The following is a 228054-nucleotide window of genomic DNA, read 5'->3' on the forward strand; positions in this document are numbered from 1 at the left end:
GCCGTCGGCGGTGAAGCCGGCGTTGACCGTGACCGCGGGCTGGTCCGAGAAGTTGTACGGCGCGGTGAAGCCGATGTGGTGCAGCGACGTCGCCGGGGCGTTCGACGGCATCGGCCACTCGGCGGGGAACGCTGCGCCAGGGGAGACCGGGGAGACGACCACGTCGTACGGCAGGGTCGACGCGACCGTGGTGCGCCGCAGGTCCAGCACCGCCTGGTAGCCGTCGAGGACCTGGATGCCGTCCACGCCTCGCGCGCCCTCCGCCCACTCCATGACGAACGGCAGCACCTTCGCGCGCTTCGCGGGGTCCATGTGCTCCATGTCCGCGAGCGAGCGAGCGCGCAGGAACAGGTCGAGCCCGTCCATCATGGGCTCGGTCGCGAACGGCGAGATCTCCTCGACCTCCGCGCCCGCGTCGGAGAGCATCGCGACGACGGCGCGCACCGTGTCCGCGACCTCGGGGTCCACGGGCAGTCCCCAGCCTGCGTCGACGTGCCACGCGACGCGCAGTCCCCTGGGCTCGGTGGACGCGCCATGGACGATGCTCATCCAGTCGAGCTCGACGGGCACCTGGGTGTGGTCGCGGGGGTCGGCGCCGGTCGCGATCGCCATGAACAGGGCGGTGTCGGCGACGGTGCGGGTGAGGGGGCCGATCGTGCGTCCCATGTAGGCCGAGTCGACGGGCACGAGCCCGTACGTGGGCTTGAGGCCCACGAGGCCGAGCCATGAGGCGGGCAGACGGACCGAGCCGCCGATGTCGCTTCCGGAATGGAGCGGTCCGAGCTGTGCGGCCGCCGCCGCGCTCGCGCCCGCGGACGAGCCGCCGACGGTCCACGCCTGGTTCCAGGGGCTGCGCGTGATGCCGTGCAGGCTGGAGACGCCCGACGAGAGCATTCCGAGGTCGGGCATCGTGGTCTTGCCGAAGCGGACCGCTCCCGCGCGCTCCATGAGCGCGGCGACGGGGCCGTCCTCTGCGGCGGGCGGGTTGTCCTCGCCACTCGCGGAGCCGCCCGGAAGCGGGGTGCCCTGGGTCGCGACGTTCTCCTTGAGCGTGAGCGGCACGCCGTCGATGACGCTGAGCGGCTCGCCCGCGCGCCACCGCGCGGCGCTCGCCTCGGCCGAGGCGCGGGCGTGCTCGGGCTCGAGCCGGTAGAAGGCGTTGATCCGCGGCTCCCAGGACTCGGTGCGCGCAAGCGTCTCCTCGATCGCCTCGACGGGGTCGAGCGTCCCCGCGCGGAAGGCCTCGACGAGGCCGACGGCGGTGAGCTGGGTGGGATCCGTCATGGGTGACGCCTCCAATTCATGCACTGGTCTGACCAGCATACTGACGCATTGTTTCGTTCTCGATTCGCGTGGGTCGGGCCGCGATCAGCGTCGCCGCGAGGCCAGGGAGAGCGACCGCGCTGAGGAACACCAGGGGTGCTGTCCAGGTGCCCGTGTGCTCGTAGAGGACGCCCACGACGAGCGGCCCAGCGAGGCCGAGCACGTAGCCGACGCTCTGGGAGAAGCCTGACAGCGCCGCGGCGCCGTGCTCGGTGCGCGAGCGCAGGTGGAACATCGTCAGGCAGGCCGGGAAGAGCATCGGTCCGAGGCCCGCGATGGCCACCCACAGCGCGGGCGCGGCGCTCGGTGCGAGCGCGAGTCCCGCGTTGCCGACGATGGTCGCGAGCATCCCGAGCGACAGCAGCCAGGCGGCGCCGTCGGTGCGCTCGGTGAGCATCGGCATGAGCAGCGCGAGCGGGATCCCGAGCGCCGCGTAGAGCGACAGGAGCGCGCCCGCCTGGGTCGCATTGAGGTCTGCGGTCTCGGTGAGCAGGGTGGGGAGCCACGCGAACATCGCGTAGCCGTTCATGGCGGAGACCGAGAAGATCACGCCGAGCGACCATGCGAGCGGTGACCGCCACATCGCGTTCTGCAGGCGCTTGATAGCCGCTTTATCAGGCTCGATGTCCTCGTTGACATTGCGTCCCGAACGGACCAGGGCGAGCCATGGGGTCGCGGCGATCGCGCTCAGCAGCGCCCAGGAGCCGAGCGACACCCGCCAGCCGGCGGCGTCGGCGACCGGTGCGGCGACGAGGGGAGGCACCGCGGTGCTCACCGCGATGAGCGTCGCGTAGAGAGAGGTGATCGCGCCCGCGCGATCGGGGAAGTACCGCTTCACGATCGGTGGCAGCAGGACGTTTCCGATGGCCATCCCCGCGAGTCCCAGGAGCGTTCCGACGATGAGCACCGCGATCGTGGGCGCGAGCGCGCGCACGAGGTGGCCGACGATCGTGACCGCCATCGCGACGACGAGCGTCGCCTCGAGGCCGAGCCGGGCCGCGAGGCGTGAGCCGGCCATGCCGAACAGCGCGAAGCACGCGGGTGGCAGCACCCCGAGGGTCGCGAGCGTCGCGACGTCGAGCTCGAGGTCCGCCCTGATCGCGTCGACGATCGGCGACAGCGAGGCGATCGAGGTGCGGAGGGTGAGCGCGACCAGCACGACGCCCGCAAGAGCCAGCGACTTGCCTGCCAGCTGCGACGGCGAACCGGTTTTACTCAATTGATGACCTCGTGAAATCGGGGGGAAACAATGTGTGGGTAGTATGCCACATAGTTTACTGGTCTTACCACTAGGACCGGCGAGCTACCGCACCAGCTCCTTCCACCGAGAGGTCCCGAAGAGATGTCCCGCAGCCCACGTAAGATCGCGATGGCCCTCACGGCCGTCGCGGCCAGCCTGACCCTGGCGGCCTGCAGCGCAGGCGCCGCCTCCACCTCGACCTCCTCGTCGTCCTCGACCGACGCGGAGACCCCCACCGAGGTCACCATCGGCTTCGGCGCCGAACCCGCCTCGCTCGACTTCACCACGACCGACGGAGCCGCCATCCCCCAGGCGCTCCTCGACAACGTGTACGAGGGCCTCGTCACGATGGACGACAACGGCGACATCCAGCCGCTGCTCGCCGAGAGCTGGGAGGTGTCGGACGACAACCTCACCTACACCTTCACCCTGGCCTCCGACGTCGCCTTCTCCAACGGCGACGCCTTCACCGCCGAGACCGTGAAGTGGAACATCGAGAACGTCCAGAGCGACAACTGGACCATCTCCCTCAAGAGCTACATGGACGTCGTGGACTCCGTCGAGGTCATCGACGACACGACCGTCGCGGTGACGCTGTCGAGCCCGTCGAACGACTGGCTGTTCCGCATGACCACCCGCGTGGGCGCGATGTTCGACCCGGACGCCGTCGACGACCTCGCCACCACCGCGGTCGGCACCGGCCCGTACGTCGTCTCCTCCTTCAACCTCGGCGACTCGCTCGTGCTCGAGAAGAACGACGGCTACTGGGGCGACGAGCCCGAGATGGACACCGTCACCTTCAAGTACATCGAGGACGCCAACGCGATGAACAGCGCGCTGCTGTCGGGCTCGATCGACGCGATCCCCGGCTTCGCCTCGCTCGACACGCTCGACCAGTTCTCCGACGAGTCCGAGTACCAGATCCTCGAGGGCGGCACGTCGGCCGAGATGGTCCTGTCGCTCAACAACGCGTCGGGCATCTTCACCGACGTCACCGCCCGCCAGGCCGTGAACTACGCGATCGACCGTCAGACCATCATCGACTCGGTCGCGGGCGGCTACGGCCAGCTCATCGGCTCGATGGTCCCGACCACCGACCCGTGGTTCGACGAGTCGCTCGTCGACGCGTACCCCTACGACCCCGAGAAGGCCAAGGAGCTCATCGCCGAGGCCGGCATCGAGGGCGAGACCATCCGCTTCCAGGTGCCCTCCAACTCGGACACCCAGCAGGTCGCGCAGCTCGTCGCCTCGAACCTCGAGCAGGTCGGCCTGAACGTCGAGATCGAGATCCTCGAGTTCCCCGCGCAGTGGCTCGAGCAGGTCTTCACCGGCCACGACTTCGACATGTCGGTCATCAACCACGTCGAGGCGCGTGACCTCGCGACCTACGCCAACCCCGACTACTACTGGGGCTACGACAGCGAGGAGTTCCAGGAGCTCATCGCCGCCGCGGACGCCGGCACCGCCGAGGAGCAGGTCGAGTACCTGACCGAGGCCGCCGCCCTCCTGTCCGAGGAGGCCGTCAGCGACTGGCTCTACCTCCAGGCGAACATCACCATCGCGGTGACCGGACTCGAGGGGCTTCCGATGAACTCCACCTCCGAGTCGTTCAACGTGACCGACCTCAGCTGGTCCTGACCCGCTGATCAGCCGGGGCCGCCTCCTCCCTCCAGGAGGCGGCCCCGGCCCACCCCGGAACCTCGCGAAGGACAGCCATGCTCCTGAAGCTCCTCTCCCGCACCGGCATCCTGCTGGCCAGCACCCTGGTCGGCTCGATGATCGTGTTCGGACTCCTCGCCGTGCTCCCCGGCGACCCTGCCACCGTCGCGCTCGGCGTCAACGCCACCCCCGAGGCCGTCGCCCAGCTCCAGCAGGAGTTCGGCACCGACCGTCCCCTGGTCGTGCAGTATCTCGACTGGCTCGGGGGCATCCTCCAGGGCGACTTCGGCACCAGCTACGTCACGGGCGCCGACATCGCCCAACAGATCGGTCAGCGCATCGCGGTCACCGGATGGCTCGTGGGCACCTCGCTCGTGCTCACGATCCTGATCGCCGTGCCGCTCGGCGTCCTCGCCGCGGTCCGGCAGCGCAAGGCGAGCGGCACCGTGCTCGCCGCCATGAGCCAGTTCGGCGTCGCGGTGCCCAGCTTCATCGCCGCGCTGCTGCTCATCAACATCTTCGCCGTCCGGCTCGGCTGGGTGCCCTCCGGCGGCTGGACCGCCCCCGTCGAGGATCCCGCCGAGTTCCTGCGCAAGCTCATCCTGCCGGTCGTGTCGATCGGCCTGGTCCAGGGCGCCGTCCTGAGCCGCTACGTGCGATCGGCGGCCCTCGAGATCATGCGCGAGGACTTCATCCGCACCGCGCGTGCCAAGGGCCTCACCCCGCTGCGCGCGTTCATCAAGCACGGCAGCCGCAACGCGGCCGTCCCCGTCGTGACCGTGATCGGTCTCCAGGTCGCGGGCCTGCTCGTCGACACGATTGTCGTCGAGAGGGTCTTCGTGATCCCCGGCCTCGGCTCGCTGCTGTTCGATGGGCTGGCGAACCGCGACCTCCTGCTCGTGCAGGGCATCGCGCTGATCATCGTGTGCCTGATCCTGGTGCTCAACTACATCGTCGACCTCTTGTACATCGTGATCGATCCCCGGCTCAGGAGGCAGCTCGCATGACCACCGCATCTGTTCCCGCGCCCGCACCCGCGCGGCGTCGAGGCTCCGGCCGCCGGCTGTCGGGCAGCCTGATCACGGGCATGGTGCTCGTCGGGCTCGTCATCCTCATGGCGCTCATGTCCTTCATCTGGACGCCGTACGACCCCACGGTCACCACGCCGGACCGCTACCTCACCCCGTCGCTCAGCCACCTGCTCGGCACGGACGCGCTCGGCCGCGACGTGTTCAGCCAGCTCCTGTACGGCGCCCGCACCACGCTCTACGTCGGCATCATCGCCGTCGGCGTCGCCGCGCTGCTGGGCGTGCCGTTCGGCATCCTCGCGGCGGCGGGCCCCCGGTGGGCGAACGAGCTCATCATGCGCGGCATCGACCTGATGCTCGCGTTCCCCGCGCTTCTGCTCGCGATCATCCTCGGCGCCGCCCTCGGCGTCAGCACCTTCTCCGCGATGGTCGCGATCGGCATCGCGACCGCGCCCGCCTTCGCGAGGCTCGCCCGCTCGGGCACCCTCCAGGTGCTGTCCACCGAGTACGTCACCGCCGCGCGCATCAGCCGCCGCGGGCCGTTCGCCATCGCGTGGCGGCACGTGCTGCCGAACATCGCCCCCGTGCTGATCGTCCAGGCGTCGGTCAGCTACGGCGTCGCGGTGCTCGCCGAGTCCGGCCTGTCCTACCTGGGGTACGGCACGCCGCCGCCGACGCCCACCTGGGGTCGCATGCTCCAGGAGGCACAGACCGCCATGTTCAGCCAGCCTCTGCTCGTCGTGTGGCCGTCGGTCGCGATCATCGTCGCGGTGCTCGGCTTCAACCTGCTCGGCGACGGGCTGCGCGATCGCTTCGACCCGAAGATGGAGGACCGCTGATGTCCGCCCCCGTGCTTGCAGTCGAGCAGCTCAGCATCGACACCCCGCGCACCTCGCTCGTGCGCGACGTCTCCTTCTCGATCGGCCCCGGTGAGCGCGTCGGCCTCATCGGCGAGTCGGGATCCGGCAAGTCCGTGACGTCGATGGCCGTCTTCGGTCTCCTCGCCGAGGGGCTCAAGGCGTCCGGCTCGATCCGCCTCATGGGCGTCGACGACGACCTCGTCGAGGCCAACGAGGCGCGCGTCGCCTCCCTGCGGGGCAACCGCATGGCGATGGTGTTCCAGGAGCCCATGACGGCGCTCAACCCGACCATGAAGATCGGCAAGCAGGTCGCCGAGGCCTTCACGGTGCACGGCGAGCTGCGCCGCAAGGCCCGCGCCCGCGCGCTCGAGATGCTCGAGACCGTCGAGCTGCCGGACGCCGCCCGCGCGATGAACGCCTACCCGCACGAGCTGTCCGGCGGTCAGCGCCAGCGCGTCGCGCTCGCGATCGCCATGGCGAACTCGCCGTCGCTGCTGATCTGCGACGAGCCGACCACCGCGCTCGACGTGACCGTGCAGGCCCGCATGCTCGCGCTCATCGACGCCCAGGTCGCGGAGAGCCGGTCGGCGCTGCTGTTCATCACGCACGACCTCGCGGTCGTCGCGACGATCTGCCAGAAGGTGCTCGTGATGTTCGGGGGCGAGCTCCTCGAGTCCGGCCCCGTCGAAGAGGTGTTCCGCAACCCGCGGCACCCCTACACCAAGGCCCTTCTCGCATCGTCCGAGCTGGACGTCGACCCGGCCACGGGCCGGCTCGCGACCATCCCCGACGACCTGTTCGCGTACAAGGACCGGCGGGGCGAGTGCCCGCGCTGCAAGGACAGGGACGATGCGCCCGGCACCGCCTCCAGCGCCTGGATCGAGACCGAGGTCGGCGGCTACGCGTGCTGGCACGAGGCGGCGGCTTCCACGGAGGCCGCCGGGTCAAGCGAGGACACCGGGTCCACCGAGACCGCCGGGTCAAGCGAGAACACCGAGACCCAGGGAGGCGACCGATGACCGAGCGGGAGACCCTCATCGAGGTGGACGGCGTGAGCCGCACCTTCGGCACCGCGCCCTCGCGGATGCGCCCGAACGCGCGCCAGGTGCACGCTCTCAAGGACGTCAACCTCGAGATCAAGCGAGGCGAGCGCTTCGGGATCGTCGGCGAGTCCGGCTCCGGCAAGTCCACCCTCATCAAGCTCATCGCAGGCCTCGACGACCCGACCGAGGGCGTCGTCCGCTTCGAGGGGAAGCAGGTCTCGGGCACGCCGGAGCGCAGGCTCGGCTTCCTGCGCGAGAAGCTCCAGTTCGTCTTCCAGGACCCGATGGCGTCGCTCGACCCGCGCATGCGTGTGCGCGAGATCATCGCCGAGCCGCTCATCGCAACCAAGCACCCTGACCCGAGCGCCCGCGTGCTCGAGCTGCTCGATGCTGTCGGCATGCCCCCCGAGACCGCGGACAGGTTCCCGCACCAGTTCTCGGGCGGACAGCGTCAGCGCATCTCGATCGCGCGGGCGCTCGCCCCCGAGCCGACCGTGCTCATCGCCGACGAGCCGGTCAGCGCGCTCGACGTGTCCGTGCGCGCGCAGATCCTCAACCTGCTGCATGAGCTGGTCGAGCGGTTCGACCTCACGCTCGTGTTCGTCTCGCACGACCTGTCCGTGGTCCGCTACCTGTGCGATCGGGTGTCCGTGCTCTATCACGGGGACCTGGTCGAGGTCGGGGACACCGAGGAGATCTACGCGAGCACCGCGGAGCCCTACACCCGCAGCCTCATCGCCGCGGTGCCGACGCTCACCGACGCGCTCGCGGGCGTCGATGCGGCACAGCTCGCGACCCGGATGGACGCGCCGAGCGCTTAGGAGAAGCCATGGTTCTGTACAGCCCGTCGGCCTCACAGGTTGTCGCCGCGGCGGCTCGCCGCGGTCTGAGTCTCACCGAGGCGGAGGGCGCGATGCTCGCCGAGATGGGCGAGGGGCTCCTGCGGTCCTTCGAGCGCATCGACGGAGCCGAGCGCGCGACGCTTCCCACGTCGGTGCCCCGCTCGCCGGGGCGCGTGCCGACCACCGAGGAGAACCCGCACAACGGGTGGGTGTGGCGCTGCGAGATCGCGTCGGACACGACGACCGGTCCACTCGCCGGGCGCAGCGTCGTCGTCAAGGACATCGTCCCCGTCGCGGGACAGCCGATGACCGGCGGCTCCGCGATCCTCCAGGGGTACACCGCGACGTTCGACGCGACCGTCGTCACGCGCGTGCTCGACGCGGGCGGCACGATCGCCGGCATCGCCACGACCGAGGACCTGTGCATGTCGGCGGCCTCGGTGTCGGCGGCCTCGGGTCAGGTGCGCAACCCTCGGGATCCGTCGCGGTCCGCGGGAGGCTCGTCGAGCGGCGTGGCCGCGCTCGTGGCCAGCGGCGCGGTCGACGTCGGGATCGGTGCCGATCAGGGCGGCAGCATCCGCATCCCCTCGAGCCTCACCGGCATCTTCGGCATGAAGCCCACCTACGGCCTCGTGCCCTACACGGGCGCCGCGCCCATCGATGTCAGCGCCGATCACCTGGGGCCGATGGCGCGCACCTCCGCCGACCTCGCCGCGCTCCTGCAGGCCATCGCCGGCTTCGACGCCGGGCGGGATCCCCGCCAGCGTGCCGACTTCACCGTCGGCGACTATGTCGGCGCGGCCGAGCGCCGCGACCTCACCGGGCTGCGCGTCGGAGTCCTCAAGGAGGGCTTCGACCTCGAGGGCGAGCCCGCGCCCGTCGACGTCGCCGTGCGAGAGGGCATTGAGGCGATGCGCGCGCTCGGCGCCGAGATCGTCGAGGTCAGCGTCCCGCGCCAGGAGCTCGCGATCGACCTGCAGGCCGCCATCCTGATCCAGGGCGCGAGCGAGTTCATGATGCGCGGCGCGGGGACCGGGCTGCCGGGCAAGGGCTTCTTCGACGAGCAGATCGGGCAGCTCGCCGCGGGCGGGCTCTCGCTCCACGGCGATCAGCTCTTCGCCGCGATCAAGTACTGCATGGGGATGGGCGGCTACCTCTGGGACGCGTACGGCGGCTCGTACTACGCGAAGGCGCAGAACCTCGCGCTCGCGCTGCGCGCCGACTACGACGCGGTGCTCGAGAACGTCGACGTGCTCGTTCTGCCGACCACGCGATCCCAGGCCAAGCCGCTGCCCGACGAGGATGCGCCGGGGCTCGCCGCGGTCGAGCTCGCGCAGGACGCGAGCCTCATCCGGAACACGTGTGCCTTCAACCACACGGGCCATCCCGCGCTCAGCGTGCCGGTCGGGCCGGTCGACGGGCTTCCCGTCGGGATGATGCTCGTCGGCTCCTGGTACGCGGAGGAGACGCTGATCGGCGTGGCCGCGGCCCTCGAGGCCGCGGGCGCGACCCAGGCCCAGCTCGCGTGAGGGGGGCTTCGGCCTAGCGGCGGTGCCTAGCCGGCGACCGCATCGTCCTGACCGCCGTGTCCACCTGGCGACCGCGTCGTCCTGGCGACCGCGTCGTCCTCGCGACCGCATCGTCCCTGGACCCCTGCATCGTCCCGTGGCCGAGGCCCCGCGCGACTACAGCGTGCGCTCGAACTCCTCCATGAAGGCGATCATCTGCGCCGCCTCGACCAGGAAGCCGTCGTGGCCGACGGGGGAGTGGACCACCTTGATGCCGTCCGAGCCCGACAGCGCCGCGTCGAGCCGCTGCGAGTTCTGCATCGGGTAGAGGCGGTCCGAGTCGATCGCGATCACGAGCGCGGGGTCCTGGTAGCGGGCGAGCGCGGTCTCGACGCCGCCGCGGCCCCGGCCCACGTCGTGCGACTGGATCGCGCGCGCGAGGGCGACGTACGTGTTCGCGTCGAAGCGTCGCGCGAGCTTGCGCGCGTGGTGCTCGAGGTACGACTGCACCGAGAACAGGCCGCCCTTGCCCAGCGGGTCCGTGTCGCCCTGGTAGCTGCGGTCGAAGCGGTCGTTGAGCTCGCCCGCGCTGCGGTAGGTCGTGTGCGCGATCATGCGCGCGATGCCGATGCCCACGTGCGGCCCGTCGCCATCCGCCGCGCCGTAGTAGTCGCCGTCGCGGAACCTCGGGTCGGCGAGGATCGCGGCGATCTGCGAGGTCGACCACGCGATCTGGTCCGCGGTCGTCGCCCCCGTCGAGCCCACGGGCGAGATCGCGCCGACGCGCTCGGGCACCATCGCGGCCCACTCGAGCGCGCGCATGCCGCCCATCGACGGGCCGGCCATGAGGCGCCACTTGTCGATGCCGAGGTGGTCAGCCAGGAGGATCTCGGCGCTCACCATGTCGCGCATCGTCACGTACGGGAAGCGCGAGCCCCACGGCAGCCCGTCCTCGGGGTGCGGGGACGCGGGGCCGGTGCTGCCCTGGCAGCCGCCGATGACGTTCGCAGAGACGATGTAGTGGCGCGCCGGGTCGATCGGGCGCCCCGGGCCGACCATCGCGTTCCACCAGCCGCCCGTGTGGTGGCCGGGCTCGGCGGGGCCGAACACGTGGCTGTCGCCCGTGAGCGCGTGCGCGATGTAGACGGCGTTGTCCTTGGCGGCGTTCAGCTCGCCCCAGGTCTCGTACGCGAGGACCGCTCCCGGGAGGATGCCCATGGGGTCGGCCTCGAGCGGGAGGTCGCCGAGCGGCAGGAACTGCCTGCGCCCGGGGTGGTCGCCCTCGCGCCACGCGGCGGTCGCGGGGATGGGCGCGCCGGGCCCGGGGCCCTTGTCGGCGGCCCAGGCGTCAGTCTCGATGCCGTCGTCGTCCATAGCGGTCCAAGCCTAGGGCACAGGGGTTCGGGGACATGGACGATGCGGTGGGGTCGCGGGCTGGATCCCACCCTTGGCGGCAGGGGTGCGGGCCCGATCCCACCTTCGCCGAGACGTTTGTCACATCTGTCACATGAGCCTCTAGCGCCTCGTGAGTAATGCGGGTAGTTTGGGACCGTTCGCACCCGGTCCGGGGGTCGCGGACGGGGTCTTGCGGGTCCGGCCATCGGGTCCGCGCAGGTCCGCCGCACGAGGGTCAGCGCACGCGCGCGAGGAGAACGTGGAAGCTACGCACCACATGGCATGGGCCGTCGCCGCTGGTCGGCGCACCGCCGCCGCGCTCGCGCTCACGCTCGCGGCCTCCGTGCTCGCGGTCGTCAACTCGCCCCTCGCCGAGGCCTACCCAGGCGCCGACGACATCGCCGCCGCGCAGGCCGCCGCCGAGGACCAGGCCGCCACCGTCGCCCAGCTCGACGCCGCGATCGCGCAGCTCGAGGGCGCCGCGCAGGAGGCCAACATCGCCGCCCTGAGCGCGGCCGAGGACTACAACGTCGCGCAGGAGGCCAACATCTCGGCCCAGCGCGACCTCTTCTCCGCCAACGCCCGCGCCGACGAGGCAGACGAGGCTCTCGACGAGGCCACGTCCGCGCTCGCCGCTGTCGCGCTCGCGGACTACCGCAACGGCGGCGACCTCGCCTCGTTCGAGGCGATCATGACCGCCGACGGCTTCGACGAGGTCATCACCCGGACCGAGTCGCTCGACCGCGCGTCGAGCCAGGTCGAGGCCGCGCTCCAGCAGGTCAAGGCTGCCGAGCTCGTCTCGGAGACGATGCGCGGTTTCGCCGAGGACGCCGCAGACGTCGCCGTCGAGGCCGAGCAGGCCGCGCTCGACACCCTCGACGCCGCCCAGGAGGCGCAGGCGAACGCGAACGCCGCGGTCGACCAGGCCGCAGTCGTCCAGACCGAGGCCATCGCGAGGCTCGCGGAGCTCAACGACACGACCGTCGCGCTCGAGCAGCAGCGGCAGGACGGACTCGCCGCCGAGCGTGCCGCCGCCGAGGCAGCAGCCGCGCAGGCCGCAGCCCAGAAGCAGGCGGAGGCCCAGGCCGCCGCCGATGCTGCGGCCGCCAAGGAGGCCGAGGAGAAGGCCGCGGCGAAGAAGGCCGCCGAGGAGGCAGCCGCGAAGAACGAGTCGAGCAACTCGGGCTCGTCGAACTCCGGCTCCTCCAACTCGGGCTCGTCGAGCTCGTCCGACAAGGACTCGAGCTCCGGCTCCTCGAACTCGGGTTCGTCCAACTCCGGCTCCTCGAGCAGCGGGTCCAACTCCGGCTCGAGCTCCAGCTCCGACAAGGACGACGACTCGAGCTCGGGTTCGTCGGGCTCCAGCTCGGGCAGCTCGTCGGGGTCGAGCTCGGGCTCCAGCTCGGGATCGTCCGGCTCCTCCGGCTCAAGCTCGTCGAACTCGTGGAAGTCCTCCGCCTCGCAGGGCCAGTCGGCCGCGAGCTATGCGATCAGCCTCACCGGCGCGACCTACCAGTACGGCGGCAGCGGCCCTGCGTATGACTGCTCGGGCCTGACCCAGGCCGCGTGGGGCTCCGTGGGCTACTACATCCCCCACAGCTCGCGCCTGCAGTACTCGTACACGACGCACGTGTCGTTCTCGCAGCTGCGCGTCGGAGACCTCATCTTCTGGGGCACCGGCCAGAACGCCTCGGCGATCTATCACGTGGCGATCTACATCGGCAACGGCAAGGTCATGGAGGCCTCGAGCCCCGGCCACCTCGCGGGCACCCGCGTCTACAACAACTGGGCGGTGTCGGACATCATGCCGTACGCCGGCCGCGTCTAGCCGAGCGCCTAGCCGAGCGCGCACGCCCCACGTTCGCGAGTGAGCCGTGCAGTTCTGCACGCACCTGTGACCCGTGTGCTTGGGGAGGCGGGTGCGAAACCCCTCCAGGCTCTCGCGCCTCGTCTGTCACAGCCGCGTGCAGAATTGCACGCGATGCCCTCCCGCAACGCGGGCGGCTCGCGACGAGGGGGTGTTTCGGTGCCCGCTGTGGCTGCGCCGGACACGACGAAGGCCCCCGGCGAGCGCCGAGGGCCTTCGTGAAGCCTGAACCGAGGAGTCAGTGCTCCTGCGGCGGGAACAGCGGGTTCATGTGCGCGAACGGCGTGCCGGCGGCGCGGTCGAAGGACTCCTGGATCTCCTCCTCGGCCTCGGAGCGGCCCACCCAGGTCGCGCCCTCGACCGACTTGCCGGGCTCGAGGTCCTTGTAGACCTCGAAGAAGTGCTGGACCTCGAGGCGGTGGAAGTCCGACACGTCGGTCAGCTCCTGGCGCCAGGTCTGGCGCTGGTCGCCCACGGGCACGCACAGCACCTTGTCGTCACCGCCGGCCTCGTCGCGCATGCGGAACATGCCGAGCGCGCGGCAGCGGATCTGGCAGCCGGGGAACGTCGGCTCCTCGAGCAGCACGAGCGCGTCGAGCGGGTCGCCGTCCTCGCCGAGCGTGCCGTCGATGAACCCGTAGTCGTCGGGGTAGCGGGTCGAGGTGAACAGCATCCGGTCCAGCTTGATGCGGCCCGTGTGGTGGTCCACCTCATACTTGTTGCGCGACCCCTTGGGGATCTCGATCGTGACGTCGAACTCCATGACATTCCTCACGTGACGGGGACACGACCGGTGCAGGCCGCTGAGACAGATAACTGGATACTAGTGTGACGCATCGACACGGAGAGGCTGGGATGGGAAAGAGAGTGGTGGCCGCGATCGCGGTTCCGGCCGTCCTGGCGCTCGGCTACGTCGGCGCGGACATCGCCGACGTCGTGCCCGGATTCCTCACGACCGAGCCCGAGCCGCTCATCGCCGCGCCGTTCCTCACGGCCTCGCCGGCCCCGTCGTCGTCCTCGGACGATGCGGTCCTCACCGGGGTCGGGGACGATGCGCCGGTTCCCTCGGCCGGGATCCTCCAGTCCTACGCCCAGGAGCTGCGCGACGACTCGCGCACCGGCACCTCGACGAATGTCTCGGTGGTCGACCTGCTGACGGGCGAGCAGCTCGTCGACCTCGACGCCGACGACCCCCAGGTGCCCGCGTCGACCACCAAGGTGCTCACCGCGGTGGCCGCGACGACGACGCTCGGCGAGGACTACCGCCTCAGCACGGACGTCGCGTGGGACGCGGACACGCGGACGCTCACGCTCATTGCGGGCGGCGACATCCTGCTCGCCGAGGGCTATGGGCACGCCGGCGACCTGAGCGAGTACACCGCCGAGGAGATCGCCGAGACGGGCGGGCCGTCGGTCGCCAACGGCTACGCGGGCCTCGCGGACCTGGCCGACGCCGTGGTCGACGCGCTCGGCACCGACCTGGGCAAGGTCACGGTCGCGGTCGACACCTCCGACTTCCCCGGCCCCGCGTACCCGCAAGCGTGGCCCGACTACGCACTTCAGTACGGCTACGCGGGCCGGGTCACGGGCCTCGCGATCGACGAGGGCCGCCTCACCGACTACGAGTACGCGCAGCGGTCCGACGACCCGGTCGGCGACACCGTCGACACGCTCGCCTCGCTGCTGTCCGAGCGCGGCGTGAACGTGACCGACGTGCTCGAGGACCCTGACGCATCGTCCGCGTCCCTCACGAACGTCGTCGCGAGCGTCGAGTCCGCGCCGCTGTCCGACATCGTCACCTACCTCCTGCGCGACTCCGACAACACGGTCGCCGAGCAGGTGGGGCGCGTCCTCGCGCTCGAGACCGGGCGGCGCGCGACGCCGACCGGCGCGGCCGCGGCCGTCACCGAGGCGCTCGAGAACCTCGGCGTCGACACGACCGGGCTCGAGCTGTACGACGGCGCGGGCTTCTCCGACCGCAACCAGATCACGCCGAACCAGCTCGTCTCCGCGCTGCGGCTCGCCGCGCTCGCGGACGAGGGCGACACCGGGGTCTTCGACTGGCTGGCCGTCATGGGAGTCGAGGGGACCGTCGCCGCGCGCGCGGGCACCGACGAGGTCATCGGCCGCGGCTACGCGAAGACCGGATCGCTCACCGGGGTCACGGCGCTCACCGGGATCATCGAGACCGCTGACGGCCGCTGGCTCGTGTTCGCGACGCTGCTCGACGGCATGCCCCAGGGTCAGACCTATCCACGCGCGGCGATCGACGAGTTCGTCGCGGCGCTGGCAGGATGTGGCTGTGAGGGATGACGTACTGAGGGTCGGCGTGCGATGAGCGCGCCGCACCCCTCCGTCGCCGCCTGCCGCTCCGCGGTGAGGCAGGCCCTCGACGGCCTGTCGATCGGGACGCGCGTGTGGGTCGCCCTGTCGGGAGGCCCCGACTCGCTGGCCCTCGCCGCCGCCACGGCGTACGTGGGCCGCAAGGAGGGCTACCTCACGGGCGCGATCATCGTGGACCACGGCCTCCAGGAGGGCTCCGCCGAGGTCGCGAAGCACGCGGCCGAGCAGGCGAGGCTCGCGGGCATCTTCCACGTGTTCGTCGAGAAGGTGACCGTGGGGCGCGAGGGAGGGCTCGAGGCCGCCGCGCGCAAGGCCAGGTATGACGCGATCAACGCGCGCGTCGACGCCGAGGGCGGCCACGACCCGCAGATCCTCACCGGCCACACGATGGACGACCAGGCCGAGACGGTGCTGCTCGCGCTCGCTCGCGGCTCGGGCGCCCGCGCGCTGTCGGGCATCCCGCCCAGGCGTGGGCGCATCGCGCGACCGTTCCTGTCGGTGCGGCGCTCCGACACCGTGACCGCGTGCGCGGCCCAGGGCCTCGACCCGTGGCACGACCCGACCAACACCGATCCCGACGGCCCGCGCCGCTCCGCCCTCCGGGCCACCGTCATGCCCGCGCTGACCGAGGTGCTCGGCCCGGGCGTCGTCTCGGGCCTCGCGCGCTCCGCGGCGCTGCTCCAGGCCGACGCCGACGAGCTCGACCGCCAGGCCCGCTCCGCGATGAGCACCTCCGCGTCGACCGTGCGCTCCGACGAGTGGCGCTGCGACATGCTCGCCGCGCTGCCCGACGCGATCCGCTCGCGCATGCTCAAGATGCTCGCCGAGGCCAAGGGCGCCGGCCCGCTCGCGACCGTGCACGTCAACGCGCTCGACGCACTGGTGACCCAGTACAAAGGTCAGGGCGCGGTCTCGTTGCCAGGTGGCTACGAGGCGCGGCGCGAGTATGGCAGGCTGGTCATCAGCCACCCCCTCGAGCGTCCGGCCTAGTCGGCGCTCACCGCGGGCCGCCCCCTGGCCCGCATCGCCACCGGGCCGCCCCTGGCCCGCATCGCAGGAACATCTCCGAGGAGCATCCCGTGGACCAGACGTTCGACATGGACGACTTCACCAAGATCATCGTCAGCGAGAACGACATCGGCCGGAAGCTCGACGAGATGTCCGCCGCGATCCGCCGCGACTACGAGGGCAAGGACCTGCTGCTGCTCGGCGTGCTCAAGGGCGCCGTCATGGTGATGGCCGACCTCGCGCGCCGCATGCCGCCGACGGTGCAGATGGACTGGATGGCGATCTCGTCGTACGGCTCGGGCACCAAGTCCTCCGGCGTCGTGCGCATCCTCAAGGACCTCGACACGGACCTCACCGGCAAGCACGTGCTGATCGTCGAGGACATCATCGACTCCGGGCTCACCCTGTCGTGGCTGCTGGGCAACCTCCAGTCGCGTGGCGCCGAGTCCGTCGAGGTCGCGACGCTGCTGCGCAAGCCCGACGCCGTCAAGGTCGACGTGCCGGTCAAGTACCTCGGCTTCGACATCCCGAACGACTTCGTCGTCGGCTACGGGCTGGACTTCGCGGAGAAGTACCGCACCCTGCCGTTCGTGGCGATCCTCAACCCGAGCGTGTACGGGGAGCAGTAGGAGGCCGCGCCCGGCGCGGAAGCATCCTGGACCTGGCTTCCGGGGTGCGAGTCTGCGTTTGCGCACGATCGCGTGCACTTCTGCACGCACCTGTGACGCAAGCTGCTGGTGGTGCGGCAGTGCATGCACGTGGGCCACATAGTTCTCACGCTTCCCAGGTGCGTGCACAACTGTCCGGTGCCGTCGTCGCCGATGTCCACAAGAGGCCGACAGGCAGCGCGAGTCCACAGCGGCAGGTGCCGCGGTGGTGGCCACGGTCGGCAGCGACGACCGTGTCGTCCGTGGATGTTCAGCGATGGATGCGGGACCGAGGCGGCGCTGCTCGTCTTTCGGAGCTGATGCGGGCAGGCGCGCGCCGGCGGGACCTGCAGATGCTTGTCGAGTCTGGCCGCGTGCTGCGCGCGTATCGAGGCTGCTACTCGTTGCCGGGTGCGACGAAGGAGGCAACGCTCGCGTGCTACTTCGATGGTGCGCTGACCTGCGTGACCGCGGCGACGGCAAGGGGGCTTCGGACCTTGGAGCAACCGCGCCGCATCCATCTTGAAGTCGGGATCGACCGGGGCGGGCACCACGGGGCATCTCCACCACATCGCGAGGTGACGCTCCACCGTTCCCGTTCGGCACACGAGCCAGGGGCCGTCGTCGGTCCCGAGCGCGCGATCGACATCGCAGCGGGGTGCGTCACGCCTCTCGCGCAGCTGGTGATGCTCGACCACGCTCTCTCTGCGGGCATGATGCGCCTACGAGACGTGGCTTCCTTCACGCATACGCGAGCTGAGAGAAGGGCCTGGCTGCTGCGGCACGCCTCGCCGCTCTCAGGGTCCGTGTCAGAGACCTGTGCGCGTGTGGCGCTGACGGGTGCGGGACTCGAGGTGGTGTGCCAGCCGAGCATCGGCGGCCTTCAACGCGCAGACTTCCTCGTCGAGGGGCTCGTCTACGTGGAGATCGACGGCTATGCCCACCACTCCGACCGCTATCAGTTCGAGGTCGACCGTGCGCGCGACCGGACCCTCCTGGCACAGGGACGTCCGGTGCTCCGGTTCACCTATCGGGACGCGGTGATGGACCCCGACAGGCTGGTGGCCGACGTCCTCAAAGCGCTCGCGGCGGTTCGCAGCTAGCGGCCTCCGTGCAGTTCTGCACGCGGCTGTGACGCAAGCTGCTGGTGGTGCGGCAGTGCATGTACTCGGGCCCCTCGAGTCTCTTCAATCACAGGTGCGTGCAGAACTGCACGGCAACCGCCGGGGTGTCGCAACTGAGATTGGTTCACACTGTCGGGAGAGCGTGAGGCGACGCGCTGGCGTGTCGCCCGCGAATCCGTGCGGAGTGCATGAGGGGGCGCGAGCGCGTCTGCCTGGGGCGAAACCGTCTCCACCATGTCCGGGCCCTCGCGTAGAGTCATAGGCACGATGAAGAATCTCCCCCGCCTTCTGCTCCTCGTGCTGCTCGTCGTAGCGCTCGGCTGGATCGTCTCCGGCTTCTTCAGCCCGCGCACGGACCGCGTGGACACCTCGGAGGGGTTCGACCTGCTCAAGTCGGACGTCGTCGAGCAGGCGAAGATCGTCGACGGCGATCAGCGAGTCGAGCTCACCCTCATCGAGAACCTCGCCGACAACCTTCCCGACGGCGCGCCCGAGGACTGGGCGGAGCTGTCCGACGTCGTCTACTTCACGTACGCGGAGCCGCAGGGCGAGTCCGTCGTCGAGGCCGTCGAGGCCTCGAGCGCGACCAGCTACGACGCCGAGCTCGCGACCACGTCCATCTGGACCAGCCTGCTCATCACCTTCATCCCGCTGCTGCTCATCGTGGTGGTGTTCTGGTTCCTGCTGTCGAGCATGCAGGGCGGCGGGGGCCGCCTCATGCAGTTCGGCAAGTCGAAGGCCTCGATGGTCAGCCCGGACATGCCCAAGGTGAAGTTCGACGACGTCGCGGGCGTGGACGAGGCCGTGGACGAGCTGCGCGAGATCGAGGAGTTCCTCGAGCACCCGGCCAAGTTCCAGGCCGTCGGCGCGAAGATCCCCAAGGGCGTCCTGCTCTACGGTCCTCCCGGCACCGGCAAGACGCTGCTCGCGCGCGCCGTCGCGGGCGAGGCGGGCGTGCCGTTCTTCTCGATCTCCGGATCGGACTTCGTCGAGATGTTCGTCGGCGTCGGCGCGAGCCGCGTGCGCGACCTGTTCGAGCAGGCCAAGAAGAACGCGCCGGCCATCATCTTCGTCGACGAGATCGACGCCGTCGGTCGCCACCGCGGCGCCGGCATGGGCGGCGGTCACGACGAGCGCGAGCAGACGCTCAACCAGATGCTCGTCGAGATGGACGGCTTCGACATCAACACGAACATCATCATGATCGCGGCGACCAACCGCCCCGACATCCTGGACCCCGCGCTCCTGCGTCCCGGCCGCTTCGACCGCCAGGTGGGCGTCGATGCGCCGGACCTCAAGGGACGACGCAAGGTGCTCGAGGTGCACGCGAAGGGCAAGCCGATCGCGCCCGAGGTGGACCTCGAGTCCGTCGCGCGCCGCACGCCGGGCTTCACCGGCGCGGACCTCGCGAACGTGCTCAACGAGGCGGCGCTGCTCACGGCCCGCCGCGACGAGAAGCGCATCGGCCCCGGCGAGATGGACGAGGCGATCGACCGCGTCATCGCGGGCCCGCAGAAGCGCACGCGCGTGATGAACGACCACGACAAGCGCGTCACGGCGTACCACGAGGGCGGTCACGCGCTCGTGGCGGCGGCGATGAACCACACGGACCCCGTCACGAAGGTGACGATCCTGCCGCGCGGCCGCGCCCTCGGCTACACGATGGTGATGCCGTCCGAGGACCGCTACTCGAAGACCCGCAACCAGCTGCTCGACAACCTCGCGTACGCGATGGGCGGCCGCGTGGCAGAGGAGCTCGTCTTCGGCGACCCGAGCACGGGCGCGAGCAACGACATCTCGCAGGCGACGGAGATCGCCAAGCAGATGGTCACCGAGTACGGCATGAGCACCGAGGTCGGCTCGGTCCGGCTCACGGGCAGCTCGGGCGAGGTGTTCCTGGGCCGCGACATGGGCCACGGCCGCGAGTACTCCGAGCGGATGGCCGCGATCATCGACGACGAGATGCGCAAGCTGCTCGACAACGCGATGGCCGAGGCGACCTGGTCGCTCCAGAACAACCGCGCCGTGCTCGACCGTCTCGCCGCCGAGCTCCTCGAGAAGGAGACGCTCGGCGAGAACGAGCTCGCGGAGATCTTCGCGGACATCGTCCACATCGATCGCCGCTCCCACTGGGTGAGCGGGGAGTGGGCGCCCACGGAGGCCCCCGAGCCGCTGCCCGAGGAGGTCGCGCCCGCCACGGCCCCGGTCGACGAGGTCGCCGAGCACACCTCGGACGCCCCGGACGATGCGACGGGGACCGGCGGGACCGAGTCCTTCGGGCCGGCCTGATGCAGACGATGCGCCACGCCGTCATGGAGCAGCGCTAGCCATGGCGGTCGACCAGCCTCGCATCGAGGCCGCGGTGAGGGAGATCCTCGCGGCGATCGGCGACGACCCCGACCGCGACGGGCTCCGCGAGACGCCCGCGCGGGTCGCGCGGGCGTATGAGGAGTTCTTCTCCGGGCTCGACCAGGACCCGGCCGAGGTGCTGTCCACGGTCTTCGAGCTCGGCCACGAGGAGATGATCCTCGTCAAGGACATCGAGCTGTACTCGATGTGCGAGCACCACCTGGTGCCGTTCCACGGCGTCGCGCACGTCGCGTACATCCCGGGCGTCGACGGCCGCATCACGGGGCTGTCGAAGCTCGCGCGGCTCGTCGAGCTCTACGCGCGCCGCCCGCAGGTCCAGGAGCGGCTGACCACGCAGGTCGCCGACGCGCTTGTCGACGAGCTCGGTGCGCGCGGCGTGATCGTCGTGGTCGAGGCCGAGCATCTGTGCATGTCGATGCGCGGCGTCCGCAAGCCCGGCTCGCGCACCGTGACCTCGGCCGTGCGGGGCATCATGCGCCACGCGGCCACGCGCGCGGAGGCGATGAGCCTCATCGCGGGCAGGTGAGGTCGACGTGAGCACGCTCGTCATGGGCATCCTCAACGTCACCCCCGACTCGTTCTCCGACGGCGGCCGCTGGGACACCGTCGACGCCGCGATCGCGCGCGGCCTCGAGCTGCGCGACCAGGGCGCGAGCATCGTCGACGTGGGCGGCGAGTCCACGCGCCCCGGCGCCGCCCGCATCGAGCCGGCCGAGGAGCAGGAGCGCGTCGTCCCCGTGATCCGTGCGCTCGCGGCCGAAGGCGTGACGCTCAGCATCGACACGATGCACGCCTCCACCGCTCGCGCGGCGGTCGAGGCCGGCGCGGCGATCGTCAACGACGTCTCGGGAGGCCTCGCCGACCCGGACATGGCGAAGACCGCCGCGGACCTCGCGTGCGACTTCATCGCGATGCACTGGCGCGCGCACTCCGCGGAGATGGACAAGGCCGACCGCTACGAGGATGTCGTCGCCGAGGTCGGCCGCGAGCTCGAGGCGCGCGTCGACGCCCTGGTGGGGGCTGGCGTCGCGAGCGACCGCATCGTCCTGGACCCGGGCCTGGGCTTCGCGAAGGTGACCGACTCGAACTGGCCGCTCATCGCCCGCTGGCGCGAGTGGGCGGGCGACCACCGCGTGCTCATCGGCGCGTCCCGCAAGCGGTTCCTGGGCGCCGCGATCGCGAGCGGCGGGGGAGACGGGGCGGACCCGTCCAATCGCGAGGCGGCGACGACCGCGGTCACGACCGTCTGCGCGCTCGAGGGCGTGTGGGCCGTGCGCGTGCACGACGCCGCCGCGTCACGTGACGCGATCTCCGTGGTGTCTCGATTGACAACAGCCGGGTACAAGGCACGATGAGGTTATGACGATGGATGCGCTTCCCTATGTGAAGAACGGCCGGGAGTTGGACCAGATCGCGGTGCACGGCATCCGCGTGACGGGGTTCCACGGCGTCAACGCCAACGAGAAGGAGACGGGGCAGCTCTTCTTCGCCGACGTCGTCGCGCACACGTCGACGCGCGCTGCCGCGGCGTCCGACGACCTCAGGAAGACGCTCAACTACTCCGACATCGCCGACAAGGCCGCGGAGATCCTCGCGGGCGACCCGTCGAACCTCCTCGAGACCGTCGCCGAGCAGATTGCGCGCGCGGTGCTCGAGATGGACGGCGTGTTCTGCGTCGACGTCGTCGTGCACAAGCCGCAGGCACCGCTGCACGTCGAGTTCGGCGACGTCACGGTCCGGATCCGGCGCGACGTCCGCACGGGCGGGCTGTGGTCGGACAAGCGCATCGGCTCGTCGGCGGGCAAGGGCGACGACCCGCTCTCGGCCGACGGCATCGGCCCCGCGCACGACCTCTTCGACAAGCGCCCGTTCCAGCCGGTCGACGCGTACCTCGCGCTCGGCGCGAACCTCGGCGACATGGCGACGACGCTGTCCAACGCGGTCTCCGACCTGCACCGCATCAGCGGCATCACCGTCACGGGTGCCTCGCCGCTCGTGCAGACGACCCCCGTCGGCGGCCCGCCGCAGCCCGACTATCTCAACGCCGTGATCCGCGTCGAGACGTCGCTCGCGCCGCGCGAGCTGCTGGCTGCGTGCCAGGGCATCGAGATGGTCTACGGCGGCCGCGACCGCGCCGAGGAGAACGGGCCGCGCACGCTCGACATCGACGTCCTCCAGTACGACGACCTCGCCGAGGTGACCGAGGACCTCGTGATCCCGCACCCGCGCGCGCACGAGCGCGGCTTCGTGCTCGTGCCGTGGGCGGCATTCGCGCCCAACGCGGTGCTCGCAGGGGAGAACGGCGGTCGCGTCGGCGACCTCGTGAACAGCATCGACACCTCCGGGGTGACCACCGTCGCCGAGCCGCAGCAGGGCGAGAGCCCTCAGCCCTGACGTGTCCCCACTGACCTGGCGTCGGCTCGCCGGATGGGCGGGCCTGTCCCTCGTGCTCGCCTGGGCACTCGGCGCGCTCCTGCTCGGCCGCGGCAACCCGCCCGTGGCCGTGCCCTTGTCCGTGCCGATCGGCTGCCTGATCGCGGGCGGCATCGCGCTCGCGACCGGCTGGACCGTGCGCTCGTACCAGCGTGGGGACCGGCGGCACCTCGAACCGATGCGCGCCCTGCGGACCGCGGCCTTCGCGCAGGCGTGCGCATACACGGGGGCCGTGCTCGGAGGGGTGTTCGGCGGCTACGCGCTGTCGCTGCTCGCCTACTGGGGCCACGCGCCACGCAGGCAGGTCGCGATCGAGGCGTTCGTCGCCGCGGGCGCCGCCGTGCTCATGCTCATCGCGGGGGTGATCGCGGAGCGCTGGTGCCGGATCGACGAGGACTCGGACGACTCCTCGGGCACCGACGCCGGAGCGGCGCCGGCCTGAGGCAGCGCGGCCCGGCCCGCGCCCTCGCAGGCTCAGCCAGGCCCGGCCGACGTCTGGCCCGGCCTGCATCGCCCGCGCCCCTGAGCGCGCGCCCGCCCCGCATCGTCCCTGGGACGGATCCCCTTCGTCGGCCCCCTTTGGCACACTGGTCCCATGACGTGGTTCGAGCCCGAAGGTGCCTCCTGGACGTACGTGGATCGCAAGCTGATCCCCGCCCGACTGATCTCCTTCGCGATCCCCGCGGGGCTCGCACTCGCGGCGACGGTCGCGCTCGCGGTGGCCTTGGGCGGTGCGGTGTGGATCGTGCCCGCGGTCGTGCTCGTGGTCGTCGTGTGGGCGGCGTGGGTGATCGTGCGTCAGGTCGGCGCGCACGCGTGGGCCGAGCGCGACGACGACCTGCTGGTCAAGCGCGGCCGCATGTTCCGCCGCGTGACCGTGGTGCCGTACGGCCGCATGCAGTTCGTCGAGGTCGAGGCGGGCCCGATCGCGCGCTCGTTCGGGCTCGCGCGCGTGCAGCTCCACACCGCGGCGCCGGGCACCGACGCCTCGATCTCGGGCGTGCCGACCGACGAAGCCGCACGCCTGCGCGACAGGCTCACGGCGCGCGGCGAGGCGACGCTGGCGGGGCTGTGACCGGGATGCTCAACACGGCGCCACGCGAGTGGACCCGCGTCCATCCCGTCTCGCCCTTCCTGGGTGCCTGGTCAGTCTTCGGCGCGATCGGCGGGTACTGGTTCTTCAACAACGCGCCCGAGTGGGCCGGCGGCGGTGGCGACGGGTGGCGCCCAGCGATCGTCACCCTCGCGCTCATCGGTCTCGGGATCGCGGTGTTCGTGGTCGCGGGCGGCCTGCTGTCGTGGCGCATGACGACCTACCGCATCACCGACGACTCCGTCGAGCTGCGCAAGGGCATCCTGTTCAAGCAGAACAAGCAGGCGCGGCTCGACCGGCTCCAGGCCGTCGACGTGGTCCAGCCCCTGCTCGCGCGCATCTTCGGCTTCGCGGGCGTGAAGATCGAGGTCGCGGGCGGCGAGGGCTCGACCGTCGCGCTCGAGTACCTCCGCCTTGGCGACGCCGAGGCGCTGCGCAACGAGATCCTCGCGCTCGCCGCGGGCGTCAAGCAGGCACGCAGAGGGACGATGCCGGATGCACGGGCCGCGGGCTCGGGCGCCGAGGGCGCGGGGGTTCTGGGTGACGGGTCCGCAGGTCCCGAGGGTGACGGGCTGGCCGGCGCCGGGGCCACGGGCACCGACGGCCAGCCCGCGCACGCCGCGCTGCGCGACTTCATCCCCGGCGCCGACCAGGGCACCCCGGCGATCGCCGCCGCCGCCGAGCGCGACCTGCTCGCCGTCCCGCTCGGCCGGCTGATCGGCTCGATCGCGCTGTCCGGTCCGGTCGTCACGGTCGCGGTCTTCCCCGTCATCCTGCTGATCGTCACGCTCGTCGTGGGCAACGAGGTCGAGCACATGCTGCTCGCGATCGTCAGCGGCTCGTTCGCGAGCATCCTGCCGATCCTGCTCGCGGGAGCAGGCTTCGTGTGGAGCCGCCTCAACAGCGGCTTCGGCTTCGTCGCGGGGATCTCCGCCGACGGTGTGCGGCTGCGGCACGGCATGCTCGACACGCGCCGCCAGACCGTCCCGCCGGGCCGCGTCCAGGCGGTCAAGATGCGCCAGACGCTGCTGTGGAGGCGCCGCGGCTGGTGGCGGATCACGGTCAACGTCGCTGGTTATCAGCAGAGCGAGGCGAACGTCTCGACGCTGCTGCCCGTCGGCACGCAGGCCGACGCCCTCACCGCGCTGTGGCTCGTCCTGCCCGACCTGGGTGACCCCGACCCCGAGGGCACGATCGCGCGCGCGATGACCGGAACGGGCACCGACGGAGGGTTCACCGCGTCGCCTCGCAGCGCCCGCTGGTTCGACCCGCTCCAGTGGCGCCACCGCGGAGTGCGCGCGACCGACACCGCGCTGCTCATCCGGCAGGGCCGCTGGGTGCGCGAGCTCGTCGTCGTCCCGCACGAGCGGACGCAGTCGCTCGGCCTCACGCAGGGCCCGTTCGCGCGCGCGGCCGGCGTCGCGAACGTCGTGGTCCACTCGACGCCCGGTCCCGTCTCCGCGATCGCGCAGCACCTCGCGATCGAGGACGCCTTCGCGCTGCTCGAGGAGCAGGCCGTGCGGGCCGCGACGTCCCGGCGTCGGCAGACCCCCGAGCAGTGGCTCGCGACCGTCGCGCCCGCGGTGGACGACGTGCTCGCCGCCGCCGACGTGTCGGTCGCGGACGATGCGGGGGTCGCCTCCGAGGTCGGCCCGGACCATGCGGCCCAGGGAGGCGAGCGATGACCGAGCCGTCCCAGCGCCCGGGACGCCTCGCGATCGGCGTCGTCGGCGCGGGCAAGGTCGGTGCCGTGCTCGGCGCCCTCCTGCGCGAGGCCGGCCACGAGGTCGTCGCCGCCTCCGGCTCGTCCGAGGCATCGATCGACCGCATGGAGGCCCTCCTGCCCGGAGTGCCGCGAAAGGACCCCGACGAGGTCGTGCGCGCGAGCGACCTCGTGCTCCTCACCGTCCCCGACGACGCGATCGAGCAGCTCGTCGCGGGCCTCGCGACGCTCGGCGCGTGGCGCGCGGGACAGCTCGTGGTCCACTGCGCCGGCCGCCACGGCACCGGAATCCTCGCCGACGCCGCCGCCGCCGGGGCGATCCCGCTCGCGATCCACCCCGCGATGACCTTCACGGGCACGAGCCTCGACCGTGCGCGGCTGCGCGACGCGGCCTTCGCCGTCACCGCCTCGGCACCCGTCCTGCCCATCGCGCAGGCCCTCGCGGTCGAGATGGGTGGCGAGCCCGTCGTCGTCGCCGCGAGCGACCGCGCCGCCTATCATGCCGCGCTCGTGCACGGCGCGAACCACGTCGTCACCGCGGTCGCGCAGGCGAGCGCGGTGCTCGCGAGGATCGGCTTCGAGAACCCCGGGCGCGTGCTCGGGCCGCTCACCCATGCGTCGGTGGACGGTGCGCTCGGCGACGCCCCCGGCGCCGTCACCACCCTCACCGGTCCCGTGGTGCGCGGCGACTCCGGTACCGTGGCGGCGCACCTCGCGGCGCTCGCGGGCACGCCCGAGACCCTCGTCGCGTACCGCGCGATGGCGCAGGCCACCGCGGACCTCGCGTTCGCGGGAGGACGCCTCGGCCCCGACGGCTATGCCGCCGTCATCGCGGCGCTCGGCCTCGATCCCGAGGACCTGGGGGGTGCGCCCGACGAGGGCTCCGACCGCGGGCCCGCCCAGGAGGACCGATGAGGATCATCACGTCGCTCGCCGAGCTGCGCGCGCTTGAGCGGCCGCGCCACGGCGACGGTCCGGGCCGGCGCGCCGTCGTGATGACGATGGGCGCCCTCCACGCGGGGCACATGGCGCTCATGCGCACCGCGCGGACGTCCGCCGACCAGGTGGTCGCGACGATCTTCGTCAACCCCCTCCAGTTCAACGACGCGGGCGACCTCGACAACTACCCGCGCACGCTCGAGGCCGACGCCGCGATGCTCGAGGAGGCCGGCGTCGACGTGCTCTTCGCCCCCGACCTCGCCACGATGTACCCGCACGGCGACCCCACCGTGACCGTGAGCGCGGGAGCGATCGGCGACGTCCTCGAGGGCGCGCATCGTCCCGGGCACTTCGACGGCATGCTGACCGTCGTCCTCAAGCTCATGCACCTGGTCCAGCCGGACGTCGCGTTCTTCGGGCAGAAGGACGCGCAGCAGCTCATCGCGATCCGCGCGATGGTGAGGGACCTCGACCTGCCCGTCAGCATCGTCTCCGTGCCCACCGTGCGCGACGTCGATGGCCTTGCACTGTCCTCGCGCAACGTGCACCTCACGGACGACGAGCGGGAGCGCGCGCTGTCGCTATCGCGCGCCCTCAACGCCGCCCGCTCCGCCGCCGACGGGGGCGCCTCCAAGGACGAGTCGCTCGCGGCCGGGCGCGAGATCCTCGCCGCCGCGTCGGGCGTCGACGTCGACTACCTCGAGGCGCTCGACCCCGGCGACGCCCAGCCCGTCACCGACGACTACCGGGGCGACGTCGTGATCGCGGTCGCGGCGCACGTCGGACAGACGCGGCTGATCGACAACGTCCTCACGCACCTGAGGTAGGCGAGACCCGGCCCGGGGAACACGGGCGGCATCGAGGCGTCCCGCGCGGGCATAGTCTGTGGCGCATGACCCGTTTCGTGCAGCGCCTTCGCGCCCCCGAGCCCGGGTGGACCGCCCAGGCGGACGTCATCGTCGTCGGCTCGGGGATCGCGGGGCTGACCGCCGCGCTTGAGCTGCGGCAGAAGGTCGACCGCGTGCTCGTCGTCACCAAGGGCGAGCTCAGCTCCGGCTCCACCATCTGGGCGCAGGGCGGCATCGCCGCGGCGCTCGACCCCGAGGACACCCCCGACGAGCACCTCGAGGACACGCTCGTCGCGGGAGCCGGCACGTGCTCGCCCGCGGCCGTGCGGACGCTCGTGACCGAGGGCCCCGACCGCGTGCGCGAGCTCGTCGCGCGCGGCGCCAACTTCGACACCCAGGCCGACGGCTCGATCACCCTCACCCGCGAGGGCGGCCACCACCGCGACCGGATCGCCCACGCGGGAGGCGATGCGACCGGCGCCGAGATCTCGCGCGCGCTCATCGCGCAGCTCGAGGCGGTCCGCAACGACCCCGGCATCGAGGTCATCGAGCACGCGATGGTCGTCGACCTGCTCACCGCGGCCCCCGATGCCGACGGCTTCCCCGGTCCCGTGTGCGGCGTCACGCTCCACGTCATCGGCGAGGGCTCGCGCGACGGCGTGGGCGCGGCGCTCGCGAAGGCCGTCGTCCTCGCGACAGGCGGCATCGGCCAGGTGTTCCTGTCCTCGACCAACCCCGCCTCGGCCACGGCCGACGGGCTCGGCGCGGCCCTGCGCGCGGGCGCGGCGATCGCGGACGTCGAGTTCGTGCAGTTCCACCCGACCGTGCTGTGGGAGGGGTCGTCTGCGCTGGGACAGCTGCCGCTGATCTCCGAGGCCGTGCGCGGGGAGGGCGCCTACCTGCTCAACGCCGAGGGCGAGCGCTTCATGGTCGGCCAGCACGAGCTCGCGGAGCTCGCGCCGCGCGACGTCGTGTCGAAGGCGATCGTGCGGATGATGGCCGAGGAGGAGTCCGACAACGTGTTCCTCGACTGCCGTCATCTGGGCCCCTCGTTCCTGCGCGAGAGGTTCCCCACCATCCACGCGCGCCTGGCCGAGCGCGGCATCGACATGGGCACGGACCTCATCCCGGTCGCGCCCGCGCAGCACTTCCACTCGGGCGGCGTGCTCACCGACCTGCGCGGACGGTCGACCCGGCAGGGGCTCTACGCCGTCGGCGAGGCCGCGTGCTCGGGCGTGCACGGCGCGAACCGGCTTGCCTCGAACTCGCTGCTCGAGGGGCTCGTGTTCGCGACCCGCGCCGCGAAGGACGCTGCGGAGGTCGTCGCCGAGGGCGTCGTCCAGCAGCACGAGCCGGTGACGCGGCCCGGGCCGGACGCGCTCGTTCCCGCGACCCAGCGCCCGCGCATCCAGAAGCTCGCGCACCACGGCGCGGGCCCGGTGCGCGACGCCGCTGGCCTCCAGCGCTCCGACATCAAGCTCGAGAGGCTGCGAGAGCAGTTCCACTCGGAGGAGGCCGTGGGCGGCGCCCCGCAGGTCGCCGAGTGGGAGACGTCGAACGTGCTCCAGGCCGCGTCCGTGCTGGTACGGACCGCCCTCGCGCGCGAGGAGACCCGCGGTGGGCACCTGCGCACCGATTTCCCGCACCGGGACACCAGGTGGGAGGTCCGCCAGGCCGCGACGCTCGATCCGGACGGCGCGCTGTCGATGATGAAGGTCCCGCTCGACCTCAGCTGACCCGGGAGCCGTCGTCTCTGCCCGGCACCGCCGCATCGTCCAGGGGCGCGGGCCCCGCATCGGATCTGCCCGGCACCGCATCGGATCTGCCCGGCACCCCCGCACCGTCCCCGCCCGACAGTGTGAATCAATCTCGGCCGCGACACCCCGGTGACGCGGCCCGTTCAGCGCCGTCGGGCGGCGTGTCGGTTTGAGAGTGGTTCAAAGTGTCTGCGGGAATCCGCCCCTGCCAGGACGCAAGAACGCCGGTCGGGACGGCACCCCGGAAAAGGCCGCCCCGACCGGCGATCGGCCCGGTCGTCTCACGAGGACAGCGCTTGACGACCGGAGTCTGAGATCGGACCCGCGCGGGGCCCGGTCGGTGGAAGCGATCGGGTCGACCGATCGCGGATGAGGATCATGAGTGAACCGGCGCCCGGGCCCTCACGACGCCCGCGCCGCTTGTGGCGGGTCGGACGGAATGGGGGCCCGGGACGGTTCGGTGCGAGCGCGGCAAATACGGCGGACGATGCGGCCGGCTCGTAGGCGAGGCGGGTCAGGAAGGCCCGTGCTCACCGCATGCATTCCGCACGGATCTGGTTGCGACACCCCGGCGACGCGCCGACGTGGAGCGCGACACGCTGGCGTGTCGCCCGTGGATCCGTGCGGAGTGCATGGACGGAAGGTGTCAGGCGCTCGCGGGCTCCGCGACACCGGTGACGAGGTCGAGCTCGGGCAGGGCGGTGTTCATGGTGAGCATGCCGCCGTCGAAGTTTGCGGAGTCGAAGCCCTCCTGGTCGAGGATGCGGTGCGCGAGGTAGGACCGGAAGCCCGACGCGCAGTGCACGCGCACCGGCCGCCCGTCCGCAAGCGACCGGATGCGGTCGAGGTTCTCGCGGATCTCGTCGTGCGGGATGTTCACGGCCTCGGGCAGGTGCCCGCGGGTGAACTCGCCGGCCGACCGGACGTCGAGGATGAGCGCGTTCTCGCGCGCCCACTCCACGTCGGACGCGTGCCACAGCTTGAGCGTGCCGAGGACCGTGTTCTGCATCATGAAGCCGAGCATGTTCACGGGGTCCTTCGCGGAGCCGAACGGCGGCGCGTAGGCGAGCTCGAGCTCGGCCAGGTCGTCAGCGTCGAACTCGGCGCGCAGCGAGGTCGCGAGCACGTCGATGCGCTTGTCCACGCCGGCACGGCCGACGCCCTGGGCGCCGAGTAGCTTGCCCTCGGGGGAGAAGACGGCCATGAGGTGCACCTGGTCCGCGCCGGGGTAGTAGCCCGCGTGGTTGAGGTGGTGCGTGTGGTGCACGACGTACTCGATGCCCGCCTGATCCAGCATGCGGGGGCTGGCGCCGGTCATCGCGGCGGTGAGGCCGAAGACCTTGACGATCGCGGTGCCGAGCACGGGCTTGGCCGGCTTGGCGACGCCCATGATCGACTCGGCCGCGCGGCGGCCCTGGCGGTTGGCCGGGCCCGCGAGCGGGACGGGGCCGGTCGCGCCGGTCACAGCGTTGCGAACGGCGATCGCGTCGCCGACGGCCCAGATGCTCGGGTCGGCGGTGCGCTGGTGCTCGTCCACGACGATCGCGCCGCGCTCGTCGACCTCAAGGCCCGCGTCGGCCGCGAGCGAGGAGTTCGGGCGCACGCCCACGGAGACGACGACGATGTCGACGTCGGCCGCGGCGCCGTTGGACAGCGTGACCGTCACGCCGGAGCCGGACGCGGTGGGCTCGACGGCGGAGGCCGCGAGGCCCGTGACAACGTCGACGCCGTTCGCGCGCAGCTCGAGCTCGACGAGGCGAGCCATCTCGGGGGCGAGCGGGGGCAGCACCTGCGGCGCCATCTCGATCAGGGCGACGTTGAGGCCGCGCTCGCGCAGGGCCTCGGCAGTCTCGAGGCCGATGAAGCCCGCGCCGAGCACCGCGGCGGTCTTGGCGCCGTCCACGCGGGCCGCGAGGGCGGTCGCGTCGTCGACGGTGCGCAGGTGCGTGACCTCGGGAAGGTCCATGCCGGGGATCGGCGGGGTGAAGGCGGTCGCGCCGGGGGAGAGCACGAGCGCGTCGTACGAGACGACCTCGCTGCCCTCGGCGCCGACGACCGTGACGGTCTTGGCCGTGCGGTCGATCGCGGTGACCTCGGTGTTCACGCGCACGTCCAGGCCGAGCGAGGCGCCCAGCGTCTTGGGGGTGTGCAGGAGGAGGGCGTCGCGGGACTCGATGTCCCCGCCCACGTGGTACGGCAGGCCGCAGTTCGCGAACGAGACGTCCGGGCCCTTCTCGAAGACGATGATCTCGGCGGACTCGTTGAGGCGACGGGCTCGCGCGGCGGCGCTCATGCCGCCTGCGACACCTCCGACGATGACGATGCGCATGGGTGCTCCTTCCAAAGAGTGATGACCCCACGGTAACAGATACCCCAGGGGGTATGCGAGACCTTGGTCCCTCGATGCCCTCGGCGACGCGCGAAGTCCTGTTTTCACAAACGTAATAGCAGGGACGATGCGACGTCGGGTGGGTGAGGCGTCAACCTCGGCGGAGCGCTGGGGAACAGGGACGATGCGGTGACTGGGGCATCGTCCCCGCGCCTTTCGGCCCGGTGGGGGCCGCGCCGTCCTTAGGACAGCGCCATGAACATCTTCTCGAGGCGCACCTTGGCGTCCGCGGCGTCCTCGCCCTCGAGGATGCACTGCTGCAGGCCCGAGGCGATCATCGTGAAGCCGGCGCGGTCGATCGCCTTCGACACGGCGGCGAGCTGGGTGACGATGTCGCCGCACTCGCGGCCTTCCTCGACCATGCGCAGGACGCCGGCGAGCTGGCCGTGCGCACGGCGCAGTCGCTTGACGACGGGCTCCAGCTCCGCCTCGGAGAGGTGAACCTCGGACATGGGGGCCTCCACAGCACTAGATGACAGTCAAGGATACCCCTCCCCGTACCCCCTGCCCAGGGACATGCGCCCTTTTCGTGCCACGATGTCCCCATGAGCGCTCCCACGGACACTCTCGCCGGTCAGATCGCCGGCCCCGCGCACCCCGAGCAGCAGGCTCAGGACCGACCCCTGCCCGCCGCCTGGCTCGCCGACGTCGTGCGCCGGACGCTGAGCGAGGACCTCGGCGGCTTCCCCGGTCGCGACGTGACCACCCAGGCCACCATCCCCGACACGATCCAGGTCAGCGCGCGCATCGTCATGCGCGAGGACGGGGTGATGGCGGGCGCCGACGTGATCCCGGTCGCGCTGAGCGAGGTCGCGGTCCGCCTGGGCCTGCCCCGCCCCACGGTCGAGCTCCACGTCGCCGACGGCGACGCGCTCGCCGCGGGCACGACGATCGCGACGATCGAGGGCGCCGGGCATGTGGTGCTCATCGCCGAGCGGACGATGCTGAACCTCGTGTCGCGCGCGTGCGGCGTCGCGACCCACACCGCGCGCTGGGCGACCGCCCTCAAGGGCACCGGCGCGAAGGTGCTGGACACCCGCAAGACCACGCCCATGCTGCGCGAGCTCGAGAAGTACGCGGTCCGCTGCGGCGGCGGGGTCAACAAGCGCGTCGGGCTCTACGACTGCGCGATGATCAAGGACAACCACATCGTCGCGGCCGGGTCCATCACCGCGGCGATCGAGGCGATCCGCGAGGTCTTCCCCGACGTGCCCGTGCAGGTCGAGGTCGAGGACGCGGCCGGCGCGCGAGAGGCGCTCAAGGCCGGCGCACGGTTCCTCATGCTCGACAACATGCCGCCCGAGGAGATGGCCGCGCTCGTCGCTGACATCCGTGCGCGCGAGAAGAAGACGGGGCGCGTGCTCATCGAGGCGACGGGCGGGCTGACGCTGGACAACGCGGCCGACGTCGCGGCGACCGGGGTCGACTACATGTCGGTCGGCGCGCTCACGCACAGCTCGCCGATCGTCGACCTGGGGCTCGACCTGGACTGAGCCGGCTCGCCGGGGCGGCCGGACCGCGAAGGCGACTGCCGCATCGTCCCTGTGCCTGCCGCCGCCCTGCGCCCTTCCCGCCCCGGTGCGAGACTCGACGGGTGACCGCGCTCAGCGACTCCGTCGCCTACCGATGGCTCAAGGCCGGGGACGAGGGCGACCTCGACGCGCTCGATGATCTCCTGCACCCCGACGTGGTGATCCACGCGCCCGGCGGCCTTTCCACGACGAGCGCCGAGGGCGAGAAGGCCGTGTGGCGCGATGCGCTCGCGGCCATGCCGGACCTGCGTCACGAGGTGCAGGAGGTGCTCGTCGATGGCGACACCGAGCTCGCATGGGTTGTGGTCACGGGCACGATGGCGGCGTCGTTCGGCGGGGTCGAGGGCACCGGCGGGTCCTTCCGGATGGACCAGGCGCTGCGCGTGCATCTGCGCGATGGGAAGGTCGCCGAGGCGTGGGAGGTCGCGGACGTCGACGCTCTGCGCGCGCAGGTGGGAGCACCGGAGTGAGCGTCGGCCCGTGCGCCGGCCCGAGCGCCGTGCTCCGGTCCGGGACCCTCGGTTCGTGAGGCAGTGGGTGCCGCCGGTACCCTAGTGGGCGTGACTGACCAGCCTGCTCTCCCCGCTGACGACGACCTCCCCGACCAGATGCGTGTGCGGCGCGCCAAGCGCGACCGCCTCATCGCGGACGGCGGCGAGGCGTACCCCGTGGTCGTCGACCGCACGCACGAGATCGCGGACGTCAAGGAGAAGTACGACGGTCTCGAGGCGGGAGAGGAGACCGAGGACGTCGTGGGCGTCGCCGGTCGCGTCGTCTTCATCCGCAACACCGGCAAGCTGTGCTTCGCGTCCATCCAGGACGGCGCGGGCGAGCGCCTGCAGATCATGCTGAGCCTCGCCGAGGTCGGCGAGGACTCGCTCTCGGCGTTCAAGGCTGACGTCGACCTGGGCGACCACCTGTTCGCCAAGGGCCGCGCGATCAAGTCCAAGCGCGGCGAGGTCTCCGTGTTCGCGTCCGAGTGGGCCATCGCCTCGAAGGCGCTGCGTCCGCTGCCCGTCCTGCACAAGGACCTGGCCGAGGACACCCGCGTGCGCCAGCGCTACGTGGACCTCATCGCGCGCCCGCTCGCGCGCGACACCGTCCGCCAGCGCGCGACGCTCAACCGCAGCCTCCGCGAGAGCCTTCACAGCCGCGGCTACATCGAGGTCGAGACCCCGATGCTCCAGACGCAGCCCGGTGGCGCCGCGGCGCGCCCGTTCGTCACGCACATGAACGCGTACGACATCGACCTCTACATGCGCATCGCGCCCGAGCTGTTCCTCAAGCGCGCGGCCGTCGGCGGCGTCGAGCGCGTCTTCGAGATCAACCGCAACTTCCGCAACGAGGGTGCCGACAGCTCGCACAGCCCCGAGTTCTCGATGCTCGAGGCCTACGAGGCGTACGGCAGCTACGACACGATGGCGACGCTCACGCGCGAGATCGTGCAGGCCGCGGCAGACGACATCTTCGGCACGCAGGTCGTGACGCTCGTCGACGGCGAGGAGTACGACCTCTCCGGCGACTGGACTACGCTCGACATGTACGGCTCGCTGTCCGAGGCGATCGGCGAGGAGATCACGCACGCGACCTCCGTGGCCGACCTCGAGATGCTGTGCGACCGCTTCGAGATCACGGTGGACCCCAAGCGCGTCAACCACGGCAAGCTCGTCGAGGAGCTGTGGGAGCACCACGTGGGCTCGACCCTCAGCGCGCCGACCTTCGTGCGCGACTTCCCCGTCGAGACCAGCCCGCTGACCCGCGACCACCGCACCAAGCCGGGCATCGTCGAGAAGTGGGACCTGTACGTGCGCGGCTTCGAGCTCGCGACCGCGTACTCCGAGCTCGTCGACCCCGTCATCCAGCGCGAGCGCTTCGAGCAGCAGGCCCGCATGGCCGCGCAGGGCGACGACGAGGCGATGCGCCTCGACGAGGACTTCCTCACCGCGATGGAGTACGCGATGCCCCCGAGCGGCGGCATGGGCATGGGCATCGACCGCCTGCTCATGGCGCTCACCGGCCTCGGCATCCGCGAGACCATCACGTTCCCGCTCGTGAAGCCGAGCGAGGGCTGACATGGACTCGACCCTCATCGCCATCGCGCTCGGGGTCATCCCGAGCATCGGAGTCGGGCTGCTGTTCTGGTTCGTGATGCGGACGATCATCCGTGCGGACCGCAACGAGCGCGCAGCGATCGCCGAGCAGGAGGCTGCTGCCGCGCGGGCCGCCGAGGCGGACGCGCCTGCCGACTCGTCGAGTGCGCCGGCCGATTCCGTCGAGCCGGAGCAGCCCGCCGCGTCCTAGTCGGCCGCTCAGTCCTCAGGGACGATGCGGTGGGCGCCTCCTCGGTGGGTGTCGCCTTCCCGCTTGGACGATGCTCTTGGCGCCTCCTTGGTGGACGTCGCCTTCCCCTGGACGATGCTGTTGCCGCGCTCGCTCATCCGCTCGCGTGGGCACGTTTCCATGCTCGCTGGTATGTGCCCGCGCGCCCTCGTGCGCCTGCCTCCTCCGAGCTCGTACGCGTTCGCCGACGGGGGTTCCCACGCTCGCCGCGGACGGCCCTCAGGAACCCCATTTCCGTGTCGATTCCCGCAATGCAGGTAATCGCCCGCTGGAGGAATTCCACTAACGCAAAAGCAATCCGAGTCGACAATGACGTTCTCGGATTTGATGGAGGAATTCCTCCCATTGGAGGTTCTCCACAGAATTTGCGGGGCGCGGTCTGAATTAGGCGAGTTTGTGTCTATGCTGGGGCGCGAGGGGACAAGATTGGCGGTTCTCCCGATATCGGGAATGCCGCCGCGATATCGCGAAAGGAGCCACGATGGCTCAGAAGGTCCAGGTAGTCCTCATCGATGACCTCGACGGCGGAGATGCTGTCGAGACTGTCTCCTTCGCTGTGGACGGCACCAAGTACGAAATCGACTTGAATGCCGAGAATGCCTCCCAGCTCCGTGAGGACATCGCCAAGTGGACGGACAAGGCGCGCAAGGTTTCCACTGTCTCGCGCGGCCGCCGCTCGCTTTCCAGCCGCAAGTCGGGCACGGATGCGCACGACATTCGCGAATGGGCCCGCAGCCAGGGCATGGAGGTTCCCGAGCGGGGCCGCGTCTCGCGTGAGCTGCGCGACGCCTACGACGCTGCGCACTGATGCCGCACCTGTGGTGGGGCACCTACCCCGCCGAGGGCCTCGGCACTCCCGTCGGCAAGGGCGAGGGGCTGTGGCGACAGGACGATGACGAGGCCGCCGCGCAGCTCCTCGAGCTGCCGGCGCCTTCGTTCCTCGTCGCCCACCCGACCCAGCCGCTGCTGTACGCGGTGTCCGAGTCGCCCGCGTCCGAGGTGCACGCGATCGACGTGTCCGACCCGGATGCGCCGAAGGTCGTCGGCTCGGTCAAGACCGGCGGCACCGACGCGTGCCATCTGCTGCTCTCGCCCGAGGGGGACGAACTCTACGTGAGCCACTACGGCTCGGGCGACCTGGCCGTGGTCCCGCTGTTCCCCACGGGCCTGCCCGCGTTCGACACCCCGATCCAGTCGCACGAGCACAAGGGTCACGGCCCGAACAAGGACCGCCAGGAGAGCTCGCACGCCCACTCGGCGGCGTTCGCGCCCGACGGCAAGCACGTGCTCGTCGCCGACCTCGGCACGGACGAGCTCAGGCGCTACCGGCTCGGCCCCGGCGGCGTGCTCGAGCCCGACGGCGTCGCCGCGACCCTGCCCGGCGGGGCGGGACCGCGCCACATGGCGGTCAAGGGCGAGATGATCTACGTCGCGTGCGAGCTCGACGGCATGCTGCGGACCCTGCGCTGGGACCCCACCGCGCGCGAGGCCGTGCTGGTCGAGGAGCAGCCCATCACCCACGTCGCGCCGCGTTCGGCCGACGAGGTCGCGGCCTCCCACGTGCTCGTCACGGACACGATGCTGCTGGTCGGCGTCCGCGGCCCGGACGTGATCGCGATCTTCGACCTCAGCCCCGAGGGCTGGCCGCGCTACCGGGCCTCGCTCGACGCGGGCCACTGGCCCCGCTACTTCGCGGTGATCGACGAGCGGCTGCACGTGGGCTGCGAGCGCGGGCACGAGGTGCGGTCGTACTCGCTCGCGCACGTGCGCAGGCTCCCGCCGGAGCAGGAGACCGGCGCGATCGCCGAGCTCCCGTATCGGGCCGCCGAGGTGACCAGCCCGGCCTGCATCGTGCAGCGCTAGGGCGCAGCCCAGCGCCAGGGCACAGCTCGCACTGACAGACAGCCCAGCGCCGAGGTGCGTGCCGCATCGTCCCTGGCCCCTCGCATCGTCCCTTCTCCGCCGGGTGACGATGCGGTGAAGGGGCCAACCGTCCCGGTCGCACTGTCACCGCATCCCGCTAGGCTGAGGACATGACCTACACACTGATCCTGCTCCGCCACGGCGAGAGCGAGTGGAACGAGAAGAACCTGTTCACCGGCTGGGTCGACGTCCCCCTCAACGAGAAGGGCTGGGGCGAGGCCAAGCGCGGAGGCGAGCTGCTCAAGGAGGAGGGCATCCTGCCCGACGTCCTGCACACCTCGCTGCTGCGTCGCGCGATCATGACCGCGAACCTCGCGCTCGACGCCGCCGACCGCCACTGGATCCCCGTGAAGCGCAGCTGGCGCCTCAACGAGCGTCACTACGGTGACCTCCAGGGCAAGAACAAGGCCGAGACCCTCGAGCAGTTCGGCGAGGAGAAGTTCATGATCTGGCGCCGTTCGTACGACGTGCCGCCGCCCGTCATCTCGGACGACAACCCGTACACGCAGGAGGGCGACCCCCGCTACGCGGGCGAGCCGACCCCGAAGACCGAGTGCCTCAAGGACGTGCTCGAGCGCGCCCTGCCGTACTGGGAGTCGGACGTCGTCCCGGACCTCAAGGCCGGCAAGACCGTCATGGTCGCCGCGCACGGCAACTCGCTCCGCGCGATCGTCAAGCACCTCGACGAGATCGCGGACGACGAGATCGTCGGTGTGAACATCCCGACCGGCATCCCGCTCGTCTACCACCTGGACGAGGAGACGCTGAAGCCGACCAACCCGCGCGGCACCTACCTGGACGCCGACGCCGCCGCGGCCGCGATCCAGGCGGTCGCGAACCAGGGCAAGAAGAAGTAGCCTGAATGTGAAGCGTTCGGTCGGCCTCTCATAGCCCGGCCAGACAACGAAGGGCCCTCACCGTGCGGTGGGGGCCCTTCGCTGTGTCCGGGGTGGTCAGGGTCGCCCCGGTATTCGCCATGCACTCCGCACGGATTTCCGCGCGACACGCCAGCGTGTCGCCGCCCAGTGCAGGCGTGTCGCCGGGGTGTCGTTCCCGAATCCGTGCGGAGTGCATGGCGTCGGGAGGATGCGGGCCCGGACGCACGAAGGCCCCCGCCCGACGGCGGGGGCCTTCGAGACAGGCTCGCGTCAGATGGCCGCGCGCTCGCCCTTGTGGTCGCCGGTGACCAAGTAGACGATGCGGCGCGAGATGCCCACGGCGTGGTCGCCGAAGCGCTCGTAGTAGCGGGCGGCCAGCGCGATGTCGAGGCTCTCCTGCTGGGAGCCGTCGAACGACTCGGCGAGGAGCGCGGCGTAGGCCTGGCCGTGCAGCTCGTCGATGACGTCGTCGTCGGAGACGATCGCGGCGGCGAGGTTGAGGTCGCGCTGCTCGAGGAGGCTCGTCACGGCGGCGGCGGTCTCACCGGCGGCCGCGGCGAACTTCTCGAAGATCTCGCGGTGCGTCTCCGGGATGGCCTTCTCCGGGTAGACGCGGCGTGCGATGCCCGCGACGTGCTCGGCGAGGTCGCCCATGCGCTCGAGAGCGGCCGAGATGCGCAGCCCGGAGATGATGGTGCGCAGATCGAGGCCGACCGGCTGCTGCTGTGCGATGAGCAGCACGCAGCGCTCATCGACGGTCTCCTCGAGATCGTCGAGCTTCTCGTCGTCGGCGATGACCGACTGCGCGAGCTCCACGTTCGCGGTGAGGAGGGCCTCGCTGGCCCGGTTGATCGAGTCTTCGACGAGGCGACTCATCGAGACGAGGTCGTCGGCGAGCTCCGAAAGCTCGGCGGTGAACAGCGTGCGCATGTTGCTCCTTGTGAATCCAGGTTCGGCACCCAGTCTTGCATCACTTGCAGGGGTCTCGCCCGGCGAGGTATGAACAATCGGTGACGGCGGTGAACATTCGGTGAACTCCTTCGGCGCTGGGTACGGTGTGGCCATGACCGGCCTCGACGTGGTGTGGATCCTGCTCGGCCTCCTGGTCGGCTTCGCCCTCGGCGTCCTCGCCTTCCGCGGCCGCCGCAAGCAGGAGGCGATCGCGCGCACCCTCGTCCCGCATCGGACCCGTGAGGTGCTCAGCGCGATGCAGTCCGGGGCGGTGATCGTGCGCCGCGACCGGCGCGCGGCCTTCGCCAACACGGGCGCGGCGGCGCTCGGCATCGCGCGGCTCGACGGCAAGCTCCAGACCGAAGTCGCCGACCTGGCCGAGGAGGCCTGGGCTCGGGAGGAGGCCGTCGAGCGCGAGGTCGTGGTGCGCCGCGGCGTGCTCGGCTCGGTGAGTCACGTCCACGTCCGCGTGACGCCGCTCGGAGACGAGCTCGCGTTCGCGGTCGCGAACGACAACACCGAGCTGCGCGCGGCCGAGCAGTCGCGCCGCGAGTTCGCGACCAACGTGTCGCACGAGCTCAAGACCCCGGTCGGGGCGCTGTCGCTGCTCGCCGAGGCCATCGAGGAGGGCGCCGACGATCCGGAGATGGTCCGCGACTTCGCGCGCAAGATCCGCAAGGAGTCCCGTCGGCTCACCAAGCTGATCCAGGAGATCATCGAGATCTCGCGGCTCCAGGGCGACGACACCGTCCGCGACCATCAGCCGGTCGAGCTCGAGTCGGTCACGCAGGAGGCACTCGAGGGAGCCCGGCTCAACGCCGAGCAGCGCGACATCACCCTCGCGCACGCCGTCAACGCCGCGCCCGTCGTGATGGGCGACCGAGACCTGCTCGTCATGGCGGTGCGCAACCTCGTCGACAACGCGGTCGCGTACTCCGAGGAGGGCGCCAAGGTCACGGTGACGGTCGGCGAGACCGAGGGCATCGCCTCCGTCTCGGTGATCGACCGCGGCATGGGCATCGACAAGGCGGATCAGGAGCGCATCTTCGAGCGCTTCTACCGGACCGACCCCGCCCGGTCGCGCTCGACCGGCGGCACCGGGCTCGGACTGAGCATCGTCAAGCACATCGCGCTCCAGCACGCGGGCAAGGTGGAGCTGTGGTCGCAGCCGGGGGTCGGCTCGACGTTCACGCTCCAGTTCCAGGCGGAGCACGGCACCAATGAGGAGGGCACGGACGCATGAGCGAGGCTCATATCCTGATCGTCGAGGACGAGGAGTCGTATCGCGACACCCTCAAGTACCTCCTGAGCCGCGAGGGGTTCACGGTCTCGACGGCCGACACCGGCACGCGCGGCGTCGAGGTCTTCGAGCGCGAGGGCGCCGACCTGGTGCTCCTGGACCTCATGCTGCCCGGCATGAGCGGCACCGAGGTGTTCCGCACCATCCGTGAGCGCTCCGACGTGCCGATCATCATGGTCACCGCGAAGGACGAGCAGGTCGACAAGATCATCGGCCTCGAGCTCGGCGCCGACGACTACGTCACGAAGCCGTACAGCGGTCGCGAGCTCGTCGCCCGGGTGCGGTCGGTGCTGCGCCGTTCGGCCGCGGCGTACGACGCGCTGTCGGACGAGCCAGAGCGGGTCACGGTGGCCGGCATCACGATCGACCCCGAGCGGCTCACGATCGTGCGCGACGGCGAGACGACGTCCCTGCCGCCCAAGGAGTTCGGCCTCCTGCTGCTCCTCGCCCAGAACGCGGGCCGCGTGCTCCCGCGCCAGATGATCATCGACCGGGTCTGGGGCGCCGACTACTACGGCGACACCAAGACGCTCGACGTCCACATCAAGCGCCTGCGGGCTCGCATCGAGGCGAACCCGCACAAGCCGCAACTCATCCAGACGGTCCGCGGCGTCGGCTACACGCTCGAGCCGCCCGCCTGACCTGCCGCGGCCCCGCGGCAACGGCGAGAACCGGGCCCAAGGCCCCGCATCTTCAGTGCGAGACCGCACCCGCACCGTCCGCGCGAACCGGGCCCCGCATCGTCCCCGAGGGAACGAGGCGGGGCCCTTTCGCATCGTCCGCATCGTCCCCTCGACCCCGTGGACACCTTCTCGTCACGTGCGCGTGACCGCATCGTGATAGACCGGAGACGAGTTCACCTGATGTTCACCCACTGTTCAGGTTTGCCCCTCCGGCCCGTCACCTTGCGTGCCTAGCGTTCTAGTCATCCGGCAAGGGGCCGGTTCATCAGCATGTGAGGAAGACGAACGTGAAGATTGCCACTCGCACCGGAGCCGTCGCTGCGGCCGCTGTGCTTGCGCTGTCGCTGGCCGCCTGCTCGGCCGCCAACGAGGACACGACCGAGTCCGAGACCGCTGACTCCACCGCGACCGCCGCCGCTGAGGGCGACGACGCGATGGAGCTGTCCGGCAACCTCCAGGGTGCCGGTGCCTCGTCGCAGGAGTCCGCCATGGACGCCTGGCGCGCGGGCTTCCAGGCCGAGTACGCCGACGTGACCGTCGGCTACGACCCCGTCGGTTCCGGCGGCGGCATCGAGCAGTTCCTCGCGGGCGCGGTTCCCTTCGCGGGCTCGGACGGCCTCCTCGAGGCCGAGGAGTACGACGCCGCTGTCGACCGTTGCGACGGCGACGCCGGTGCCATCCACCTCCCGATGTACATCTCGCCCGTCGCGGTGATCTTCAACCTCGAGGGTATCGACTCGATCAACCTCGACGCCGCCACGATCGCCGACATCTTCGACGGAAACATCACCACGTGGGACGACGACGCGATCGCCTCGCAGAACGAGGGCGTTGACCTCCCGGGCGACACCATCACCGTCGTGTACCGCTCGGACTCGTCCGGCACCTCGGAGAACTTCACCGACTACCTCGAGCAGGCGTCGGAGGGCGTGTGGCCCTACGAGGCCACCAAGGAGTTCTCGACCGCCGCTGACCAGTCGGTCGGCGCGGACGGCACCTCCGCGGTCGTCGACACCGTCTCCACCACGTCGGGTGCGATCGGCTACGCCGACGCCTCGCGTGCCGGTGACCTCGGCACCGTCGCCCTCCTCGTGGGCGAGGAGTACGTCCCCTACTCGGCCGAGGCCGCTGCGAACATCGTCGCCGCGTCGCCGCTGTCCGAGGACGCCAACGGTGAGAACGACCTCGCGTACGCGATCGACCGCACCACGACCGACTCCACCGCGTACCCGCTGACGCTGGTCTCGTACCACATCGTCTGCCAGCAGTACGACGACGAGACCGAGCGTGACCTGGTCATCGCCTTCGAGAAGTACGTCGCCTCGGCCGAGGGCCAGGCTGCTGCCGCCGAGGCCGCCGGCTCCGCGCCGCTGACCGACGCTCTCACCGAGCAGATCACCGCGATCCTCGACGAGATCGCGGCCGCGTAATCTAGTCACCGGTGGGTGGGTCCGCTCCTGGTGAGCGGGCCCACCTTCCGTGCGGTTAGCATGGGATTCGACTCGAGGGAGACCCACCTGTGACCACCACTCAAGGCTCGCAGAAGGAAGATTCTGCCAGCGACTACGGCACTCATCCCGGTGCCTTCGCCAACGGTCTGTTCAAGAATCTGTCCACCGCGGCCGGCATCCTCATCCTGGTCACCCTCGCCGCCGTCGCCGCCTTCCTCCTCGAGGAGGCGTGGCCCGCGATCTCGGCCGCAGGCGCCGATCTCGGCGACAAGGTCTCCTTCATCAAGCCGGAGGACGGCCAGAGCCTGATCGAGATCATCGGCTACCTGGTCTACGGCACGCTGCTGATCTCCGTGGTCGCGCTGCTCATCGCAACGCCGATCGCGATCGGCATCGCCCTCTTCATCTCCCACTTCGCGCCGCGCCGCCTGGCCGCCGGCCTGGGATACCTCATCGATCTTCTGGCCGCGGTGCCCTCGGTCATCTACGGCCTCTGGGGCATCGGCGTGCTCGTGCCGTTCCTCCAGCCCTTCTATCAGTTCCTTGCCGACTACTTCGGCTGGATCCCGATCTTCGCGCCGCCCGAGTCCGGTGAGATCTTCACCGGCAAGGTCGCGCTGTCCGCGAGCATCGTCCTCGCGATCATGGTCCTGCCGATCATCTCCGCAGTGTCGCGCGAGGTCTTCCTCCAGACCCCCAAGCTGCATGAGGAGGCCGCCCTCGCGATGGGGGCCACCCGCTGGGAGATGATCCGGATGGCCGTCTTCCCGTTCGGCCGCTCCGGCATGATCGGCGCGACGATGCTCGGCCTCGGTCGCGCGCTCGGAGAGACGATGGCCGTGCTGATGATCATCGGTCCCGGACTCACGTACTCGCCGTACATGCTGCAGGCGACGCAGCACAACACGATCGCCGGCTACATCGCGCTGCAGTTCCCCGAGTCCAACGCGCTCGGCGTGAACGCGCTCATCACGATGGGCCTCGCGCTGTTCCTCATCACCCTGGCCGTCAACATGCTCGCGCGCTGGATCGTGTCCCGCCGCAGCGAATTCTCGGGAGCGAACTGATGACCGCCACCACCACGTCCTCGACGGCCACGTCGAACCCGTTCGCGGGCAGCATCTCCCCGGCCCGCAAGTTCAAGAACGCCGGCATGACGGCTCTCATCTGGCTCGCGTTCCTGGCCGCCGTCGCCCCGCTCGTCTGGCTCGCGGTCACGGTCGTCATCAACGGCTCGCAGCGCTTCTTCATCTCGGATGAGCTGGGCCTTGACGCGGGCTTCAACATCGAGTTCCTGCAGAACAGCATGCGCGGGATCTTCGGCTCGGAGCCCGGGTTCGGCGGCATCCTGCACGCGATCTGGGGCACGCTCCTCATGACGATCGCGGCGACCGTCATCTCGGTGCCGATCGGCCTGCTCACCGCGATCTACCTGGTCGAGTACGGCAACGGTCGACTCAAGAAGGCCATCACCTTCTTCGTCGATGTCATGACGGGCATCCCGTCGATCGTCGCGGGTCTGTTCGCCTACTCGCTGTTCGCGATCATCGTCGGGCCGGGGACCAAGATGGGCATCGTCGGCGCGATCGCGCTGTCGGTGCTCATGATCCCGGTGGTCGTGCGCTCGTCCGAGGAGATGCTGCGCCTCGTGCCCAACGAGCTGCGCGAGGCCTCGTACGCGCTCGGCGTGCCGAAGTGGCTCACGATCCTCAAGGTCGTGCTGCGCACCTCGATCGCGGGCGTCACGACAGGCATCACGCTCGCGATCGCGCGCGTCATCGGTGAGACCGCCCCGCTGCTCGTCGCGGTCGGCGTGACCGACTCGATGAACTTCAACCTCTTCGACGGCCGCATGGCCTCGCTGCCCGTGTACATCATCTCGGAGTACGAGAAGGGCACCCTGCCCTGCAACACGGACACCTGCATCGGCGAGATCACGACCTACAACGCGTGGGGCGCCGCGCTGGTCCTCATCCTCATCGTCATGGCGCTGAACCTCATCGCGCGCCTCATCGCCCGCTACTTCTCGCCCAAGACCGGCCGCTGAGCCAGAACCGGAGACACCGTGTCCAAGCGCATCGACGTCAACAACCTCAACGTCTACTACGGCAACTTCCTGGCCGTCGAGGACGTGTCGCTTCAGATCGAGGCGAAGTCGGTCACCGCCTTCATCGGCCCGTCCGGCTGCGGCAAGTCGACCTTCCTCCGCACGCTCAACCGCATGCATGAGGTCATCCCCGGCGCCCGCGTCGAGGGCGAGGTCCTCATGGACGGCGTGAACCTCTACGACCCCAAGGTCGACCCGGTGACCGTCCGCCGCCACGTCGGCATGGTCTTCCAGCGTCCGAACCCGTTCCCCACGATGTCGATCGCCGAGAACGTGCTCGCGGGCTCGAAGCTCAACAACAAGCGCCTGTCGAAGAGCGACTCCGAGGACCTCGTCGAGTCGTCCCTCAAGGGCGCGAACCTGTGGGAGGAGGTCAAGGACCGCCTCGACAAGCCCGGCTCCTCGCTCTCCGGTGGTCAGCAGCAGCGCCTGTGCATCGCGCGTGCGATCGCGATCAAGCCCGAGGTCATCCTCATGGACGAGCCCTGCTCGGCCCTCGACCCGATCTCGACCCTCGCGATCGAGGACCTCATCCAGGAGCTCAAGTCCGAGTACACGGTCGTGATCGTGACCCACAACATGCAGCAGGCCGCGCGCGTGTCCGAGAAGACCGCGTTCTTCAACATCGCGGGCACCGGCAAGCCGGGCAAGCTCATCGAGATGGACGACACCACGACCATCTTCTCCGCGCCCGCCGAGAAGGCCACCGAGGACTACATCTCGGGCCGTTTCGGTTGATCCGCATCTCTGCGTGAAGGCCCCCGGGTGATCCCGGGGGCCTTTCGCGTGGGTGGGGTGGGGTGCGCGCTGGGTCTGCGGCTGGGTCTGCGGCGCGCCAGTGGACACTCCTTGTCGCTTTCGGGCCCGGGCTGCGCGCCAGTGGACGTACTCGTACCAGGACGGCTTTCGCCGGGGGCGAGGCGGGACGATGCGGGACGATGCGGGATCTCGAGTTGCGGTCGCCGGGACGATGCGGTCGTCGGGTGGGTTCCCGCGCCGGGCGCGCGCCACGGGCGCGGTACAGAAACGTCCACTAGGACGCAGCAGAGCGCCGGAAACGACACTGAGCGTCCAGTGGGGCGCTTGGGGGTGGGTTCCCGGGTGCGCGCGGCGCCGGGGTGGGTTCCCGGGTGCGGTCGCCGGGTGGGTTCCCGGGTGCGGTCGCCGGGTGGGTTCACAGGCCCCGGGTCAGGCCAGGAGAGAGCGGGTGGGGTGAGGCGCAGGCGCCTCCGCGTCAGCCGATCGCGTCGAGCGTGCTCGCGTACTCCTCGAGCGTGCCGTCCAGCACGGGCACGTCGACCTCGGTCGTGCCGGAGCCCGGCGTCGTCACCGTGATGGTGCCGATCAGGCCCGGGTCCGCGGGGCTCGTGCCCACGACCTCGGTCTCGCCGGTCCCGGTGCCCAGCGTGGTCACGCCGTCGGCGGGGACCTCGAAGCTCGCCTCGCCCGCGCCGAGCACCACGGTCACCTCGATGTCCTCCGAGGTGACGTTCTCGAACGAGCCGATCAGCGCGGCAGGCTCGTCGGCCGCGGTCGACACGATGAGCAGGTTGAGGCCGGTGGCGTCCTCGAGCTCGACGCGGACACCATCGGAGGCCGAGTACTGCTTGGCGGTGGTGATGTTCGCGGCGAACGAGCAGCCGGTCATGGACAGCGCGATCAGGGCGGCCGCAGCGATGCGGGCGGGAGCGTGCAGCTTCACGGAGGGGACCTTTCCAGGGACAGTTGCAGGTTCAGGATAGTGGGTGCGCGGACCCGGGGAACCCGGCGTGTCGGGTTCGCGTGGAATATGGGCCTCTGTTAGTGCACGGGGTGCGAATGATAGACTGGGGCTCCGCGACGAAGGGGCTATCTCCACAATGAACTTTGCAGTCGGCGAGACCGTCGTCTACCCGCACCATGGTGCGGCCACCATCCAGGACATCTTCAAGAGGACCATCAAGGGCGAAGAGAAGACGTATCTGGAGCTCCGCGTCGCACAGGGCGACCTGACCATCAAGGTCCCCGCGGAGAACGTTGACCTCGTGGGCGTCCGCGATGTCGTCGATGAGGCCGGACTCGAGAAGGTGTTCGCCGTGCTGCGCGAGCCCTACGTCGAGGAGCCGACCAACTGGTCGCGCCGCTTCAAGGCCAATGGCGAGAAGCTCGCGTCTGGCGATGTCATCCGTGTGGCCGAGGTCGTCCGCGACCTGAGCCGCCGCGACACCGACAAGGGCCTGTCCGCCGGTGAGAAGCGCATGCTCCACAAGGCGCGTCAGATCCTGGTCTCCGAGCTCGCGCTCGCCGAGAAGTGCGACGAGGACGCTGCCGAGGCTCGTCTCGACGAGGTCCTCGCCTCGTGACCGTCGCGGCCGTCGTGACGGCCGCTGGGTCCGGGACCCGACTGGGCCGGGACCTTCCCAAGGCGCTCGTGCCGATCGGTGGCACGCCGCTCGTGGCGTGGGCCGCATCGTCCCTCGCCGCCGTGTGCGAGCAGGTCGTCGTGACCGCGCCCGCCGAGCATCTCGACGCGTTCCGTGATGCCGTCGCGCGTGTCGCGGCCGATGTCACGGTCGTCGCAGGGGGAGACACACGACAGGAGTCCGTCGCGCTCGGCATCGCCGCGGTCAGGGACGATGCCGAGCACATCCTTGTCCACGACGCCGCCCGCGCCTTCATGCCGGTCGCTGTCGCCGGTCGCGCGCTCGCGGCCCTCGAGGGCGGACCGGGCGGCCAGGACGATGCGGCAGTCGTCGAGGGCGCGGACGGGTGCATCCCCGTCCTACCCGTCGTGGACACGATCGTCTCGACGGCCGGCGGGACGCTCGCGTACCTGCAGCGCCCCGACCTCGGCGCGGTGCAGACCCCGCAGGCCTTCACCGCATCGTCCCTGAGGGACGCGCACGCGCGCGCCGTGGCCGACGGCTTCGAGGGCACCGACGACGGCAGTCTCCTGGCCGCGTACGGCTATCGCGTCGTCACGTGCGAGGGCGATGTCGAGGGCCGCAAGATCACGTACCCCGAGGACGTCGACCACTTCGAGAGGAAGCTGGCGCGGGCATGAGCAGCACGGGTGAGAGCGGCACAGGCATCAGTCGCGCGGGCATGATCCGCACTGGAATCGGCACCGACGTGCACGCCTTCGGCGACGACGCCGGCCTGTCCGTCGCGGGCCTCACCTGGCCCGACGAGCGCGCCCTGTCCGGCCACTCCGACGGCGACGTCGCGGCGCACGCGATCTGCGACGCCCTGCTGTCCGCGTCCGGGCTGGGCGACCTCGGCAGCAACTACGGCACCGACCGCCCCGAGTGGAAGGGTGCCTCGGGCGCCACGTTGCTCTCCGAGACCGCGCGCCGCGTGCGCGAGGCGGGCTTCGAGATCGGCAACGCCGCGGTGCAGGTCATCGGCAACCGCCCCAAGATCGGCCCGCGCCGGGCCGAGGCGGAGAAGGCTCTGACGGTCGCGATGGGCGCGCCCGTCACGGTCTCCGCGACCACGACCGACGGGCTCGGGCTCACGGGCCGCGGCGAGGGCGTCGCCGCGATCGCGACGGCGCTCGTCGTCGCGCGCGACCACTGAGCCGGCCCGCCGCATCCGCCCGGCCCACGAATCGTCCCGGTCCCTCCCGACTGACGCGGGCCCGCATCCCGCCAGGTAGCCTTGAGGGCGTGACTCTGCACCTGTTCGACACCGCCGCCCGCGAGGCGCGTCCCCTGACGCCCGTGACCCCCGGCAAGGTCGGCATCTACCTGTGCGGCCCGACCGTGCAGTCGAGCCCCCACATCGGACACCTGCGCGCGGCCGTCGCCTTCGACGTCCTGCAGCGCTGGCTGATGCGCAAGGGACTCAACGTGACGATGGTGCGCAACGTCACCGACATCGACGACAAGACGCTCGCGAAGTCCGCCGAGGCGGGCGTCGAGTGGTGGGCGTGGGCGCTGCGCCACGAGCGTGAGTTCCAGGCGGCCTATGAGGCGGTCGGCGTGCTCCAGCCCGACTCCGAGCCCCGCGCGACGGGTCACATGCCCGAGATCATCGCGCTCATCGCGCTGCTGATCGAGCGCGGTCATGCGTACGAGCACGAGGGCTCGGTGTACTTCGACGTGCAGTCGTACCCCGAGTACGGCTCGCTCACGCGCCAGGCACTTGAGGACCTTGAGCCCGCGGCCGACGCCCCGACGGACGCCAAGCGCGACCCGCGCGACTTCGCGCTGTGGAAGGCGACCAAGGCCGGCGAGCCCGACACCGCCGCGTGGGCCTCCCCGTGGGGCCCCGGCCGACCCGGCTGGCACATCGAGTGCTCCGCGATGGCGAGGCGCTACCTGGGCGAGACGTTCGACATCCACGGCGGCGGCCTGGACCTGCGCTTCCCGCACCACGAGAACGAGCAGGCGCAGTCGCGTGCGGCCGGCTACGGCTTCGCGCAGATGTGGCTGCACTCCGCGTGGGTGACCCAGTCCGGCGAGAAGATGTCGAAGTCGCTCGGCAACGGCATGGGCGTCGACGAGGTGCTCGCCGACCACAGCGCCGCCGCGCTGCGCCTCGCGCTCGGCCAGGTCCACTACCGCTCGATGATCGAGTGGTCGGACAAGACCATGGACGATGCGGAGACCACCTGGTCGCGCCTGTCCGGCTTCGTGGCGCGCGCCTCGGAGCGGGTCGGCGCGCCCACGCCCTCCGAGGTCGCGGCCGCCGAGCTGCCCGCGCCCTTCGTCGAGGCGATGGACGACGACCTGTCCGTCCCGCGCGCGATGGCGCACATCCACGACACCGTGCGCGGCGGCAACGCGGCGCTCACCGCGGGGGACGACGCCGCGGTCAGGACGAGCCTGCTCGCCGTGCGCGCGATGCTCGACACGCTGGGACTGGACCCCGCATCGTCCCTGTGGGCGTCCGGGGCGAAGGATGCGGAGCCCGCGCTCAAGGCGCTCGAGGTGCTCGTCGGCGCGGACCTGGCCAAGCGCGCGCAGGCGCGGGCCGAGAAGGACTGGAGCGCCGCGGACGAGATCCGCGACCGGCTGCAGGCCGCAGGAATCATCATCGAGGACGGCGCCGACGGCGCCCGCTGGTCGCTGGCCGAGGAGGGCTGACATGGCAGGGAACTCACAGCGTCGAGGCGCGACCCGCAACGCGGGATCCAAGAAGGGCGCACAGGTCGGCACCGGCGGCCATGGCCGCAAGGCTCTCGAGGGCAAGGGCCCCACGCCCAAGGCCGAGGAGCGGCCGTATCACAAGAAGTACAAGGACAAGCAGCGGGCCGAGCGCGAGGCCGCCAAGAAGCCCGCGCCGCGCGGCAAGCAGGCGCCCCGTCACCGCACGTCCGGCTCCGACGAGCTCGCGATCGGCCGCAACAGCGTGCTCGAGGCGATGCGCATGGGGATCCCCGCGACCGCGCTGTACGTGTTCAACCGCATCGACGCCGACGACCGCATCACCGAGATCGTCGGGCTCGCGGTGGACGCCGGCATCGAGGTGCGCGAGGTCACCAAGGCGACGCTCGACGGGCTCGCCGGCGGCAGCCCGCACCAGGGCGTCGCGCTCGAGGTGCCGCCGTACTCCTACGCGGACCCGCAGGACCTGCTCGAGGGCGAGTCGCCCGTCCGCATCGTCGTGCTCGACCACATCCAGGACCCGAGGAATCTGGGCGCGATCCTGCGCTCGGCGGGGGCGTTCGGCGCGACCGGTGTCGTCATCCCCGAGCGCCGCTCCGCGTCGGTGACTGTCGCGGCGTGGAAGGTGTCCGCCGGTGCGGCGGCGCGTGTGCCCGTGGCCCGCGCGACCAACATCGCCCGCACGCTCGAGGACTACAAGAAGGCCGGGGTCTTCGCGATCGGCCTCGACGGCGGCGGCGACGTGGACCTCCACGAGTCGAACCTGCTCGACGGACCGCTCGCGATCGTCGTCGGCTCCGAGGGCGACGGGCTGTCGCGCCTCGTGTCCGAGAAGTGCGACCAGATCGTGTCGATCCCGATCGCCGCGACGACCGAGAGCCTCAACGCCTCGGTCGCGACGTCGATCGCTCTGTACGAGGCCGCGCGCGCGATCGCCTAGCGGGTCGCGGGGCGATCGCGCCGGCGGCTACTCGCGCGCGGCGGCCCCGGCGGTGCCGCGACGCCTCGTCGGCGCCTACTCCTCGTCGGCGGTCTCGACCGTGCCGAGGTCGTCCTCGAGCGCCTCGGCGGCTCGCTCCGCCTGCGTGCGAGGCCGCTCGGGCGCAGGCCTGAGCGTCGACACGCGGGTGACCGATGCGGGCTCCTCCTCGGCGGGCTCGGGCACGCCGCCCCACGCGTGGGTGTTGTCGTTCGCGTACGGGTCGCGCACCGCGTAGCTCGAGCCGACCTCAGCGGTGAGCGCGGGCAGCTCGGCCGTCATCTCCGCGATCGACAGGCCCAGCACGGCATGCTCATCGGCCTTCGTGGGGAGCACGTTCTTGAGGTACGAGGCGGTCGCCACCGGCATCGGCACGTCCTTGCCCGCGGCCTGCGCGAGGTACCACCGGTGGTCGAGCACCTCGTGGAAGACCTGCGCGGGCTCGAGCTTGCCCCGCAGCTTGCGCGGCACCGCGCGAACGGTCGGCTCGAAGATGTGGGTCAGCCACTCGTGCGCCGCGAAGGTCTCGTCGGCCTTGTGCCCGCGCTCGGTCTCATGGACCACGCGGTACTCCTCCATGTCGTTGAGGAGCCGGCGGGCCTGGTTCTCCTGGACGTCGAGGCCCGTGAGGCGCATGAGGCGGCGCGAGTGGAAGCCCGCGTCGACGACCTTGGGGCGCAGCGTGACCGCCGTGCCGTCCTCGGTCTGCTGCATGTCGATCTCGCCCAGGTCGAAGCCCAGGGCGTTGAGCGCGCGCACGCGCTCCGCGACCTGGAACGGGACGTTCGAGGTGATGGTCTCGGTCGAGGTCAGCGCGGTCCACAGCTCGCGGTAGCGGGACTCGAGGCGCGTGCCGATGTCGAACGGATCGACGGACTCGTCGAGGTCCTCGGACTCCTGGAGGTCGAGCAGCTCGCCCACGATGTTGGTGGTTGCCGTGTCGAGGTCGTAGGCGCGCTGGCCGTCCGTGAGCTTGGGGTGCATGTCGCCGGTCTCCGCGTCCACGAGGTACGCGGAGAACGCCGAGGCGTCGCGACGGAACAGCGCGTTCGACAGTGAGACGTCGCCCCAGTAGAAGCCCGCGAGGTGCAGCCGCACCACGAGGATCGACAGCGCGTCGATGAGGCGAGTGAGGGTGCCGGTGCGCAGCGCCGAGGAGAAGATCGCGCGGTACGGCAGCGAGTACGCGAGGTGCTCGGTCACGAGCGCGGCCGACAGCTCCTGGCCTGACGCGCTCTGGCGACCGGTGACGACCGCGACGGGCTTCACGCACGGGGCCTCCATGCGCTCGAGCTCGCGCAGCATGTGGAACTCGCGGTGCGCGATCTCGGGGTTGGTCTCCTTGACGGCGAGCACGCCGTCCCCGTGGCGGACGAATCGCACGACGTGCCGCGAGAGGCCGCGAGGCAGCGCGGCGATGCGCTCCTCGGGCCAGGCGCTCAGCGGGACGTCCCAGGGCAGTTCCATGAGGCCCGCGTCGGCGGCCCCCGTGATCAGCAGCGGCATGGCCACAGCCTACGCGGGGGAGGCGACAGCGACGCGCGACCTTGAGCCCGCATCGTCCCTGGACCACGGGAAGGGAGCCGGACGATGCGGAAGGTGCCGTCCCCATCGTCCCCGTCGCCGCATCGTCCCTGGACACAGCAGAAGGGGCGGCCCGGGGAGCTGGATCTCTCCAGTCCCGGACCGCCCCTTCAGGCGCTAGCGGTGTGCCTTACGCGGAAGGCATCGCGGCCGACGACGCGGCCGACGGGCTGATGCGCTTGCCGGTCGAGGCCGAGAACGCGTGCTGCTCGCCCTCGCGGATGGTGACCCACATCGTGGAGCCCTTCTCCGGGACGTCGCGCGGGTCGACGCGGACGATGACCTCGCCCGTGCCGCCGAACTTCGGCTCCGCGAGCGTGGTCGCAAGGGCCGGAAGCTGGCCGTAGACGAACGCGTCGGAGCCGAGCTCCTCGACGACGACGACCTCGATGGGCAGCGCGCCCTCCGTGTTCGGCGCGACGCGGTCCATGGACTCAGGACGCCAGCCGAGGACGATCTCGCCCTTGTCGTCGTCCGTGAGGTTCGCGACGGTCTCGCGCTTGAGCGGGACGCGGGCGGGGCCGACGATGGCCTTGCCGTCCTCGATCGCGAAGGTCGAGATGTTCATGGCCGGCGAGCCGATGAAGCCGGCGACGAAGACGTTCGCCGGGGCGTCGTACATGTCGCGCGGGGTGCCGACCTGCTGCAGCACGCCGTCCTTGAGGACCGCGATGCGGTCACCCATCGTGAGGGCCTCGACCTGGTCGTGGGTCACGTAGACGGTGGTGGTGCCGAGGCGACGCTGGAGCGCGGCGATCTGCGTACGGGTCTGGACGCGGAGCTTGGCGTCGAGGTTCGACAGCGGCTCGTCCATGAGGAACACCTGCGGCTGACGCACGATCGCGCGACCCATGGCGACACGCTGGCGCTGACCACCCGAGAGGGCCTTCGGCTTGCGGTCCAGGTACTCGGTGAGGTCGAGGATCTTCGCGGCCTCCTCGACGCGCTTGCGGATCTCCGACTTGTCGACCTTGGCGATCTTGAGCGCGAAGCCCATGTTGTCGGCCACGGTCATGTGCGGGTAGAGCGCGTAGGACTGGAACACCATCGCGATGTCGCGGTCCTTGGGCTGCACGTGCGTGACGTCGCGGTCGCCGACCCAGATCGAGCCCTTGTCCACGTCCTCGAGGCCTGCGAGCATGCGCAGCGAGGTGGACTTACCGCAACCAGACGGTCCAACGAGGACGAGGAACTCGCCATCGGCGATGTCCAGGTCGAGCGAGTCGACCGCGGGACGCTCGGTGCCCGGGTAGATACGCGAGGCCTTGTCGTAAGTGACAGTTGCCATTTCAAATGGTCCCTTCACCGGCAGGTACGTGCCGGACGATCCGTAGTGAAGAGTGCCCTGTGGTGTCCACATTGACACTTCGCGCACGACAGGGATGCCGTGAGCGAGGCCCATTGTGTCATAGGTTCGCGGCACCCGTACAGCAGGACCTTCGTCCCTTCTGGCCCGTCTGTCCGGGTCGGTCGACGGGACGATGCGGCGGTGGGCGCGCGGGACGATGCGGCGGTGGGCGCGCGGGACGATGCGGCCCGGGCTGGCGGGAGGCGCGGCCCCGGCTGGCGGGCGCTCCCGCGCGGAGCCAGGGACGATGCGGCCCGGACCACGGGGTGACGGGTGCCGGTACCGTGGGCGCATGGCGGGACTGCGACGCGAGGTCGGCGATGAGATCGGCGGGTACGTCGTGCGAGAGACCCTGGGGAGGGGCGGCTCGGGCGCCGTCTACCTGGTGGAGGACGGCGGTGGGCAGCGCGCGGCGCTCAAGCTCGTCGACGCGGCGGAGGACCCGATCGCGGGCGAGCGGCTCGCCCGCGAGGTCCGCGCCCTGCAGTCGCTGCGGCACCCCGCGGTCCCGCATGTGCTCGACGCCGAGCTCGACGGCGACGAGACCTTCGTCGTCTCGGAGTACATCCCCGGGCTGTCGCTGTTCGATCACGTGCAGAAGAACGGCCCGCTCGCAGGAGCCGCGCTCGCCGACATGGCCGAGAGCATCGCCTCCGCGCTCGAGGCCGCGCACGCCGCGGGGGTCGTGCACCGCGATGTGACGCCCGCCAACGTGATGATGGGGCCGCGCGGACCCGTGCTGATCGACTTCGGCCTCGCGCACCGCGAGGACGACGCGCGGCTCACCCGCGAGGGCCTCGTGAGCGGCACCGCGGGGTACGTCGCGCCCGAGGTGATCGACGGGGTCGAGCCCGGTCCGGTCGCCGACCTCTGGGCCTGGGCCGCCACCGTCGCGTACGCGATGACGGGGCGCGCGCCGTTCGGCACCGGTGCCGGAGCGATCTCCCGGACGCTCGACGGCCAGGTGGACCTGCCGCATCGTCCGGGTGCCGAGGCCCTCGAGGCCGCGCTCGGCAAGGACATCGACTCCCGTCCGTCGCCCGCCCAGGTCGTCGCCGCGCTGCGTGGCAGCACGCAGGTGCTGGACCGCGGCGCTGGTGCCGCGGCGCTCGCGAGCACGACCGTGATGCCCGCCCGGGAGGACGCCTGGGGCCCGTCGGACGGCGACACGACGGTCCTCGAGCCGTACCGCGAGGACGACACCGTGACGCTCGAGCCGTACGACGACCAGGACGACGAGGGCGCCGGGGACGACGACGGCGACTGGGCCGGGGGCGAGGGCGCCGACTGGGAGGACGAGGACGCCGACGCGGCGGACGGCGAGGCCCGCTGGGACGAGGTGATCTCCGGCGAGATCGACCAGCACGGCGAGGCCTCGGAGCTCGTCGAGGAGTCCGCTCCGGTGCCCGGCCGCCCGATCATGCTCGGCGCAATGACGATCGCGGTGTCGGCCTTGGCCGCGCTGGCTCCGGTGGTCGTGCTCCTTGGCGTGATCGTGGCGGCGATCGTCGCGCGCGGCGTGCATCGGCGCGCAGCCTCGCTCGCGGCCTCGCGCGCTCGCCGCGGCAAGCGCAGGGGAGACGCGGTCGTCCACACCATCGGGATGCCCTGGCACCTGCTGCGCGGGATGCTTGAGCTCGTGCCCTCGGTGCTGCTCGGCGCGCTCGTCGGGGTGGGTGCGGGTGCGCTCATGTGGTGGCTCGTCTCGTCGGAGCTGATCGCGTCCGCCACCGAGGCAGGGCAGACGTGGGGTCATGCCGGCGCGCTCGCCTTCGGCGCGCTGGCCGTCGCCGCGACGATGTGGGTCGGGCCGTGGTCGGGGGGCACGAGGGACGGCAGCCGTCGCCTCGCGTACGCCGTCGCGCCGACCACCGGGGTCGCCGCCGCGTGGGTCGTGGTCGCGATCGTGGCGGTCGGAGTCGTCGCCGTCGCCGTGTACACGCAGGCCGAGCCGTGGTGGTGGCCGATCTCCGACGTCTCGGGGTGGACCTGGGCGGCGCCCGAGGCGCTCGCCTGGGGGTGACGTGCGTGACACTCCTCGCGCGACCTGAGAGACTTGAATAGTTGTGGGAACAACCATGTGTGACGGGTCGTTGCGTGAGCGAAGGAGTCGGCGGGCGGTGCGCACGCGCGGTGTACCGTCGAGCATGGTTCCCGCCGAGAGTGCGCGCCTTCGGCCGCAGGGACATCACCTCCAGGAGGGGCAATGACTTTCCGAGACCGGTTCACGGTCGCGCAGCCATGGATCAGCCTGCTCGTCAGGCTCGGCATGGCCGGCATCCTGATCGCCGCGGCGATCCCCAAGCTCATGGACATCCCGCAGTCCATCCGCGCCGTCCGTGCGTACCAGCTGCTGCCCGAGGCGATCGTGCCGCTGTTCGGGACGATGCTGCCGATCTTCGAGCTGCTGCTCGCCGCCTTCCTCCTCGCCGGCCTCTTCACCCGGTGGGCCGCGATCGCCTGGCTGATCATGATCACGGGCTTCATGGTCGGGCTCATCTGGGCATGGGCCCACGGGCTCAGCATCGATTGCGGCTGCTTCGGCGGCGGCGGCGAAGTGGCCGAGGGGACCACCAACTATCCGCTCCACATGCTCGAACGCACAGGATTCCTGATCCTCGGCTTCTGGCTGGCATTCTTCCCCCGCACACCGTTCTCACTCGACAGGTGGATGGCCGGCGACCCCGAGCCAGCCGACGCCTAGACTGTCCCGGACAGACGGAAGGAACCACTCCCTCATGGCATCCAGCGACAAGGCCGCCAAGGCGCGCGCCCAGGCCAAGGCCAATATGAAGGCGCAAGAGCGCCGCACCACGCTGCTGATCGTGGCCGGCATCGTCGTCGCGCTCGCGGTCTTCGGTGGACTGGTCGCGTTCATCCTCAACCAGAACAGCGCGCTCGAGGAGATCGGCGACGGCGCGGACGGCTCGCCCGCCAACTCGCTCGCGAGCGGCGGCATCCCGGTCGGCTCCTCCGGCGTGGCGGGTGAGGTCGACAGCAACGACCCGATCGTGGTCGACGTCTACTTCGACTTCCTGTGCCCGTACTGCTACTACTTCGAGACCATGAACTCGGACGACCTCGACGCGCTGCGCGAGGAGGGCACGATCCAGGTGAACTACCACCCGATCTCGATCCTCGACTCGTACTCGAGCGGCACCGCGTACTCGACTCGTGCGGCCAACGCCGCCGCGACCGTCGCGAACTCGGCTCCCGAGTACTTCGTCGCCTTCACCGCTGCGCTCTTCGACAACCAGCCCGAGGAGGGCTCCGAGGGCCTCACCGACGAGGAGATCGCTGCGATCGCCGTCACGGTAGGGGTCCCGGCGGACGTCGCGGAGTCGTTCTCCGACTACACGTACCGCTCGTGGGTCTCCGCGGCGACGGACACGGCGTCGCAGGACGGCGTATCCGGCACCCCGACGATCTTCATCGATGGCACGGTGCTCGACGGCTCCGAGGTCAACTACCTCAGCGAGGGCGAGCTGGCCGCGTACCTCACGGAGCTCGCCGCTTCCTGACCGGCTCCGCTCTCGCACAGCGCCGCATCCCTTCGGGGGTGCGGCGCTGTCGCATGTCCGGGGGCGTTCCTGCCGGCTTGCGCGCGCCCGGTATCCTTGAGCGTCCCCTCGGGACGTGCTGGCATGGCGCAATTGGTAGCGCACCCGACTTGTAATCGGGCGGTTGCGGGTTCAAGTCCCGCTGCCAGCTCCACCGCTCGGCGCGGGGTACCGGGGCCGCCGGGACGATGCTCCCACCGGGTCAGGCCACCGGGGTCCCCCACACGATCGGGTCCGCGCCCTGCTTCGCGAGCAGCTCGTTGACGTGGGAGAACGGGCGAGAGCCGAAGAAGCCGCGCGACGCGCTCAGCGGGCTCGGGTGCGCGGACTGCACGCGCGGCGTCGCACCCAGCAGATCGCCGGCCGCCTGTGCGTCGCGGCCCCAAAGGATCGCCACAAGCGGTCCCCCACGCGCGGCAAGCGCGCGCAGCGCCGCCTCGGTCACCTGCTCCCATCCCTTCCTGCGATGCGAGCCGGGCAGGCCGGGGCGCACCGTGAGCACCCTGTTGAGAAGGAGCACGCCCTGAGCCTCCCAGTGGCTCAGGTCGCCGCCGACGAGCACCTCGCCGGTGTCGTCCTTCAGCTCCGCGGCGATGTTGCGCAGGCTGCGCGGCTGCGGATGCCCCGGCGGCACGGAGAACGACAGCCCGACGGCGTCACCCGGCGTCGGGTACGGGTCCTGGCCCACGACGACCACGTGCACGTCCGCGAGCGGAGACTCGAAGGCCCGAAGGATCGCGTCCGCGGGCGGAAGGTAGCCGTGCCCCGCGTCGATCTCCTCGCGGAGGAAGGCACCCAGCCCGGTCAGCGTCGGCTCGACCTCGGCCAGCACCGGCACCCAGTCGGGAGCCACCTGCTCTCTCCACATCGTCGGCATGGGCCCAGGCTAGCGACGCACCGGGTGACGGGACCATGGGCGGGGCAAATGACATCGACGTGATTCACGGATACCCTGGGTGTCAGGATGAAGGAGGGGAACATGAGCGGATCCGTGGTGCGCCTTGAGCGCCAGGAGGTTCCTCCGAGCGGCCTGTCCGAGCGGGACACGGCGATCCTGGACTTCGAGCGCCAGTGGTGGCGCTATGCCGGGGCCAAGGAGGACGCCGTGCGCGAGCTGTTCTCGCTGTCCGGCACGGAGTACTACCAGATCCTCAACGCGCTTATCGACGATGAGCGCGCGCTCGCGCACGACCCGATGCTCGTGAAGCGTCTGCGTCGCATGCGAGCCGCGCGCCAGCGCGGCAGGGGCCGCTCGGCTCACGCCTGAGCACGGGGTAGCATCGGCGCGTGGCACAGTACGAAGAGGACGAGTTCGACGCGCTCGCCCGTGAGGCGGGTCCGGTCGGCGTGCACCGCGCGCCTCGTCCGTGGGTGATGGGCCTGATCGCGCCCCTCGTCGTCTTTCTGCTTGCCGGCCTTCTCGCGTTCATCATCGTGTGGTGGAACTGGAACCAGGACATCACGAGCAGCGACGACGCCACTGCGACGGCGACAGCCACCACCTCCTCCACGTCGAGCGCCTCGCCCTCCGCGTCCGCGACGCCGTCGGCGTCCGCCGCCGCGTCGGCCTCGCCGAGCGCATCGCCCTCCGCGAGCGAGACCGCCGAGCCCGTGATCGAGTACGACACCGCGGTCGCCGTGCGCAACGGCTCGGGCATCGCGGGCCTCGCGGGCACGCAGCAGACGCTGCTCGAGGGCGAGGGCTTCACGAGCGTCGAGGCGAACAACATCAACCTGTCCCTCATCCCCGACGGCCAGAACACCGTCGTCTACGCGGATGAGGCGCTCGCGGACACCGCCGCGGAGATCGCCGATGTGCTCGGCATCGACTCCGTGCTGCAGCAGTCCACGCCGGGCGGCACCGCCATCGAGGTGCTGCTCGCCTCGGACCCCGCCGCGTAGCAGGCGTCGCGCGGGACCGCGCGGGGGCCGTCAGCCTTCACCCTCCCGTCATTTGCACTCGAAGGGTGAGAGTGCCAGAATCGGCGTTAGCACTCGACCCTTTCGAGTGCTAACTAGACCTCGGCTTCCGGTCGAGGCGCCTCTCGCGGGATGACAGGAATCTCTCGAGGAGCGCCGTCCGTCGCGGGCGACACGGGAGCCACCACCCATCGGAAGAGGAACACACTCATGGCAAAGCTCATTGCCTTCGATGAGGAGGCCCGCCGCGGCATGGAGCGGGGCATGAACGCCCTCGCCGACGCCGTCAAGGTCACCCTCGGCCCCAAGGGCCGCAACGTCGTGCTCGAGAAGAAGTGGGGCGCGCCGACCATCACCAACGACGGTGTCTCCATCGCCAAGGAGATCGAGCTCGAGGAGCCCTTCGAGAAGATCGGCGCGGAGCTCGTCAAGGAGGTCGCCAAGAAGACCGACGACGTCGCTGGTGACGGCACCACCACCGCGACCGTCCTCGCTCAGGCGCTCGTGACGCAGGGTCTGCGCAACGTCGCGGCCGGCGCGAACCCGATCGCCCTCAAGAAGGGCATCGAGAAGGCCGTCGAGGCCGTCACCGCGGAGCTGCTCAAGGCCGCTCGGGAGGTCGAGACCAAGGACCAGATCGCCGCGACCGCGGGCATCTCGGCCGGCGACTCCACGATCGGCGAGCTCATCGCCGAGGCGATGGACAAGGTCGGCAAGGAGGGCGTCATCACGGTCGAGGAGTCGAACGCTCTCGGCCTCGAGCTCGAGCTCACCGAGGGCATGCGCTTCGACAAGGGCTTCCTGTCGGCGTACTTCGTCACCGACCCCGAGCGCCAGGAGGCCATCCTGGAGGACGCGTACGTCCTGCTCGTCGAGTCGAAGATCAACAACGTCAAGGACCTCGTCCCGGTTCTCGAGAAGGTCATGCAGACCGGCAAGCCGCTGCTGATCGTCGCCGAGGACGTCGAGTCCGAGGCCCTCGCGACCCTCGTCGTGAACAAGATCCGCGGCACCTTCAAGGCCGTCGCCGTCAAGGCGCCGGGCTTCGGTGACCGTCGCAAGGCGATGCTGCAGGACATGGCGATCCTGACCGGCGGTACCGTCATCTCCGAGTCGGTCGGCCTGTCGCTCGACGGTGCCGACCTCAGCTCGCTGGGCCAGGCGCGCAAGGTCGTCGTCACCAAGGACGAGACCACGATCGTCGAGGGCGCTGGCGCCGAGGAGCAGATCGAGGGCCGCGTGCGTCAGATCCGCGCCGAGATCGACAACTCGGACTCGGACTACGACCGCGAGAAGCTCCAGGAGCGCCTCGCCAAGCTCGCCGGCGGCGTCGCCGTCATCAAGGCGGGCGCGGCCACCGAGGTCGAGCTCAAGGAGCGCAAGCACCGCATCGAGGACGCCGTCCGCAACGCGAAGGCTGCCGTCGAGGAGGGCATCGTCGCCGGTGGTGGCGTCGCGCTCATCCAGGCGGGCAACCTCGCCTTCGCCGACCTCGCGCTCGAGGGTGACGAGGCCACCGGTGCCTCGATCGTCGCCGCGGCCGTCTCGGCCCCGCTGCGTCAGATCGCCGTCAACGCCGGCCTCGAGGGTGGCGTCGTCGTGGAGAAGGTCAAGGACCTCCCGATCGGCCACGGCCTCAACGCCGCGACCGGTGTCTACGAGGACCTGCTCGCCGCGGGCGTCAACGACCCGGTCAAGGTGACCCGCTCGGCGCTGCAGAACGCCGCGTCGATCGCCGGCCTGTTCCTCACGACCGAGGCGGTCGTGGCGGACAAGCCCGAGCCCGAGCCGGCCATGCCGGCCGGTGCGCCCGACATGGGCGGCATGGGCTTCTAAGCCCACCCTCGCACCGCGAGACTCAGCACGAAGGCCCCCGGGGAAACCCGGGGGCCTTCGTCGTGCCGGGGCGACTGCCGCATCGTCCTTGCCTCATGCACTCCGCACGGATCTGAGCGCGACACCCGGGCGACACGCCGGCGTGGGAAGCGACACGCTCGCGTGTCGGCCGGGGATCCGTGCGGAGCGCATGGGCGGCAGGCGGGCGCCGCTGCTAGCGGTGCGCAGGGTGCGACGCGTCGTCGCCCTGCAGCCGCGCAGCCGCGGCGTCGGTCTCCGCCTCGGTGTCCATCAGCGCGACCACGCGACCGCGGGCCTTGCCCTGGTGGAGCTGCTCGATGCCTTCTGCGATCTCGTCGAAGTCGATCGCCGAGATCTGCGGCGTCACCTGGCCCGAGGCGAACAGCTCGTAGACCTCCGCGACGTCCTGCGCGGTGCCGCCGACCGAGCCCAGCAGGCTCACCTGGTGGGTGATGAGGATGCGGGTGTCGATGGTCGCCTCGAGGCGGCCCATGCCGACCTGGACCACGCGGCCGCCGAAGCGCACCGCCTTGATCGCGCCGGCCGTCGTGGTGCCGAAGCCCGCGTAGTCGACGATGAGGTCGAAGTCCTCGCCCTCGAGCTCCGACACGTCCTTGACGATGCGCGACGCGCCGATTTGGCGGGCCATGGGCCACGCCGCCTCGTTGGGCTCGGCGACGGTGACGTCAGCGCCCTTGACCTTGGCGACCTGCGCGCCGATCTGGCCGAGGCCGCCGATGCCGATCACGGCCACCTTCTCGCCGGCCTGGACCGCGCCGATCGCGGCCATCGCGTGGTACGAGGTCATGCCGGCGTCGGTGCCTGCGGCCGCGAGCGGGAAGGACAGGCCCTCGGGCATGCGGACCAGGTCGACCGCCGCGGCGCGGTGCTTCGGGGCGAAGCCGCCGTCGCGACCGTATCCCGGGGCGATGCCGGTGGGGCCGGTGGGGCACACCCCGACGCGGTCGCCGACGGCGTAGTCCTCGACGTCCTCGCCGACCGCGGAGACGACACCCGAGATCTCGTGGCCCATCGTCACCGGGAGGTTCGGGATCAGGGCCATCCAGCCCTCGTCCTCGAGGACGCCGACGTCGGAGTGGCACAGACCCGCTGCCTTGACGTCGATGATGACCTCGCCCGGGCCGGGGGTGGGCTCGGGCACCTCGTTCAGGACGAGCGGCTGATGGGTGCCGGTGAACTGCCATGCCTTCATGTGGGGACTCCTCGTGCTTCTTCGCACGCGTGGCGGAGGGCGCCGGTGGCGCCGCGTCGCGCGTTAGTTGGCATGCCAACTAAAACACGATCAGCGGAAGATCGCCAGGTGTCGGACAGATGCCCCAGGGTTTTCCCTCTCGGCGAAGCCCGCGTTTCCCGGGCGCCGGAGGCGTCAGGAGCGCCCGTGCCGCGCCGCCGCGGTCACACGCAGTCCCGAGGCGCGCAGCCGGCGGACGAGCTCCCGCGTCGACACGAGCATGGCGCCCTGAGCGAGCAGCTGCTCCTGGCGTTCGACCGGGTAGTCGTAGTGGTCGCGGTCGAACCCTCGCTCGGGTATGCCCGCCTCCCGCGCGAAGGCGTGGAGCTCGGCAAGCGACTCGTCGGAGACGAGGTGGCCCCACACCGTGCCGTGGTTGGGCCACAGCGGGGGATCGATCAGGACCGTCATTCCTCGAGGGTAGGGGTGCGCGGCCCGATCGAGCGCGCCGCGCGGGCCTGTGGTGCGCGCCTGGTGTGACCGTGCGGGTCGCACCGCGCGGACGCGCCCCGCCCGACTGCAACGGCGTCGGTGAGGACCGTTAGACTTGCCCTGGCCGTGAACGCGGCGCCAACGAGACCAGCGAGGTAGATGTGCCCACCGGGAAAGTGAAGTGGTTCGACTCCGACAAGGGGTTCGGCTTCATCGCGAGCGAGGACGGCAGCGAGGTGTTCCTGCACGCCTCCGCGCTGCCTGACGGCGCCGCCAACCCGAAGCCGGGCACCAAGGTCGAGTTCTCGATCGCCGACGGCCGCCGCGGCCCGTCCGCGCTGTCCGTCACGCTCCAGGAGCCGGTCGCCTCGGTGTCGCAGAACATGCGCAAGAAGCCCGAGGAGATGACGGTCATCGTCGAGGACCTCATCAAGATGCTCGACGGCGTCTCCAACACCCTGCGCCGGGGGCGCTACCCCGAGGGCGCCAAGGGCACGCAGGTCGCGGCTGTGCTGCGCGCCGTCGCGGAGCAGTTGGACGCCTGATGGCCGTCGACGCAGTCCTGGAGTCCGCAGTCGAGGCGGCGCGTGACGCCGCCATCGAGGTCGCCGAGGACGCGACCGCGGTCGGCGAGCACCTGTCCGCGCATGACGAGGGCGACAAGCTCGTCACCCATCTGTTCGCCTGCACCCTGCCCGGATACCGCGGCTGGGTGTGGTCGGTCACCCTGTCCCGCACGCCGCGGCTCAAGACCGCCAACGTCTGCGAGGCGCACCTGGTGCCCGCGGACGATGCGCTGCTGGCACCGGCCTGGATCCCGTGGGCCGACCGTGTGCAGCCGGGTGACATCAAGCCCGGCATGGCCGTCCCGCGCATCGACCAGGACCCGCGTCTCATGCCCGGCTACACGGCCACGGATGACGAGGAATCCGACGCCGTCGCCATCTGGGAGCTCGGCCTTGGGCGTGAGCGGGTGCTCGCCCCCGCAGGCCGCGACGAGGCCGCCGCGCGGTGGACCGAGCGGGCGCAGGAGGTGCCGACCGACCCGCCCAGCGCCTCGGCAGCGGCAGGAGCCATCGGCGAGTTCGTCATCCCGCTCTCGGGGTCGATGCGCCTTCACTTCGGCGTCTGCGCCAACAAGTGGTGCCCGTTCGACGGCACGGTGGTCCCTGTGAATCACGCGTGCGGAGGCGGTGCCCAGAGCGCCCCGGAGCGGTCGAGCACGCAGTGGCCCGCGAACGACCCCGTCTACGTGGACGAGTCGAACGACGTGTTCGACCTCACGCCCGAGCCGGAGCCGGAGCCCGAGGTTGTCGCAGATGTCGAGCCCGAGGGTGCTGTCGACGAGTCCTCTGCCACGGACACCGAGCCGACCGCGGAGACCGCCGAGGGCGAGTCCCCGGCCGAGGCCGCGGACGTCGCAGCGATGGACGATGCTGTCGCGACGGACGACCCGGCGGTTCAGTCGGTGGAGGGGTCCACCGAGGACGCAGCGCCGGAGGCTGAGGCTTCCGAGCCCGAGGCAGCTCCGGAGCCCGCCGCGGAGGCCGATGCCGTCACGGATGCCGTCGCTGCCGACGAGGCCGTGACCGACGCTCCCGTCGAGGATGCACCCGCCGCCGAGGTCACCGAGGAGGCGGAGCCCGTTGAGGAGACCGTCGCCGAGGTCGCGACTGACGAGGTCGAGCCCGAGGTCGTCGCCGACGAGGCACCCGCCGACGAGGTCGTGGTGGACGGGCCCGCGGACGAGGACAAGACCGCCGAGTAGGGCCTCTACCCGCCGAATCCGAGGTTCGCCCTGCGCCGTCGGGCGAGCGGCGCGCGGTCGGGTCCGGCGCTCAGTTGAAGTTCTGCGTCGCGTAGACCGCGGTGCCATCGCCGGTGAGCGCGACGCCCGCGCCCATCACCGTGTACCCGGGGTACATGATGTTCGTGCAGTGCCCGTACGACTGCATCCACGCCTTCTCGATGATCGTGAGACCGGACGCGACGCTGAGACCGCCGCTGTTGTAGGTGTAGCCGACGTTCTCCTGGCCCATGCTGCTGTGCTCGAGCACGTTGCGCGCGGCCATGCTCTCGGACCAGCTCTGCGCCGCGGTCGCGAGCGAGCTCGACCAGCCGAGCGAGTGCAGCCCCAGGCGCGCCCTCTCCTTGTTCACCGCGGTCAGGAGCGACTTCGCAGTCGAGCCGGCGCCGTAGGGCGAGGACGGGTTCGCGCAGTAGTCGGCGGGGGACACGGACGATGCGGCAGCCGAGGAGGACTCGCTCGTCGCCGAGGAGCCGGTGGAGGAACCCGAGCCTGACGAGGCCGCGGCGGACGCGCCCGACGCTGCGGCGTCGGCATCCTCCGTGGTCTGCTCGACGACGGGCTCCGGAGCGCGGCTCACCTCCACCGCGGGGATCGCGGCCTCGACGGTCGTGCTCTCGAGCGACCCCTCGGCAGTGACCGGGGCGACGGACGGGACCGCTGCGGTGGAGGTCGATGCGAGGCCGTCGTCTGCCAGCGCGAGCCCGGACTCCCACGTGGCGGCGGCGCCGGCGGACGTGCCGACGACGGCGAGGGGGAGGACGACCGCGAGGGCGGCCCAGTACCAGCGTCGTCGGGGCTCGGGCCGCGTCGTGACGGGGGTGTGCTCCATGGTTCCTTCGCGTCGGGGGCGTGCGGGAGCGACGCGGGCACCGGGGAGGAGGTGCGGACTCTTCTGGTCGGACGGGTCGTCCGTCGTCCGCATCGCTGTGACAGCGACGCTAGGCGCGCAGGACGCGCAAGGGAACGCGTTGTGAGATTGCCCTCAGCGGGGAACTGGTGCGGCGCTGAGCGGCCGTCAGTCGATGCGGCTCGGTCAGTCGACCAGGCGCTCGAGCACCCAGTCCACGGACGCGGTCAGGCGCGACACGTCCTCGGGGTCGACCGCGGGGAACATGCCGACGCGCATCTGGTTGCGGCCGAGCTTGCGGTAGGGGTCGATGTCGACCACGCCGTTGTTGCGCAGCACGGCGCGCACCGCGTTCGAGTCCACCGAGGGGTCGAAGTCGATCGTGCCGACCACGGGGGAGCGGTACGACTCGTGCTGGACGAACGGGTGCGCGACCGGCGACGCCTCGGCCCAGGAGTAGAGGCGCGAGGCCGAGTCGGCGGTGCGCGACGCGGCGAAGGCCATGCCGCCGTTCGACATGAGCCACTCGAGCTGCGCGCGCATCATCACGAGCGTCGCGATCGCGGGGGTGTTGAGCGTCTGGTTCTGGCGCGAGTTCTTCACGGCGTCCTGCAGCGACAGGATCGCGGGGATGTAGCGGTCCCCAGCAGCGATCCGGTCGATGCGCTCGAGCGCGGCGGGCGACATCAGCGCGAACCACAGGCCGCCGTCCGAGGCGAAGTTCTTCTGGGGCGCGAAGTAGTAGACGTCGGTCTGGGTCACGTCGAGCTCGGTGCCTCCGGCGGCCGACGTGCCGTCGACGACCATGAGCGCGTCGGCCGCGCCACGCACGCGCGTGACGGGCGAGATCGCGCCGGTCGACGTCTCGTTGTGGGCCCACGCGTACACGTCGACGCCGTCCTCGAGCTCGGGAACCGCGACGGAGCCCGCGTCGGCCTGGCGCACGCTCGAGGGGTCGAGGTGCGGTGCGCCGAGCGTCGCGGCGGCGAACTTGGAGCCGAACTCGCCCTGCACGCAGTGCTGTGCCTTGCGCTGGACAAGCGCGTATGCGGCGGCGTCCCAGACGAGCGTCGAGCCGCCGTTGCCGAGGACCACCTCGTAGCCGTCGGGAAGCGAGAAGAACGAGCCGAGCATCTCGCGGATGTCGCCCACAAGGCCGCGCACGGGCGCCTGCCGGTGCGAGGTGCCCAGCAGCGTGCGCTCGGCGGCCTGCAGCGCCTCGATCTGGAAGGGCGAGACCTTGGACGGGCCTGAGCCGAACCTTCCGTCGTGCGGCAGCAGGTCGGCGGGGATCGTCAGCGTGTCGGGCATGCGGCAAGCCTAGTGGCGCAGAGGTACCCCCACGGGACCGCCCGGCGTGTCAGGATAGGGCGGTGCGCGCGCTGACTCCCGCCCTCCAGAACTATGACTGGGGCGACACCGAGATGATCCCCCTGATGCTGGGGACCCCCGCGACGGGTGAGCCCGTGGCCGAGGCATGGTGGGGCGCGCACCCGAACTCGCCGGCGATGGCGAGCGACGACGAGGGCCCGAAGGGGCTCGACGCGGTCATCGCCGCCGACCCCGTGGCCGCGCTAGGACCCGAGGTCGCCGAGGCCTTCGACGGCCGGCTGCCATACCTGCTCAAGGTGCTCGCGATCGCCAAGCCGCTGTCGCTCCAGGTCCACCCGAACCCCGCACAGGCCGCCGCGGGCTTCGAGCGCGAGGAGCGCCTCGGGATCGCCCGCAACGTGCCCGAGCGCACCTTCAAGGACGCGAGCGCGAAGCCCGAGCTCGTCGTCGCGCTCACCCCGATGGTCGTCCTCACCGGCTTCCGCCCGGTCGACGAGCTGCGCGCCGACCTCGCGCTCCTCGACGACGGCGGCGCACGCGTGCTCGAGGGAGTGCTCGACGACGCAGACGACGACGAGGACGCGATCTCCGAGTACGTCGACACGTGCCTGCGCGGCCTGCACGCGATGCCGGTCCTCGTCTCCCTCAAGGCCGCGGTCGCCGCGGGGCGCGGCTCCGACGCGATGCACGCGGCCGCCGACGCGCTGGACGCGCACCCCGGCGACGCGGGTGCGCTCGTGGCCCTCGCGATGAACGTCGTCCGGCTCCAGCCCGGCGAGGCGTCCTTCACCGGCGCCGGCATCGTCCACTCGTATCAGAGCGGCCTCGGCCTCGAGATCATGGCCAACTCGGACAACGTCGTGCGCGCGGGCCTCACGAGCAAGCCGATCGACCTCGGCCAGCTCCTCTATCTCGCGCACACGGAGCCGTCGGCGCCGGACCTGCCCGAGGTGGACATCGAGGGGCCGGTGACGCACTTCGCGACCCTCACCGAGGACTTCTCCCTGTCCTTCCTGAGGAAGGGCGCGATCGTCGCCCAGCCCGGCCCCCGCATCGTCCTGGCGCTCGAGGGGACGACGACGGTGGTCGCCGCGGGACGCACCGCGATCCTGGGCGCGGGGGAGTCGGTGTTCATCGCGCACTCCGAGGGCTCCGCGGCGATCGAGACCGCGGGACTCGCGGCCGTCGCCTCCGTCCCTCGTAGATGACACCCTCCTGAACTTGGGACCGTGAGTAGCCGCAACCGGGAGCCACGACTACTACGCTGATCCACATGTCTCTTACCGTTTCTGTCTTTGGCACCGGGTACCTCGGCGCCACCCACGCGGCCGGTATGGCGGAGCTTGGTCACACGGTCATCGGCGTCGATGTCGACGAGGCCAAGATCGAGCGTCTCGCGCGCGGCGAGGTCCCGTTCTACGAGCCCGGGCTGCCCGAGCTGCTGCGCAAGCACGTCGAGTCCGGCCGGCTGCGCTTCACGACCGATGCGTCGCTCGCGGCCGCCGAGGCCGAAGTGCACTTCATCGGTGTCGGCACCCCTCAGAAGAAGGGCGAGAACGCCGCGGACATGCGGTTCGTCGACGCGGTGATCGACACGCTCGCGCCGCAGCTGACGCGTCCCGCGGTGATCTTCGGCAAGTCGACCGTGCCGGTGGGCACCGCGGCCCGCCTTGCCGCGAAGGTGCGCGAGCTGGCTCCCGTGGGCGACCAGGCCGAGCTGGCGTGGAACCCCGAGTTCCTGCGCGAGGGCTTCGCGGTCGAGGACACGCTGCGTCCCGACCGCCTGGTCCTGGGTGTCGAGAAGGGCCGTGAGGGCCGCGCGGAGGCTGTGGCCCGCGAGGTCTACGCCGAGATCCTCGAGCGCGACACCCCGTTCCTGGTGACGGACCTGGCGACCTCGGAGCTCGTGAAGGTGTCCGCCAACGCGTTCCTCGCCACCAAGATCTCCTTCATCAACGCGATCGCGGAGATCTGCGAGGTCACGGGCGCCGACGTCGCGCAGCTGGCCGACGCGATCGGCTACGACGCGCGCATCGGCCGCAAGTTCCTGGGCGCGGGCCTGGGCTTCGGCGGCGGCTGCCTGCCCAAGGACATCCGTGCCTTCCAGGCGCGTGCGGGCGAGCTCGGCGTCGGTCAGGCGCTGAGCTTCCTGCGTGAGGTCGACGAGATCAACCTGCGTCGTCGCGAGCATGTCGTGAACCTGGTCGAGACGTGCGCGGGGGGCTCGATGAAGGGCGCCAAGGTCGCAGTCCTGGGGGCGGCGTTCAAGCCCAACAGCGACGACGTGCGCGACTCGCCCGCGCTGGACGCCGCCGGCCGCCTGCACCTCGCGGGCGCGGATGTGAAGGTGTACGACCCGCAGGCGCGTCACAACGCGGAGGCGGTGTGGCCGACGATCGCGTTCGTCGACTCGCTCGCCGAGGCGTGCGAGGGCGCTCAGGTGGTGCTGGTCGCGACCGAGTGGACCGAGTTCCGCGAGGCCGATCCCGACGCGCTGGCCGCCATGGTGGGCGCGAAGAAGATCATCGACGGCCGCAACTGCCTCCCCGCGGAGAAGTGGATCGAGGCGGGTTGGGAGTACCACGGGCTCGGGCGCTTCGCGTGAACGACCTCGTCGACACCACGGAGATGTATCTCCGGACGATCTATGAGCTCGTCGAGGACGGGGTGGTGCCCATGCGGGCTCGGATCGTCGAGCAGCTCGGCCACTCCGGCCCCACGGTGTCGCAGACCGTCGCGCGGATGGAGCGCGACGGTCTGGTCGTCGTCACGGACGATCGCCACCTCGAGCTGACGGAGGAGGGCGAGCGGGCAGCGGTCCGCGTGATGCGCAAGCACAGGCTCTCCGAGCGGCTGCTCACGGACATCATCGGGCTCGACCTCGCCCACGCGCACGACGAGGCGTGCCGGTGGGAGCACGTGATGAGCGAGCGGGTCGAGAAGCGCGTCCTCGCGATGCTCGACGACGCGCACGTCTCCCCGTACGGCAATCCGGTGCCGGGGCTCGAGGAGCTCGGCGAGTCCACGCGCGACACGCCGGGGGGTATCTCGCTCCTCGATGCGAGTGCTCAGAAAGTGACGCGGGCCACACTGATCCGCATCGGCGAGCACCCCCAGGCCCACCCTGACGTGCTCGAGCCGATGCTCGAGTGCGGCCTTCTTCCAGGGACTTCCTTCGACCTCCGACCCGAAGACGATGGTGTCGCAGTGACCTGCGAGGGGGGTGAGGTCCACCTCCCCAGGGCGGTCGCGAGGCACGTCTTCGTAACCATTTCGTGACCTGAAACGTGCATATGCGCCACTTGGCAGTTACAGTGGTCGCAGTTCATAGACCGAATCACAGGCGTGGTAAGCCCCCACAAAGAGGAAACGTACGGCAAGGGTCGTTCGTTGGGGTCACGTCGACAACGCGCTCCCCCGCGCGGAAGGAAACGGGAATTTGAGGTACGGATACAAGCGCGCTCGAGCGCGTGCCATCGCGGTCTCCGCTGGTGGCGCCCTCGTGGTCGCACCGCTGACGGGCGTCGCCGCTGTGGCGCTCATGACGCCAACCCCCGAGGAGTCGCCCACGACTCCTGACGCCGAGATCGTCGCCGAGGTCAACTCGAACCTCGCACAGGACATCGCCGACGCGTCGACCGTCGTCATCGCCGAGGGCGACGCCGACTACGACTTCAACGAGCCGTCGATCGACGTCTCGCAGGACCCCGAGCCCGAGCCTGAGCCGGTGCCGGTCCAGACCACCTCCGGCACGACCGTGAGCAACAGCACGTCGACCACGGGCACCACGAGCAGCGGCACGACGAGCTCCAGCTCCGCCGCGGCCTCCAGCGCCGTGACCGCCGCGATCTCCGGATCCGCCGTCATCGCCGAGGCCTCCAAGTACGTGGGCACGCCCTACGTCTCCGGCGGCTCCTCGCCGTCGACCGGCTTCGACTGCTCCGGCTTCGTGTCCTACGTCTTCAAGCAGTTCGGCTTCAACCTCCCGCACCAGTCGGGTGCGTACTACAGCGTCGGCACGCGCGTGTCCTCCCCGCAGCCCGGCGACATCATCGTGAGCCCGGGTCACGTGGCGATCTACGCCGGCCCGAACCTGCAGATCGACGCGCCCCGTCCGGGCAAGTCGGTGCAGTTCCGCTCGATCTGGCAGTCCAGCCCGGTCTACGTCCGCGTGACCGGCTGACCTCAGCTGATCCTCACGAAGGCCGCTCCCGGCGACGGGGGCGGCCTTCGTCGTTCCCTGGCGGCGTGAGCCCGGCCCACGTGCGCCTTCTCAGACAGTTCGCACCAATCTGAGCCGCGACACTCTGGCGACACGCCGCATCGTCCCGCGACGCGCTCGCATGGCGAGCTTGGGATTGGTTCAAACTGTCGGGGAGGCGTGGCAGGCGGTGGGGTGGTGCGACTCGCTTTGCGCGGGAGCGGGACGATGCGGCCGCAGGGGGCCGGGACGATGCGGTCGCTGGGTGCGCGACACGTGCGTCGGGCATCGGCGAAACGTGCAGGTTCTGGGCGAGTCGCGCGACGAGTTGATATTGTCAACAATATTGTTGGCGGCAAGGTGGCACCGGGTGAGGCCAATCTCCCCGGGGTCGGCGCGAGGCAGGAGGCGGCGATGGCGGGCGACAGCGGTGTGTATGAGGAGCTGAAGGCGGCCATCCTGCGCGGTGACTTCGCCCCCCGTCAGCGGCTCGTCGAGGCAGAGCTCAGCGAGGACTTCGGCGCGAGCCGGTTCCAGGTGCGGCGCGCGCTGCACACCCTCGAGGCTGAGGGCATCGTCGAGCACGTCCCGAACAAGGGGGCGCGGATCCGTGAGATCGGGATCGACGAGGCGGTCGAGATCACCGAGGTGCGCATGGTCGTCGAAGGGCTCGTGGCCGCTCGCGCGGCGGAACGGGTCGACGACGGTCAGGCCGACGCGCTGCGCGACATCGGCACGCGGATGCGCGCCGCCGTCGAGGCGGGCGACGTGGCGACCTACTCCGAGCTCAACGGCACCCTGCACTCGACGCTGCGCGACATCGCTCACCACGACAAGGCCAACGGCATCATCGCGCGGCTTCACGGCCAGATGGTGCGCCACCAGTTCGCACTGTCGCGCGTCCCTGGCCGGCCCTCCGTCTCGGTGGTGCAGCACGAGAACATCATCGCCGCGGTCGTCGCGCGGGATCCGGAGGCGGCGGAGGCTGCGATGCGCACCCACATCTCCTCGGTGATCGAGGCGCTGCGCGCGATCGCCTGAGGCCGCGCGCGGGCACGGGCTGGGCCCGGGCGCGGGTGGGGGCGCGAGGGCCGGCCAGCGCGTGCGGCGAGGCCGGCTGCGGCGCACACGGGCGAGCGGGGCAGGGCGCCATCGTTCCGGGGGCACGAAGGCACGAGGGCGCGAGGCAGGAGGCCTCGGCAAGGCTCATCGTGGCTTGAGGGGGCGTCGGAGGGCGATTCGCGGGTCGTGGAGGTCACGGTTCGGTGAATCCGTCAGCAATCCTGCTGACAAGATTGTCAACAATCTGTTACGGTGAGCGTGCACGGCCTCTCAATGGGGAGGGGTCGAAGGTCTCGAGGAGGAGCCCGTGCGTCACATCACGACCACATCTGCACGAACCAAGGCCGCATTCGTCGCGGTCGCCGCGATCGGAGCCCTCACGCTTGCCGCGTGCAGCGACTCTGGATCCTCGGATACGTCCGAGTCCGCCAGCGGGGAAGCTGAGATGTCCGAGGAGCCGACCGAGGACACGATGGCCATGGAGATGACCGCCATCACCGTCGGCGTGATCCCGATCGTCGACGTCGCCCCGATCTACATCGGCGTCTCCGAGGGCTACTTCGAAGAGGAGGGCCTTGATGTCACGCTCGAGCTCGCCCAGGGTGGCGCGGCGATCGTGCCCGGCGTCGTGAGCGGCCAGTTCCAGTTCGGCTTCAGCAACACCACGTCCCTGATCCTCGGAGTCTCGAACGACCTCGGCATCGAGGCGGTGGCCTCGGGCGTCGCGGCCACCGACTCCCTCGACGCCGACTTCGCCGGCGTGATGGTCCAGGCCGACTCGGGAATCGAGTCGCCGAAGGACCTTGAGGGCAAGAGCATCGGCGTCAACACGCTCAACAACATCAACACCTCGACCATCAACCAGATGGTGCGTGACGACGGCGGAGACCCGTCGACGATCACGTACGTCGAGCTCGCCTATCCGGACATCGTGCCCGCGGTGGTCTCGGGAGACATCGACGCGGGGCAGACGGTCGAGCCGTTCACGACCGTGGCCCTCGGCCAGGACCTCGTGAACCTCGGCTCGAACTTCGTCGCCACCAGCCCCGGGCTGATGGTCGCGGAGTACTTCACGGGCACCGACTACGCGGCGGAGAACCCTGACATCGTCGCAGCCTTCGAGGCCGCGATCACGAAGTCGCTCGACTACGCCAACAGCAACCCCGACGCGGTTCGCGCCGCCCTGCTCGACTACACCTCGATGGACGAGGCGACGACGCAGGCCGTGACGCTGCCCGCCTGGCCGGCGGAGATCGATGGCGACACCGTCGACCTGCTCGCCGAACTGGCCGTCACCGACGGCTTCCTGACCGAGGTCCCCGACCTCTCGGCACTCAAGTAGCAGCCCGCGGGCCGCGGCGTGCCTCGCGCCGTCGCGGCCCCGGGTCGCTCAGCCCCTGATCGCATCGGAGAAGCAGCCGTGAGCTCAGCCTCAGCCACGCTGGAGTCGCCCGCCACGAGCGGCCCCAAGCCTCGTACCCGGTCCCGCAGACCCCGCCGCTCGCGCGGCGTGTGGCTCGGCATCGTGGGCGTGCTGATCGTCCTGGTCGGCGCGGAGACGCTGTCCCGCACCGGCATCGTCAACCCCGACTTCCTGCCGCCCGTCACAGAGATGTACGCCACGCTCTTCCAGATGCTCGGCGAGGGATGGTTCTGGGAGTCTCTATGGCTCACCCTGCGGGGATGGGCTGTCGGCCTCGGCGCCGCGATGGTGCTGGGCGTTCTCGCCGGCTTCGTGATCGGCTCGATCCCGTTCCTGCGCGCCTTCACCAACTCGACGATCGAGTTCCTGCGGCCGATCCCCTCGGTCGCGCTCATCCCGCTCGTCGTGCTGCTGTGGGGCACCCAGCCCCAGTCAGCCTTCGTGCTCGTCGTCTATGCGGCGTTCTGGCAGGTGCTCGTGCAGGTGCTCTACGGCGTCGCCGACGTCGACCCTGTGGCGCGCGACACCGCGCGCTCGTACCAGTTCGGGCCGCTGCGCATCGCGCGGTCCGTCATCTACCCCACGGCGCTGCCGTACATCATGACGGCCTTCAGGCTCGCGGCCGCGGTCGCGCTGATCCTCGAGATCACCGCCGAGCTCGTGATCGGAGTCCCAGGACTCGGCCGCGAGATCGGCATCGCGCAGAGCTCCGCAGCGGTGCCTGAGACCTACGCACTGGTGATCGTCGTCGGCCTGATCGGCGTCGCCGTCAACCTCATGGCGCGCTTCGCCGAGAAGAAGATGCTGTGGTGGCACCCCTCGATGAGGAGCGAGCACTCATGACCGTCACGACCTACGCCAAGAAGACCTTCTTCCTGCTCGGGCTCCCGCTCATCCTGCTGACTCTGTGGTGGGTGGCCTCGGCCGGCTCGACCAACCCGTTCTGGCCTTCGCTCCAGACGATCCTGCAGGCGTTCCCCGAGACCTGGACCATGGAGCGGCTCGCGTCCGACATGGTGCCGAGCCTCGCGCGGCTCGGGATCGGGTTCTCGCTCGCGGTCGTCGGCGGCATCGTCGGCGGCACCGCGATCGGTCTGTCGCCCACGCTCAGGGCGCTCAGCGAGCCCGTGCTCGAGTTCTTCCGCGCGGTCCCGCCGCCCGTGCTCGTGCCGATCATCGCGCTGTTCGCGGGCTACACCGGCTGGCTCGGCAAGATCGTCACGATCGCGCTCGGCTGCCTGTGGCCGATCCTGCTCAACACCGTCGAGGGAGTCCGCGGGCTCGAGCCCACCCTCACCGACACCGCGAAGAGCTACCGCCTCAGCTGGTGGCGGCGGCTGCTGTTCGTCGTCCTGCCGGGCTCGAGCCCGCGCATCTTCACCGGCGCCCGCCAGGCGCTGTCCATCGGCGTGATCCTCATGGTCATCTCGGAGCTGTTCGGGGCCAACCGCGGCCTCGGCGCCTCGATCGTCCAGTTCCAGAGGAGCTTCGCCATCCCGCAGATGTGGACGGGCATCATCCTGCTCGGCCTCATCGGAGTACTTCTCGCCGCCATCTTCAAGGTCGTCGAGACCCGCATGCTCGCCTGGTACATGGGCCAGCGACAGATCGAGCGAGGAGAATAAGAGATGTCGATCACGATGCCGTTCCTCAAGGCGGCCCAAGCAGATTCCCCGGCCCCCGCGGCCACGGACGTCGCGCTCGACCTGCGCGGCGTGGGCAAGACCTACGACACCCCCGGACGCCCCGAGGTCGAGGCGATTCGCAACCTCGACTTCCAGGTCGGTCGCGGCGAGCTCGTGTGCGTTGTCGGCCCGTCCGGCGCGGGCAAGACCACGCTGCTGCGGTCGATCGCTGGCCTGCTCGACGTCACCAAGGGCGAGGTGGTGCTCGACGGCACCGCCGTGACCGGCCCTCCCGAGGGCATGGCGGTCGTGTTCCAGGAGTACGGCCGCAGCCTCTTCCCCTGGATGACCGTGCGCCAGAACATCGAGCTGCCGCTCAAGGAGAAGGGCATCCCCAAGGCCGAGCGCCGAGAGAAGGTCGACAAGGCGCTCGAGGAGGTGAGCCTCATCGAGGCGGCGGAGCAGCACCCGTGGCAGCTCTCGGGCGGCATGCAGCAGCGCGTCGCGATCGCCCGCGCGGTGGCCTACGAGCCGACCGTCCTGCTCATGGACGAGCCGTTCGCCGCGGTCGACGCGCAGACCCGCGCCGAGCTCGAGGACCTGGTCCGCTCGCTGTGGAAGCGCCTCGGCGTCACCGTGCTGTTCGTGACCCACGACATCGACGAGGCCGTGTACCTCGGCGAGCGCGTCATCGTCCTGTCGAACCGCCCGACCGTGCTCATGGAGGACGTCAACGTGGACCTGCCGCCCGAGCGGGACCAGCTCACGACGCGCTCCGACCCGCGCTTCGGCGAGCTGCGCGGTCACGTCTACTCGCTCATCCAGAAGGCCAAGGCCGGGCACCGTCCCGAGGGGCAGGAGATCTGACGTGGAGACCGTGATCCTCACCGACCCGCCGCGCCCCGCGCGCGAGACCGTCGAGGCCTTCTCGAGCATCGGCGTCGCGACCGTAGGGGAGGCGATGGGCCGCACCGGTGACCTGGGCTCGGACCTGCGTCCGATCCAGCAGGGCACGCGCATCGCCGGCACCGCCGTGACCGTGCTCAGCTGGCCCGGCGACAACCTCATGATCCACGCCGCGATCGAGCAGTGCGGGCCCGGCGACATCCTGGTCGTCACGACCCGCTCGCCCTCCCAGCAGGGCATGTTCGGAGAGCTCTTCGCGACCGGGCTGCACCAGCGCGGAGTGGCCGGCGCGATCATCGATGCCGGAGTGCGCGACACCCAGGAGCTGCGGGACCTCGGCTTCCCCGTGTGGGCGCGGCACATCAACGTGATGGGCACGGTGAAGAACACCCCTGGCGCGGTCAACGTACCGATCATGATCAACGGCCAGGTGATCGACGCGGGCGACATCCTGGTGTGCGACGACGACGGCGTCGCCGTGGTCCCGCGCATCGACGCGGACGATGTGCTGGCGAAGTCGATCGCGCGCGAGGACAAGGAGGCGGCCACCAGGGCGGCCTTCCTCGAGGGTGAGCTCGGTCTGGACCGCTACGGGATGCGCCCGGTGCTCGAGAGCCTGGGCGTCACGTACCGACGCCACCCCGAGGCGGGCTGATCCATGGCCGGCATCCCGTGCGCGCTGATGCGAGGAGGCACGTCGAAGGGCGCGCTGCTCCTCGCCTCGGACCTGCCCGAGGACGAGGCCGCGCGGGATGACCTGCTGCTGCGCATCATGGGCAGCCCCGATCCGCGCGAGATCGACGGCCTCGGCGGCGCGCACCCGCTCACGTCGAAGGTGGGCGTGGTGAGCCCCTCGTCGCGCCCCGACGCCGACATCGACTACCTGTTCCTCCAGGTCGTGCCCGACAAGCCGGTCGTCTCCACCTCGCAGACCTGCGGCAACATCCTCGCGGCGACCGCGCCGTTCGCGCTCGAGCGCGGCCTCGTGCCGACGCGCGACGGGACCACCTCGGTGCGCGTGCACCTGGTCAACACCGGCGCGATCGCGACCCTGACCATCCAGACCCCCGGAGGCGAGGTGACGTACGACGGCGACGCCGAGATCTCCGGCGTCCCCGGCACCGCCGCGCCCGTCGAGGTCGAATCGGAGCCGCCGGCGGGCGCGCTCCTGCCCACCGGCAACGTGATCGACATGCTCGCGGGCGTCGAGGCGACGCTCGTCAACGCCGGCATGGCCTCGGTGATCGTGAGGGCCTCGGACCTGGGCGTCGTCGGGGACGAGGCGCCGAAGGACCTCGAGGCGGACGATGCGGTGGTCGCCAAGGTCGCCGAGATCCGCGCGGCCGCGTTCCCCGTCATGGGGATCAAGGGCACCCCGGAGACGACGACCACTCCCAAGATCGTGCTCGTGTCGGCGCCCGCCGAGGGCGGCGCGGTCCGCACCCGCAGCTTCATCCCGTACCGCGTGCACGAGGCGATCGGCGTCCTGGGCGCCGCCTCCGTCGCGGCCGCTGTCCGGCTGCCCGGCTCCGTCGCGCACTCCCTCGCGGCGCAGCCGGGCGTCGGCGACGTCGTGCGGGTCGAGCACCCGACCGGCTTCTTCGACCTCTACGTGGACCTCGCGGAAGGCGACGACTCGAGCATCGGCCCGGTCCGCGTCGTCCGCACCGCTCGCATGATCATGGATGGCTTCGTCCATCCGCGGCCGGGCCGTCCCCGACACCAGGAGCCCTCCTCATGACCGCGCAGGGACGCATCGCGCTTATCGGCCTGGGCGAGGTCGGCCGCGTGTTCGTCGAGGACCTGCGCGCGGTCGGCCGCGGCGACATCGCCGCGTGGGACACGGCCTTCGCCGACCCGGACAGCAAGGCCTCCGTGAACGCCCGCGAGCTCGGGGTGACCCCCGCATCGTCCATGGACGATGCCGTGGCCGGGGCCGCGCTCGTCGTGAGCGCCGTGACCGCGTCGAACTCCGTGGCCGCCGCCGAGGCGGCGGCGCCCGCGATGGAGCCGGGGGCCTTCCTCTTCGACCTCAACTCCTCGTCGCCCGGGCACAAGCAGGCGGCGCGCGACGCGGTCGAGTCGCACGGCGGCCGCTACGTCGAGGCCGCGCTCATGTCGCCGATCGGGCCCAAGCGGCTCGCGTCGCCGTTCCTGCTCGGGGGTGCGCACGCGAGCGCGTTCCTCGGCATCGCCGACGGCTACGGCATCACGGGTGTGACCGCGCTCGGCGGCGAGGTCGGCGTCGCCGCCGCGACCAAGCTGTGCCGGTCCGTGATCGTGAAGGGGCTCGAGGCGCTGCTCACCGAGTCGCTCCTGGCCGCGCGCACGTTCGGGGTCGAGCGCGACGTGCTCGACTCGCTGCCGAACATCCTGCCGCCCGCCGACTGGGAGAAGGTCGCGGGCTACTTCATGTCGCGCGCCGTCCAGCACGGCACGCGTCGGGCGGAGGAGATGGAGGAGGCCGCCGCGACCGTCGCGGAGGCCGGGGTCGAGCCGTACATGGCGCGCGCCACGGTCGAGCGCCAGCGCTGGTCGGCCCAGTTCTGCGACGTCCTTCCTCAGGAGACCACGATGGGCCTCGTCGACGCCCTGCTCGCCGCATCCGGCATCCATCTGACGACAGGCGAGGACGCCACCGCTATCGACGCCACCGCCGCACCCGACACCATCCAGGAGGCACCGCGATGATCATCGACATCCACGGTCACTACACGACCGCACCCGCCCCGCACACCGAGTGGCGCGAGTCGCAGCTCGAGGCGTGGGCCGCGGGAACCGCCGCGCCGGTGTATCCGCGCATCTCGGACGACGACATCCGCGAGACGCTCGAGAAGAACCAGCTGCGGCTGATCGCCGAGCGTGGCGCCGACATGACGATCTTCTCGCCGCGCGCGTCCGCGATGGCGCACCACCGCGGCGATATCTCCACGTCGGCCGCGTGGGCCGCGGTGTGCAACGACCTCATCGCGCGCGCCGTCGCACTGTACCCGCACACGTTCGTCGGAGTGGCACAGCTCCCGCAGCAGGCGGGGGTGGGCGTCGACGAGGCGATCCGTGAGCTCGACCGCGTGGTCGGGATGGGATTCGTGGGCGTCAACGTCAATCCCGACCCCTCCGGAGGCCACTGGACCTCCCCGCCGCTCACCGACAAGTACTGGTACCCGCTGTGGGAGCGCATGGTCGAGCATGACGTGCCGGGCATGGTCCACGTCTCGGCGAGCGCGAACCCGGCGTTCCACGCGACCGGCGCGCACTACATGAACGCCGACACGACGGCCTTCATGCAGCTGCTCCAGGGCGACCTGTTCGCCGACTTCCCCTCGCTCCGGCTCGTCATCCCGCACGGTGGGGGAGCGGTGCCGTACCACTGGGGCCGATACCGCGGGCTGTCGGACATGCTCGGCAAGCCGGGCCACGCCGAGCGGCTCATGGAGAACGTCTTCCTGGACACGTGCGTCTACCACCAGCCCGGCATCGACCTGCTCATGGACGTCATGCCGAAGGAGAGCATCCTGTTCGGCTCGGAGATGGTCGGGGCCGTGCGCGGCATCGACCCGACCACGGGGCACTACTTCGACGACACCCTGCGCTACGTCATGGCGGCGGACCTCACCGACGACGAGCGGGCGGGCATCCTGTCCGGCAACGCGCTGCGGGTGTACCCGCGGCTCGCGAACCGGCTCGCCGCGCGTGCCGCCTGAGTCCTTCTTGCCGACTACCAGCCCTCGGGCACCCGGTGACAGTTGCCGATCTTCGCTACGGTGGCCCCATGAGGATTGCGAAGGCGCAACGGATCGGCAGGAGCGTGTCGAGCATCGGCCTGGGCTGCTGGCAGCTCGGCGGGGACTGGGGCGACACGGACGAGCAGCGCTCGCAGGACATCCTGCACGCCGCGGCGGACGCGGGGACGACGTTCTTCGACACCGCGGACGTGTACGGCGACGGCCGCTCGGAGAAGTCGATCGGCCAGTTCCTCAAGGACCGGGACGACTCGGACGGCTTCTTCGTCGCGACCAAGATGGGGCGCCGCCTGCCCGAGCAGGTCGCCGAGGGGTACACGCTCGACAACTACCGACGCTGGACCGACCGTTCGCGCGAGAACCTCGACGTCGACACCCTCGACCTGGTGCAGCTGCACTGCCCCCCGTCCGAGGTGCTGCGCGACCCGCAGACCTACGACGACCTGCGCGTGCTCAAGGACGAGGGTCGGATCCGCGACTTCGGGATCTCGGTCGAGATCTGCGACGATGCGCTGCACGCGATCGGCGAGGACGACCTCGCGTCCGTGCAGATCATCTTCAACGTCTTCCGTCGCAAGCCCGCCGAGCGGTTCCTGCGCGCCGCCACCGACAGAGGCGTCGCGGTGATCTCGCGCGTGCCGCTGGCCTCGGGACTGCTGTCCGGCAAGTACGACGCGACCACGACCTTCGCGGCGAACGATCACCGCAACTACAACCGCGACGGCTCGGCCTTCGACGTGGGCGAGACCTTCGCGGGCGTGCCCTTCGAGATCGGCGTGAAGGCAGCCCAGGACGTGGCAGAGCTGACGCCCTCCGGCTGGACCACGGCGCAGATGGCGCTCAGGTGGGTCGAGCAGATGGGGTCCACGACCGTGATCCCGGGCGCGCGCACCCCGGAGCAGGCGCGCCTCAACGCCGCGGTCGGCGAGCTGCCGACCATCCCCGAGGAGACGATGGCGGCGCTCGCCAAGATCTACAACGACCAGATCCGGGAGCACGTCCACACCCGCTGGTAGGCCCCCGGCCGCCGCGCGGCCGTGCGCCGCGTCGCCTTCCGCGTCGCTGCTCGCCTCGCCGCTTGCGCAGTGAGGTGACGCGATGGCCCTGATCATCGCCGCGGTCCTCGCGGGCTCCCTGCTGCATCGCGTCTCCGGCATCGGCTTCGCGATCGTCGTGGCGCCCTTCGTCGTCCTCGCGCTCGGACCCGGCCCCGGCATCGTCCTGGTGCAGCTCTTCGGCGTGATCGTGTGCTTCCTGGTGCTGCTCGCGACGTGGCGGGACATCGACTGGCGCGCCTACGCGGTGCTCGTGCCGCCGAGCCTCGCGGGCATCGCGCTCGGCGTGTTCGCGGCGCAGCGGCTGCCGCTCGCCGAGGCGCAGATCGTCGCCGCGCTGATCCTCATCGCGTCGCTCATCGCGATCATGTCCGTGCGCGGCGGTCATCTGCCTCGGAACGTGCCGATGATGGCCGGCGGCGGCCTCGTGGCCGGGCTCATGACCACGCTCGCGGGCGCGGGCGGGGTCGCGCTGATCGTGCTCGCGCGCGCGACGCGGTGGGAGCACGCGTCCTTCGCCGCCACCCTGCAGCCCTACCTCATCACCATCTCGTCGACCACCGTCGTCGCGCGGCTCATGGCGGACCCTGCGGACTGGCCCTCGCTGTCTGTCGCGGGCTGGGCCGCGCTCGTCGTCGCGATGGCGGTCGGGCTGCTCGTCGGCAATGTGATCGCGCGGCGGCTCAGCCGGACGGTCGCGAGCCGCGTGACGCTCGCGGTCGGCTGGGTGGGCGCGCTCGCGACCCTCGTGGACGGGATCCTCAAGCTCGGGTGAGGGGCTAGTCGAAGCCTCTGGGCGTATTCGGTACCCTTGTCTATGCCCCGCGCCTGTAGCTCAGGGGATAGAGCACCGCTCTCCTAAAGCGGGTGTCGACAGTTCGAATCTGTCCAGGCGCACCAGCATCGGCCCGGCAGGTCAGTTCCACTGGCTCGCCGGGCTTTCGCATCTCCGCACGGATGCGCTCAGCGGTCGAGCACCCTCTCGAGCCCCAGGATCACCACGTCGAGGCTGAAGTCGAGCTGCTCGCGAGGCTCCCAGCGCTCGCTGAGCGCCTCGGCGAACGTCGGATACCTGTCGGCGGCGCTCGCCACCACTTGGTCGAGCGCCGAGGCGGTCGTGGACGCCGCGCCCGAGTCGAGCGAGTTGCGCGCCGCGGCGTAGACCAGCTCGGCGAGCATTCCCAACGTGCGTCCCGCATCGTGCGCCGAGAATCCCGCGCGCGTGAGCGCCGTGAGCAGGTCCTCGGACGGGCCGATCACCCCGGGCAGCGGCGCGCGGGTCACGGCCAGCGCGGCGGGACCCTCTTGAAGGAGCGCGTCGAGCATGCCGTGGGTCGCGATGCGCACGGCTGCTCGCCAGTCGTCGAGCGGGACGCTGAGATCCGCGAGTCGCGCCGCGAGGCGCCGCTCGATCGCGAGGGCGAGCAGATCCTCCCTGCTGCCGACGTGATACGCGACGGCGTTGCGCGCGGCGCCGAGCCGGTCGGCGACCGCGGTGAGGGTGAGGTTCGCGGGGTCCATCTCGGCCGCCACCTCGACGATGCGCTCGCGGCTGAGCCGGGGAGGGCGCCCGATGCGGCGGGGAGCGGGGTCGGCGCTCTGGGCCATGCGCGCTCCTCTCCGAAGCCGTCCGACGGGCGACTCGTCTCGAGTCATGCTAACGTTTTTGCCGCACGGCAAAAAGTAGGACGCGAGAAGGAGAATGTCGATGATCTTCGGGACCCCGGTGAGCTGGTTCCTGTTCGAGGTGCTGTCGGTGGCGGTGTTCCTCGCCGCGGTCATCCACGCGGCCGGCCGCACCAAGGCCAAGCAGCACATCCTCGTGATGATCGCGTTCGTGATCTACGCGGGTGCCTTCGAGAACATCGGCGTCTGGCAGAACATCTACGACTACTCGACCGACCGCATCATGATGATCGGCAAGGTGCCGCTCAGCATCCTGCTGATCGAGGCCGTGACCCTGTACTGCGCGCTGTGGCTCGCCGAGCAGCTCCGCCTGCCGTGGTGGGCGGGCGCTTTCGTCGCGGGCGCGATCGGCTCCCTGCAGGACATGACGGTCGACCCGTCGAACGTGTTCGACATCCACGTGATCGACGGCGTCGCCTCGGGCCAGTGGAACTGGACGATGCACTACGAGGGCGGATTCTTCGGCATCCCGGTCTTCAACTTCTCCGGCTGGTTCACGATGATGCTGTACTTCGCGCTCTTCGTCGGCCTGCTCGACAGGTTGGGTGAGCGCAAGGGCAGGTCGTGGCTGATCACGGGCGCGCCGCTGCTCGCGATCGTGCCGTCCCTGCTCGTCCTCGTGTCGCCCATCAACCTCGTGCTCCTCTTCGGCTGGGACGCGCTCCAGGGCTACGGGCTGCTCGCCGAGAGCGTCATGCTCGCCCTGAACTTCGGCGTCGCGATCTTCCTGCTGTTCCGCTACGCGAAGTGGGACAAGCCTTTGGACCTCAAGCTCGACGGCGTCCTGCTCGCGCTGCCGGTGATCATGCACCTGTGGGACATCGGGCTGGCCTTCGCCGCCGGCATCGAGGAGGGCTACGTGCCCAGCCTCCTGTTCACCGCGATCCACGTCGCGCTGCTCGCGGCGGTCCTTCGCGCAGGGTTGCGCGCCAACGCGGCGTCCCGTGAGGTCGACGCGGGGGTCCAGGCGGCCTGACCGCTCCGCATGCGCCTCACCCCTCGCTCGGCGGCACCACCAGCACGGGTGCACGCGCGAACTCGAGCACGTGCATCGTGTGGGAGCCGATCCCGCTGACCACGTGCCCGGGGCGCTCCATGCGGCCCAGCACGATCAGATCGGCCCCGCACGAATCCGCCTCCGCGAGCACCTCGGCCGCGACTCGCCCGCGCCTCGTCACGAGGCCGGCCACCAGCCCGGCCCGCGAGGCGAGGCGCTCCACGTGTCCGAGCGCCGCGGTGCAGGCCTGCTCTCGCGCGGACTCGAAGGCCACCGCCTCGGGCGATCCGGCGACGAGGCCATCGTGCTCGACGACCGCGACTGCGCGCAGCGTCACGCCGAGCGCGCGCGCGATCGCGATCGCCACCTCCGCGGCCTCGAAGGAGGCGGGCGAGTCGTTCACCGCGACCAGCACCGGGCCGCCGATCGGGCCGCGGCTCGGCCCCCGCGCGGCGGCGCCGGGCGCGCCCTGCCTCGCGTCGTCCATCACGCGCCCCCCGCCGTGGCGGCCTCGGTCCGCGCCGCATCGTCCCGGCCGCCCTCGCGGCCACCCTGTGCGCCCACCGCCCAGCGCACGCGCAGGTTCTCCTCGCGCTCGAGCTCGTCGAGCGCGCGCTCGATCCTCAGCAGCTCGGACGTGAGCTGAGGGATCCAGCGATGCTCGACCGCGCGGCGCCGAGTGCGGGTCGCGGTGAGCTCCGCGGCGACCGTCGCGGCCGCGCGCCTGCTCGCCGCGTAGGAGGCGGCGGCCGCGATCGCCGCGGCCATCGACTCCGCCGCGTAGGACAGCGCCGTGCTCGCGCCGACCGGCCGCGGACGGGGGACGGTGACCGTCGCATCGTCCGGGAACTCGAGCCCCATCACGTGCCCGGGCGCGACCGAGACCCGCGCCGAGGTGAGCGGCGAGGCGGCGGCGATCGTCTCCCAGCCGTCGAGCGCCGCGGCCCTCGAGGCCCAGCCGAGCGCGTCGCCCGCCGCGCGCTCCCACCTCAGGCCCAGGCCGTCGCCGCGCAGCAGCAGCCGCTCGTGCTCGGCCGCGACGATGCGCTGCTTGCGCTCGAGCAGCTCGACCCCGTGCTCCGCGATCGCCAGCTGCCGCTGCACGCGGAGTCGGGCGGCGCGGCCGACGTCAGGCATCGCGCACCTCCTCGGTCGAGGAGGTTGGCGGCGGGGGCGATGCGGTCTCGGGAGGGGACGATGCGGGGGAGGCCGGGGCGTCGCTTCCGTCCGGGCCTCCGGGGTCCGGCAGGTGCGCCGCGACCTGCGCGGGGGACACCATGGTCAGCTCCTGCCGTGGCAGCGTCGCGAGAGCGGCCCACGCCCGGTCGAGGGTCTCCTCGAGCGTCCTCGACTCCGCACGCCCCTGGTGAAGCAGATCCTTCTCCATCGCTTCCCGGTAGGAGAGGTACGCGTGATCGGTCTCGCCGAGCGCGGAGGCGCCCACGAGCTCGGCCAGCGCGGCGGACTGCCGTGCGCGCGCGAGCGCCGCGAGCACCTGCGCCGCCACGTCGAGGTGGTCGTCGCGAGTGCGTCCCGCGCCCGCACCGCTGCGCATGAGCCGGGACAGCGAGCTGAGGGTGTCGACGGGCGGGTAGATGCCTCGCGCCGCGAGCTCGGGGGACAGCACGATCTGGCCCTCGGTGATGTATCCGGTGAGGTCCGGGACGGGGTGGGTGATGTCGCCCGCGGGCATGGTCAGCACGGGCACGATCGTCACCGAGCCGTCCTTCCCGCGCACTCGACCGCAGCGCTCGTACAGCGTCGCGAGGTCGGAGTACAGGTAGCCGGGGTAGCCGCGCCGCGCGGGGATCTCGCGCCTCGCGGCGGAGACCTCGCGCACCGCCTCGGCGTAGCTGGTCATGTCGGACAGGACGACGAGGACGTCGGCGCCCTCCTCGAACGCGAGGTGCTCCGCGACGGTCAGGGCGAGCCGCGGCGTGAGGATGCGCTCGATCGGCGGGTCGTCGGCCGCATTGAGCAGCAGCACGAGCTCGCCCGACGCGGTGCGCTCCTCGAGTCGGTCGCGCACGAACGCGATGTCCGCGTGCGTGAGGCCCATCGCCGCGAACACCACCCGGAACCGCGTCCCCGGGCTCGACGACTGCGCCGCGATCTGCGTCGCGAGGCTCAGGTGCGGCAGCCCCGCGACCGAGAAGATCGGCAGCTTCTGGCCGCGCACGAGCGTGGTGAGCGCGTCGATCACGGACACCCCGGTGAGGATCGGCTCGCGCGGAGGCTCCCGCTCGACGGGGTTGAGCGGCCAGCCCGCCACCGGAGCGAAGCGGTCTTCCGCGATCGGTGGGCCGCCGTCGAGCGGCGCGCCCCGCCCGTTGCACACCCGGCCCAGCCAGTCGGTGCCGACGGGGATGTGCAGCGGCCGGCCGCCGAAGCGCACCTCGACCGCACCGGGGGTGAGCCCCTCGGTGCCCTCGAAGACCTGCACGGTCGCCTGGTCGGAGTCGAGGTCCAGCACGAGCCCGTGGCGCATCCCGCCGGGCGTCGACACCTCGGCGGACTCGTCCCAGCCGACCCCGTCGACGCCTCCAACGACCACGAGCGGCCCGCGGATCGCGCGGATGTCGCCGTGCCCGACACGTGCCCCGGCGAGGGCCGAGGGCCGGTCCCGGCGTTCGGGCGCAGATTCGGTGGCGTCGGTCGGGCGAGGGCTCATGGCAGCGCCCCGATCTCGGCGAGCATGCGCTCCCGGATCGCCGCGACCCCGGCCGCGTCGGAGGGCCCGACGTCCTGCGAGGCCCGGATGACCGGCCCGAAGTCGAGCCGCTCCACCGCGGTGGCGGTCGCCCCACGGTCGATCGCGTCGTGGCACGCGGAGATGACCTCGAGCACGAGCGTGAGCAGCGCCGCGCCCTTGCCGCCCGAGCAGAAGGCGTCGTTCGGGCTCAGCGCGTTCTGGGAGAGAACCGCCTCGCGCAGCAGCCTCCCGCCGAGCACGACCATGCGCTCGCGGCCGGGCAGCGACCCGACCCCGATGACCTCCGCGAGCGAGGACAGCCGGTCGGCCTCGGCGAGGATCTCGAGCGCGCTGGCCCTGCGCGCCGCCCACTCGGGGTCACCGTGAACGGTCTGCCAGCGCGCAAGATAGTCGGTGTCGCGCGCGAACGACCCCGACCACTGCACTGCGGGATAGTGCCGCGCGTAGGCGAGGTCGCGGTCGAGCATCCACATCGCGCGCACGAACCGCTGTGTGATGGTCGTGACCGGCTCCGACATGTCGCCTCCGGGAGGGGAGACTGCGCCGATCACCGTGACCGAGGCCTCCTGGCCGCCGAGCGTCGTCACCCGCCCTGCGCGCTCGTAGAACGCCGCGAGCTGGGAGGACAGGTCCGCGGGGAAGCCCTCCTCTGCCGGCAGGTCCCCGCGCCGGTTCGCGAACTCGCGCAGCGCCTCCGCCCATCGCGACGTCGAGTCCGCGATCACGACCGCGTCGTGGCCCATATCGCGGTAGTACTCGGCGATCGAGATGCCCGTGTAGATCGACAGCTCGCGCGCCATCATCGGCATGTTCGACGTGTTGGCTACCACGACGGTGCGGTCCACGAGCCGCCCACCGGTGCGCTCGTCGACGAGCCGCCCGAAGTCGTCGAGGACGTCGGCCATCTCGTTGCCGCGCTCGCCGCAGCCGACGTAGACGATCACGTCGGCGTCGCACCACTTCGCGACCTGCTGGAGCAGCATCGTCTTGCCCGTGCCGAAGCCGCCGGTCACCGCGGCCGCCGCGCCCCGCGCGACGGGGAAGAACAGGTCGAGCACGCGCTGGCCGGTGTGCAGGGGGACGGGCTCGGTGAGGCGCTCGCTGAAGGGGCGCGGACGGCGCATCGGCCACCTCTCGGACAGCCGCACCTCGGTCTCGGGTGGCCCGGGAGAATCGGCGCCGAGGGCGCCGCTCTGGGGGACTCCGATCCGGGCGACCACGTCGAGCGAGCCGACCTCCGCATCGTCCTGGATCCACGAGACGACGCCTGAGGCCCCCGCCGGGACGACGACGCGATGCTCGACCGCGCCCGAGTCGGGCACCGTGCCGAGCACGTCGCCGGCGGTCACCGCGTCGCCGAGCGCGACCGACGGGACGAAGTGCCAGCGGCGATCGTCGCTCGCGACGGACTCGGGGCGGTCGGAGCGTAGCCAGATCGGCGCGGACGTGAGGGGGCGCATCAGGCCGTCGAAGGCCGCGCCGAGCAGGCCCGGACCGAACAGCCCGGTAAGCGGCTGCCCGCTGCCTGTCGCCGCCTCGCCCACACGGACGCCGCCCGTGTACTCGTAGGCCTGCATCGTCGCGCGGCCGCCCTCGACGGCGACCACCTCGGCGCTGATCCGGTCCTCGCCGACGTGGAGGATCTCGCCCATCGCGACGTCCGCGACGCCCTCGGCCTCGAGCAGGGGACCCGTGACGCGCACGGTGCGGCCGACGCGCGCGTCCGGGGAGGCTTCTCTTCCGTCCACACTCATGCGTGCCACAGCGCCGACACCTCCCCGGCCATCGACTCGAGCGTCGCCCGCGCGAGCGTGGGGATCGTGAGGTCGAGGCGGCGTGCGCCCTGGGTCGCGACGATGCCTCCGTCGGGGTGCTCGGTGAGCGTCGCCTCGGGCCCGAGCAGCGCGGCCGCGCGGGCCCTCAGCGCCTCGAGCATGTGCGGGTAGTCGGGCGAGTCCCGCAGGGCGGCCGCGCGCGCGAGCACCGCAGACTCGAGGTCGCCGCGCAGCGACTCCCGCCCCGCGAGGCGAAGCTCGTGGGCGCGGCGACGCTCGCGCGCGGACCTGAGCGCGGCATCGGATCGCGCGGTCGAGGCGCCGGACTCCGCGGCGCGCGTGACGATCCCTTCCGCCTCGCGCTCGGCGTCGGCGAGCATCGTCGCGGCGCTCTCGTCGGCCTCCGCGCGCACCTGCTCCGCCGCGGCCCTCGCGCGCGCGAGGATGTCCGCGCGCAGAGGCACGAGCTGCTCGGCGGAGCGGGGCGGGAGGGGCTTCATGACGGGATCACCGCCGTGAGCGGCGCGTCGATCGTGTCGATCGCTTCCCCGAGCGCGGCGGCGGCCTCCGTGGTGACGAGCACGAGCCCGACGTCGGGGCCGAGCGCGTCCCACGCGGCTCGCACCTGATCGGGGTCCTCGGCCGACGTCACCCGGGCGCCGGCGAGCGCGAACGCGCCGACGACCCGGCGTTCGCCGAGCGCGACGACGACGCCTTCCGTGAGGCCGGCCGGGTGCGTCATGCCTGGCCGATCAGGATGATCGCGATGATGAGGCCGTAGATCGCGATGCCCTCGGCGAGGCCGACGACGACCATCGCGCGGCCGAACATCTCGGGCCGCTCGCTCATCGCGGCGAGCGCGGCGGAGCCCGTGTACGCCACGGCGATCGCGGCGCCGATCGACGAGCCCGCGACCGCGATGGAAGCGGCGATCAGCGCCGACCCGTTCGCGGCCGTGGTCTCGGCCGTCGCCTCGGCGACGTCGGTGGCGGCGCTCGCAGCCGTGCCGGTCATGAGCACGAGCGCGGCCCCGGCGAGCACCGCGACGTTGGTCGCCACGAGGGCGATCACGCCGGATCTGCGGTGCCGGCGCAGCAGCCACGTCGCGCCGACCGCGACGAGCGCGAGCAGGGGGAGGGCGAGCAGCCAGGGAGTCATGGCTCGGTCCTTTCGGTGGAGGTCGGGGACGATGCGGGGGAGTGGAGCGAGGCGGGGGAGTGGAGCGAGGCGGGGGTGGACGACGGCGCCGAGCTGGCGGGGGAGGCGACGGCGACGGGGGAGGCGACTGCCGCATCGTCCGGAAGGGCGGGATGCCAGGGGTCGAAGGCGCGGCCCTCGCCGACGAAGACGCGGGAGAACAGCTCGTAGTACTCGAGCCGCAGCGCCTGGATCCCGGCGATCAGCGCCTCGAGCCCGAACGTGATGATGTTGCCGACCACGAAGACGAGGACCGCGGCGGGGTAGCCCCAGGCCGACGAGCCCCACAGCGACGTGGTGCCCGACCAGATCACGCTCAGCAGCGCGGCGTGCGTGAGGCCGAATGCGGCCAGGCGCGCGAAGGAGACGATGTTCGAGCCGAGCCGGCTGATGCTGTCGACGGACTCGATCCCTGCCTGGAGGATCGCGGTCGCGCCACCGCCGGCCTCGGACAGGACCCCGATGAAGATGAGGACGAGCGCGGTGAGCGCGAGCACCAGCCCGGCGGCGATGAGCGGGGTGACGTGCGCCGCGAGTCCCCACGCGAGCAGCCCGAGCGCGACGAACAGTCCCGATCCCGCGATCCCTGAGCGCGAGTACAGGGCGTAGGCCCAGCCGCCCTCGCGCACCCGGTTGACCGTGCCGGTCGCGTACGAGCCCGCGAGCAGGACCGCGCCGAGCGCGACCGCGGCGAGGAGCAGGGGGACGGGCTCCTCCATCGGGTCGAGCCACAGCACTGGCACCAGCCCGGTGGGCCCGAACGCCGCGCCGTACAGGGCGCCGAAGACCATCGCGGTGAGGCCCGCGAGCGTGACGAACAACCACGTGCGCTGGATGCCGCGGAAGCGCGCGATCCACCGTCCGCGCAGCGCGAGCCCCACGAGCACGAGGATCGCGCCGTGGCCGACGTCGCCGAACATCATGCCGAACATCAGGATGTACGCGGCCGCCGCGAGCCGTGCGGGGTCCAGGTCGGCGTAGGGCACGACGCCGTAGGTGTCGACGAGCGTGCGCGACGTGTCGCCCGTGCCGCGCGCCATGAGCGTGGGCGGCTGTGCGCCCGGCGGGACGCGCAGCGGGACCACCGCTCCTCCGAGCGCCGCGAGCGCCGCCGCGAGCCCGGAGCGCTCGCGGCGCGGCATCCACCCCACCCAGCCGGTCAGCCGCTCGTGGACCACACCGGCCGCAGCGGCACGCTGCAGCTCCTGGTCTCCGGGCAGCGCGTCGTCCTCGGCCGCGCCCGCGCCCTTGAGCTCGAGCTCCACGACGCCCGCGCGCGCGAGGATCCGCAGCGCGCGGTCCCGGTCCTGGGTGTGGACGACGATGCCGACGCGGTCCATCGCGAGGGGGCCGCGCGGGCCGCGCTCGCTCCGCGTCTCGCGGTCCCGCGCTGCGCTCCTTCGACGCGGGGTCACACCCCGCCGAGGAGGGACGGTCTGCGAGTCATGAGGCGACATCGAGCACCTCCCTCGCGGCCGGGCCCTGGTCGATCGTCGCGATCGCTGCCTGGACGCGCCACGCGTCGGCGGAGAGCAGCGCGATCCCCGCGACGACGACGTCGGGACCGGGGCTGCCCTGGCGGAGCATCGCGGCGGCCTCGGCCTCCATCGCGGCGTAGGTCCGCACCTCCGCGCGCCAGAGCCCCGAGGGAGAGGCGATGTCGGCGAACGCCGAACGGGTGCCGGTGGGGAGGCCGATGGCGAACGAGGGCAGGTCGGTCGCGCTCTCCCACGCGTGGCCCAGGAGGGGGCCGACGCGCTGACGCAGCGCCGGTCCGGGGTGGACGCCGTCGACGAACCGGAGCCGCGCGATCGCCAGCGCGAGATCGCGCGCGCACCATGTCCGCGCGGCGGGTGCCGCCTGCGCGTACCGGGTGAGCCACGCGGCGGTGAGGAGGTCGGCGAGCTGGTCTGCCTCGCCCTCAGGGACCTCGCCCCACGAGGTCCGCGCGAGGAGCTCCCGCAACCTGTCGGAGGATTCGGCACGGCGCAGCACGCTCCACGAGGTCTCCATCACGCCAAGGTCGTAGGGCGCACCCGACGAGCCGCCGTCGAGCTCGCGCAGTCGGCCGAGGGTGTTGTCCCGCTCGAACCTCGCGGCGGCCGCGCGCAGGATGCCCGTGCCCGCGGCGGGCGCCCACCCGGCGAGGACGCGCAGCTGCCACAGCAGGGTCTCGCGCACGGCCCGTTGGAGATCCTCGGGGCCGGTGGCCTCCGCGGCGCGGACACCATAGCTCCACCTCGCCAGCAGGTCCTCGGCCTCGCGCCACGAGCGGACCGCGGCAAGGCGCGCGGCGCCCTCCTCCCCGGCGCGGCCCGCGGCGAGCGCGCGCACCCGCACCGAGGCGGCGACCCAGCCCGCGCTCATGACCCGGCCCCCGCATCGTCCCTGCCCGCACCGCTCCTGCGCCCTGGAATCGCACCAGGCCCGGAATCCGCCCCGAGATCGGCCCTCATGCGATTCCAGGAGGCATCGCCGCCCAGGTCCTCGACGAGGCGCGAGATCACCGCGGCGGCCGCCTCGTCTACGCGCGGGGCGCGAGAGGCGAGGAGCTGCTCGGCGTCTCGTCGCGCCTGTGCCGTCGTGCGCGCGTCGTCCTCCGCGGCGGAGGACAGGATCGCGGCGGCGGCCTCGGCCTCGCGCGCGGGGGCCTCCCGGCGAGCGCGGGCCACGACGGCCGCGGCATCTGAGCGGGCATTGTCGAGCCGGTCGGCCGCCGCGGACTCCGCGACGGACGCAAGGTCGGTCGCCGCGGTCAGATCCGCGTCGAGGATCGCGAAGACGGGCGCGAGCTCGAGGGCGGCACCCGTGCGTGCGGCCACGTGCGCGGCGGACTCGGCCGCTCCTCCAGGTGCTGTCACCGGGCGGAAGCGGTCAAGGATCTCCTGCCAGCGCATCTCTCTTCCTCGAGCCGGACGCGGCGGGGCGGAGCGGCCGCCCCCTCGCCTTCGAATCTACTCCCGGGTCGGCGGGCGCGCGCGGCGCCGGGAAGCAGCGACATCCCTGGTGGGAAGCGAAACCGGGAGCGAGGCCCGGCGCCGAGACGCCGAGCCTCACCGGGGTGCGGGTGGGGCCGTGCGCGGAGAGGATGGCGCGCGGCCCCGCCGTTCCTGACCCGCCCTACGCGTCGCCGTTGTCGCGAGGAGCGAGCCTGGACTCGAGGGCGATCGCGAGACCGCCGACGACCAGGGTGAGCGGGCCGAGGACTCCGAGGAGGTGGAGGAGATTCACGGTCGCGCTCGGGTGGGAGGCGATCGGTGCGCCGTCCGCGGCGGCAGCCGTCGTCGCGCTCGCCATCGTGGGGTCCGGCAGATGCGTGGCGATCACGACGAGCAGCGCGGCGTAGATCGTGGTCTGGACGAGGGCTGGGACGGCGCGCGAGAGCATGGCGGATCCAATCGGGATGAGTGGGCGCGGCCTGCGTGGGCGGTGCGCCTTGACCCTTCAAGGGTGCCGGGATGCGCGGGAGATTCCATCCGCCGGATGGAGACACTTGCGGGTACTACGTGGGTGGTATCGGCGGTCGGTGCGTCCGGCCGCGAGGGGCGCGGACGCAGCGAGGGAGGGGAGTGATGTGAGCGCTGACCTACGGCACCAGATCGGCGGCGATCTCCTGCGCGGCGGCGGCGCGCTCCTCGACGGTGCCGCCGAGGTCGCTGCCGGGCTTGTTCGCGATGAGGACCGTCATGATCGCCATGCGGACGCGGAGGCGCTCGGCGACCGTCGCGTCCTCGGGCTGGGCGGCCTCCCACAGGCGCACCTTGAGGTCGTGCACCAGGTTGGTGGTGCCGTCGAGGTTGCGCAGGGCGACCTCGTTCTGCTGCACGCAGCGCAGCACCTCGCCAGGAACGCCGAACGTGATGTCGCCCAGTCGTCGGATGAGCTCGAGTCGCCGCTCGCGCGTGGAAGGGCCCGCCTTCATCCACGAGACGAGCTCCTCGATCTGCGTGGAGGCCTGCGCCAGGAGGGAGTCGAGGATCTCCTCCTTGGTCTTGAAGTGGTAGTACAGCGCGGCCTTCGTGACCCCGAGATCCTCGGCGATCTCGCGCAGGGAGGTCTGGTCGTAGCCGTTGTCGGTGAACCGCTCGAGCGCGACGGCCTGGATGCGCGCGCGGGTGTCTCCCCGGCGGCGGGCGGCGGTCTCTGTCATGGCGGTCCTTCCTCAGCTCCCTGAATTCTACTCATGATTCTGACTTGACGACCGGCTAGTTCCGGCTTAGTCTCACAGTATCAACTTACCGGGCGGCTAGGAAGTTCCCCTGGGTCGAATGTCCCTGAGCTCATTCGTCCCGCCAAGCCAGCCGCCGCATCGTCCTCGCCCCCCCCCCGGGGCCAGGACATCCGCCCCCACGGGCACCCGCCACCGTCGGCATCGTCCGAGCTCCTCGGCGACCCCGCGCCTACGAAAGGTCCCTCATGGACACCACCCCCGATCCCCGCCGCTGGTGGGGACTCGCCGCGATCGGGCTCGCGCAGCTCATGGTCGTGCTCGACATGACCATCGTGAACATCGCACTCCCCACCGCGCAGGCCGACCTCGGCATCTCCGACGCCGACCGCCAGTGGGTCATCACCGCGTACACGCTCGCGTTCGGCGGACTGCTGCTGCTCGGAGGCCGGCTCGGCGACGTGATGGGGCGCAAGCGCACCCTGATCGTCGGCCTCGCGGGCTTCGCCGTGGCCTCCGCGTTCGGAGGGCTGTCGCAGACCTTCGCGATGCTGATCATCGCCCGCGCGCTGCAGGGAGTGTTCGCCGCGCTGCTCGCACCGGCCGCGCTGTCGATGCTCAACGTCACCTTCACCGACGCCCGCGAGCGGGCCCGCGCGCTCGGCGTCTACGGCGCGATCGCTGGAGGAGGCGCCGCGATCGGCCTCATCCTCGGCGGCGCGCTCACGCAGTATGTCGACTGGCGCTGGACGCTCACCGTCAACGTGCCCATCGCTGTGGTCGCGATCATCGGGGCGTCGCTGTTCCTACGCGACCACCGCGTCGAGGGCATCCGCACCAGGCTCGACGTCCCTGGCGCACTGCTCGTCACCGGCGGTGTCCTCGCGATCGTCTACGGCCTGAGCGAGGCGGAGCAGGACGGTTGGACCTCCGCGCTCGTGCTGTCGATGTTCGCGCTCGGCGCGGTGCTGCTCGCGGCCTTCGTCCTGGTCGAGCGCCGCACCCCGCACGCGCTGCTGCCGCTGCACCTGCTGCGCGACCGCAACCGCGTCGGCGCCCTCACGGTCGTCGGCCTCACCCAGATCGGTATGTTCGGCGTCTTCCTCTTCCTCACCTACTACCTGCAGGGCGTCCAGGGCTTCTCGCCCATGAGGACCGGTGTCGCGTTCCTCCCGATGGTGCTCGGCATGATGACCGGCGCCGTCGGTATCTCGGCGAGGCTCCTGCCGCGCGTCGGCCCGCGCCGCCTCATGGTGCCCGGCACGCTGCTCGCGACCGGTGCGCTGCTGTTCCTCACGCAGATCGAGGTCGGCTCGTCGTACTGGGTGCACGTGATGCCTGGCCTGCTGTTCCTGGGCCTCGGCATGGGCATGACGTTCATGCCGTCGATGGCGACCGCGACCGGCGGCGTGCGGGGCACGGACGCGGGCGTCGTGTCCGCGACGCTCAACACGACCCAGCAGGTCGGCGGATCCATCGGGATCGCGCTGCTCAACACGGTCGCGGCGAACGTCACCGCCGACTGGATCGCCGACCACGGGTCCACGACCGCGGGAGAGCTCGCCGAGGCCGCGGTGCAGGGCTTCACGACCGCGATGTGGATCTCGGTGGGCGCGGTGCTGCTCGCCTCGGTCGCCGCCGCGATCCTCGTCAACATGCGTCCCACCGCCCATGGCGAGAGCCACGGCGACGCTGAGGGCGAGATCGCCCCGGCGGACATCGATGCGGCGGTTGCCGTCACGGCCGCCGCTCTCGAGGAGGGCAGCGCCGACAAGCGCTAGCCCTTCCGGGGAGGCCGGGCACGCCGGGAGGCGTCCCCGCACCTCATCCTCGGTGACGCGGGCCTGCCGTGAGGCAGCCCCCAGCACCGACGAGCCGGGCCCGCCGTGAGGCGGCCCCCGCATCGTCCCTCGCGACGCCCTCCGAGCCCATTCTCGGAGGGCGTCGCTGTGTGTGCTGCACGGGGGGTCTGCTCTGCGGATGACCCCTGGCACTCGACGCGCGGCAGGCGCACAATGAAGGCATGAGCGCAAGGGAGCGCGTGAGCACGACCATCGGCGGACTCCAGTCGGCCGGCGGGGACATCCTGCCGTGGCGGTGGTACGCCGAGCGCGTGCTCGAGCACCTCGAGGCCTACAGCCTGGTCGTGTACTGGTACACCGGCCACGGGATGCGCGGCGTCGCCCCGTACGCGCCGGGCGACGACTTCGTCGAGGTCTTCTACTCCGACCCCGACGTGCGTCACGCGTTCCGCTCGGACGACCCGTCCTCGGTCCCCGTCCACGGCCGCCGCGAGTCCCGCCCCGCCGGGCTCCACGAGATCGCCGAGGCGCTCACCAAGGGGGAGACCATGCACGTCGTGCCCCTGTGGGCGGTCGCGCAGGTGGTCGGCTGAGCCGGACCGGCTCACACGCGCTTGCCGCCGCGGACCGGCTGACCGCGCCTCGTCCCTGCTAGCGGCGTACTTTGGAGGTATGGACGGCTGGCTGCGGCGCAACCTCGAGATGATCGTGCTGGTCGTCTCGGGCGTCCTGCTGGCCGGGGGCGGCGTCGCCTGGTTCGTCGACATGGACGATGCGGCACGCTGGCTGTGGATCGCCGGCACCGTTCTCGGGCTCGTCTTCGCGCTCGCGGCCACCGTGCAGGCTGCCGCTCAGAAGCGGCCGACGGTCGACGTCATCGCGGTGCTCGCCCTCGCGGGCGCCCTCGCCGTCGACGAGCCTCTCGCGGGCGCGATCATCACCCTCATGCTCGCCACGGGGCAGGTCCTCGAGGCGATGGCAGACGCTCGGGCGAGGCGCGAGCTGAGCCTCCTCACCGCCCGCGCACCGCGGACGGCCAGGCGTGTGACGGCTGACGGGCTCGAGGAGATCTCGGTCGACGAGGTCCGCGTCGGCGACCGCCTGCTGGTCCGCCCCGGCGAGGTGGTCCCGGTCGACGGTCGACTCGCGCAGGACTCCACGTTCGACGAGTCCGCGCTCACCGGCGAGCCGCTCCCCGTCGGGCGACCCGCGGGCGAGGACGTGCGCTCGGGCGTCGTGAACGTCGGCGGACCCGCCGAGCTGCTCACCACGACGACCGCCGAGACCTCGACATACGCCGCGCTCGTGCGCCTCGTCCAGGAGGCGCAGGGCATCTCGGCGCCGTTCGTGCGCACGGCCGACCGGTGGGCGGTCGCGTTCGTGCCGCTTACCCTCGTGCTCGCCGGAGCCGCCTGGGCGCTCGCGGGCGACCCGGTGCGCGCCGTCGCGGTGCTCGTGGTCGCGACCCCGTGCCCCCTCCTGCTCGCCGCCCCGATCGCGATCGTCTCGGGCCTGTCCCGCGCCGCCCGGCTCGGCGTCGTCATCAAGGGCGGAGGCGCGCTCGAGCAGCTCGCGCGCGGACGCGTGGTCGTCGTCGACAAGACCGGCACTTTGACACGGGGTCGCCCCGAGCTGGCCGACATCGTCACGGCGCCAGGGTGCGAGGACGATGCGGCGCTCGCCTTCGCGGCCTCGGTCGACCAGCTCTCGGCCCACGTCCTCGCCGGCCCGATCGTCGAGGCGGCGCGCGCCCGCGGGCTGAGCCTGACGATGCCCACGGACGTCGACGAGACCCACGGCCAGGGAGTGGCGGGGACCGTCGACGGGCATCGCGTCCGCGTGGGTCGGCTCACGTGGCTCGCAGGCCCCTCTCCCGCGCCGTGGGTGAGGCGCGTGCGCAAGCGCGCTGACCTCGACGGTTCCGCGCTCTCGCTCGTCGAGGTCGACGGCGAGGTCGCCGCCGCGCTGCTGCTGCGCGACCCCATCCGTCCCGACGCGCCCCGCATGGTCCGGGCCCTGCGCACGGCCGGCGTCACCCGCATCGTCCTGGCGACCGGGGACCGGGCGGACGTCGGCGCGACCGTCGGGCGCATCGTCGGCGTGGACCAGGTGCTCGCCGACTGCACTCCCCAGGACAAGCTGAACGCCCTCGCCCACGAGCGGCACCACGGCGCGACCGTCATGGTGGGCGACGGGATCAACGACGCTCCTGCGCTCGCCGCCGCCGACGTCGGCGTGGCACTCGCGGCGAGGGGAGCGACCGCATCGTCCGAGGCCGCGGACGTGGTCCTCACCGTGGACCGTATCGACGCGCTCGCGGACGCGATGGCGGTCGCGGCCCGCTCGCGCCGCATCGCGCTTCAAGCGGTCGGGGTCGGGATGGGTCTGTCGCTCATCGCGATGGTCGCGGCCGCGCTCGGCTACCTGCCCGTCGTCGCCGGCGCCGCGCTCCAGGAGGTGATCGACCTGCTTGCGATCGCGATCGCGCTCCGGGCGGTGCTGCCGGGTCGTGTCCACAGCGTCACGCTGAGCGACGAGGACCGCGCGACCCTCGCGGCGCTGCACGAGGAGCACGACAGCGTCGCCCCTCTCGTGGAACGGCTCGCGACCGTCGCCGACTCGCTCGACGCGCACGACCCCGACATCACCGAGGTCTCTCGCCTCGTGCATGCGCTCGAGACCGAGCTGCTGCCGCACGAGCGGGCCGACGAGGAGCGGCTCGTCCCCCTCGTCGCGCGGGCGAGGGGGACGGATGAGGCGGTCGCGGCGCTGAGCCGCACGCACGCCGAGATCGAGCACCAGGTGGGCCGGATGCGCAGGCTGCTCGACTTCATCGACGGCGACCCCGAGCCCGACGACATCGTCGAGCTGCGGCGCATGCTCTACGGTCTCTACGGCGTGCTGCGGCTGCACAACGCGCAGGAGGACGAGGACGCGTTCAGCCTCATGCCGACCCACGCGTGAGGTCGGGCTGGGGAAGACGGGGTGCGCGCGGCGCCGCGTGCTAGCGTCCTGAGCGTCCGACAACGAGTGTCGGCAGGGGACGGCTGGGGGTCCTGTGGCAGTTCGTGGGGAGAGTCGTGCGCACGCGCGCTGGCGTGGGCTCGGCGTCGTCGTGGGCGCCGCGATCGTCATCGGGGTGGTCGCGGTGCTGGCCGTGCAGGAGCTCTTCGGGGGCGACGATGCGGCCGCGGGCGCCGCGCTCGCGGAGTCCGGCGAGGTGTCGGTCGTCCAGGGGCGGCTCGTTCTCGGCGGCGCCGAGAGTGGCGATGTAGCCCTCGCTTCGCTCGTGGCGTGGCCGCCGAGCGAGGACCTCGCCGAGATGGAGGAGGGCGACGAGGTTCAGCTGGGGGACGTCGCGACCGCAGAGGTGGACGCGGACGGCAGGTTCGTGCTCGAGATCGACGACCCGATGGTGCTCGAGGAGTTCGTCGGCCGGTCAGGGGGCGTCGACCTCGAGGTGCAGGCCGTCTACGGTTCCCAGACGTACAGCAGGAGCTTCACCCTCACGCCCGCGCAGGTGGTCGAGGCGCACCAGGGCTCGCTCGTCGTGAAGCTCGGCAAGCTGAAGGCGCGCGAGTAGCGGCGGCTGCACGCGCCTCTTCCGGGCCTTGGAAGGTGGACGCGTCAGATTGACGCGTGCCTATTTGCGGGACCTCGGTCCCGCGCGCTTTGACGGGTGTCCAAGAGATGCTGAGGGCACACCACCCACAGCGACCAACGACGGCCGCTCGCACCCGTTCCCCGGCGGATGCGCCACGACCAGCGTCGGCGCCCCGGAAGAAAAGGGAACTCTCGATGAAGCTGCTTGAGGCAGGACGCATCGGCACCATGGAGCTCAAGAACCGCGTGTTCATGGCTCCCATGGGCACCACCACCGAGCCTGACGGCTCGTTCCACGAGCGGTCGATCCGCTACTACGAGGAGCGGGCCCTCGGCGGCTTCGGCCTCATCATCACCGGCGCCAACCAGGTGACCACCGAGTACGAGCAGAAGGCCTGCAACATCATCGGTAGCGAGCACTCTCAGGAGCGCATCGCCGAGCTCGCGAACCGCATCCACGCGGCTGGCGCCAAGCTGTGCATCCAGCTCACCCCCGGCCTGGGCCGCATGCAGCTCCCGTTCGCGGCCGAGGTCGCGCCGCTCGCCGCCAGCGCCGTCGAGTCCTACTGGTTCCCGGGCCTCATGTGCGAGCCGCTCAGCGTCGAGCAGATCCAGCACCTCGTCGCGAAGATGGGGGAGGGCGCCGCGGTCGCGAAGGCCGCGGGTGCCGACTCCGTGGAGATCCACGGCTACGGCGGCTACCTGATCGACCAGTTCTCCTCGGAGCTGTGGAACAAGCGCGAGGACGAGTACGGCGGCGACCTCGAGGGCCGCATGAAGTTCGGCCTCGACATTGTGAAGTCCGTGCGCGAGGCGGTCGGCCCCGACTTCCCGATCCTGTACAAGTACACGCCGTATCACGGCGTCCCCGGCGGCCGCGAGCTCGAGGAGGGCCTCGCGCAGACGCGCCTCATCCAGGAGTCCGGCATCGACGCCCTGCACGTCGACATGGGCTGCTACGAGGCCTGGTACAAGGCGATCCCGACCGTGTACCAGCCCCAGGCGCTGCAGTCGTGGCTCGCGGCCGAGGTCAAGAAGATCGCGACCGTGCCCGTGCTCACGACCGGCAAGCTCAACGACCCCGGCGTCGCCGAGAAGGTCCTCGCGGACGGCAAGGGCGACTTCATCGGCCTCGGCCACGGCGCGCTCGCCGAGCCCGACTGGGTCAACAAGGTCGCCGAGAACAAGGCGTACGACATCACGCCGTGCATCGGCTGCAACGAGTGCCTGTTCTCGGGCTTCAAGGGCGGTCACTACGTGTGCGCCGTGAACCCGCGCTGCTACGCCGAGGACATGAACCCGATGGAGCCCGTGGCGGCTCCCACCCGCGCGCTCGTGCTCGGAGGCGGCCCCGGCGGCATGGAGTTCGCGCTCACCGCTGCGGAGCGCGGCATCGAGGTCGAGCTGTGGGAGAAGGGTCCGCGACTGGGCGGCACGCTCTTCGCGGCCGGTGGCCCGTCGTTCAAGTCCGACGTCAAGGACTACGCCGAGGTGATGGTGAACCGCACCCTCGCCTCGAACGTCAAGGTCAAGACCATGAAGGACGGCACCGCCGAGGAGATCCTCCTGGGCGGCTGGGACAAGGTCGTGCTCGCGACCGGCGCCCGCCACACGATGCCCCCGATCCCGGGCATCGAGAGCGCCTCCGTCGTCAAGGCCAACGACGTCCTCACCGGGCGTGCGGGCTACGGCAAGCGGGTCGTCGTGATCGGTGCCGGACTCGTGGGCTGCGAGGCTGCCGCGATGATGGCCCAGACCGCCGACAAGGTCACCGTGGTCGAGATGGAGGAGAAGATCCTCGCGACCGTCGAGCACTGCCGCAACAACGAGCTCGCGCTCGCGCAGCTGCTCGAGGACTCGGACCTGGAGTTCGTGACCGGTGCGCGCGTCGCGCAGATCGCGGACGACGGCCTCACCTACAGCAAGGACGGGGCCGAGACCACGATCGACGCCGACACGGTCGTGATCGCCGCCGGCTACACGCCGAACGACGAGCTGCTCGCGAGGCTCGAGGGCAAGATCGACGTCTCCGTCATCGGTGACGCGGTCGAGGCCGACAGCATCCTGTCCGCGGTGCACGGCGGCTTCCAGCTCGCCCGCACGCTCGGCACCGACCTGCCGCTGCTCACCGCGGCGAACCTCGCAGGCACGGAGCCCGTCGCGACGGACTGACCGCAGATCGGCTGACCGCGGGGCCCGGGCGCGCATGCGTCCGGGCCCCGTGTCGTCCCGATGCCGCGTGGCGGTTTCCGTTCTTCGCCTGCGAGAGTCACCCTGAGGGCCTGAGACTGGGGGAGGAAGGGGGACCCTCATGGACTCTCGCCTGCTGCGCGCCGACGCGGCGATCGTGGGTGTCGGCGCGGCCGGGCTGTCCCTGCTCGCGCACCTGGGACGCGCCGGATGGCGCGGCACGGTCGTGGTCGTCGACGACGGCGCGACGCCTCTGGCCGAGCGCAACTGGGCATGGTGGTCCACCGGTGAGGGTCTGCTCGACGCGCACGCGACCGTGGTGCATGGACGCGCGCGCGTCGCGGGGCAGGACTGGACGCGCGACCTGGACCTCGCCCCGTACGCGTACCGCACGATCACCGGCGAGGACCTCCGCGCCTTCGCGACCGCCCCGGGAGAGTCCGTGCACGCGGTGGAGTGGGTCGCCGGCACCGCCACAGGCATGCGAAGGCACAGGGAGGGCGTCGAGGTCGAGGCGCGTGCTCCCGACGGCAGCCGCGTGCTGATCAGGTCGCCGCAGGTCTTCGACAGTGTCGGGCTCGCGGTCCCGGGGCATGCGGTGGCGGGGCCGCACCTGGACTTCCTCGGCTGGGGCGTGTGGTCCGATCGCGACATCTTCACAAGGGATCTCGTGACCTTCATGGACTTCCGCACGGCCCAGGACCGCGGAGTCGCCTTCATGCATGTCCTGCCGACATCCGCTCGGGTCGCACTCGTCGAGAGGACCGTGTTCGCGAGCGGCGGCGCGGAGGGCGAGATCGATCACGAGCCCCATCTGCTGCGCTACCTCGACGAGGTCCTCGGGGCGCCGGACGCCGAGTGGTCCGTGGTCCAGGGGGGCACCATCCCGCTGGACGTCCCCGCTCGATCGGTGCCGGGAGTCGCGGGGCTCACGCTCCTCGGCAGCCCCGCGGGCGCCGTCAAGGCGAGCACCGGCTACGCCTTCGCGCGCATCCAGGCGCACAGCGCGAGGATCGCGGCCGCGATGGTCCAGGACGCGGCGAGGGCGAGGGACGATGCGAGGGGTGCGGACGATGCGACGCCCGCCGGGGGAGGGGAGGCGCCAGCGCGAGGCGACGGCGTCGACGTCCGGGGACCCGCATCGTCCCGGTGGTACGCCCGGCTCGACCGTGCACTCCTCACCGCCGTGCGCGAGGACCCTGACGGCGCGCGCCGCGTCCTCGAGGAGCTGCTGCTGCGCGCCACGCCCGAGCAGCTGCTGAGGTTCCTCGACGAGGACCTGCCGCTGCGACAGCAGCTGAGCCTCGGCGCGCGGCTCCCGTACTCCGTCTTCCCGCGCGCGTACGGGAGGACCTTCGCGGGCCGCACGCGGCTCTGACCGGGGCGCCAGGGCGGGACCATCGCAGTAATCCGCGCGGACTTCGCGGGCTACCCTGAGGAGGCCCCGGACCCCGCCGCCGTCCGCACGGAGGACCGTCATGACCGAGACCCCAGAGCGCGTTCCCCGCGCCGCCTGGTTCGTCATGGCCGCGGCGATCTCCGCGTACTTCCTGGCAGTCGTGCACCGGACGGCCCTCGGTGTGGCCGGAGTCGAGGCTCTCGAGCGGTTCGACATCCAGGCGACGGGACTCGCGATGCTCTCCGTCGCGCAGATCGCGACGTACGCCGCGCTGCAGCTGCCCGCGGGCGCGATGCTGGACCGCTTCGGCGCGAAGCGCATGATCGTCTCAGGCTCGCTCGTCATGGCGCTCGGTCAGCTGATGCTCGCCTTCTCCGACGACTACCTCATGGCCTTCGGGGCCCGCATCCTGCTCGGCGCCGGCGACGCTCCCGTGTTCATCGCGGCGTGCCGACTCGTCGCCCACTGGTTCCCGCCCAGGAGGGCGCCGATCATGGTCCAGGTCACGGGCTTCGTCGGCCAGACGGGTCAGCTCGCGACCGCGATCCCGGTCGCTTGGATGCTGGCCGCCTTCGGCTGGACGGCTGCCTTCGCCGCGCTCGCAGGCATCGGGCTGGTGGTCGCGCTGATCGCCGCGATCGGTGTGCGCGAGCCTCCCGGAGCTGGTCCTGGCCGTCGCGATCCGATGGTCGCGGAGGGGCCGGGATCGGAGGGCGCCGTCGCGGGACCCGAGCGGGAGAGGTTCGTGTCCCAGGTGAGGCTCGCGATGAGCCCCGCGGGCACACGGCTCGGCTTCTGGACGCACTTCACGAGCCTGTTCTCCGCGAACACGCTCGCGCTGCTGTGGGGAGTGCCGTTCTTCGTCACAGCCCAGGGGCTGTCTCGCGCGGAGGCCTCGGCGCTGCTCACGGTGCTGACGATCGCCAAGATGGTCGCCGGTCCCCTCGCGGGCGCCTACACCGCGCGCCATCCCCTGCGGCGCAGCTGGATGGTGCTCGGCTCCGCGACTGCGACGCTGCTCGCGTGGATCGTGCTGCTGATCCCCTCCACGCCTCGCCCGATGTGGGAGCTCATGATCTTCATGGCGATCGTGGGTGCGGGGGGTCCCGTCTCGCTCATCGGCATGGACTATGCGCGCACGTTCGCGCCGAAGGCACAGCTCGGCACCGCGACGGGCTTCGTCAACATGGGCGGCTTCGTGTCGACCATCGTGTCGGTGCTGCTCGTCGGGCTCGTGCTCCAGGTCGCGTCGCCGGACGGGGCCTCGGTCTACACGCTCGACCAGTACCGGCTCGCGTTCGCGGCGCTGCTGATCCCGTGGGTCCTGGGCGTGGCCAGCATCCTGCGCAACCGTCGGCTCACGCGCGCCGAGATGGCTGCCGCGGGTGTCGTCGTGCCCCCGCTGCGGGATGCCCTGCGCAAGGGGCGTCGGCTCTGATCGGCGCCCCTGCCATGGTCAGAAGCGGAAGTTCCCTACGACGGCCCGCAGCTCGCTGACCTGCGTGTCGAGCGCCTCGACGCCCTGAAGCGTCGTGGCGGCAGCCGCCATGAACTCCTCCGCATCGTGAGCCACCGAGTCCACCGTGCCGGCGATCTCGCCGGAGCCCGTGGCCACGTCGCCGAGGCCGCGGTTCATCTCCGTCGTCACCGACGCCTGCTCCTCGACGGCCGACGCGATCGTGCCCTGGTAGTTCTGAATGCGCTCGACGACCTCGGAGATCTCCGCGATCGCCGCGACGGCCGCCTCGGTGTCGACCTGGATCGCCTGGACCTGGCTCACGATGTCCTTGGTGGCACGCGCGGTCTCGCCGGCGAGGTCCTTCACCTCGCCCGCGACCACCGCGAACCCCTTGCCCGCCTCGCCTGCGCGCGCCGACTCGATGGTCGCGTTGAGAGCGAGAAGGTTGGTCTGTTCCGCGATCTGGTTGATGATCTGGACCACCGAGCCGATCTGCGTCGAGGATGCGCCGAGCCGCGCGATCTGCTCCGTGGTGCGTGCGGTGACCTCGCGAGCGTGGGCGGCGACCTCGGCGGCGTCTCCCGCGTTGCGGGCGATCTCGGCGATCGCGGAGCCGAGCTCCTCGGCTCCGGTCGCGACCGCCTGCACGTCCTGGCTCACTCGCTGAGACGTGCCGGCTGCGGTCGAGGTCAGCTGTGCCGACTTGGTCGCGTCCTCCGAGATCGACGACGCGGTGGAGCGGAGCTGCTCCGAGGTCATGAGGACGGTGTTCGCGGACTGGGCGACGGCGCCGAGCGCCGCGGACAGGCGCTCGCCAGAGGTGTTGAGCGCGGCCGCCATCTGGCCGAACTCGTCCGACGAGGTGACAGGGACACGGTGCGCCAGATCCCCGTCAGCCAGGGCGGTGAGGCCCTCGACCTGAGTGGTCACCGCGCGCTTGATGCGGCGCGACAGGAACCATCCTGCGGTCGCTCCCGCAACGAAGGCGAGCACTCCGAGAGCGGCCATCACGATCCGGAGCTGCTGGACCTGCGCGGCGAAGCCCTGACCCTCGGCGATGCGTGCCTCACCGTCGGCGATCATCTCCGCCAGCGTCTCCTCGTAGACCTTGCGCAGGGCACGGTTGTCGTTCAGCGCCGTCTCGACCGCGGTGTCGGGGTCGGTGAGGTACAGGGCGAACTCCGCCTCGAGCGCGTCCTCCCAGGTCGTGAGCTCGGCTGCGAGCTCGTCGAGAGCGGCGAGCTGGTCGTCATCCGCGGCGAGCGCGCGCGAGTCCTCGATGATCCCGTCGATCGTCTCGAAGCGCTCGAGCACCTCGGTCGCGAACTCCTGGTCCGCGGTCAGCAGGTAGCCGCGCTCGTCGTTCGCAGCCGCCTTCGCGGACAGCGCGATCGACTGCAGGCCCATGACGTAGGGCACCGACTGCTCGAGCTCGGAGTCGCGCACCTGCTGGAGGGAGCCGATGCCGATGACGGAGACGACGGCGACGACGCCGGTGACGACGGCGCCGCCGAGCGTGGCTGCCTGGATCTGGGCGACGACGCCTGGGGTGCGAAGGAAGGACATGGGTGCTCCAGGGGGGGGACGTGCGGGATGCGAGGTGCATCCCGAGTGATGGAGGTGCGCGCAGGGGCGCCCGGACTCGCCCTCCCATCGGCCCGGATCCCTCACGGTTGAGCTGTAGTCGACAGCCGTCATTCTGTTCGTCGACGGGTGAGCGGGCGGCGGCTGGGCATCGTCCCTGGAAGCCCCCCCCCTCGCTGTACGGCGCCCGGCATGGGCGAGGTGCCCTGAGGTCCATGCGTGGGCCGCGTCACATCGGGACGGTGGTCCCGAGGCGGCGCGATGTATTGGCCATATGTTGATCAGTAATTGCCACGTGTCCAGCAGGCAAGACCCGGAAACCGCTGCCCCAGGAGTCACCGATGACCACCACGACCTTCTCTCACGTCACCGAGCCCGTGAAGCTCGGCAACCTCCAGCTCCGCAACCGCGTGATCATGGTGCCGATGGGCACCGAGATGGGTGACCACGACGGCCACCTCACCGATCGCGAGGTTGCCTACTACGCCGAGCGCGCCAAGGGTGCGGGTCTCGTGTGCACCGGCATCAACGCCGTGACCGACGACTACGAGGTCATCAACGAGGGCCTGGGTCGTGTCGACACCGACGCGGCGATCCCCGGTCTCGTCAAGCTCGCCGAGGCGTTCCACGCCCGCGGCGGCGCGGTCTCGGTCCAGCTCACCGCGGGCCTGGGGCGCAACATCAACAACATCGACCCCGAGCGTCTGCCCATCTCCGCCTCGGACAACAGCCACTGGCTCGACCCGAACGTGAAGTGCCGTCCGCTCGAGACGGACGAGATCAAGGTCATCGTCCAGCGCTTCAAGGAGGCGGCCGAGCGCTGCGCCAAGGCCGGCATCGACGCGATCGACATCCACGGCCACACCGGCTACGTGATCGACCAGTTCCTGTCCCCCGTGTGGAACCGCCGCGAGGACGAGTACGGCGGCTCGGTCGAGAACCGCTGCCGGTTCGCCGCGGAGATCATCGCCGCCGTCAAGGAGGGCGCGCCCGGTCTGCCCGTGAGCTTCCGTCTGTCGGTCGACCACCACTTCGAGGGTGGCCGCGGCGTCGAGGAGTCGCTCGAGATCGCCAAGGAGCTCGAGAAGGCTGGACTGGACCTGCTCATGATCGACGAGGGCTCGTACGAGGCGATGGACTACGTGTTCCCGCCCTACTACCTCGGCGACAACTGCATGATGGGCTCCGTCAGGCTGTTCAAGGACGCGCTGAGCATCCCCGTCCTCGGCTGCGGAAACCTCACCCCGGAGCGGGCCGAGGAGGCCATCGCGTCGGGTGAGATGGACTTCGCGGGCATCGGCCGCGCCCTCATCGCGGACCCGGAGTGGGGCGCCAAGCTCGCCGAGGGGCGCCGCGAGGACATCCGCCCGTGCATCCGCTGCAACCAGCTGTGCGTCGGCAACGCGTTCGTCGGCCAGCCCCTCGGCTGCGCCGTCAACCCGACCGTCGGCTTCGAGGTCGAGCGCGTCCTCACGCCCGCGCAGACCAAGAAGAACGTCGTCATCGTCGGCGCCGGTCCTGCGGGTCTCGAGGCGGCGCGCGTCGCGGCCCTGCGCGGTCACACCGTGGATGTCTACGACAAGGCCGACCAGCTCGGCGGCGTCCTGTGGCCCGCCGCCACCCCGGAGTTCAAGAAGGAGCTCCGCTCCATGATCTTCTGGTGGGAGCGTCAGCTCAAGGGCCTGCCCGTCACGGTCCACCTCGGCACCGAGATCACCGCGGAGTCGCCCGAGCTCGACGGCGCCGACGCGATCATCATCGCGGTCGGCACCACGCCCCTCGCGCCCCCGATCCCGGGCCTCGACGGCCCGAACGTCGTCGAGGTCATCGACGCCCACCTGGGCGCCGAGCTCGGCAAGCGCATGGTCGTGTGCGGCGGCGGCCTGTCGGGCGCCGACTTCGCGCTCGAGATGCAGGAGAAGGGCCACGAGGTCACGGTCGTCGAGATGGCCGACGGCATCGCCCCCGACCTGCTGATGATCAACCGCATCACGCTGCTGCGCGACCTCGCCGCGCAGGGCGTCACGCTCCTCACCGGCCACAAGGTCGTCGAGGTCAACGACAAGGGCGTGAAGGTCGACGGTCCCGACGGCCCCGTCCAGATCGCCGCCGACACCGTGGTCTCCGCCTTCGGAGTACGCCCCGCGACCGCGCTCGTCGAGGCGCTTCAGGCACGCGGCGGCATCGCCGTCGGCGACTGCGTCAAGCCCGCCAAGGTCGGCGACGCGATCAACGCCGGGTTCGAGGCGGCCTTCGCGCTGTAGCGCCTCCTCTCGCTCCACCTCTCGACGGGGGCTCGGTCCATGGCCGGGCCCCCGTCGTCGTCCCCGGAAACGGAATTGACGCGCGACTCGGCCGAGCGTCACAATCGACCTCGACGGTGCGCGTCGGCTGTGCAAGTGGGCGCGCATCGTCCATATCGCCACCAATCCCCCCGGTTCCAGCGCCTTCGCCGCCCCACCGGACGCGCGGGCGGCGTGGCAACCGGCACACGACTCCGACGCTTCCTAGGCTGAGCCCGTGACGGACTACATCGGCAGAGCACTTGTCGCGGACGCGCTCCGCGAATGGCGCGATCAGCTGCGCCAGCACTCCTCCGAGTCCTCCCTGCGCGACCTCGCCGGCTCGAGCCACGACATCGTCGATCTGCGCTCGGCGCACCCGGGCGGCCTCGCGCCGCTGTTCGCCGGCCGTCCGACCCCGATCACCCAGCTGATCCGCGAGGGCGAGGCGCGCGAGGAGGCCCTCGGCCGCACCCGACGGATGCTCGCCGAGGGCTCGCGGATCCACGCCGCGACCGGCGCCTGGACCGTCGCGCTCGCGATCGGCACGGTGTCGTGGGACGAGGACGGCCACCGCCGCGAGCTGCCGCTGCTGCTGCGCCCGGTGAGCCTCGAGCAGGGGCGCGACCGCGAGGTCCTCCTCACGCTTCACGACGAGGCCCGCGTCAACCCCGTCTTCGCGGCCGAGCTGCGCGCGCGGGGCGACGAGGAGACGATCGCTCGCACGATGCCCGCGGTCGGCTCGGGCCACGAGTTCGACCCCCGCCCGCTGTGGGAGGCGGTCAGCGAGCGCACCGACCTGTTCGGCGAGTCCCTCGAGGCGCCCGAGCGGCTCGTCCTCGGCGTGTTCGACGACCCCGAGCAGCGGCTCCTCGACGACCTTGACGACCTCGACACCGTCATCGCCGCGAGCGACGTGCTCGTCGCCGCCTCGGGCGACCAGGACGCGACGGGCAGCCTCGCGATGCCGCTGCCCGCGTTCCCCGTCGGCGACCGCGACCCGTTCGCCGAGCGCGGCCTCGGAGACCTGGACGATGCGCAGTTCGCCGCGCTCGACCTCATCGCCACAGGCAGGCACGTCTTCCTCCAGTCGCCGCCCGGCGCCGACAGCGCCGGCATGGCCGCGGCGATCGCGGCCGACGGCGCCGCCTCTGGCCGCACCGTCGGCGTCGTCGCGGGCCAGGAGGCGATGCTCCACGACATCCACGCGCGCATGGTCGCGCAGGGCACGTCGGATCTTGCGATCGACGCCGCCGTCGAGGCCTGGAACTCGGAGGCCCGCACTCGCCTCCTCGAGGCCATCACCCTGGGTTCTCCTGCGGTCGACGACGACATGCTGCGCAAGCAGGGCGAGGACCTGCTCACCGCCCGCTACCGTCTGCACGCGCGCTTCGACGCGCTGCACCGGGTCCACCGGCCCTGGGGCGTGAGCGCGTTCGAGGCCGTGCAGGCGCTCGTGCGCCTCACCACCGGCAAGCCGCAGCCCAGCACCACCGTGCGGCTCGGTCCCGACGCCGGCCTCCTGGTCGCCGAGCGCGGTTTCTCGGCCGTCGCCCAGGCGCTGCACCTCAAGGTCATGGGAGGCTCGGCCACCTCGGCCATCCCCGTGGTCGATGCTCCCACGCCCGATGCCCCGCGCGACGCGTGGTGGCGCGACGTCACCGACTCGCCCGAGGAGGGCGTCCGCTTCGATGAGGCGCTCGGCGCGCTGCTGTCGCGCCACCTTCCGAAGATGCGGCTCGAGGCCGCCTCCGCGTCCCACGAGACAGGGGTCGACGAGGCGCCCGACCTCACCACGTGGGCCGATCAGGTGCGGCTCTTCGAGGACATCCGCGACACGCTCGAGGTGTTCTCACCGGCCGTCTTCCACCGGTCGCTGCACGACCTCGTCGCGGCGACCGCCCCCGACGGCTCCACGCGCCACGAGCGGATGCCGCGGCGCGACCGCAAGGCGCTCGTGCGTCGTGCTGTGGAGCTGCTGCGGCCCGGTCGCAGCAAGGACCAGCTTCACGATCACCTCGTCGCCGCGCACGACGTCTCGGTGCGTTGGCGCGCCCACTGCTCCGCCGGTGGGTGGCCCGTCGTCCCCGACGACTTCGACCTCTACGGCTCGCGCCTCGACGAGGCCGGCGAGGCGTGGTCCACGATCGCCGAGGCCGTCGCGAAGGTCAGCGGAGAGCAGGACCTGCCGTCCACGTCCTGGGAGCGCATGAACTCGGCGCTCGAGCGCCTCGCGGGCGGGCTCACCGCCGCGATCGAGCAGGTATCCGAGACGCCCCTGGGCGTCGATCTCGAGGAGGCCGGCTTCGGGCTCCTCATCGAGGGACTCAACGGCACCGACCCCGACCTCACGCAGGTCCGCGTGGACCTCGAGTTCGCGTGGTGGGCGGCCGCGTTCGACGCGATCGTGCAGGCCGACCCGCGCCTCACCCAGTACGGCGCGCTCGCCGACGCCGTCCATGACTTCGAGCGCAGGGACCGCGAGTTCTCCGAGTCGCGCGTGCAGCCGCTCATGCGCGCCGCGGCAGAGCGTCGACGCGCGGCGATCGCGCGCCACCCGGAGATGGCGCGCGACCTGTTCGCCCTGCTCGTCGAGCGCTCTGAGGCGACCTACCGCGAGCTGTGGCAGGACTTCCAGCCGCTCGTGTCCGCGCTGCGGCCGGTCAGCCTCGTGCGCGCCGAGCAGGTGTCGCGGCTCATGCCTCCCACGCGCGTGCTCGATGTGCTCGTCGTGGTCGCCTCCGAGTCGCTCGCGCTCGCCGAGCTCGTGCCCGCGATCGCGCGCGCCAAGCAGGTGGTCGTCATCGGCGACGCGCACACGGCGACCAGGTCGGCAGTCGCCGCGCTCGCGCACCTGCTTCCCCAGGTCACGCTGCCCGCGCTGCCGCAGCCTCGCGACCCGCGGGTCACCGGGGTGCTGCAGGACGTCGTCTACGGGCGCTCCCTGTCTGGTCTGCCCGCCGCTGGCGAGCCCGAGTCCCTCGCGGTCCAGCTGCTCGACACGACCGGCACCCCCGCCGCCGGGATGGCGGAGGTGGAGACGACCCCGCTCGAGGTGAGGACGGTCGTCGACCACCTCGTGCGCTCGATCGAGGACGAGCCCTCGCGCTCGATCCTCGTCGTCGCGGGCAACCCGCTCCACGCGCTGAGGCTGCGCGAGGCGCTCGAGGCAAGGGACGAGCACCTCGGCGCGTTCATCCCGATCGTCGTGATCGGCGAGGCCGCCGGCTACTCGGTCGACGACGTGGTGATGAGCTGGGGCTGGGCGTGCGACGACAAAGGTGATGTGCCGCGTCGTCTGGGCGCCCTCAGCGCCGAAGGCGGCGAGCAGGCGTTCACCCAGGCGCTCGTCGCGGGCCAGGAGCGCACCTGGGTGTTCAACGCGCTCACGCCGACCCACCTCGACGACATCGCGGTGCGTGCCGACGCCGGTCACGGCGTGGCGCTCCTGCGCCAGCTGCTCGTCGCGGCCTCGAGCCCCGTCGTGCCCTCCGAGCGCCGCGAGCCGGCGCCCACCGACTGGCTGCTTGCCGACATCGCGGCGCGACTGCGCCGGTACGACTGCCAGGTGCGGCTGCGCTACGGGTCCGGCTCGGACTCGATCCCCATGGTCGTGGGCCGGCCCGACGACGAGGGCTACCGTCTCGCGGTCGTCACGGACGAGGCATCGACCGCGATGTCCGCGAGCCTGCGCGATCGCGTGCGCTGGCAGCGCACGCGGCTCGAGGCGCTCGGCTGGACCGTACTGCCGCTGTGGACGCTCGACGTGTTCATGGATCCTGAGGCCGCCGCGCGCTACGTGCTCGACGCGCTGTCCGTGACCGAGGCGCCCGCGGTGACCGCGTCGATCTCGCTCCCGCACATCGCTCCGTCCGATCTGCGCGAGGAGGAGCCCGAGGTCGTCGAGGACGCCTCCGAGGACGACGAGCAGATCGACGGGCAGCAGGTCTTCGACCTGGACGTCGAGCGCGTGCCGGTCGTGGAGTCCGCGGAGGAGCTCGTGCTCGACGACACGGCTGCGACCGGGATCGTCGCCGAGCTGCGACCCGAGCTCGAGCCGGAGGAGCCTGAGGCTGTGGAGGCGTCTGACGCCCCCGAGGAGGCGCCCGCCGAGACCGCGCCGCTCACGCTCGGACTCGGCCCGATGCTTCTCGGGGCTGCCGCTGCGCAGCGTGTCGACGTGGAGCCGGAGCCGGAGCCTGAGACCGCAACTGAGGCCGAGGCTGATGCTGAGGTCGAGGCTGAGGTTGAGGTCGACGCGGAGCCCGAGGCGGAGACCGAGGCTGAGCCTGAGATCGCAACTGAGGTCGAGGCTGAGGCTGAGGCTGACGCGGCGCCGGAGCCGGAGCCCGAGACCGAGCCTGAGCCGGAGCCGCGTCTCAAGCCCGCGGCCTCGATGGGGTTCGGAGCGCCCAAGCTCGCCGTCCCGCTGCGGCGCGAGACGCCCGAGCCCGTGACTCCGTCGGCTGCCTCGCCCGAGGATGAGTCGCCTGCAGAGGAGACCTCCGCCGTCGACCCGGAGCCGACGGCCGAAGACGCCGAGGTCGAGGCCGAGTTGGCGGAGAGTGCCGACGTGTCGGAGCCGGAGTCGAAGGACGAGCCGACCGCGCCGTCGGGCGTCCCCGCACCTCAGGTCGCCCGCGGCGCGGATCGCCCGCTCATCCCGACGCGCGCGTGGGAGGACGAGGACGCCGGTTGGGGTGGCTCGGGGTCGGGCCGCAGCCGCGACGACGAGATCCGTGGGGACAAGCCGCCGCACTGGTGATCCTCAGCTGCGCCGCACGGCGTCGGCAGCCCCGCCGCCCCGCCCGGAGCCGAGGAGATCGATGCGCTCGTACAGTTCTGCACGCGGCTGTGAAGGCTGCGACGGAAGTTCCGTGTGTGCTTCCTCCTGAGCCGCTGCTTCCACACGCGTCACAGGTGCGTGCAGAAGTTCACGGTGACGGCCGCGGGGCGGTAGCTACCCGCCTAGACGAAGGCGCGGTGCACGACTGCGGCTCAGTGCCGCAACGGGGGCGCTACTCAGAGGCGCCGGAGGTCGCGGCAGAACGCGAGTCGGTGCGGTAGAAGCCCGAACCCTTGAACGTCACGCCGACGTTGCCGAAGATCTTGCGGAGCTCGCCGTGGCATTCGGGGCACTCCGTGAGCGAGGCAGCGTGGATCGACTGCACCGTCTCGAAACGGTGGTCACACACGGTGCATGCATAGCTGTACTTCGGCATGAGCGGCATCTTAACCCGACGACGCGATCCCTGGGTACCCACGGGGGTATACGAGGGGTGAAGCGGGCCCTCAGCGGCGCGGGCAGGGAGCCCTCAGCCGGGCAGGTGCGTGACGCTCGACGGGGTCACGACCGCGTGCACGCCGATGTCGTGCGGCTCGCGCGGCAGCGGAGCCTCGTGCGCGTCGAAGACCTCGTCGTCGTAGGTGAGCGCGATGAACGGCACGCCCTCGGCGGCGAGCGGGAGAGCGCGGTCGTACCAGCCCCCACCCTGCCCCAGGCGGGTGCCGCTCGTGTCGACCGCGAGCGCGGGGACGATGACCACGTCGGCCTGTGCGAGCGTGTCGAACGGAAGGAACTCGCCGGAGGGCTCCGGAGGTCGACCGGGCGCGCGCTCGATGAGGTCCTCGACCCCCTGGTACCAGGCCCATCCGCGCTGGAGCCCGTCGCCGAGCAACGGGATCATCACCTTCACGCCGTGCTCGTGGAGCGCCTGGATCAGCGGTCCTGTGCCGGGCTCGTGGGGGCGCGAGGCGTACACGGAGACGCACGAGGCGCCGCCCACGGTCGGGATCGCCATCACGCGGTCGCGCAGCTGGTCGGCGTGCTCCGCGATGCGCCTCGGCGAGCGGTGCTGGCGGGCCTTGCGAAGGTTCGTGCGAAGGGAGGCCTTCGCATCCTCCGGTTCGAGCGGGCTCGAGGATTGGGAGGACATCTGCGTCATACCGACCATCGTTCCACACACTCATTACCGACTCATGACACGAACGTGACCGGCGGGTGAGCGGTGTGGCGGCGTGCGCAGGCTCGCCCGGGGCTAGGACAATGCACTCATGATCCGCAGGTCCTTGGGCGAGCACCGCCGCATCGTCGCCGAGTCGCTCTCCTCTGTCCCGGACCTCGATGTCCTCATCGCCGATGCGGCAGGCTCGACCTTGGCGGAGGACCTCGTCGCCGAGCGACCCGTGCCCGCGCACCCGGTCGCGGGCTGCGACGGCTACGCGGTGCGCGCGGAGGATGTCGCGACCGCCTCGGAGAGCGAGCCGGTGACGCTCATCGTCTCCCACGATGTGAGCGTCGAGGCCTTCGCGCCTCGCCGCCACCTGGCCAGGACCGCCGCGCGCGTCGGCTCTGGCGCGCTCCTCCCCGACGGCGCGGACTGCGTCGTCCCTGTCTCCGCGACCGACGGCGGTGTCGCGCGCGTCGTCGTCAAGGAGGCGATCCCCGCCGGCGCGCATGTGCGCCAGCCGGGATCGGAGCTCCAGACCGGCCGTGTGCTCGTCCCCGCAGGCACCCGCATCGGCGCCCGGCAGCTCGCGGTCGCCGCGGCGCTCGGCAGGTCCAGGCTCCTCGTTCACCCGACACCGCGCGTCGTCGTGATCGCCGTGGGCTCCGAGCTCGTGGACCCTGGCGCCGCGCGCGGCGGCGTCGCTGAGTCCAACGGCCACATGATCGCCGCGATGGCGCACGACACGGGTGCGCGGGCGTTCCGCGTGGGCCCTGTGTCGGATGACCGCATGGCGCTGTCCGCCGCGATCGAGGATCAGCTCGTGAGGGCCGACGTCCTCGTGACGACGGGAGGCCTCTCCGGGGGCCGCGGCGAGACGCTTCCCGAGGTGCTCGCCCAGCGCGGAGAGTTCGAGGTCGTCGATCTCGCGCTGCTGCCGGGCGCTCGCCACGGTTTCGGTTGGGTGGACGCCGGCGGCGACCGCCGCGTGCCGGTGATCGCGCTGCCGGGGCGACCGTCCGCCGCCGCTGTCGGATTCCAGGCCTACGTGCGGCAGACCCTGCTCGCGATGAGCGGCCGCGAGCGCGCGGCTCAGGCGGTCCGCGCACGTCTCGCCGCACATGTGGACTCGGTGCGCGGGGCGACCGAGGCAGTGCCGGTGCGGTTCGTCCCCCACGGCGAGACTCCCTGGGCAGTGCCCGTGGGGGAGCCCGGAGTGGTCACGCTCGCCGACGTCGCGGCCTCCGACGCGCTCATGTTCGTCAACGAGGACGCGACCGCGATCGAGAGGGACGCGATCGTCCATTGCCACCCGTGGGAGCGGTGAGGTGTCCACCGAGCTCCGGCTGTTCCGCGACGGCATCGTCCTGAGGCGACTGCGGTGGCGGGACGAGCGTCGATGGCTCGGGCTTCGCGAACGCAATCGCGACTGGCTCAAGCGCTGGGAGGCGATGGCCCCGCCGGGCCAGAAGTCGCGGTCGATGACGTTCGGGCAGATGGTCCGCGAGGAAGGCCGCCAGTGGCGCAGGGCCACCGCGTATCCGATGGTGATCGAGGTCGACGGAGAGCTCGTCGGAAGGGTGAGTGTCAGCGGCATCGCGTGGGGCCCCGAGTGCGGCGGCTCGATCGGATACTGGGTCTCCGAGCATCGTGCAGGGGAGGGGATCGCACCCCGCGCGGTGACGCTCGCCGCCGACTATGCGTTCGCGCAGGGCCTGCATCGCCTGGAGATCGCGATGCGCCCCGACAACGTGCCCAGCATCCGCGTCGCACGCAAGGTCGGCTTCCGCGATGAGGGCCTTCGCCGCAGCTATCTCTACATCGATGGCGCGTGGCGGGACCACCGCGTCTTCGCGCTCACGTCGCAGGAGCCGAGGCCGTGGCACACGTGGCCACGCGCGCAGTCCTAGCACACACTCCTGACACGCCGACGATTCTCCCGTCACCGGGGGTCCTCTGGCTCTACCGTCGTGTCATGATCCCAGCAGGACTCCTCGCGATCGTCGCGCTTGGCATGGTGATCGCGTATGTGATCCCGCAGCGCGCTCGCGAGCGCGGCGAGTACGCGCTGGTCCGCACCGAGGATCGATTCTCCGCCGACATGCGCGTGGTCAAGGCCACCGCGAAGCGCGTGCAGGCCGTCCGCGAGGCAGCCGCAGCCTCCGCATCGTCCTCGCAGGAGGTCCCCCTCCTCGTGACGGGCGAGGCTCGCGCCTCCGTCGCCGCTCTCGGCTCGACTCACGTGTCCCGTCCCGCGACCCCGCTCGACCGCGCGGCCACCCTCGCCCAGCGGGAGCGCCTCGCGCTGCGCCGCGACCGGTCCGCGATCCTCGCCGAGCGTCGCGCGCAGGCCCGCCGCCGCGCTCGAGTCACCCTCGGCGCTGCCACGGTGAGCGCGATCGCGTGGGGCCTCGTCATCCTGGGCTTCCCCGCGGTCATCGCGGCCTTCCTCACGGCGGGCTTCGCCGGCCTCGTCGTCGTCGGTGCGCGCACCGCGCACGCGCAGCGCCGGGCCGACGCCCATGTCCTCGCGGTCGCCCGCGAGGTCGAGGCTGCCGCGACCGCGACGCAGGCACTCAAGCGTGTGAGCCTCGATCGCTCGAAGGGCCGCGAGAGCGCGCCGTCGGAGCTCGAGACCCAGGCGATCAAGGTCGTCACGACCGAGGACCTCGCCCCGCTGTCCGCTCCCGCGCCGAAGGTGCGGGAGAAGGCCGCGCCTGCGGCCGAGAGCACGCGCGCCGACACCGGACCGGTCCGCACCGGCTCGATCGTCGACAGCGACGCCTTCGACGACGACTCCGGCTGGAGCCCGCAAGCGATGCCGGCGCCCGCCTACACCCTCAAGCCGACCGTGCGTCAGCGCCAGGCTCGTCCCCTCGACGACGACGACTACACGCGTGCGGCGGCCGTCGCCGAGCGCTGGGCCGATGAGCGTTACGGCGCGCAGCAGCCCGCCGCCGAGGCTCGCCCCGAGTCCGGCTCGCTCGAGAAGATCCTGGCCCGCCGCCGCGCGTCGGCCTGAGCCTCTCGCGTCGCCTGCCGTGCTTCCTGCGCCTTCCCCTCGCCGTTCCGCGGTCTCGCCGCGCCTCGCGGGCGCTCGGCGGTACAGAAGCGTCCACTGGGACGTAGCGGGGCGCCGAAAGCGACACTGAGCGTCCACTGGGACGCGCTCGCGAGGACGTGCGCGCCACTGGACGCTCAGTGTCGTTCTGGGACCGGGACCGCGCCCTACTGGACAGTTCTGTACCAGGAGTCGGCGAGGACGCCGGGACGATGCTGAGGCAGGGACGATGCGGACGCCGGGACGCGAAAGCGCCGGCGCCCCGTGGGGCACCGGCGCTGACGCTGGGTCGAGAGAGGGTCAGACCCGCACGCGACGCCCGTTGGCGATGAGCTGGAGGGGCACCTCGCCGGTCAGGTTGGTGAACAGGTTGTCGAAGACCCGGGCGCGATCGAACTGCATGCCGTACTCGCGCGCACGGCCCTCCCACCACTCGCGGTCGGCGTCGTCGAGGCCACCCGCGCACGCGTTGAGCGCGACCGTGATCGCATTCGCGTCGCCCGAGGGCACCACCACGGCGGTGTCTCCGACGGCTTCGAGGATGCCGCCCGTGTCGCACGTGATGACGGGCCCGCCGCCGGCGAGCATCTTCTCCACGAGCGCGATGCCGAAGGTCTCCGTGAACTCCGGCGCCGGCTTCGACGGCAGGACGTACGACGAGCAGGCCGACATGAGGTGCGGCTTCTCCTCGTCGCCCACGTCCTCGAGGAAGTGGATGCGCGACGCGGCCTCGGTGCGGTCCGCGACCTTGCGGAAGTAGTCGAGGTCGGGGCCACGGCCCGCGATCACGAGCTGCTGGGTGCGGCACGCCTCGGAGGCGGCGAAGCCCCGGATGAGGTCGTCGACGCCCTTGGCCTTCTGCAGACGCGAGAGGTAGAGGACGTACTTGCCGCGCTCGAGCCCGCGCCCGGCGAGGTAGCGGTCCGTCTCACTCGGGTCCAGCGTGAGGTAGGACGACGTGTCGATCGCCGGGTAGGAGATGCCGACGCGCTCCTCGCACTGGGCGGCGAAGGACGTGCCGTACATCGCGTCCAGCTCCGCGGCGGACTCGACGATCACGCGCTTGGTGTACTTCGACACCGCGACGCAGTGGTCCTGGCCGAGGTAGTCGGAGAGCACCGCGGCGGCCGCGCCGAACTCGCCGTGATCGACCGCCGACCGCACGACGTCGGTGATGTCCGAGCCGACCGCCTCCGCGATCGTCGTGACGTTCACCGGCAGGCCGGTGGAGCGGGCGATCCTCATCGCCTGCGACACCGCGGTGGTGTGCGGGTGGAGGTAGAGCGACAGGCACACGGTGGGCACGCCGTCCGTGAACAGCTCCACGAGGCGGCCGACCATGCCGGCGAGGAAGCGGCCGTCGGGGATCTTGTATCCGCCGACGGGGCCAGGACGCTCGACGGTGATGCCGGGCGAGTAGGGCAGGACGGTGTCCAGCGGCTTGAGGGGCAGGCCCGATTCCTCGAGGCGATCCAGCGGCCAGGTGACGATGCGGACATCGTCGAATCCACGGGTGAGCGCGACCTCGGCGAGGTTGCGCGCCTCACCGCTATGGCCGCAGATCACCGGATCTGCGCGAACGACGATCACCAAACGTCGGTTGATCTCGTGGGTCATGGCTGCCTCCTCGGGTGTCAGGTAGTGCTGGCAGTGCTTTCGGGGGCCGTCGCGACGGGCGTCGCGACGGGGTCGGGCATCGACGGCGGACGCTCGTCGGTGCCCCACGTGCTGGGCTCGGAGCCCAGCACGAAGCGCAGGGTGCCTCCCGCATGGAGGCGCGTGCCGTCGATCCACGACGGCACGCGCTCGCCGTCGAAGGTGACGGACTGGACGTGCTGCACCGGGCCGCCGGGCGCGGGCTCGACGAAGCCCTCGGTCTCGATGACGAGGCGTCCGCGCGACATCGCGAGCGTGGCGCGCTCGAACGCCGGCGGGTGCAGCAGAAAGAGGTTCTGTCCGGCGACGGGGAACAGGCCGAGGCTCGCCCACACGTACCAGGAGCTCAGGCCGCCGGAGTCGTCGTTGCCTGCCATGCCGCCGCGTCCGGTGCTGAACTGCTGGTGGACGATGTCGTGGACGACCTCGGCGGTCCGGTCGGGTCGGCCGGCGTAGTGGTAGGCCCAGGGGGCCTCCATGTCGGGCTCGTTGTTGAGGCCCTCGAATCGGCCGAGCGCGTAGCCGGCCGCCATCTCCTCGGGGCTCGGGTCGACGCCGGGCTGCGTGATGGGCTCGGCGCCGAAGCCGAAGAACTCGTCGAGAAGCCCGACGAACGCCTCGTCCCCGCCCACGTCGGCGATGTGCGCGGCCATGTCGTGCAGGAGGCGGAACGAGTAGTTGTACTTGGTGCCCTCGTAGAAGTTCGAGTCGAGCAGCAGCCCGTCGTCACCGAACGCGTTGCGCCAGCGACCGGCGAGCGAGGTGAGCTCGCTGACCAGCGGCTTGTCCTCGACCCTGTCGGCGACCTTCGCGGTGCACCAGTAGGCGAAGGCGAGGTCCAGCGTGTGGGAGATGGGGTGCGCGCGCCCGGTGAGCAGGAAGTCCTCGCCATAGGTGCGGCGCAGGTCCGCCTGCATGTTGACCAGCGCCCAGTCCCAGTCGATGCCGGGGATGTCGAGCTGGCACAGATCGGCGAGGAAGGTGTGGGCGAGCGCGGAGGCCTGCCTCGAGAAGCGGTCCGAGCCGCGCGCCATGCGGTAGCCGATGGGCAGGTTGCCCTCCTGCTCGCAGATGGTGAGCAGGGCGTTGGCGAGGTCGATCGCCTTCCCAGGCTGGAGCGCGGTGAGCAGCGGGAGCTGCGTACGGTAGATGTCCCACATCGTCGAGATGTCGAAGACGAAGGGACCCTCGGTGGGCCAGAAGGGGGACTCGTCGCGCGCGAAGCAGGGCTTCACGAGCGAGTGGTAGAGCGCGGTGTAGAAGACCTCGCGGCGCGAGTCGGACTCGGTCTCGACCTGGATGCTGTCGAGCAGGTCGGTCCACGTGGAGCGTGTGGTGGACAGCCGCTTCGAGAATCGGTCCTGGCCCGTGCCGCAGTCGCGGCGCAGGTTCTCGCGCGCCTGCTCGACGCCGCGCAGCGAGAAGCCCATGCGCAACTCGATCGTCTGGCCGGCGAGCGACGGGCCGGCCCACATGAGGCCGAACGGACGCAGCGTCGTCGGGCGGATGTGGTCGAGGTCGAGGCGCGCGCCCGCGGGCATCAGGCGGCGGTCGTACCAGAGCATCTGGCGCCACGACAGAGCGTCGCACTCGAGGTAGACGGACAGGGGAGCGCCCTCGACGACGATCTGGCCCTGGGCCTTGCCGGGCTCGAGGGACTCGAGGTACGCGCGCAGCGGCACGGTCGCCGAGTAGGGGATCGTGAGCCCGCCGGTCGACATGTCGACGACGACGCGCGCGTCCTTGTGCTCGGGGAACGTGTAGCGGTGCACCGCGGACTTCGGGCCCACGGTGATCTCCGCGCGCACGCCGTTGTCGAGCGTCGCCGCGTAGTAGCCGGGCGACGCCTCCTCGTCGGTCAGCACGAACTCCTTGCCGAGGCCGTCGAGCGGCTCGAGCATCGGGGTGACGCGGAAGTAGTTGTAGTACTTGCGGATCGCGCCCGTGCCCGACTGCTGGAAGTGGGTGAAGCCCGAGGCCACGTACTCGTCGTGGATCTTCCGGGGGACGCCCTCTGTCGACAGGTCGTAGAGCCCATAGCCGGTGGGGTACGCGCCGGAGAAGGCGCAGGCGCTCACCATGCCGAGCGGGTGGCACGCGCCCGGGTGGGTGTTTCCTACCTGCGGCTTCGGCCACCACCAGGTGGCGGCGAGGCGCGAGGGCGCGGGCAGATCCGTCACCTCGGTGCCGTTGAACGGGTCGACATTCTCGAGCATCTGCTCACCCCCCTCCCGGGGATCCGTCGGCGGGTCTACTGCCCGCATCGTTAAATGAACGGTAAAGGCCGTCTGTGTTCGGGGTGTTTCGGAGTCGTGTCCGGCATGAAACGGTTCGGCGAGTGTGGGAATCGTCTCGATCCCTTACGGCTCTGCGCGTTTTCGGAGTTTCGCGTGGCAGGGTCTGTTCCGCGGCCGTTGGTGCGGCGCGTACGCTGGAACCCGGTCTGGACTGCGCGCGTTGCTGCTACAGGCCAGATGCATCCCGATCACACACGGAGAACCACGTGAACTTCCGACGTCCCGCCGCCGCTGCGGCGGTCCTCGCTCTGGCCGCTGTCGGCCTCAGCGCCTGCACCAGCGACACCGAGACCGATGCCACGGCGTCCGCCTCCGCCTCCGCCGACACGTCGGCCGAGACGGTCGCCGCGCTCGAGGGCGTGACCTGGACGGACGGCGAGGACGGCATCCCCGTCCTGTCCTACGAGTCCGGCCTCGAGTTCTCCGACACGGGCGCGCTGCTGCACGCGGACGGCGATGGCGACGAGATCACGGACGGCCTCGGCGTGACCGTGTCGTACGTCATCTACTACGAGCCCACGGACACCGCGAGCGCCTCGGCGACCCCGAGCGCCTCGGCCTCGGCCGACGCGACCGAGGAAGAGTCCGGCCCGGAGCTGTACTACTCGACGTACGACACCGGCTACCAGGAGGTCCTCACGGTCTCCGAGGACGCCCTCGACCCGAACCTGTACGAGGTCCTGCTCGGCGCCCACGTCGGCGCCCAGGTGCTGTACGGCACCCTCGACTCGTCGTACGGCTACTCGCTCGTGATGGCCGTGACCGTCGAGGACACCACCCCGCTCCAGGCCTCGGGTGAGGTCCAGGAGCAGGACGAGAGCCTGCCCCAGGTGACGCTGTCCGACGCCGGCGCCCCGAGCATCGACCTCGAGGACGGCGACTACAAGAAGCCGAAGGAGCTCGTGTCCGAGATCCTCATCCAGGGCGACGGCGACGAGGTCGAGGAGGGTCAGACCCTCACCGTCCAGTACACCGGCTGGCTGTGGGACGGCACGCAGTTCGACTCCTCGTGGGACCGCGGCTACGCCTCGTCCTTCACGCTGTCGGCCTCGTCGCTGATCCAGGGCTGGGTCGACGGCCTCACCGGCGTCCAGGTCGGCTCCCAGATCATGCTGATCATCCCGCCGGACCTCGCGTACGGCGACGAGGAGAGCGACACGATCCCCGCGGACTCCACGCTCGTGTTCGTGATCGACATCCTCGACGCGCAGTAGTCGCGTCGCGCTCGCGAGGGGCCCGGAAGGATTCGTCCTTCCGGGCCCCTCGCGCGTGCGGACCCAGCACGGGATGGACGATGCGGGGGTTGCCTTCGGGTCTCGCGCATCGTCCGGGCCGAGCGGTGTGACTTGCACTCAGAACGGGTGCTATCCTGTTATCCGCTTCGCAAGAGGCGATGGGGCTGTGGCGCAGTTGGTAGCGCGTCTCGTTCGCAATGAGAAGGTCAGGGGTTCGATTCCCCTCAGCTCCACGAGACAGGCAAGGCCGGGTTGATCCCCGGCCTTGCTTTTTTGTTGGGCGACGCCCGGGATGAGGCCGCCCGCGGGTGGCCGATGAGCCCGACGGGGTCGACGCCGTCGTGAGTCCGTGGACCTCTTCTCAGCGCTGCCCGGCGGGAATGCGGAACCTGTCCGCGAGTTTGTCGAAGAGGCGGTCGAACACGGGGTCGATCGCGCGGCGGGACTCGTCGGCGTCGTGCCAGGCGACGATCTCGTGAGCACCCTCCTCGAAGGACGTGGTGGCGAGGAAGTCGGGCACCACGCTGCGCAGCTTCGAGGTGTCGAAGATGGCGTTCCATGTCTTGTCGCCCAGGAGCGCCTCGCCCCAGGCGGGATGCACGGCGGCGATCTGGTCCGACGGGACGTGGACGATCCGAGCCTCTGTTCCCGCAGCGGCTGCCAGGGCATGCGCGATGGCGTCCCAGCTCGGCGCGTCGTGCGACGTGACCGTGTAGGCCTCACCGATCGTCCTGGGGTTGGCGAGCAGGGGGACGACGCCACGGGCCACGTCGCGGCTATGGGTGAGGGTCCACATCGACGACCCGTCGCCGTGGACGATCACCTCCTTGCCGGCGCGCATGCGCTCGACGAAGGTCCATCCCGCATCGAAGGGCACGCACGTCTCGTCGTAGGTGTGCGAGGGGCGCACGACGGTGACCGGGAAGTCGTGGTCGCGGAACTCGCGCATGAGCAGGTCCTCGCATGCGATCTTGTCGCGTGAGTAGGGCCATGCCGGGTTCTTGAGAGGGGTGGACTCCACGATGGGCATCCGCGCCGGGGGCGTGAGGTAGGCCGAGGCCGAGCTGATGAAGACGTACTGCCCCGTGCGTCCGGAGAACCGGTCCACGTCCGCCTGCACGTGCTCAGGGGTGAATGCCACCCAGTCGACCACCGAGTCGAACTCGCGGGTGCCGAGCGCGGCGCGCACGGCAGCCGGGTCGTGCACGTCGGCGACGAGGGACTCGACCCCCGGCGGGAGCGGCCGCCGCCCGGAGCCACGGTTCAGCACCGTGAGCTCGATCCCCTGCGCCAGCGCCTCGCGCACGACCGCGGCGCTGATCACGCCGGTACCGCCGATGAAGAGGACTCGTCGTGTCATGGGCCACCTTGCCTCACGTGCTCGAAGTGATGTGCGACATCCCACTGTCGCACGCCCTCGGTAGGCTGGCCGCCTCGTCGCAAGCGTGGCGTGAAGACGGAGAGGGGATCATGGCCGCCGCCTCCGAGCTCACCTTCACGGAGGACTTCGAGCACGCCCTCGACCTGCTCCACTCGGGTGCGAACCTCTTCCTCACCGGACGTGCAGGCACGGGAAAGTCGACGCTCATCCGCCACTTCCTGGAGACCACGGGACGACGCGCGGTGACCGTCGCGCCCACCGGCATCGCGGCGCTCAACGTCGACGGCTACACGATCCACCGCCTCTTCTCCTTCCCCATGGGCGTCAACGAGGAGACGGTGCGGGGCCCCGGCTACTTCCCGGGCCGCTTCGCCTCCACGCTCGCCGAGCTCGACACCTTGATCATCGACGAGGCCTCGATGGTCCGCGCCGACCTGTTCGACGCCCTCGCGGCCGCGCTCGAGCGCTTCGGCCCGCGCCACGGCGAGCGGTTCGGGGGTGTGCAGCTGGTCCTCGTCGGCGACCTGCACCAGCTGCCTCCCGTGGTGCGCGACCACGAGGTCGACTACTTCGACGAGCGCTTCGGGACGCCCTACTTCTTCTCCGCCAAGGCGTTCGACCGCGACACGTTCCCCGTCGTCGAGCTCACCACGGTCTTCCGTCAGATCGGCGACTCGGGGCTGATCGACATCCTCAACGCGGTGCGTGAGGGGGCGCTGCTCGAGGACGCGCGTGCGGCCCTCAACGCCCGCACCGACCCCGACTTCGAGCCGCCGGAGGACGAGTTCTGGCTCACGCTCGCGACCACGAACCGGATCGTCGGCGCGCGCAACCGGCGCATGCTCGAGCGCCTGCCCGCGCCGATCCGCTCGTTCCAGGCACGCCTCGACGGCGACACGGACGGCTTCGAGCACCCCACGGAGGACAGCCTCGACCTCGCGGTCGGCGCCCAGGTGATGCTGCTGAACAACGATCCGCTCGACCGCTGGGTCAACGGCACTCTGGGCCGCGTGCTCGCGATCGAGTCCGACCGCGAGGGGCCCGTGGTGCAGGTGGGCCTTCGCGAGGGTGTCACCGTCGCGGTGCGCCCCCACACGTGGGAGATCGCCCGCCCGGAGATCGCCGGCGGCTCGCTCCAGCGCAAGGTCGTCGGCACGTTCACGCAGCTGCCCATGAAGCTCGCGTGGGCCATCACGATCCACAAGAGCCAGGGCCAGACCCTTGACCGTGTCGTCGTCGACCTCACTGGCGGCACCTTCGCGAACGGCCAGCTGTACGTCGCGCTCAGCCGCTGCACGTCACTGGCCGGCCTGGTCCTCAAGCGCGACGTCCTGCCGCGCGACCTCAAGACGGACGGCCGCATCCGGCGCTTCCTGACCTCGGGAGGAACGGCGCAGACGGACGATGCGGCGGCCGGGCGCATCTATGTCAGCGCGCTCACCGTGGGTCAGGTGGGGGACAGGTATCGCCCGCGCCCGGTCGAGATCGCCGTCGTCACCGAGGACGGCGACGAGGCGACGACGGTGGTCAACCCGACGAGCGACCTCTACGGCGCGCAGACGGAGTTCGGGCTCACGACCAGGGATGTGCAGCTCGCGCCCGTGCTCGCCGAGGCGTGGGCGTGCCTGTCGCCGCTGCTCGCCGGGCGGATCCCGGTCGGCGTCGACATCGATCGCACCCTCGGGTGGATCGACTTCGAGCTCAAGCGCGGCGGCGCCGTCGAGCCGATGGCGCTCGGCGCCGAGCTGCCCGCGGAGGCGCTCGGCTCGGCAGCCCGGCAGCGGCTGAGCGCTCCGACTGCTCTCGAGCGCGCCCGTGCCATGAGGGATGCGGGGGAGAGGTGGGTCGGCGAGGCCTACGGCGCGCTCGAGGCCGGCACTCCGTTCGCCGCCTGGCCCCGCGGGCGCGGCTACCTCGCGGCGCGCACGACCGGTCCCACCGGGATCCCCGGGCCCGAGGGCTTCGTCGTGGGAGGCAACCTCGAGGACGACGACCCCAGCATCGTCCTGGCGGCTCTGCTGCGCACTGCGTGGGGGCGCGTGATCGACCAGGACGAGCCGTCGCTCGCGCGCATCCGCGCGGCGGAGCGGCACTTCGGCATGGAGGTGCTGGCCGCCGACGTCGAGATCGCGGCGCAGGCCGACGCGGCCGGCGTGCTGCTCCCCGGCGCGCGCGTGTGCTTCACGGGCACCGTCGTGAGCGAGTCCCACGGGGTGGTGGACCGCGACCGCATGATGAGGATGGCGAGCGATGCGGGGCTCGTGCCGGTCCCCACGGTGACGAAGACTCGTACCGACGTGCTCGTCGTCGCCGAGCGCGGCACGCAGTCCGGCAAGGCCCGCAAGGCGGCGGCGTGGGGCAAGCCGGTGCTGGGTGCCGACGAGTTCCTCGCCTGGGTGGACGCCGCGCCAAGGTCACAGTGAGGCAACGACGAGGCGTTTCGCGGCCCCTGTGGAAGTCGCGGCGCCCCGCCTGAGGCACACTGACACACGAGGGGACACCTGGCGCGCCGTGCCAGGAAGGCGAAGGAATGGACGGTCAGTCGGTGGACTCACGCATGGACTGGCGGGACAGGGTCACCTCTCCCGCGGTGCAGGACGGCATCGCGGTGTGGTCCGTGGTCCTGCTCACGGTGGGTCAGGGAGTCCGCTACCTGACCGGCATGCCCGTGTTCGTCGCGCTCGCCTTCGCGACCGTCGCTGCGGTCGCGGTGAGCTTCCGCCCCACGCTCGCGACGCTCAGGCTGCCTCTGCCGCTCGGCGCCTACATCGGCCTCGCGTGCGCGAGCGTGCTGTGGTCCGCGACCCGGGGCGTCACGGCGCTCGCGATCGTCGCACTGCTCGCGACGACGTTCCTCGCGGTCGTGACGGTGCGCGGCACGAGCAACCGGCGCTTCATGGTGCTGCTCTATCGGGGCTTCCAGATCTCGCTGTTCCTCGGGCTCGCGCTCGAGCTGTACGCGGCGATCATCGTGCGCGGTCCCATCTACCCGCCGATGACGGACCTCACCGACCTGGTCGACGGCAAGAACGTCGTCGGGCATCAGTTGTCGTGGACCGAGGGGCTGCTGTTCCAGGGTGGACCGATCCAGGGCTTCGTCGGCAACCGCAACACGTTCGGCTTCGTCGCGCTGCTCACCGCGGTGACCGGCGTGGTCGTCCTGCTCGAGCGGCTCGTGCGCAAGGCGGATGCGCTCCTCACCCTCGCGGCCGCCGCGGCCGTGCACCTGCTGACGATGTCGGCCACGGTCACGGTGTCCGTGCTCTACTTGGCCGCGATCACGGTCGCCGCGTTCTGGATCCGTCGTCTCCCGCCGGGCGGGAAGAAGGCCCTGTCGCGCATCGTCCTGGGGGTGACGGCCGTCGCGGGGGTGCTCACGATCAAGTACAGCGACTTCATCTTCGGGCTCCTGGGTCGCGACTCGGACCTCACGAACCGCACCGCGCTGTGGCGCCAGATCATGGAGTACGCGACCATGCGGCCCGAGGGCTGGGGGCTCGTCAGCTACTGGCCCGCGTGGCTCGAGCCGTACCGGACGATCGACGAGAACGCGGACCTGCTCGCGACCCACGGCCACAATGCCTTCCTCGACACGTGGCTTCAGCTCGGGCTCATCGGCGTGACCCTGCTCATCGCGATCCTGGTCCTCACGTTCGGCTCCGCGTGGCGACTCGTCGAGCGCGCCGACAGGGGCGACACGTACATCCCTCTCGGGTGGACGCTGCTGACGGTGACGCTGCTGCTCCAGTCGCTCACCGAGTCGCGGATCCTCCAGGAGATCGGCTGGTACCTGGTGGTGGCGCTGTTCATGTCGGCGCCGCAGGTGTTCAGGCTCACGATCGTCGACCCGGAGCTGGTCCACCACGGCAGGTCCGGGGGGCAGGGCGAGGCGCGCCGGGCAGATCTCGACTCGTAGGTGTTATAGTTCTTCTATAACAGCAACCTTTCGAGGGGAGTAGGCGATGCGTCAGGACGACGTCGTGCGCCGCGCGATTCAGGTGGGGATGGGCGGACCCGTGCTGCTCGTCGGGCTGGGAATCGTGATCCAGCTCATGTCCCTCGACGGCCTGTCCGCCGAGGTGGTCACCCACTGGGGCCCCTCCGGCCCCGACGGCTACGGGCCCGCGTGGACGTGGCCCGTGCTCACCCTCCTGGTCGGACTCGGCCTGCCCGCGCTGCTCATGGCCTCGGCGCTGCCGTCGCTGAGGCGCGGAGAGCGCAGCCCGATGCTGAGGCTGCTGCCGGCGCTCGCGGTCGGGCTGTCGGCGCTCATCGCGATCGTGTCGACCGGCTCCGTCGTGATCCAGCGCGACGACGCGTCCGCGCAGAGCGTGGTCCCGGTGATGATCCTCGCCTTCGCGGGAGCGATCCTCGGCGGCGTGCTCGCGTGGTTCGCGCAGCCCGCCCAGGATGCGATCGTGCCCGCCTCGCGCCCGGTCGCGCCGCTCGAGGCGTCGTCCGGAACCCGCCTCGTGTGGCTCGGGCGCGCCGAGATGGGGCGCGGGCCCATGCTCGCGCTCGTCGCGGCGTGCGCGCTGCTCGTCGGGCTCGCCGTGTGGATGTGGGTGCTGGGCGACCTCGCCGCGGCGATCATCGTCACCGCGGTCGCCGTCCTCGTGACAGTGCTCACGAGCATCATGACGGTCTTCCACGTGCGAGCCGACGCGCGGGGGCTGTCGGTACGCTCGACGGTTGGCTTCCTACGCTTCACGGTGCCCGCCTCGGACATCGCCTCGGCGACCGTCTCCGATGTGTCGGGGCTGACGCAGTTCGGCGGGTGGGGCGTCCGGTCCATCCCCGGGGCGACGGGGATCATCCTGCGCAACGGGCCCGCGCTCGAGGTCACCCGGCGCTCGGGCCGCCGCCTCGTGGTGACCCTGGACGATGCGGAGACGGTCGCGGGCGTGCTCGCGGCGGCAGCGGGATCGGGTGCACATGCTGATCAGGATTGACGCGGGCTCCGAGGCGCCGCTCTACGACCAGATCGCCGCGTCGGTGCGCGAGGACGCGGCGGCAGGCCGCGTCGGCCCCGGCGAGCGGCTGCCGTCGGCGCGCGAGGTCGCCGAGGCGCTCGACGTGAACCTCCACACGGTGCTCAAGGCGTATCAGGAGCTCCGCGACGAGGGCCTGGTCGAGATGCGCCGCGGCCGAGGCGCCGTGCTCACCGACCTCGCCGGCGCGTACGCGGGGCTCAGCGAGGATGCTCGCGCGCTCCTTGCCCGGGCCCGCGAGCTCGGGCTCGGGGTCGACGCCGTGGTCGCGCTCGTGCGCGCCGCGGGCGCCGGCGAGCGCTGAGGAGCACTGTCCGGGCTGCCGACGTGCGCTGCCGCCCAGTTCGGTGAGCCCCAGTGCACACCCTCCGCCGCACTCGCGCCCGCGCGATAACCCGAACCGTGTGACGCGAGTGTTTCCACTGGCCCTGCCAGCGTGACATGGGCGTCACGCAGGTGACGTCCCTGTGAACGGTGGCCCCGCGAAGCCGCGGACCGCTGGTGCTTACCGCGGGGACCGTCCTTACGAAGAATCGACATCATCACCACACGTCGATCGAGAAGGACGTCATCATGACCGAAGCCGTCACCATCCTCACCGCGAAGCTGGTCCGCACGATGGACGACGCGGTGCCCACCGGCACCGCCGTCGCGGTCCGAGACGGCCGCATCCTCGCCGTCGGGACGCCCGAGGGCCTCACGCAGACCTATCCGGGAGCCGAGGTGGACGACCGGTACGGCGACCGGGTGCTGATGCCCGGATTCGTCGAGGCGCACGCCCACATGGGAGGCCTCGACACCCCGTACTTCGTGGGCTACTTCCCCCGCACCGCACCCGACGGCACGCCGCTGCCCGGCGCCCAGAGCTTCCAGGGCGTGCTCGACTCCCTCAAGGCGTGGGACGCCGAGCTGCCCGAGGGGACCCCGCTCATGGCCAACGGCTTCGACTCCCTCTTCTTCCCCGGCGAGACGCTCGACCGCCACGTGCTCGACTCCGTGAGCACGAGCCGCCGCATCCTCGTGGTCCACGCGAGCGGCCACGTCGCGACCGCCAACAGCGCGATGCTCGACGCCGCCGGCTACGGCGCGGAGACCGACACTCACGGCGTCGTCAAGGGCGACGACGGGCTTCCCACGGGCGAGCTCCAGGAGCTGGCCGCGATGATGCCCGTCGTCGGCCTCGCGGGCCTCGACCTGAGCAAGGGCTTCACGACCGAGAAGGGCATGTACAACTACGCCGCGGACGCCCGCAACCACGGCTGTACCACCGCGACCGACCTCGCGAGCTTCGACACCGTCCGTCCCGGCGGCATGGATCTGCTGGCAGACGTGACCGGCCGCGACGACTTCTCCCTGCGCCTGGTCCCGGCCACCTTCGGGGCCGTCGCGAAGTCCGCTGAGGAGGCCGAGCAGCTCGCGGCGCTCGTGGCCTCGCTCCAGGGCCTGGCGACCGACAAGCTGCACCTCGGGTCGGTCAAGCTCATGCTCGACGGCTCGATCCAGCAGTACACCGCGAAGCTGCAGGAGCCCGGCTACGTGTGCGGCCACGACCACAGCATCTGGAACACCGACCGCGAGACCTTCCGCGCCCAGGTGAGCGCGTTCCACAAGGCCGGCCTCAAGATCCACGTGCACTGCAACGGCGACGAGGCCACCGAGGTCTTCCTCGACGTCATGGAGTCGGTGCTCGCGGAGAGCCCGCGCTGGAACCACCGCCACAGCGTCGAGCACAGCCAGCTCACCACTCGCGCGCAGTACAAGCGCATGGCCGAGCTGGGGATGTGCGCCAACATCTTCTCCAACCACATCTGGTACTGGGGCGACCAGCACATCGACCTCACCGTCGGCACCGACCGGGTGCAGCGCATGAACGCCGCGCGCACCGCTATCGACTCCGGCGTGACCATCGGCCTGCACTCCGACTCGGGCGTCACGCCGCTCGACCCGCTGGCCTCGGCGTCGTACGCGGCCGAGCGGCGGACGCCCACCGGCCGCTCGTGGGGCGACGCGGAGCGCATCTCGATCAAGGAGGCCCTCGAGGCCATCACGATCGGCCCGGCCTACCTGCTCAAGCTCGACCACAAGGTCGGCTCGATCGTTCCGGGCAAGTTCGCGGACTTCGCCGTGCTCGACCGCGACCCGATGGAGGTCGCCGAGCCCAAGGAGCTGCGCGACATCACCGTCCTCGGCACCGTCCTCGGCGGCGCCCACTTCCCGACCCCGGTCGCCGAGAACGCGACCGCCTGACCCACATCGTCCCTGTGAACTGAAGGAGCAACCCATGCCCATCCCCGAAAGCGCGGCCGGTCAGGAGATCTACGCGCTCGACCGTGCCCACGTCTTCCACTCCTGGTCCGCGCAGAAGTCGCTCGACCCCATGGTCATCACCGGCGGTGAGGGCTCGTACCTGTGGGACGCCGACGGCAAGCGCTACCTCGACTTCTCGTCGCAGCTGGTCTACACGAACATCGGCCACCAGCACCCCAAGGTCGTCAAGGCGATCCAGGACCAGGCGGCCACCCTCGCCACGATCGCCCCGGCGCACGCGAACGACAAGCGCGCGATGGCGGCGAAGCTCATCTCGGACGTCGCCCCCGAGGGCATGAGCAAGGTGTTCTTCACCAACGGCGGCGCGGAGTCGATCGAGAACGCGATCCGCATGGCTCGGCTCCACACGGGTCGGACCAAGGTCATGTCGCAGTACCGCTCGTATCACGGCTCGACCCACACGGCGATCCAGGCCACGGGCGACCCCCGCCGCTGGCCCAACGAGTTCGTGCCCGCCGGCACCGTGCACTTCTTCGGGCCCTTCCTGTACCGCTCGGCCTTCCATGCGACCACCGAGCAGGAGGAGTGCGACCGCGCGCTCGAGCACCTCGAGCAGATGATCCACTTCGAGGGCCCGTCGACCATCGCCGCGATCATCCTCGAGACCGTCCCCGGCACGTCCGGCATCATGCCGCCGCCCGAGGGCTACCTCGCCGGCGTGCGCGAGCTGTGCGACCGCTTCGGCATCCTCCTCATCTGCGATGAGGTCATGGCCGGCTTCGGCCGCACCGGCGCCTGGTTCGCCGTGGACCACTACGGGATCACGCCCGACCTCATCACCTTCGCGAAGGGCGTCAACTCGGGCTACGTCCCGCTGGGCGGAGTGGTGATGCGCGACGAGATCGCCGCCACGTGGGACCATACGCCCTACCCGGGCGGGCTCACCTACTCGGGCCACCCCCTCGCGGCCGCGGCCGCGGTCGCGACGATCGAGGCGATGCACGAGGAAGGCGTCGTCGAGAACGCGGCCCGCATCGGCGCCGAGGTCTTCGGACCCGAGCTGCGCGCGATGCAGGAGCGCCACCCCTCGATCGGCGAGGTGCGCGGTCTCGGCGTCTTCTGGGCGCTCGACCTGGTCAAGAACCGCGAGACCAAGGAGGAGCTCGCGCCGTACGGCGGGGCGGCCCCCGTGGTCACCGGAGTCCTCGCCGCCGCCAAGAAGGCCGGACTGCTCCTGTTCAACCAGTACCACCGCATCCACATCGTCCCGCCGTGCAACGTCTCCGACTCCGAGGCGCGCGAGGGGCTCGCGATCCTCGACGAGGCGCTCGAGGTCGCCGACGCCGCAGTCCACCATCCCGAGTCGGCCCTGGTCGGCTGACGGCCCACCATCCGAGAGACAAGGAAGATCCTCATGGGAATGAAGAAATCCGCAGCCGGAGGCGCCGTCGGGCTCCTCGTCGCTACCGAGGTCGGAAGCGGCCTCCTGCAGGGCTGGTACGGGCCGCTGCTGACCGACATCGGCGAGAAGTACGACGCGAGCGCCGCGTCGCTCAACCTCGTCGCCGTCGCCTATCTGCTCTCGTCCGTCGTGTTCGTCCCGCTGCTCACGAAGCTCGGTGACAAGCACGGCCACAAGAAGCTGCTGCTCGTCGCGGTCGCGATCACGGCGCTCGGCTCCTTCATGGTGACGTTCGCTCCGAGCTTCGGGGTGCTGCTGCTCGGGCGAGTGCTCCAGGGCGCGCTCGTCGCCTTCCTGCCGCTCGAGTTCGCGATCGTGCGCCAGCGCTCACCGGAGAAGGTCGACCGCAGCATCGGGGCGCTCATCGCCTCGCTCGCGATCGGCGCGGTCGTCGGTGCGGTCGGCGCAGGCATCCTCGTCACCGCCGCTGGCCTCTCCGTCGCCCTCGCGGTCCCCGGCGTCTACTTCGTGGTGTGCTTCGTCCTCATCGCGATGTTCGTGCCCGAGACCGAGACCTCGGGATCCGGCAGCATCGACTGGGCCGGGATCGGCCTGCTCGGCCTGGGAGTCGCCTCCGTCCTCGGCGGCATCTCGCTCGGCGGCCAGGTCGGCTGGGCCAGCCCGCTCATCGGGGGCCTCATCGCGCTCGGCCTCGCCGCCCTCGCGGCCTTCGTCGTGGTCGAGCGCCGCGTCGCCGAGCCGTTCATCGACTTCGAGGTCCTGCTGCGCGGAGGCATCGGGCTGCCGATCGTCATCGGCCTGGTCTTCAGCTCGCAGTCGCTCGGCGCCGCCAGCCTCTCCGCGCTCTACGTCCGTGTCGACCCCGAGGTCTACGGCTTCGGGCTCGGGCTCGGCGCGAGCCAGGCTGGCCTCCTGCTGTCGGGAATGGCTCTCGCGGGCTTCCTCGGATCGCTGTTCGGCGCGCGCGTCGTCGAGCGCGTGGGCTACCGGCCCACGATGGTCGCGGGATCGCTGTTCTCCGGCGCCGGGTACCTCATGATGATCCTCGTGCCCGGCTCGGTCGGGCTGTTCGCCGTCTGGCTTATCTTCGGCGGCATCGGCATCGGCGTCATGACCGCGGTGCTTCCCGCGATCGTCGTGAAGCGCGCCAAGCCCGACGCTGTCGCCGTCGTCTCGGGCCTGTACAACACGCTGCGCACCGCGATGGGAGCCGCGGCCGGCGCGGCCTTCACTGCCGTCATGGCGGCCAACCTCGTCGAGGGCACCGGTACCGGCGAGGCCGCCGGCGTGACCTCGTTCACGGGCTACGCGGTGGTGTGGGGCTGCGCGGTCGTGCTGTCGCTCGTCGCCGTGGCGCTCGTGCTTCGCCTGCCGCGGGACACCCCCGCCGCGAAGGAGCAGAACGAGCCCGAGGAGCGCGAGCTCAGCGAGGTCGGTGCCGCAGAGAACGCCTGATCCGCGCGCAGGGTGCTGCGGCACCCTCGCGAGGAGCGTGAGTGGGGCCGGGTCCGTCAGGGCTCGGCTCCTTCCGCGTGCGGGCGGGGCGACGGTGCGGGAGATGGGCGCGAGCCGTTGTTGAGGGACGATGCCAAGGGACGGATGCCAAGGGACGGATGCCAAGGGACGGATGCCAAGGAACGATGCCGAGGGACGATGCTGCGGCGCCCCGGGGAAGGCTCCTGGGGAGGAGGGAAGGGCGACTGAGTGGCCGGTGCTACTCGGCCAGCTGTGCGCGCACCGCGTCGCCGAGCAGCGCGATGCCCTCGGGGATGTCGTCGAGCGCGATGGTGTTGAAGCCCACGCGGATCTGCCGGCGCTGGGTGTCCGCGAGGTAGAAGCGCTCCCCGGCGTCGACGAGGACTCCACGCTCACGGGCGAGCGAGGTCGCGCGCGTGCCGTCGAACTCGTCGGGCCCCTTGACCCACACGCTGAGCCCGCCCGCCGGCACGGGGCCCAGGTCGAACGGGAGGTGCCTGTCCAGCTCCTCGGTCACGGCCTCCCACTTGCGCCCCAGGTGGCGGCGGTGCTCGCGCAGCTGCCGGTGGTACTCGCCGGACTCGATGAACAGCCCGAGCGCGCGCTGGAGGTGGCCGGAGGGGTGCTTGGTGACGTAGCGCCGACGTTCGCGCATGGCTGCGATCAGCGCGCGGTCCGCGACCACGAAGCCGAGGCGGATGCCGGGGGCGACGAACTTGGAGAAGGTGCCTACGTAGATCACGCGGCCCGTGCGGTCCAGGGACATGAGGCTCGGCGTCGGGCGGCCCTTGAAGCGGACCTCGGAGTCGAAGTCGTCCTCGATGATGAGCGCGTTCTCCGCCTGCGCGGAGCGCAGCAGCGCGGCGCGTCTCTGGTAGCTCATCGTCACCGAGGTCGGGTGCTGATGGCTGGGAGTCACGTAAACCATGTCGAGGCCGGAGATCGCCTCGCGCCGAGCGATCATGCCTGCCGCGTCGAGCTCGAGCGGTACGAGGTCGGCCCCGCCGTTGCGCAGGATATGCCAGGCATCCACGTAGCCCGGGTTCTCGACGCCCACCTTGGTGCCGTCCGTGATGAGAAGGTCGGACAGCAGCGACAGCGCCTGCTGCGCGCCGGCCGTGATGATCACCTCGTCGGGGGAGACCGACATGCCTCGCGGCGGGAGGATCTCGCGACAGATCGCATTGACGAGCAGCTCGTCGTCGCCGTCGACGGAGTCTCGCAGACTCGCCGTGAGGTGCGGTCCGGCGAGCGCATCGTTGAGGCTCCTCAGCCACGCTCGCGCGGGGAAGCGGCTGAGGTCGGGCTGGCCCGGCAGGAACGGGTACCGGTACTCGGTCCAGTCGGGGTGCGCGGCGGCGTGGTGGAGCTCTCCGTCCAGCGGTCGCGTGAGGCGCGCGGCCCAGTCGACGCGGCCCGGCTGAGCGCGCCGCGGAGCCGCGGCGTCGCCACTGACGGGACGATGCGCGGGCGCCTTCGCGGGGCGCGGGGCCGCGTGCGTGGCGGAAGGGTAGAGGCCCGAGCGTGGGCGAGACTCGACGAGCCCGAGCGCGGTCAGCTCCTGATAGGCGGCGCTCACGGTGTTGCGCGAGACCCCGAGGACGCCCGCGAGGTGGCGTGACGACGGCATCGGCCGGTTGGGGCGGAAGCGTCCGTCATGAAGCGACTGTTCGAGAAAGCGCCGCACCTGGTGCACGAGCGGCTCCGCGCTGGCAGGGTCGATGTACTGCCGCGCGCGGGACTCGACGGAGTCGTCGCTGGTGGACTGCAGGGTCATGGAGCCTCTCGGGTGCGGTCCGGGGGAGTGCGTCACGTCAGAAGGGCCCTCGCCGCCAGCATCGCTCCGGCAGCGAGAGAGAGGAGGATCGCGCCCATGCGGACCGCTCTCAGCGGGATCCTTCTCGTTACTGGAATCGAGATCATAGCCCCGAGAGCGATCGCGGGCGAAAGTGCGAGGCCACGGCCCGCGTCGGCCGCGAGCGATCGGAGCGTGCCGTCGGCTGCCGCTGGCCCGGCCAGGAAGGCCAATGAGACGAGCGAGGCCACTGCGAAGAATGCCGACAGGGTGGACCGCATCTGGCCCGCATCGTCGGGGCGGTAGGCGATCGCCATCGGCGGACCGGGGAGCGCGGCGATGGGGGTGAGCACCCCCGCGAGGGCGCCGCCCACCGCGATGCCTCGTCGGGTCACAGGGACGACGGGTGCAAGCAGCGAGACGACGGAGGCGGCGACGATCACCCCGCCGATGGCCACCTGGGCGATCCTCTCCGGCATCGCCGCCGCCGCGACGACTCCGATCGCGATTCCCGGCACCGAGGCGAGCGTTGCGAGCCGCAGCGCGGATCTGCTCAGCGCGTGCCGCTCGAGCCACGCGACGGCGACCATCACCACGATCGTGGCGGTCAGCACCGCGCCGAGTCCGAGTGCCGGCGCGGCGAGGATCAGCCCTGGCACCGCGACGATCCCGAAGCCCATCCCGGTGGCGGCCTGCACCACGGTGGCGAGCACGACGACGGCGCCGGCGAGCGCCCAGGCTGCCGCGGTCACGGGAGGGGCTCCGCGAGCCCGTCGGACGGCTCTCGTGGCGGGAAGGGCATGTTCTCAGTGTTGCGATCGGCCGTCGAGGGGAACAGGTCCACCGACTGGCCCGACCAGCGGTCCAGTGGACACACGCGCGAAACAGGGTGGCCCCTAGCATCGACGTGGAACTGGCGCCGGCCCCTGGCCGGGCCAGTCGGCAACGTAGGAGCCCACCGCATCGGACCCGTCGCACGGGACCGCCGACCCAAGGAGAAACGCAGACATGACCCAGCGCACCGCAGTCGTCACCGGAGCCTCGAGCGGCATCGGCGAGGCCACCGCTCGCCAGCTCGCCGCCGACGGCTGGCACGTCGTCCTCGGCGCCCGCCGCGTCGACCGCCTCGAGGCCCTCGCGGCCGAGATCGGCGGCACCGCCCACGTGCTCGACGTCACCGATGTCGCCTCGGTCGAGGCGTTCTGCGACTCGATCCCCGAGGTCAGCCTGCTCGTCGCGAACGCGGGCGGCGCCTTCGGCACCACCTCGATGGCAGACGCGGACGACGACGAGTGGCTGCGCATGTACGACGTCAACGTCATGGGCACCGTGCGCACCGTCCGCGCGCTGCTGCCGAAGCTCATCGCCTCGGGCGACGGTCAGATCGTCACGCTCGGCTCGATCGCAGCCCTCGAGCCGTACCCCGGCGGCGGCGGCTACAACGCCGCGAAGCACGCGGTGAAGGCGCTCACGCGCGTCCTTCGCCTCGAGCTCAAGGGCCAGCCGGTCCGCATCTCCGAGATCGACCCCGGCCTCGTCGAGACCGAGTTCTCGATGGTGCGCTTCGAAGGCGACCGGGAGAAGGCGGACAAGGTCTACGCGGGCATGACTCCGCTCGTCGCCCAGGACATCGCCGAGGCGATCGCGTGGGTCGCGTCCCGCCCGAGCCACGTCAACATCGACTCGATGCTCATCATGCCGCGCGCGCAGGTCTCCGCGCAGGTCGTGCACCGCGAGGTGTAGGTCTCGCTTCCGACAGAACTAAGGCGGGCCGTCCCTGTGAGGCGCGGCCCGCCTTCGTCATGTCATGGTCGCGTGGGGGCGCTCAGCGGTTCCAGAACTGCAGGCGCTTCGCGAGGCCCTTGGACTCGCCGTCGTCCTGACCCGCGTCGGGCTCCGGGGCCGGCTCGATCTCCTCGGGCTCGTCGGGCTCCTCGTCGATCACCGCGTAGGTGCGGCCCGTGTTCTTGATGATCGCGGTGATGAGCGCCGCGATCGGGAGCGCCATGAAGGCGCCCATCGGGCCCGCGAGCGCGCCACCGGCGATCGCGCCTCCGAAGGCGACGGCGCCGTTGAGCTCCATGGTCTTGGACGACAGCTTGGGGCTCAGCAGGTAGTTCTCGATCTGCTGGTAGATGAGGACCCACACGAGCAGGCCGATCGCGTTGCCGATGCCCTCGACGGCGAGCACGATGAGGATCGGCAGCGCCGCACCGAGGTACGTGCCGATGAACGGGATGAACGTCGACACGAAGCCCATGAAGAACGCCATCGGGAGGGCGTACACGAGATCGAGGCCCACGACGAGCATCGCGACGAAGCCGAGCCCGCCGCACACCGAGGCGAGCAGCAGCCGCGAGTAGAAGTAGCCGCCGGTCTGCTCGATCGAGGTGACCGCGACCCACTTGAACACGCGCTGGCGGTGCGGGGGCATCCGCGACATGAGGGCGCGCATCACGCGCGGCCAGTCGGCCGCGAAGTAGAAGGCGAACATCGCGACCGTCATGAGGTCGAACACGATGCCGAGCCCCGACGACAGCGCGCCGAGGGCGCCCGAGGCCCAGTTCTGCATGACGTTGGCGATCGCGCTCGTCCCGTCGGCAGCGCCGGTCTGATCGATCAGCTCGGTGCCGAACATGTCCTCCCACCAGGTGTTCAGGTGAGCGAACCACCCCGCTGCCGCCGCGCCCACCTCGTTCGCGAAGCGGACGATGCCGGGGATAAGGACGGCGACCAGGAATCCCACGAGGATCACGGCGGCCAGATAGATGATGCCGACGGCGGCGCCGCGGCGGATCCCGAAGCGTGACGTGAGCGCCTCGACGCCCGGGATCATCGCGAGCGCGAAGAACAGCGCGATGAACAGCAGGCCGAGGAAGTGGGACAGCTGGCCGAGCGCCCACATGCCGGCGGCGACCACGAGGCCGACGGCCACGATCTTCCACAGCACCGACCAGATCAGGCCGTCGACCCAGGCGGGCAGAGAGGCGTCGGGCCGCGTCGCGGCGTCCTTGCGGGCTGCGGCGACGACCTCGGGTGGGAGATCGGGCTCGGTCGTCTCCGAGCTCATGCGCGTGCCGCCTTGAGCGACCTGCGCATCGCGAACGCGCGTAGCAGGCCGACGATGCCGAGGATGATCAGCGCGATCGCCGTGAACCACAGGAACACGACGGCGGTCCAGCCAGGTACGGCGAGCACGATGATGCCCGCAAGGATCGACACTGCGCCGCCGACGAGGCCCCAGGCGCGAGACTTCGCGTCGTCGGAGTCGACGAGCGCCATGACGCCTTCGATGATCCAGCTGAGGCCGACCATGATCACGGACACCAGCAGGAGCACCTTGGCGCTCGCCTCGAGGTTGCGCAGGATCACGACGCCGCCGATGACGAGCAGCATGCCGAAGATCAGCATGACCGCGCGCATCGCCGACGAATAGCCGGTGCGCATCGCGCCGATGACGAGGCGCACCACTCCCGACAGGAGGAAGTTGATCGCGAGCAGAGCGGCGCCGACCTTGATCGTGCTGCTCGGCCAGAACGCGAGCGACAGCCCGATGAGCAGCGACACCGCGCTCACGAACCCGATCACCCAGCTCATGGAGCTCACGAGCTGGGGCGGCGGGGCGCCGTCCTCGAGCGACGACACCACCGCCACGTAGCCGATCCCGTTCGTTGGCCCCTGCTCGGGGGTGTAGCCCTCACCTTGGTCGCCCGCGGTCATCTTCCACTCCTCGCGCACACGCGGGGCGCACCCCCGCCTGGGTCGAACCTACTCGCGTGATGCCGTCGGAGCCAGGGCAATCACCGAGAAGGGACGGTCCGAACCTCGGTGATCACCGAGAAGAGGTCCTTGGGGTCCGCCGGCTCGGCGACCAGGTCGATCTCCGCCGCGTACGCGGTGCCAGACACGCGGTCGCGCAGGAACCGCAGCGCCGAGAAGTCGTTGATCGCGAAGCCGACCGAGTCGAAGACCGTGATCTGCTCGGGCGAGACGCGCCCGGGCACCTGGCCGTCGACGACCCGCCACAGGTCGATCGTCGGGTGGTCCTCGGGAAGGTTCTGGATCTCGCCCTCGACGAAGGTCTGCGGGTGGAACTCCACGAAGGTGTCCGCGCGCCGCAGGATGTCCGCGTCGAGCTCGGTCTTGCCGGGGCTGTCGCCGCCGATCGCGTTGAGGTGCATGCCCGGCGCGATCATGTCATCGTGCAGGATCGTCGCGTTGACCTTGTCGGCGGTGCACGTGGTGATGACGTCGGCGCCGTCGACGGCATCGGCCGCGGAGGTCGCGCGATGGACGACGAAGCCCAGCGCCTCGGCGTTGCGCTCGAACTTGTCCATCGCGGCCGGGTCGACGTCCCAGATGCGCAGGTCGTTCAGCCCGAGCACTGCACGCATCGCGAGCGCCTGGAACTCCGACTGCGAGCCGGTGCCGATGAGCGCGTGGACGCGAGAGTCGTGGCGCGCGAGCAGGCGCGCGGCCATCGCCGACGTCGCGGCGGTGCGCAGCGCGGTCAGCAGAGACATCTCGGCGAGCATGAGCGGGTAGCCGGTCGCCATGTCGGACAGCACGCCGAACGCGGTGACGGTCTGGAGGCCGCGCGAGGGGTTGATCGGGTGGCCGTTGACGTACTTGAAGCCGTAGAGCTCCGCGTCGGCGGTCGGCATCAGCTCGATCACGCCGTGCTCCGAGTGCGCGGGGATGCGGGCGACCTTGTCGAACTCCTCCCAGCGGCGGTAGTCCGACTCGAGGTAGGCGACCAGGTCGGCGATCAGCGTCGCCACGCCCTCGTCGGCCATCCAGCGGCTCATGCCCGCGACATCGACGAACTGGACCATCAGCGGGCCTCCTTGGGGGTGGACGATGCGGGGGAGTGGGGAAGGGACGATGCGGTGGTGGCCTCGGCGTCTCCGGCCACGGGGGAGGCAGGACGGTCGCGCAGCACGAGCGTGCAGCACTTGGCGCCGCCGCCCGCGAGCAGGAGCTCGGTGAGGTCCACGCCGATGGGCTCGTACCCGGCCTCGCGCAGCTGGTGCTGGAAGGCGGTGGCGCGCGCGGCGGTGATGACGTGGAGCCCGTCGGAGACCGCGTTGAGGCCGAACGCTTGGGCGTCGTGCTCGTCCACGAGGATCGCGTCGGGGAAGCGGCGCTCGAGCTCGGCGCGGCTGGCCTCGTCGAAGGCCGAGGGCAGGTAGGCGATGTGCTCCTGGCCCGGCGTGGCGTCGAGCACGGCGAGCGCGGTGTCGAGGTGGTAGAAGTCGGCGCGCACCAGGCGCAGCGACACGACCTCGCGACCGAAGGTGCGAGCCATCTCCTCGTGCGAGGAGGTGTCGGTGCGGAAGCCGGTCCCGGCGAACAGGGTGTCGCCGATCAGCAGCACGTCGCCCTCGCCCTCGTTGACCTCCTCGGCGTCGATCACGTCGAGGCCCGCGCGGCGGAACCAGTCGGCGTACAGGCCGGACTCGGGGGCGCGCTCGGCGTGCGTGAACCTGGCGGTGTAGGCCTTGCCGTCCACGACGAGGCCGCCGTTGGCCGCGAAGACCATGTCGGGCAGCCCCTCGCCGGGCTCGACCTCCTGGATCGTGAAGCCGAGGCGCACGAAGACGCGGCGCAGCTCGTCCCACTGGGACAGCGCACGTGCGGTGTCCGTGGGGTTCTCGGGCTGCATCCAGGGGTTGATCGAGTAGGACACGGTGAAGTGCGTCGGACGGCACATCAGCACGGTCAGGGGCGTCGCGGTGCGCTCGCGGCGGAGCTGCGCGGTGGCGGTGATGGTCACAGGGAACCTCCTTCGCTCTCAAGCGTGACAGAGATTCCGTGACGATTTCGTGACCCTCAATCGTGAATCCAGCGACTTGTCTCTGGTTTACGATGGAAACCTGCGAATGAGTGCAGCAAGGGGGCGGGATGACTATCGACGGCCTGGATCGCCGGATCCTGGACGAGCTCAAGCTCGATGGACGCATCAGCTATCAGGACATGGGCGAGCGCATCGGCCTGTCGCCGACCGCGGTCAAGCGCCGCATGGACCGCATGACCGCCGCGGGTGTCATCCGCGGGTACACCGTACTGGTGGATCCGACGGTCGACGGACGCGATACCGAGGCCTTCGTTGAGGTGTTCTGCCGCGGCACCGTCGGACCCGACGAGCTGCGCCGCATCCTGTCGGGCATCCCCGACGTGATCGAGGCGCAGACCGTCACCGGCGAGGCCGATGCGCTCGTCCGCCTGCGTGCGAGCAGCATGCCGTCGCTCGAGGAGGCGCTCGAGAAGGTGCGGCTCGCGCCTCAGGTCGACTCGACCCGGTCCGCGATCGTGCTCTCGCAACTCATCGCCCGCAGGGACTGAGGCCAGCCGCGCTCGCCGGGCCCCGCGCCGGCGCCTCTGTCTGCGGTGTCGCGGTGATCGGCGCTCGTCAGACCCAGTTGTCGATGCGCATGTGCATGCGCCAGTAGTCGTACGGGATGGGGTCGCCCGACCACAGCGGCCAGAAGTAGCCGGCCACGATCAGGACGATGCCGACGTAGACGCCCACCGCGATCGTGCCCCAGCGCGACCAGGTGCCTGGACCGTCGGGTTGGGCGATCCTCTGCAGCATCCATGCGACGACCATCACGAGGAACGGGATGAAGACCACCGAGTAGAAGGTGAAGATCGTGCGGTACGAGTACGGGAGCCACGGGACCCAGCCGGCGAAGACGCCGATGCTCAGGATCAGGCCCGTCGTGTCGCGGTGGCGGATCAGCCGGTAGAAGACGAAGAGCAGCGCGGCGACGCCCACCCACCAGATCGCGACGTTGCCGATCGAGGAGATCGCCGACACGCACCGGTCCGCCCCGCAGTCCACGTCCTCGACGTCGGTGAAGTGGAACGCGGTCGGACGGAGCTGGAGCATCCATCCCCACGGGTTCGCCTGGTAGTCGTGCGGCGTCGTGAGCCCCGTGTGGAAGTCCCACATCTGCCGGTGGTACTCGAGGAGGGACCGCAGCGACTCGGGAAGCCACGTGACTCCCTCGCCCGGGTGGTTCTCCGCCCATTGGCGCGCGTACGAGCCGTCGGTCGCGAACCAGTTCCACCACGTCGCGATGTAGACCGCGGGCGTGAGCACGAGCGTCGCGAAGAAGGTGGGGATCGCGCGCCCCACGGATCCGAGGAGCCAATGCTCGATCCCGGCGTCGCGGCGCGCGGTGATGTCCCAGATGACGGACAGCACCATGAACGCGGCGAGGAAGTACCCCCCGGACCACTTCGTCGCGAGCCCGAGGCTGAGGACGACGATCGCCCCGAGGCGCATCCAGCGCACGCCCATGTCGGGGCCGAAGCCGAGAGTCGGGTCCTTGCCCTCGTCTCTCAGGCGCGCCATCGTCGCGCCCAACCTGCGCCGGAATCTCTCCCTGTCCCACACGATGAGGCCGAAGCCCGCGACCGCGAAGAAGGCGAGGAAGCCGTCGAGCAGCGCGGTGCGCGACATCGTGATCGCGAGCCCGTCGACCGCGAGCAGCACGCCCGCGATGCCTCCGAACAGCGTGGAGCGCAGCATCGTGCGCGCGATGAGCGCGGTGATCACGACGACGGCGACGCCGAAGAGGGCCTCGGTGAAGCGCCACCCGAAGGGCGTGGGGCCGAAGATCTTCATGCCCGCCGCGATGAGCAGCTTGCCGACCATCGGGTGCACCACATAGTCGCCCTCGGAGGACAGCCCCGAGTAGTCGCCGCGCGCGAAGGCCTGGTCGGCGCCCTCCCAGTTGCCCTCGTAGCCGTAGACGAGGAGCGAGAACGCGCCGCGCGGGTAGTACACCTCGTCGAACACGAGCTTCGTGGGGTACCCGAGGTTGGCGAAGCGCAGCAGCGCAGCAAGCGCGCCGACCCCGACAGCCATCAGCTGCACGCGCCAGCGGAAGACCCAGCCCCAGTTCACACGTGAAGCCTAACCGTGGCACTGAGGGAAGCAGGGCATTCCGTGTGCGACTCTGGGGACATGGAGTCGGGACTCGGTGGCATCGTCATGCTCGCGGCCACCCCCATCGGCAATACGGACGATGCGTCGGCCAGGCTTCGCCGCGCGCTCGAGACGGCGGATGTGGTCGCGGCAGAGGACACCCGGAGGCTCAGGGATCTCGCGGGCCGGCTCGGGATCGAGGTCAAGGGGCGCGTGATCGCCGTGCACGACCACAACGAGGGCGAGCGCGCCGCCGACATCGTCAGGGTCGCCGCCGAGGGCGGGACCGTGCTGGTGGTGTCCGATGCGGGGATGCCCACGGTGTCGGACCCCGGATATCGGGTCGTGTCGGAGGCGGTCGCGACCGACGTGCCGGTGACCGTGCTGCCCGGCCCGAGCGCGGTCCTGACCGCGCTCGCCCTGTCGGGACTTCCGACGGATCGGTTCTGCTTCGAGGGCTTCGCGCCGCGCAAGGCCGGGGAGCGCGTACGCACCTTCGGGGCGCTCGCGGCCGAGCCGCGGACCATGGTGTTCTTCGAGGCGCCGCATCGGCTGCTCGACACCCTGAGGGCGATGTCGGAGGCGTGGGGCGCGGACCGTCCCGGCTCGGTGTCGCGCGAGCTCACCAAGACCTACGAGGAGACGCGTCGGGGCACGCTCGGCGAGCTCGTCGCGTGGGCCGAGGAGTCCCAGCCGCGCGGCGAGATCGTCGTGTGCATCGCGGGCCGGCCCGCGGAGGCGCTTGGCACCGACGCCGCCGTGAGTGAGGCCCTCGCGCGCATCGACGCCGGCGAGCGCGCCAAGGACGCCGTCGCGGATCTTGCCTCGACGACCGGTCTGCCGCGCCGGGAGCTCTACGACGCGGTGCTTCGCGCGCGACAGGCGAGGGCCGCAGATGAGCCACCTCGCTGATCACGCGCGTCGGTGGCCGCGGCGCGGTGGCCCCACGGTGCTCGCCCTCGCGGCGGGCGTCGTGGTCGGCGCGCTCCTCGCCTCATCGACGTCGACCAGGGCCGCGCTCGCGGACCTGAGGCCCGATGCCGAGGCGACTGCCGCATCGTCCATGGCCGCCGACGACGTGGAGGCGACGACCGAGTCGATCCCCGCCGTCACCGCCCCGGCCGAGGCGGTCGAGCTCGACGACGCCGACCAGGTGTCCGATCTCGAGATCGTCGCTGACGGTCCCTCGCTGACCGACGAGGATCTCGGAGACCCGACGTCGTACCTCGTGCTCGTCAACAAGACACGGCCTCTCGACCCGATCGACTATGCCCCCGAGGACCTCGTGCACGTCGACGGCGTCCCGGGCGGCTCCTCGGAGCGGATGCGCTCCGAGGCGGCAGAGGCGCTCGCGGCGATGCGCGACGGGGCCGTCGAGGCCGGCCTCGACTTCTCGATCACGTCCGGGTACCGCAGCTACTCCGAGCAGGTCTCGCTGCACGCGACCTACTCGGGCAGGCGCGGCGTGACCGTCGCGGAGAACTTCTCGGCGCGCGGCGGCTACTCGGAGCATCAGACCGGGTGGGCCGCCGACATCTACGGCTCCGAGAGCTGCCGGGTCAAGCGCTGCTTCGCGCAGGAGCTCGTCGGCGCGTGGGTCGCCGAGAACGCGTGGGAGTACGGCTGGATCGTCCGGTACCCCGAGGGGGAGTTCGAGACCACCGGCTACTGGTTCGAGCCGTGGCACGTGCGCTACGTGGGGGTCGAGCTGTCCACGTGGATGCATGAGCAGGGGATCGCGACGTTCGAGGAGGCGGCCGGGCTGCCCGCCGCCCCGGACTACGTCGACTGATCCCGCCCGCGGGGCCGACGCATCGTCCCTTCCCCGCCCGCCGCATCGTCCCCCTGCCATGCACTCCGCACGGATCTCGACACGACACCCCGACGACACCCCGACGAGCTACGCGACACGCTCGCGTGTCGGCATGGAATCCGTGCGGAGTGCACGGGGAGCTGCGGCCGTGAGGAGCACGCCTCGTCCTCAGTAGGATTGGCGGCATGTCGCACATCCTCTCCGCCGTCGCCTGGCCGTACGCCAACGGACCGCGTCACATCGGCCACGTCGCCGGGTTCGGCGTCCCCTCCGACGTCTTCAGCCGCTACATGCGCATGGCCGGGGAGGACGTGCTCATGGTGTCCGGCACCGACGAGCACGGCACCCCGATCCTCGTGCAGGCCGAGGGCGAGGGTGTGGACCCGCAGGTGCTCGCCGACCGCTACAACCGCGTGATCGTCGAGGACCTCACCCAGCTGGGCCTCAGCTACGACCTGTTCACCCGCACCACCACGGGGAACCACTACAAGGTCGTGCAGGAGATGTTCAAGGCCGTGCACCGCAACGGCTACATGATCGAGCAGACGACGCGCGGCGCGATCTCGCCGTCGACAGGGCGCACGCTGCCCGACCGCTACATCGAGGGCACGTGCCCCATCTGCGGCACCGACGGCGCTCGCGGCGACCAGTGCGATGCGTGCGGCAACCAGCTCGACGCGATCGACCTCATCAACCCGGTCAGCCGCATCAACGGCGAGACCCCCAAGTTCATCGAGACCGAGCACTTCTTCCTGGACCTGCCGGCGCTCACGGACGCGCTCGCGACGTGGCTCGGCTCGCGCCAGGGCTGGCGTCCGAACGTCCTCAACTTCTCGCTCAACCTGCTCGACGACGTGCGCCCGCGCGCGATGTCGCGCGACATCGACTGGGGCATCCCGATCCCGCTCGAGGGGTGGGAGAACAACCCCACCAAGCGTCTGTATGTGTGGTTCGACGCCGTCATCGGCTACCTGTCGGCCTCGATCGAATGGGCGCGCCGCAGCGGCGACCCCGACGCGTGGCGCAAGTGGTGGAACGACCCCGACGCCCTGTCCTACTACTTCATGGGCAAGGACAACATCACGTTCCACTCGCAGATCTGGCCCGCCGAGCTCCTCGCGGCCAACGGGCGCGGCGCCAAGGGCGGCGAGCTCGGCCCGTTCGGCGAGCTGCAGCTGCCGACCGAGGTGGTCTCGAGCGAGTTCCTCACCATGGAGTCCGCGAAGTTCTCGTCCTCGCGCGGCCACGTCATCTACGTGCGCGACATGCTCGCCCGCTACCAGCCCGACGCGCTGCGCTACTTCATCGCGATGGCCGGCCCCGAGACGGCCGATGCCGACTTCACGTGGTCCGAGTTCAAGCGCCGCACGAACACCGAGCTCGTCGCGGGCTGGGGCAACCTGGTCAACCGCACCGCCTCGCTGCTGCACAAGAACGTGGGCGAGATCCCCGCGCTGACCGACCTGCAGGACGTGGACCGCGCGGCGCTCGACAAGTCCGCGAAGGCCTTCGACGAGGTCGGCGGCCTGGTGCGTCACCACCGCCAGCGCGCCGCGATCTCCGAGGCCATGCGCGTGGTCGGCGACGCGAACGCGTACCTCGCCGAGACCGCGCCGTGGAAGCTCAAGAATGAGGACCCCGAGCGCATGAAGACCGTGCTGGGCGTCGCCTCGCAGCTGGTCAACGACGCGAACACCATGCTCGCGCCGTTCCTCCCGCACTCCGCGCAGCAGGTCCACGAGGCCCTCGGCGGCACCGGCACGCTCGCGCCCATGCCGCAGATGAACGAGGTCGACGACCTGGACCTGCCGGACCGCTCGTACCCCGTCATCCAGGGCGACTACACCGGCATGCACGACACGTGGGGCCGTCGCGACGTCGTCGCGGGCACCGCCGTCCCCGCGCCTTCGCCGATCTTCACCAAGCTGGACGACGAGATCGTCGAGGCGGAGCTCGAGCGGATGAAGGGCGACGACTAGGTGGCTCGTCCCGGAGTCTGGCCGCCTGCGCCCGAGGCGCTGCCGGCCCCCGTCGTCGACAACCACTGCCACCTCGAGTCGCCCGCGGGCGATGAGCCCCGGACCGTCGAGGAGCGCCTGGGCGAGGCGGCCTCCGTCGGCGTCGACCGCGTGGTCCAGATCGGCTGCGAGCTCGAGTCCGCCCGATGGACCGTGGACGCGGTCGCGCGGCACCCGCAGATGCTGGGCGGGATCGCGCTGCACCCGAACGAGGCGCCGTTGCACGCCAAGGGCGAGCACGCCACGGGCGTGGGCTACGACGAGGCCTTCGCCGAGATCGCCTCGCTCGCGACCGCTGAGCGCATCCGCATCATCAGCGAGACCGGGCTGGACTATCACTGGACCGAGGAGCCCGACAGGCCCGCGCAGATCCGGTCGTTCCGCGACCACATCGCGCTCGCGAAGGAGCTGGGTCTCGCGCTCGGCATCCACGACCGCGACGCGCACGGGGACGTCCTCGACATCCTGGCCCGCGACGGCGCCCCCGAGCGCACCGTGATGCACTGCTTCTCGGGCGACGCCGCGATGGCCCGGCTGTGCGTCGACCGCGGCTATCACCTGAGCTTCGCGGGCAACGTGACGTTCAAGAACGCGCACGAGCTGCGCGCGGCACTCGCGGTCACGCCGATCGAGCGGGTCATGGTCGAGACCGACTCGCCCTACCTCACGCCGCATCCGCACCGCGGCGCGCCCAACTCCCCGGCGCAGGTCACGCACACCGTGCGCGAGGTGGCGCGAGTAAAGGGGCTGCCGCTCGACGAGGTGTGCCGCGCGCTCGATGTGACGACTGTCACCTTCTATGGTGCCTGGTAGATTCGCCGGCGTACGCTTCAGTTCGTCAAGACCGTTACCGATATGAGATAAATGCGGGAGTGTCTCGCCCCCCGAGACCCGACCACGTTGGCATGAATGACCGTCCCGAAAGGGCACCTCTTGAGCTATCTGCGCACCACCCCACGTCCTGGAGGACGCCGTGACACGCGTACCCGGACGGGCGCGCGGGCACGCATGATGCAGCAGCTCGGCGTCTCCGCCGCGCTCATCGCCTTCTCCGCTGGAGCGTTCGCCTCGACCACCGTCGGCGCCGTGCAGAACGTGCGCGCCGAGGACAGCGAGGTGTCGACCTCGCTCGACGTCGTGGGCGCCGTCGAGGCAGGCGGCGCGGACGTCGAGGTCGTGACCGAGACGAAGGAGGTGTCGCTCCCCTTCGAGACCGTCGAGGAGGACGACGACTCGATTGACAAGGGCACCGAAGAGGTCACCACCGAGGGCGAGGAGGGCACCAAGCTCGTCAGCTACGAGGTGACCTACGTGGACGGCGAGGAGGTCTCCCGCGAGAAGACCGTCTCCGTGATCGTCGCCGAGCCCGTCGACGAGGTCGTCTCGGTCGGCACCTACGAGGAGCCCACCATCTCCGTGCCGAACTCGGTCGCCGCGGCGAACCCGACCGGGAACCGCGCGATCGGCAAGGAGCTCGCGGAGTCGACCTACGGCTGGACCGGCGACCAGTGGCAGTGCCTCGAGGCCCTCTGGACCCGTGAGTCCGGCTGGAACCAGAACGCCCACAACAGCTCGTCAGGCGCGCACGGCATCCCGCAGGCGCTGCCCGGCTCCAAGATGGCCGCGTACGGCTCCGACTGGGCGACCAATCCCGCCACGCAGATCAAGTGGGGCCTGTCTTACGTGAAGGGCCGCTACGGCACCCCCTGCAACGCATGGAACTCGTTCCTGTCCAAGGGCTGGTACTGACCTCGGTGGCCGATCTACTCGGTCCCACCGATGTGCGGGTGCTCGCGGAGTCCCTCGGCACGTCGCCCACCAAGAAGTGGGGACAGAACTTCGTCGTCGACTCGGGGACCGTGCGTCGCATCGTCCGCGTGGCCGGCGTCCAGCCGGGCGACCACGTCGTCGAGGTCGGACCAGGACTGGGCTCCCTGACCCTCGCGCTGCTCGAGGCGGGTGCGTGGGTCACCGCCGTGGAGATCGATCCCACGCTCGCCGCAGCGCTGCCCGAGACCGTCGCGCGCCGGGCCCCTGGCGATGCCGACCGCTTCTCCGTGATCAATGACGATGCGCTCAAGGTCGACGACCTTCCCGGCGCAGGACCCGAGGCCGGGCCCCCCGCGGCGCTCGTCGCGAACCTGCCGTACAACGTGTCGGTCCCCGTGATCCTGCACTTCCTCGAGACGTTCCCCGCGCTGAAGCGCGTGCTGGTGATGGTCCAGGCCGAGGTTGCCGACCGCCTCGCCGCCGACCCCGGCTCGCGCACGTACGGGATCCCGAGCGCCAAGGCCAACTGGTACTGCGACGTGCGCAGGGCTGGCGACGTGGGCCGCGCGGTGTTCTGGCCCGTGCCGCGCGTCGACTCGGCGCTCGTGCTGATGGAGCGCCGTGAGCCGCCCGTCACGACCGTGAGCCGCGAGCGGGTCTTCGCGGTGGTCGACGCCGCGTTCGCGCAGCGCCGCAAGGCCCTGCGCGGGGCGCTCTCCGGCATCGCGGGCTCGTCCGCCCGCTCCGAGGAGGCGCTGCGCGCCGCCGGGATCGATCCCCTCACGCGCGGCGAGCAGCTGCGGATCGAGGACTTCTCCCGCATCGCGGAGCAGCTCGCGGCGCTCGACTGACCGGCTGCTGCGCTCCTGGCCCGGCCCGTCCGACTCGGCACTGCCAGGCATGGCACGATGGGGCGCATGCCGCGCACCGTGACCGTCCGAGCCCCGGGCAAGGTCAACCTCCAGCTCTCGGTCGGTCCCCGTCGCGAGGACGGCTACCACCCGCTCGTGACCGTCTTCCAGGCCGTGTCGCTGTTCGAGACGGTCGCCGCGACCGCGCGTGACGACGAGGAGTTCACGCTCTCCGTGTCGACGGGGCCCTCGCTCATGCTGGATCCCGTCGTCGTGCCGCTCGACGAGACGAACCTCGCCCTCAGGGCGGCGCGCGCCGTCGCGGAGCGCTATGGCATCACCGACGGCATCGACCTCGAGATCGTCAAGGGCGTGCCCGTGGCCGGCGGGATGGCCGGCGGCAGCGCCGACGCGGCGGCCGCGGTGGTCGCCTGTGCGGAGGCGTGGGACGTGGGCGCCTCGCGCAAGGAGCTCGAGCGCATCTGCGCGACGCTCGGCGCCGACGTGCCCTTCTGCCTTCACGGTCACACGGCCGTCGGCCTCGGCCGAGGCGATGAGCTCTCACCCGCGATGACCCACGGCGAGTTCCATTGGGTCCTCGCGACCCAGCGCATCGGCCTGTCCACGCCCGGCGTGTTCGCGGAGTTCGACCGCGCCGTCGCGGCGGGGGAGCGGACGGTCGCGAACCCCGCGATCGACGACCGCGTGATGGCGGCGCTCATGGCGGGCGACGCGAAGCGTCTCGGCGAGGCGCTCACGAACGATCTCCAGGAGTCGGCGCTCAGGCTCGCGCCGCACCTCGACAGGGTCCTCGCCGCGGCGATGGAGGCCGAGGCGCTCGGCGCTGTCGTCTCCGGCTCGGGGCCCACTGTGGCCGCGCTCGCGCGGTCGCGGCAGCATGCGCTCGCCATCGCGGCCCACCTCACCGCGTCGGACGTCGCCGACCACGTGCTCACCGCGAGCGGGCCCGTGGCCGGCGCGACCGTGCTGCTGGAGCAGTAGCCCCGTCAGTCCTTCTTGGCGAGCGCGTCCCGGATCTCGGTGAGCAGCTCGATCTCGGTCGGCGAGACCGGCTCGTCGGGCGCGGGCTCGTCCTTCTTGCGCATCTCGGCCAGCTTGTTGAGCGGCATCACGATGGCGAAGTACAGGGCGGCGGCGATGATGAGGAAGTTGATGATCGCCGTGATGAATGCACCGATCGCGAGGATCGCGTCGTCCGAGACATCGTCGGGAGTGCCGCCGTTGTTGAGCGTCCACAGCCACACCGCGGAGAGGTCCGGCTTGCCGAACACCGCGGCGATCAGCGGGTTGATGATGTTGTCGACGAGCGACGTGACGACGGCGCTGAACGCGGCGCCGATGACGACCGCGACCGCGAGGTCGATCACGTTGCCCCGCATGATGAAGTCCTTGAAGCCCTTGATCACGGCTGCTCCCCTTGGATGTTGCTCCGAGGCGCCCCGGCCCCGGGTGAGCCGACGTCGCCGGGCGTCGACGCCCGAGCCGAATCTATCGAAAGGCGGGCGCGCGCGCATCAGCACGCGACACCGCGTGCCGCATGGCGTGGCCCTCATGCACTCCGCACGGATTGCGACACGACACGCCAGCGTGTCGTGTCGCAATGCAGCGCGTCGCCCGGGGTGTCGACTTCAGATCCGTGCGCAGTGCATGGCGCAGTGCGGTGCACCGGGACGATGCGGTCGTCGCCAGGCGCGCCGAAACTCAGTGGTCGCTGGGCAGGCCCGGGCGCCGCTCGAGGTCGTGCAGGCCGTTCCACGCGAGGTTCACGAGGTGGCTCGCGACGACCTCCTTGGAAGGCTCGCGCACCTCGGCCCAGTGCTGGCCCGTGAGGGCGACCATGCCGACGAGCATCTGCGAGTAGATCGGCGCGACCGACGGGTTGAGCCCGCGCTTGCGGAACTGGTCTGCGAGCAGGCCCTCGACCTGCGCCGACACGTCGCCGAGCAGCGAGGAGAAGGTGCCCGACGTCTGCGCGACGGGCGAGTCGCGCGCGAGGATGCGGAAACCGTCGGGGGAGTCCTCGATGTAGCCCAGCAGCGCCATCGCGGCGCGCTCGACGAGCTGGCGCGGGTGGGCGACCTGGGCGAGCGCGCCGGTGAGCGCGCCGAGCAGGGCCTCGACCTCGCGGTCGACGATCACCGCGTAGATGCCCTCCTTGCCGCCGAAGTGCTCGTAGACGACGGGCTTGGACACGTCCGCGCGGGAGGCGATCTCCTCGACGGAGGTGCCCTCGAAACCCTTCTCCGCGAAGAGCGCGCGACTGACCGTCAGCAGCTGTTCGCGGCGCTCGCGGGCGGTCATGCGCGAGCGCGGAGGCTTCCTCGGTTCTTCGGTCACGGTCCCAGTCTGCCGTGTCGGGCTGGCAGACTAGAGCACCCGGGTCCTCTCGGGCCCCATTCCGCCCTGGTGTAACGGCAGCACGCAGGCCTTTGGAGCCTTGCGGTACAGGTTCGAATCCTGTGGGCGGAGCCGCCGGTGCGGAGGTCTTCCGGTGTCCTGGCAGGTAGAGTTGTCCCGACCGACCCGACGCCCGACGAGGGCAGCGAAGGGGGACTGGTGGCCCACACCCGACCCGCAGCCGTGATGATCCTCGCGGCAGGCGCAGGTACGCGAATGAAGTCGGCCACCCCCAAGGTGCTTCACAGCATCTCGGGTCGCACCCTGCTCTCGCACGCGATCGTCGCGGCGCACGAGCTCGAGCCGCAGCGCACCGTTGTGGTGGTCCGTCACGAGCGTGAGGCCGTCGCCTCCCACGTCGCCGAGGTCTCGCCCGACGCGCTCGTCGCCGATCAGGACGACGTCCCCGGCACGGGCCGCGCGGTGTGGTGCGGCATGTCCGCGCTCGACGCGACCGCGGTGGCCGCCGCCGTCGCGGGCGGCGACGCCGACCGCGCGCACCTGGACGCGCGGGTCGAGGGCGCGATCGTCGTCACCTCGGGGGACGTCCCGCTCGTCACCGGCGACCTCCTCGGCACCCTGGTGGACGCGCACGCGGACGCCGGCAACGCCGTCACCCTGCTCACCGCGAAGGTGCCCGACCCGACCGGCTACGGCCGCATCGTCCGGGATGCCGGAGGCGACGTGACCGCGATCGTCGAGCACCGCGACGCGACCGACGCCCAGCGCGCGATCGATGAGGTCAACGCCGGCATCTACGTCTTCGACTCGACGGTGCTGCGCGACGCCCTGTCGCGGCTCGGTCGCGACAACTCGCAGGGCGAGATGTACCTCACGGACGTCATCGCGCTCGCGCGCGAGGCCGGCGGCCGCGTGGGCGCCCTGATCGCGCCCGACGCCCAGGACGTCGAGGGCGTCAACGACCGCGTGCAGCTCGCCAAGGCGGGCGCGGCCCTCAACCGCCGCATCGTCGAGGGCTGGATGCGCGCAGGCGTCACGGTGACAGATCCCGCGACCACGTGGATCGACGCGGACGTGACGCTCGGCGTCGACGCGACGATCCTGCCCGGAGTGCAGCTCCACGGCGACACGATCATCGGCGCGGGAGCGACCGTGGGCCCGGACTCGACCCTCACCTCCGTCACGGTGGGCGAGGGCGCGACCGTGACCCGCGTGCACGGCGTGGACGCCGTCATCGGCGACCGCGCGACCATCGGACCGTTCACCTACCTGCGTCCCGGCACCGTCGTCGGGGTCAAGGGCAAGGTCGGCGGCTTCGTCGAGACCAAGAACGCGCGCATCGGCGACGGCGCGAAGGTGCCGCACCTCAGCTACGTCGGCGACGCGGAGATCGGAGAGGGCACCAACGTCGGTGCCGGCACGATCTTCGTCAACTACGACGGCGTGAACAAGCATCGGACCGTGGTCGGCGCCCAGGTGCGCATCGGTTCCGACAACACCTTGATCGCCCCCGTGACCCTCGGGGACGGCGCCTACACGGGAGCGGGCACCACCGTGCGCCACGACGTCCCGTCGGGGGCGCTCGCGATCAACTCGTCCCCTCAGCAGAATGTGGAAGGGTGGGTCGAGCGTCGTCGCCCCGGCACTCCTTCCGCCGAGGTGGCGGAGCGGGTTCGGCGAGCGGCCGGTTCCCATGAAGGACTATCGTCGGGCTCACAAGGCCAGACGCACGAAGGAGAGTCATGAGCTCGATCATCTCGAACCCGTCTGAGCGCCGCATGGTCCTCGCGGGTGGGCGAGCCCACCCCGAGCTGGCCGAGGCCGTCGCCGAGGACATGGGTATCGAGCTGCTGCCGACCACCGCGTACACCTTCGCGAACGGCGAGCTCTACGTGCGCTTCGGCGAGTCCGTGCGCGGCGCCGACGCGTTCGTGCTGCAGTCGCACGCTGCGCCGATCAACGAGGCGATCATGGAGCAGCTGATCATGGTCGACGCGATGAAGCGCGCGTCCGCGAAGCGCGTCACGGTGATCATGCCCTGCTACGGCTACGCGCGTCAGGACAAGAAGCACAAGGGCCGCGAGCCGATCTCGGCGCGCCTCATGGCGGACCTGTTCAAGACCGCCGGCGCCGACCGCATCATGTCGGTCGACCTGCACACCTCGCAGATCCAGGGCTTCTTCGACGGCCCGGTCGACCACCTGTGGGCGATGCCGCTGCTCGCGCAGTACGTCCGCTCGCGTGTCGCGCCCGACAACATCACCATCGTCTCGCCCGACGCGGGCCGCGTGCGCCTCGCCGACCAGTGGTCCGACCACCTCGGCGCGCCCCTCGCGATCATCCACAAGCGTCGCGACCCCTCGGTCCCGAACCAGGTCAAGGTCCACGAGCTCGTCGGTGAGGTCGAGGGCCGCACCTGTGTCCTGGTCGACGACATGATCGACACCGGCGGCACGATCGTCCAGGCCGCGAACGCGCTGTTCGAGAACGGCGCCGCGAGCGTCATCGTCGCCTCGACCCACGGACTGCTGTCCGGCCCCGCGGTCGAGCGCCTGCGCGACTCGGGCATCTCCGAGGTCGTCGTCACCGACACCCTGCCCATCCCCGAGGACCGCCGCTGGGACGGGCTGACCGTCCTGTCGATCGCCCCGCTCATCGGCCGCGCGATCCACGAGGTGTTCGAGGACGGCTCGGTCACGAGCCTGTTCAACGGCAACGTCTGAGCCTGCTCAGCATCTAGACGCACACGAGGCGCGGGCCCCCGGAGAGGGGCCCGCGCCTCTGTATGTGCAGGGGCTCAGTGAGCGAGCGTCACGCGCACTCGTAGACGACCTGCGAGGCGCGGGCATCGATGCCGACCACCCACACGCCGTCTCCGCGGTCCCACGTGAGGACGCTGCGCGCCGCGAGGAACTCGTCATAGGAGGCGTAGGCGAAGGCGGCATACGCCTCGGCGCCCTCGAGGTACCCGCCTTCCTCGGTGTCCAACACCATGAACGAGGACTCTGCGAGTGCGTCGTACACGGCGCGAGCCACGTCGTTGCCTCCGTCGACTGGCACGTAGACGGTCTGGCCGTCGTCGTTGGTGCCCGAGGCGACCCAGGCCTCCGGATCGTGTCCAGGGTCGATCGTCTCGTTCGGGCGGAAGCAGCTGCGGGACGCGGGGAGGATCTGGGTGGTCTCCGAAGCCGAGGCAGTGAACGCTGCGATCGCCTCGGCGTAGTCCGAACCCGCGTCCACGGGGAGCTCGATGCTCGCACCGAAGGAGGACACGAGGCGGTACCGCACGTCCACGAGCCCGTCGACGAACCCGTCGGACTCGTCCTGCATGAGCGTCCACGGGCCCAGCTCTGCGACGATCGACCGCTCGCCGTAGCCGAGGAAGTCCGCCCGGTCCTGCGTGAGCGTCGTTCCGGCCGCCTCGTTCCCGGCCAGGTACATGCGGTCCGCACTGCTCAGGTCGATCGACCATCCCGCTGCCGGCGTGACGGTGCGCGGCAGCGTGAGGCTGTCGTAGTTGGTGAAGATGTCGTACGTGCGATCGTCGGTCTCCCAGTAGTCCGAGCTCGGCTCGCACTCGTCGTTCGGCACGACGGAGGGGCACCGGATCCACCGGACGCCCGATCCGTCGACCTCGTACAGCGCGGCGTCGTACCCGACGTGCTCGTAAAGGTAGTAGTCCGAGACCCACAGGACGATGTCGGCGTCGCCGTGGGTGCCGACGCTGAGGTACGTGCCCTCGGTGTCGGCGAGGGCGGCGGGTGCCTCGATCTCGACGGGCTCGTGCCAGGTCTCTCCGGTGGTGGGGTTCTCGAGTCGTTCGAGGATCGCGATGTCGTCGCCGGTGACCAGGGGGGCGGTGGTCTGGGCGGGTTCGGCGCTGGGGGAGGCGCTGGGGGTGGACGACGCGGTGGCCGACGGGGTAGCGCTGGGGGTGGACGATACGGTGTTTGAGGGGGTGGGGCTGGTGGTGGCGACGGGGGCGTCGCCCTGGCCGGGCAGGAGCAGGAGGACGCCGATCGCGGCGGCGGCGACGCCGGCGGCGGAGGAAGCCACCGTGGTGAGGGCGCGGGTGCGGCGGCGGCGCTTGACGGCGCCGATGGCGGTGGGCTCGTCGAACTCGGCGGCGTCGCGCATCGACGCGGCGAGGCGGTCGTGACGGCCCTGGAGGATGTCGCGCAGCTCGCTCATCGGTTGCCCCCTTCCATGGTGACGACGCGGGTGGTCTCGATGCTGTCGGGGTCCTCGTGGGTGCCCAGCGCGGCGTTGAGGCGCTTGAGGCCGTCGGAGACGTAGCGCTTGACCGCGCCCTCGGACAGGCCCAGGGCGTGGGCGGTGTCGCGCACGGACAGGTCCTCGAGGAATCTCAGGGCGACGCATGCGCGCTCCCGTGGTGCCAGGGCGGCCATGGCGGCGTCGATGGCGGCGTCGCCGCCGACCTTCTCGGTGGGGTCGGGGACGGCCTCGGGTGGGGCGGTGCGTTCCATGCGGGCGCGTTCGGCGCTGCTCTTGCGCACGGAGTCGACGTAGCGGGACGCGATCGCGCGGCGCACGTAGCTCTCGGCCTGGGCGGCGGTGTCGAATCCGCGGCGCTTGGAGAAGGTCGCGATGACGGCGTCCTGGACCAGGTCCTCGGCCGCATGCGCGCCTGCGAGCATCTCGGCGAACGCCAGCAGGCGTCCGCGGCGCGCGCCCGCGACCTCGTGGAGCATCGGCTCCCAGCGTGATGGCATCCCTTGTGGCTCCCCTCAGTCACCCTCAGGACGAGGCAGGCCTCGAGAAGGGTTGGGGTGCCACGCTAGCGAGCACGAATCAGGCCCGACAGGGGGACACGCGGAGGCTGTGGGGAGACGCGCACGGCGAGGGGAGAGCCGTCGCCGGCGGGCTCAGGCCGGGCGATCCTCCCGCAGCCAGGTCCAGCCGATCCACGCGCACGTGCCACCGACGACGAGCCCCGCGAGCACGTCCGTCGGGTGGTGCATGCCGCGGTAGACGCGCGACAGCGCGACGGCGACCGGCACGAGCGCGCAGAGGATGACGACCGTCAGCCGTGCCCCGCGGTGGGAGATCCGCGTCGCCATGAGCGCGAACGAGAGGTACACGGCCGAGGAGGCACCGGTATGGCCGCTCGGGAAGCTCGAGGTGGGCGGCGCATCGTCCAGCTGCTCGACCTCGGGCCGGGTGCGGTTCACCACCGCCGTGCTCGCGAGGTGCACCGCGACCTCCGCGGCGAGCGCCACGAGCGGGACCGTGGCGAACCACCATCGTCCCGATCTCCACCACACCAAGGCGCACACGACGAGGGCGGTGACGAGGATGGTCTTCGTGTCGGCGAGCCCGGACGCGAACGCGCTGATCGTGTTCATGGTCGGGGTGCGGGCGTCGACGACGGCCTGGCTGATCGCCGACTCGTCGAGCGCGAGCACGTTCCCGATCAGGTAGCCCACACCGATCACCGCGGCCCCGAGGGCGACCACGGGGAGCAGCACCCGTCGCAGCGCCGCGGTTCCGACGTCGGAGGGTGAGGGGGCCGTGCCGCGTGGTCCGGCGAGCACGGTCACATCCTCGCGTGGCGCGAGCGCGCGAAGGAGTACAGGCCGTATGCCGCGAAGCCGAGTCCGATCAGGACGACGAGCACGGGGCCGGCGGGCATCCCGAGCAGCGACTCGACGCCGCCGTCGAAGCCCTTGGCCTGATCGGGGTCGGTCCGGACCGCCGCGATCACGAACAGCACACCGACCGCGCCCAGCGCGATGCCCTTGGCGATGTAGCCCGCGGTGCCGAGCACCTTCACGCCCGTGCCCGCGCCGCCTGAAGGCAGACCCTTGAGGTCGTCGAGGTACTTCTTGGTGGCGCCCTTCACCACGTGGTAGACGCCTCCCGCGAGGATGCCCAGGCCGACCGCACCGACGAGGAAAGGACCCGCGGGCCAGCTCATGAGCGTCTGGCTCGCGCTCTCGGCCTGCTTGTCTCCGTTCGAGCCGCTGGAGCCCATCGCGATCGAGGCCGCGGAGAACGCCAGGGACGCGTACATCACGAACTTCCCGCCCGCCTTCGCGCGGTCCTTCGCCCCCTGTCCGGAACGGAACGCGTCGAAGAGCTGCCACAGCGCGAGCGCGAGGAACGCCACCGCGGAGGCCCAGAGGATCACCGCGCCGAGCGGCGCCTCGCGCAGCTGCGTCATGGCGTTCGACGAGTCCGCTTCCCCGCCGCTGCCGAGGCCGATCTTCACGATCACGAAGCCCAGGATCAGGTGGATCACCCCCGAGACGGCGTAGCCGGCGCGTGCGAGGGTCTCCCAGATGTCGCCCGAGGTGCCTGTGCGGGCGCTGTGTGCCGCTGAAGTGGTCATGGCAGTGCCAACCGCGTCCGTGCGGCCCGCTATTCCCCGCGTGCGGTGGCCGTGCGGCCCGGGTTAGCGGTTCGCGGCCCCAGCAGGTAGACTGTTCCAGTTCCTCGGCGAGGCTGCGCCCCTGCAGGGCCCGGCGTGATCGACGCGGCAGATGCATGACGGCTCTGCCTTGCCGTGCAACCGCTATCTGTCCGTTCATTCTCGAGGAGAACCCCGATGTCTGATGAGCTGAAGCTCGCCGCCGAGACCCGCACCGAGTTCGGCAAGGGCTTTGCCCGCCGAGCCCGTATGGCCGGCAAGATCCCCGCCGTCCTCTACGGTCACGGCACCGACCCCGTCCACGTGCTCCTCCCGGGCCACGACACGATGATGGCCCTCAAGCACGCGAACGCGCTGCTCACCATCGAGTTCGATGGCAAGTCCGAGACGGCCATCGCGAAGGACATCCAGCGCAACGCCGTCAAGCGCTCGATCGAGCACGTCGACCTGCTGCTCGTGAAGAAGGGCGAGAAGATCGCCGTCGAGGTCCCGGTCCACGTCGAGGGCGAGACCTTCGGCTCGACCATCCACGTCCAGGAGCTCAACACCCTGCACATCCAGGCCGAGGCCACGCACCTCCCCGAGACCATCGTCGTCTCGGTCGAGGGCCTCGAGGAGGGCGCGAAGATCGTCGCGTCCCAGGTCGAGCTGCCCAAGGGCGCCGAGCTCCTCAACGAGCCCGACGCGCTCGTCGTCCACGTGACGCAGCCCCGCACCGCGCCCGAGCCCGACGAGGCCGAGGCCGCCGCCGAGGCTCCCGCCGAGGCGACCGCGGAGTAACCTCCCAAGGTATGACAGCGCCCGGACCGCACCTGTGCGGTCCGGGCGCTTTCCCTTTGCGACACCTCCGTCGCACCGCGCGCCGCCCAGGCGTCCGTCGCATCGTCCCGGCGCCCGTGCGCGAAGCCACCGCACACACGCCACCGAGCAGCTGAGGAAACTGATGCCCGCACTCGTCGTCGGCCTGGGAAACCCGGGTGAGGAGTACGCCGCCACGCGCCACAACATCGGCGCGATGGCCATCGATGAGCTCGCGTCCCGCGCGGCCGTGTCGCTGTCGGTGCACAAGAAGACCCACACCCGCTCGACGGCCGCGCGCCTCGCGGGTGAGGCGGCCCACCTCGCGGTGCCGATGTCCTATATGAACGTCTCGGGCGGCCCCGTGAGCTCCCTGGCGAAGTACCTGTCGGTCCCGCCGACCGAGGTCATCGTGATCCACGACGAGCTCGACATCCCCTTCGGCACGGTCAAGCTCAAGCGCGGCGGAGGCTCGGGCGGCCACAACGGCCTCAAGGACGTCACCAAGGCGCTCGGCACCCCCGACTACATCCGGGTGCGAGTCGGCATCGGGCGCCCGCCTGGCCGCATGGACGCCGCGACGTTCGTGCTCAAGCCCTTCGGCGCCGCGGAGCGCAAGGAGCTGCCGTTCCTCGTGTCGGACGCGGCCGATGCGGTCGAGGCGATCCTCGAATCGGGCCTGGAGAAGGCACAGCAGCGCTTCCACAGCCCGTCCTAGCAGGGTCGAGGCGGGTTTCGGGTTGCCACTGCACCCGTCCGGCTGACTACTATCGAAGTAGTGACCTCGAGGCGGTCGCGGAGCCCCGTCCCGGCAGCCTCTCAGTTCGAGCGCTCGCAGGAGGCACCCCATGCCGTGGCATATCCCCCAAGCACCCGCAGGCGAGGGCTTCAAGGCCGCGCTGTTCGATCTGGATGGCGTGCTGACCCCCACCGCTGAGGTTCACATGGCTGCGTGGAAGCGCATCTTCGACGACTACTTCTCGTCGCACTCGATCACCCCTGCGTACTCCGACGCCGACTACTTCGCGCACGTGGATGGCGTGCCTCGCTACGACGGCGTCGCTCGGCTGCTCAAGTCGCGCGGCGTCGAGATCCCGTGGGGCGATCCCACGGACGCTCCCGGAACCGACACGGTGTGCGGGCTCGGGAACGCCAAGAACGAGGCCTACACCGCCGTCCTCAAGGAGAACGGCGTGACCCCGTACGAGGGCTCGGTGGCGCTTCTCGACCATCTGGGCGAGCTCGACGACTTCCCGATGGCCGTCGTGTGCAGCTCGCGCAACACCCCCGTGGTGCTCGAGGCCGCGGGCCTCGCGGACAGGTTCGCGACCGTCGTCGACGGGGACACCGCCGCCGCGGAGGGCCTGCCCGGCAAGCCCGCCCCCGACACCTTCCTCGCCGCCGCGAAGCGGCTCGGCGTCCCCGCGGCGGACTGCGTGGTGCTCGAGGATTCGCTGTCGGGCGTCGCGGCCGGGCACGCGGGAGGCTTCGGCCTCGTGCTCGGAGTGGATCGCGGCGCGGGCATGGACGCGCTTGAGATCGCCGGCGCCAACGTCGTGGTCAAGGACCTGAGCGAGCTGGTCGAGCTATGAAGGTGGCCCACCGGCCTCTGCACGACACGAGCGTGCCCGAGTATCTCGACAGGCTCCGCTTCCCGCCCGACCCGTGGAAGCTCATGGAGACCTCCTTCGATGCGGACGACCTCGGCACGACCGAGACGCTCTTCGCCGTCGGCAACGGGTACCTCGGCCTGCGAGGCAACATCGAGGAGGGCCACGACGGCCACCAGCACGGCACGTTCATCAACGGCTTCCACGAGACCTGGCCCATCCGGCACGCCGAGGAGGCCTACGGGTTCGCGCGCACGGGCCAGACGATCGTCAACGTGCCCGACCCGAAGGTCATCCGGCTCTACGTCGACGACGAGCCGCTGCTGCTCTCCGTCGCGGACCTGATCGACTACTCGCGCACGCTCGACATGAAGGAGGGCGTCCTCACGAGGGACCTCCTGTGGCGCACGCCGGCGGGAAACCGCGTGCGCGTGCGCTCGTCGCGCATGGTGTCGCTGAGCCAGCGTCACCTCGCGGTGATGCGCTTCGAGGTCACCCTGCTCGACTACGAGGCGCCGATCGCGATCTCCTCGCAGCTGCTCAACCGCGGCGCGGGCCTCGACGAGTACCGCGCGAACAAGCAGCCGACGTCGGGCTTCGACCCGCGCAAGGCGGAGAAGCTCGACGAGCGCGTGCTCGAGCCGCGCATCCACCACGGAGACGACAACCGCGTCCTGCTCGGCTACCGCACCCGCAACTCGGGCATGACGCTCGCGTGCGCGATGGAGCACCACATCGAGTCGGACGCGGACTACACGACCGTCACGGACGTCGCGCCCGACTACGCCAAGCAGGTCTACCGCTCGCGCCTCCAGCCGGGCCAGACCTTCTCGCTGACCAAGGTCGTCAGCTATCACACGTCCCGCATGGTGCCGCCGCGCGAGCTCGCCGACCGCTGCAACCGCACGCTCGACCGCGTGCGCGAGGAGGGCGTCGAGAAGCAGTTCCAGGATCAGCGCGACTGGCTCGCGGAGTTCTGGGAGCGCTCGGACGTCGAGATCGCCGAGCAGCCCGAGATCCAGCAGGCGGTGCGCTGGAACCTGTTCCAGCTGCTGCAGGCAGCCGCGCGCGGTGACGGATACGGTGTCCCCGCGAAGGGCGTGACCGGCTCCGGCTACGGCGGCCACTACTTCTGGGACACCGAGATCTACGCGGTGCCGTTCTTCATCTACACGTCGCCCGTGATCGCGCGCAATGCGCTGCGCTACCGCTACCGGCTGCTCCCCGCGGCCGAGCGGCGCGCGGGCGAGCTCGCGCAGAACGGCGCGCTGTTCCCGTGGCGCACGATCAACGGCGAGGAGGCGTCGGCCTACTATGCGGCCGGCACCGCGCAGTATCACATCGACGCCGACATCTCGTATGCGATCAACAAGTACGTGCTCGCGACGGGGGACGACGAGTTCCTCGCTCGCGAGGGCATCGACATCCTGGTGCAGACAGCGCGCATGTGGGCGGACCTGGGGTTCTGGCGTCATTCCCGCGGCGACGGTGAGTCCTTCCGCATCCACGGCGTGACGGGCCCCGACGAGTACACGACCGTCGTGAACGACAACCTGTACACGAACGTCATGGCGCGCTTCAACCTGCGCTGCGCCGCCGAGTCTGTGCGCAAGCTGCGCGGGCAGTGGCCGGATCAGTACGCCAAGATGGTCGCGCGCATGGACCTCGACGACGAGGAGGTCGAGGAGTGGGAGCGCGCCGCCGAGGGCATGGCGATCCTGTGGGACGACCAGCTCGGCATCCATCCGCAGGACGCGCTGTTCCACGAGCGCGAGGTGTGGGACCTGGAGAACACGCCGCCCGAGAAGCGGCCCCTGCTCCTGCACTTCCACCCGCTCGTGATCTACCGCTTCCAGGTCCTCAAGCAGGCCGATGTGGTCCTCGCGCTGTTCCTCCAGGGCGAGCACTTCACGATGGATGAGAAGCGCGCGGACTTCGAGTACTACGACCCGATCACGACGGGTGACTCGACTCTGTCAGGCGTGGTCCAGTCGATCATCGCCGCCGAGGTGGGCTACCACCAGCTCGCCCTCCAGTACTTCTGGGACGGGCTCTTCGTCGACCTCGCGGACCTGCACTCGAACACCGCGGATGGCGTGCACGTCGCGTCGACCGGAGGTGTCTGGTCCGCGCTCGTACACGGCTTCGGCGGTTTCCGCGACCACGGTGAGGGTCTCAACTTCGACCCGCGTCTGCCCGACTCGTGGCCGTCGCTGACCTACCGGGTCACGGTGCACAACAACCGCCTCAAGGTCACGGTGCGCCAGGAGTCGATCGAGTTCTCCATCGAGCGCGGTCGTGCGCTGTCGGTCAACGTGCGCGGCGAGCGCTTCCTGGTCACACCCGAGAACGAGGTGATCGTGCCGCTCGCGGACCAGGGTCCTCGCCTCGACGGCGCCCCGGACCCGTCCGCCTTCCACGGCACCCTCCGCGCGGACGGCTCGGTCATCACCGCGTCCCTGCCGGCGATGGTCACCGATGCGGAGGACCAGGTCGTCGATTAGGCTTGATCAGCCGCGACGGCGGCCGATGGATGAGGTAGCAGCGGTGAGGTCTCTCCCGCATACCCCGATGCGCTTAGGAGCACCCGCATGACCGAGGCACGCAAGATGAACGTCGAGTCGTTCAATCTGGACCACACGCAGGTCGACGCGCCCTACATCCGGCTCGCGGACCGCAAGGTCCTCCCGCACGGCGACGTGCTGAGCAAGTTCGATGTGCGCTTCTGCCAGCCGAACAAGGAGCACCTCGAGATGGTCGCGGTGCACTCGATCGAGCACTCGTTCGCCGAGTGCGTGCGCGACTTCAGCGTGGACGTCATCGACTTCAGCCCGATGGGCTGCCAGACCGGCTTCTACCTCATCATGAGCGGCGAGCACACGCCGGAGGACGTCAAGAGCCTCGTGCTCAAGACGATGCGGGCGATGCTCGAGCTCGATGAGGTGCCGGCTGCGAACGAGGTCCAGTGCGGCTGGGGCGCGAACCACTCGCTCGCCGACATGAAGGACGAGGTCCACGCGTTCCTCGAGAACGCGAACTCCCTCCTGGACGTGATGCAGTGACCGCCGGCGACATGCCCGCGGTCCTCGTGGCGATGCCCGAGGAGGCGCAGGGCTTCCTCGACCTCTCGGACGGTGCGAAGCAGGTCGCCTCGACCGACGAGGCCTACGTGGTCACGTCGGGCGACGTCACCTACCTGCTCGTCGTCACAGGAATCGGGATGGTGTCCGCGGCGCGCGCGGCGACGATGGTCGCGTACGGCGTCATCGGCGGCATCACGCCCACGGCCCTCATCTCCGCGGGCACGTGCGGCGGCATCCCCGGGCACGTGACCGTGGGGGACCTCGTCGCGCCGTGCTGCGCGCTCGACTGGTCGGCCGACTCGACCTCGATCGGCTACGAGTACGGGCAGGTCCCCGGGCACGCGGCCTTCCACGAGTCTGACGACGACCTCGTGGACCTCGCCGTCAAGCTCGGTGCGAAGAAGGGCTACCTCGCCTCGGCCAACGCCTTCGCGGTCGCCGCGACGGTGGACCTCATCCGCGAGCGCTTCCCCAAGGTCATCGCGACCGACATGGAGACCGCCGCAGTGAGCCAGGCCGCCGCGCAGGCGGGCGTGCCGTTCCTGTCCCTGCGATGCGTCTCGGACATGTGCCAGGGCGACGGGGGAGCCGAGTTCGACGAGCACCTGGACGATGCGGCGGCCAGGTCCGCTCGGGCCGTCCTGGATCTCCTGGCCCGGGAGTCCGTGGCCAACCCCGCGACGGTCTAGCGGGACCTAGCCTTCGAGTCCTTCGAACGGCGATCCCGGCCTCTCGGACGCCTCGGCCGAGGTCACCTCGCGGTCTTCGGTGTAGTAGTCCTTCAGCGGCACTCCCCAGGTGGTGTGCCATGCCTCGCCGTCGGGAAAGGCGATCACGACGGCGTGGAAGTCGAGGAAGTACTGGGTGAGCGCGACTGTCGAGCCGTCATCGAGCATGTACTCCAGCCCAGTCGCCCGGGCTCCGTCGATCTCCGCCGCAGGATCTGGCGCCTCGCTTCCAGGCATGTCAGTGAAGGCGTCGACCAGTTCCTCGATGAGACCCGCGTCGTCGATCGTCGTGCGCGTGACGACAGGCTCATCGGCTCCGGACACCTCGTAGAAGTACATGTCGATGCTCGTCACGTGGGCAGCGTCGAGCTCGATCGAATGCGTCTGGGTGGGTGCGCAGGCGGAGAGTGCGAGCGCCCCGAGCACGAGGGCCACCACGCCGGCCTTTCCACTCACCCTGCCCACGGTGATCCCCCGATCCCCTCGGCCTCCGACCCTACCGGTGCGTGACGCGCGCCAGGAACTCCTGCGTCGCCGGCTCCTTCGGGAAGCCGAAGATCTGCTCGGGCGGGCCCTGCTCCAGGATGCGGCCCTGGTGCATGAACACGACGCGGTCGGCGACCGAGCGCGCGAACGACATCTCGTGCGTCGCCATCAGGATGGTGGAGCCCTGCTCCTTCAGCGAGCGCACGAGGTCGAGCACCTCGCCTACGAGCATCGGGTCCAGCGCGGACGTGATCTCGTCGAGCAGGAGCAGCTCGGGGTCGGTGAGGATCGCGCGGACGATCGCGACGCGCTGCTGCTGACCGCCTGAGAGGCGGTCGGGGTACTCGTCCACCTTGTCGCCCAGGCCGAAGCGCGTGAGCAGGTCGACGCCCTTCGCCTTCGCGGTCTCGGCGTCGACGCCGTGGACCTTGCGTGCCGCGAGGGTGACGTTGTCGATCACCTTCATGTGCGGGAACAGGTTGAAGTGCTGGAACACGACGCCGATGCGCGCGCGGACCTTGTCCACGTCGATCGCGGGGTCGGTGATGTCGTCTCCGGACAGGACGATGCGGCCGTCGTCCACGCGCTCGATGAGGTTGATCGTGCGCATGAGGGTCGACTTGCCCGAGCCCGAGGCGCCGATGAGGACGACGACCTCGTGCTTGCCGATGCCCAGGTCCACGCCCTTGAGGACGTGGTTGTCGCCGAACAGCTTGTGGACGTCGTGAAGCTCGAGGACGGCGCTTGAGGTGGGGACGGCGCCTTGGTCGACGGTGCTCATACGGTCCCTCCGATCTGCTCGCGCGCGGCCATTCGGGCCGAGATGCGGTCGGTGAGGCGGATCATCGGGAAGCTCAGCGCGACGAACAGCAGGCCGGCCACGACGTAGGGCGTGAAGTTGTAGGTGCTCGCCTGGACGATCTGGGCGGCGCGGATCGCGTCGACGGCGCCGAGCACGGAGATCAGCCCGACGTCCTTCTGCATCGACACGAAGTCGTTCATGAGCGCGGGGATGACCTTGCGCAGGCCCTGAGGGATGACGACCATGCGCAGCGTCTGCGCGTGCGACAGGCCGAGCGAGCGGGCCGCGACGCGCTGCGACGGGTGGACGGCCTCCATGCCCGCGCGCAGCACCTCGGCCACGTAGGCGGAGTAGCACAGCACGATTCCGATGGTGCCGAGCAGCGCGGCGGGGAAGCGGGTGGTGGGGTTCAGCGCGGGGATGCCGAAGCCGACCAGGTACAGCACGATCAGCACGGGCAGGCCGCGGAACAGGTCGGTGTACCCGGTGGCGAGTGCGCGCAGCGGGAAGAACACCGGACCGCGCAGCGAGCGCATCACCGCGAGCAGCGTGCCGATGATCGCGACGCCGATCGTCGCGAAGAACAGGACCTGGATGTTGAGCCACAGGCCCTCGAGGATCTTGGGGAGGCTCTCCCACGCGATCTCGGGGTTGAAGAAGGCCTGCTGCACGCTCTCCCAGCCGGGGGAGGTGAGGACCAGGGTGCCCGCGACGACGGCGAAGAGCACCGTCGACACGAGCGCGACCAGGACGGAGCGGCCGGACGCCCGGCGCCGGAATTCGCGTCGCTCGAGCTCGAGCTCGCTGGGCTGCCAGGCGGCCGTGGCCGCTCCGTCGGTGGTCATCTCAGAGTGTTCCTCGTTTCAGGACGGTGCTTAGTTGAGGACCGGCACGTCGATCGCGTCGGACAGCCACTCGGACTCGAGGTCGGCGAGGGTGCCCTCCGCGGCGAGGGTGTCGACGGCCTCGGTGACGGGCTCGGTGAGCGCCGAGTCCTTGGGCAGGACCAGGCCGAACTCGTCGCCGCCGGTCGCGTCCGCGAACTGGCCGACGACCACGCCGCCATCGAGCTCGACCGCGGCCTGGTACAGGGCGGACGGAAGGTCGGTGACGTAGGCGTCGATCTGGCCGGCGGTGAGCGCGGCGTTCACGTCGGCCTGGTTGTTGAAGACCTGGACGTTGTCCTCGCCGAGCGCCTCGACGGCGATGTCGTAGGACGTGGTGCCGACGGCGACGCCGACGAGCGCGCCCTCGAGGTCGGCGGCGCTGGCGGCGTCGGCGTAGTCGTTGCCCTCGACCGAGACGACCGCCTGGGTGGCGGTGTAGTACGCCGAGGAGAAGTCCACGGCCTCCTTACGCTCCTCGGTGATGGAGAACTGCTGGAGATTGAAGTCCCAGTCCTTGGCGCCGGGCGCGATCGCCTCGTCGAAGCCGGTGCGGACCCAGACGACGTCCTCGGCGTCGTAGCCGAGCTCCTCGGCGACGGCGTAGGCCACGGCGGCCTCGAAGCCCTCACCGGACTCGGGCTCGTCGCCGACGACCCACGGCTCGTAGGCGGGCTCGCCAGTCGCGATGGTGAGCTTGCCCTCGGTGACGGTGTCGAGCTCGACGGCGGCCTCGGTGGTCGCGGTGGCGCTCGAGTCGGCGGAGGCCGACTCGGAGGTCTCGGCGTCGGTCGAGCTCGAGCAGCCCGCGAGCGCGAGCGTCGAGACGGCGAGCAGCGCGACGGAGGCGCGGCGCAGGGTCGGTGCAGTGAACATAGATCTCTCCTGGGACAGAAAGGGGTTCCGAGCGAGATCGCCATCGATCGCTCGCGGGTGTGGGAATCCTACTCGGAGGACTCGGCGAGCCTCCAATCGGCAAAATCGAAACCTGGTGAGACAACGCACGAGACCAGCGCCTCCGCATCGTCCAGGAGCCGTGCCGACTGCCAGACCCCCGCGGGGACGAGGCACTGCTGGACGTCGCCGCCCACCGCGTCGGGGCCAAGTCGGACGGTCGTGACCGAGCCGGGCTCCCCGCCCGAGCCGCCGAGCGACAGCTCGAGCGCGCCGGGCCCGTGCCATAGCCACACCTCGTCGGACGTGACCACGTGCCACGCGCTGTGCTCGCCTGGCGCGAGGAGGTAGTGGATCATCGTCACGGCCGGGCGGTCGCCGCCGTCCGTCGAGACGGGGATCGGCGACGTGTAGTAGCGCCGGAACCAGCCGCCCTCGGGGTGCGGCTCGAGGTTCAGGGACGATGCGGTCGCGGGGATCATCTGTGGTCCTCCTGGACTCCGGTGGTCGCGGTGAAGGCGGCGGTCGCGTAGCGCACGCGTCCCGCGGTGACGGTCGCGGCGGCCCTGCCCTCGCCCGACTCGGCGAGCGTGGTGAGCGTCTCGGTGACGTCGGTGACGGGCACGTCGAAGAAGGCGAGGTCGGCGTTGGTGCCGACCGCGAGATACCCGGTGCGGCCCACGCCCTCGTCGATGCCCATCGCGTGCGCGCCGCCCAGGGTCGCGGCGCGCAGCAGCCGCTCGGCGAGGTCGTCGTGCGAGTAGCCCTGGTTCCTTGCGATGCGGAAGAGCGAGGCGACATCGGCCATCGGGTCGAGCGACGGGGACGACGACAGCGAGTCCGTGCCGACAGCGATCGGGCTGCCCTCGCGCAGGTATGCGGCGACGGGCGGGGCGTCGAGGCCGATCACCTCGTTCGAGCGCGGGCACAGTGCGACGGTCGTGCCGCGGGCGCGCAGGATCGCGCGGTCGGACTCGCTCATGTAGACGCCGTGCGCGATGTGGCAGTCGGGGCCGAGCACGCCGAGGTGGTCCACGTACTCGGTGGCCGACGTGCCGAAGCCCGCTTGGCGCAGCTCGAGCAGGCTGCCGAGCTCGAGGTTCTGCCACGGCTCGTTGCGGTCGTGGTCGAACTCGCGCTCGATGCCCGACTCGCCCAGGTGGATGTGGATGCGGCTGCCGCGCTCGCGCACGATGTCGGGGATCTCGAGCAGCGGCATGATCTCGAGCGAGTACGGCGCGTGCGGCGACAGGCCGGTGCCGGGGCGCGTGGGGAGCGAGTCGAGCGCGGCCTCGACCTCGGCGCGGCCCTGGGTGCGCCACTCGTCGTTGGTCCAGTCGATGACCTCCCAATACGTGATGCCCGCGAGACCCGCGTCGTGCAGGGCCCTCGCCGCCTCGGGGTCGGTCACGATGTCGGCGGCCGCCGTGACGCCCGCGCCGATCATCTGCTCCGCGCCGAGCTTGGCGTCGGCTGCCCAGTCGTGCGGCTCGTCGTACACGGGGTTGAAGGCCTTGGCCCAGTCCTCGAAGCCCTTGTACTGGCCTCGACCGACCTCGGACATGCCCGTGTACTGGAGGTGCGTGTGCGCGTTGACGAGGCCCGGCGTGAGCACGCCGTCCCAGCGGACGTGCGTGAAGGGCAGGCCGCGCTCCTCGAGCGACTGCTCGACCCACGTGCGCGAGCCGACGTGCAGGATGCGCTCCCCGCGCACGGCGATCGCGCCGTCCAGGATGGGAGGTGCGGTCACGGGCAGCACGAGGGCCGCCGAGTACAGGGTGACCGGGAACGCGGTCATGCAGTCTCCTTGGGGGTCTTGCTCGCGGACGATGGGGTGGCGGGCCGGGCGGCGGCGTAGCGGGGCGAGCGCCAGTCGGTCTCGGCCCCATACGATGCGTCGGTCGCCGGGGTGAGTTCGAGGCCGCGGGCCTCGGCGGCCGCCTTGCCGACCGTGGCGACCGCGGCGTCGGACAGCGCGTGGACTCCCACGCCGGGGCGGGTGCGCACCAGCTCCGCGACCGCGGCGAGCTGGGTCGCGAACGACAGGTCCATGATCTCGATCGGGTTGCCCTCGGCGGCGGTGACGTTGATGCAGCCGCCGCGGTCCAGGACCAGGGTGTGGGCGGGCTCCGCGACGTCGAGGGCGCGCGCGACCGCGCCGGCCACGATGAGCGGCTCGAGGTGAGCGCCGTCGAGCATCACCTCGCCGGGCACGCCTCCTGCGACCGCGACCACGGTCGCGGCGGCGAGGATCTCGGGCGTGACGGTCGCGGGGGCGCCCGTGCACGAGACGACGAGCGCGCCCTGGGCGAGCTCCTCCGACGGGCCGACGTCGAAGCCGTCGTGGACGGCGAGCAGCGCGCGGACCGGGTCGATCTCCGAGACGCGCACCTCCGCGCCGAGAGCGTTGAGATGCGCGGCGACGCCGACGCCGACGGGGCCGTAGCCGATCACGAGCACGGGGAGGTCGCGGACGGTCATGTCGACCTGCTCGAGCAGGTCCGCGATCGCGAACACGCACGACTGGCCCGTGCCGTAGCGGTTGTCGAAGCCGGTCTTGGTGGCCGCGTCGTTCACCGCGACGACGGGGGTCTTGAGCGCGCCCTGCGCGGCCATGCGGCGCAGCGGGGTAAGGCCCGAGGTGGTCTCCTCGGTCACGCCGATCCAGCCCTCGACCAGCTCCGGGGCGGCCTCGTGCGCGAGGCGGACCACGTGAGAGCCGTCGTCGACCACGACGTCGAAGCCGCGGCGCAGCCACGCGAGGGCGGCCTCGCGCTCGGCGTCGCCCGAGAGGGTCGCGTCGGCATCGACCGGCACACCGCGGTCCCTGAGCGCCTGCGCGACCTCGAGGTCGGTCTCGTCGGGGTGCGCGTAGACGGCCACGTCGGCGCCCGCGTCGCGCAGCATGAGTGCGAGGTTCGCGGTCTTGGGCTCGAGGGTCATCGAGACGCCGATGCACAGGCCGCTCACGGTGCCGGCCGCCTTGAGCTCGGCTGCGAGCGTCGCAGACACGGGCATGTGCGCGCGGGCGAAGTCGAGTCGCCCGCCCGCGTCTCCCCGCGAGGTCAGGGGCTTCCCGCCCAAGGCGAGCGCGCCATCGTCCGCGCTCGCGTCGATGTCGAGCACGTCCGGGCCCGTCGCATCGTCCTCGACGAGGCGTGCGCCGAGGGCGCGGGCCATGCCGGCGACGGCGAGCGCCGCCTGGGTGTCCTCCTCGTCGGCGCTGACGCGGATGGGGCGTCCGGCGATGAGGAGGTTGGTCTCGCGGGCGAAGCGGCGCAGCAGGCGCTCGGCCTCAAGCACGGGATGTGGCATGGCCTCAATTCTAGGGACGGCGGCCTGGGACCGACGCCGTCGAGAGCGGCCACAGGTCCCGGGGCCCGCCTGTCGGACCGCGCGCCTACGATGGGGGAGTGCACCGGAAGGAATTCCGGCGCTTCGTCGTGCCTGGAGGAACCCCCGTTGTCTGCTGCCGCCGCATCGTCCGTGTCTGCATCGTCCGTCGCCCCCGCGTCGTCCGTCGCCACCGCGCCGCTCGCGGCCGCGCTCGCGTCGCTGCCGACCGTCGACCTGTCCGAGGGCGGCCACCTGCTCGGCGCGTCCTCCGCCGCCCCCGCGATCGTCGCGAAGGCCGTCGAGGCCGATGACACGCACCCCGTGCTCGTGCTGACGGCCACCGAGCAGGACGCCGAGGCGCTCGCGGCCGCGGTCGGCGCGTACATCGACGCGCGCCGCGTGACCGTCTTCCCGTCATGGGAGACGCTCCCGCACGAGCGGCTGAGTCCCCGCTCCGACACCGTCGCGCGCCGCCTTGCCGCGCTGCGCCGGCTCGTGCACCCCGAGGAGGCGGAGTCCGAGACGGGCCTGCCTCGACTTGCTGTCGTCGTGGCGCCGCTGCGCGCGGTGCTCCAGCCGCTCGTCCCCGGGCTCGCGGACCTTGTGCCCGTGCGGGTGCACTCGGCGGACAGGATCGACCTCACCGAGCTCGTCGAGGCGCTCGCGGGCGCCGCGTACACGCGCGTCGACATGGTCGAGCGGCGCGGCGAGTTCGCGGTGCGCGGCGGCATCGTCGACGTGTTCGCGCCCACCGACCCGCACCCCGTGCGCATCGAGTTCTTCGGCGACGAGGTCGACTCGCTGCGCTCCTTCTCGGTCGCCGACCAGCGTTCTTTGGAGGACGTGCCGCTGCTGTGGGCGCCGCCGTGCCGCGAGCTGCTGCTCACGGCCGACGTGAAGGCCCGCGCTGCCGCAGCGGTCGACGAGTATCCGGCCGCCGCCGACATGCTCACCCGCATCGCCGACGGCCACGCGGTCGAGGGCATGGAGTCGCTCATCCCCGTGCTGCTCGATCGGCTCGAGCCGCTTTCCGAGGTGCTGCCGCGCGAGACTCGCGTCCTCGCGGTCTCGCCCGAGCGCCTCGCCCGTCGCGCCGAGGACCTGCAGCGCACCGCGCAGGAGTTCCTGGCCGCCGCGTGGGTGTCGGCGAGCGCCGGCGCCGAGGCCCCTGTCGAGGCCGACGCGGTGTTCCTCTCGCTCGCGGAGCTCGAGGAGGTCGTCGAGTCGCGCGGCATCGCCTGGACCACGCTGGGCACGTTCGGCGCGCATGGCGCCCTTGAGACGGGGCTCACTCCGGCGGAGGAGTTCCGGGGGCGCCTGCGCGAGGGGCTCGCGTGGCTGCGCACCCGCACCGCCGACGGCTGGACAGTGGTGCTCGCCGCGGCCTCGACCGGCTCCGCGCACCGCATCGCCGAGCAGCTCGGCGAGGCGGATGTGCCCGCGCGCGTCATGCCCTCCCTGGACGATGCGCCGTCCGGCATCGTCGCCGTCGTCCCCAACATCACGGGCCGAGGATTCGAGTACGCCGAGGGGCGCATCGTCCTCCTTCACGAGAGCGACCTCACCGGCCGCGCCGTCTCCGCCGCCGGACCCAAGGTGAAGGTCGCGAGCCGGCGCCGCGCCCAGGTGGACCCGCTCCAGCTGCGCAAGGGCGACTTCGTGGTCCACGACGCGCACGGCGTCGGCCGCTTCGTCGAGCTGTCCAAGCGCAACGTCCGCGGCGTCGAGCGCGAGTACCTCGTGATCGAGTACGCGCCCTCCAAGAAGGGCGGGCCGGGGGACCGGCTCTCCGTGCCGACCGACCAGCTCGACCAGGTCACCAAGTACGTGGGCGGCGAGACGCCGTCCGTGAACAAGATGGGTGGCGCCGACTGGCAGAAGACCAAGGGCAAGGCGCGCAAGGCGGTCAAGGAGATCGCCGCCGAGCTCATCAGGCTCTACAGCGCGCGCATGGCGACGAGCGGCCGCGAGTTCGGGCAGGACACCCCGTGGCAGCGCGAGCTCGAGGAGTCGTTCCCGTTCGTCGAGACGCCCGACCAGCTCACCACGGTCGACGAGATCAAGGCCGACATGGAGCGGTCCGTGCCCATGGACCGCCTCGTGTGCGGCGACGTCGGCTTCGGCAAGACCGAGGTCGCGGTGCGCGCGGCGTTCAAGGCGATCCAGGAGGGCACGCAGGTCGCGCTGCTGTGCCCCACGACCCTGCTCGTGAAGCAGCACCTCGACACGTTCACCGAGCGGTTCGCGCAGTTCCCCGTGAAGGTCGCAGCGCTGTCGCGCTTCCAGACCGACAAGGAGGCCAAGGAGATCCTCGAGGGGCTGAGCGACGGAACCATCGACATGGTCATCGGCACGCACCGCATCATCACCGGTCGCGTGCGCTTCAAGGACCTGGGGCTGCTCATCATCGACGAGGAGCAGCGTTTCGGCGTCGAGCACAAGGAGACGCTCAAGGCGATGCGCACCAACGTGGACGTCCTCGCGATGTCCGCGACGCCGATCCCGCGCACGCTCGAGATGGCGGTCACCGGCATCCGCGAGATGTCGACGCTCGCGACCCCGCCTGAGGAGCGCCACCCGATCCTCACGTACGTCGGCCCGCACGAGGACGCGCAGGTCACCGCCGCGATCCGCCGCGAGCTGCTGCGCGACGGCCAGGTCTTCTACATCCACAACTCGGTGAAGACCATCAACTCGGCGGCCCGCCACCTGGGCGAGCTCGTGCCCGAGGCCCGTGTGGCCGTCGCGCACGGCCAGATGAGCGAGAAGCAGCTCGAGCAGGTGATCGTCGACTACTACGACAAGAAGTACGACGTGCTCGTGTGCACGACGATCGTCGAGACCGGCCTGGATATCTCGAACGCGAACACGCTGATCGTGGAGAGGGCGGACGCGTTCGGCCTGTCGCAGCTCCACCAGCTGCGTGGCCGCGTGGGCCGCGCCCGCGAGAGGGCGTACGCGTACTTCCTGTACCCGCCGAGCAAGGCGCTCACCGAGACCGCGCACGACCGGCTTCAGACCATCGCCGCGAACACGGACCTGGGCTCGGGCATGGCGGTCGCGCTCAAGGATCTTGAGATCCGCGGCGCGGGCAACCTGCTCGGCGGCGAGCAGTCTGGTCACATCGAGGGCGTCGGCTTCGACCTGTACATCCGCATGGTCGGCGAGGCGGTGGCCGGCTTCAGAGGAGAGGCCGAGGAGAAGGCGCCGATGACGGTCGAACTCCCGATCGACGCGCACATCCCGACCAAGTACATCGAGCACGAGCGGCTGCGACTGGAGGCGTATCGCAAGATCGCGGATGCCGCTTCGGGGGAGACCCTCGCCGAGATCCAGGAGGAGCTCGACGACCGCTACGGCACGGTGCCCGAGCCCGTGCAGAACCTCATCGCGGTCGCGAGGCTGCGCCTGATGCTGCGCGAGCATGGCATCACCGACGTGGTGAACCAGGGCAAGTTCGTGCGCCTGTCGCCGGTCGAGCTGCCCGACTCCGCGTCGATGAGGCTCACGCGCCTGTACCCCGGGACGATGATCAAGCCCGCGGTCCGGCAGATCCTCGTGCCGACGCCCATGACCGCGCGAGTCGGTGGCAAGCCCGTCGAGGGGCTTGCCGTGCTCGACTGGGTGCGCGAGCTCGTCGAGGTGATCATGCCCGCGAAGGCGTGAACCTGCCGCTTGCGTGACGCGGGCCGTCGCGACTGGTAGAACGGTTCCAGCCCACGAGCGAGTGCCGGCGACGGCGGCTACTGGGCAGCGGACGGCGCCGTGCCGGCTCCGCTGTGTCGAGGGCCGTGGGGTGCGGCCGCGGGGGTGAGGATGGGGAAGCGCGGCGAACCTGCGTCTCGGTGGGACAAGTTCTGGATCGGGATCGTCATCCCCGTCGTCACCTGTGCCGGTGCCTACGTGGTGTGGACCTGGGAGGCGAGCCTCTTCGATTCCTACTCGTTCGTGCGGTTCCTCTTCCTCGAACTCCCACTTACCTGGGTTCTCCTCGGGTTCATCGGATTCTCGATCGATCGAGCGCGCAAGGTTTGGCGCGGCGAGGCGCCCACCAAGCCCTCTCGCGCGGGTGTTCTCGCCCTTCCCCTCGACGGCGGGTACACCGACGGCTGGTGCGTGGCCTTCCTCGCGGCTCCCGGTCGCCGACTCGATGTGCTGTCGTGTTTGTCGGCCCGCGGAGTCGACCCCTCCGCCGCGGTCGAGGCGGCCTACGAGCCCACCCGGCCCGTCGTCGCCGGGATCTGCATGGCTGAAGCCGATGCCCGTGCGCTCGCAACCGAGCTCGGCGAGGCGGGCGCCATGGTCGCCGTCATCCGCGGCGAGCGGTACGCGGCGCGATCAGCGGTCGTCCCCAGGCTCGATTGACCCGCCCGTCGTCCACACCTACCCTCTATGTACATCATGTACATGTCGCGATGCGTGTGTGCTGAGAACAGCGGACGGAGGCGAGCATGACGGCGACGAGCGACTACCCATCGATGGCCGACGCGCGCGCCTCCCTCGCGGCCGTGCTCGACGCTGCTGCGGCGGGCGGTGCTGTGACCATCGGACGTCGGGGGCGACCGGCGTCAGCGGTGGTCGGCGCCGAACAGCTGCGCGCGTTCCTCGCGCGATCGGTTCCGTCGCGCGCACAGGTGCTCGTCGAGGACGACGGCTTCGTCCTGCTCCTCGAGGGCTCGCCGTTCGTGTCCGAGGGGGAGACCCTGGACGATGCGGTCACGGAAATGATCCTGGCGTTGCGCGAGTACGCCGAGGACTGGGTCGACCACCTCCACGCCGCGTCCAACCACGAGCAGAGCTGGGGTCTCGTGAACCTCGTCAGGCTCTCCGACGACGGCCAGCTCGCCGGCTGGCTCACAGCGTGAGCCGCGGCCGCACGCCTCCGGCCCCGACGCGCGAGCACCACGACGACTTCTGCGTCACCGAGGAGTGGACGCTCGCGCGAGTCGCCTCGGGACAGCCGGTGAGACATCAACGGACCTACGAGCTGCCGCTGTGGGATGGGCGCACGCTGCGCACGCGCATCTCGCGGCCCGTGGACTCGACGACCTATCGGAGCTCGATGTGGTCGCACATCCTGCGCGAGCAGCTCGAGGTCTCGTCCGACGAGTTCTGGCGGTGTGCGCTCGACGGAGTGACACCGGATCGGGGAGGTCCCGCGACGCGCGACGTGTCCAAGGCTCTTCCGCTGTATCTGGTGCGCGAGCTCACCGCACGAGGAGTCACGCGGACGGAGTTGAAGGCGATGGACGCCGCTGCCGCAGCATCGCGCCTCGCCGAGTTGATCGCGGGCGAGAATCACTGAGCGGCTCCTGGTTCGCAAAGAGCCCTGTCAGAGCACCTTCCGAGCGTGGCTAGGATGAGGCTCATGGTCTCGCTGAAGCGACGTTTCGTCCCCGGCCTCGTCGCGGCTGCCGCCGCGCTCACCCTCGCGGGCTGTGCCTTGCCCGGACAGGGCTCACCAGGAGTTGCCGCGGAGACTCCCGAGGTCACCGTCACACTCGACGAGGTCCAGGAGTACTGCGACGGTCTCCTCGACGTCGGCATCTCCTGCCAGTCGGACTGGGCGCTCACGCTCGCGCTCGTCCACGACTCCGCGATCGAGAAGTCGTCCGAGCTCGACGGCGCGTGGAGCGACGACGAGATCACCGCCGACATCGACGAGTGGCTCGAGACCATCGGATACACCGACGGCTCGGCCACCCCCGAGGCCATCGACGTGATCCGCACCGCGAAGGCCGTGAGCAACCTCGCGACCACCGAGGAGGGCGCGACCTTCCTCAGCGACACCGCGGTCTCGCTCGAGGAGGACGTCGTCTCCTCGTCCCGCTTCGGCGACTTCACCGCGGATACCTTCATCGCCTCGATCGCGGCAGCGGCAGACACCGCGACCAACAACGCGAGCTCGATCGGCGACACGGTCTACGTCGTCTTCGCCGCGATCACCGGTTTTGCGGACGCGGGCACCGATCCCGAGTGGCTCGGTGACTCCGAGGATGTCGTGGCGTCTGCTGAGGCCGAGGCGAGCGCCTCAGCTTCGCCGAGCGCGTCGGCCTCGGCGACCGCCGGAGAGTAGGCGTATGCCGGAGACCCAGGTGGACCGCCTCGTGGCGGTCATGGACCGCCTTCGCTCCGATGGCGGCTGCCCCTGGGACGCCGAGCAGACCCATGAGACGCTCGCGCCCTACGCGATCGAGGAGGCGCATGAGCTCGCCGAGGCGATCGAGTCCGGCGACCGCGGCGAGATGCTCGGCGAGCTCGGCGACGTGCTGCTCCAGGTGGTCTTCCATGCGCGGGTCGCGCAGGAGCACCCCGACGAGCCGTTCGGCATCGAGGAGATCGCGAAGGCCTGCGCCGATAAGCTCGTGGAGCGACACCCCCACGTGTTCGCCGACGTGATCGCTGAGGACGCCGAGGCGGTCAACGCCAACTGGCACGCGATCAAGGCGCGGACGATGGGCCGCGAGTCCGTGATGGACGGCGTGCCCGCCGCGCTGCCCGCGCTCCAGCGCGCGCAGAAGATGCTGTCCCGTGCCGACCGCGCGGGACTGGACGTCCCCGCATCGTCCGGTGCCGCATCGTCCGGCAACAGCATCGGCGAGAGACTGCTGGCGCTGGCCGCCGAGGCGAGCGCGCAGGGCGTGGACGCCGAGGCCGCGCTGCGCGAGGCGGTGAGGTCCTTCGAGACCGCCGCCCGCGAGACAGAACGCGCTGGTGCGCGCAGGATAGGTGAGTGACGACGGTGAAGTGTCACCGGACGTTCACCCCATAGGACCTAGGACCGCGAGAGTCAAGCGCTGTCCGTCGATAGACTCCCCCAAGGAAGCACCCCGATGCCGCGAACGCGGCGGAGAGAAGGACAAACATGGCCACCATTGAGGCCGTTGGCGCCCGCGAGATCCTGGACTCGCGCGGCAACCCCACCGTTGAGGTCGAGGTCGCCCTCGAGGACGGCACGTTCGCGCGTGCCGCTGTTCCCTCGGGCGCGTCGACCGGTGCCTTCGAGGCTGTTGAGCGCCGCGACGGCAACAAGGACCGTTACCTGGGCAAGGGCGTCGAGGACGCCGTCGACGCCGTCATCGACGTCATCGCCCCGGAGATCGTCGGCCTCGAGGCCACCGACCAGCGTCTGATCGACCAGACGATGCTCGACCTCGACGGCACCGACAACAAGGGCAAGCTCGGCGCGAACGCCATCCTCGGCGTCTCGCTCGCCGTCGCGAAGGCCGCCGCCGACTCGGCCGACCTCGCGCTCTTCAAGTACGTGGGCGGCCCGAACGCGCACGTCCTGCCCGTCCCGATGATGAACATCCTCAACGGTGGGTCGCACGCCGACTCCAACGTCGACATCCAGGAGTTCATGATCGCCCCCGTCGGCGCCCCCACCTTCCGTGAGGCGCTGCGCATGGGCGCGGAGGTCTACCACTCCCTCAAGTCCGTGCTCAAGGAGCGCGGCCTGGCCACGGGCCTCGGCGACGAGGGCGGCTTCGCCCCGAACCTCGGCTCGAACCGTGAGGCTCTCGACCTGATCCTGGTCGCCATCGAGAAGGCCGGCTACGTGCCCGGTGACGACGTCGCGCTCGCGCTCGACGTGGCCGCCACCGAGTTCTTCAAGGACGGCATGTACCAGTGGGAGGGCGGTCAGAAGACCCCCGCCGAGATGATCGAGTTCTACGAGGGCCTGGTCAACGACTACCCGCTGGTGTCCATCGAGGACCCGCTGTCCGAGGACGAGTGGGAGTCCTGGAGCGAGCTCGTCGCGAAGGTCGGCGACAAGACCCAGATCGTCGGCGACGACCTGTTCGTCACCAACCCCGTCCGCCTGAAGAAGGGCATCGAGGAGAAGGCCGCCAACGCCCTCCTCGTGAAGCTGAACCAGATCGGCACCCTGTCCGAGACCTCGGACGCCGTGCAGATGGCGCAGCGCGCCGGCTTCTACGCCATGGTGTCGCACCGCTCGGGTGAGACCGAGGACGTCACCATCGCCGACCTGGCCGTCGCGTACAACGCGGGCCAGATCAAGACCGGTGCCCCCGCCCGTGGCGAGCGCATCAACAAGTACAACCAGCTGCTCCGCATCGAGGAGGAGCTGGACGACGCCGCGGTCTACGCCGGCAAGTCGGCGTTCCCGCGCCGCTACGGCATCTAAGACGCGCTGAGTCGCCTCTGACGGCGGGTGTGCCCCTTCGGGGGCGCACCCGCCGTTCGCTTTCCCCCCGGGGACGGCCGCATCGTCCCTGTCCCGCCGTCCTGCCGACAGTTCGAACCAATCCGAGTGCCGACACCCCGGCGACGCGCCGCACGCGCCCGCGACACGCCCGCGTGTCGCAGTCGAGATTGGTTCAGACTGTCCCGGGCAGGGACGATGCGGGGGCGACGACGATTCGGTGGCCGGGACGATGCCGGGGCCGGGACGATGCGGCACAGATCGGTCTTCGACGGGCCTAGGCTTGTCGGTCATGGCTATCGGCGCGACCATGCACACGTTCGAGATCGAGCTCGCGGACGTCGACCGCGGCGTCTACGAGTCCCTCTCGCTGCGCGTCGCCCGCCACCCGTCTGAGACCGCGCCCTACATGGTGACGCGCGTCCTCGCGTACTGCCTCGAGCACGAGGAGGGCATCGACTTCGGCGAGGGGATCTCCGGGACCGAGGAGCCGGCGGTCATGGTCAAGGACCTCACGGGGCGGATCGTGACCTGGATCGAGATCGGCCAGCCCGAGGCCGAACGGCTGCACCGCGGCAGCCGCCTCGCCGACCGCACTGCGGTCTACACGCATCGCGAGCCCGAGAAGGTGCTCGCGCGGTGGGAGGGCAAGAAGATCCACCGACGCGAGGACATCGTGCTCACGTCCTTCGACCCCGGCTTTGTCGAGGCCGCCGCCGCGCTCGTCGAGCGCCGCAACACCCTCACGGTCTCCGTCACGGAGGGGCACCTGTACCTCGAGCTCAACGGGGAGTCGCTCGACTCCGACCTCCACCGTCATCCGCTCGGCTGACCGCCGCCATGCACTGGGCACGGAACCGAATCCGACACCCCGGCGACACTCCGACGTCGCAGGGCGACACGCTGGCGTGTCGCCGCGGAATCCGTGCGGAGTGCATGGAGCGTGAGTGTCCGATTCGTGCGACTCGCGGCCGCGAGGTGCAGGCGCGATGTCTCTCGGCGGCGACAATGAGCGCATGAGCGCGTCCAACCGTCCCGGCGCGCCCCGCACTGGGGCGCGCGCGACATCGGCGCGCTCGGCATCGTCCAGGTCGTCGGCCGCGCCCCGATCGTCGTCGGGCCGGACGGCCGCGCCCAGGTCTGGCGCGGCCCCGAGGTCCGGCACCGCGCGCACCGTCAAGGGTCGACCCGCCGCCTCGGCCAAGCCGCGGCCCTCCGGCTCCAAGGGCACGTCCGTCTTCTCACGGAAGCCCGCGACCGCATCGTCCACGCGACCCGGCGGGCCGACCGCCGCGGCCCCCACCGCATCGTCCCGAAGGATCGAGCCCACGGGCCGTCGCGGGTCCTTCGCGTGGATGTTCACGTGGCGCGCGGGCGTCCTCGCGTTGGTGATCGCCCTCGGCATCGCGGTCGTCGTGCCGAGCGTGCGCGTGTACATGGAGCAGCAGGCGACGCTCTCCGAGCTCGCGGCCGAGCGCGACGCCGCGCAGGACGAGGTCGACGAGCTGCAGGCGGACGTCGAGCGCTGGGACGACGACGCGTACGTGATCGCGCAGGCGCGCGAGCGTCTCCAGATGGTCTTCCCTGGTGAGACGGCCTACAAGGTCACCGACCCCGACACCGCGGAGGAGCATGCGGACGGTTCGCCCGCGGCGTCGCGGCAGCCCGAGAACACCACCGAGGTCGCCTGGTACGACCAGATCTGGGAATCGGTCGAGGAGGCCGGGACGGAGTAGTCCTCAGCGCACGTAGAATTGTGCGGGTGAGAACCGAGGTCGACGAGCGAGATGTTGCCGTGCTGCGTGCCCAGCTGGGTCGTGAGCCACGGGGTCTTGCCGCGATCGCCGCGCGCTGCGTGTGCGGCAACCCCACCGTCGTCAAGACGCGTCCGCGCCTCGACGACGGCACCCCGTTCCCCACGCTGTACTACCTGACTCATCCCGATGCGGTCGGCGCCGTCTCCACCCTCGAGGCGGTCGGCACCATGCGGACGATGCAGGAGCGGCTGGGGGAGGACCCCGAGCTCGCGGCTGCCTACAGGGCGGCCCACGAGCGGTATCTCGCGGAGCGCGCCGAGCTCGGTGACGTGCCCGAGATCGCGGGGATCTCCGCGGGAGGCATGCCTGATCGCGTGAAGTGCCTTCACGTGCTCGTCGGGCACGCGCTCGCGGCCGGGCCGGGGGTCAATCCCTTCGGGGACGAGGCCTTGGAGCTCATCGCGGACTCGTGGCGGCCGGACCGCTGCGCGTGCGCACCGGTGGAGGACTGACGCACACGCTTGGGACAAACGTCCAAGAGTGCGCTCGGGGGCTTCCGCGGGCCGTGCGTCCGCGCTAACGTAGCCAATCGAACGGCCCTTCCCCGGTGTCGGTCTGCATCGATTACGTGGATTTTTCGTCAGGTGCCTGAGAGCACCGAGTAGATGTGAGAAGGATGGTTCGATGGCCTCGTCACGTGCGACGGTCCTCCATCACGGCGGCAGCATGCGCCCCGTGGCAATGCTTGCGGGTGTAGTGCTGTTCCTGCTGGTATCCCTGCTGCCCGCCTACGGGCTGTTCCGGGTGTTCGCGTACGGCGACGCCCTGCAGACCTCCGAGATGGTGCTTGTCGGCGCGTGCCTCGCAGGGCTCGTCGCCGCTGTGTGGATCGGCGCGACGGTATCGCGGCGGTTCGACGGCCCCGCCCCCGGGCCCGTCGAGCTCGACCGCCTTCCCGAGGTGCTCGTCCTGTCGCTCACGCCGTCGTCGTCCTCGCGGGCCCGGCTCGTGAGCGCCACCTGGCGCCTCGAGGTGCCCGCGGGCGGGCTGCTCGAGCTCGACGCCGACTCGCGCGCCCAGGGCGACTATCCGGTGCGCCACCACCGCTGGCACTGCAACGGTGAGGTGATGGAGTTCTCGATGCCGCTCGACTCGACCACGATGTCGCTCGAGCCGCTCGTCGAGGCGTGCGCCAAGCTCGACATCCGCCTCACGATCGCCGGCGACTGGATCGCGGGTCTCGCGACCGATGCCGACGACCAGCTCGCGGCGGAGAGTGCCGCCGAGTCGTCGGCCGCCACGATCTCGCCTGCCCGCGGGGACAAGGACGATGCTCCCGTCGCCGAGATCCGTGAGGCCCAGCCGACGCCCGGCGCAGGATTCCCCGAGCCGCTCTGGCCGCAGGACCGCTGAACCGCACCGACTGATCCGGTTTGCCACGGAGGCTCGGTCTCCGTGTCCACCGACCAGGACCCGCGCGCCGCATCGTCCCGCTCCCCGGCTACCCTGGGGGCATGACTCGCGTCGCCGCCATCGACTGTGGAACCAACTCCATCCGCCTGCTGATCGCAGACGTCGACACCGCCTCCGGGACCCTCACCGATCTCTCCCGCACCATGACCGTGGTGCGGCTCGGGCAGGGGGTCGACCGCACGGGTGAGTTCGCCGAGGAGGCGCTGACTCGCACGTTCGCCGCGACCGACGAGATCGCCGTGGCCTGCCGCGAGGCCGGCGTCGAGGCGATCCGCTTCGTCGCGACCTCGGCGACGCGCGATGCACGCAACCGCGACGTATTCCTCGACGGCGTGCGCGAGCGCCTCGGCGTCACCCCCGAGGTCATCTCGGGAGACGAGGAGGCGCGGCTGAGCTTCCGCGGGGCCACCTCGGTGCTCGACGCGAGCCACGACGCCCCCTACCTGGTCGTCGACCTCGGCGGCGGATCGACCGAGGTGGTGCTCGGCACCGGCACGCCCGAGGCCGCCCACTCGATGGACGTCGGCTGCGTGCGGATGACGGAGCGCCACCTGGTGAGCGACCCGCCCGAGCCCGATGAGATCGCCGGAGCGACCGCCGACATCCACGACGCGATCGACAAGGCCTTCGAGGGCGTGCCGATCCACCAGACCCGCACGCTGGTCGGGCTCGCTGGCTCGATCACCACGATCACCGCGCACGCGCTGGGGCTGCACCAGTACGACCGCGAGAAGATCAACGGCGCGGTGCTGCCGATCGACGCGGCGATCAAGGCATGCGATGAGCTCCTCCACGCGTCGCGCGACTCGCGCGCCGCGCTCGGCTTCATGCACCCCGGACGCGTGGACGTCATCGGCGCGGGCGCGCTCGTGTGGCGGACCCTCATGGGCCGCGTGCGCACCGCCGTGCAGGAGGCCGGGGGAGAGCTGCCGCACGTCGTCACGAGCGAGCACGACATCCTCGACGGCATCGCGTTCTCGGCGGCCGAGCGCTTATAGCGTGAGGGTCCTCCCGGATCGACGATCCTGACGTATGGGGGCGTCGGGGTCCTCCCCGGTCGACGATCCTGACCCTCAGGCGAGGAGCCCGAGAGGCGCCGGTCGGCGAACCGAGGCCTGGCCTCTGGCCAGGCTCCAGCATCGTCCCCTCTCCAGCCCTCGTAGCCCAATTGGCAGAGGCAGCCGACTTAAAATCGGCTCAGTGCGGGTTCGAGTCCCGCCGGGGGCACTTCTTCGGGACGATGCGCGGGCCGGCTTCCCTCGGGCCCGTGCGCCCTGGGATCGCACCACGGTCGAGGATCGCGGGATTCTCGGCCCTCGTGCGATTCCAGGACACATGTGTGCCCAGTCCGTCCGCCAGGAGGCGGCAGCGGGACGATGCGCGGGCCGGCCGATACGACGATGCCCCCGTCCCGGACAGGTGGGACGAGGGCATCGGGGCCGGGGGGATCGGCCCTGGGAGGCGCGGCTACAGGATCTCGGTGAGCTCCTGCTTGGCGGCCGCGCGCACGGCCTCGTGGGCGTCCGCCGCGGTGCGGGCGGACCGGGCGATCGCGGCGAGCTCGCGGCACTCGTCGAGCGTGTGCAGCGACAGCGCGAGCCTCACGGCGGGCACCTTGGACGGCGCCATCGAGAGCGAGGCGACGCCGAGCCCCACGAGCACGAGTGCGAGCAGCGGATCGCCCGCCGACTCGCCGCACACGCCCACAGGGGTGTCGTGGACCGCGCCGCCGCGGCAGGCCGCCGCGACCACATCGATCACCGCGGGCTGCCACGGGTCGAGCAGCTCGGACAGCTCGCCGGCCATGCGGTCGGTCGCCATCGTGTACTGGGCCAGATCATTCGTGCCGATCGACGCGAAGTCGACGTTCTCGAGCACGTGCTCGGACCGCAGCGCGGCCGCGGGCACCTCGATCATCACGCCGGCCTTCTTGAGCCCCGCCTCGCGGACGCGCGAGGCGAACCAGTCCGCCTCGTCCACGGTCGCGACCATCGGCGCCATGACGCGGGCGTCCGCACCGGTAGCCGACGCCGCCGCCGCGAGAGCCGCAAGCTGCGTGTCGAGCAGGTCGGGCAGCGCCTGCGACAGTCGCAGTCCGCGCCGGCCGAGCGCGGGGTTCTCCTCCTCGCCGAGGTCGGCGAAGGCGAGCGGCTTGTCGGCGCCCGCGTCGAGCGTGCGGACCACGACGCGTCGTCCCTCGAAGGGGGCGAAGACCTTGGTGTAGATGTCGGTCTGCTCCTCGAGCGTCGGTGCGGTCGTGGCCGACAGGAACACGAATTCGGTGCGGAACAGCCCGACGCCCTCGAGGTCCTGCGGGCCGGCCTCCTCCGCGTCCTCGACGCCGCCGATGTTGGCGAGCAGCGGCACGGCGTGGTCGTCGGCGGTGCGGCCGGGGCCGGTCGAGGTGGCGAGCGCCGCCGCGCGCTTCTCGCGGCGCACGCGCTGGGCCTCGAGCAGCTCGGGGTCGGGATCGATCGCGACCTCTCCCGCGTCGCCGTCCACGGCCACGAGGGTGCCGGCCGGGATGGCGGTCGCGTCGGGCACCTGCACCACGGCCGGGATCCCGCGCTGGGCGGCGAGGATCGCGGTGTGGCTCGTGCGGCCACCCGCCTGCGTGACGATCGCGATCGCAAGGTCGCGGTCGAGCGTCGCGGTGTCCGCCGGGGCGAGGTCGAGCGCGACGATCACGCTCGGCTCGCTCAGGGGCGGCACCCCAGGCGCGGGCAGGCCGAGCGCCGCGGCGACGGAGCGGGCGCCGACGTCGCGCAGGTCCGCGACGCGCTCGGCGAAGTAGCCGCCGAGGGCCTCGAACTGCGCCGCGTACTCCTCGACCGCGTTCTTGATCGCGGTAGCCGGCCCGTCTCCCGCCTTGAGGCGGTTGGTGGCCGCGCCGTGCAGCCCGACGTCGCGGGCCATCATCGCGTTCGCGGTGAGGATCGGCGCGGCGTGCTCGTCCGCTCCCGCGGCGCGGGACTCGAGCTCGACCGCGACGGACTCGAACGACTCGAGGACGTGCTGGATCGCTGCGTCGACGTCCGCGGGAGCGGGCTCATCCTTCGGAGGAGCGGCCGGTGGTGCGACCTGCACCACCGGCCCGGAGGCGCTGCCCCCGCTGACTCCGATGCCCGACCGTGTCTCGTGCGCGGACATCGCGGTCACTCCGCGTCCAGGTCGCGCTTGAGGAGCTCGACGAGGCCGTCGAGCACCGCGTCGGCGTTGTCCCCCTCCGCGGCGAGCTCGACCTCGTCGGCGTTCTTGGCGCCGAGCGCCATCACGCCGAGGATGCTGCGAGCGTCCATCGGGGCTCCGCCGACCTTGGCGATCGTGACCGCGAGGCCGGACTCCTGGACCGCCGCCACGAAGATCTGGGCGGGGCGGGCGTGCAGACCGACGGAGGATCCGATCGCGACGGTACGGGTGGGCATGATGCAGTCCTTTCGAGTGGTGCGGGTTAGGCGGTGGCCACGGCGTCGACCGTGGCGAGTCGCTTGTCGCGCGACTTGAGGGCGACGACGATCGCGGCCATGACCACGACGCCGATCGCGAGGGCGAGGAGGAAGAGCAGGAAGTTGCCGATGAGCGGCAGCACCCAGATCCCTCCGTGCGGGGCGCGCAGCGTCGTGCCGAACGCCATCGCGAGGCCACCCGTGAGCGCCGAGCCGACGACGGACGAGGCGATCACGCGGAACGGGTCGGCGGCCGCGAACGGGATCGCGCCCTCCGAGATGAACGATGCTCCCAGCAGCCACGCGGCCTTGCCGTTCTCCCGCTCGGGCTCCGAGAAGAGCTTCGGGCGGAGCGTCGTGGCGAGCGCCATCGCGAGCGGGGCGACCATGCCGGCTGCCATGACGGCGGCCATGATCTTGAGCTGCGGCGCATCGGTCGCGGCTCCCGCGGCGGCCAGCCCGGTGGTCGCGAAGGTGTAGGCCACCTTGTTGACCGGGCCGCCGAGGTCGAAGCCCATCATCGCGCCGAGGATCGCGCCGAGCGCGAAGGCAGAGCCGCCCGAGAGGCCCGTGAGCCAGTCGTTGAGGCCGTCGAACGCGATCTGGATGGGGCGACCGAGGACCGTGATGAAGAGGCCGAGCGTGATGAACGTGGACAGCATCGGGATGACGACCACGGGCATGACGCCCCTGACCCCCGCGTGCACCTTCCAGGAGGCGACCCACTTGGCTGTGAGACCACCGAGGAGACCGGTGACGATACCGCCGAGGAAGCCCGCACCCATCGTCGCTGCGACCGAGCCGCCGACGATGCCGGGGACCAGGCCGGGACGGTCGGCGATCGCGAACGCGATGAAGCCGGACAGGATCGGCACGAGGAATCCGAACGATGCGCCTCCGATGACGAACAGCAGCGCCGCCCATGCGGTGAGCGAGGTGATGTCGAAGTTCTGCGCGATGTTGTAGGAGTCGTCCGACGTGAGGTTGTAGTTCGTGATCTCGATCGCGCCCTCCTCGCCGAGCGAGACCTGCGCGAGCATGAACGACAGGGCGATGAGGATTCCGCCCGCGGCGACGAACGGGATCATGTAGCTCACACCGGTCATCAGCCACTGGCGGACGCGGGTGCCGACGCCGGCAGTGTCGTCGACCTTGGACACGAGCCCGGACGATGCGCCGGTGGCGGACGCAGCGGCCGCGGCCTTGGACGGGTCGGACTTCCACTCGGCGGCCATGCTCACGGCCTGCTCGACGAGCAGCGGGCCGTCGGAGATCGCCTTCTTCACGCCGACGTCCACGGTGGGCTTGCCCGCGAAGCGGTCGCGGCCCTTGACCTCGACGTCGTGCGCGAAGATCACGGCGTCGGCCGCGGCGATCTGCTCGGGCGAGAGGCCCTTGGCGCCGACCGAGCCCTGGGTCTCGACCGTGATCGTGTGGCCCGCCTCGGCCGCCGCGCGCTCGAGCGCCTCGGCCGCCATGTACGTGTGGGCGATGCCGGTGGGGCACGAGGTCACGCCGACCAGGGTGAGGCCCGCGGCGGGCTCAGGGGTCGCCTCTGGCTCGGCTGCCTCGGGGGCGGCCGCGGACGATGCGGCGGCAGCGGGCGCCTTGGGTGCGGACTCGGCGGCCGGGACGACGTCGCCGATCTCCGCCTCGACGAGCGCGACGACCTCAGCCTCGGTCTTCGCGGCCGCGAGGCCTTCAGTGAACTCGCTCTTCATGAGCGCGCGGGCGAGGGCCGGAAGCACCTGCATGTGCGCATCCGAGCCGCCTTCGGGCGCCGCGATGAGGAACACGAGTTTGGCCGGCCCGTCGGGAGCTCCCCAGTCCAGTCCGTCGACGCGTCCGAACGCGAGCGAGGGCTCCGCGATGCCCGCCGACCGCGCGTGGGGGATGGCGATGCCGCCCGGAAGCCCGGTGGGCATCGTCTCCTCACGCTTGGTGACATCGGCGAGGAACACGTCGATGTCGGTGCAGCGGCCGGCGTCCACGAGGGTCTGGGCCAGCGCGCGAGTGGCCTCGGCGCGGTCCGGTGCCTTGAGGTCGAGCAGGACCTGAGCTTCGGTGATCAGAGACATGATGGCTCCCTTCAGGGGGTCGTCAAGCGCTCAGCACCATGCTGAGCGGTACTTCGGTGGAGAGGGCGGGGGTGATGCGCCGGACATCGTCCGGGGTGGGGACAGAGGTGCCGGGAAGGGCCACTGCGGCGGAGCCCCAGGCGACGGCGCCTGCGAGTGCCTCGGCCCCGGACAGTCCGGAGGCGAGGCCGTGGAGGAGGCCGGCGAGCATGCAGTCGCCGGCTCCGACGGTGGACAGGGGATGAGTGACGGTCGCGCTTGCGTGTGCGACCTCGTCTGCGGTGACCAACAGCGCGCCGTCACCGCCAAGGCTGACCGCGACGGTCCCGATGCCCTGCGACACGAGGTCCCGCGCCGCGTCGCGCACGTCGCGCAGCGTCGGCAGCGCGTGGCCGACGAGCTCCGCGAGCTCCTCGTGGTTGGGCTTGATCAGGTCGGGAAGTGTGGCGACGGCCGCCGTGAACGGCGCGCCCGAGGAGTCGACGACGAACCGCACGTCGCGCTCCCTCGCGCCCTCGCGCAGCGCCGCGTACATGTCGGTGTCGACGCCGGGAGGCAGGCTTCCGCACACCGCGAGCCACGAGGCGCCCTTCGCGGCCTCGAGGGTCTCAGTGACCATCGCCTGCGCCTCGGCGGGGGTCAGCACGGGCCCGGGCTCGTTGAGCTTGGTCGTGGTGCCGTCGGGCTCGAGCACGGAGACGTTCATGCGGATCGCACCCGAGATGGGGATGGGACGATGCGCCACTCCGGTCTCCCCGAGCAGGTCGACCAGGAGGTGGCCCTGGTGGCCGCCCACGGGGACCACGGCGACCGTGTCTGCACCGTTGGCGGCAAGGGCGCGGGAGACGTTCACTCCCTTGCCTCCCGCGTCGAGCCGCGCGTCGGAGGCACGAAGCACCTCGCCTCGCTCGAGCGCGCCGATCACGAGCGCGTGGTCCACGCTCGGATTGGGGGTCAGAGTCACGATCATGCGGTCATCACCTCGGGTCCGGCGGCGCGCAGCTCGGCCGCCACCTCGTCGGGAAGGGCGTCGTCGGTCACGATGAGGTCGACCTCGTCGAGCGACGCGAAGCGGTGAAGGTGGTCGTCGCCGGCCTTCGAGGAGTCGGTGGCGACGATCACGCGGCGGGCCGCCTGCACCATGCCGCGCTTCGCGCGCGCCTCGACCTGATCGGGCGTGGTGAGGCCGCGCGCGACGGACAGCCCGTTCGTGCCGAGCACCGCGACGTCCACGACGAGGCCCTCAAGGGCCTCGTTGGTCCACGGGCCGACGGTGGCGCCGGTGACGCCGCGCACCCGCCCGCCCGTGATGAGGAGGGTGATGCGGGGCATCGTCGCGAGGAACGCGGCCGCGGGGATGGAGTTCGTGATGATCGTGAAGTCCGCGTCGGAGGGGAGGAGCGAGACGAGGATCTGGGTCGTCGAGCCCGAGTCGAGCAGGATGGTGCCCCCCGGCGGCAGTTCCTCGAGGACGCGGGCCGCGATGCGCCGCTTGACGTCGGAGTTGCGTGCGGTGCGGGTCGCGAGCGAGGGCTCGAGCTCGAGCCGCTCGACGGGGATGGCTCCACCGTGCACTCGGCGGACGGCTCCACGGGTCTCGAGGGCGGTGAGGTCGCGGCGGACGGTCTCGGAGGTGACGCCGAGGAGCTCGGAGAGCGAGGAGACCTCGACCCGACCCTCTCGGCGGGCCTCGGCCAGGATGCGCTGCTGGCGTTCCGCTGCGTACATGGACGTCGTCGTCCTCTCCTGCGAGTGATCTGCGTTGACACCTGACTGAACTGCGCCGAACCGGTGACCTGCGTGAAGCCTGCGAACTGGTTCGACTCGCTCATCGAAACATGAAATCGGGCAGAAAGCAACACAAACAAAGTTTGAAGTGAGTTGGTTCGTGTGTGGTTAAGTGGTTCACGGCGCCATGCGGGCGACGAACGGGACGTCTCCGGCGCCTCGGGATAAATCGTTCTCGGGGACGAGTGCGTCAGGGGGCGGCCCTGCCTAGACTCGTGGTGCACACCGACTGAGCCAGGAGGTTCCCCGTGGCCAATCCCTTCTTCACCCAGTCCAAGGACTTCACGCCCGAGGCGCTGCAGCGCCAGGGCAACGCCGATGCAGAGCAGCTGCAGGCGACCTTCGACCTGCCCGCCGCGCAGCCCGCCGAGATCGGCCGGATGTCGTACGAGGGCACCATCACGAAGACCTTCGGGTCGCTGATCGTCCTGGGCCTCGCCGCCGCCGCGGCCTACCTCGCGCCGATCGAGACGATGTACCTGCCGATGTTCGGCGCCGCGATCGGCGGCTTCGTCGTCGCGATGATCGCGATCTTCAAGAAGACGGGCTCCGCGCCGCTGACGCTGATCTACGCCGCCCTCGAGGGCGTGTTCCTCGGGGCGTTCACCCACTGGGTCGAGGTCGCGCTGAACGTGCCCGGCGCGGGTCTCCAGGCGCTGCTCGCCACCGGCGTGACCTTCGCCGTCACGCTCGTGCTGTACCGCTCCGGCAAGGTGCGCTACACGCCCAAGTTCCAGAAGATCATGATGATCGGAATGGTCTCGTACCTGGTGTTCTCGCTCGTGAACCTCGGCTACATGATCTTCGGCAGCTCCGGCAGCGCGTGGGGCATGCGCAGCGATGTCGAGGTGCTCGGGATGCCGCTCGGTGTGATCGTCGGCTTCGTTGCGGTGATCCTCGCGTGCATGTCGCTCATCGCCGACTTCGACTTCATCGAGCGCGGAGTCAAGGCCGGCGCGCCGACCCACCTCGAGTGGAAGGGCGCCTTCGGCCTGCTCGTCACCCTCGTGTGGCTCTACACCGAGATCCTGCGCATCATCGCGATCTTCAACCAGCGCTGAGGAGTCTGCCGGCCCGGCCGGCACCCTCGCGCTGAAGACGACGGGCCCGCGGCATGCGCCGCGGGCCCGTCGTCATGTCTGGCGTGAACCGGGCCGTCGCATCGTCCGGGTGGGTGTGAACCTGGCCGTCGCATCGTCCAGGTGGGTGTGAACCTGGCCGTCGCATCGTCCGGGTGGGCGCGAACCGGGCCACCGCATCGTCCGGGTGGGGTGTCCTCCCGCGGCCGGCACCCAGCGGTACAGAAATGTCCACTGGCTGACGCCGCGCGCCGCGAAACGACCATGAATGTCCACTGCCGCGCATCCGAGTCAGGTGTGCTTCCCACTGGACGCTCATTGTCGTTTGCGGCGGCCCCGCGTCCCCCAGTGGACGGATCTGTACCGCCGTGACCGATGGCGGCGACGGATGGGCCGGTTTGATCGTGCGCGACGGATGCCGTGCTCGACCGTGGCCGTGGCCGACCGAGCCGACGACGAGGCCAGCCTGGCCGGCCGCCGTATCAGGCGAACGAGACCTGGCAGAAGCCGTGGTTGCAGTAGCCGCCAGGGTTCTTGTGCAGGTAGCCCTGGTGGTAGTCCTCGGCGTAGTAGAAGCGGCCGTCGCCGGCCGTCGCCGCCATGCCGATCTGCGTCGAGATCGGCCCATAGCCCTGCGCGGTGAGGCGCTCCTGGTAGCGGTCGCGCGAGCCGAGCGCGGCCTCGAGCTGCTCGGGCTCGGTCGCGAGGATCGCGGACCGGTACTGCGTGCCGATGTCGCCGCCCTGGCGGTTCGGCGTGGTCGGGTCGTGGTTCTCCCAGAACGCGGCGAGCAGCGTGTCCAACGACACGACAGCGGGGTCGTAGACCACCTGGACGGCCTCGAAGTGGCCGGTCTTGGCGGTGCAGGTCTCCTCGTAGGAGGGATTCTTGGTCCAGCCACCCATGTAGCCGACAGCGGTCGAGTAGACGCCGTCGAGCTGCCAGAAGATCCGCTCCGATCCCCAGAAGCAGCCCATGCCGACGTAGAGGACCTTCATCCCGTCGGGCCACGGGCCCTTGAGCGGCGTCCCGAGCACCACATGCGTGGGCGCGATGGCCAGCTCCGTGTCGCGGCCGGGCAGTGCCTGGTCCGCGGTGATCATCGTGGTCTTGTCGAGTCCGAACATCATGCTCCTTCCCACCGGCACAACAACGTCCGGGGGGTGTCTGTTCCGTGGGTGTGCGCGCCGCTTCTTCCGCGTCGGGATGCGCCGATAGTCTCAGCCTATGACCGACGACGACCGCAACGGTTCCCTCCTCCATCCGAGGGCCGCGAAGAGCTCCTCGGAGTCCGACATGGTGCCCGCGTGGCTGCGCGTGACGGCCGCATGGGGCTGGCGCCTCATCGTGCTCGGGATCGTCCTCCTCGCGCTCGCGTCCATGTTCACGTCGGTCTCCGCGATCGTCGTCCCGGTCATCATCGCGCTGTTCATCACCGCGCCGATGGGGCTCGTCGTCGACCGGCTCGCCAGCTGGCACATTCACCGCGGCATCGGCGCGGCGCTCGCGATCCTGCTGCTCATCGTCGTGGTGCTCGGCCTCATGACGGTCGCGGGCGCGGAGATCGTCGCGGGCTTCAGCGACCTGAGCGACGCCGCGATCGCGGGCTTCGACGAGCTCCTCACGTGGCTCGCCGACGGCCCGCTGCACGTGAGCGCCGACCAGTTGGCGCAGTTCCAGGACAGCCTGGTCGAGCTTCTTCAGGGCAACTGGGCCGGCATCGCCTCGGGCGCGCTGTCCTTCACCGGCACTGTCGGGGGTCTCGCGGCCGGCTCGATCATCGCCCTGATCACCCTGTTCTTCTTCCTCCGCGACGGCGGGTCGATGTGGAACTGGGCGATCGGGGTCATGCCGGACTCGACCTCTGCGCAGATCGACCGCGCCGGCCACAATGCGTGGCACACGCTCCGTCGCTACACGCAGACGACGGTGTTCGTCGCCTTCGTCGACGCGGTCGGCATCGGCCTCGGAGCGTGGATCCTCGGGGTGCCCCTGGCCTTCCCCATCGCGATCCTCGTCTTCCTGTTCTCCTTCATCCCGATGCTCGGCGCGACGCTGTCGGGCATCATCGCGGTGCTGGTCGCCCTCGTGGACGGGGGGCTGACCACCGCGCTGTGGATGACCGGTGTCGTGCTGCTCGTGCAGCAGCTCGAGGGCAACGTGCTGTACCCGCTGCTGTTCGGCAAGGTCTCGTCCCTCCACCCCCTCGTCATCCTGCTCACGGTGTCGTTCGGCACGCTGCTGCTGGGCCTCGTGGGCGCGATCATCGCGGTGCCGATCGTCGCCTTCATCGCCGCCTTCGCGCGCGGGCTCCACAAGGAGTTCCGCCCGGCGCCAGAGCCGCCGCCCTTGTCCGATCAGATTCCCGAGCTGGCCCACAAGTCGGTCGAGGCGATTCAGCGGGTGGTCCACACCGGTCAGATCCGGGTCCGCAACAGGGGCGGCGCCGACGCGTCGCAGGGAGAGGACTCGGAGGAGGCTCCTCCCACCGAGGATCAGATCCCGATCCACCACCCCGGCGCCGCGGACGACGAGGACGGGCGCGCCTAGACTCGCTGTCGTGCAGTGCGACTACTTCGACGCGGGCGTGTGCCGCTCGTGCGCGCTGCTCGAGACCCCGTACTCTCGCCAGCTCGCTGACAAGGACGATGCGGTCCGACGCACCCTGGGGGCGACCGCCGAGGGCGCACGCTGGCTGAGCCCCGTCGCGAGCCCTGAGGCGGGATTCCGCACCAAGGCGAAGATGGTCGTCGGTGGGACGGTGGAGGCCCCGACCCTCGGCATCCTCGACGCGGAGGGCGCGGGAGTGGACCTGCAGGGCTGCGGCCTCTATCCCGAGTCGCTCGCGTCCGCGTTCGCACCGCTCGCGGAGTTCGTGACGCGCGCCTCCCTCGAGCCGTACGACCTGCCCACGCGCCGCGGCGAGCTCAAGAACATCCTCGTGACCGTCTCGCCCGACGACGAGCTCATGGTCCGGTTCGTCATGCGCTCGACCGAGTCGCTCGCGAGGATCCGCAAGCACCTGCCGTGGCTTCGCGAGCAGCTCCCGCGGCTTGCGGTCGCCTCGCTCAACGTCCTGCCCGAGCACAAGGCCGTCGTCGAGGGGGAGCGGGAGATCCTGCTGACCGAGCGCGAGTCGCTGCCGATGCGACTCGACGCCCTCACGCTGCACCTGCGGCCGCAGAGCTTCTTCCAGACGAACACCGGCGTCGCGCGCGAGCTGTACCGGCAGGCGCGCGAGTGGATCGCCGCGGCCGACCCCGCCGACGCGTGGGACCTGTACTGCGGGGTGGGAGGGTTCGCGCTGCAGGCGCTCGCCCCCGGCCGCGAGGTGCTCGGCGTCGAGGTGTCCGAGCAGGCGATCGCGTCGGCGTCCCTCACCCGCGACGAGCTGGTCGAGGCCGGTGTTCCTGGAGCGGACAGGGCTCGCTTCCTGGCCGACGACGCGACCGCGTTCGCCCTCGCCCAGGCCCGTGCCCCCGAGCTCGTCGTCGTGAACCCGCCCCGCCGCGGCATCGGGCCTGAGCTCGCGGCATGGCTCGAGCGATCCGAGGCGCGCACGGTCGTGTACTCGAGCTGCCACCCCGGATCGCTCGCACGAGACCTCGCGGCGATGCCGTCGCTGCGCCCCGTCGAGATCCGGGTGATGGACATGTTCCCGCACACGACTCACGCGGAGACCGCGGTGCTCCTGCAGCGCGCGTAGCGCACGCGGAGGCGGTCCCTCGGGGCCCTCGGCACAGCGTCGTCGCTGGTCCGCGGGAGGCGTCGATTTCCTCCCTTCCGACCTCGTTGGCATGGAAGCGTCCGATGTGTTCTCATTGTCCGTCTGGTAGGTGCAGGATCGGAGAATGAAGTGACAGTCAGGGCACGCTCGAAGGCCGCCGTGGCGGCGCTCGCGGGGGTGCTTCTGGCGGGCTGCTCGGCCCTCGGCCAGAGCCAGCCGACGGGCACCGGAGCCGAGGTCGCCGAGGCCGTCGAGGCCGTCGAGGAGCCCGCGCCACCGGTCTACGAGGCGATCGACCTCGTGCCCGAGGAGCTGCGTGGCGCCGCCCGTGCGACGGTGGCGCAGACATCGGTGCTCCCCACGATCCAGGACTTCTCAGCCTCGCTGGTCGGCGTCGGCGGTCCGTCGGCGGCACCCGCCGAGGCGGCCGACCCGGATGGGGGAGACGGCGGCGAGGCGACCGACGAGGGCAGCCAGGGCACCCGTGCGACCCGGGTATCCGACAGGGACGATGCGGACGAGGGCACCGACTGCTCCGTCGAGAAGTGCCTCGCGCTCACCTTCGACGACGGACCGACGGCCGGCACGGAGGACCTGCTCGACGTGCTCGCGAAGCGTGGAGTCAAGGCCACCTTCTTCGTCGTGGGCAAGAACGCCTCTGCCCACCCGGAGATCCTCGAGCGGATGGTCGCGGAGGGCCACACCGTCGGCAACCATTCGTGGAGCCACGCGAACCTCACCGGTCTGACCGACAAGCAGCTCGCGCGGGAGATCAACCGCACGAGCGACCGGATCGAGCAGATCACCGGCGTCAGGCCGACCGTGCTGAGGCCCCCGTACGGCTCCACGGGCCCGCGGGTCGCGGCCGTCGCGGAGGATGCGGGCATGGCGCAGATCCTGTGGGACGTCGACCCGCGCGACTGGAAGGTGCGCGACGCGCACAAGGTGACGAAGCGCATCGTCCAGAAGGCGCACCCTGGCGCGATCGTCCTGTCGCACGACATCCACGAGACCACGCGCGACGCGTACGCGAAGGTGATCGACAAGCTCCTCGCGCAGGGCTACACGCTCGTCACGGTCCCCGACCTGCTCGACGACATGGAGCCCGGCGAGACCTACCTCTCGCAGTAGCTGCGGCGGCCCGTGCGAGGCCCGTGCCCGCGACGCGCGGCCAGTCCCCGCGCCGGCACCGCACAAGCACAGCGCGCGCACCATTCACACCAGGCCTGGCCGCTCACGACGAAGGCCCCCGCGCCTCAGCGCAGGGGCCCTCGAACGAAAGCGTCGGGTCAGCCGGCGAAGGGCTCCGTCGAGATCACCTTGACCGGGATCTCGTTGCCGTTGGGCGCCGTGTACGAGGTCTCCTCGCCCGCGTGCTTGCCCATGAGGGCCGCGCCGAGCGGGGACTGCGCCGAGAACACGTCGAGGTCCGTGCCGCCCGCGACCTCGCGCGAGCCCACGAGGAACTTCATCTCGCGGCCCATGACCTCGGCCACGACGACGGTGCCGGACTGGATGCCGGCGTCGGCCGTGGCCTCTCCCACCGTGGCGGTGCGCAGGAGGTGGCGGAGCTGCTCGATGCGAGCCTCCTGCTTCGCCTGCTCCTCGCGCGCGGCGTGGTAGCCGCCGTTCTCCTTCAGGTCGCCCTCCTGGCGGCGCTCGTCGATCTCCTTGGCGATCTCCACCCGGCCGACGTTCACGAGGTGGTCGTACTCGGCCTGCAGGCGGTCGTAGGCCTCCTGGGTCAGCCAGGTTCCGGTCGTCTCGGTCACGTTCATCCTCCTTGTGGTGACTGCCTAGGTTAGCAAGCGCGCGTCAGCACGCGAAAGCGGGGCTCAGGCCGCGTCTGCGGGCGTGAGCGTGCAGCCCTGGACCGTAGCCGTCACGGCCTCCTCGGTCGTCGCGATCTCCACGACGACCCGCTGCTCGTCCCCCTCGGCCGAGTCCACGTCGACCGTCGCGACGCCGACCTCCGCATACGACTCGCTGAGCGCCCGCACCGTGCAGGTCGCGACGCCCTCGTCGTAGAAGAACACGTCGAACTCGGAGGTCGCGAGCTGGGGGCTCTCGACGGTGAAGCCGACGTCCTGAAAGCGCACGGTCTCGGACTGCGCCGCGAGGATCGCGTACGCGCCCACCACGAGGATCGCGGCGAGGAGACCCGAGATGGTCCACGCCCATGCGCGCGCGCTGAGGTGGGGCAGCGCGCCGCCGTCACGGGCGGGGCGGTGCGCCTCGGCGGGCTGCGGGCTGTGTTCCATGGACGGCAACGATAGTTCACGCCGCGGGATGCGGCAGGATTGTCCTCAACGAAAGGACTGTCCCCGTGGCCGATTTCACCGGCGGGCCAGGATTCCTGGCCTTCGTCTTCACCTTCTCGCTCGCCGTCGCGGGCGTGCTGCTGTTCCGCTCCCTGTCCAAGCACCTGCGCAAGATGAAGGGCGCCTCGACGACCTCATCCGAGCTGCGGCAGCCCGGCGCCGCTCCCGCCCAGGGTGGTGGGGAAGGGACGATGCGGCAGTCGCCCGACGCAGAGCCCGGTTCCTCGGAGCAGGAGCCGGGGGACGGCGAGCGGCCCGCGCAGTAGCGGGGCCGCGCGGTCAGGCCGCGTAGTAGATCGAGAGCGCGACGGCGATGTAGTGGCAGATGAAGCCGGCGATCGTCAGCGCGTGGAAGATCTCGTGGAACCCGAAGTAGCGCGCCGACTTGCCGGGCCACTTGAAGCCGTAGATGACGGCGCCGATCGTGTAGCACAGGCCGCCCGAGACAATCAGCCACACCACGGCCGCGCCTCCGGCCTCGTAGAACGGGCCGATGAAGCCGATCGCGACCCAGCCGAGCGCGACGTAGATCGGCACGTAGACCCATCGCGGGGCGCCGAGCCACAGGATGCGCGACAGCAGGCCCAGGATCGCGCCCGTCCACACGATCGCGAGCACCCACTTGCGCGTCGCTCCGTCGAGCAGCATCACCGTCAGCGGCGTGTACGTGCCGGCGATGATGAGGAAGATGTTGGCGTGATCCATGCGTCGCAGGACCGCCTGCGCCTGCGGCGACCACTTGCCGCGGTGATACACGGCGGAGGTGCCGAACAGCATCACGGCGGTGGTCGTGAAGATGGCCGTGGAGGCGCGCGCGGCGAGCGTGGGAGCGAAGACGACGAGCGTCATGCCGGCGAAGTACGCGAGCGGCGCCGCACCCAGGTGGAGCCAGCCGCGCAGCATCGGCTTGCCGATGGTGGGGAGGTTCTCTTCCATGGACCCTACGGTAACGTAGGTTAGGCCCGGGGGTTACGCTGGACCCGCGCCCGCGGGCGCACTCCACTCCTGGAAAGGACGGGCATGGGCGTGCGGAGCCTGCTCTACGGTCTGTACGAGCGGCAGTTGGGCGCGGAGCTGCGCGGCGCGACCCTGCCCCGCCACATCGGCGTCATCCTCGACGGGAACCGCAGGTGGGCCAAGACCATCGGAGCACCCGCGGCCCACGGCCACCAGAAGGGCGCCGACAAGATCACCGAGGTTCTCGAGTGGTCGCAGGAGGCCGGGGTCGAGGTCGTGACGCTGTGGCTGCTGTCCACAGACAACCTGGACCGCGATCCGGCGGAGCTCGAGCCGCTGCTCGAGATCATCTGCTCGGCGGTCGAGAACCTCGCGCATGACGGCCGCTGGCGCCTGCGCCACGTCGGCGACGCGTCCCTTCTCCCCGCATCGTCCGCCGATCGGATCTCCGCCGCCGTCGCGCGCACCGAGGACGCGACCGGCGTGCACGTCAACATCGCGATCGGATACGGCGGCCGGCATGAGATCACCGATGCCGTGCGCTCCTACCTCCGCGAGTGCGACGAGGAGGGCCTCACGCTCTCGGAGGCCGCAGACCGCCTCAAGGTGGACCACATCGAGGACCACCTCTACACGAAGGGGCAGCCTGACCCCGACCTCGTGATCCGCACGTCCGGCGAGCAGCGCCTGTCTGGCTTCCTCATGTGGCAGAGCGCGCACACCGAGTTCTACTTCTGCGAGGTCTACTGGCCCGCCTTCAGGCGCGTCGACTTCCTCCGCGCGCTGCGCGACTACGCGCTGCGTGAGCGGCGCCTCGGCCGCTGACCTTCGCGTCCGCGTCGTCACCGGGCCGTCGAGGGGCCCAGGTTACGGGGATGTGAATTTAGCGTGTCGGCGTTCCGGAGGCTGATGACACCGGCGTAGTTTCGAAGCGTGGTACCAACTCGACGCACCGACCCGGTGCCCGACTGACAGAACGCCGTGGGGCGTTCGGCGCCCTGCGGCCTAACGCTGGGAGCCCCTGTGACCGCCACCACGCCCCGCACCACCCCCCTCACCGACGCCTCGCTCGAGGACGATGTCGCCCTCCGCACGTATGTGCTGGACACGTCGGTGCTCCTGTCGGACCCCCGCGCGATGCGTCGCTTCGCGGAGCACGCGGTCGTGCTCCCGGTGGTCGTGATCACGGAGCTCGAGGCGAAGCGGCACCACCCCGAGCTGGGGTACTTCGCGCGGTCGGCCCTCAGGATGCTCGATGAGCAACGGGTCAAGAACGGGACTCTCGACAAGCCGGTGCCGATCAACGAGGCAGGCGGCTCGCTGCGCGTCGAGCTCAACCACACCGATCCTGAGGTGCTGCCCAGCGGCTTCCGGCTGGGGGACAACGACACGCGCATCCTCGCGGTCGCCGCGAACCTGAGCGCCGAGGGCCACCACGTCGTCGTCGTGTCGAAGGACCTGCCGATGCGAGTCAAGGCGTCGGCGCTCGGCATCGAGGCCGAGGAGTACCGCGCCGAGCTCGCGGTCGAGTCCGGCTGGACCGGCATGCGCGAGATCCAGGTGACCGACGACCAGATGGGAGCCCTGTGGGAGTCCGAGCGGCTCGACGCTCCGCCCACCTCCGACTGCGGCGAGGACATCAAGTCGCTTCCCGTCCACACCGGCCTCGTGATCCACTCGCCTCGAGGAAGCGCGCTCGGGCGCGTGACCGATGAGGGCGCGATCCGGCTCGTGCGGGGCGACCAGGAGGTCTTCGGAGTCCACGGCCGCAGCGCCGAGCAGCGCGTCGCGATCGACCTGCTGCTCGACGACTCGGTGGGCATCGTCTCGATGGGCGGCCGCGCCGGAACCGGCAAGAGCGCGCTCGCGCTGTGCGCGGGCCTCGAGGCCGTCATGGAGCGCCGCCAGCACAAGAAGATCATGGTCTTCCGCCCGCTCTACGCGGTCGGTGGCCAGGAACTCGGCTACCTGCCCGGCGACGCTGCGGAGAAGATGAACCCCTGGGCGCAGGCGGTGTTCGACACGCTCGGCGCGATGGTCTCCTCGGAGGTCGTCGAGGAGGTCATGGCGCGCGGGATGCTCGAGGTGCTGCCGCTCACGCACATCCGCGGCCGCTCGCTCCACGACGCGTTCGTGATCGTCGACGAGGCGCAGTCGCTCGAGCGCAACGTGCTCCTCACGATGCTCAGCCGCATCGGACAGGACTCGCGCGTGGTCCTCACCCACGACGTCGCGCAGCGCGACAACCTCCGCGTCGGCCGCCACGACGGCATCGCCGCGGTGATCGAGGCGCTCAAGGGCCACCCGCTGTTCGCGCACGTCACGCTCGAGCGCTCGGAGCGGTCCGCGGTCGCGGCGCTCGTGACCGACATGCTCGAGCGGCTCGACCTCTAGGTCCCGCGCCCACAAGCCTCACCCTCAATCCCTCAGCCAGGGGTGGGATGGACGGGGCCCCGGTCAGCATCCGCCGACTGGGGCCCCGGTTTTCTGTCCGCGGGCGTTCTCTCCTCGCGAGCGCCGCGTGCGCCGCGGTCCGCACCGTGCGCCCGCGAAGCGCCGTCACCCCTACCGTGCGCCCCAGTGGACACTCATTGTCGTTTCCGCGCCACGGCTGCGTCCTAGTGGACGTTTCTGGACCACCACACCTCGCCGTCGCGCCTCTCCTCCGTCGCCACGAAGCCAAGCCGCCTCGCGACCCCGGCCGACGCCCGGTGCTCGGGATGGATCCAAGCGCCCACCCGGGTGACGCCCCGCTCGCGAAGCCAGTCCAGCATCGTCCCTGTCGCCTCCGTCGCGAGACCCCGCCCCTGGTACGTCGTGGAGACGACCCAGGCCACGTCGGCCTCCAGCCCGGACGATGCGACCGTCGCCTGGACGTAGCCGGCGAGCGAGGCATCGTCCCTCGCGCGGATGACCCAGTTGAGCCACGCCTCGGTGCCGTCGGGGGAGGCGTGGGACTCGAAGCGGCGGTACCGGGCCTCGAGATCTGCGGCGGCAGGCGGCTCGCCGCCGGTGAACTCGTAGAGCGCGGAGTCGGCGAGTGCGACCGCCATCTCGGAGGCGTGCGCGGCGGTGACCGGCTCGAGAGTCAGGCGCGCGGTCGCGAGAGGCACGGGGACGATGCGGGGCACGCCGCCAGCCTAGGTCTCGTCGGTGGGAGGACGGCGCGGTGAGGGTGCGGCGCGGCGAGCGGCGCGGTGGGCGGGCGGCGCGCCTATGCACTGTCCTGGCGGGCGGCGGTACAAATGCGTCCACCAGGGCGCAGCCGAGGCGCGGAAACGACAATGAGTGTCCACTGGGGCGCATGGGGTCAGGCGCGGGGCGCGTGGGGCGCGCAAGGGGGCGCGCCGGCGTAGCGGGAGACAGGGAATGCGAGAGCCCCCGCCGCCACGAGGGCGACGGGGGCTCAGGGGTCGACGCTTAGGACGCGTCGGAGACGAACGGCTCGATCTCGGTGTCCGGGTCGCCGTCGAGCGCCTGCTCGAGCATCGGCACGAACGCGTCGAGCGAGTACATGACCGACGACGGCGAGTTCGCGAAGAACGCACCCTCGAGGATCGAGTCGGTCTGCCACAGGTTGCCGCCCACCGCGGTGGTGTTGAGCGAGTCGAACAGCGGCAGCGCCTCGAGTGCCTCCTGCGAGCCCTCGGTCGTGGCGACCTGCCACACGATCGAGTCGAGGTCGCCCAGGACGGTGTCGAGCTGCTCGGCGCTGATCTGCATCCACGCCGCCTCGGTGCCCTCGATCGACGCGACGTCGAGGCCGAGATTCGCGAGGAACTGGTTGCGGGTGTCGGACGCGGCGTAGACGAACGCCTGGCCCTCGTAGTAGCCGCCGACCTGCGAGGTGAGGCCCTCCCACTCGGGGTGGGCGTCGCGGACCTCGGCGTAGGCCGCGTCGATGTCGGTGAGGATCGTCTCGGCTTCGGCGGTGGTGCCGGTGACCGTGGCGAGCAGGTTCAGCTCGTCGGCGAGGGTGACGCCCCACTCGACGGTCTCGTTGCCCTCGGAGTCGGTCGCGGGGCGCGTGATGACGGGCGCGATCTGCGACAGCAGGTCGTACTCCTCCTGCGTCATCGTGTGGTTCGGGTAGGTCGCGACGATCAGGTCGGGCTCGTAGGACGCGATGAGCTCGGCGTCGTACGTGGTCGAGCCGGGCTCGAAGGTCTCGGGCTTGGCGCCCGCGGCCTCCATGTCGGCGAGGGCCCACGGGCCGGTGCCGTAGTCGTAGCCCTGCCAGCTGACGGGCACGGCGACCGGCGCGACGCCGAGTGCGTAGAGGTACTCGTGCTCGTGCGAGCCGAGGGTGACGACGCGCTCGGGCTCGGACTCGACGGTGACCTCGCCCATGACGGTGTCGACGGTGACGGGGAAGGCGTCGGCGCTCGCCTCGGCCGAGGCAGAGGTGCTCGCGTCCGCGGACGTGGTGGACGACGCCTCGGTGCTCTCGGTCGACGAGCACGCCGCCATGAGCACAGCCGCGGAGGCCGCCATCGCTGCCGCGGCGAGGCGGCGGGTGGTGGTCTTCATGGTGTTCCTTTCCTAGGGGTTCCGGGGTGGTGACGTTCTGGGGATCAGGGACGATGCAGGGGCCGGGTCGTTCTCAGCGCGGCCCGTCGCTCGGGTCGTGGCCGCCGGGCGCGTGCGCGGGCACGATCACGGGGGTGCCGGTGACGGGGTCGGGGAGCACGCGCACCTCGAGGCCGAACACGTCGCCGACGGTCTCCGCGGTGAGGACCTCGGAGGCCGGACCGCTCGCGGCGACGCGTCCCTCGGACATCGCAATGACGTGGTGCGCGTAGCGCGCGGCCTGGTGCAGGTCGTGCACGACCATGACGATCGTGCGCTCCTGGCGGTGGTTGAGCCGGTGCAGGAGGTCCATGACCTCGTACTGGTGCGCGATGTCGAGGTAGGTGGTCGGCTCGTCGAGGATCATGAGCGGCGTGTCCTGCGCGAGCGCCATCGCGATCCACGCGCGCTGCCGCTGGCCGCCAGAGAGCTCGTCGACGACGGCGTCCTGGATGTCGGTGAGCCCGGTCGAGTGCAGCGCGGACATCACGGCGGTCTCGTCGGTCGCGCTCCACGGCCGCAGCACCTTCTGGTGCGGCGTGCGCCCGCGCGCGACGAGCTCCTTCACGGTGATCCCCGCGGGGGCGAGAGGGGACTGCGGGAGCAGTCCGACACGCCTCGCGACCTCGCGCGTGGGGACGCGGTGGATGTCCTCGCCGTCGAGCAGCACGGTGCCGTCGCTCGGCGTCAGCAGGCGCACGAGCGCGCGCAGCAGCGTCGACTTGCCGCAGCCGTTGGGGCCGATGATCGCGGTGATCTGGCCGTCGGGGATCTCGACGTCCACGCCGTGGACGATCGGCGGGCCGCCGTAGCCGATCACGGCGCCCTGGGTCTCGAGCCTTGTCATGACTGACCTCCTCGGGATGCGCGCGCCACGAGCCACAGCAGGTACGGGGCGCCGACGGCGGCGGTGAAGATGCCGACGGGAAGCTGCAGGGTGTCGGGCATCTGCTGCGCGACCTGATCGGCTGCGAGCAGGAGCACGGCGCCCATGAGCGCGGAAGGGATGAGCGTCACGCCGGCGTTGCGGGTGAGCCGCAGCGCGAGCGCGGGGGCGACGAGGGCGATGAAGCCGATCGGGCCGGTGACGGCCACTGCTCCGGCCGCGAGCAGCACCGAGCACACGGCGAGCACGGCGCGCGAGCGGCCCACATGGATGCCGAGCGCCTTCGCGGTGTCGTCGCCCATCTCGAGCGTGCGCAGCGCGCGGGCGTGCCACAGCACGATCGGCAGCAGCACCGCGAGGACAGCGCCGGCGACCGCGACGTGAGTCCACGTGCGGCCGGTCACGGAGCCGACGAGCCAGCCGAGCGCGTTGCCCGCGTCGTGCACGTCCATCCGCGTGAGCAGGTACTGCGTGGTGGCGTTCGCGACGAAGCCCATGGCGATTCCCGCGAGGATCAAGCGAAGCGGGACGATGCCTCGCCGCCACGACAGCGCGAGGATCAGGGCGGAGACGGTCAGCGCGCCGACCACCGCGCCCGCGGCCGTGACCCACAGCGAGCTCGCGCCGATGAGCCAGATCGTGAGCACCGCCCCCGTGCCGGCGCCCATGCTGATGCCGATGAAGTCAGGCGAGGCGAGCGGGTTGCGGGTGAGGGACTGCAGGATCGCGCCCGACAGGCCCAGCATCGCGCCCACGAGGATCGCGGTGAAGGCGCGCGGGGCGCGCACCTGGCCGACGATGAAGTCGCCGGGGGAGCCGACCGAGATTCCGATGGACGCCTTGAGGCCGTCGAGGATCGAGATGTCGGCCTTGCCCGCGGTGAGCGCGATGATGAGGAGGCCGAACAGGACCCCTGTGAGCGCGAGTCCGACGACGAACGTGCGTCGGTGCGTCGAGATGCCGAGCGGGCCCAGCCGGAGGATCCTCACAGCTCCACCACCTTCATGCGGCGTGCCATGAGCGCGAAGATGATGCCTCCGAGGAACGCGGTCGTGATGCCGACGCCGATCTCTCCTGGGTAGGCGACGACGCGTCCGAGGACGTCGCACACGAGCACGAGCGCGGCGCCCCCGAGCGCGCTCACGACGAGCAGCCATGGCAGCGAAGCCCCGACCAGGGCGCGCGCGAGGTGGGGCACGGCGAGGCCGACGAAGACGATCGGGCCGGCAGCCGCGGTCGCGGCGCCCGCGAGCAGGGTGACGATCACGATGATGAGCGTGCGGGTCGCGCCGATCCTCACACCGAGCGCGCGGGCGGCGTCCTCTCCAAGCGCGATGGCCTGGAGCTGACGCGAGGCGAGCAGTCCCGCCGCGAGCGAGACGAGCACGATCCACGCGAGCGCGGACAGATCGTGGTTCTGGCGACCCGTGAGCGAGCCCGCGACCCATAGCCGGTACTGCTCGAGGGTCTGGTCGTTGACGAGCAGGACCGCATACGTGACGGAGGACACGAGCGCGGTGAAGGCGACGCCTGCGAGTGCGAGTCGGACCGGTGCGCCCGCGGCGGCGCCGCGCGCGCCGATCGCGTACACGATGACCGCTGCGAGCCCCGCGCCCGCGAAGGCGACCCACACCTGCGCGCCGAACGTCGTGGCGACGCCGGTCGCCAGGGCGATGACCACGGCGAGCGACGCGCCGGCATTGATGCCGAGCAGTCCCGGATCGGCGAAGGGGTTGCGCGTGAGCGACTGCATGAGCGCGCCCGCGACGCCCAGCGCCGCGCCCGCGAGGATGCCGATGAGCGTGCGGGACACGCGCAGCTCGCGGACGATCGCCTGCTCGGGGGAGTCCGGGTCGTAGGCCGTGAGCGACTGCCACACCGTGCCGAGGTCGATCGCGCGCGATCCGACGGCGAGGGAGAGCGCCACGGAGGCGGCCAGCACGATCGCGGCGGCGATCGCGATCAGGGCACGCGTGCGCATGGGGCTCCTTGGGCTGGCGGCGGCGCGCGGGGGCGCCGGTGAGGCTTGCCTAACCTAGCCCAGCCAGGGGAATTAATACAACATGGGCGTTGTCAAATACGTGTCACGGATGGCGTGCCACCCGAGCCGACCGGACGCGCCGGACATGGGGAGCGATGCGTGAGTGGGACCGCGCGGGGTGAGGCGAGCTGCTCGTCGGAGCCGACGCGCTGGATAAGGGGCGCGAACCGGGTCGGTCGGTCGCGAGCGGTGAGCCGAGGTGCGAGTCAGATGGACTGCTCGTCGCCCTGCGGGACGATCTCCGGCACCGGGCATGCGTCGACGGGCACGTCGACGTCGATCCCGTAGAGCGTGCGGATCGCGTGCAGGTAGCGGTCGGCCTCGCCGGCGCGCGCGAGCTCCCTGGCTCGCACCGTCGGTGTGTGCAGCAGCGTTCGGGCGAAGCGGCGCAGCGACTGCTCCGCGAGCTCCGACCTGGCGATCGTCTCCGCGTCGGCGCCGGCGGCGGGGCGGATGCGCGCGAGCTCGGACTCGAGCAGGCCGAACACGTGCTCGCGCAGCGCGACGATCGCAGGGTCGATGGCCCGCTCGGTCTTGCCGGCCTCGAGCCTGGCGACGGCGTGAGCGACGATCGAGCGCGCGGCCTCGAGGGCCTCGACGGACTCGCCGGGCGCATGGCGGCCGACGGTGTCGAGGTTGATGACCTGCACGTCGCGCAGGTCCTCGACGCCGGGGGCGACGTCACGGTGCAGCGCGAGGTCGACGATGGTGAGCGGGTGCCGCGCGGTCGCCCGCGCACTCGACACGAGCGCTGGCGTGAGGACGATGCTCTCGCCGCCCGAGCACGCGTAGATGACGTCGGCGTCGCGCACGGCGGCGGCCAGGCCGTCCGCCTCGATGACCGGCAGGCCCTGGCGCTCGCCGAAGATCGGGCCTCGGCCCGAGGGGGAGAAGACGCCGGTGAGCACCGCGCCGCGGGCGCGCAGGGTGGCGACGCCCGACTCGGCGAGTGCTCCGGTGCCGATGATGAGGGTGCGGGCGCCGGGCCACTCGACGGACTCGTCGGCCAGGTCGAGCGCCACGGACACGACCGAGCGGCCCGAGGTGCCCACGCCAGTGGTCGACGCGACCGCGCGGGACGTGCGCAGCGCGGACTGGAACAGGCGGTCGAGCCGCGAGGAGATGTGGTGGCGCTGCTGGGCCTCGAGGTGCGCACGTCGCACCTGGCCCGAGATCTCGCGCTCGCCCACGACCATCGACTCGAGGCCCGCGGTGACGGACATGAGGTGCTGCGCCGCGTCATCGTCCTCGTAGGTGATGAGCGCGTCGGCGACCACGTCCTCGGCGAGCCCCGACGCGGCGGCCAGGGCCGCGACGACCTCGGCCCGCGCGGCAGCGCCGTCCTCGGTCTCGAGGTACACCTCGAAGCGGTTGCATGTGGGCAGCACGACGGCGCCTGAGACGGGGGACTGGCCGTCCGCCGCGAGTTCCGCGATGCTCTTCGCCCCGAGGCTGAGCTGCTCGAGGAGCGCGAGATCGCGATTGCGGTGACTGGCCACAAGGGACATCAACATGACGCTCCATTGTGACACGGAGTCCCGGGTGCGGGTCCAGACCGACCTCAGCGGGGAAGGGGACCGGTCCTCCGGGTGAAGAAGGCGGCGAAGACGAGGCAGAATCGAGGCATGACCTCGACGACCCTGCCCGCCGGTCACCCGTTCGCGAACGGGACGACCGCGGATGCCCCGCTGATCGCCGCCCTCGAGGGGCGCGAGCCCTCGCATCGTCCCGTGTGGTTCATGCGCCAGGCCGGTCGCTCGCTCCCCGAGTACCGCGCCGCTCGCGTCGGCTCGACGATGCTCGAGGCCTGCTTCACGCCCGAGCTCGCGGCAGAGATCACGCTTCAGCCCGTGCGCCGCTACGGCGTGGACGCCGCGATCTTCTACTCGGACATCGTCGTGCCGCTCAAGGCGGCGGGCGTCGACGTCGACATCGCGCCCGGTGTCGGGCCGGTGTTCGGCGCGCCCATCCGCACGCTCGCCGACGTCGAGGCGCTGCCCGAGCTCGGCGCCGAGGGGGACGGCGGCACGTTCGACGCGGCGCTCGACCCGGTGCGTCGCGCGGTCGAGATCACGGTCGGCGAGCTGCGCGGCACGCCGCTGATCGGATTCGCGGGCGCCCCCTTCACGCTCGCGGCCTACATGGTCGAGGGCCGACCCTCGCGCGATCACCTGGCCGCGCGCGAGCTCATGTACGCCGAGCCGGACGCGTGGACGGCGCTGGTTGACTGGACCTCGGCGCTCGCGGGCCGGTTCCTGCGCGCGCAGGTGCTCGCCGGCGCATCGGCGGTCCAGCTGTTCGACTCGTGGGCGGGAGCGCTGTCCGAGCGCGACTACCAGGAGCACTGCGCGGGTGGCTCCGCGCGGGCGCTCGAGTCGGTCGCCGAGTTCGGCGTGCCGCGCATCCACTTCGCCACGGCGGCGGGGCATCTGCTGCCCGCGCTCGCCCAGGCGGGCGCGACCGCGGTCGGCGTCGACTACCGCACGCCGCTCGACGAGGCGGCCGGGATCATCCCGGACCTCGCGCTCCAGGGCAACATCAATCCCGCGCTGCTCGCCGCCCCGGCCGACGTCCTCGAGGCGCACGTCCAGGACGTCCTGACCCGCGGCGCGGTCGCGCGCGGGCACGTGGCCAACCTCGGCCACGGCATGCCGCCGCACACGGACCCCGCCGCCGCGCAGCGCGTCGTCGACTACGTCCACGAGCACGGTTGAGCCTGGACACGGTCACGCATGGGGACATCTGAGCGGGCGGAGACCGCAGTGCCACGGGCCGCCGCGAGCGAGCGCGGCCGCACGGTCGTGGTTGTGGGCGGTGGGCCCGCGGGGCTTCTCGCCGCGCGCAGGCTGCTGCGCGCGGGCGCCTCTGTCACCGTCCTCGAGTCCTCTGCTCGGCCGGGCGGCAGGGTGTCGCGGCTCGAGCTCGACGGACTCGAGCTCGACGCCGGGGCGGAGTCCTTCGCGGTGCGCGATGGCGACGTCGAGCGACTCGTGACCGAGCTCGGACTGCATGACCTCGTGGTCCCGCCCACGCCCTCGCCCGCGTGGATCGTGGGGCCGACGCGCGCCTACCCGTTGCCGCGCGCGGGCTGGATGGGAATCCCGACCCAGCCGTTCGCGTCGGACGTGATCGACGCGATCGGCATGCTCGGCGCGCTCCGCGTGTGGTGCGAGCGGTTTCTTCCCGTCAGGGAGCCCGGGCCCGACGCGACGGCGGGCGAGGTCTTCCGGAGCCGCCTGGGCACGCGCGCGACCTCGCGACTCGTGGAGCCCGTGGTTCGCGGCATCTACTCGCGGCCGCTCGACGAGCTGCGCTTCGCGGCGCTCGGGCCTGGGGTCGGAGCGGGCCTGGCGCGTCATGGCGGGCTCGTCGCGCTTGCGGCCGCCCGCCGTGCGGCGTCGCCCGCGGGCTCGGCCGTGCGCGGGATCATCGGTGGCATGGCGACCGTGACCGAGGCGCTCGCGCGCGAGGTGCGCACGCTCGGCGGTTCGCTCCGCACGGGCGCGGTCGTGGAGTCGGTGCGACGCTGCGATGATGGTCGCTGGCAGGTGGCGATCGCGGGGCAGGAGCCGCTCACGGCCGGCGAGGTGGTGCTCGCCGTCCCTCAGGCCGACGTCGTGACGCTGCTCCCGGACATCGAGAGGCGGCGAGAGTCGCGCAAGCCGGGCCGGGCCGTGCTCGTCACGCTGGTGCTCGACGCCTCGGAGCTCGACTCGGCGCCCCGCGGGACCGGGGTGCTCGCGGTCGGCGGCGTGACGCGCGCGAAGGCCCTCACGCACTCGACCGCGAAGTGGGAGTGGCTCGCCGAGCGCGCCGGTGGCCGCCACGTCGTCCGGCTGTCGTACGACGCACGCGCGATCGAGGGACTCGACCGCGAGGGCGGAGCGACGCGTGAGGGCTCGCTCGTCCACGTCGCGCTCGGGGATGCCTCGCGGCTCCTGGGCGTTGACCTGACGGCCGAGCGGCTGCGCGCGTCCGCGGTGGTCGCGTGGCCGGACTCCGCGCCGTCGGACGGGCCCGTCGTGGAGCCGGGTGGCGGCCTGAGCCTCGTGGGCTCGGCGGCTGGTCTCAGCGGTCTCGCGGCGATCGCTTCCGAAGATTTTGTTTTGAGTCATTCATAAGAGAGGATGTCGGCATGACCGATCAGCCTGAAGGCTTCACCCTGTTCTCCGTCCTCGACGGGCTTCTCGACGTCCCCGACGAGGAGCTGGCCGAGGTAGTCGAGCACTTCGACATGGCGGTCGAGGAGCTCGGCGACTATGACGTGGTCCTGCGCGGCATCTACGACGTGTCCGGGCTCCGCGCCGACGGCACCGTGATGCTCTGGCTCCACGGCCCCAAGCTTGAGGACCTTCAGCTCGCCCTGCGCGAGCTCCACGCCACCGAGCTGCTCGCCGGCACCAAGCTCGTGTGGTCCGCGGCCGGCGTGCACCGCGCCGCCGAGTTCAACCGTGCCCACGTGCCGGGCTTCCTTCGCGGCGAGCACCCCCGCAACTGGCTCACCGTCTACCCCTTCGTCCGCTCGTACGAGTGGTACCTCCTGCCGGAGGAGGAGCGCTCTCAGATGCTGCGCGAGCACGGCATGAAGGGCGCGGCGTTCAAGGGCGTCGTCGCGAACACCGTCGCCGCCTTCGCGCTCGGCGACTACGAGTGGCTCCTGCCGATGGAGGCCGACGAGGTCACCGACCTGGTCGACATGATGCGCGACCTGCGCTACACCGAGGCTCGCCGGCACGTCCGCGAGGAGCTGCCGTTCTACACCGGTCGTCGCGTGACGACCGCCGAGGCCGTGGAGGTCCTCGCGTCATGACCGATACCGCGACCCCCGCATCGTCCCTTCCCCCGCTCGCCGCATCGTCCCGCACCCTGGACGCGACGACCTACGACTGCATCCTGCTCGCCGGCTTCGGCGGCCCCGAGGGGCAGCACGACGTGATCCCGTACCTGCGCAACGTCACGCGCGGCCGCGGCATCCCCGACGAGCGCCTCGAGGAGGTGTCGCACCACTATCGGCACTTCGGCGGCATCAGCCCCATCAACGAGCAGAACCGCGAGCTCAAGGCCGCGCTCGAGGGCGAGATCGCCGCGCGCGGGCTCGACCTGCCCGTGTACTGGGGCAACCGCTTCTGGGCGCCCTACTTCTCGGACGCGCTGAAGGAGCTCCATGCGGACGGCCACCGCAAGGTGCTGGTGCTCGTCACCACGGCGTTCTCGTCGTACTCGGGCTGCCGCGCCTACCGGGAGGACCTCGCGACCGCGCTCGAGGAGACCGGGCTGACCGGGCAGATCGAGCTCGACAAGGTGCGCCAGTACTTCGACCACCCCGGATTCGTCGAGCCGAACGTCGAGGCCGTGCGCGCGGGGCTGAGGTCGCTCGCCGAGCAGGGCAAGGGCGACAACGTCCACGTGATGTTCGCGACGCACTCCATCCCGACCTCCGCAGCCTCCGTCTCTGGCCCGCGCGAGGCGCTTCCCGACGGCACGCCCGTCGAGGTGGGCGGCGAGAACGAGTGGTACGCGGGCGGCGGCTGGTACGCCGAGCAGCAGCGCGCGGTGGCGGCGCTCGTCATGGGCCGCCTTGCCGACGAGTTCCCCGGCGTCGCGTCGTCGCTCGTCTACCAGTCGCGTTCGGGAGACCCGCGCGTGCCGTGGCTCGAGCCCGACATCAACGACGCGATCGAGGCGCTGCCCGCCGACACCACGGGGCTCGTGATCTCGCCCGTCGGCTTCGTCTCGGACCACATGGAGGTCATCTGGGACCTCGACAACGAGGCGCAGGAGACGTGCGATGAGCGCGGGCTGACGATGGTGCGCGTGCCGACGGTGGGCGTCGACCCGGCGTTCGTGTCCGGGCTGATCGACCTTGTCGAGGAGCGTCACGTCGCTCCCGGGGGCAAGCCCCGCGAGCGTGCGGCGCTCACGGGCCTCGGCCCGTGGCAGGACGTCTGCCCGACGGACTGCTGCCTGGGCCGCGCCGCGAAGCCGACCATCGCCTCGGCCGAGTAGGAACGGATGCTCCGCAGCGCCCTCGCGCTGTCGCCGACGTGGCTGCGCGCGTCGTCGTGGCGCCGCGACGACTCCCAGGTCGAGACGATGTTCGGTCCCGAGCACTACGCGACCGTCGCCCTCGCGGCGGAGCGGGCGGGCTTCGATGCCCTGTTCCGCCCCGACGCGATGACCCTCGATCCGGAGAGGCTCGCCGATTCGCCGGGCTTCGCGAACATCGATCCGCTCGTGCTGCTCGCGTACCTCGCGGCGGTGACCGAGCGGATCGGGCTGTTCACGACCGCGTCGACGACGTTCGCGCCGCCGTTCCTCGTGGCGCGTCAGCTGCAGTCGCTCGATCGGGTCAGCGGCGGCCGCGCGGGCCTCAATGCGGTGACCTCGCTCGGCGGCGCGGAGAACTTCGGCGATCAGCCGATGGCCTCGTCGGAGGACCGGCTCGCGCGCGCCTCCGAGTGGCTCGACGTCGTTGCGGCGCTGTGGGCGTCCTTCCCGGACGAGGCGCTCGTGATGGATCGCGCCGCGGGTCGCTTCGCTGACCCGCATCTCGTGCGCCCCGTGGACTTCGCGGGCGAGCAGATCGCCGTCAAGGGGCCGATCGACGTGCCCGCGGTGTCGCGCGGCCGCATCCCCGTGATGATGGCCGGCGGCGGCCCCGCGTGGACCGACCAGGCGGGTCGCCACGCGGACGCCGTGTTCGTGGCGTGTCCGACGGATGAGGTGGCCGCGGCGACGCGCCTCGCGCTGAGGGATGCCGCCTCGCGGCATGGGCGCGCGGACGATGCGGTGGCGACGATGCCAGGGCTGAGCCTTCACCTGGCGGACAGTCGGGCCGAGGCCGAGGCGCTCGCGGCTGCCTCGCGCACCGAGGGTGATCCCCGGCACCCGCTCGGCGGGCCCCTGCACTGGACGGTGATCGGGACGGTGGACGATGCGGCGGACGAGATCGAGCGCCGCGCCGGGGCCGGGATCGTCGACGGCTTCGTCGCGCTGCCGGGCGGGTGGCGAGGGTCGATCGACCTGGTCACGGAGGAGCTCATGCCCGAGCTTGCGCGTCGCGGTCTCGTGCGTGGCGGAGGCGACTCGTCGACGCTCGCGGAGCGGTGGGCGCTGGTTCCTCCCTCGTAAGTGGCCATGTCGCCCGGTGACGCCAATTAAGTGACGACAATGTTGCAAAAAAAGGTGAGGTGTCGGTAAGGTCACCCTTACTCGACCGCGCCGACGCGGTGATGCCCCGCGGCCGCCCCTGGCCGTGACCGGCGCGTCCTCCTGTCAGGGAGCGGGTCAGGAACCATCCGAGAGGACCCATTCATGAGTCTCCGTAGTGCCGCTGCGGGAGCGTTCGCCGCTGTCGCCGTGCTCGCGACCGCCGCCTGCTCAGGCGGTTCGACCGCCGCCGAGGCCGAGTCGTCCGCGACCGCCACCGCATCGTCGTCCGCGTCCGCCGAGGCCGCCGCCTTCCCCCGCACGATCACCCACGAGTCGGGCGAGACGACGCTCGAGGCCGAGCCCGAGCGCATCGTCTCCACGTCGATCACGCTCACCGGCACGCTCCTGGCGATCGACGCCCCCGTCGTCGGCACGGCCGCGACGACCGTCACCGAGGGCATGACCGACGACAACGGCTTCTTCGCGCAGTGGGCGGATGTCGCGGTCGCGCAGGGCGTCGAGCCGCTCTACACCCTCAACGACGACGGGCCGGACCTCGAGGCGATCATCGCGGCCGAGCCCGACCTCATCGTCGCCTCGACCACCGGCTACGAGGCCGCGGCCGAGTTCTACGACGAGCTGTCCGCGATCGCGCCGACGATCGTCGTGAACTACTCCGACAAGACCTGGCAGGACCTCGCCCTCGAGATGGGCACGTGGACCGGCAACGAGGCCGAGGCCGAGGCCGTCGTCGCCGAGTTCGACGCCGCCGTCGAGGAGGCCGCGGCCGCGATCACGATCCCCGAGGGCGCCGTGGCCCAGGGCATCGTCTTCAACAACCTCGAGTACGACTCCGCGGTCGCGAAGATCGGCGGCACGCACGTGACGCTGCTCGAGTCGCTCGGCTTCGAGGTCGTCGACGCCGACGAGGCGCTCGACACCTACGAGGGTGCCCGCGACGACTTCATGTTCGTCTCGCCGGAGAACCTGCCCGAGGCCTTCACCGGCGACATCATCTTCCTCATCAACGGCACCGACACGCAGAAGGAGGCGCTGCTGTCGACCGAGCTGCTCGCCAACGTGCCCGCGGTGGAGACCGGCGACGTCTACCCCCTCGGCGCGACGTCGTTCCGCATCGACTACTACAGCTCGCTGATGATCGTCGAGGACGTCGTCGAGGCCTTCGGCGCCTGACACCGGTGACGGCAGTCGCAGCACGACCCACGGGCAGAGCCCCGCGCCTCGGCGCGGGGCTCTGCCTCGCCGCGTCCGCGCTCGCGCTCATGGGCATCGCCTCGCTGTTCCTGGGCGCCAGCACGATCTCACCCTCGGACGTGTGGGACGCGCTCTCCGGAGTCGACGCCGCGAGCGACGACGCGCTCATCGTCCGCACCCTGCGCGTCCCCCGCACCGTGACCGCGCTGCTGGTCGGCGCCGCGCTCGGCATCGCCGGCGGCCTCATGCAGGCCGTGACGCGCAACCCGCTCGCCGACCCCGGCATCCTCGGCGTCAATGCCGGCGCGGCCCTCGCGGTCGCGCTCGGGATCGTCGCGACCGGCGCGACGAACGCCTTCGGCTACATGTGGTTCGCGTTCCTCGGGGCGGGACTCGCGGGGGCGGCCGTCTACCTCGTGGGCGGCGCGCTCACCGCCAAGGTCTCCGTCGTCCGTCTGACTCTGGCCGGGGTGGCGGTGTCCACCGTGCTGGCCTCGCTCACGCGCGTGCTGCTCGTCAACTATCCGGGCGCGTTCGACGCCTTCCGCTACTGGGACGTCGGCACCCTGTCCGGGCGGACGCTCGACATCGCGGCGGCCGTCGCAGGCCCGATCGCGGTCGGCGCGGGGCTCGCGCTCGTCCTCGCGGTGCGGCTCAACGTGCTCGCGCTGGGCAAGGACCTCGCGACGTCGCTCGGCTCGTCGCCGCGGTGGACGTTCGCCGTCGCCGCGCTCGCCGTCATGCTGCTCGCGGGAGGTGCGACCGCGGCCGTGGGCCCGGTCGGCTTCATCGGACTCGCCGCGGCGCACGCGGCCCGTGCGATCACCGGACCGGACTACCGCTGGCTGCTGCCCTACGCCGCGCTGCTCGGCGGCATCATCCTGCTCGCCGCCGACATCATCGGCCGCGTCGTCGCGGCGCCCGCCGAGATCCAGACGGGCATCATGACCGCCGTCATCGCGGGCCCCGTGTTCATCGCGGTGGCGCGCCGCAGGAGGGTGATGGAGCTGTGAGCCTTCTCGCCTTGTCCCGAACCCGCCACCTTCGCGCTGCGGGGATGTCCTTCGCCTACTCGCCGCGTGCCGTGCTCGTCTCGGCGATGCTGCTCGTCGCCACGCTCGCCGTCGCGATCCTCTCGCTCGGCACCGGGACCATCTCCCTGAGCCCCGACGTGGTCGCGCGGGCCGTCCTCGGCCTCGGCGAGCCCAGCGACGTCCTCATCGTGCGCGATCTGCGGCTGCCGCGCGTGGCCACGGCCCTGCTCGTCGGCGCATGCCTCGGGGTCTCAGGCGCGATCTTCCAGTCGGTGTCGCGCAACCCGCTTGGCTCGCCCGACTTCCTGGGTTTCACCACGGGCGCCGCGACTGGCGCGATCCTCCAGATCATCGTGTTCGGGGGAGGGGCCGCCGCGGTCGCGCTGTCGGCGTTCGCGGGAGGCATCGGTACCGCGGTGCTCGTATACGTGCTCTCGTATCGCGGCGGCGCGACGGGCGGCAGCCGGCTGGTGCTGGTCGGCGTCGGCATGGGCGCCGTGCTCGCCGCGGTCAACCAGCTCATCATCGTGCGCGCGGACCTCGACGCGGCGTTCGACGCCCAGATCTGGGCCTCGGGAAGCCTCAACATCCGCACGTGGGAGGACGTGGTCCCGATCCTCATCGGCGCCATCATCCTCATCCCGCTGGCGCTGACGCTCCAGAAGCGCGCGTCGATGGTCGAGATGGGCGACGCGGCCGCGGCCTCGCTCGGGGTGCGTCCCGAGGCGCTGCGCCTCGCCGCGATGGCCGTCGGTGTCGCGCTCGCGGCGGCAGCCACCGCGACCGTCGGCCCGATCGCCTTCGTCGCCCTCGCGGCCGCCCCGCTCGCGCGAGCCCTCACCCGCCGCTCCGGACCGGCCTTCGGCTCGGGTGCGCTCATGGGTGCGCTGCTGCTCGCGTCCGCGGACCTGCTGTCGGGGCTCGCGAGTGACCTCATCCAGATCCCCGTGGGCCTCATGACGGGGCTGCTCGGCGGGCTCTACCTCATCTGGCTGCTGACAAGGAGCAGGCTGTGACCCTACTGACCGAAGACGCGACCCTCGCCTATGACGGCCACCGGGTCTGCGAGGACCTCTCCGTCGAGATCCCCGCAGGCGAGCTGACCGTGATCATCGGGCCCAACGCGTGCGGCAAGTCGACGCTGCTCAAGGCCCTCGCGCGCCTCCTGGCCCCGGCCGACGGCCGCGTGCTGCTCGACGGCCGCGACCTGCGCGACGTGCGCACGAAGGACCTCGCGCGGCGGCTGGGGCTGCTGCCGCAGTCGTCGATCGCGCCGCCCGCGATCACGGTGGCCGACCTCGTCGCCCGTGGGCGCTTCCCGCATCAGGGGCTGCTGCGCCAATGGTCGGAGGCCGACGCGACGGCCACGCGCGAGGCGATGGAGGCGACCGGCGTCGCCGAGCTCGCCGACCGCGTCGTCGACGAGCTCTCGGGTGGGCAGCGTCAGCGCGCGTGGGTCGCCATGGTGCTCGCCCAGCAGACCGAGCTGCTCCTGCTCGACGAGCCCACGACGTTCCTCGACATCGCCCACCAGATCGAGGTGCTCGACCTGTGCGAGGAGCTGCACGCCGCGGGAGACCGCACGATCGTCGCGGTCCTCCACGATCTGAACCAGGCGGCCCGGTACGCGACGCACCTCATCGCGATGAAGGGCGGCGCCGTCGTCGCGGAGGGAGCGCCCGCGGACATCCTCACGCCCGACCTCATCGCCGAGGTCTTCCAGGTGCGCGCGCACGTCGGCGTCGCGCCCGAGACCGGGAGGCCGCTCATCGTCCCGCTGGGGCTGGTCCCGTGACGCGCCCGGTGCCCCCGGAAAGCGCGCCCACTCCCTCGGGCTCCCTCGGTCCCGCGAGCCCCAGGCGCACGCCGATCGGCGCCGACAGGGCGCCGCTGCGCACCTCGTGCGACGCGATCGAGCGGCTGAGCGCCGTGCCGCTTGCGGTGCGGGCTACGGCCGTCGACGCATGGTGGGCCTCGCTCGAGTCCCTGCCGCTGGTCGGCGAGCCGCGCACGGTCGACGGCGTGGACTGCGTGCCCGTGACGTTCGCGACGCGGGGCGAGCACGACGAGGCGATGGTCTACGTCAACTCGGTGACCGACCGGCATCGAGAGAACGTCGTCCCGGCCCTCATGGAGCGACTCGACGGCACCGACCTGTGGCACCTCACCTGGTGGCTGCCGTCCGATCTCATGGCGAGCTACAAGATCGTCCACGGCGCGATCCCGCGCAACGCGGGGCGCGCGCGACCCGGCTGGAGGCGCATCCACGAGCGCGGGCGGGCCGATCCGCTCAACGGCCATGCGCTCGTCGATCCTCTCGGCGAGGAGTCCTCGGTGCTGGTCGGACCCCACTCGTCGTCCCATCCCGCGTGGGTCCCCGGCGACTCGACCCGCACGGGCGACCCCGTCGTCGTCCGGGAGCTCGCTCCCCACGATCCGTACCTCGACACCGTGCGGCCCGTCTGGCTGCACTCTTCCGCCGAGGCGACCTGGCTCGTCGTCCTCTTCGACGGCGAGCACTGGCGCCTGCACCTCCCCGCGGCGCTCGCGGAGTGGGGGAGGGACGATGTGGCGGTCGCCATGGTCTCGTCCGTCTCGCCCCAGGCCCGGGGCGAGGTGCTGCCGGTGCCCGAGCGGGCGGCCGCGCTCGTCGAGCACACCGTCCTGCCCGCGGTCGAGGAGGCGACCGGCCGCTCGTGGGCGGCGGACCGCATCGTCGTGTCGGGGCAGAGCTTCGGCGGTCTCGCCGCCGCGTCCATCGCCGTGAGGCGGCCCGATCTGGCGCGCACCGCGGTCGCGCAGTCGTCGTCGTTCTGGTTCCGGCCCGGCATCGAGCCCGTGCGCGGCGCGTGCGAGCCGGGGGAGCTCGTCGAGTCTCTCGGCGCGGGGGCCGACGCGAGCACCTCGCGCGTGCACCTCACGTGGGGCTCCGAGGAGGAGGACATCGCGTTCGTCGGTGCGGCCTTCGCGGAGGCCGCCTACGCCGCGGGCGCCGCGGTGACCGTGCGCGAGTATGCGGGCGGCCACGACTACGCGTGGTGGCGCTCGGGGCTGCTCGACGGCCTGGACCACGTGCTGGGCGAGGGTCCGAGCCCCGCCGACCCGACAGTCGCATCGTCCTGATCCGCTCGCGCCCTCCCGGGGCGCCCGACCCCCGATTGGTAGCCTGACGCCGTGTCGGTCTCCGAGCTGTCTGCCAGCGCCCAGAACTACCTGAAGGCCGTGTGGGGCCTCCAGGAGTGGACCGACGAGCCCGTGACGCCGACCGCGCTCGCGGCCAAGGTGGGCGTGCGGATGTCGAGCGTCTCGGACGCGGTGAGGCGCCTGTCCGAGCAGGGGCTGCTCACGCACACCCCCTACGGCGCGGTCGAGCTCACCGAGGAGGGGCGGCGCTACGCCGTCGCGATGGTGCGTCGGCACCGGCTCATCGAGACGTTCCTCGTGGACGTGCTCGGCTACACGTGGGACCAGGTGCACGACGAGGCCGAGACGCTTGAGCATGCGGTGTCGGACTTCATGATCGACCGCATCGACGAGCGGCTCGGCCAACCGTCGCGCGACCCCCACGGCGATCCGATCCCGAGCGCGGAGGGCGTGCTCGACGCGCCCGACGCGTGCCTGCTGTCCTCGGTCTCGCCCGGCGCGCGCGTGCGCGTCGAGCGTATCTCCGATGCCGACCCCGAGCTGCTGCGCTTCTTCGCCGACAAGGACTTCCGCATCGGCATCGAGCTCGAGGTACGGGAGGGTGCGCCCTTCTCGGGTGCGGTCGAGGTCCTCTGCCCGGACGGCGCCGCGCTCGCGCTCGGACAGGCCGCGACCGACGCGGTCTGGGTGACGATCGAGCCCGCGCCGCTGCGTCGCGTGTCGACTTCCAAGGTCGACAGCGACTCCACCCGCCGCGGCTAGCCTCCGCGAGGCGCGCGGTCGGTCCCGTCCCGCCGCCATGACACTCTCCGTCAATTAAGTGACATGCTTGTTGCATTAATCGTCAGCGTTGCTTAGGGTTGCCTCACGAGCCCCGCCCCGGGGGCCGAGTACGGCAAGGAGCCGCGCATGATCACCCGTGACGAGCTGACCCGGATCGCCGCCCTCGCGGGCGCCGCGCCCGAGCACACCCTGCGCCTCACCACGCACACGGGCGCGAGCATCGTCATCGGCAGCCACCCCGAGGGCTCGATGTGCGCGGACGGGTTCCGTGCGCTCATGGCCGGCTGGGACCCGGACCACGTGCCGCACGTGAGCGAGGTCATGTTCGCGGGCGCGTCCCTCGACCACGGCGTCCTGTCGCGGCCGGGCGAGCGCCTGTTCGTCACGTCGCTCTCGGCGGAGGAGACTGCCGCCTGCCTGCGTGCGCGCGAGGACTGGCCCGAGCACGCCCACGCGGTCGTGCGCGAGGACGCGCTGCTGGATCTCTCGGTCGTGCGGGTCTTCTCCGATGAGATGGACGAGTGCTCGCTCGCTGAGCTGGCAGACGACGCGGCAGCCGCCTGCGCCGTCGAGGCGCTGTGCCTCGACGTCGCGCGCGCCGCGGGCTGAGGCGAGCCTCGCGCTGACCGGACGTTCGGCGCCAGGGACGACGAAGGGCGGGGAACCCGAAGGTTCCCCGCCCTTGGCGTCCATACGGCCGACGGCTCGTCGACCGCCGCCCCTGGCCTGCCGGGCAGCGTCAGCCTCGCGCGGCCTCCTCGAAGGCGCGACGCGGGACCTCGACGCGGCTGAGCGAGACCATGTCGCGGCGGAACAGCAGCGCGATGGTCCAGTCCAGCGTGACGCGCAGCTTGCGGTTCACGGTCGGGATCTGCGACAGGTGGTAAGTGCGGTGCATGACCCACGCGGGCCAGCCGCGCATCTTCACGCCCATGATGACCGCGACGCCCTTGTTGAGTCCGAGCGAGGCGACCATGCCGAGGTGCTTGTGCTTGTACTCCTTGAGCTCGCCGCCCGAGAGCTTGGCGGCGATGTTCGCGCCCATGTGGCGGGCCTGGCGCACGGCGTGCTGGGCGCTCGGGGCGCACCAGTCGCCCTCGTCCTCGACGAGGTTCGGCACCTGCGCGCAGTCGCCCGCGGCCCAGACTCCGTCGACGACGCGGCCGTCCTGGTCGATGACCTGAAGCGTCGGGGACGAGCTCATGTGGCCGCGCGGGCCGAGCGGGAGGTCGGACGACGACATCACGGGCGCGGGCTTGACGCCGGCGGTCCAGACGATGGTGTCGGCGTCGAACTTCTCACCGTTCGAGAGCTCGACGTGGCCGTCGACGCAGCTGTCGAGCGTCGTCGACAGCAGCACGCGCATGCCGCGGGACTCGAGCTCCTTCTTGGTGTACTCGCCCATGTCCGGACCCATCTCGGGCAGGATGTGGTTCGCGGCCTCGACCATCACGAAGTTGAGGTCCTCGGGTTTGAGCTCGGGGTAGTAGCGCAGCGCGGCCTTGGCCATGTCCTCGGTCTCCGAGAACGCCTCGATGCCGGCGAAGCCGCCGCCCACGAAGACGAACGAGAGCAGGCGCTTGCGCAGCTCGGGGTTCGAGGTGGTCGCGGCGCGGGCGATGCGGTTGAGGATGCGGTTGCGGACCGCGGCGGCCTCCTCGACGAACTTGAAGCCGATCGCGTTCTCCGCGAGGCCCGGGGTCGGGAAGGTGCGCGACACAGCGCCCAGCGCGACGACGAGCTCGTCGAACTCGAGGTTGAGGTTCTCGCCGAGGTCGGTCTCCGCGGTGACGCGGCGGTCCTGGTGGCTGATGTTCGTCACCTTGCCCTGCAGGACGCGGACGCCCTTGAGGGTGCGGCGCAGCGGGACGACGGCGTGGCGCGCCTCGATCGAGCCGGCTCCGGCCTCGGGCAGGAACGGCGCGTAGGTCATGTACGGGCGGCGGTCGATCAGGGTGATGTCGACCTTCCCGCGCGCCTTCTTCTGAAGGGTCAGCGCGGTGTAGAGGCCGACGTAGCCGCCTCCGAGAATAAGCACACGAGTCTTTGACATGTGTAAACCTCCTGCTGGGTACAACCGCGTCGTGGTGCGATTGCTTCCCGCAGGCCGACGACCAGCGGCTGCGCGTGGTGATGCGTCAACTTTACCTGGTGCCGGGACCTGAGTCCCTACCGCGACCGGCATTCATCGCCGGAGCAGGGGGTTCGGAGCCAGCCGCGAATGCCCGGTCCCGCCACGAATGCCCCGCCCCGTGTGCGGGCGCGAGCCAAGTTCTCCGCGGGCGGGCCCGCAGACTACGGGAGAGCCTCTGGCTCAGCCCCGCCCGGTCATCGAGTCCACGTCGAGCAGCTCGTCGAGCTGCTCCTCGGAGATCTCGCCGCGCTTCACGAAGCCCAGGTCGATCGTGGCCTCGCGCACGGTCATCCCGCGCTTCACCGAGTGCTTCGCGATCTTCGCCGCGTTCTCGTAGCCGATCACGCGGTTGAGCGGGGTGACGATGCTGGGGCTCGCCTCGGCGAGGAAGCGCGCGTGGTCCACGTTCGCCTCGATGCCGTCGACCGTCCGCTCGGCGAGCACGCGCACGGCGTTGCCCAGCAGGCGCATCGACTCGAGCGTGCCGAGGGCCATGACCGGGATCTGCACGTTGAGCTCGAAGGCTCCCGACGCGCCCGCCCATGCGACCGTCGCGTCGTTGCCGACCACGCGCGCGCACACCATGAGCACGGCCTCGGGGACGACGGGGTTGACCTTGCCGGGCATGATCGACGAGCCCGGCTGCAGGTCGGGCAGCGCGATCTCGCGCAGACCCGTGTTGGGGCCCGATCCCATCCAGCGCAGGTCGTTGCAGATCTTCGTGACGCTCACCGCGATCGTGCGCAGCACGCCCGACAGCTCCACGAGGGAATCGCGGGCCGACTGAGCCTCGAAGTGGTTGCGCGCCTCGGTGATCGGCAGCGCGGTGTCCTCGGCGAGCAGCGAGATCACGCGCTGCGGGAAGCCCGCGGGCGTGTTGATCCCCGTGCCGACCGCGGTGCCTCCGAGCGGCACCTCAGCGACCCGGGGCAGCGCGACCAGCAGGCGCTCGATCCCGAGGCGCACCGCGGCCGCGTAGCCCCCGAACTCCTGGCCGAGCGTCACGGGCGTCGCGTCCATGAGGTGCGTGCGGCCGGACTTCACGACGTCCTTGAACTCCTCGGCCTTGCCCTCGAGCGAGGTCGCGAGCGTCTCGAGCGCGGGGACGAGGTCCTGGACCAGCGCCGCGGAGGCCGCGACGTGCACCGAGGTGGGGAAGACGTCGTTCGAGGACTGCGACGCGTTGACGTGGTCGTTCGGGTGCACGTCCCGCCCGAGCCGGTACGTCGCGAGCGTCGCGATGACCTCGTTGGTGTTCATGTTGGACGAGGTGCCCGACCCGGTCTGGAAGATGTCGACGGGGAAGTGGTGGTCGTGCTCGCCCGAGGCGACCTCCTCCGCGGAGGCGACGATCGCGTCGGCGATGTCCTGCTCGAGCACTCCCAGCTCCGCATTGGCGCGTGCGGCGGCCTTCTTCACCCGGGCGAGCGCCTCGATGTGGCGACGCTCGAGCGTGACGCCGGAGATCGGGAAGTTCTCGACCGCCCTCTGCGTCTGCGCGCGGTAGAGGGCGTCGACGGGGACCCGCACCTCGCCCATGGTGTCGTGCTCGATCCTGAACTCCGTTGTCATGTCGCTCATTCTGTCAGGGGACCGCGAGGGTGTGGTCCGGTGGTCGATCGGTTCCGCCGGTGGTGCGGGCGTGGTGTCAGGCGTCGAGCTCGTCGCGGGTCGGCGGGTTGGCGCCCGCGCGAGACACGGTGATCGCGGCGATGCGCACGCAGCGCTCGAGGATCGCGCTCACGGTGCCCAGGTCCATCGACTGGAGCGCACCCCGCTGCTTCGCGCCGAGGACGCCCTCCGCCCACAGCCCATCGATGAGGCCGGACATGAACGAGTCGCCGGCGCCCACGGTGTCGGCGACGTCGACGCGCTCGGCGCGCACATCGACCTGGCCCTCGGCGCTCCACGCGGATGCGCCTTCGCCCCCGCGGGTCACGATCACGAGAGCGGCGCCGAGGCCGAGCCAGTGCTGCGCGACGTCCTCGAGCTCCTCGCCGGGGGCGAGCCACCCGACGTCCTCGTCCGAGGCCTTGACCACGTCCGCGAGGCGGATCATGCGCTCGACCGCGACGCGCGCCGTGGCGGGGTCGCCCATGAGCGACGGCCGCGCGTTCGGGTCGTACGTGACGGTCGCGGTGTCGCGCGCCGCCTCGACGACGGACAGCACCGCGGAGGCTCCCGGCTCGAGCACGGCAGCGATCGAGCCGGTGTGGACCACGGTCGGAGACAGGCGGTGCATCGGGGAGTCGGCCAGGTTCCACTCGAGCGCGAACTCGTAGGTCGCGGCGCCGGTGTGGTCGAGTGTCGCCGCCGCGACCGAGGTCGCCGCCGCGCCGAGCGAGCCGGGGCACAGCGTCACGCCCGACGACCGCAGGTGGTCGCTCACCAGGGCGCCATCCGCATCGTCCCCGAGCCACGTGAGCAGCTCCGCGTCGCGTCCCAGCCGTGCGAGGCCGAGCGCGACGTTCGCGGGCGATCCACCCGGGTGGCGGGTGACCGAGCCGTCCGCGGCGTGCACCACGTCGACCAGGGCCTCGCCGATCACGAGCGCGTGGTCGGTCATCCTGCGTCCTCATCGGCCGGGACGACGCCCACGACGCCTGCGTCCGCCATGTCGTCGCCGCGCACCTCCGAGATGCGCTCGCGGGCGCCGTCGAGGAGGTCCTGGCAGCGGGCGGCGAGCGCCTCGCCCCGCTCCCACAGGCCCAGGGACTCCTCCAGAGTGGTCTCGCCGGCTTCGAGCCGGGCCACGATCGCGATCAGCTCGTCGCGCGCGTCCTCGTAGGCCATCCCGGCCACGTCGTCGGTAGTATTCGGCACACGACAACGGTAGCGCGTCGATGAAGACGCGCCCAGGGGGCACACGACTCACGATGGGGTGAGACATGTTCAGCGATGGCCACATGCAGCAGACCGCGCTCGCACGCCTGCGACAGGTGATCGAGGAGGGCGGCGACGAGACGGACCTCGCGAGGCTTGCGAACAGCGAGGAGGCGCTTGTGCGCGCCGCGGTGGCCGAGCATCCGCTCACGTCGATCCTCGCGCTTCTGAGGCTCGCGGAGGACGAGGCGATCTCGGTGCGCGCGGCTGTCGCGCGCAACCGCCGCGAGGACATCCCCGAGGACCTTCACGAGCGGCTCGCAAGCGACGCTCACGTGGAGGTGCGGATGGCGCTCGCCTCCAATCCGACGATCCCGCAGCGGGTCCTGGATCGGCTGGCACGCAGCCGAGACAAGGACGTCGCGCAGATCGCGCGGCGGAGGGTCGCCGAGCAGGGCGGCGCGAAGGGGATGCTCGCGCGGATGGCGCTGCCGCTGCGATAGGAGCGTGCCGTGCCCGGACGCGCCGAGCCGCGCAGTATCCGTAGCCGCGGCGAGCCGCCCAGTGTCAGTAGAGCTCGGGCTCCTCGCCTTCGAGCCCCTCGACCTCGGCGATGAACGTGCCCTGGGCCACTCGCACCAGCACCTGGTCTCCCGGGTCAAGCACGCTCGCGTCCCGCACCACGTCTCCCTCGGAGTCGCGCACGACGGCGTAGCCGCGGTCGAGCGTCGACTGGGGGCTGAGCGCCCGGAGGCTCGCGGCGAGCTCGCGGGCGCGGGCGTCCGCGGCGCTGAGGATATCGACGAGCGCGCGCCCGCACGCATGATGGAGCGCGGTCAGGCGCTCGCGGTGCGGGTCGAGCATGCGCGAGGGGTGCGCCATCACGGGGCGCGTGCGGAAGGTGGCGAGTCCGCGCTCCTCGCGATCGAGCCGGGCAAGGAGCGCGCCGCGCATGGTCGCCGTCGCGCGCTCGACGCCCGCACGCTCCTGCGCGGCATCGGGGACGATGCGCTTTCCTGCGTCCGTCGGGGTCGAGGCTCGGAAGTCGGCGACGAGGTCCAGCAGGGGAGAGTCCTTCTCGTGGCCGATCGCGCTGACGAGCGGCGTCGCGATGCGAGAGGCCGCGCGCACCATCTCCTCGTCGCTGAAGGGCAGCAGGTCCTCGAAGGCTCCGCCGCCGCGCGCGACGACGATGACGTCGACGCCATCCGTCTCGTCGAGCTCGCGCATCGCGGCGACGACCTCGGGCACCGCGCGCGGTCCCTGCACGGTGACTCGGCGGATCTCGAAGCGCACCGCGGGCCAGCGTCGCTGCGCGTTCTCGACCACGTCGTGCTCGGCGTCGCCCTGGGTCGCGCACACCAGCCCGACCACACGCGGCACGAACGGGAGCGGGACCTTGCGCTCGGGGGAGAAGAGGCCCTCCTCGGCGAGGGCGCTCTTGAGCATCTCGAGGCGCGCGAGCAGGTCGCCGAGGCCGACGGTGCGGACCTCCTTACCTCGGAGCTGGAGGGAGCCGGACTTGGTCCACCACTGGGGCTTCGCGTGGACGACGATGCGCGCGCCGTCCTCGAGCGGCGTGCCCAGCTCCTCGACTGCCTTGGCCGGGAGGGTCGCGCCGAGCGACATGTTCTCGTCGGTATCGCGCAGCGTGAGGAAGACCAGGTCGCGCCACCGCTTCACTCCCAGGACCTGGCCCTCGACCCATACGGGGGACATGCGGGAGATGTACTCGCCGATCTTGGGGGAGAGGTGGCGCACGGGCCACGGCCGTTCGGGAGTGGTCTCCGCGGCGGTGCCAGGAAGCATGACGGGCCCCGGTTCGTTGTCCCCGTGGAAGCCGTCCGCGTCACTCACGGACCCCAGCCTGCCACTTAGGATGAGGTACATGCCTGCAACACCTGCGAAGAAGGTCCTGCTCGCCGCGCCGCGCGGTTACTGCGCCGGCGTCGACCGGGCGGTGATCGCCGTCGAGAAGGCGCTCGAGCTGCACGGCTCCCCGATCTACGTCCGCAAGGAGATCGTCCACAACAAGTACGTCGTCGAGACGCTCACGGAGCGCGGCGCGATCTTCGTCGAGGACACCGACGAGGTGCCGGAGGGCGCCCACGTGGTCTTCTCGGCGCACGGAGTCTCTCCCGCCGTCCGCGAGGCGGCGACGCAGCGGAACCTGCTCACGATCGACGCCACGTGCCCGCTCGTGTCCAAGGTCCACAAGGAGGCGGTGCGCTTCGCCCGCGACGAGCAGACGATCCTGCTGATCGGCCACATCGGGCACGAGGAGGTCGAGGGCACCGCGGGTGAGGCCCCCGAGCACACCATCGTCGTGAACTCTCCCGAGGACGCCGACACGATCGAGGTGCCGGACCCGGACAACGTCGTGTGGCTCTCGCAGACGACGCTGTCGGTCGACGAGACGATGGAGACGGTGCGTCGCCTGCGCGAGCGCTTCCCGAACCTCCAGGACCCGCCGAGCGACGACATCTGCTACGCGACCCAGAACCGCCAGGTCGCGGTCAAGAAGATCGCCCCGAACGCCGACCTCGTGATCGTCGTCGGGTCCGCGAACTCCTCGAACTCGGTGCGCCTGGTCGAGGTCGCGCTCCAGGGCGGCGCGAAGTCCTCGTACCGCATCGACCGCGCGGCCGAGCTCGAGGACGCCTGGTTCGACGGTGTCGAGAGCGTGGGCGTCACGTCGGGTGCCTCGGTGCCGGAGATCCTCGTGCGCGACGTGCTCGATGCGCTCGCGGCCCGCGGCTACGAGACCGTCGAGGAGGTCCGGACGGCGACCGAGGACCTCATGTTCTCGCTCCCGCGTGAGATCCGCGCCGACCTCAAGGCCAAGGAGGCCGCGACCAGGGCCTAGGGCGAGTCCTCGGCCGCGACGACCGGGTCGAGCAGCTCCGGCGCGTTGATCGAGCGGATCGACGTCTCCACCTCGCGAGTCTCGAGACCCTTCTCGATCTGCTGGAGGGAGGCGAAGCGTCGTGCCGAGGGCAGCACCTGCCTCTCCATCGAGCCGACCGTCTTGTTGTAGGCGTCCCCGGCCTGGTCGATCGCCTTGCCGACGCGGGCGAGGTGTTCGCCCATGGTTCCCAGCCGCTTGTAGAGCTCCTGGCCCGTGTCGAGCACCTCCTGCGCGTTCCTCGCGAGCGCCTCGGCCTTCCAGGTGTGCGCGACCGTGCGCAGCATCGCCACGAGCACCGTCGGGGTCGCGATGACCACGCCGCTCTCGTAGGCGTCGGTGAGCAGTTGCGGGTCCTGCTCGGTCGCGACCTGCAGGAAGGACTCGGCGGGAAGGAACAGGACGGAGAAGTCGATGTCCGAGCCGAACTGCTCGCGATAGGCCTTCGAGCTCAGCTCCTTGACGCGCTGGCGCACGTTCCGCACGTGCCGCACAGCGTGCTCCTCGGCGTGGTCCGGGTCCGCATCGATGTCGAGCAGCGCGTCTAGCGGGGTCTTCGCGTCGACGACGATGCGGCGCCCGCCCGCGAGGGTCACGATCATGTCGGGACGCAGGCGGGTGCCCTCGCCCGTCGTCCCCGACTCCTGCTCCGTGAAGTCGACCCCATTCACGAGGCCCGCGACCTCGACGACCCTGCGCAGGTGGAGCTCTCCCCACCGGCCGCGCACCTCGGGCCTGCGCAGGGCGGAGCGCAGGCTCTCCGTCTGCTTGCCGAGCTGCTCGGACGCGTCGAGCATGTGCCTCACCTGCTGCGCGAGCAGCGCCTGCGACTCGGCGCGGGCCTTGTCGGCCTCCGAGGTCTGCCGCTTCACGTCGTCGAGCGCCTTGGCCATGGGCTCGACGAGCCCTCGGAAGGTCTGCTCGCGCTTCGCGAGCTCTGCGTCCGCAGCTGTGCGATCCCGCGCGAAGCGCTCCTGGGCCACACGCAGCAGCGCCTCCTGCGACTCCCGCAGCGACTGTGCCGAGAGCGCCTGGAACTCGCGCTGGAGGGTCTCGTGGTCGGTTCGCACCTGGGCGACGTAGGACTCGTGGGCCGTCCGCTGGTCCTCGAGTCGACGGTTCGCCGCCTCGAGCCCGGCGCGCGCGTGGCCCAGGTCGGAGGCGCCACGAGCGCGGGCGGCAAGGAACCCGACGAGCGTGCCGAGCAGGGCGCCGACGAGGATCAGCAGGGCTTCTGTCATGGGTTCACCCTCGCACGGGGGTCTGACACGACGCTGAAAAACTGACCAGCGCGTCGGAATCCGTCACGCAGGGCCATCCTGAGGAGGTATCCACCGATTTGCATTACATTTTGGGCACAATCTCTGGTCATCTGTCTCTCAGCAACAAGTTCGCAACATCGACACGCCTACCCTTTTTTCACCGTCTGGGTAGGCATGCCCGGCGAAACAGTGTCCGCACAAGGAACCGTGCGGGCCCCATCCAGGGTCCGGGAGACCGGACGCATAGGAGGAACCAGTGAACAAGAAGGCTCTCGGCAGCATCGCCACCCTTGGTGTGGCAATGCTCGCCCTGACTGCATGCTCGAACGGTGGTGACACCGAGACCTCGACGTCCGCCGAGGCTTCGGAGACCACCAGCGCCGCGGTCATCTCGACCAACGGCTCGGAGCCGCAGAACCCGCTCATCCCGGTCGCGACGAACGAGACCGGCGGTGGCAAGATCATCGACGCGATCTTCGCCGGCCTGGTCTACTACGACGGCGACGGCGCCACGCACA

209 protein-coding genes, 5 tRNA genes and 2 pseudogenes (2 of these 216 running past the window's edge) are annotated in these 228054 nt (G+C 71.1%); 139 read left to right on the forward strand and 77 right to left on the reverse strand.

The annotated features are described in order from the left end of the window. On the reverse strand, positions 1–1284 hold the 5' portion of the coding sequence (locus B7K23_RS06260) for an amidase (RefSeq protein WP_084125499.1). 117 nt of this gene lie to the left of the window's left edge; the window shows 1284 of its 1401 coding nt (coding positions 1–1284); its start codon is at positions 1282–1284; the stop codon falls past the left edge of the window. 16 nt (positions 1285–1300) lie between these two features. Next, positions 1301–2542: an MFS transporter gene (locus B7K23_RS06265; protein WP_084125500.1), complete on the reverse strand. Its 1242-nt coding sequence runs from the start codon at positions 2540–2542 to the stop codon at positions 1301–1303. A gap of 123 nt (positions 2543–2665) precedes the next feature. Here B7K23_RS06265 and B7K23_RS06270 point away from each other — a divergent pair, with 123 nt between their 5' ends. The 6 genes from B7K23_RS06270 to B7K23_RS06295 all read left to right on the forward strand — a co-directional run bounded on the left by B7K23_RS06270 (position 2666) and on the right by B7K23_RS06295 (position 9524). After that, positions 2666–4201, forward strand: coding sequence for an ABC transporter substrate-binding protein (locus tag B7K23_RS06270; protein ID WP_084125501.1), 1536 nt, complete (start codon positions 2666–2668; stop codon positions 4199–4201). Positions 4202–4278: 77 nt separating this feature from the next. After that, entirely contained in the window at positions 4279–5229 is a 951-nt protein-coding gene (locus tag B7K23_RS06275; protein ID WP_084125502.1) for an ABC transporter permease, read from the forward strand. Next, positions 5226–6089, forward strand: a complete 864-nt coding sequence (locus B7K23_RS06280) for an ABC transporter permease (protein ID WP_084125503.1) — start codon at positions 5226–5228, stop codon at positions 6087–6089. The genes B7K23_RS06275 and B7K23_RS06280 overlap by 4 nt, the downstream gene beginning before the upstream one ends. Beyond that, entirely contained in the window at positions 6089–7129 is a 1041-nt protein-coding gene (locus tag B7K23_RS06285; RefSeq protein ID WP_084125504.1) for an ABC transporter ATP-binding protein, read from the forward strand. The genes B7K23_RS06280 and B7K23_RS06285 overlap by 1 nt, the downstream gene beginning before the upstream one ends. Further along, a complete protein-coding gene (locus B7K23_RS06290; RefSeq protein WP_084125505.1) occupies positions 7126–7974 on the forward strand; it encodes an ATP-binding cassette domain-containing protein in 849 nt (282 codons plus the stop codon). Before B7K23_RS06285 ends, B7K23_RS06290 begins: the two co-directional genes overlap by 4 nt. 8 nt (positions 7975–7982) lie before the next feature. After that, positions 7983–9524, forward strand: a complete 1542-nt coding sequence (locus tag B7K23_RS06295; protein WP_084125506.1) for an amidase — start codon at positions 7983–7985, stop codon at positions 9522–9524. Between the two features lie 156 nt (positions 9525–9680). On the opposite strand, the gene B7K23_RS06300 is transcribed toward B7K23_RS06295, so the two are convergent. Further along, a complete protein-coding gene (locus B7K23_RS06300) occupies positions 9681–10877 on the reverse strand; it encodes a homoserine O-acetyltransferase (protein ID WP_084125507.1) in 1197 nt (398 codons plus the stop codon). Positions 10878–11157: 280 nt separating this feature from the next. Between B7K23_RS06300 and B7K23_RS06305 the strand changes: the two genes are divergently transcribed. After that, positions 11158–12726, forward strand: a complete 1569-nt coding sequence (locus B7K23_RS06305; protein WP_143338126.1) for an NlpC/P60 family protein — start codon at positions 11158–11160, stop codon at positions 12724–12726. A gap of 277 nt (positions 12727–13003) precedes the next feature. On the opposite strand, the gene B7K23_RS06310 is transcribed toward B7K23_RS06305, so the two are convergent. Beyond that, positions 13004–13528 (reverse strand): inorganic diphosphatase, encoded by a 525-nt coding sequence (locus tag B7K23_RS06310; RefSeq protein WP_084125509.1) that lies wholly within the window; start codon positions 13526–13528, stop codon positions 13004–13006. 92 nt (positions 13529–13620) lie between these two features. On the opposite strand from B7K23_RS06310, the gene dacB reads away from it, so the two are divergent. The 14 genes from dacB (at position 13621) to B7K23_RS06380 (ending at position 29029) form a co-directional block, all read left to right on the forward strand. Then, positions 13621–15078 (forward strand): D-alanyl-D-alanine carboxypeptidase/D-alanyl-D-alanine-endopeptidase, encoded by a 1458-nt coding sequence (gene dacB, locus B7K23_RS06315; protein WP_084125510.1) that lies wholly within the window; start codon positions 13621–13623, stop codon positions 15076–15078. Positions 15079–15099: 21 nt separating this feature from the next. Further along, positions 15100–16098, forward strand: a complete 999-nt coding sequence (gene tilS / locus B7K23_RS06320; RefSeq protein ID WP_084125511.1) for a tRNA lysidine(34) synthetase TilS — start codon at positions 15100–15102, stop codon at positions 16096–16098. 107 nt (positions 16099–16205) lie between these two features. Continuing rightward, positions 16206–16745 (forward strand): hypoxanthine phosphoribosyltransferase, encoded by a 540-nt coding sequence (hpt, locus tag B7K23_RS06325; protein ID WP_084126208.1) that lies wholly within the window; start codon positions 16206–16208, stop codon positions 16743–16745. A 272-nt stretch (positions 16746–17017) separates the two neighbouring features. Continuing rightward, positions 17018–17866 carry a type IV toxin-antitoxin system AbiEi family antitoxin domain-containing protein gene (locus B7K23_RS06330; RefSeq protein ID WP_143338127.1) on the forward strand — a complete coding sequence of 283 codons (849 nt, stop codon included), beginning with the start codon at positions 17018–17020 and terminating at the stop codon, positions 17864–17866. Positions 17867–18154: 288 nt separating this feature from the next. Next, on the forward strand, positions 18155–20176 hold the full coding sequence (gene ftsH, locus B7K23_RS06335) for an ATP-dependent zinc metalloprotease FtsH (RefSeq protein WP_084125513.1): 2022 nt from the start codon (positions 18155–18157) through the stop codon (positions 20174–20176). Positions 20177–20216: 40 nt separating this feature from the next. Continuing rightward, a complete protein-coding gene (gene folE, locus B7K23_RS06340) occupies positions 20217–20783 on the forward strand; it encodes a GTP cyclohydrolase I FolE (protein WP_234996435.1) in 567 nt (188 codons plus the stop codon). Positions 20784–20790: 7 nt separating this feature from the next. After that, the gene (folP, locus tag B7K23_RS06345; RefSeq protein ID WP_234996436.1) at positions 20791–21612 is read left to right on the forward strand and encodes a dihydropteroate synthase; all 822 of its coding nucleotides are present in this window, start codon (positions 20791–20793) and stop codon (positions 21610–21612) included. A gap of 10 nt (positions 21613–21622) precedes the next feature. Continuing rightward, positions 21623–22651, forward strand: a complete 1029-nt coding sequence (folK, locus tag B7K23_RS06350) for a 2-amino-4-hydroxy-6-hydroxymethyldihydropteridine diphosphokinase (RefSeq protein WP_159451342.1) — start codon at positions 21623–21625, stop codon at positions 22649–22651. A 1-nt stretch (position 22652) separates the two neighbouring features. Then, entirely contained in the window at positions 22653–23132 is a 480-nt protein-coding gene (locus tag B7K23_RS06355; RefSeq protein WP_084125516.1) for a DUF3180 domain-containing protein, read from the forward strand. A gap of 153 nt (positions 23133–23285) precedes the next feature. Beyond that, positions 23286–23765, forward strand: a complete 480-nt coding sequence (locus tag B7K23_RS06360) for a PH domain-containing protein (RefSeq protein ID WP_084125517.1) — start codon at positions 23286–23288, stop codon at positions 23763–23765. Between the two features lie 5 nt (positions 23766–23770). Further along, positions 23771–25468, forward strand: coding sequence for a PH domain-containing protein (locus B7K23_RS06365; protein WP_084125518.1), 1698 nt, complete (start codon positions 23771–23773; stop codon positions 25466–25468). Then, a complete protein-coding gene (locus tag B7K23_RS06370) occupies positions 25465–26421 on the forward strand; it encodes a Rossmann-like and DUF2520 domain-containing protein (protein WP_084125519.1) in 957 nt (318 codons plus the stop codon). The genes B7K23_RS06365 and B7K23_RS06370 overlap by 4 nt, the downstream gene beginning before the upstream one ends. Beyond that, positions 26418–27272, forward strand: coding sequence for a pantoate--beta-alanine ligase (gene panC, locus B7K23_RS06375; protein WP_084125520.1), 855 nt, complete (start codon positions 26418–26420; stop codon positions 27270–27272). The genes B7K23_RS06370 and panC overlap by 4 nt, the downstream gene beginning before the upstream one ends. Positions 27273–27337: 65 nt before the next feature. Beyond that, positions 27338–29029, forward strand: a complete 1692-nt coding sequence (locus tag B7K23_RS06380; RefSeq protein WP_084125521.1) for an L-aspartate oxidase — start codon at positions 27338–27340, stop codon at positions 29027–29029. A gap of 667 nt (positions 29030–29696) precedes the next feature. Here the strand turns inward: B7K23_RS06380 and B7K23_RS06385 are convergent. Next, positions 29697–31379, reverse strand: coding sequence for an FAD-dependent oxidoreductase (locus B7K23_RS06385; protein ID WP_084125522.1), 1683 nt, complete (start codon positions 31377–31379; stop codon positions 29697–29699). 242 nt (positions 31380–31621) lie between these two features. Continuing rightward, a complete protein-coding gene (locus tag B7K23_RS06390) occupies positions 31622–31891 on the reverse strand; it encodes a metal-sensitive transcriptional regulator (protein WP_084125523.1) in 270 nt (89 codons plus the stop codon). Positions 31892–31984: 93 nt separating this feature from the next. Between B7K23_RS06390 and nadC the strand changes: the two genes are divergently transcribed. From nadC to B7K23_RS06410, 4 genes are all read left to right on the forward strand, one after another. Beyond that, complete coding sequence (nadC, locus tag B7K23_RS06395) at positions 31985–32932, forward strand: carboxylating nicotinate-nucleotide diphosphorylase (RefSeq protein ID WP_084125524.1); 948 nt, start codon at positions 31985–31987, stop codon at positions 32930–32932. 101 nt (positions 32933–33033) lie between these two features. Next, the gene (locus tag B7K23_RS06400; RefSeq protein ID WP_159451343.1) at positions 33034–33441 is read left to right on the forward strand and encodes an ester cyclase; all 408 of its coding nucleotides are present in this window, start codon (positions 33034–33036) and stop codon (positions 33439–33441) included. Between the two features lie 138 nt (positions 33442–33579). After that, a complete protein-coding gene (lysS, locus tag B7K23_RS06405; protein ID WP_084126212.1) occupies positions 33580–35043 on the forward strand; it encodes a lysine--tRNA ligase in 1464 nt (487 codons plus the stop codon). A gap of 1 nt (position 35044) precedes the next feature. Beyond that, the gene (locus tag B7K23_RS06410) at positions 35045–35272 is read left to right on the forward strand and encodes a hypothetical protein (protein WP_084125526.1); all 228 of its coding nucleotides are present in this window, start codon (positions 35045–35047) and stop codon (positions 35270–35272) included. A gap of 8 nt (positions 35273–35280) precedes the next feature. Here the strand turns inward: B7K23_RS06410 and B7K23_RS15705 are convergent, their stop codons facing one another. Continuing rightward, positions 35281–35433, reverse strand: a complete 153-nt coding sequence (locus B7K23_RS15705) for a hypothetical protein (protein ID WP_159451344.1) — start codon at positions 35431–35433, stop codon at positions 35281–35283. A 359-nt stretch (positions 35434–35792) separates the two neighbouring features. On the opposite strand from B7K23_RS15705, the gene B7K23_RS06415 reads away from it, so the two are divergent. From B7K23_RS06415 to B7K23_RS06425, 3 genes are all read left to right on the forward strand, one after another. Further along, on the forward strand, positions 35793–36119 hold the full coding sequence (locus B7K23_RS06415; protein WP_084125527.1) for an Lsr2 family protein: 327 nt from the start codon (positions 35793–35795) through the stop codon (positions 36117–36119). Further along, the gene (locus B7K23_RS06420) at positions 36119–37174 is read left to right on the forward strand and encodes a beta-propeller fold lactonase family protein (RefSeq protein ID WP_084125528.1); all 1056 of its coding nucleotides are present in this window, start codon (positions 36119–36121) and stop codon (positions 37172–37174) included. The genes B7K23_RS06415 and B7K23_RS06420 overlap by 1 nt, the downstream gene beginning before the upstream one ends. 170 nt (positions 37175–37344) lie before the next feature. Beyond that, positions 37345–38091: a phosphoglyceromutase gene (locus B7K23_RS06425; RefSeq protein ID WP_084125529.1), complete on the forward strand. Its 747-nt coding sequence runs from the start codon at positions 37345–37347 to the stop codon at positions 38089–38091. 291 nt (positions 38092–38382) lie between these two features. Here B7K23_RS06425 and phoU read toward each other — a convergent pair whose 3' ends face one another. Beyond that, complete coding sequence (gene phoU / locus B7K23_RS06430; RefSeq protein WP_084125530.1) at positions 38383–39042, reverse strand: phosphate signaling complex protein PhoU; 660 nt, start codon at positions 39040–39042, stop codon at positions 38383–38385. A 133-nt stretch (positions 39043–39175) separates the two neighbouring features. On the opposite strand from phoU, the gene B7K23_RS06435 reads away from it, so the two are divergent. The 6 genes from B7K23_RS06435 (at position 39176) to pstB (ending at position 45342) form a co-directional block, all read left to right on the forward strand. Further along, complete coding sequence (locus B7K23_RS06435) at positions 39176–40306, forward strand: cell wall metabolism sensor histidine kinase WalK (protein ID WP_084125531.1); 1131 nt, start codon at positions 39176–39178, stop codon at positions 40304–40306. Next, entirely contained in the window at positions 40303–41004 is a 702-nt protein-coding gene (locus B7K23_RS06440; RefSeq protein WP_084125532.1) for a response regulator transcription factor, read from the forward strand. Before B7K23_RS06435 ends, B7K23_RS06440 begins: the two co-directional genes overlap by 4 nt. Before the next feature lie 329 nt (positions 41005–41333). Beyond that, positions 41334–42476: a phosphate ABC transporter substrate-binding protein PstS gene (locus B7K23_RS06445; protein ID WP_084125533.1), complete on the forward strand. Its 1143-nt coding sequence runs from the start codon at positions 41334–41336 to the stop codon at positions 42474–42476. An 89-nt stretch (positions 42477–42565) separates the two neighbouring features. Beyond that, entirely contained in the window at positions 42566–43564 is a 999-nt protein-coding gene (pstC, locus tag B7K23_RS06450; RefSeq protein ID WP_084125534.1) for a phosphate ABC transporter permease subunit PstC, read from the forward strand. Continuing rightward, on the forward strand, positions 43564–44544 hold the full coding sequence (gene pstA / locus B7K23_RS06455; protein WP_084125535.1) for a phosphate ABC transporter permease PstA: 981 nt from the start codon (positions 43564–43566) through the stop codon (positions 44542–44544). Before pstC ends, pstA begins: the two co-directional genes overlap by 1 nt. A gap of 18 nt (positions 44545–44562) precedes the next feature. Then, positions 44563–45342 carry a phosphate ABC transporter ATP-binding protein PstB gene (pstB, locus tag B7K23_RS06460; protein ID WP_084125536.1) on the forward strand — a complete coding sequence of 260 codons (780 nt, stop codon included), beginning with the start codon at positions 44563–44565 and terminating at the stop codon, positions 45340–45342. A gap of 496 nt (positions 45343–45838) precedes the next feature. On the opposite strand, the gene B7K23_RS06465 is transcribed toward pstB, so the two are convergent. Further along, positions 45839–46306, reverse strand: coding sequence for a hypothetical protein (locus B7K23_RS06465; RefSeq protein ID WP_084125537.1), 468 nt, complete (start codon positions 46304–46306; stop codon positions 45839–45841). 157 nt (positions 46307–46463) lie between these two features. On the opposite strand from B7K23_RS06465, the gene B7K23_RS06470 reads away from it, so the two are divergent. The 5 genes from B7K23_RS06470 to rlmB all read left to right on the forward strand — a co-directional run bounded on the left by B7K23_RS06470 (position 46464) and on the right by rlmB (position 50634). Further along, on the forward strand, positions 46464–46946 hold the full coding sequence (locus B7K23_RS06470) for a CarD family transcriptional regulator (protein WP_062203756.1): 483 nt from the start codon (positions 46464–46466) through the stop codon (positions 46944–46946). Then, entirely contained in the window at positions 46943–47647 is a 705-nt protein-coding gene (locus B7K23_RS06475; RefSeq protein ID WP_084125538.1) for a 2-C-methyl-D-erythritol 4-phosphate cytidylyltransferase, read from the forward strand. The genes B7K23_RS06470 and B7K23_RS06475 overlap by 4 nt, the downstream gene beginning before the upstream one ends. Then, positions 47644–48162 carry a 2-C-methyl-D-erythritol 2,4-cyclodiphosphate synthase gene (ispF, locus tag B7K23_RS06480; protein WP_200809775.1) on the forward strand — a complete coding sequence of 173 codons (519 nt, stop codon included), beginning with the start codon at positions 47644–47646 and terminating at the stop codon, positions 48160–48162. The genes B7K23_RS06475 and ispF overlap by 4 nt, the downstream gene beginning before the upstream one ends. Positions 48163–48251: 89 nt before the next feature. Beyond that, the gene (gene cysS / locus B7K23_RS06485) at positions 48252–49673 is read left to right on the forward strand and encodes a cysteine--tRNA ligase (RefSeq protein ID WP_084125539.1); all 1422 of its coding nucleotides are present in this window, start codon (positions 48252–48254) and stop codon (positions 49671–49673) included. A 1-nt stretch (position 49674) separates the two neighbouring features. Further along, complete coding sequence (rlmB, locus tag B7K23_RS06490) at positions 49675–50634, forward strand: 23S rRNA (guanosine(2251)-2'-O)-methyltransferase RlmB (RefSeq protein WP_084125540.1); 960 nt, start codon at positions 49675–49677, stop codon at positions 50632–50634. Positions 50635–50709: 75 nt separating this feature from the next. On the opposite strand, the gene B7K23_RS06495 is transcribed toward rlmB, so the two are convergent. Together B7K23_RS06495 and B7K23_RS06500 are read right to left on the reverse strand one after the other, a co-directional pair. Next, entirely contained in the window at positions 50710–52179 is a 1470-nt protein-coding gene (locus B7K23_RS06495) for a DUF4032 domain-containing protein (RefSeq protein WP_084126215.1), read from the reverse strand. A gap of 208 nt (positions 52180–52387) precedes the next feature. Beyond that, a complete protein-coding gene (locus B7K23_RS06500; protein WP_084125541.1) occupies positions 52388–53545 on the reverse strand; it encodes an ABC transporter ATP-binding protein in 1158 nt (385 codons plus the stop codon). A gap of 352 nt (positions 53546–53897) precedes the next feature. Here B7K23_RS06500 and B7K23_RS06505 point away from each other — a divergent pair, with 352 nt between their 5' ends. The 4 genes from B7K23_RS06505 to B7K23_RS06520 all read left to right on the forward strand — a co-directional run bounded on the left by B7K23_RS06505 (position 53898) and on the right by B7K23_RS06520 (position 57319). Then, positions 53898–55628 carry a serine/threonine-protein kinase gene (locus B7K23_RS06505; RefSeq protein ID WP_159451345.1) on the forward strand — a complete coding sequence of 577 codons (1731 nt, stop codon included), beginning with the start codon at positions 53898–53900 and terminating at the stop codon, positions 55626–55628. A gap of 183 nt (positions 55629–55811) precedes the next feature. After that, positions 55812–56309 (forward strand): MauE/DoxX family redox-associated membrane protein, encoded by a 498-nt coding sequence (locus tag B7K23_RS06510; protein WP_084125543.1) that lies wholly within the window; start codon positions 55812–55814, stop codon positions 56307–56309. 34 nt (positions 56310–56343) lie between these two features. Then, the gene (locus B7K23_RS06515) at positions 56344–57126 is read left to right on the forward strand and encodes a thioredoxin domain-containing protein (RefSeq protein ID WP_084125544.1); all 783 of its coding nucleotides are present in this window, start codon (positions 56344–56346) and stop codon (positions 57124–57126) included. A 117-nt stretch (positions 57127–57243) separates the two neighbouring features. After that, positions 57244–57319, forward strand: a tRNA-Thr gene (locus B7K23_RS06520). Positions 57320–57367: 48 nt separating this feature from the next. On the opposite strand, the gene B7K23_RS06525 is transcribed toward B7K23_RS06520, so the two are convergent. Then, positions 57368–58042 carry a uracil-DNA glycosylase gene (locus tag B7K23_RS06525; protein ID WP_084125545.1) on the reverse strand — a complete coding sequence of 225 codons (675 nt, stop codon included), beginning with the start codon at positions 58040–58042 and terminating at the stop codon, positions 57368–57370. Between the two features lie 102 nt (positions 58043–58144). Here B7K23_RS06525 and B7K23_RS06530 point away from each other — a divergent pair, with 102 nt between their 5' ends. From B7K23_RS06530 to groL, 3 genes are all read left to right on the forward strand, one after another. Then, the gene (locus tag B7K23_RS06530) at positions 58145–58432 is read left to right on the forward strand and encodes a DUF3263 domain-containing protein (protein ID WP_200809776.1); all 288 of its coding nucleotides are present in this window, start codon (positions 58145–58147) and stop codon (positions 58430–58432) included. A 20-nt stretch (positions 58433–58452) separates the two neighbouring features. Continuing rightward, entirely contained in the window at positions 58453–59067 is a 615-nt protein-coding gene (locus tag B7K23_RS06535; protein WP_084125547.1) for a LytR C-terminal domain-containing protein, read from the forward strand. A gap of 228 nt (positions 59068–59295) precedes the next feature. Beyond that, positions 59296–60921: a chaperonin GroEL gene (groL, locus tag B7K23_RS06540; RefSeq protein WP_084125548.1), complete on the forward strand. Its 1626-nt coding sequence runs from the start codon at positions 59296–59298 to the stop codon at positions 60919–60921. Positions 60922–61135: 214 nt separating this feature from the next. On the opposite strand, the gene B7K23_RS06545 is transcribed toward groL, so the two are convergent. Then, positions 61136–62155 (reverse strand): zinc-binding dehydrogenase, encoded by a 1020-nt coding sequence (locus B7K23_RS06545; protein ID WP_084125549.1) that lies wholly within the window; start codon positions 62153–62155, stop codon positions 61136–61138. 174 nt (positions 62156–62329) lie between these two features. Next, a complete protein-coding gene (locus B7K23_RS06550; protein ID WP_084125550.1) occupies positions 62330–62605 on the reverse strand; it encodes a DUF4031 domain-containing protein in 276 nt (91 codons plus the stop codon). Between the two features lie 182 nt (positions 62606–62787). On the opposite strand from B7K23_RS06550, the gene B7K23_RS06555 reads away from it, so the two are divergent. Both B7K23_RS06555 and B7K23_RS06560 read left to right on the forward strand, forming a co-directional pair. Continuing rightward, positions 62788–63171 (forward strand): cold-shock protein, encoded by a 384-nt coding sequence (locus tag B7K23_RS06555; protein WP_084125551.1) that lies wholly within the window; start codon positions 62788–62790, stop codon positions 63169–63171. Then, positions 63171–64394, forward strand: a complete 1224-nt coding sequence (locus tag B7K23_RS06560) for a DUF3027 domain-containing protein (RefSeq protein WP_084125552.1) — start codon at positions 63171–63173, stop codon at positions 64392–64394. The genes B7K23_RS06555 and B7K23_RS06560 overlap by 1 nt, the downstream gene beginning before the upstream one ends. 70 nt (positions 64395–64464) lie before the next feature. On the opposite strand, the gene B7K23_RS06565 is transcribed toward B7K23_RS06560, so the two are convergent. After that, complete coding sequence (locus tag B7K23_RS06565) at positions 64465–65265, reverse strand: CAP domain-containing protein (RefSeq protein ID WP_084125553.1); 801 nt, start codon at positions 65263–65265, stop codon at positions 64465–64467. A 204-nt stretch (positions 65266–65469) separates the two neighbouring features. Next, the gene (gene serC / locus B7K23_RS06570) at positions 65470–66594 is read right to left on the reverse strand and encodes a phosphoserine transaminase (protein WP_084125554.1); all 1125 of its coding nucleotides are present in this window, start codon (positions 66592–66594) and stop codon (positions 65470–65472) included. Between the two features lie 62 nt (positions 66595–66656). Here serC and manA point away from each other — a divergent pair, with 62 nt between their 5' ends. The 16 genes from manA (at position 66657) to B7K23_RS06650 (ending at position 81530) form a co-directional block, all read left to right on the forward strand. Beyond that, positions 66657–67823 (forward strand): mannose-6-phosphate isomerase, class I, encoded by a 1167-nt coding sequence (manA, locus tag B7K23_RS06575; RefSeq protein WP_084125555.1) that lies wholly within the window; start codon positions 66657–66659, stop codon positions 67821–67823. Between the two features lie 65 nt (positions 67824–67888). Next, complete coding sequence (locus B7K23_RS06580) at positions 67889–69220, forward strand: UDP-glucose/GDP-mannose dehydrogenase family protein (protein WP_084125556.1); 1332 nt, start codon at positions 67889–67891, stop codon at positions 69218–69220. Beyond that, complete coding sequence (locus tag B7K23_RS06585; protein ID WP_084125557.1) at positions 69217–69894, forward strand: metal-dependent transcriptional regulator; 678 nt, start codon at positions 69217–69219, stop codon at positions 69892–69894. The genes B7K23_RS06580 and B7K23_RS06585 overlap by 4 nt, the downstream gene beginning before the upstream one ends. A 160-nt stretch (positions 69895–70054) precedes the next feature. After that, positions 70055–70798 carry a C40 family peptidase gene (locus B7K23_RS16065; RefSeq protein WP_084125558.1) on the forward strand — a complete coding sequence of 248 codons (744 nt, stop codon included), beginning with the start codon at positions 70055–70057 and terminating at the stop codon, positions 70796–70798. Between the two features lie 432 nt (positions 70799–71230). Next, positions 71231–71857 (forward strand): GntR family transcriptional regulator, encoded by a 627-nt coding sequence (locus B7K23_RS06595; RefSeq protein WP_084125559.1) that lies wholly within the window; start codon positions 71231–71233, stop codon positions 71855–71857. Between the two features lie 328 nt (positions 71858–72185). Continuing rightward, entirely contained in the window at positions 72186–73220 is a 1035-nt protein-coding gene (locus B7K23_RS06600) for an ABC transporter substrate-binding protein (RefSeq protein WP_084125560.1), read from the forward strand. 78 nt (positions 73221–73298) lie between these two features. Continuing rightward, positions 73299–74144: an ABC transporter permease gene (locus tag B7K23_RS06605; RefSeq protein WP_084125561.1), complete on the forward strand. Its 846-nt coding sequence runs from the start codon at positions 73299–73301 to the stop codon at positions 74142–74144. Next, complete coding sequence (locus B7K23_RS06610) at positions 74141–74926, forward strand: ABC transporter permease (protein WP_084125562.1); 786 nt, start codon at positions 74141–74143, stop codon at positions 74924–74926. Before B7K23_RS06605 ends, B7K23_RS06610 begins: the two co-directional genes overlap by 4 nt. A gap of 15 nt (positions 74927–74941) precedes the next feature. Next, positions 74942–75793, forward strand: coding sequence for an ABC transporter ATP-binding protein (locus B7K23_RS06615; RefSeq protein WP_084126217.1), 852 nt, complete (start codon positions 74942–74944; stop codon positions 75791–75793). A gap of 1 nt (position 75794) precedes the next feature. After that, on the forward strand, positions 75795–76487 hold the full coding sequence (locus B7K23_RS06620) for a 4-carboxy-4-hydroxy-2-oxoadipate aldolase/oxaloacetate decarboxylase (protein ID WP_143338129.1): 693 nt from the start codon (positions 75795–75797) through the stop codon (positions 76485–76487). A 3-nt stretch (positions 76488–76490) separates the two neighbouring features. Then, positions 76491–77573, forward strand: coding sequence for a PrpF domain-containing protein (locus tag B7K23_RS06625; protein ID WP_084125563.1), 1083 nt, complete (start codon positions 76491–76493; stop codon positions 77571–77573). After that, positions 77570–78523, forward strand: coding sequence for an NAD(P)-dependent oxidoreductase (locus B7K23_RS06630; RefSeq protein ID WP_084125564.1), 954 nt, complete (start codon positions 77570–77572; stop codon positions 78521–78523). The genes B7K23_RS06625 and B7K23_RS06630 overlap by 4 nt, the downstream gene beginning before the upstream one ends. Further along, positions 78520–79536, forward strand: a complete 1017-nt coding sequence (locus tag B7K23_RS06635; protein ID WP_084125565.1) for an amidohydrolase family protein — start codon at positions 78520–78522, stop codon at positions 79534–79536. The genes B7K23_RS06630 and B7K23_RS06635 overlap by 4 nt, the downstream gene beginning before the upstream one ends. Before the next feature lie 68 nt (positions 79537–79604). Further along, positions 79605–80591: an aldo/keto reductase gene (locus B7K23_RS06640; RefSeq protein ID WP_084125566.1), complete on the forward strand. Its 987-nt coding sequence runs from the start codon at positions 79605–79607 to the stop codon at positions 80589–80591. Between the two features lie 82 nt (positions 80592–80673). Continuing rightward, positions 80674–81405, forward strand: a complete 732-nt coding sequence (locus tag B7K23_RS06645) for a sulfite exporter TauE/SafE family protein (protein WP_084125567.1) — start codon at positions 80674–80676, stop codon at positions 81403–81405. A 49-nt stretch (positions 81406–81454) separates the two neighbouring features. After that, positions 81455–81530 (forward strand) — tRNA-Arg (locus B7K23_RS06650). Between the two features lie 63 nt (positions 81531–81593). Here the strand turns inward: B7K23_RS06650 and B7K23_RS06655 are convergent. After that, a complete protein-coding gene (locus B7K23_RS06655) occupies positions 81594–82238 on the reverse strand; it encodes a TetR/AcrR family transcriptional regulator (RefSeq protein ID WP_159451346.1) in 645 nt (214 codons plus the stop codon). A 100-nt stretch (positions 82239–82338) separates the two neighbouring features. Between B7K23_RS06655 and B7K23_RS06660 the strand changes: the two genes are divergently transcribed. After that, a complete protein-coding gene (locus B7K23_RS06660) occupies positions 82339–83292 on the forward strand; it encodes a carotenoid biosynthesis protein (protein ID WP_159451347.1) in 954 nt (317 codons plus the stop codon). A gap of 16 nt (positions 83293–83308) precedes the next feature. Here B7K23_RS06660 and B7K23_RS06665 read toward each other — a convergent pair whose 3' ends face one another. The 12 genes from B7K23_RS06665 to B7K23_RS06720 all read right to left on the reverse strand — a co-directional run bounded on the left by B7K23_RS06665 (position 83309) and on the right by B7K23_RS06720 (position 93148). Then, entirely contained in the window at positions 83309–83800 is a 492-nt protein-coding gene (locus B7K23_RS06665) for a universal stress protein (RefSeq protein WP_084125569.1), read from the reverse strand. Continuing rightward, a complete protein-coding gene (locus B7K23_RS06670; RefSeq protein ID WP_084125570.1) occupies positions 83800–84450 on the reverse strand; it encodes a V-type ATP synthase subunit D in 651 nt (216 codons plus the stop codon). Before B7K23_RS06670 ends, B7K23_RS06665 begins: the two co-directional genes overlap by 1 nt. Further along, positions 84443–85984 (reverse strand): V-type ATP synthase subunit B, encoded by a 1542-nt coding sequence (locus B7K23_RS06675; protein WP_084125571.1) that lies wholly within the window; start codon positions 85982–85984, stop codon positions 84443–84445. The genes B7K23_RS06670 and B7K23_RS06675 overlap by 8 nt, the downstream gene beginning before the upstream one ends. Then, a complete protein-coding gene (locus tag B7K23_RS06680; RefSeq protein ID WP_084126223.1) occupies positions 85981–87780 on the reverse strand; it encodes a V-type ATP synthase subunit A in 1800 nt (599 codons plus the stop codon). The genes B7K23_RS06675 and B7K23_RS06680 overlap by 4 nt, the downstream gene beginning before the upstream one ends. Continuing rightward, positions 87777–88301 (reverse strand): hypothetical protein, encoded by a 525-nt coding sequence (locus B7K23_RS06685; protein WP_084125572.1) that lies wholly within the window; start codon positions 88299–88301, stop codon positions 87777–87779. The genes B7K23_RS06680 and B7K23_RS06685 overlap by 4 nt, the downstream gene beginning before the upstream one ends. After that, entirely contained in the window at positions 88298–88543 is a 246-nt protein-coding gene (locus B7K23_RS06690) for a V-type ATP synthase subunit F (RefSeq protein WP_084125573.1), read from the reverse strand. Before B7K23_RS06690 ends, B7K23_RS06685 begins: the two co-directional genes overlap by 4 nt. Beyond that, a complete protein-coding gene (locus B7K23_RS06695; protein WP_084125574.1) occupies positions 88540–88959 on the reverse strand; it encodes an ATP synthase subunit C in 420 nt (139 codons plus the stop codon). The genes B7K23_RS06690 and B7K23_RS06695 overlap by 4 nt, the downstream gene beginning before the upstream one ends. Beyond that, on the reverse strand, positions 88956–90338 hold the full coding sequence (locus tag B7K23_RS06700; protein ID WP_084125575.1) for a V-type ATPase 116kDa subunit family protein: 1383 nt from the start codon (positions 90336–90338) through the stop codon (positions 88956–88958). Before B7K23_RS06700 ends, B7K23_RS06695 begins: the two co-directional genes overlap by 4 nt. A 103-nt stretch (positions 90339–90441) precedes the next feature. Further along, complete coding sequence (locus B7K23_RS06705) at positions 90442–91365, reverse strand: hypothetical protein (protein WP_084125576.1); 924 nt, start codon at positions 91363–91365, stop codon at positions 90442–90444. Further along, positions 91362–91895, reverse strand: a complete 534-nt coding sequence (locus B7K23_RS06710; RefSeq protein WP_084125577.1) for a hypothetical protein — start codon at positions 91893–91895, stop codon at positions 91362–91364. The genes B7K23_RS06705 and B7K23_RS06710 overlap by 4 nt, the downstream gene beginning before the upstream one ends. A 223-nt stretch (positions 91896–92118) precedes the next feature. Continuing rightward, positions 92119–92385, reverse strand: coding sequence for a hypothetical protein (locus B7K23_RS06715; protein WP_084125578.1), 267 nt, complete (start codon positions 92383–92385; stop codon positions 92119–92121). Between the two features lie 199 nt (positions 92386–92584). Then, a complete protein-coding gene (locus B7K23_RS06720; protein WP_084125579.1) occupies positions 92585–93148 on the reverse strand; it encodes a TetR/AcrR family transcriptional regulator in 564 nt (187 codons plus the stop codon). 266 nt (positions 93149–93414) lie between these two features. On the opposite strand from B7K23_RS06720, the gene B7K23_RS06725 reads away from it, so the two are divergent. The 7 genes from B7K23_RS06725 (at position 93415) to B7K23_RS06755 (ending at position 103598) form a co-directional block, all read left to right on the forward strand. Next, positions 93415–94947: an MFS transporter gene (locus B7K23_RS06725; RefSeq protein WP_084125580.1), complete on the forward strand. Its 1533-nt coding sequence runs from the start codon at positions 93415–93417 to the stop codon at positions 94945–94947. Between the two features lie 242 nt (positions 94948–95189). Then, entirely contained in the window at positions 95190–95561 is a 372-nt protein-coding gene (locus B7K23_RS06730) for a hypothetical protein (RefSeq protein ID WP_084125581.1), read from the forward strand. A 79-nt stretch (positions 95562–95640) separates the two neighbouring features. Beyond that, positions 95641–97932, forward strand: coding sequence for a heavy metal translocating P-type ATPase (locus tag B7K23_RS06735; RefSeq protein WP_084125582.1), 2292 nt, complete (start codon positions 95641–95643; stop codon positions 97930–97932). A gap of 94 nt (positions 97933–98026) precedes the next feature. Continuing rightward, positions 98027–98551 (forward strand): hypothetical protein, encoded by a 525-nt coding sequence (locus tag B7K23_RS06740; protein ID WP_084125583.1) that lies wholly within the window; start codon positions 98027–98029, stop codon positions 98549–98551. A 215-nt stretch (positions 98552–98766) separates the two neighbouring features. Next, positions 98767–100743, forward strand: coding sequence for an FAD-dependent oxidoreductase (locus tag B7K23_RS06745; protein WP_084125584.1), 1977 nt, complete (start codon positions 98767–98769; stop codon positions 100741–100743). Between the two features lie 139 nt (positions 100744–100882). Further along, positions 100883–102139: a lycopene cyclase family protein gene (locus B7K23_RS06750; protein ID WP_084125585.1), complete on the forward strand. Its 1257-nt coding sequence runs from the start codon at positions 100883–100885 to the stop codon at positions 102137–102139. Between the two features lie 100 nt (positions 102140–102239). Next, on the forward strand, positions 102240–103598 hold the full coding sequence (locus B7K23_RS06755) for a nitrate/nitrite transporter (protein WP_084125586.1): 1359 nt from the start codon (positions 102240–102242) through the stop codon (positions 103596–103598). 18 nt (positions 103599–103616) lie between these two features. On the opposite strand, the gene B7K23_RS06760 is transcribed toward B7K23_RS06755, so the two are convergent. Then, on the reverse strand, positions 103617–105185 hold the full coding sequence (locus B7K23_RS06760; protein WP_159451348.1) for a methyl-accepting chemotaxis protein: 1569 nt from the start codon (positions 105183–105185) through the stop codon (positions 103617–103619). 359 nt (positions 105186–105544) lie between these two features. Between B7K23_RS06760 and B7K23_RS06765 the strand changes: the two genes are divergently transcribed. Further along, positions 105545–107467 carry an FAD-dependent oxidoreductase gene (locus B7K23_RS06765; protein WP_084125588.1) on the forward strand — a complete coding sequence of 641 codons (1923 nt, stop codon included), beginning with the start codon at positions 105545–105547 and terminating at the stop codon, positions 107465–107467. Between the two features lie 256 nt (positions 107468–107723). Continuing rightward, complete coding sequence (locus tag B7K23_RS06770; protein ID WP_084125589.1) at positions 107724–112250, forward strand: DUF4011 domain-containing protein; 4527 nt, start codon at positions 107724–107726, stop codon at positions 112248–112250. Between the two features lie 253 nt (positions 112251–112503). On the opposite strand, the gene B7K23_RS06775 is transcribed toward B7K23_RS06770, so the two are convergent. Continuing rightward, positions 112504–112707, reverse strand: a complete 204-nt coding sequence (locus B7K23_RS06775; protein WP_084126225.1) for an FmdB family zinc ribbon protein — start codon at positions 112705–112707, stop codon at positions 112504–112506. 93 nt (positions 112708–112800) lie between these two features. After that, positions 112801–113430: a 5-formyltetrahydrofolate cyclo-ligase gene (locus tag B7K23_RS06780; RefSeq protein ID WP_200809778.1), complete on the reverse strand. Its 630-nt coding sequence runs from the start codon at positions 113428–113430 to the stop codon at positions 112801–112803. Positions 113431–113539: 109 nt separating this feature from the next. On the opposite strand from B7K23_RS06780, the gene glp reads away from it, so the two are divergent. The 3 genes from glp to B7K23_RS06795 all read left to right on the forward strand — a co-directional run bounded on the left by glp (position 113540) and on the right by B7K23_RS06795 (position 116455). Beyond that, positions 113540–114760 carry a gephyrin-like molybdotransferase Glp gene (gene glp / locus B7K23_RS06785; protein WP_084125590.1) on the forward strand — a complete coding sequence of 407 codons (1221 nt, stop codon included), beginning with the start codon at positions 113540–113542 and terminating at the stop codon, positions 114758–114760. 1 nt (position 114761) lies between these two features. Continuing rightward, complete coding sequence (locus B7K23_RS06790) at positions 114762–115343, forward strand: GNAT family N-acetyltransferase (RefSeq protein WP_200809816.1); 582 nt, start codon at positions 114762–114764, stop codon at positions 115341–115343. Positions 115344–115408: 65 nt separating this feature from the next. Further along, entirely contained in the window at positions 115409–116455 is a 1047-nt protein-coding gene (locus tag B7K23_RS06795) for a hypothetical protein (protein WP_084125592.1), read from the forward strand. Between the two features lie 339 nt (positions 116456–116794). Here B7K23_RS06795 and B7K23_RS06800 read toward each other — a convergent pair whose 3' ends face one another. Both B7K23_RS06800 and B7K23_RS06805 read right to left on the reverse strand, forming a co-directional pair. Beyond that, entirely contained in the window at positions 116795–118111 is a 1317-nt protein-coding gene (locus B7K23_RS06800; RefSeq protein ID WP_084125593.1) for a glycosyltransferase, read from the reverse strand. A gap of 17 nt (positions 118112–118128) precedes the next feature. Beyond that, positions 118129–120366: a glycoside hydrolase domain-containing protein gene (locus tag B7K23_RS06805; protein ID WP_084125594.1), complete on the reverse strand. Its 2238-nt coding sequence runs from the start codon at positions 120364–120366 to the stop codon at positions 118129–118131. A gap of 287 nt (positions 120367–120653) precedes the next feature. Here B7K23_RS06805 and B7K23_RS06810 point away from each other — a divergent pair, with 287 nt between their 5' ends. Then, complete coding sequence (locus B7K23_RS06810; protein ID WP_084125595.1) at positions 120654–121661, forward strand: FKBP-type peptidyl-prolyl cis-trans isomerase; 1008 nt, start codon at positions 120654–120656, stop codon at positions 121659–121661. Between the two features lie 181 nt (positions 121662–121842). Beyond that, positions 121843–121915: transfer RNA gene (locus B7K23_RS06815), tRNA-Ala, on the forward strand. 128 nt (positions 121916–122043) lie between these two features. Here B7K23_RS06815 and B7K23_RS06820 read toward each other — a convergent pair. After that, on the reverse strand, positions 122044–123042 hold the full coding sequence (locus B7K23_RS06820) for an SDR family oxidoreductase (RefSeq protein WP_084125596.1): 999 nt from the start codon (positions 123040–123042) through the stop codon (positions 122044–122046). 110 nt (positions 123043–123152) lie between these two features. Between B7K23_RS06820 and B7K23_RS06825 the strand changes: the two genes are divergently transcribed. The 7 genes from B7K23_RS06825 to B7K23_RS06855 all read left to right on the forward strand — a co-directional run bounded on the left by B7K23_RS06825 (position 123153) and on the right by B7K23_RS06855 (position 133200). Beyond that, entirely contained in the window at positions 123153–125486 is a 2334-nt protein-coding gene (locus tag B7K23_RS06825) for an AAA family ATPase (RefSeq protein ID WP_304441559.1), read from the forward strand. A gap of 107 nt (positions 125487–125593) precedes the next feature. Then, positions 125594–126979 (forward strand): O-antigen ligase, encoded by a 1386-nt coding sequence (locus B7K23_RS06830; protein ID WP_084125597.1) that lies wholly within the window; start codon positions 125594–125596, stop codon positions 126977–126979. 46 nt (positions 126980–127025) lie between these two features. Further along, positions 127026–128015, forward strand: coding sequence for a DUF1648 domain-containing protein (locus B7K23_RS15455; RefSeq protein WP_143338131.1), 990 nt, complete (start codon positions 127026–127028; stop codon positions 128013–128015). After that, on the forward strand, positions 127999–128358 hold the full coding sequence (locus B7K23_RS06840; protein ID WP_084125599.1) for a GntR family transcriptional regulator: 360 nt from the start codon (positions 127999–128001) through the stop codon (positions 128356–128358). The genes B7K23_RS15455 and B7K23_RS06840 overlap by 17 nt, the downstream gene beginning before the upstream one ends. Positions 128359–128627: 269 nt before the next feature. Continuing rightward, the gene (locus B7K23_RS06845; RefSeq protein ID WP_143338132.1) at positions 128628–130301 is read left to right on the forward strand and encodes an amidohydrolase; all 1674 of its coding nucleotides are present in this window, start codon (positions 128628–128630) and stop codon (positions 130299–130301) included. Between the two features lie 34 nt (positions 130302–130335). Continuing rightward, a complete protein-coding gene (locus B7K23_RS06850) occupies positions 130336–131703 on the forward strand; it encodes an aspartate aminotransferase family protein (protein ID WP_084125601.1) in 1368 nt (455 codons plus the stop codon). Between the two features lie 33 nt (positions 131704–131736). Next, positions 131737–133200 carry an MFS transporter gene (locus B7K23_RS06855; protein WP_084125602.1) on the forward strand — a complete coding sequence of 488 codons (1464 nt, stop codon included), beginning with the start codon at positions 131737–131739 and terminating at the stop codon, positions 133198–133200. Between the two features lie 259 nt (positions 133201–133459). Here the strand turns inward: B7K23_RS06855 and B7K23_RS06860 are convergent, their stop codons facing one another. Further along, on the reverse strand, positions 133460–134998 hold the full coding sequence (locus B7K23_RS06860; protein WP_084125603.1) for a PLP-dependent aminotransferase family protein: 1539 nt from the start codon (positions 134996–134998) through the stop codon (positions 133460–133462). A gap of 32 nt (positions 134999–135030) precedes the next feature. After that, positions 135031–135768 (reverse strand): sulfite exporter TauE/SafE family protein, encoded by a 738-nt coding sequence (locus B7K23_RS06865; protein ID WP_084125604.1) that lies wholly within the window; start codon positions 135766–135768, stop codon positions 135031–135033. A gap of 256 nt (positions 135769–136024) precedes the next feature. Here B7K23_RS06865 and B7K23_RS06870 point away from each other — a divergent pair, with 256 nt between their 5' ends. After that, complete coding sequence (locus B7K23_RS06870) at positions 136025–136759, forward strand: SDR family NAD(P)-dependent oxidoreductase (protein WP_084125605.1); 735 nt, start codon at positions 136025–136027, stop codon at positions 136757–136759. A gap of 82 nt (positions 136760–136841) precedes the next feature. On the opposite strand, the gene B7K23_RS06875 is transcribed toward B7K23_RS06870, so the two are convergent. From B7K23_RS06875 to ddaH, 4 genes are all read right to left on the reverse strand, one after another. Further along, a complete protein-coding gene (locus tag B7K23_RS06875) occupies positions 136842–138086 on the reverse strand; it encodes an AI-2E family transporter (protein WP_084125606.1) in 1245 nt (414 codons plus the stop codon). Next, on the reverse strand, positions 138083–138736 hold the full coding sequence (locus B7K23_RS06880) for an HdeD family acid-resistance protein (protein WP_084125607.1): 654 nt from the start codon (positions 138734–138736) through the stop codon (positions 138083–138085). The genes B7K23_RS06875 and B7K23_RS06880 overlap by 4 nt, the downstream gene beginning before the upstream one ends. An 80-nt stretch (positions 138737–138816) precedes the next feature. Continuing rightward, positions 138817–139851 carry an ornithine cyclodeaminase gene (locus tag B7K23_RS06885; protein WP_084125608.1) on the reverse strand — a complete coding sequence of 345 codons (1035 nt, stop codon included), beginning with the start codon at positions 139849–139851 and terminating at the stop codon, positions 138817–138819. Next, positions 139851–140792: a dimethylargininase gene (ddaH, locus tag B7K23_RS06890; RefSeq protein WP_084125609.1), complete on the reverse strand. Its 942-nt coding sequence runs from the start codon at positions 140790–140792 to the stop codon at positions 139851–139853. The genes B7K23_RS06885 and ddaH overlap by 1 nt, the downstream gene beginning before the upstream one ends. Before the next feature lie 128 nt (positions 140793–140920). Between ddaH and B7K23_RS06895 the strand changes: the two genes are divergently transcribed. Next, positions 140921–141361 (forward strand): Lrp/AsnC family transcriptional regulator, encoded by a 441-nt coding sequence (locus B7K23_RS06895; protein ID WP_234996437.1) that lies wholly within the window; start codon positions 140921–140923, stop codon positions 141359–141361. Positions 141362–141428: 67 nt separating this feature from the next. Here B7K23_RS06895 and B7K23_RS06900 read toward each other — a convergent pair whose 3' ends face one another. After that, positions 141429–142931, reverse strand: a complete 1503-nt coding sequence (locus B7K23_RS06900) for a dolichyl-phosphate-mannose--protein mannosyltransferase (RefSeq protein WP_084125610.1) — start codon at positions 142929–142931, stop codon at positions 141429–141431. Positions 142932–142991: 60 nt separating this feature from the next. On the opposite strand from B7K23_RS06900, the gene rsmI reads away from it, so the two are divergent. The 7 genes from rsmI to B7K23_RS06935 all read left to right on the forward strand — a co-directional run bounded on the left by rsmI (position 142992) and on the right by B7K23_RS06935 (position 150406). After that, complete coding sequence (gene rsmI, locus B7K23_RS06905) at positions 142992–143864, forward strand: 16S rRNA (cytidine(1402)-2'-O)-methyltransferase (RefSeq protein WP_084125611.1); 873 nt, start codon at positions 142992–142994, stop codon at positions 143862–143864. Beyond that, positions 143848–144744: a M15 family metallopeptidase gene (locus B7K23_RS06910; protein WP_084125612.1), complete on the forward strand. Its 897-nt coding sequence runs from the start codon at positions 143848–143850 to the stop codon at positions 144742–144744. Before rsmI ends, B7K23_RS06910 begins: the two co-directional genes overlap by 17 nt. Before the next feature lie 206 nt (positions 144745–144950). Next, positions 144951–146744, forward strand: a complete 1794-nt coding sequence (gene metG / locus B7K23_RS06915; protein ID WP_084125613.1) for a methionine--tRNA ligase — start codon at positions 144951–144953, stop codon at positions 146742–146744. Beyond that, positions 146745–147596 (forward strand): TatD family hydrolase, encoded by an 852-nt coding sequence (locus tag B7K23_RS06920; RefSeq protein ID WP_084125614.1) that lies wholly within the window; start codon positions 146745–146747, stop codon positions 147594–147596. Positions 147597–147791: 195 nt separating this feature from the next. Further along, positions 147792–148532, forward strand: coding sequence for a G5 domain-containing protein (locus B7K23_RS15945; RefSeq protein ID WP_159451349.1), 741 nt, complete (start codon positions 147792–147794; stop codon positions 148530–148532). Then, the gene (rsmA, locus tag B7K23_RS06930) at positions 148499–149404 is read left to right on the forward strand and encodes a 16S rRNA (adenine(1518)-N(6)/adenine(1519)-N(6))-dimethyltransferase RsmA (protein ID WP_084125616.1); all 906 of its coding nucleotides are present in this window, start codon (positions 148499–148501) and stop codon (positions 149402–149404) included. Before B7K23_RS15945 ends, rsmA begins: the two co-directional genes overlap by 34 nt. 66 nt (positions 149405–149470) lie before the next feature. Then, positions 149471–150406 carry a 4-(cytidine 5'-diphospho)-2-C-methyl-D-erythritol kinase gene (locus B7K23_RS06935; protein WP_143338133.1) on the forward strand — a complete coding sequence of 312 codons (936 nt, stop codon included), beginning with the start codon at positions 149471–149473 and terminating at the stop codon, positions 150404–150406. Between the two features lie 5 nt (positions 150407–150411). Here the strand turns inward: B7K23_RS06935 and mscL are convergent, their stop codons facing one another. After that, entirely contained in the window at positions 150412–150831 is a 420-nt protein-coding gene (gene mscL, locus B7K23_RS06940; RefSeq protein WP_084125618.1) for a large conductance mechanosensitive channel protein MscL, read from the reverse strand. 295 nt (positions 150832–151126) lie between these two features. Further along, positions 151127–151726 carry a TetR/AcrR family transcriptional regulator gene (locus B7K23_RS06945; protein WP_084125619.1) on the reverse strand — a complete coding sequence of 200 codons (600 nt, stop codon included), beginning with the start codon at positions 151724–151726 and terminating at the stop codon, positions 151127–151129. A gap of 96 nt (positions 151727–151822) precedes the next feature. Between B7K23_RS06945 and B7K23_RS06950 the strand changes: the two genes are divergently transcribed. The 3 genes from B7K23_RS06950 to B7K23_RS06960 all read left to right on the forward strand — a co-directional run bounded on the left by B7K23_RS06950 (position 151823) and on the right by B7K23_RS06960 (position 154506). Then, a tRNA-Gln gene (locus tag B7K23_RS06950) sits at positions 151823–151894 on the forward strand. 87 nt (positions 151895–151981) lie between these two features. Beyond that, positions 151982–153529 carry a bifunctional UDP-N-acetylglucosamine diphosphorylase/glucosamine-1-phosphate N-acetyltransferase GlmU gene (gene glmU / locus B7K23_RS06955; protein ID WP_084125620.1) on the forward strand — a complete coding sequence of 516 codons (1548 nt, stop codon included), beginning with the start codon at positions 151982–151984 and terminating at the stop codon, positions 153527–153529. After that, positions 153526–154506, forward strand: coding sequence for a ribose-phosphate diphosphokinase (locus B7K23_RS06960; protein WP_084125621.1), 981 nt, complete (start codon positions 153526–153528; stop codon positions 154504–154506). The genes glmU and B7K23_RS06960 overlap by 4 nt, the downstream gene beginning before the upstream one ends. A gap of 88 nt (positions 154507–154594) precedes the next feature. Here B7K23_RS06960 and B7K23_RS06965 read toward each other — a convergent pair whose 3' ends face one another. From B7K23_RS06965 to B7K23_RS06980, 4 genes are all read right to left on the reverse strand, one after another. Next, positions 154595–155974, reverse strand: a complete 1380-nt coding sequence (locus B7K23_RS06965) for a hypothetical protein (RefSeq protein ID WP_084125622.1) — start codon at positions 155972–155974, stop codon at positions 154595–154597. Beyond that, complete coding sequence (locus tag B7K23_RS06970; RefSeq protein ID WP_084125623.1) at positions 155971–156516, reverse strand: sigma-70 family RNA polymerase sigma factor; 546 nt, start codon at positions 156514–156516, stop codon at positions 155971–155973. The genes B7K23_RS06965 and B7K23_RS06970 overlap by 4 nt, the downstream gene beginning before the upstream one ends. Before the next feature lie 153 nt (positions 156517–156669). After that, positions 156670–157338 (reverse strand): phosphatase PAP2 family protein, encoded by a 669-nt coding sequence (locus tag B7K23_RS06975; RefSeq protein ID WP_084125624.1) that lies wholly within the window; start codon positions 157336–157338, stop codon positions 156670–156672. Between the two features lie 2 nt (positions 157339–157340). Continuing rightward, complete coding sequence (locus B7K23_RS06980) at positions 157341–158135, reverse strand: DUF1206 domain-containing protein (RefSeq protein ID WP_084125625.1); 795 nt, start codon at positions 158133–158135, stop codon at positions 157341–157343. A 216-nt stretch (positions 158136–158351) separates the two neighbouring features. Between B7K23_RS06980 and B7K23_RS06985 the strand changes: the two genes are divergently transcribed. The 6 genes from B7K23_RS06985 (at position 158352) to mtnN (ending at position 164354) form a co-directional block, all read left to right on the forward strand. Further along, positions 158352–158954 (forward strand): 50S ribosomal protein L25/general stress protein Ctc, encoded by a 603-nt coding sequence (locus tag B7K23_RS06985; RefSeq protein WP_084125626.1) that lies wholly within the window; start codon positions 158352–158354, stop codon positions 158952–158954. Between the two features lie 163 nt (positions 158955–159117). Then, entirely contained in the window at positions 159118–159690 is a 573-nt protein-coding gene (gene pth / locus B7K23_RS06990) for an aminoacyl-tRNA hydrolase (RefSeq protein WP_084125627.1), read from the forward strand. Positions 159691–159820: 130 nt separating this feature from the next. Beyond that, complete coding sequence (locus B7K23_RS06995) at positions 159821–160564, forward strand: HAD family phosphatase (protein WP_084125628.1); 744 nt, start codon at positions 159821–159823, stop codon at positions 160562–160564. Beyond that, positions 160561–163086 carry a glycoside hydrolase family 65 protein gene (locus tag B7K23_RS07000; protein WP_084125629.1) on the forward strand — a complete coding sequence of 842 codons (2526 nt, stop codon included), beginning with the start codon at positions 160561–160563 and terminating at the stop codon, positions 163084–163086. Before B7K23_RS06995 ends, B7K23_RS07000 begins: the two co-directional genes overlap by 4 nt. 87 nt (positions 163087–163173) lie before the next feature. Next, positions 163174–163644: an S-ribosylhomocysteine lyase gene (locus tag B7K23_RS07005; RefSeq protein ID WP_084125630.1), complete on the forward strand. Its 471-nt coding sequence runs from the start codon at positions 163174–163176 to the stop codon at positions 163642–163644. Further along, positions 163641–164354, forward strand: coding sequence for a 5'-methylthioadenosine/S-adenosylhomocysteine nucleosidase (gene mtnN, locus B7K23_RS07010; RefSeq protein ID WP_084125631.1), 714 nt, complete (start codon positions 163641–163643; stop codon positions 164352–164354). Before B7K23_RS07005 ends, mtnN begins: the two co-directional genes overlap by 4 nt. A gap of 6 nt (positions 164355–164360) precedes the next feature. Here the strand turns inward: mtnN and B7K23_RS07015 are convergent, their stop codons facing one another. From B7K23_RS07015 to B7K23_RS07045, 7 genes are all read right to left on the reverse strand, one after another. Beyond that, on the reverse strand, positions 164361–164849 hold the full coding sequence (locus B7K23_RS07015) for a hypothetical protein (protein WP_143338134.1): 489 nt from the start codon (positions 164847–164849) through the stop codon (positions 164361–164363). 40 nt (positions 164850–164889) lie between these two features. Beyond that, positions 164890–165660, reverse strand: a complete 771-nt coding sequence (locus B7K23_RS07020; RefSeq protein ID WP_084125633.1) for an amino acid ABC transporter ATP-binding protein — start codon at positions 165658–165660, stop codon at positions 164890–164892. Next, positions 165657–166526, reverse strand: coding sequence for an amino acid ABC transporter permease (locus B7K23_RS07025; RefSeq protein ID WP_084125634.1), 870 nt, complete (start codon positions 166524–166526; stop codon positions 165657–165659). Before B7K23_RS07025 ends, B7K23_RS07020 begins: the two co-directional genes overlap by 4 nt. Before the next feature lie 30 nt (positions 166527–166556). Beyond that, the gene (locus tag B7K23_RS07030) at positions 166557–167441 is read right to left on the reverse strand and encodes an ABC transporter substrate-binding protein (protein ID WP_084125635.1); all 885 of its coding nucleotides are present in this window, start codon (positions 167439–167441) and stop codon (positions 166557–166559) included. Between the two features lie 68 nt (positions 167442–167509). Continuing rightward, positions 167510–167941 (reverse strand): cupin domain-containing protein, encoded by a 432-nt coding sequence (locus tag B7K23_RS07035; RefSeq protein ID WP_084125636.1) that lies wholly within the window; start codon positions 167939–167941, stop codon positions 167510–167512. Then, entirely contained in the window at positions 167938–169257 is a 1320-nt protein-coding gene (locus tag B7K23_RS07040) for an amidohydrolase family protein (protein ID WP_084125637.1), read from the reverse strand. Before B7K23_RS07040 ends, B7K23_RS07035 begins: the two co-directional genes overlap by 4 nt. Beyond that, positions 169254–170774: an adenosylhomocysteinase gene (locus B7K23_RS07045; RefSeq protein WP_084125638.1), complete on the reverse strand. Its 1521-nt coding sequence runs from the start codon at positions 170772–170774 to the stop codon at positions 169254–169256. The genes B7K23_RS07040 and B7K23_RS07045 overlap by 4 nt, the downstream gene beginning before the upstream one ends. A gap of 90 nt (positions 170775–170864) precedes the next feature. Here B7K23_RS07045 and mfd point away from each other — a divergent pair, with 90 nt between their 5' ends. From mfd to B7K23_RS07110, 13 genes are all read left to right on the forward strand, one after another. Further along, positions 170865–174461: a transcription-repair coupling factor gene (mfd, locus tag B7K23_RS07050; RefSeq protein WP_084125639.1), complete on the forward strand. Its 3597-nt coding sequence runs from the start codon at positions 170865–170867 to the stop codon at positions 174459–174461. Positions 174462–174611: 150 nt separating this feature from the next. Continuing rightward, entirely contained in the window at positions 174612–175160 is a 549-nt protein-coding gene (locus tag B7K23_RS07055) for a hypothetical protein (protein ID WP_084125640.1), read from the forward strand. A gap of 86 nt (positions 175161–175246) precedes the next feature. Then, positions 175247–175660, forward strand: coding sequence for a type II toxin-antitoxin system prevent-host-death family antitoxin (locus B7K23_RS07060; protein WP_084125641.1), 414 nt, complete (start codon positions 175247–175249; stop codon positions 175658–175660). After that, entirely contained in the window at positions 175657–176100 is a 444-nt protein-coding gene (locus tag B7K23_RS07065) for a hypothetical protein (RefSeq protein WP_084125642.1), read from the forward strand. The genes B7K23_RS07060 and B7K23_RS07065 overlap by 4 nt, the downstream gene beginning before the upstream one ends. A 63-nt stretch (positions 176101–176163) precedes the next feature. Next, the gene (locus B7K23_RS07070) at positions 176164–176871 is read left to right on the forward strand and encodes a hypothetical protein (protein WP_084125643.1); all 708 of its coding nucleotides are present in this window, start codon (positions 176164–176166) and stop codon (positions 176869–176871) included. A gap of 4 nt (positions 176872–176875) precedes the next feature. Beyond that, on the forward strand, positions 176876–177532 hold the full coding sequence (locus tag B7K23_RS07075; RefSeq protein WP_084125644.1) for a MazG family protein: 657 nt from the start codon (positions 176876–176878) through the stop codon (positions 177530–177532). A 128-nt stretch (positions 177533–177660) separates the two neighbouring features. Continuing rightward, positions 177661–178944 (forward strand): phosphopyruvate hydratase, encoded by a 1284-nt coding sequence (gene eno, locus B7K23_RS07080; protein ID WP_084125645.1) that lies wholly within the window; start codon positions 177661–177663, stop codon positions 178942–178944. A 310-nt stretch (positions 178945–179254) separates the two neighbouring features. Beyond that, positions 179255–179794 (forward strand): YaeQ family protein, encoded by a 540-nt coding sequence (locus B7K23_RS07085; RefSeq protein WP_084125646.1) that lies wholly within the window; start codon positions 179255–179257, stop codon positions 179792–179794. Between the two features lie 184 nt (positions 179795–179978). Continuing rightward, on the forward strand, positions 179979–180698 hold the full coding sequence (locus B7K23_RS07090) for a septum formation initiator family protein (RefSeq protein ID WP_143338135.1): 720 nt from the start codon (positions 179979–179981) through the stop codon (positions 180696–180698). A gap of 26 nt (positions 180699–180724) precedes the next feature. Beyond that, positions 180725–181231: a DUF501 domain-containing protein gene (locus tag B7K23_RS07095; protein WP_375730876.1), complete on the forward strand. Its 507-nt coding sequence runs from the start codon at positions 180725–180727 to the stop codon at positions 181229–181231. Positions 181232–181403: 172 nt separating this feature from the next. Next, positions 181404–182132, forward strand: a complete 729-nt coding sequence (locus B7K23_RS07100; RefSeq protein WP_084125649.1) for a hypothetical protein — start codon at positions 181404–181406, stop codon at positions 182130–182132. Between the two features lie 101 nt (positions 182133–182233). Then, positions 182234–183190, forward strand: coding sequence for a Ppx/GppA phosphatase family protein (locus B7K23_RS07105; protein ID WP_084125650.1), 957 nt, complete (start codon positions 182234–182236; stop codon positions 183188–183190). Positions 183191–183345: 155 nt separating this feature from the next. Continuing rightward, a tRNA-Leu gene (locus B7K23_RS07110) sits at positions 183346–183419 on the forward strand. A gap of 240 nt (positions 183420–183659) precedes the next feature. Here B7K23_RS07110 and ptsP read toward each other — a convergent pair. From ptsP to B7K23_RS07135, 6 genes and pseudogenes are all read right to left on the reverse strand, one after another. Then, on the reverse strand, positions 183660–185342 hold the full coding sequence (gene ptsP, locus B7K23_RS07115) for a phosphoenolpyruvate--protein phosphotransferase (protein ID WP_084126233.1): 1683 nt from the start codon (positions 185340–185342) through the stop codon (positions 183660–183662). A 5-nt stretch (positions 185343–185347) separates the two neighbouring features. Continuing rightward, positions 185348–185617 carry an HPr family phosphocarrier protein gene (locus B7K23_RS07120; protein WP_084125651.1) on the reverse strand — a complete coding sequence of 90 codons (270 nt, stop codon included), beginning with the start codon at positions 185615–185617 and terminating at the stop codon, positions 185348–185350. An 83-nt stretch (positions 185618–185700) separates the two neighbouring features. Next, positions 185701–186873, reverse strand: a pseudogene (locus B7K23_RS16135) (PTS fructose transporter subunit IIC); the annotation flags it as partial. A gap of 42 nt (positions 186874–186915) precedes the next feature. Next, a pseudogene (locus B7K23_RS16140) lies at positions 186916–187716 on the reverse strand (fructose PTS transporter subunit IIA); the annotation flags it as partial. Between the two features lie 22 nt (positions 187717–187738). Beyond that, entirely contained in the window at positions 187739–188686 is a 948-nt protein-coding gene (gene pfkB / locus B7K23_RS07130; protein ID WP_084125653.1) for a 1-phosphofructokinase, read from the reverse strand. Continuing rightward, positions 188683–189444, reverse strand: a complete 762-nt coding sequence (locus B7K23_RS07135; protein ID WP_084125654.1) for a DeoR/GlpR family DNA-binding transcription regulator — start codon at positions 189442–189444, stop codon at positions 188683–188685. The genes pfkB and B7K23_RS07135 overlap by 4 nt, the downstream gene beginning before the upstream one ends. A gap of 308 nt (positions 189445–189752) precedes the next feature. Between B7K23_RS07135 and B7K23_RS07140 the strand changes: the two genes are divergently transcribed. After that, complete coding sequence (locus B7K23_RS07140) at positions 189753–190565, forward strand: Bax inhibitor-1/YccA family protein (protein WP_084125655.1); 813 nt, start codon at positions 189753–189755, stop codon at positions 190563–190565. Between the two features lie 500 nt (positions 190566–191065). Here the strand turns inward: B7K23_RS07140 and msrA are convergent, their stop codons facing one another. Next, positions 191066–191713, reverse strand: a complete 648-nt coding sequence (gene msrA, locus B7K23_RS07145; RefSeq protein WP_084125656.1) for a peptide-methionine (S)-S-oxide reductase MsrA — start codon at positions 191711–191713, stop codon at positions 191066–191068. Between the two features lie 97 nt (positions 191714–191810). Here msrA and B7K23_RS07150 point away from each other — a divergent pair, with 97 nt between their 5' ends. The 3 genes from B7K23_RS07150 (at position 191811) to B7K23_RS07160 (ending at position 195441) form a co-directional block, all read left to right on the forward strand. Then, positions 191811–193133, forward strand: a complete 1323-nt coding sequence (locus B7K23_RS07150) for an AI-2E family transporter (RefSeq protein WP_084125657.1) — start codon at positions 191811–191813, stop codon at positions 193131–193133. A gap of 10 nt (positions 193134–193143) precedes the next feature. Continuing rightward, positions 193144–194289: a 23S rRNA (uracil(747)-C(5))-methyltransferase RlmC gene (rlmC, locus tag B7K23_RS07155; protein ID WP_084125658.1), complete on the forward strand. Its 1146-nt coding sequence runs from the start codon at positions 193144–193146 to the stop codon at positions 194287–194289. A 150-nt stretch (positions 194290–194439) separates the two neighbouring features. Further along, entirely contained in the window at positions 194440–195441 is a 1002-nt protein-coding gene (locus tag B7K23_RS07160) for a polysaccharide deacetylase family protein (protein WP_143338137.1), read from the forward strand. 158 nt (positions 195442–195599) lie between these two features. On the opposite strand, the gene greA is transcribed toward B7K23_RS07160, so the two are convergent. Next, positions 195600–196088 carry a transcription elongation factor GreA gene (gene greA, locus B7K23_RS07165; RefSeq protein WP_084125660.1) on the reverse strand — a complete coding sequence of 163 codons (489 nt, stop codon included), beginning with the start codon at positions 196086–196088 and terminating at the stop codon, positions 195600–195602. A gap of 57 nt (positions 196089–196145) precedes the next feature. Further along, complete coding sequence (locus B7K23_RS07170; RefSeq protein ID WP_084125661.1) at positions 196146–196571, reverse strand: DUF4307 domain-containing protein; 426 nt, start codon at positions 196569–196571, stop codon at positions 196146–196148. A 65-nt stretch (positions 196572–196636) separates the two neighbouring features. On the opposite strand from B7K23_RS07170, the gene B7K23_RS07175 reads away from it, so the two are divergent. Then, entirely contained in the window at positions 196637–196897 is a 261-nt protein-coding gene (locus B7K23_RS07175; protein ID WP_084125662.1) for a hypothetical protein, read from the forward strand. Between the two features lie 13 nt (positions 196898–196910). Here B7K23_RS07175 and B7K23_RS07180 read toward each other — a convergent pair whose 3' ends face one another. After that, positions 196911–197567 (reverse strand): hemolysin III family protein, encoded by a 657-nt coding sequence (locus B7K23_RS07180; RefSeq protein ID WP_084125663.1) that lies wholly within the window; start codon positions 197565–197567, stop codon positions 196911–196913. An 84-nt stretch (positions 197568–197651) separates the two neighbouring features. On the opposite strand from B7K23_RS07180, the gene B7K23_RS07185 reads away from it, so the two are divergent. Then, positions 197652–198413: an isoprenyl transferase gene (locus B7K23_RS07185; protein WP_084125664.1), complete on the forward strand. Its 762-nt coding sequence runs from the start codon at positions 197652–197654 to the stop codon at positions 198411–198413. 312 nt (positions 198414–198725) lie between these two features. Then, the gene (locus tag B7K23_RS07190) at positions 198726–199982 is read left to right on the forward strand and encodes a PhoH family protein (protein WP_234996479.1); all 1257 of its coding nucleotides are present in this window, start codon (positions 198726–198728) and stop codon (positions 199980–199982) included. Between the two features lie 224 nt (positions 199983–200206). Here the strand turns inward: B7K23_RS07190 and B7K23_RS07195 are convergent, their stop codons facing one another. The 6 genes from B7K23_RS07195 to B7K23_RS07220 form a co-directional block, all read right to left on the reverse strand. Next, the gene (locus B7K23_RS07195; RefSeq protein WP_084125665.1) at positions 200207–200719 is read right to left on the reverse strand and encodes a GNAT family N-acetyltransferase; all 513 of its coding nucleotides are present in this window, start codon (positions 200717–200719) and stop codon (positions 200207–200209) included. A gap of 289 nt (positions 200720–201008) precedes the next feature. Continuing rightward, positions 201009–202118, reverse strand: a complete 1110-nt coding sequence (locus B7K23_RS07200; protein WP_084125666.1) for an ABC transporter substrate-binding protein — start codon at positions 202116–202118, stop codon at positions 201009–201011. 73 nt (positions 202119–202191) lie between these two features. Further along, positions 202192–203004, reverse strand: coding sequence for an ABC transporter ATP-binding protein (locus B7K23_RS07205; protein ID WP_084125667.1), 813 nt, complete (start codon positions 203002–203004; stop codon positions 202192–202194). Continuing rightward, positions 203001–204032: an iron chelate uptake ABC transporter family permease subunit gene (locus tag B7K23_RS07210; protein ID WP_084125668.1), complete on the reverse strand. Its 1032-nt coding sequence runs from the start codon at positions 204030–204032 to the stop codon at positions 203001–203003. Before B7K23_RS07210 ends, B7K23_RS07205 begins: the two co-directional genes overlap by 4 nt. After that, positions 204029–205024 (reverse strand): iron ABC transporter permease, encoded by a 996-nt coding sequence (locus B7K23_RS07215; RefSeq protein ID WP_084125669.1) that lies wholly within the window; start codon positions 205022–205024, stop codon positions 204029–204031. The genes B7K23_RS07210 and B7K23_RS07215 overlap by 4 nt, the downstream gene beginning before the upstream one ends. Positions 205025–205290: 266 nt before the next feature. Then, entirely contained in the window at positions 205291–206598 is a 1308-nt protein-coding gene (locus B7K23_RS07220) for a glutamyl-tRNA reductase (RefSeq protein WP_159451350.1), read from the reverse strand. A 111-nt stretch (positions 206599–206709) separates the two neighbouring features. On the opposite strand from B7K23_RS07220, the gene hemE reads away from it, so the two are divergent. From hemE to B7K23_RS07280, 12 genes are all read left to right on the forward strand, one after another. Then, entirely contained in the window at positions 206710–207798 is a 1089-nt protein-coding gene (gene hemE / locus B7K23_RS07225) for a uroporphyrinogen decarboxylase (RefSeq protein ID WP_084125671.1), read from the forward strand. Positions 207799–207816: 18 nt separating this feature from the next. Further along, entirely contained in the window at positions 207817–209205 is a 1389-nt protein-coding gene (locus B7K23_RS07230; protein ID WP_084125672.1) for an NAD(P)/FAD-dependent oxidoreductase, read from the forward strand. A 14-nt stretch (positions 209206–209219) separates the two neighbouring features. Continuing rightward, entirely contained in the window at positions 209220–209894 is a 675-nt protein-coding gene (hemQ, locus tag B7K23_RS07235) for a hydrogen peroxide-dependent heme synthase (protein ID WP_084125673.1), read from the forward strand. Then, on the forward strand, positions 209891–211090 hold the full coding sequence (locus B7K23_RS07240) for a ferrochelatase (protein ID WP_084125674.1): 1200 nt from the start codon (positions 209891–209893) through the stop codon (positions 211088–211090). Before hemQ ends, B7K23_RS07240 begins: the two co-directional genes overlap by 4 nt. A 6-nt stretch (positions 211091–211096) precedes the next feature. Beyond that, complete coding sequence (locus B7K23_RS07245; protein WP_084125675.1) at positions 211097–212215, forward strand: LLM class flavin-dependent oxidoreductase; 1119 nt, start codon at positions 211097–211099, stop codon at positions 212213–212215. Between the two features lie 183 nt (positions 212216–212398). Further along, positions 212399–213430 carry a Fe2+-enterobactin ABC transporter substrate-binding protein gene (gene fepB / locus B7K23_RS07250; protein WP_084125676.1) on the forward strand — a complete coding sequence of 344 codons (1032 nt, stop codon included), beginning with the start codon at positions 212399–212401 and terminating at the stop codon, positions 213428–213430. Between the two features lie 5 nt (positions 213431–213435). After that, a complete protein-coding gene (locus B7K23_RS07255; protein ID WP_234996438.1) occupies positions 213436–214464 on the forward strand; it encodes an iron ABC transporter permease in 1029 nt (342 codons plus the stop codon). A gap of 11 nt (positions 214465–214475) precedes the next feature. Further along, a complete protein-coding gene (locus tag B7K23_RS07260; RefSeq protein WP_234996439.1) occupies positions 214476–215501 on the forward strand; it encodes an iron chelate uptake ABC transporter family permease subunit in 1026 nt (341 codons plus the stop codon). Then, positions 215498–216280, forward strand: a complete 783-nt coding sequence (locus tag B7K23_RS07265; protein ID WP_084125677.1) for an ABC transporter ATP-binding protein — start codon at positions 215498–215500, stop codon at positions 216278–216280. The genes B7K23_RS07260 and B7K23_RS07265 overlap by 4 nt, the downstream gene beginning before the upstream one ends. Before the next feature lie 8 nt (positions 216281–216288). Beyond that, complete coding sequence (locus B7K23_RS07270) at positions 216289–217608, forward strand: enterochelin esterase domain-containing protein (protein ID WP_143338140.1); 1320 nt, start codon at positions 216289–216291, stop codon at positions 217606–217608. Positions 217609–217659: 51 nt separating this feature from the next. After that, complete coding sequence (locus tag B7K23_RS07275) at positions 217660–218391, forward strand: metal-dependent transcriptional regulator (RefSeq protein WP_084125679.1); 732 nt, start codon at positions 217660–217662, stop codon at positions 218389–218391. Between the two features lie 147 nt (positions 218392–218538). Then, the gene (locus tag B7K23_RS07280) at positions 218539–219021 is read left to right on the forward strand and encodes a hypothetical protein (protein WP_084125680.1); all 483 of its coding nucleotides are present in this window, start codon (positions 218539–218541) and stop codon (positions 219019–219021) included. Between the two features lie 130 nt (positions 219022–219151). On the opposite strand, the gene B7K23_RS07285 is transcribed toward B7K23_RS07280, so the two are convergent. From B7K23_RS07285 to B7K23_RS07300, 4 genes are all read right to left on the reverse strand, one after another. Continuing rightward, positions 219152–220465: an NAD(P)/FAD-dependent oxidoreductase gene (locus B7K23_RS07285; protein WP_084125681.1), complete on the reverse strand. Its 1314-nt coding sequence runs from the start codon at positions 220463–220465 to the stop codon at positions 219152–219154. Between the two features lie 261 nt (positions 220466–220726). Further along, positions 220727–222127: an aspartate ammonia-lyase gene (locus B7K23_RS07290; protein WP_084125682.1), complete on the reverse strand. Its 1401-nt coding sequence runs from the start codon at positions 222125–222127 to the stop codon at positions 220727–220729. A gap of 67 nt (positions 222128–222194) precedes the next feature. Further along, positions 222195–223112, reverse strand: coding sequence for a carbohydrate kinase (locus B7K23_RS07295; RefSeq protein ID WP_084125683.1), 918 nt, complete (start codon positions 223110–223112; stop codon positions 222195–222197). After that, on the reverse strand, positions 223109–223339 hold the full coding sequence (locus tag B7K23_RS07300) for an exodeoxyribonuclease VII small subunit (protein WP_084125684.1): 231 nt from the start codon (positions 223337–223339) through the stop codon (positions 223109–223111). The genes B7K23_RS07295 and B7K23_RS07300 overlap by 4 nt, the downstream gene beginning before the upstream one ends. 95 nt (positions 223340–223434) lie before the next feature. Here B7K23_RS07300 and B7K23_RS07305 point away from each other — a divergent pair, with 95 nt between their 5' ends. Then, on the forward strand, positions 223435–223872 hold the full coding sequence (locus B7K23_RS07305; RefSeq protein ID WP_084125685.1) for a hypothetical protein: 438 nt from the start codon (positions 223435–223437) through the stop codon (positions 223870–223872). A gap of 64 nt (positions 223873–223936) precedes the next feature. Here B7K23_RS07305 and xseA read toward each other — a convergent pair whose 3' ends face one another. Beyond that, the gene (xseA, locus tag B7K23_RS07310) at positions 223937–225226 is read right to left on the reverse strand and encodes an exodeoxyribonuclease VII large subunit (protein WP_234996440.1); all 1290 of its coding nucleotides are present in this window, start codon (positions 225224–225226) and stop codon (positions 223937–223939) included. 31 nt (positions 225227–225257) lie between these two features. Between xseA and B7K23_RS07315 the strand changes: the two genes are divergently transcribed. After that, positions 225258–226235 (forward strand): 4-hydroxy-3-methylbut-2-enyl diphosphate reductase, encoded by a 978-nt coding sequence (locus B7K23_RS07315; protein WP_234996441.1) that lies wholly within the window; start codon positions 225258–225260, stop codon positions 226233–226235. Here the strand turns inward: B7K23_RS07315 and rmuC are convergent. Further along, a complete protein-coding gene (rmuC, locus tag B7K23_RS07320; protein WP_084125687.1) occupies positions 226232–227515 on the reverse strand; it encodes a DNA recombination protein RmuC in 1284 nt (427 codons plus the stop codon). The genes B7K23_RS07315 and rmuC overlap by 4 nt on opposite strands. Before the next feature lie 277 nt (positions 227516–227792). Here rmuC and B7K23_RS07325 point away from each other — a divergent pair, with 277 nt between their 5' ends. Beyond that, positions 227793–228054, forward strand: partial view of an ABC transporter substrate-binding protein gene (locus tag B7K23_RS07325; RefSeq protein WP_307175609.1) — the 5' end (the start) only. It continues 1391 nt past the right edge of the window; 262 of the gene's 1653 nt are visible here — the first part of the coding sequence; its start codon is at positions 227793–227795; its stop codon lies off the right edge, out of view.

It is taken from the genome of Demequina sp. NBRC 110054, assembly GCF_002090115.1.
Taxonomy (GTDB): domain Bacteria; phylum Actinomycetota; class Actinomycetes; order Actinomycetales; family Demequinaceae; genus Demequina.

Bases quoted from the DNA above. Each gene is read 5' to 3' on its own strand.
- B7K23_RS06270 (WP_084125501.1), top strand. From the start codon at position 2,666: ATGTCCCGCAGCCCACGTAAGATCGCGATGGCCCTCACGGCCGTCGCG.
- B7K23_RS06275 (WP_084125502.1), top strand. From the start codon at position 4,279: ATGCTCCTGAAGCTCCTCTCCCGCACCGGCATCCTGCTGGCCAGCACC.
- B7K23_RS06280 (WP_084125503.1), top strand. From the start codon at position 5,226: ATGACCACCGCATCTGTTCCCGCGCCCGCACCCGCGCGGCGTCGAGGC.
- B7K23_RS06285 (WP_084125504.1), top strand. From the start codon at position 6,089: ATGTCCGCCCCCGTGCTTGCAGTCGAGCAGCTCAGCATCGACACCCCG.
- B7K23_RS06290 (WP_084125505.1), top strand. From the start codon at position 7,126: ATGACCGAGCGGGAGACCCTCATCGAGGTGGACGGCGTGAGCCGCACC.
- B7K23_RS06295 (WP_084125506.1), top strand. From the start codon at position 7,983: ATGGTTCTGTACAGCCCGTCGGCCTCACAGGTTGTCGCCGCGGCGGCT.
- B7K23_RS06300 (WP_084125507.1), bottom strand. From the start codon at position 10,877: ATGGACGACGACGGCATCGAGACTGACGCCTGGGCCGCCGACAAGGGC.
- B7K23_RS06310 (WP_084125509.1), bottom strand. From the start codon at position 13,528: ATGGAGTTCGACGTCACGATCGAGATCCCCAAGGGGTCGCGCAACAAG.
- dacB (WP_084125510.1), top strand. From the start codon at position 13,621: ATGGGAAAGAGAGTGGTGGCCGCGATCGCGGTTCCGGCCGTCCTGGCG.
- tilS (WP_084125511.1), top strand. From the start codon at position 15,100: ATGAGCGCGCCGCACCCCTCCGTCGCCGCCTGCCGCTCCGCGGTGAGG.
- hpt (WP_084126208.1), top strand. From the start codon at position 16,206: ATGGACGACTTCACCAAGATCATCGTCAGCGAGAACGACATCGGCCGG.
- ftsH (WP_084125513.1), top strand. From the start codon at position 18,155: ATGAAGAATCTCCCCCGCCTTCTGCTCCTCGTGCTGCTCGTCGTAGCG.
- folE (WP_234996435.1), top strand. From the start codon at position 20,217: ATGGCGGTCGACCAGCCTCGCATCGAGGCCGCGGTGAGGGAGATCCTC.
- folK (WP_159451342.1), top strand. From the start codon at position 21,623: ATGGATGCGCTTCCCTATGTGAAGAACGGCCGGGAGTTGGACCAGATC.
- B7K23_RS06360 (WP_084125517.1), top strand. From the start codon at position 23,286: ATGACGTGGTTCGAGCCCGAAGGTGCCTCCTGGACGTACGTGGATCGC.
- B7K23_RS06365 (WP_084125518.1), top strand. From the start codon at position 23,771: ATGCTCAACACGGCGCCACGCGAGTGGACCCGCGTCCATCCCGTCTCG.
- B7K23_RS06370 (WP_084125519.1), top strand. From the start codon at position 25,465: ATGACCGAGCCGTCCCAGCGCCCGGGACGCCTCGCGATCGGCGTCGTC.
- panC (WP_084125520.1), top strand. From the start codon at position 26,418: ATGAGGATCATCACGTCGCTCGCCGAGCTGCGCGCGCTTGAGCGGCCG.
- B7K23_RS06380 (WP_084125521.1), top strand. From the start codon at position 27,338: ATGACCCGTTTCGTGCAGCGCCTTCGCGCCCCCGAGCCCGGGTGGACC.
- B7K23_RS06385 (WP_084125522.1), bottom strand. From the start codon at position 31,379: ATGCGCATCGTCATCGTCGGAGGTGTCGCAGGCGGCATGAGCGCCGCC.
- B7K23_RS06390 (WP_084125523.1), bottom strand. From the start codon at position 31,891: ATGTCCGAGGTTCACCTCTCCGAGGCGGAGCTGGAGCCCGTCGTCAAG.
- nadC (WP_084125524.1), top strand. From the start codon at position 31,985: ATGAGCGCTCCCACGGACACTCTCGCCGGTCAGATCGCCGGCCCCGCG.
- lysS (WP_084126212.1), top strand. From the start codon at position 33,580: ATGCGTGTGCGGCGCGCCAAGCGCGACCGCCTCATCGCGGACGGCGGC.
- B7K23_RS06410 (WP_084125526.1), top strand. From the start codon at position 35,045: ATGGACTCGACCCTCATCGCCATCGCGCTCGGGGTCATCCCGAGCATC.
- B7K23_RS15705 (WP_159451344.1), bottom strand. From the start codon at position 35,433: ATGGAAACGTGCCCACGCGAGCGGATGAGCGAGCGCGGCAACAGCATC.
- B7K23_RS06415 (WP_084125527.1), top strand. From the start codon at position 35,793: ATGGCTCAGAAGGTCCAGGTAGTCCTCATCGATGACCTCGACGGCGGA.
- B7K23_RS06420 (WP_084125528.1), top strand. From the start codon at position 36,119: ATGCCGCACCTGTGGTGGGGCACCTACCCCGCCGAGGGCCTCGGCACT.
- B7K23_RS06425 (WP_084125529.1), top strand. From the start codon at position 37,345: ATGACCTACACACTGATCCTGCTCCGCCACGGCGAGAGCGAGTGGAAC.
- phoU (WP_084125530.1), bottom strand. From the start codon at position 39,042: ATGCGCACGCTGTTCACCGCCGAGCTTTCGGAGCTCGCCGACGACCTC.
- B7K23_RS06435 (WP_084125531.1), top strand. From the start codon at position 39,176: ATGACCGGCCTCGACGTGGTGTGGATCCTGCTCGGCCTCCTGGTCGGC.
- B7K23_RS06440 (WP_084125532.1), top strand. From the start codon at position 40,303: ATGAGCGAGGCTCATATCCTGATCGTCGAGGACGAGGAGTCGTATCGC.
- pstA (WP_084125535.1), top strand. From the start codon at position 43,564: ATGACCGCCACCACCACGTCCTCGACGGCCACGTCGAACCCGTTCGCG.
- B7K23_RS06470 (WP_062203756.1), top strand. From the start codon at position 46,464: ATGAACTTTGCAGTCGGCGAGACCGTCGTCTACCCGCACCATGGTGCG.
- ispF (WP_200809775.1), top strand. From the start codon at position 47,644: ATGAGCAGCACGGGTGAGAGCGGCACAGGCATCAGTCGCGCGGGCATG.
- rlmB (WP_084125540.1), top strand. From the start codon at position 49,675: ATGGCAGGGAACTCACAGCGTCGAGGCGCGACCCGCAACGCGGGATCC.
- B7K23_RS06495 (WP_084126215.1), bottom strand. From the start codon at position 52,179: ATGCCGCTGCTGATCACGGGGGCCGCCGACGCGGGCCTCATGGAACTG.
- B7K23_RS06500 (WP_084125541.1), bottom strand. From the start codon at position 53,545: ATGGCAACTGTCACTTACGACAAGGCCTCGCGTATCTACCCGGGCACC.
- B7K23_RS06505 (WP_159451345.1), top strand. From the start codon at position 53,898: ATGGCGGGACTGCGACGCGAGGTCGGCGATGAGATCGGCGGGTACGTC.
- B7K23_RS06510 (WP_084125543.1), top strand. From the start codon at position 55,812: ATGACTTTCCGAGACCGGTTCACGGTCGCGCAGCCATGGATCAGCCTG.
- B7K23_RS06515 (WP_084125544.1), top strand. From the start codon at position 56,344: ATGGCATCCAGCGACAAGGCCGCCAAGGCGCGCGCCCAGGCCAAGGCC.
- B7K23_RS06525 (WP_084125545.1), bottom strand. From the start codon at position 58,042: ATGCCGACGATGTGGAGAGAGCAGGTGGCTCCCGACTGGGTGCCGGTG.
- B7K23_RS06530 (WP_200809776.1), top strand. From the start codon at position 58,145: ATGAGCGGATCCGTGGTGCGCCTTGAGCGCCAGGAGGTTCCTCCGAGC.
- groL (WP_084125548.1), top strand. From the start codon at position 59,296: ATGGCAAAGCTCATTGCCTTCGATGAGGAGGCCCGCCGCGGCATGGAG.
- B7K23_RS06545 (WP_084125549.1), bottom strand. From the start codon at position 62,155: ATGAAGGCATGGCAGTTCACCGGCACCCATCAGCCGCTCGTCCTGAAC.
- B7K23_RS06550 (WP_084125550.1), bottom strand. From the start codon at position 62,605: ATGACGGTCCTGATCGATCCCCCGCTGTGGCCCAACCACGGCACGGTG.
- B7K23_RS06560 (WP_084125552.1), top strand. From the start codon at position 63,171: ATGGCCGTCGACGCAGTCCTGGAGTCCGCAGTCGAGGCGGCGCGTGAC.
- B7K23_RS06565 (WP_084125553.1), bottom strand. From the start codon at position 65,265: ATGGAGCACACCCCCGTCACGACGCGGCCCGAGCCCCGACGACGCTGG.
- serC (WP_084125554.1), bottom strand. From the start codon at position 66,594: ATGCCCGACACGCTGACGATCCCCGCCGACCTGCTGCCGCACGACGGA.
- B7K23_RS06580 (WP_084125556.1), top strand. From the start codon at position 67,889: ATGTCTCTTACCGTTTCTGTCTTTGGCACCGGGTACCTCGGCGCCACC.
- B7K23_RS06595 (WP_084125559.1), top strand. From the start codon at position 71,231: ATGGCGGGCGACAGCGGTGTGTATGAGGAGCTGAAGGCGGCCATCCTG.
- B7K23_RS06610 (WP_084125562.1), top strand. From the start codon at position 74,141: ATGACCGTCACGACCTACGCCAAGAAGACCTTCTTCCTGCTCGGGCTC.
- B7K23_RS06615 (WP_084126217.1), top strand. From the start codon at position 74,942: ATGCCGTTCCTCAAGGCGGCCCAAGCAGATTCCCCGGCCCCCGCGGCC.
- B7K23_RS06625 (WP_084125563.1), top strand. From the start codon at position 76,491: ATGGCCGGCATCCCGTGCGCGCTGATGCGAGGAGGCACGTCGAAGGGC.
- B7K23_RS06630 (WP_084125564.1), top strand. From the start codon at position 77,570: ATGACCGCGCAGGGACGCATCGCGCTTATCGGCCTGGGCGAGGTCGGC.
- B7K23_RS06635 (WP_084125565.1), top strand. From the start codon at position 78,520: ATGATCATCGACATCCACGGTCACTACACGACCGCACCCGCCCCGCAC.
- B7K23_RS06640 (WP_084125566.1), top strand. From the start codon at position 79,605: ATGAGGATTGCGAAGGCGCAACGGATCGGCAGGAGCGTGTCGAGCATC.
- B7K23_RS06645 (WP_084125567.1), top strand. From the start codon at position 80,674: ATGGCCCTGATCATCGCCGCGGTCCTCGCGGGCTCCCTGCTGCATCGC.
- B7K23_RS06655 (WP_159451346.1), bottom strand. From the start codon at position 82,238: ATGGCCCAGAGCGCCGACCCCGCTCCCCGCCGCATCGGGCGCCCTCCC.
- B7K23_RS06660 (WP_159451347.1), top strand. From the start codon at position 82,339: ATGATCTTCGGGACCCCGGTGAGCTGGTTCCTGTTCGAGGTGCTGTCG.
- B7K23_RS06665 (WP_084125569.1), bottom strand. From the start codon at position 83,800: ATGGACGACGCGAGGCAGGGCGCGCCCGGCGCCGCCGCGCGGGGGCCG.
- B7K23_RS06670 (WP_084125570.1), bottom strand. From the start codon at position 84,450: ATGCCTGACGTCGGCCGCGCCGCCCGACTCCGCGTGCAGCGGCAGCTG.
- B7K23_RS06675 (WP_084125571.1), bottom strand. From the start codon at position 85,984: ATGAGCCCTCGCCCGACCGACGCCACCGAATCTGCGCCCGAACGCCGG.
- B7K23_RS06680 (WP_084126223.1), bottom strand. From the start codon at position 87,780: ATGAGTGTGGACGGAAGAGAAGCCTCCCCGGACGCGCGCGTCGGCCGC.
- B7K23_RS06685 (WP_084125572.1), bottom strand. From the start codon at position 88,301: ATGAAGCCCCTCCCGCCCCGCTCCGCCGAGCAGCTCGTGCCTCTGCGC.
- B7K23_RS06690 (WP_084125573.1), bottom strand. From the start codon at position 88,543: ATGACGCACCCGGCCGGCCTCACGGAAGGCGTCGTCGTCGCGCTCGGC.
- B7K23_RS06695 (WP_084125574.1), bottom strand. From the start codon at position 88,959: ATGACTCCCTGGCTGCTCGCCCTCCCCCTGCTCGCGCTCGTCGCGGTC.
- B7K23_RS06700 (WP_084125575.1), bottom strand. From the start codon at position 90,338: ATGGACCGCGTCGGCATCGTCGTCCACACCCAGGACCGGGACCGCGCG.
- B7K23_RS06705 (WP_084125576.1), bottom strand. From the start codon at position 91,365: ATGAGCGCGGGCTGGGTCGCCGCCTCGGTGCGGGTGCGCGCGCTCGCC.
- B7K23_RS06710 (WP_084125577.1), bottom strand. From the start codon at position 91,895: ATGCGCTGGCAGGAGATCCTTGACCGCTTCCGCCCGGTGACAGCACCT.
- B7K23_RS06715 (WP_084125578.1), bottom strand. From the start codon at position 92,385: ATGCTCTCGCGCGCCGTCCCAGCCCTCGTCCAGACCACGATCTACGCC.
- B7K23_RS06720 (WP_084125579.1), bottom strand. From the start codon at position 93,148: ATGACAGAGACCGCCGCCCGCCGCCGGGGAGACACCCGCGCGCGCATC.
- B7K23_RS06725 (WP_084125580.1), top strand. From the start codon at position 93,415: ATGGACACCACCCCCGATCCCCGCCGCTGGTGGGGACTCGCCGCGATC.
- B7K23_RS06730 (WP_084125581.1), top strand. From the start codon at position 95,190: ATGAGCGCAAGGGAGCGCGTGAGCACGACCATCGGCGGACTCCAGTCG.
- B7K23_RS06735 (WP_084125582.1), top strand. From the start codon at position 95,641: ATGGACGGCTGGCTGCGGCGCAACCTCGAGATGATCGTGCTGGTCGTC.
- B7K23_RS06745 (WP_084125584.1), top strand. From the start codon at position 98,767: ATGAAGCTGCTTGAGGCAGGACGCATCGGCACCATGGAGCTCAAGAAC.
- B7K23_RS06750 (WP_084125585.1), top strand. From the start codon at position 100,883: ATGGACTCTCGCCTGCTGCGCGCCGACGCGGCGATCGTGGGTGTCGGC.
- B7K23_RS06755 (WP_084125586.1), top strand. From the start codon at position 102,240: ATGACCGAGACCCCAGAGCGCGTTCCCCGCGCCGCCTGGTTCGTCATG.
- B7K23_RS06760 (WP_159451348.1), bottom strand. From the start codon at position 105,185: ATGTCCTTCCTTCGCACCCCAGGCGTCGTCGCCCAGATCCAGGCAGCC.
- B7K23_RS06765 (WP_084125588.1), top strand. From the start codon at position 105,545: ATGACCACCACGACCTTCTCTCACGTCACCGAGCCCGTGAAGCTCGGC.
- B7K23_RS06775 (WP_084126225.1), bottom strand. From the start codon at position 112,707: ATGCCGAAGTACAGCTATGCATGCACCGTGTGTGACCACCGTTTCGAG.
- B7K23_RS06780 (WP_200809778.1), bottom strand. From the start codon at position 113,430: ATGACGCAGATGTCCTCCCAATCCTCGAGCCCGCTCGAACCGGAGGAT.
- glp (WP_084125590.1), top strand. From the start codon at position 113,540: ATGATCCGCAGGTCCTTGGGCGAGCACCGCCGCATCGTCGCCGAGTCG.
- B7K23_RS06795 (WP_084125592.1), top strand. From the start codon at position 115,409: ATGATCCCAGCAGGACTCCTCGCGATCGTCGCGCTTGGCATGGTGATC.
- B7K23_RS06800 (WP_084125593.1), bottom strand. From the start codon at position 118,111: ATGACCCACGAGATCAACCGACGTTTGGTGATCGTCGTTCGCGCAGAT.
- B7K23_RS06805 (WP_084125594.1), bottom strand. From the start codon at position 120,366: ATGCTCGAGAATGTCGACCCGTTCAACGGCACCGAGGTGACGGATCTG.
- B7K23_RS06820 (WP_084125596.1), bottom strand. From the start codon at position 123,042: ATGACACGACGAGTCCTCTTCATCGGCGGTACCGGCGTGATCAGCGCC.
- B7K23_RS06825 (WP_304441559.1), top strand. From the start codon at position 123,153: ATGGCCGCCGCCTCCGAGCTCACCTTCACGGAGGACTTCGAGCACGCC.
- B7K23_RS06830 (WP_084125597.1), top strand. From the start codon at position 125,594: ATGGACGGTCAGTCGGTGGACTCACGCATGGACTGGCGGGACAGGGTC.
- B7K23_RS15455 (WP_143338131.1), top strand. From the start codon at position 127,026: ATGCGTCAGGACGACGTCGTGCGCCGCGCGATTCAGGTGGGGATGGGC.
- B7K23_RS06840 (WP_084125599.1), top strand. From the start codon at position 127,999: ATGCTGATCAGGATTGACGCGGGCTCCGAGGCGCCGCTCTACGACCAG.
- B7K23_RS06845 (WP_143338132.1), top strand. From the start codon at position 128,628: ATGACCGAAGCCGTCACCATCCTCACCGCGAAGCTGGTCCGCACGATG.
- B7K23_RS06850 (WP_084125601.1), top strand. From the start codon at position 130,336: ATGCCCATCCCCGAAAGCGCGGCCGGTCAGGAGATCTACGCGCTCGAC.
- B7K23_RS06855 (WP_084125602.1), top strand. From the start codon at position 131,737: ATGGGAATGAAGAAATCCGCAGCCGGAGGCGCCGTCGGGCTCCTCGTC.
- B7K23_RS06860 (WP_084125603.1), bottom strand. From the start codon at position 134,998: ATGACCCTGCAGTCCACCAGCGACGACTCCGTCGAGTCCCGCGCGCGG.
- B7K23_RS06870 (WP_084125605.1), top strand. From the start codon at position 136,025: ATGACCCAGCGCACCGCAGTCGTCACCGGAGCCTCGAGCGGCATCGGC.
- B7K23_RS06875 (WP_084125606.1), bottom strand. From the start codon at position 138,086: ATGAGCTCGGAGACGACCGAGCCCGATCTCCCACCCGAGGTCGTCGCC.
- B7K23_RS06880 (WP_084125607.1), bottom strand. From the start codon at position 138,736: ATGACCGCGGGCGACCAAGGTGAGGGCTACACCCCCGAGCAGGGGCCA.
- B7K23_RS06885 (WP_084125608.1), bottom strand. From the start codon at position 139,851: ATGGTCCAGTTCGTCGATGTCGCGGGCATGAGCCGCTGGATGGCCGAC.
- B7K23_RS06895 (WP_234996437.1), top strand. From the start codon at position 140,921: ATGACTATCGACGGCCTGGATCGCCGGATCCTGGACGAGCTCAAGCTC.
- rsmI (WP_084125611.1), top strand. From the start codon at position 142,992: ATGGAGTCGGGACTCGGTGGCATCGTCATGCTCGCGGCCACCCCCATC.
- B7K23_RS06910 (WP_084125612.1), top strand. From the start codon at position 143,848: ATGAGCCACCTCGCTGATCACGCGCGTCGGTGGCCGCGGCGCGGTGGC.
- metG (WP_084125613.1), top strand. From the start codon at position 144,951: ATGTCGCACATCCTCTCCGCCGTCGCCTGGCCGTACGCCAACGGACCG.
- B7K23_RS15945 (WP_159451349.1), top strand. From the start codon at position 147,792: ATGATGCAGCAGCTCGGCGTCTCCGCCGCGCTCATCGCCTTCTCCGCT.
- rsmA (WP_084125616.1), top strand. From the start codon at position 148,499: ATGGAACTCGTTCCTGTCCAAGGGCTGGTACTGACCTCGGTGGCCGAT.
- B7K23_RS06935 (WP_143338133.1), top strand. From the start codon at position 149,471: ATGCCGCGCACCGTGACCGTCCGAGCCCCGGGCAAGGTCAACCTCCAG.
- B7K23_RS06945 (WP_084125619.1), bottom strand. From the start codon at position 151,726: ATGACCGCCCGCGAGCGCCGCGAACAGCTGCTGACGGTCAGTCGCGCG.
- B7K23_RS06960 (WP_084125621.1), top strand. From the start codon at position 153,526: ATGAGCTCGATCATCTCGAACCCGTCTGAGCGCCGCATGGTCCTCGCG.
- B7K23_RS06965 (WP_084125622.1), bottom strand. From the start codon at position 155,974: ATGAGCGAGCTGCGCGACATCCTCCAGGGCCGTCACGACCGCCTCGCC.
- B7K23_RS06970 (WP_084125623.1), bottom strand. From the start codon at position 156,516: ATGCCATCACGCTGGGAGCCGATGCTCCACGAGGTCGCGGGCGCGCGC.
- B7K23_RS06980 (WP_084125625.1), bottom strand. From the start codon at position 158,135: ATGACCACTTCAGCGGCACACAGCGCCCGCACAGGCACCTCGGGCGAC.
- B7K23_RS06985 (WP_084125626.1), top strand. From the start codon at position 158,352: ATGTCTGATGAGCTGAAGCTCGCCGCCGAGACCCGCACCGAGTTCGGC.
- pth (WP_084125627.1), top strand. From the start codon at position 159,118: ATGCCCGCACTCGTCGTCGGCCTGGGAAACCCGGGTGAGGAGTACGCC.
- B7K23_RS06995 (WP_084125628.1), top strand. From the start codon at position 159,821: ATGCCGTGGCATATCCCCCAAGCACCCGCAGGCGAGGGCTTCAAGGCC.
- B7K23_RS07000 (WP_084125629.1), top strand. From the start codon at position 160,561: ATGAAGGTGGCCCACCGGCCTCTGCACGACACGAGCGTGCCCGAGTAT.
- B7K23_RS07005 (WP_084125630.1), top strand. From the start codon at position 163,174: ATGACCGAGGCACGCAAGATGAACGTCGAGTCGTTCAATCTGGACCAC.
- B7K23_RS07020 (WP_084125633.1), bottom strand. From the start codon at position 165,660: ATGAGCACCGTCGACCAAGGCGCCGTCCCCACCTCAAGCGCCGTCCTC.
- B7K23_RS07025 (WP_084125634.1), bottom strand. From the start codon at position 166,526: ATGACCACCGACGGAGCGGCCACGGCCGCCTGGCAGCCCAGCGAGCTC.
- B7K23_RS07030 (WP_084125635.1), bottom strand. From the start codon at position 167,441: ATGTTCACTGCACCGACCCTGCGCCGCGCCTCCGTCGCGCTGCTCGCC.
- B7K23_RS07035 (WP_084125636.1), bottom strand. From the start codon at position 167,941: ATGATCCCCGCGACCGCATCGTCCCTGAACCTCGAGCCGCACCCCGAG.
- B7K23_RS07040 (WP_084125637.1), bottom strand. From the start codon at position 169,257: ATGACCGCGTTCCCGGTCACCCTGTACTCGGCGGCCCTCGTGCTGCCC.
- B7K23_RS07045 (WP_084125638.1), bottom strand. From the start codon at position 170,774: ATGCCACATCCCGTGCTTGAGGCCGAGCGCCTGCTGCGCCGCTTCGCC.
- mfd (WP_084125639.1), top strand. From the start codon at position 170,865: ATGGGGGAGTGCACCGGAAGGAATTCCGGCGCTTCGTCGTGCCTGGAG.
- B7K23_RS07055 (WP_084125640.1), top strand. From the start codon at position 174,612: ATGGGGAAGCGCGGCGAACCTGCGTCTCGGTGGGACAAGTTCTGGATC.
- B7K23_RS07060 (WP_084125641.1), top strand. From the start codon at position 175,247: ATGACGGCGACGAGCGACTACCCATCGATGGCCGACGCGCGCGCCTCC.
- B7K23_RS07070 (WP_084125643.1), top strand. From the start codon at position 176,164: ATGGTCTCGCTGAAGCGACGTTTCGTCCCCGGCCTCGTCGCGGCTGCC.
- B7K23_RS07075 (WP_084125644.1), top strand. From the start codon at position 176,876: ATGCCGGAGACCCAGGTGGACCGCCTCGTGGCGGTCATGGACCGCCTT.
- eno (WP_084125645.1), top strand. From the start codon at position 177,661: ATGGCCACCATTGAGGCCGTTGGCGCCCGCGAGATCCTGGACTCGCGC.
- B7K23_RS07085 (WP_084125646.1), top strand. From the start codon at position 179,255: ATGGCTATCGGCGCGACCATGCACACGTTCGAGATCGAGCTCGCGGAC.
- B7K23_RS07090 (WP_143338135.1), top strand. From the start codon at position 179,979: ATGAGCGCGTCCAACCGTCCCGGCGCGCCCCGCACTGGGGCGCGCGCG.
- B7K23_RS07100 (WP_084125649.1), top strand. From the start codon at position 181,404: ATGGCCTCGTCACGTGCGACGGTCCTCCATCACGGCGGCAGCATGCGC.
- B7K23_RS07105 (WP_084125650.1), top strand. From the start codon at position 182,234: ATGACTCGCGTCGCCGCCATCGACTGTGGAACCAACTCCATCCGCCTG.
- ptsP (WP_084126233.1), bottom strand. From the start codon at position 185,342: ATGTCCGCGCACGAGACACGGTCGGGCATCGGAGTCAGCGGGGGCAGC.
- B7K23_RS07120 (WP_084125651.1), bottom strand. From the start codon at position 185,617: ATGCCCACCCGTACCGTCGCGATCGGATCCTCCGTCGGTCTGCACGCC.
- pfkB (WP_084125653.1), bottom strand. From the start codon at position 188,686: ATGATCGTGACTCTGACCCCCAATCCGAGCGTGGACCACGCGCTCGTG.
- B7K23_RS07135 (WP_084125654.1), bottom strand. From the start codon at position 189,444: ATGTACGCAGCGGAACGCCAGCAGCGCATCCTGGCCGAGGCCCGCCGA.
- msrA (WP_084125656.1), bottom strand. From the start codon at position 191,713: ATGATGTTCGGACTCGACAAGACCACGATGATCACCGCGGACCAGGCA.
- B7K23_RS07150 (WP_084125657.1), top strand. From the start codon at position 191,811: ATGACCGACGACGACCGCAACGGTTCCCTCCTCCATCCGAGGGCCGCG.
- greA (WP_084125660.1), bottom strand. From the start codon at position 196,088: ATGAACGTGACCGAGACGACCGGAACCTGGCTGACCCAGGAGGCCTAC.
- B7K23_RS07170 (WP_084125661.1), bottom strand. From the start codon at position 196,571: ATGGAACACAGCCCGCAGCCCGCCGAGGCGCACCGCCCCGCCCGTGAC.
- B7K23_RS07180 (WP_084125663.1), bottom strand. From the start codon at position 197,567: ATGGAAGAGAACCTCCCCACCATCGGCAAGCCGATGCTGCGCGGCTGG.
- B7K23_RS07185 (WP_084125664.1), top strand. From the start codon at position 197,652: ATGGGCGTGCGGAGCCTGCTCTACGGTCTGTACGAGCGGCAGTTGGGC.
- B7K23_RS07190 (WP_234996479.1), top strand. From the start codon at position 198,726: ATGCGTCGCTTCGCGGAGCACGCGGTCGTGCTCCCGGTGGTCGTGATC.
- B7K23_RS07200 (WP_084125666.1), bottom strand. From the start codon at position 202,118: ATGAAGACCACCACCCGCCGCCTCGCCGCGGCAGCGATGGCGGCCTCC.
- B7K23_RS07205 (WP_084125667.1), bottom strand. From the start codon at position 203,004: ATGACAAGGCTCGAGACCCAGGGCGCCGTGATCGGCTACGGCGGCCCG.
- B7K23_RS07215 (WP_084125669.1), bottom strand. From the start codon at position 205,024: ATGCGCACGCGTGCCCTGATCGCGATCGCCGCCGCGATCGTGCTGGCC.
- B7K23_RS07220 (WP_159451350.1), bottom strand. From the start codon at position 206,598: ATGTTGATGTCCCTTGTGGCCAGTCACCGCAATCGCGATCTCGCGCTC.
- hemE (WP_084125671.1), top strand. From the start codon at position 206,710: ATGACCTCGACGACCCTGCCCGCCGGTCACCCGTTCGCGAACGGGACG.
- B7K23_RS07230 (WP_084125672.1), top strand. From the start codon at position 207,817: ATGGGGACATCTGAGCGGGCGGAGACCGCAGTGCCACGGGCCGCCGCG.
- hemQ (WP_084125673.1), top strand. From the start codon at position 209,220: ATGACCGATCAGCCTGAAGGCTTCACCCTGTTCTCCGTCCTCGACGGG.
- B7K23_RS07240 (WP_084125674.1), top strand. From the start codon at position 209,891: ATGACCGATACCGCGACCCCCGCATCGTCCCTTCCCCCGCTCGCCGCA.
- B7K23_RS07245 (WP_084125675.1), top strand. From the start codon at position 211,097: ATGCTCCGCAGCGCCCTCGCGCTGTCGCCGACGTGGCTGCGCGCGTCG.
- fepB (WP_084125676.1), top strand. From the start codon at position 212,399: ATGAGTCTCCGTAGTGCCGCTGCGGGAGCGTTCGCCGCTGTCGCCGTG.
- B7K23_RS07280 (WP_084125680.1), top strand. From the start codon at position 218,539: ATGATCACCCGTGACGAGCTGACCCGGATCGCCGCCCTCGCGGGCGCC.
- B7K23_RS07285 (WP_084125681.1), bottom strand. From the start codon at position 220,465: ATGTCAAAGACTCGTGTGCTTATTCTCGGAGGCGGCTACGTCGGCCTC.
- B7K23_RS07290 (WP_084125682.1), bottom strand. From the start codon at position 222,127: ATGAGCGACATGACAACGGAGTTCAGGATCGAGCACGACACCATGGGC.
- B7K23_RS07295 (WP_084125683.1), bottom strand. From the start codon at position 223,112: ATGACCGACCACGCGCTCGTGATCGGCGAGGCCCTGGTCGACGTGGTG.
- B7K23_RS07300 (WP_084125684.1), bottom strand. From the start codon at position 223,339: ATGGCCTACGAGGACGCGCGCGACGAGCTGATCGCGATCGTGGCCCGG.
- B7K23_RS07305 (WP_084125685.1), top strand. From the start codon at position 223,435: ATGTTCAGCGATGGCCACATGCAGCAGACCGCGCTCGCACGCCTGCGA.
- B7K23_RS07315 (WP_234996441.1), top strand. From the start codon at position 225,258: ATGCCTGCAACACCTGCGAAGAAGGTCCTGCTCGCCGCGCCGCGCGGT.
- rmuC (WP_084125687.1), bottom strand. From the start codon at position 227,515: ATGACAGAAGCCCTGCTGATCCTCGTCGGCGCCCTGCTCGGCACGCTC.